Annotated in this window: 200 protein-coding genes, 1 tRNA gene and 2 pseudogenes (2 of these 203 cut by a window edge); 73 read left to right on the top strand and 130 right to left on the bottom strand. The window is 72.2% G+C overall.

What is annotated here, in order from left to right; translation table 11 throughout:
- The 6 genes from AB5J51_RS31035 to argC form a co-directional block, all read right to left on the bottom strand.
- Positions 1-164, bottom strand: the beginning of a protein-coding gene (locus AB5J51_RS31035) for a hypothetical protein (protein ID WP_369779145.1). The gene continues 766 nt to the left of window position 1, outside the view; 164 of the gene's 930 nt are visible here — the first part of the coding sequence; it begins with the start codon at positions 162-164; the stop codon falls past the left edge of the window.
- A 74-nt stretch (positions 165-238) separates the two neighbouring features.
- The gene (locus tag AB5J51_RS31030; protein ID WP_053786005.1) at positions 239-775 is read right to left on the bottom strand and encodes an arginine repressor; all 537 of its coding nucleotides are present in this window, start codon (positions 773-775) and stop codon (positions 239-241) included.
- A 7-nt stretch (positions 776-782) separates the two neighbouring features.
- Positions 783-2,027, bottom strand: a complete 1,245-nt coding sequence (locus AB5J51_RS31025; RefSeq protein WP_369779144.1) for an acetylornithine transaminase — start codon at positions 2,025-2,027, stop codon at positions 783-785.
- Entirely contained in the window at positions 2,024-2,974 is a 951-nt protein-coding gene (argB, locus tag AB5J51_RS31020; RefSeq protein WP_051832335.1) for an acetylglutamate kinase, read from the bottom strand. Before argB ends, AB5J51_RS31025 begins: the two co-directional genes overlap by 4 nt.
- Entirely contained in the window at positions 2,971-4,128 is a 1,158-nt protein-coding gene (gene argJ, locus AB5J51_RS31015) for a bifunctional glutamate N-acetyltransferase/amino-acid acetyltransferase ArgJ (protein WP_369779143.1), read from the bottom strand. Before argJ ends, argB begins: the two co-directional genes overlap by 4 nt.
- Positions 4,125-5,153, bottom strand: coding sequence for an N-acetyl-gamma-glutamyl-phosphate reductase (argC, locus tag AB5J51_RS31010; protein ID WP_369779142.1), 1,029 nt, complete (start codon positions 5,151-5,153; stop codon positions 4,125-4,127). Before argC ends, argJ begins: the two co-directional genes overlap by 4 nt.
- 698 nt (positions 5,154-5,851) lie before the next feature.
- On the opposite strand from argC, the gene AB5J51_RS31005 reads away from it, so the two are divergent.
- Positions 5,852-6,346, top strand: a complete 495-nt coding sequence (locus AB5J51_RS31005; protein ID WP_369779141.1) for a hypothetical protein — start codon at positions 5,852-5,854, stop codon at positions 6,344-6,346.
- Between the two features lie 45 nt (positions 6,347-6,391).
- Positions 6,392-6,790 carry a DUF5958 family protein gene (locus tag AB5J51_RS31000; RefSeq protein ID WP_266723651.1) on the top strand — a complete coding sequence of 133 codons (399 nt, stop codon included), beginning with the start codon at positions 6,392-6,394 and terminating at the stop codon, positions 6,788-6,790.
- A 106-nt stretch (positions 6,791-6,896) separates the two neighbouring features.
- Here AB5J51_RS31000 and AB5J51_RS30995 read toward each other — a convergent pair whose 3' ends face one another.
- Positions 6,897-7,991, bottom strand: a complete 1,095-nt coding sequence (locus AB5J51_RS30995) for a barstar family protein (protein ID WP_369779140.1) — start codon at positions 7,989-7,991, stop codon at positions 6,897-6,899.
- Between the two features lie 290 nt (positions 7,992-8,281).
- Between AB5J51_RS30995 and AB5J51_RS30990 the strand changes: the two are divergent.
- Together AB5J51_RS30990 and AB5J51_RS30985 are read left to right on the top strand one after the other, a co-directional pair.
- Positions 8,282-8,422 (top strand): annotated as a pseudogene (locus tag AB5J51_RS30990) (AraC family transcriptional regulator); the annotation flags it as partial.
- Positions 8,423-8,548, top strand: a pseudogene (locus AB5J51_RS30985) (AraC family transcriptional regulator); the annotation flags it as partial.
- 120 nt (positions 8,549-8,668) lie between these two features.
- Here AB5J51_RS30985 and AB5J51_RS30980 read toward each other — a convergent pair.
- From AB5J51_RS30980 to AB5J51_RS30970, 3 genes are all read right to left on the bottom strand, one after another.
- Entirely contained in the window at positions 8,669-9,430 is a 762-nt protein-coding gene (locus AB5J51_RS30980) for an N-acetyltransferase (protein WP_369779139.1), read from the bottom strand.
- 63 nt (positions 9,431-9,493) lie between these two features.
- Positions 9,494-10,069: a histidine phosphatase family protein gene (locus AB5J51_RS30975; RefSeq protein ID WP_053785999.1), complete on the bottom strand. Its 576-nt coding sequence runs from the start codon at positions 10,067-10,069 to the stop codon at positions 9,494-9,496.
- A 31-nt stretch (positions 10,070-10,100) separates the two neighbouring features.
- Complete coding sequence (locus AB5J51_RS30970; protein WP_369779138.1) at positions 10,101-11,546, bottom strand: PLP-dependent aminotransferase family protein; 1,446 nt, start codon at positions 11,544-11,546, stop codon at positions 10,101-10,103.
- On the opposite strand from AB5J51_RS30970, the gene AB5J51_RS30965 reads away from it, so the two are divergent.
- Both AB5J51_RS30965 and AB5J51_RS30960 read left to right on the top strand, forming a co-directional pair.
- Positions 11,545-12,492: a DMT family transporter gene (locus tag AB5J51_RS30965; protein WP_369779137.1), complete on the top strand. Its 948-nt coding sequence runs from the start codon at positions 11,545-11,547 to the stop codon at positions 12,490-12,492. The two genes, AB5J51_RS30970 and AB5J51_RS30965, sit on opposite strands and share 2 nt — an antisense overlap.
- Before the next feature lie 60 nt (positions 12,493-12,552).
- Positions 12,553-12,750: a DUF1918 domain-containing protein gene (locus tag AB5J51_RS30960; protein WP_030294415.1), complete on the top strand. Its 198-nt coding sequence runs from the start codon at positions 12,553-12,555 to the stop codon at positions 12,748-12,750.
- Positions 12,751-12,798: 48 nt separating this feature from the next.
- Here AB5J51_RS30960 and AB5J51_RS30955 read toward each other — a convergent pair whose 3' ends face one another.
- Complete coding sequence (locus tag AB5J51_RS30955; RefSeq protein WP_369779136.1) at positions 12,799-14,082, bottom strand: glycoside hydrolase family 10 protein; 1,284 nt, start codon at positions 14,080-14,082, stop codon at positions 12,799-12,801.
- 154 nt (positions 14,083-14,236) lie between these two features.
- Here AB5J51_RS30955 and AB5J51_RS30950 point away from each other — a divergent pair, with 154 nt between their 5' ends.
- Entirely contained in the window at positions 14,237-15,130 is an 894-nt protein-coding gene (locus AB5J51_RS30950; protein ID WP_051832333.1) for a 3-hydroxybutyryl-CoA dehydrogenase, read from the top strand.
- Between the two features lie 21 nt (positions 15,131-15,151).
- Here AB5J51_RS30950 and AB5J51_RS30945 read toward each other — a convergent pair whose 3' ends face one another.
- The 10 genes from AB5J51_RS30945 to infC form a co-directional block, all read right to left on the bottom strand.
- Positions 15,152-15,682: an NUDIX hydrolase gene (locus AB5J51_RS30945; RefSeq protein WP_053785995.1), complete on the bottom strand. Its 531-nt coding sequence runs from the start codon at positions 15,680-15,682 to the stop codon at positions 15,152-15,154.
- Positions 15,683-15,735: 53 nt separating this feature from the next.
- Positions 15,736-17,076 carry a hypothetical protein gene (locus tag AB5J51_RS30940; protein WP_053785994.1) on the bottom strand — a complete coding sequence of 447 codons (1,341 nt, stop codon included), beginning with the start codon at positions 17,074-17,076 and terminating at the stop codon, positions 15,736-15,738.
- 344 nt (positions 17,077-17,420) lie between these two features.
- Positions 17,421-18,482, bottom strand: coding sequence for a PP2C family protein-serine/threonine phosphatase (locus AB5J51_RS30935; protein ID WP_369779135.1), 1,062 nt, complete (start codon positions 18,480-18,482; stop codon positions 17,421-17,423).
- 141 nt (positions 18,483-18,623) lie between these two features.
- Positions 18,624-21,152: a phenylalanine--tRNA ligase subunit beta gene (gene pheT / locus AB5J51_RS30930; RefSeq protein ID WP_053785992.1), complete on the bottom strand. Its 2,529-nt coding sequence runs from the start codon at positions 21,150-21,152 to the stop codon at positions 18,624-18,626.
- Complete coding sequence (gene pheS, locus AB5J51_RS30925; protein WP_133899914.1) at positions 21,152-22,279, bottom strand: phenylalanine--tRNA ligase subunit alpha; 1,128 nt, start codon at positions 22,277-22,279, stop codon at positions 21,152-21,154. Before pheS ends, pheT begins: the two co-directional genes overlap by 1 nt.
- A gap of 162 nt (positions 22,280-22,441) precedes the next feature.
- Positions 22,442-23,644: a PAS domain-containing sensor histidine kinase gene (locus AB5J51_RS30920; protein WP_078987269.1), complete on the bottom strand. Its 1,203-nt coding sequence runs from the start codon at positions 23,642-23,644 to the stop codon at positions 22,442-22,444.
- Between the two features lie 55 nt (positions 23,645-23,699).
- On the bottom strand, positions 23,700-24,566 hold the full coding sequence (locus AB5J51_RS30915; RefSeq protein ID WP_053785990.1) for an RNA methyltransferase: 867 nt from the start codon (positions 24,564-24,566) through the stop codon (positions 23,700-23,702).
- Positions 24,567-24,696: 130 nt separating this feature from the next.
- Positions 24,697-25,089, bottom strand: a complete 393-nt coding sequence (gene rplT, locus AB5J51_RS30910) for a 50S ribosomal protein L20 (protein WP_008741875.1) — start codon at positions 25,087-25,089, stop codon at positions 24,697-24,699.
- A gap of 104 nt (positions 25,090-25,193) precedes the next feature.
- A complete protein-coding gene (gene rpmI / locus AB5J51_RS30905) occupies positions 25,194-25,388 on the bottom strand; it encodes a 50S ribosomal protein L35 (RefSeq protein WP_030294400.1) in 195 nt (64 codons plus the stop codon).
- 104 nt (positions 25,389-25,492) lie between these two features.
- Entirely contained in the window at positions 25,493-26,200 is a 708-nt protein-coding gene (gene infC, locus AB5J51_RS30900; RefSeq protein ID WP_078987261.1) for a translation initiation factor IF-3, read from the bottom strand.
- A 400-nt stretch (positions 26,201-26,600) separates the two neighbouring features.
- Between infC and AB5J51_RS30895 the strand changes: the two genes are divergently transcribed.
- Complete coding sequence (locus AB5J51_RS30895; protein ID WP_030294398.1) at positions 26,601-26,987, top strand: DUF1844 domain-containing protein; 387 nt, start codon at positions 26,601-26,603, stop codon at positions 26,985-26,987.
- Between the two features lie 75 nt (positions 26,988-27,062).
- On the opposite strand, the gene AB5J51_RS30890 is transcribed toward AB5J51_RS30895, so the two are convergent.
- From AB5J51_RS30890 to AB5J51_RS30865, 6 genes are all read right to left on the bottom strand, one after another.
- Positions 27,063-27,803: an SseB family protein gene (locus AB5J51_RS30890; protein WP_053785988.1), complete on the bottom strand. Its 741-nt coding sequence runs from the start codon at positions 27,801-27,803 to the stop codon at positions 27,063-27,065.
- Between the two features lie 2 nt (positions 27,804-27,805).
- The gene (gene mycP, locus AB5J51_RS30885) at positions 27,806-28,990 is read right to left on the bottom strand and encodes a type VII secretion-associated serine protease mycosin (RefSeq protein WP_369779134.1); all 1,185 of its coding nucleotides are present in this window, start codon (positions 28,988-28,990) and stop codon (positions 27,806-27,808) included.
- Positions 28,987-29,763 carry a hypothetical protein gene (locus AB5J51_RS30880; protein WP_053785986.1) on the bottom strand — a complete coding sequence of 259 codons (777 nt, stop codon included), beginning with the start codon at positions 29,761-29,763 and terminating at the stop codon, positions 28,987-28,989. Before AB5J51_RS30880 ends, mycP begins: the two co-directional genes overlap by 4 nt.
- 224 nt (positions 29,764-29,987) lie before the next feature.
- Entirely contained in the window at positions 29,988-30,692 is a 705-nt protein-coding gene (locus tag AB5J51_RS30875; RefSeq protein ID WP_369779133.1) for a gamma-glutamyl-gamma-aminobutyrate hydrolase family protein, read from the bottom strand.
- 32 nt (positions 30,693-30,724) lie between these two features.
- Positions 30,725-32,194, bottom strand: coding sequence for an ethanolamine permease (gene eat / locus AB5J51_RS30870; protein WP_240805292.1), 1,470 nt, complete (start codon positions 32,192-32,194; stop codon positions 30,725-30,727).
- Between the two features lie 135 nt (positions 32,195-32,329).
- Positions 32,330-33,076, bottom strand: a complete 747-nt coding sequence (locus AB5J51_RS30865) for a FadR/GntR family transcriptional regulator (protein ID WP_053785984.1) — start codon at positions 33,074-33,076, stop codon at positions 32,330-32,332.
- 77 nt (positions 33,077-33,153) lie between these two features.
- On the opposite strand from AB5J51_RS30865, the gene AB5J51_RS30860 reads away from it, so the two are divergent.
- The 4 genes from AB5J51_RS30860 to AB5J51_RS30845 all read left to right on the top strand — a co-directional run bounded on the left by AB5J51_RS30860 (position 33,154) and on the right by AB5J51_RS30845 (position 38,165).
- Positions 33,154-34,518 (top strand): glutamine synthetase family protein, encoded by a 1,365-nt coding sequence (locus AB5J51_RS30860; RefSeq protein WP_053785983.1) that lies wholly within the window; start codon positions 33,154-33,156, stop codon positions 34,516-34,518.
- Between the two features lie 99 nt (positions 34,519-34,617).
- Positions 34,618-35,964, top strand: a complete 1,347-nt coding sequence (locus AB5J51_RS30855) for an aldehyde dehydrogenase (protein ID WP_369779132.1) — start codon at positions 34,618-34,620, stop codon at positions 35,962-35,964.
- 7 nt (positions 35,965-35,971) lie between these two features.
- Positions 35,972-36,763, top strand: coding sequence for a 3-oxoacyl-ACP reductase (locus AB5J51_RS30850; protein ID WP_053785982.1), 792 nt, complete (start codon positions 35,972-35,974; stop codon positions 36,761-36,763).
- A gap of 106 nt (positions 36,764-36,869) precedes the next feature.
- Entirely contained in the window at positions 36,870-38,165 is a 1,296-nt protein-coding gene (locus tag AB5J51_RS30845) for an HAD family hydrolase (RefSeq protein ID WP_136224281.1), read from the top strand.
- A 16-nt stretch (positions 38,166-38,181) separates the two neighbouring features.
- On the opposite strand, the gene AB5J51_RS30840 is transcribed toward AB5J51_RS30845, so the two are convergent.
- Both AB5J51_RS30840 and AB5J51_RS30835 read right to left on the bottom strand, forming a co-directional pair.
- Positions 38,182-39,390 carry an amino acid deaminase/aldolase gene (locus AB5J51_RS30840; protein ID WP_369779131.1) on the bottom strand — a complete coding sequence of 403 codons (1,209 nt, stop codon included), beginning with the start codon at positions 39,388-39,390 and terminating at the stop codon, positions 38,182-38,184.
- Between the two features lie 181 nt (positions 39,391-39,571).
- A complete protein-coding gene (locus AB5J51_RS30835) occupies positions 39,572-40,519 on the bottom strand; it encodes a LysR family transcriptional regulator (protein WP_136224279.1) in 948 nt (315 codons plus the stop codon).
- A 70-nt stretch (positions 40,520-40,589) separates the two neighbouring features.
- On the opposite strand from AB5J51_RS30835, the gene AB5J51_RS30830 reads away from it, so the two are divergent.
- Positions 40,590-41,711: a TDT family transporter gene (locus tag AB5J51_RS30830; protein WP_369779130.1), complete on the top strand. Its 1,122-nt coding sequence runs from the start codon at positions 40,590-40,592 to the stop codon at positions 41,709-41,711.
- Between the two features lie 85 nt (positions 41,712-41,796).
- Here the strand turns inward: AB5J51_RS30830 and AB5J51_RS30825 are convergent, their stop codons facing one another.
- Together AB5J51_RS30825 and AB5J51_RS30820 are read right to left on the bottom strand one after the other, a co-directional pair.
- Entirely contained in the window at positions 41,797-42,519 is a 723-nt protein-coding gene (locus AB5J51_RS30825) for a helical backbone metal receptor (RefSeq protein WP_369779129.1), read from the bottom strand.
- 5 nt (positions 42,520-42,524) lie between these two features.
- On the bottom strand, positions 42,525-43,136 hold the full coding sequence (locus AB5J51_RS30820) for a helix-turn-helix domain-containing protein (protein ID WP_051832331.1): 612 nt from the start codon (positions 43,134-43,136) through the stop codon (positions 42,525-42,527).
- A 259-nt stretch (positions 43,137-43,395) separates the two neighbouring features.
- On the opposite strand from AB5J51_RS30820, the gene AB5J51_RS30815 reads away from it, so the two are divergent.
- The 4 genes from AB5J51_RS30815 to AB5J51_RS30800 all read left to right on the top strand — a co-directional run bounded on the left by AB5J51_RS30815 (position 43,396) and on the right by AB5J51_RS30800 (position 47,882).
- On the top strand, positions 43,396-44,301 hold the full coding sequence (locus AB5J51_RS30815) for a 5'-3' exonuclease (protein WP_053785977.1): 906 nt from the start codon (positions 43,396-43,398) through the stop codon (positions 44,299-44,301).
- Positions 44,302-44,350: 49 nt separating this feature from the next.
- On the top strand, positions 44,351-45,184 hold the full coding sequence (locus tag AB5J51_RS30810; protein ID WP_369779128.1) for a siderophore-interacting protein: 834 nt from the start codon (positions 44,351-44,353) through the stop codon (positions 45,182-45,184).
- A 168-nt stretch (positions 45,185-45,352) separates the two neighbouring features.
- Positions 45,353-46,903 carry a serine hydrolase gene (locus AB5J51_RS30805; RefSeq protein ID WP_369779127.1) on the top strand — a complete coding sequence of 517 codons (1,551 nt, stop codon included), beginning with the start codon at positions 45,353-45,355 and terminating at the stop codon, positions 46,901-46,903.
- A gap of 19 nt (positions 46,904-46,922) precedes the next feature.
- Positions 46,923-47,882, top strand: coding sequence for an RluA family pseudouridine synthase (locus AB5J51_RS30800; protein ID WP_369779126.1), 960 nt, complete (start codon positions 46,923-46,925; stop codon positions 47,880-47,882).
- A gap of 233 nt (positions 47,883-48,115) precedes the next feature.
- On the opposite strand, the gene AB5J51_RS30795 is transcribed toward AB5J51_RS30800, so the two are convergent.
- The 12 genes from AB5J51_RS30795 to AB5J51_RS30740 form a co-directional block, all read right to left on the bottom strand.
- A complete protein-coding gene (locus AB5J51_RS30795; RefSeq protein WP_369779125.1) occupies positions 48,116-50,968 on the bottom strand; it encodes a DEAD/DEAH box helicase in 2,853 nt (950 codons plus the stop codon).
- An 80-nt stretch (positions 50,969-51,048) separates the two neighbouring features.
- Positions 51,049-51,960 (bottom strand): diacylglycerol kinase, encoded by a 912-nt coding sequence (locus tag AB5J51_RS30790; RefSeq protein WP_053785972.1) that lies wholly within the window; start codon positions 51,958-51,960, stop codon positions 51,049-51,051.
- A gap of 17 nt (positions 51,961-51,977) precedes the next feature.
- Positions 51,978-52,943: a twin-arginine translocase subunit TatC gene (gene tatC / locus AB5J51_RS30785; protein ID WP_136224274.1), complete on the bottom strand. Its 966-nt coding sequence runs from the start codon at positions 52,941-52,943 to the stop codon at positions 51,978-51,980.
- A gap of 73 nt (positions 52,944-53,016) precedes the next feature.
- Positions 53,017-53,313, bottom strand: a complete 297-nt coding sequence (gene tatA, locus AB5J51_RS30780) for a Sec-independent protein translocase subunit TatA (protein WP_369779124.1) — start codon at positions 53,311-53,313, stop codon at positions 53,017-53,019.
- A gap of 204 nt (positions 53,314-53,517) precedes the next feature.
- Entirely contained in the window at positions 53,518-53,718 is a 201-nt protein-coding gene (locus AB5J51_RS30775; RefSeq protein WP_053785969.1) for a hypothetical protein, read from the bottom strand.
- Positions 53,719-53,745: 27 nt separating this feature from the next.
- On the bottom strand, positions 53,746-54,018 hold the full coding sequence (locus AB5J51_RS30770; protein ID WP_053785968.1) for a hypothetical protein: 273 nt from the start codon (positions 54,016-54,018) through the stop codon (positions 53,746-53,748).
- A gap of 132 nt (positions 54,019-54,150) precedes the next feature.
- Positions 54,151-55,119, bottom strand: coding sequence for a YafY family protein (locus tag AB5J51_RS30765; protein ID WP_053785967.1), 969 nt, complete (start codon positions 55,117-55,119; stop codon positions 54,151-54,153).
- A 90-nt stretch (positions 55,120-55,209) separates the two neighbouring features.
- On the bottom strand, positions 55,210-56,166 hold the full coding sequence (locus AB5J51_RS30760; RefSeq protein WP_133898500.1) for a YafY family protein: 957 nt from the start codon (positions 56,164-56,166) through the stop codon (positions 55,210-55,212).
- A gap of 130 nt (positions 56,167-56,296) precedes the next feature.
- Complete coding sequence (locus tag AB5J51_RS30755; RefSeq protein ID WP_030294343.1) at positions 56,297-56,674, bottom strand: FKBP-type peptidyl-prolyl cis-trans isomerase; 378 nt, start codon at positions 56,672-56,674, stop codon at positions 56,297-56,299.
- Positions 56,675-56,716: 42 nt separating this feature from the next.
- Positions 56,717-57,655: an FKBP-type peptidyl-prolyl cis-trans isomerase gene (locus AB5J51_RS30750; RefSeq protein WP_369779123.1), complete on the bottom strand. Its 939-nt coding sequence runs from the start codon at positions 57,653-57,655 to the stop codon at positions 56,717-56,719.
- Between the two features lie 103 nt (positions 57,656-57,758).
- Positions 57,759-59,120: a Pup--protein ligase gene (gene pafA, locus AB5J51_RS30745; RefSeq protein WP_030294339.1), complete on the bottom strand. Its 1,362-nt coding sequence runs from the start codon at positions 59,118-59,120 to the stop codon at positions 57,759-57,761.
- A gap of 58 nt (positions 59,121-59,178) precedes the next feature.
- Positions 59,179-60,513 carry an MFS transporter gene (locus AB5J51_RS30740; RefSeq protein ID WP_078987257.1) on the bottom strand — a complete coding sequence of 445 codons (1,335 nt, stop codon included), beginning with the start codon at positions 60,511-60,513 and terminating at the stop codon, positions 59,179-59,181.
- Positions 60,514-60,667: 154 nt separating this feature from the next.
- Between AB5J51_RS30740 and AB5J51_RS30735 the strand changes: the two genes are divergently transcribed.
- Complete coding sequence (locus AB5J51_RS30735; protein ID WP_240805291.1) at positions 60,668-61,663, top strand: LacI family DNA-binding transcriptional regulator; 996 nt, start codon at positions 60,668-60,670, stop codon at positions 61,661-61,663.
- 55 nt (positions 61,664-61,718) lie between these two features.
- Here the strand turns inward: AB5J51_RS30735 and prcA are convergent, their stop codons facing one another.
- The 6 genes from prcA to arc all read right to left on the bottom strand — a co-directional run bounded on the left by prcA (position 61,719) and on the right by arc (position 67,858).
- A complete protein-coding gene (gene prcA / locus AB5J51_RS30730) occupies positions 61,719-62,483 on the bottom strand; it encodes a proteasome subunit alpha (RefSeq protein WP_053785963.1) in 765 nt (254 codons plus the stop codon).
- Between the two features lie 45 nt (positions 62,484-62,528).
- Positions 62,529-63,368 (bottom strand): proteasome subunit beta, encoded by an 840-nt coding sequence (prcB, locus tag AB5J51_RS30725; protein WP_053785962.1) that lies wholly within the window; start codon positions 63,366-63,368, stop codon positions 62,529-62,531.
- On the bottom strand, positions 63,320-63,913 hold the full coding sequence (locus AB5J51_RS30720) for an endonuclease VII domain-containing protein (RefSeq protein WP_369779122.1): 594 nt from the start codon (positions 63,911-63,913) through the stop codon (positions 63,320-63,322). Before AB5J51_RS30720 ends, prcB begins: the two co-directional genes overlap by 49 nt.
- A gap of 30 nt (positions 63,914-63,943) precedes the next feature.
- Complete coding sequence (locus AB5J51_RS30715) at positions 63,944-64,156, bottom strand: ubiquitin-like protein Pup (protein WP_030016348.1); 213 nt, start codon at positions 64,154-64,156, stop codon at positions 63,944-63,946.
- A gap of 175 nt (positions 64,157-64,331) precedes the next feature.
- The gene (gene dop, locus AB5J51_RS30710; RefSeq protein WP_133898494.1) at positions 64,332-65,843 is read right to left on the bottom strand and encodes a depupylase/deamidase Dop; all 1,512 of its coding nucleotides are present in this window, start codon (positions 65,841-65,843) and stop codon (positions 64,332-64,334) included.
- Positions 65,844-66,091: 248 nt separating this feature from the next.
- Complete coding sequence (arc, locus tag AB5J51_RS30705; protein ID WP_053786086.1) at positions 66,092-67,858, bottom strand: proteasome ATPase; 1,767 nt, start codon at positions 67,856-67,858, stop codon at positions 66,092-66,094.
- Positions 67,859-68,123: 265 nt separating this feature from the next.
- Here arc and AB5J51_RS30700 point away from each other — a divergent pair, with 265 nt between their 5' ends.
- On the top strand, positions 68,124-68,444 hold the full coding sequence (locus tag AB5J51_RS30700) for a ferredoxin (RefSeq protein ID WP_030294328.1): 321 nt from the start codon (positions 68,124-68,126) through the stop codon (positions 68,442-68,444).
- A 4-nt stretch (positions 68,445-68,448) separates the two neighbouring features.
- Here the strand turns inward: AB5J51_RS30700 and AB5J51_RS30695 are convergent, their stop codons facing one another.
- The 3 genes from AB5J51_RS30695 to AB5J51_RS30685 form a co-directional block, all read right to left on the bottom strand.
- Complete coding sequence (locus tag AB5J51_RS30695) at positions 68,449-69,051, bottom strand: hypothetical protein (protein WP_369779121.1); 603 nt, start codon at positions 69,049-69,051, stop codon at positions 68,449-68,451.
- Between the two features lie 204 nt (positions 69,052-69,255).
- Entirely contained in the window at positions 69,256-70,152 is an 897-nt protein-coding gene (locus AB5J51_RS30690; RefSeq protein ID WP_053785960.1) for a tRNA (adenine-N1)-methyltransferase, read from the bottom strand.
- An 18-nt stretch (positions 70,153-70,170) separates the two neighbouring features.
- Complete coding sequence (locus tag AB5J51_RS30685; RefSeq protein WP_199828012.1) at positions 70,171-71,661, bottom strand: site-2 protease family protein; 1,491 nt, start codon at positions 71,659-71,661, stop codon at positions 70,171-70,173.
- On the opposite strand from AB5J51_RS30685, the gene AB5J51_RS30680 reads away from it, so the two are divergent.
- Positions 71,558-72,466: a RecB family exonuclease gene (locus AB5J51_RS30680; RefSeq protein WP_206310689.1), complete on the top strand. Its 909-nt coding sequence runs from the start codon at positions 71,558-71,560 to the stop codon at positions 72,464-72,466. The two genes, AB5J51_RS30685 and AB5J51_RS30680, sit on opposite strands and share 104 nt — an antisense overlap.
- A 65-nt stretch (positions 72,467-72,531) precedes the next feature.
- Positions 72,532-73,206 (top strand): response regulator transcription factor, encoded by a 675-nt coding sequence (locus AB5J51_RS30675; RefSeq protein ID WP_030294322.1) that lies wholly within the window; start codon positions 72,532-72,534, stop codon positions 73,204-73,206.
- A gap of 96 nt (positions 73,207-73,302) precedes the next feature.
- On the opposite strand, the gene AB5J51_RS30670 is transcribed toward AB5J51_RS30675, so the two are convergent.
- The 4 genes from AB5J51_RS30670 to metH all read right to left on the bottom strand — a co-directional run bounded on the left by AB5J51_RS30670 (position 73,303) and on the right by metH (position 81,382).
- Positions 73,303-74,886, bottom strand: coding sequence for an ABC transporter substrate-binding protein (locus AB5J51_RS30670; RefSeq protein WP_053785957.1), 1,584 nt, complete (start codon positions 74,884-74,886; stop codon positions 73,303-73,305).
- Positions 74,887-74,967: 81 nt separating this feature from the next.
- Entirely contained in the window at positions 74,968-76,572 is a 1,605-nt protein-coding gene (locus tag AB5J51_RS30665; protein ID WP_053785956.1) for an ABC transporter substrate-binding protein, read from the bottom strand.
- 481 nt (positions 76,573-77,053) lie between these two features.
- Entirely contained in the window at positions 77,054-77,755 is a 702-nt protein-coding gene (locus tag AB5J51_RS30660; RefSeq protein ID WP_053785955.1) for an HAD family phosphatase, read from the bottom strand.
- A 114-nt stretch (positions 77,756-77,869) separates the two neighbouring features.
- The gene (metH, locus tag AB5J51_RS30655; protein ID WP_369779120.1) at positions 77,870-81,382 is read right to left on the bottom strand and encodes a methionine synthase; all 3,513 of its coding nucleotides are present in this window, start codon (positions 81,380-81,382) and stop codon (positions 77,870-77,872) included.
- A 252-nt stretch (positions 81,383-81,634) separates the two neighbouring features.
- Here metH and AB5J51_RS30650 point away from each other — a divergent pair, with 252 nt between their 5' ends.
- From AB5J51_RS30650 to AB5J51_RS30630, 5 genes are all read left to right on the top strand, one after another.
- Positions 81,635-82,402 carry an IclR family transcriptional regulator gene (locus tag AB5J51_RS30650; RefSeq protein WP_053785953.1) on the top strand — a complete coding sequence of 256 codons (768 nt, stop codon included), beginning with the start codon at positions 81,635-81,637 and terminating at the stop codon, positions 82,400-82,402.
- A gap of 310 nt (positions 82,403-82,712) precedes the next feature.
- Positions 82,713-83,495 carry an MIP/aquaporin family protein gene (locus AB5J51_RS30645; RefSeq protein WP_030294316.1) on the top strand — a complete coding sequence of 261 codons (783 nt, stop codon included), beginning with the start codon at positions 82,713-82,715 and terminating at the stop codon, positions 83,493-83,495.
- 75 nt (positions 83,496-83,570) lie between these two features.
- Complete coding sequence (gene glpK, locus AB5J51_RS30640) at positions 83,571-85,115, top strand: glycerol kinase GlpK (protein WP_053785952.1); 1,545 nt, start codon at positions 83,571-83,573, stop codon at positions 85,113-85,115.
- Between the two features lie 37 nt (positions 85,116-85,152).
- Positions 85,153-86,760, top strand: coding sequence for a glycerol-3-phosphate dehydrogenase/oxidase (locus AB5J51_RS30635; RefSeq protein WP_030294314.1), 1,608 nt, complete (start codon positions 85,153-85,155; stop codon positions 86,758-86,760).
- 126 nt (positions 86,761-86,886) lie between these two features.
- Complete coding sequence (locus AB5J51_RS30630; RefSeq protein WP_053785951.1) at positions 86,887-87,870, top strand: PAC2 family protein; 984 nt, start codon at positions 86,887-86,889, stop codon at positions 87,868-87,870.
- Between the two features lie 74 nt (positions 87,871-87,944).
- Here AB5J51_RS30630 and mshC read toward each other — a convergent pair whose 3' ends face one another.
- The 4 genes from mshC to AB5J51_RS30610 form a co-directional block, all read right to left on the bottom strand.
- Positions 87,945-89,174 (bottom strand): cysteine--1-D-myo-inosityl 2-amino-2-deoxy-alpha-D-glucopyranoside ligase, encoded by a 1,230-nt coding sequence (gene mshC / locus AB5J51_RS30625; RefSeq protein WP_053785950.1) that lies wholly within the window; start codon positions 89,172-89,174, stop codon positions 87,945-87,947.
- Positions 89,175-89,284: 110 nt separating this feature from the next.
- Positions 89,285-90,151, bottom strand: a complete 867-nt coding sequence (locus AB5J51_RS30620; RefSeq protein ID WP_133898488.1) for an SCO1664 family protein — start codon at positions 90,149-90,151, stop codon at positions 89,285-89,287.
- A complete protein-coding gene (locus tag AB5J51_RS30615) occupies positions 90,115-90,705 on the bottom strand; it encodes a DUF3090 domain-containing protein (protein ID WP_030294308.1) in 591 nt (196 codons plus the stop codon). The genes AB5J51_RS30620 and AB5J51_RS30615 overlap by 37 nt, the downstream gene beginning before the upstream one ends.
- Before the next feature lie 154 nt (positions 90,706-90,859).
- The gene (locus AB5J51_RS30610) at positions 90,860-91,597 is read right to left on the bottom strand and encodes a histidine phosphatase family protein (protein WP_053785948.1); all 738 of its coding nucleotides are present in this window, start codon (positions 91,595-91,597) and stop codon (positions 90,860-90,862) included.
- A gap of 80 nt (positions 91,598-91,677) precedes the next feature.
- On the opposite strand from AB5J51_RS30610, the gene AB5J51_RS30605 reads away from it, so the two are divergent.
- Positions 91,678-92,670 (top strand): magnesium and cobalt transport protein CorA, encoded by a 993-nt coding sequence (locus AB5J51_RS30605; protein ID WP_053785947.1) that lies wholly within the window; start codon positions 91,678-91,680, stop codon positions 92,668-92,670.
- A gap of 24 nt (positions 92,671-92,694) precedes the next feature.
- Here AB5J51_RS30605 and AB5J51_RS30600 read toward each other — a convergent pair whose 3' ends face one another.
- Both AB5J51_RS30600 and AB5J51_RS30595 read right to left on the bottom strand, forming a co-directional pair.
- Positions 92,695-93,483, bottom strand: coding sequence for a ferritin-like domain-containing protein (locus tag AB5J51_RS30600; RefSeq protein WP_369779119.1), 789 nt, complete (start codon positions 93,481-93,483; stop codon positions 92,695-92,697).
- A 198-nt stretch (positions 93,484-93,681) separates the two neighbouring features.
- Positions 93,682-94,731: an LLM class F420-dependent oxidoreductase gene (locus AB5J51_RS30595; RefSeq protein ID WP_053785945.1), complete on the bottom strand. Its 1,050-nt coding sequence runs from the start codon at positions 94,729-94,731 to the stop codon at positions 93,682-93,684.
- 109 nt (positions 94,732-94,840) lie between these two features.
- On the opposite strand from AB5J51_RS30595, the gene AB5J51_RS30590 reads away from it, so the two are divergent.
- Entirely contained in the window at positions 94,841-95,833 is a 993-nt protein-coding gene (locus AB5J51_RS30590; protein WP_030294301.1) for an aldo/keto reductase, read from the top strand.
- Entirely contained in the window at positions 95,830-98,112 is a 2,283-nt protein-coding gene (locus AB5J51_RS30585; protein ID WP_369779118.1) for a helix-hairpin-helix domain-containing protein, read from the top strand. The genes AB5J51_RS30590 and AB5J51_RS30585 overlap by 4 nt, the downstream gene beginning before the upstream one ends.
- Before the next feature lie 67 nt (positions 98,113-98,179).
- On the opposite strand, the gene AB5J51_RS30580 is transcribed toward AB5J51_RS30585, so the two are convergent.
- Positions 98,180-98,866 carry a hypothetical protein gene (locus tag AB5J51_RS30580; RefSeq protein WP_053785845.1) on the bottom strand — a complete coding sequence of 229 codons (687 nt, stop codon included), beginning with the start codon at positions 98,864-98,866 and terminating at the stop codon, positions 98,180-98,182.
- A 47-nt stretch (positions 98,867-98,913) separates the two neighbouring features.
- Between AB5J51_RS30580 and AB5J51_RS30575 the strand changes: the two genes are divergently transcribed.
- On the top strand, positions 98,914-99,102 hold the full coding sequence (locus tag AB5J51_RS30575; RefSeq protein WP_030294295.1) for a DUF5703 family protein: 189 nt from the start codon (positions 98,914-98,916) through the stop codon (positions 99,100-99,102).
- Positions 99,103-99,153: 51 nt separating this feature from the next.
- Here AB5J51_RS30575 and AB5J51_RS30570 read toward each other — a convergent pair whose 3' ends face one another.
- From AB5J51_RS30570 to AB5J51_RS30560, 3 genes are all read right to left on the bottom strand, one after another.
- Positions 99,154-99,918: a chaplin family protein gene (locus AB5J51_RS30570; protein WP_369779117.1), complete on the bottom strand. Its 765-nt coding sequence runs from the start codon at positions 99,916-99,918 to the stop codon at positions 99,154-99,156.
- 98 nt (positions 99,919-100,016) lie between these two features.
- Positions 100,017-100,250 (bottom strand): chaplin ChpH, encoded by a 234-nt coding sequence (chpH, locus tag AB5J51_RS30565; protein WP_053785846.1) that lies wholly within the window; start codon positions 100,248-100,250, stop codon positions 100,017-100,019.
- Positions 100,251-100,380: 130 nt separating this feature from the next.
- Positions 100,381-101,706, bottom strand: coding sequence for a M20/M25/M40 family metallo-hydrolase (locus AB5J51_RS30560; RefSeq protein ID WP_369779116.1), 1,326 nt, complete (start codon positions 101,704-101,706; stop codon positions 100,381-100,383).
- A gap of 169 nt (positions 101,707-101,875) precedes the next feature.
- Here AB5J51_RS30560 and AB5J51_RS30555 point away from each other — a divergent pair.
- Positions 101,876-101,960: transfer RNA gene (locus AB5J51_RS30555), tRNA-Leu, on the top strand.
- Positions 101,961-102,054: 94 nt separating this feature from the next.
- Positions 102,055-102,417 (top strand): zinc ribbon domain-containing protein YjdM, encoded by a 363-nt coding sequence (locus AB5J51_RS30550; protein WP_369779115.1) that lies wholly within the window; start codon positions 102,055-102,057, stop codon positions 102,415-102,417.
- A 56-nt stretch (positions 102,418-102,473) separates the two neighbouring features.
- On the opposite strand, the gene AB5J51_RS30545 is transcribed toward AB5J51_RS30550, so the two are convergent.
- From AB5J51_RS30545 to AB5J51_RS30535, 3 genes are all read right to left on the bottom strand, one after another.
- Positions 102,474-103,910 carry an amino acid permease gene (locus AB5J51_RS30545; protein WP_133898483.1) on the bottom strand — a complete coding sequence of 479 codons (1,437 nt, stop codon included), beginning with the start codon at positions 103,908-103,910 and terminating at the stop codon, positions 102,474-102,476.
- Positions 103,911-104,127: 217 nt separating this feature from the next.
- Positions 104,128-105,672, bottom strand: coding sequence for an APC family permease (locus AB5J51_RS30540; RefSeq protein ID WP_369779114.1), 1,545 nt, complete (start codon positions 105,670-105,672; stop codon positions 104,128-104,130).
- A gap of 108 nt (positions 105,673-105,780) precedes the next feature.
- On the bottom strand, positions 105,781-106,728 hold the full coding sequence (locus AB5J51_RS30535) for a hypothetical protein (RefSeq protein WP_369779113.1): 948 nt from the start codon (positions 106,726-106,728) through the stop codon (positions 105,781-105,783).
- Positions 106,729-106,921: 193 nt separating this feature from the next.
- Here AB5J51_RS30535 and AB5J51_RS30530 point away from each other — a divergent pair, with 193 nt between their 5' ends.
- Positions 106,922-107,353: an ASCH domain-containing protein gene (locus AB5J51_RS30530; protein ID WP_369779112.1), complete on the top strand. Its 432-nt coding sequence runs from the start codon at positions 106,922-106,924 to the stop codon at positions 107,351-107,353.
- A 52-nt stretch (positions 107,354-107,405) separates the two neighbouring features.
- On the opposite strand, the gene AB5J51_RS30525 is transcribed toward AB5J51_RS30530, so the two are convergent.
- Together AB5J51_RS30525 and AB5J51_RS30520 are read right to left on the bottom strand one after the other, a co-directional pair.
- On the bottom strand, positions 107,406-107,675 hold the full coding sequence (locus AB5J51_RS30525) for a hypothetical protein (RefSeq protein WP_136224268.1): 270 nt from the start codon (positions 107,673-107,675) through the stop codon (positions 107,406-107,408).
- A 194-nt stretch (positions 107,676-107,869) separates the two neighbouring features.
- Entirely contained in the window at positions 107,870-109,525 is a 1,656-nt protein-coding gene (locus tag AB5J51_RS30520) for an FAD-binding dehydrogenase (protein ID WP_369779111.1), read from the bottom strand.
- 85 nt (positions 109,526-109,610) lie between these two features.
- On the opposite strand from AB5J51_RS30520, the gene AB5J51_RS30515 reads away from it, so the two are divergent.
- The 8 genes from AB5J51_RS30515 (at position 109,611) to AB5J51_RS30480 (ending at position 116,088) form a co-directional block, all read left to right on the top strand.
- Entirely contained in the window at positions 109,611-110,132 is a 522-nt protein-coding gene (locus AB5J51_RS30515; protein WP_107093460.1) for an NUDIX hydrolase, read from the top strand.
- A 9-nt stretch (positions 110,133-110,141) separates the two neighbouring features.
- Complete coding sequence (locus AB5J51_RS30510) at positions 110,142-110,540, top strand: YidH family protein (RefSeq protein ID WP_030294274.1); 399 nt, start codon at positions 110,142-110,144, stop codon at positions 110,538-110,540.
- A complete protein-coding gene (locus tag AB5J51_RS30505; protein ID WP_053785855.1) occupies positions 110,537-110,860 on the top strand; it encodes a DUF202 domain-containing protein in 324 nt (107 codons plus the stop codon). The genes AB5J51_RS30510 and AB5J51_RS30505 overlap by 4 nt, the downstream gene beginning before the upstream one ends.
- A gap of 83 nt (positions 110,861-110,943) precedes the next feature.
- Entirely contained in the window at positions 110,944-111,240 is a 297-nt protein-coding gene (locus tag AB5J51_RS30500) for a hypothetical protein (protein WP_053785856.1), read from the top strand.
- Between the two features lie 122 nt (positions 111,241-111,362).
- Complete coding sequence (locus AB5J51_RS30495; RefSeq protein WP_136224265.1) at positions 111,363-112,274, top strand: MBL fold metallo-hydrolase; 912 nt, start codon at positions 111,363-111,365, stop codon at positions 112,272-112,274.
- 133 nt (positions 112,275-112,407) lie between these two features.
- Positions 112,408-113,451 carry a phosphotransferase family protein gene (locus AB5J51_RS30490; RefSeq protein WP_136224264.1) on the top strand — a complete coding sequence of 348 codons (1,044 nt, stop codon included), beginning with the start codon at positions 112,408-112,410 and terminating at the stop codon, positions 113,449-113,451.
- Positions 113,452-113,460: 9 nt separating this feature from the next.
- Positions 113,461-114,699 (top strand): acyl-CoA dehydrogenase family protein, encoded by a 1,239-nt coding sequence (locus tag AB5J51_RS30485; RefSeq protein ID WP_369779110.1) that lies wholly within the window; start codon positions 113,461-113,463, stop codon positions 114,697-114,699.
- A gap of 189 nt (positions 114,700-114,888) precedes the next feature.
- Positions 114,889-116,088 carry a S8 family peptidase gene (locus tag AB5J51_RS30480; protein ID WP_053785860.1) on the top strand — a complete coding sequence of 400 codons (1,200 nt, stop codon included), beginning with the start codon at positions 114,889-114,891 and terminating at the stop codon, positions 116,086-116,088.
- 28 nt (positions 116,089-116,116) lie between these two features.
- On the opposite strand, the gene AB5J51_RS30475 is transcribed toward AB5J51_RS30480, so the two are convergent.
- The 3 genes from AB5J51_RS30475 to AB5J51_RS30465 form a co-directional block, all read right to left on the bottom strand.
- On the bottom strand, positions 116,117-116,722 hold the full coding sequence (locus tag AB5J51_RS30475; RefSeq protein ID WP_053785861.1) for a TetR/AcrR family transcriptional regulator: 606 nt from the start codon (positions 116,720-116,722) through the stop codon (positions 116,117-116,119).
- A 100-nt stretch (positions 116,723-116,822) separates the two neighbouring features.
- On the bottom strand, positions 116,823-118,655 hold the full coding sequence (locus AB5J51_RS30470) for an AMP-binding protein (RefSeq protein ID WP_369779109.1): 1,833 nt from the start codon (positions 118,653-118,655) through the stop codon (positions 116,823-116,825).
- Positions 118,652-119,431: an SDR family oxidoreductase gene (locus AB5J51_RS30465; protein WP_053785862.1), complete on the bottom strand. Its 780-nt coding sequence runs from the start codon at positions 119,429-119,431 to the stop codon at positions 118,652-118,654. Before AB5J51_RS30465 ends, AB5J51_RS30470 begins: the two co-directional genes overlap by 4 nt.
- Positions 119,432-119,501: 70 nt before the next feature.
- On the opposite strand from AB5J51_RS30465, the gene AB5J51_RS30460 reads away from it, so the two are divergent.
- The 4 genes from AB5J51_RS30460 (at position 119,502) to AB5J51_RS30445 (ending at position 123,821) form a co-directional block, all read left to right on the top strand.
- Complete coding sequence (locus AB5J51_RS30460) at positions 119,502-120,770, top strand: exo-beta-N-acetylmuramidase NamZ domain-containing protein (protein ID WP_136224262.1); 1,269 nt, start codon at positions 119,502-119,504, stop codon at positions 120,768-120,770.
- A gap of 105 nt (positions 120,771-120,875) precedes the next feature.
- On the top strand, positions 120,876-122,249 hold the full coding sequence (locus AB5J51_RS30455; RefSeq protein WP_369779108.1) for a serine-threonine protein kinase: 1,374 nt from the start codon (positions 120,876-120,878) through the stop codon (positions 122,247-122,249).
- A gap of 151 nt (positions 122,250-122,400) precedes the next feature.
- Entirely contained in the window at positions 122,401-123,027 is a 627-nt protein-coding gene (locus AB5J51_RS30450) for a hypothetical protein (RefSeq protein WP_136224260.1), read from the top strand.
- A complete protein-coding gene (locus AB5J51_RS30445; RefSeq protein WP_369779107.1) occupies positions 123,024-123,821 on the top strand; it encodes a 3-keto-5-aminohexanoate cleavage protein in 798 nt (265 codons plus the stop codon). The genes AB5J51_RS30450 and AB5J51_RS30445 overlap by 4 nt, the downstream gene beginning before the upstream one ends.
- Here the strand turns inward: AB5J51_RS30445 and soxR are convergent.
- Complete coding sequence (gene soxR, locus AB5J51_RS30440; RefSeq protein ID WP_053785934.1) at positions 123,802-124,245, bottom strand: redox-sensitive transcriptional activator SoxR; 444 nt, start codon at positions 124,243-124,245, stop codon at positions 123,802-123,804. The two genes, AB5J51_RS30445 and soxR, sit on opposite strands and share 20 nt — an antisense overlap.
- Before the next feature lie 122 nt (positions 124,246-124,367).
- Here soxR and AB5J51_RS30435 point away from each other — a divergent pair, with 122 nt between their 5' ends.
- Positions 124,368-124,829 carry a MaoC family dehydratase gene (locus tag AB5J51_RS30435; protein ID WP_053785865.1) on the top strand — a complete coding sequence of 154 codons (462 nt, stop codon included), beginning with the start codon at positions 124,368-124,370 and terminating at the stop codon, positions 124,827-124,829.
- On the opposite strand, the gene AB5J51_RS30430 is transcribed toward AB5J51_RS30435, so the two are convergent.
- The 3 genes from AB5J51_RS30430 to AB5J51_RS30420 form a co-directional block, all read right to left on the bottom strand.
- Positions 124,820-125,473 carry a TetR/AcrR family transcriptional regulator gene (locus tag AB5J51_RS30430; protein WP_136224258.1) on the bottom strand — a complete coding sequence of 218 codons (654 nt, stop codon included), beginning with the start codon at positions 125,471-125,473 and terminating at the stop codon, positions 124,820-124,822. The two genes, AB5J51_RS30435 and AB5J51_RS30430, sit on opposite strands and share 10 nt — an antisense overlap.
- A 90-nt stretch (positions 125,474-125,563) precedes the next feature.
- Positions 125,564-125,854, bottom strand: a complete 291-nt coding sequence (locus AB5J51_RS30425) for a YiaA/YiaB family inner membrane protein (protein WP_053785867.1) — start codon at positions 125,852-125,854, stop codon at positions 125,564-125,566.
- Positions 125,855-125,913: 59 nt separating this feature from the next.
- Positions 125,914-127,065 carry an acyl-CoA dehydrogenase family protein gene (locus tag AB5J51_RS30420; RefSeq protein WP_369779106.1) on the bottom strand — a complete coding sequence of 384 codons (1,152 nt, stop codon included), beginning with the start codon at positions 127,063-127,065 and terminating at the stop codon, positions 125,914-125,916.
- 86 nt (positions 127,066-127,151) lie between these two features.
- On the opposite strand from AB5J51_RS30420, the gene AB5J51_RS30415 reads away from it, so the two are divergent.
- Both AB5J51_RS30415 and AB5J51_RS30410 read left to right on the top strand, forming a co-directional pair.
- The gene (locus AB5J51_RS30415; protein WP_369779105.1) at positions 127,152-127,796 is read left to right on the top strand and encodes a TetR/AcrR family transcriptional regulator; all 645 of its coding nucleotides are present in this window, start codon (positions 127,152-127,154) and stop codon (positions 127,794-127,796) included.
- Positions 127,797-128,200: 404 nt separating this feature from the next.
- Positions 128,201-128,368: a hypothetical protein gene (locus tag AB5J51_RS30410; protein ID WP_159047151.1), complete on the top strand. Its 168-nt coding sequence runs from the start codon at positions 128,201-128,203 to the stop codon at positions 128,366-128,368.
- Between the two features lie 89 nt (positions 128,369-128,457).
- Here AB5J51_RS30410 and AB5J51_RS30405 read toward each other — a convergent pair whose 3' ends face one another.
- From AB5J51_RS30405 to AB5J51_RS30370, 8 genes are all read right to left on the bottom strand, one after another.
- Positions 128,458-129,543 carry a Zn-dependent alcohol dehydrogenase gene (locus AB5J51_RS30405; protein ID WP_136224256.1) on the bottom strand — a complete coding sequence of 362 codons (1,086 nt, stop codon included), beginning with the start codon at positions 129,541-129,543 and terminating at the stop codon, positions 128,458-128,460.
- Positions 129,544-129,637: 94 nt separating this feature from the next.
- Positions 129,638-131,050 (bottom strand): aldehyde dehydrogenase family protein, encoded by a 1,413-nt coding sequence (locus AB5J51_RS30400; RefSeq protein ID WP_369779104.1) that lies wholly within the window; start codon positions 131,048-131,050, stop codon positions 129,638-129,640.
- Between the two features lie 102 nt (positions 131,051-131,152).
- Positions 131,153-132,607: a CitMHS family transporter gene (locus AB5J51_RS30395; protein ID WP_369779103.1), complete on the bottom strand. Its 1,455-nt coding sequence runs from the start codon at positions 132,605-132,607 to the stop codon at positions 131,153-131,155.
- 73 nt (positions 132,608-132,680) lie between these two features.
- On the bottom strand, positions 132,681-134,942 hold the full coding sequence (locus tag AB5J51_RS30390) for a molybdopterin-dependent oxidoreductase (RefSeq protein WP_369779102.1): 2,262 nt from the start codon (positions 134,940-134,942) through the stop codon (positions 132,681-132,683).
- A 203-nt stretch (positions 134,943-135,145) separates the two neighbouring features.
- A complete protein-coding gene (locus AB5J51_RS30385; RefSeq protein ID WP_369779101.1) occupies positions 135,146-135,766 on the bottom strand; it encodes a TetR family transcriptional regulator in 621 nt (206 codons plus the stop codon).
- 35 nt (positions 135,767-135,801) lie between these two features.
- Positions 135,802-137,097 carry a hypothetical protein gene (locus AB5J51_RS30380; protein ID WP_369779100.1) on the bottom strand — a complete coding sequence of 432 codons (1,296 nt, stop codon included), beginning with the start codon at positions 137,095-137,097 and terminating at the stop codon, positions 135,802-135,804.
- A 415-nt stretch (positions 137,098-137,512) separates the two neighbouring features.
- Positions 137,513-138,385, bottom strand: coding sequence for a hypothetical protein (locus AB5J51_RS30375; protein WP_369780343.1), 873 nt, complete (start codon positions 138,383-138,385; stop codon positions 137,513-137,515).
- A gap of 130 nt (positions 138,386-138,515) precedes the next feature.
- The gene (locus tag AB5J51_RS30370) at positions 138,516-140,627 is read right to left on the bottom strand and encodes a right-handed parallel beta-helix repeat-containing protein (protein WP_369779099.1); all 2,112 of its coding nucleotides are present in this window, start codon (positions 140,625-140,627) and stop codon (positions 138,516-138,518) included.
- Between the two features lie 188 nt (positions 140,628-140,815).
- On the opposite strand from AB5J51_RS30370, the gene hmgA reads away from it, so the two are divergent.
- Together hmgA and AB5J51_RS30360 are read left to right on the top strand one after the other, a co-directional pair.
- Positions 140,816-142,138 (top strand): homogentisate 1,2-dioxygenase, encoded by a 1,323-nt coding sequence (hmgA, locus tag AB5J51_RS30365; RefSeq protein ID WP_369779098.1) that lies wholly within the window; start codon positions 140,816-140,818, stop codon positions 142,136-142,138.
- Between the two features lie 43 nt (positions 142,139-142,181).
- Positions 142,182-142,931 carry a GntR family transcriptional regulator gene (locus tag AB5J51_RS30360; RefSeq protein ID WP_053785879.1) on the top strand — a complete coding sequence of 250 codons (750 nt, stop codon included), beginning with the start codon at positions 142,182-142,184 and terminating at the stop codon, positions 142,929-142,931.
- Between the two features lie 87 nt (positions 142,932-143,018).
- Here the strand turns inward: AB5J51_RS30360 and AB5J51_RS30355 are convergent, their stop codons facing one another.
- Positions 143,019-143,183 carry a hypothetical protein gene (locus tag AB5J51_RS30355; protein WP_166663190.1) on the bottom strand — a complete coding sequence of 55 codons (165 nt, stop codon included), beginning with the start codon at positions 143,181-143,183 and terminating at the stop codon, positions 143,019-143,021.
- Between the two features lie 163 nt (positions 143,184-143,346).
- On the opposite strand from AB5J51_RS30355, the gene AB5J51_RS30350 reads away from it, so the two are divergent.
- The gene (locus tag AB5J51_RS30350) at positions 143,347-144,474 is read left to right on the top strand and encodes a type ISP restriction/modification enzyme (protein WP_168724385.1); all 1,128 of its coding nucleotides are present in this window, start codon (positions 143,347-143,349) and stop codon (positions 144,472-144,474) included.
- A gap of 99 nt (positions 144,475-144,573) precedes the next feature.
- On the opposite strand, the gene AB5J51_RS30345 is transcribed toward AB5J51_RS30350, so the two are convergent.
- Complete coding sequence (locus tag AB5J51_RS30345) at positions 144,574-145,308, bottom strand: TetR/AcrR family transcriptional regulator (protein WP_133898456.1); 735 nt, start codon at positions 145,306-145,308, stop codon at positions 144,574-144,576.
- Between the two features lie 236 nt (positions 145,309-145,544).
- Here AB5J51_RS30345 and AB5J51_RS30340 point away from each other — a divergent pair, with 236 nt between their 5' ends.
- Positions 145,545-146,798, top strand: coding sequence for a CaiB/BaiF CoA transferase family protein (locus AB5J51_RS30340; protein WP_369779097.1), 1,254 nt, complete (start codon positions 145,545-145,547; stop codon positions 146,796-146,798).
- A 37-nt stretch (positions 146,799-146,835) separates the two neighbouring features.
- On the opposite strand, the gene AB5J51_RS30335 is transcribed toward AB5J51_RS30340, so the two are convergent.
- Positions 146,836-147,105: a hypothetical protein gene (locus tag AB5J51_RS30335; protein WP_076046471.1), complete on the bottom strand. Its 270-nt coding sequence runs from the start codon at positions 147,103-147,105 to the stop codon at positions 146,836-146,838.
- A gap of 366 nt (positions 147,106-147,471) precedes the next feature.
- On the opposite strand from AB5J51_RS30335, the gene AB5J51_RS30330 reads away from it, so the two are divergent.
- Positions 147,472-149,139 carry a serine/threonine-protein kinase gene (locus AB5J51_RS30330; protein ID WP_078987249.1) on the top strand — a complete coding sequence of 556 codons (1,668 nt, stop codon included), beginning with the start codon at positions 147,472-147,474 and terminating at the stop codon, positions 149,137-149,139.
- Positions 149,140-149,148: 9 nt separating this feature from the next.
- On the opposite strand, the gene AB5J51_RS30325 is transcribed toward AB5J51_RS30330, so the two are convergent.
- Complete coding sequence (locus AB5J51_RS30325; protein WP_369780342.1) at positions 149,149-149,952, bottom strand: SGNH/GDSL hydrolase family protein; 804 nt, start codon at positions 149,950-149,952, stop codon at positions 149,149-149,151.
- 206 nt (positions 149,953-150,158) lie between these two features.
- Here AB5J51_RS30325 and AB5J51_RS30320 point away from each other — a divergent pair, with 206 nt between their 5' ends.
- Entirely contained in the window at positions 150,159-151,259 is a 1,101-nt protein-coding gene (locus tag AB5J51_RS30320) for a DUF5925 domain-containing protein (RefSeq protein ID WP_030304060.1), read from the top strand.
- A gap of 19 nt (positions 151,260-151,278) precedes the next feature.
- Here the strand turns inward: AB5J51_RS30320 and AB5J51_RS30315 are convergent, their stop codons facing one another.
- Complete coding sequence (locus AB5J51_RS30315; RefSeq protein WP_234382007.1) at positions 151,279-151,665, bottom strand: GntR family transcriptional regulator; 387 nt, start codon at positions 151,663-151,665, stop codon at positions 151,279-151,281.
- A gap of 71 nt (positions 151,666-151,736) precedes the next feature.
- Here AB5J51_RS30315 and AB5J51_RS30310 point away from each other — a divergent pair, with 71 nt between their 5' ends.
- From AB5J51_RS30310 to AB5J51_RS30300, 3 genes are all read left to right on the top strand, one after another.
- Positions 151,737-152,687, top strand: a complete 951-nt coding sequence (locus AB5J51_RS30310) for a GNAT family N-acetyltransferase (RefSeq protein WP_133898454.1) — start codon at positions 151,737-151,739, stop codon at positions 152,685-152,687.
- On the top strand, positions 152,684-153,169 hold the full coding sequence (locus tag AB5J51_RS30305; RefSeq protein ID WP_369779096.1) for a DUF402 domain-containing protein: 486 nt from the start codon (positions 152,684-152,686) through the stop codon (positions 153,167-153,169). Before AB5J51_RS30310 ends, AB5J51_RS30305 begins: the two co-directional genes overlap by 4 nt.
- 372 nt (positions 153,170-153,541) lie before the next feature.
- Positions 153,542-154,585: a lytic polysaccharide monooxygenase gene (locus AB5J51_RS30300; protein ID WP_136226668.1), complete on the top strand. Its 1,044-nt coding sequence runs from the start codon at positions 153,542-153,544 to the stop codon at positions 154,583-154,585.
- Positions 154,586-154,640: 55 nt separating this feature from the next.
- Here AB5J51_RS30300 and AB5J51_RS30295 read toward each other — a convergent pair whose 3' ends face one another.
- Positions 154,641-155,507 carry an esterase/lipase family protein gene (locus tag AB5J51_RS30295; protein WP_369779095.1) on the bottom strand — a complete coding sequence of 289 codons (867 nt, stop codon included), beginning with the start codon at positions 155,505-155,507 and terminating at the stop codon, positions 154,641-154,643.
- Between the two features lie 202 nt (positions 155,508-155,709).
- Here AB5J51_RS30295 and AB5J51_RS30290 point away from each other — a divergent pair, with 202 nt between their 5' ends.
- Positions 155,710-156,849 carry an acyl-CoA dehydrogenase gene (locus AB5J51_RS30290; protein WP_369779094.1) on the top strand — a complete coding sequence of 380 codons (1,140 nt, stop codon included), beginning with the start codon at positions 155,710-155,712 and terminating at the stop codon, positions 156,847-156,849.
- Here the strand turns inward: AB5J51_RS30290 and AB5J51_RS30285 are convergent.
- The 6 genes from AB5J51_RS30285 to AB5J51_RS30260 all read right to left on the bottom strand — a co-directional run bounded on the left by AB5J51_RS30285 (position 156,846) and on the right by AB5J51_RS30260 (position 166,251).
- A complete protein-coding gene (locus tag AB5J51_RS30285) occupies positions 156,846-157,835 on the bottom strand; it encodes a hypothetical protein (protein WP_107093464.1) in 990 nt (329 codons plus the stop codon). The genes AB5J51_RS30290 and AB5J51_RS30285 overlap by 4 nt on opposite strands.
- The gene (locus AB5J51_RS30280) at positions 157,832-161,395 is read right to left on the bottom strand and encodes a DNA polymerase III subunit alpha (RefSeq protein ID WP_206310803.1); all 3,564 of its coding nucleotides are present in this window, start codon (positions 161,393-161,395) and stop codon (positions 157,832-157,834) included. The genes AB5J51_RS30285 and AB5J51_RS30280 overlap by 4 nt, the downstream gene beginning before the upstream one ends.
- A 131-nt stretch (positions 161,396-161,526) precedes the next feature.
- A complete protein-coding gene (locus tag AB5J51_RS30275) occupies positions 161,527-162,774 on the bottom strand; it encodes a vanadium-dependent haloperoxidase (RefSeq protein ID WP_369779093.1) in 1,248 nt (415 codons plus the stop codon).
- Positions 162,775-162,860: 86 nt separating this feature from the next.
- Positions 162,861-162,935 carry a putative leader peptide gene (locus tag AB5J51_RS30270; RefSeq protein WP_369780341.1) on the bottom strand — a complete coding sequence of 25 codons (75 nt, stop codon included), beginning with the start codon at positions 162,933-162,935 and terminating at the stop codon, positions 162,861-162,863.
- 181 nt (positions 162,936-163,116) lie between these two features.
- Positions 163,117-164,769, bottom strand: coding sequence for an amidohydrolase (locus AB5J51_RS30265; RefSeq protein WP_369779092.1), 1,653 nt, complete (start codon positions 164,767-164,769; stop codon positions 163,117-163,119).
- A gap of 69 nt (positions 164,770-164,838) precedes the next feature.
- Entirely contained in the window at positions 164,839-166,251 is a 1,413-nt protein-coding gene (locus AB5J51_RS30260; RefSeq protein WP_369779091.1) for a cytosine permease, read from the bottom strand.
- 208 nt (positions 166,252-166,459) lie between these two features.
- Here AB5J51_RS30260 and AB5J51_RS30255 point away from each other — a divergent pair, with 208 nt between their 5' ends.
- On the top strand, positions 166,460-167,017 hold the full coding sequence (locus AB5J51_RS30255; protein ID WP_369780340.1) for a TetR/AcrR family transcriptional regulator: 558 nt from the start codon (positions 166,460-166,462) through the stop codon (positions 167,015-167,017).
- Between the two features lie 88 nt (positions 167,018-167,105).
- Positions 167,106-167,969, top strand: a complete 864-nt coding sequence (locus AB5J51_RS30250; protein WP_136226663.1) for an alpha/beta fold hydrolase — start codon at positions 167,106-167,108, stop codon at positions 167,967-167,969.
- A 1-nt stretch (position 167,970) separates the two neighbouring features.
- Here AB5J51_RS30250 and AB5J51_RS30245 read toward each other — a convergent pair whose 3' ends face one another.
- The 4 genes from AB5J51_RS30245 to AB5J51_RS30230 all read right to left on the bottom strand — a co-directional run bounded on the left by AB5J51_RS30245 (position 167,971) and on the right by AB5J51_RS30230 (position 172,120).
- Positions 167,971-168,744, bottom strand: a complete 774-nt coding sequence (locus tag AB5J51_RS30245) for a hypothetical protein (protein WP_369779090.1) — start codon at positions 168,742-168,744, stop codon at positions 167,971-167,973.
- Between the two features lie 102 nt (positions 168,745-168,846).
- Complete coding sequence (locus AB5J51_RS30240; protein WP_053785894.1) at positions 168,847-169,722, bottom strand: S1 family peptidase; 876 nt, start codon at positions 169,720-169,722, stop codon at positions 168,847-168,849.
- A gap of 147 nt (positions 169,723-169,869) precedes the next feature.
- Positions 169,870-170,691: a DUF1684 domain-containing protein gene (locus AB5J51_RS30235; RefSeq protein WP_369779089.1), complete on the bottom strand. Its 822-nt coding sequence runs from the start codon at positions 170,689-170,691 to the stop codon at positions 169,870-169,872.
- Between the two features lie 94 nt (positions 170,692-170,785).
- On the bottom strand, positions 170,786-172,120 hold the full coding sequence (locus AB5J51_RS30230; RefSeq protein ID WP_369779088.1) for a DUF5685 family protein: 1,335 nt from the start codon (positions 172,118-172,120) through the stop codon (positions 170,786-170,788).
- 282 nt (positions 172,121-172,402) lie between these two features.
- Here AB5J51_RS30230 and AB5J51_RS30225 point away from each other — a divergent pair, with 282 nt between their 5' ends.
- The gene (locus AB5J51_RS30225) at positions 172,403-172,852 is read left to right on the top strand and encodes a cell division protein SepF (protein ID WP_030302495.1); all 450 of its coding nucleotides are present in this window, start codon (positions 172,403-172,405) and stop codon (positions 172,850-172,852) included.
- Between the two features lie 9 nt (positions 172,853-172,861).
- Here the strand turns inward: AB5J51_RS30225 and AB5J51_RS30220 are convergent, their stop codons facing one another.
- Both AB5J51_RS30220 and AB5J51_RS30215 read right to left on the bottom strand, forming a co-directional pair.
- Positions 172,862-174,031 carry an acyl-CoA dehydrogenase family protein gene (locus AB5J51_RS30220; RefSeq protein WP_053785896.1) on the bottom strand — a complete coding sequence of 390 codons (1,170 nt, stop codon included), beginning with the start codon at positions 174,029-174,031 and terminating at the stop codon, positions 172,862-172,864.
- A gap of 100 nt (positions 174,032-174,131) precedes the next feature.
- The gene (locus AB5J51_RS30215; RefSeq protein ID WP_133898445.1) at positions 174,132-175,787 is read right to left on the bottom strand and encodes an MFS transporter; all 1,656 of its coding nucleotides are present in this window, start codon (positions 175,785-175,787) and stop codon (positions 174,132-174,134) included.
- 317 nt (positions 175,788-176,104) lie between these two features.
- On the opposite strand from AB5J51_RS30215, the gene AB5J51_RS30210 reads away from it, so the two are divergent.
- Together AB5J51_RS30210 and AB5J51_RS30205 are read left to right on the top strand one after the other, a co-directional pair.
- Entirely contained in the window at positions 176,105-177,220 is a 1,116-nt protein-coding gene (locus AB5J51_RS30210) for a glycosyltransferase family 39 protein (RefSeq protein ID WP_369779087.1), read from the top strand.
- A gap of 258 nt (positions 177,221-177,478) precedes the next feature.
- Positions 177,479-178,570, top strand: coding sequence for a phosphatase PAP2 family protein (locus AB5J51_RS30205; RefSeq protein WP_369779086.1), 1,092 nt, complete (start codon positions 177,479-177,481; stop codon positions 178,568-178,570).
- A gap of 378 nt (positions 178,571-178,948) precedes the next feature.
- On the opposite strand, the gene AB5J51_RS30200 is transcribed toward AB5J51_RS30205, so the two are convergent.
- Both AB5J51_RS30200 and AB5J51_RS30195 read right to left on the bottom strand, forming a co-directional pair.
- Complete coding sequence (locus tag AB5J51_RS30200) at positions 178,949-179,914, bottom strand: helix-turn-helix transcriptional regulator (RefSeq protein WP_369779085.1); 966 nt, start codon at positions 179,912-179,914, stop codon at positions 178,949-178,951.
- A 62-nt stretch (positions 179,915-179,976) separates the two neighbouring features.
- Positions 179,977-180,828 carry a transglycosylase family protein gene (locus tag AB5J51_RS30195; protein ID WP_369779084.1) on the bottom strand — a complete coding sequence of 284 codons (852 nt, stop codon included), beginning with the start codon at positions 180,826-180,828 and terminating at the stop codon, positions 179,977-179,979.
- Positions 180,829-181,127: 299 nt separating this feature from the next.
- Between AB5J51_RS30195 and AB5J51_RS30190 the strand changes: the two genes are divergently transcribed.
- Together AB5J51_RS30190 and AB5J51_RS30185 are read left to right on the top strand one after the other, a co-directional pair.
- Positions 181,128-181,937 (top strand): hypothetical protein, encoded by an 810-nt coding sequence (locus tag AB5J51_RS30190; protein WP_053785900.1) that lies wholly within the window; start codon positions 181,128-181,130, stop codon positions 181,935-181,937.
- A 198-nt stretch (positions 181,938-182,135) separates the two neighbouring features.
- Entirely contained in the window at positions 182,136-182,630 is a 495-nt protein-coding gene (locus tag AB5J51_RS30185) for a hypothetical protein (protein WP_240805575.1), read from the top strand.
- A 19-nt stretch (positions 182,631-182,649) separates the two neighbouring features.
- Here AB5J51_RS30185 and der read toward each other — a convergent pair whose 3' ends face one another.
- The 4 genes from der to AB5J51_RS30165 form a co-directional block, all read right to left on the bottom strand.
- Positions 182,650-184,113, bottom strand: a complete 1,464-nt coding sequence (gene der, locus AB5J51_RS30180) for a ribosome biogenesis GTPase Der (RefSeq protein WP_133898439.1) — start codon at positions 184,111-184,113, stop codon at positions 182,650-182,652.
- A gap of 75 nt (positions 184,114-184,188) precedes the next feature.
- Positions 184,189-184,776, bottom strand: a complete 588-nt coding sequence (locus tag AB5J51_RS30175) for a 1-acyl-sn-glycerol-3-phosphate acyltransferase (RefSeq protein ID WP_078987250.1) — start codon at positions 184,774-184,776, stop codon at positions 184,189-184,191.
- Positions 184,777-184,832: 56 nt separating this feature from the next.
- Positions 184,833-185,531: a (d)CMP kinase gene (cmk, locus tag AB5J51_RS30170; RefSeq protein ID WP_053785904.1), complete on the bottom strand. Its 699-nt coding sequence runs from the start codon at positions 185,529-185,531 to the stop codon at positions 184,833-184,835.
- A gap of 116 nt (positions 185,532-185,647) precedes the next feature.
- Positions 185,648-186,736 carry a prephenate dehydrogenase gene (locus tag AB5J51_RS30165; protein ID WP_133898438.1) on the bottom strand — a complete coding sequence of 363 codons (1,089 nt, stop codon included), beginning with the start codon at positions 186,734-186,736 and terminating at the stop codon, positions 185,648-185,650.
- Positions 186,737-186,975: 239 nt separating this feature from the next.
- On the opposite strand from AB5J51_RS30165, the gene AB5J51_RS30160 reads away from it, so the two are divergent.
- From AB5J51_RS30160 to AB5J51_RS30150, 3 genes are all read left to right on the top strand, one after another.
- Positions 186,976-187,317 (top strand): DUF952 domain-containing protein, encoded by a 342-nt coding sequence (locus AB5J51_RS30160; protein ID WP_053785906.1) that lies wholly within the window; start codon positions 186,976-186,978, stop codon positions 187,315-187,317.
- A 96-nt stretch (positions 187,318-187,413) separates the two neighbouring features.
- Positions 187,414-187,884 (top strand): Rieske (2Fe-2S) protein, encoded by a 471-nt coding sequence (locus AB5J51_RS30155; protein WP_053785907.1) that lies wholly within the window; start codon positions 187,414-187,416, stop codon positions 187,882-187,884.
- Between the two features lie 28 nt (positions 187,885-187,912).
- Positions 187,913-188,620: a DNA polymerase beta superfamily protein gene (locus AB5J51_RS30150; protein WP_369779083.1), complete on the top strand. Its 708-nt coding sequence runs from the start codon at positions 187,913-187,915 to the stop codon at positions 188,618-188,620.
- Between the two features lie 95 nt (positions 188,621-188,715).
- On the opposite strand, the gene AB5J51_RS30145 is transcribed toward AB5J51_RS30150, so the two are convergent.
- Positions 188,716-193,227, bottom strand: a complete 4,512-nt coding sequence (locus tag AB5J51_RS30145; RefSeq protein WP_369779082.1) for an FG-GAP-like repeat-containing protein — start codon at positions 193,225-193,227, stop codon at positions 188,716-188,718.
- A 448-nt stretch (positions 193,228-193,675) separates the two neighbouring features.
- On the opposite strand from AB5J51_RS30145, the gene AB5J51_RS30140 reads away from it, so the two are divergent.
- On the top strand, positions 193,676-200,038 hold the full coding sequence (locus tag AB5J51_RS30140; protein WP_369779081.1) for an RHS repeat-associated core domain-containing protein: 6,363 nt from the start codon (positions 193,676-193,678) through the stop codon (positions 200,036-200,038).
- 345 nt (positions 200,039-200,383) lie between these two features.
- On the opposite strand, the gene AB5J51_RS30135 is transcribed toward AB5J51_RS30140, so the two are convergent.
- From AB5J51_RS30135 to AB5J51_RS30075, 13 genes are all read right to left on the bottom strand, one after another.
- Positions 200,384-201,400, bottom strand: a complete 1,017-nt coding sequence (locus tag AB5J51_RS30135) for an ADP-ribosylglycohydrolase family protein (protein ID WP_369779080.1) — start codon at positions 201,398-201,400, stop codon at positions 200,384-200,386.
- Positions 201,397-202,152 (bottom strand): NUDIX domain-containing protein, encoded by a 756-nt coding sequence (locus AB5J51_RS30130; protein WP_369779079.1) that lies wholly within the window; start codon positions 202,150-202,152, stop codon positions 201,397-201,399. The genes AB5J51_RS30135 and AB5J51_RS30130 overlap by 4 nt, the downstream gene beginning before the upstream one ends.
- The gene (locus AB5J51_RS30125) at positions 202,149-203,237 is read right to left on the bottom strand and encodes an AAA family ATPase (RefSeq protein WP_369779078.1); all 1,089 of its coding nucleotides are present in this window, start codon (positions 203,235-203,237) and stop codon (positions 202,149-202,151) included. The genes AB5J51_RS30130 and AB5J51_RS30125 overlap by 4 nt, the downstream gene beginning before the upstream one ends.
- Positions 203,234-203,833, bottom strand: coding sequence for a nicotinamide riboside transporter PnuC (pnuC, locus tag AB5J51_RS30120; protein WP_240805573.1), 600 nt, complete (start codon positions 203,831-203,833; stop codon positions 203,234-203,236). The genes AB5J51_RS30125 and pnuC overlap by 4 nt, the downstream gene beginning before the upstream one ends.
- 125 nt (positions 203,834-203,958) lie before the next feature.
- On the bottom strand, positions 203,959-205,287 hold the full coding sequence (locus AB5J51_RS30115) for a pseudouridine synthase (RefSeq protein ID WP_133898428.1): 1,329 nt from the start codon (positions 205,285-205,287) through the stop codon (positions 203,959-203,961).
- Complete coding sequence (scpB, locus tag AB5J51_RS30110; protein ID WP_053785916.1) at positions 205,287-205,907, bottom strand: SMC-Scp complex subunit ScpB; 621 nt, start codon at positions 205,905-205,907, stop codon at positions 205,287-205,289. Before scpB ends, AB5J51_RS30115 begins: the two co-directional genes overlap by 1 nt.
- On the bottom strand, positions 205,904-206,920 hold the full coding sequence (locus tag AB5J51_RS30105; RefSeq protein WP_369780339.1) for a segregation/condensation protein A: 1,017 nt from the start codon (positions 206,918-206,920) through the stop codon (positions 205,904-205,906). The genes scpB and AB5J51_RS30105 overlap by 4 nt, the downstream gene beginning before the upstream one ends.
- 851 nt (positions 206,921-207,771) lie before the next feature.
- Positions 207,772-208,263, bottom strand: coding sequence for a hypothetical protein (locus AB5J51_RS30100; RefSeq protein ID WP_133898427.1), 492 nt, complete (start codon positions 208,261-208,263; stop codon positions 207,772-207,774).
- Entirely contained in the window at positions 208,248-209,285 is a 1,038-nt protein-coding gene (locus tag AB5J51_RS30095; protein WP_234382013.1) for a ParA family protein, read from the bottom strand. The genes AB5J51_RS30100 and AB5J51_RS30095 overlap by 16 nt, the downstream gene beginning before the upstream one ends.
- Positions 209,286-209,777: 492 nt before the next feature.
- Positions 209,778-210,893, bottom strand: a complete 1,116-nt coding sequence (gene ald / locus AB5J51_RS30090; RefSeq protein WP_053785919.1) for an alanine dehydrogenase — start codon at positions 210,891-210,893, stop codon at positions 209,778-209,780.
- Between the two features lie 151 nt (positions 210,894-211,044).
- On the bottom strand, positions 211,045-213,105 hold the full coding sequence (locus AB5J51_RS30085) for a tetratricopeptide repeat protein (protein ID WP_136226647.1): 2,061 nt from the start codon (positions 213,103-213,105) through the stop codon (positions 211,045-211,047).
- Positions 213,106-213,248: 143 nt separating this feature from the next.
- On the bottom strand, positions 213,249-213,878 hold the full coding sequence (locus AB5J51_RS30080; RefSeq protein WP_369780338.1) for an NUDIX domain-containing protein: 630 nt from the start codon (positions 213,876-213,878) through the stop codon (positions 213,249-213,251).
- A gap of 89 nt (positions 213,879-213,967) precedes the next feature.
- Positions 213,968-215,605, bottom strand: a complete 1,638-nt coding sequence (locus tag AB5J51_RS30075) for a CTP synthase (RefSeq protein WP_053785921.1) — start codon at positions 215,603-215,605, stop codon at positions 213,968-213,970.
- A 478-nt stretch (positions 215,606-216,083) separates the two neighbouring features.
- Here AB5J51_RS30075 and AB5J51_RS30070 point away from each other — a divergent pair, with 478 nt between their 5' ends.
- From AB5J51_RS30070 to AB5J51_RS30060, 3 genes are all read left to right on the top strand, one after another.
- Positions 216,084-217,937, top strand: a complete 1,854-nt coding sequence (locus tag AB5J51_RS30070) for a glycoside hydrolase family 15 protein (protein WP_107093465.1) — start codon at positions 216,084-216,086, stop codon at positions 217,935-217,937.
- A gap of 168 nt (positions 217,938-218,105) precedes the next feature.
- A complete protein-coding gene (locus tag AB5J51_RS30065) occupies positions 218,106-219,485 on the top strand; it encodes an FAD-binding oxidoreductase (protein WP_369779077.1) in 1,380 nt (459 codons plus the stop codon).
- A 22-nt stretch (positions 219,486-219,507) separates the two neighbouring features.
- Entirely contained in the window at positions 219,508-221,133 is a 1,626-nt protein-coding gene (locus AB5J51_RS30060; protein WP_053785923.1) for a PucR family transcriptional regulator, read from the top strand.
- 37 nt (positions 221,134-221,170) lie between these two features.
- Here AB5J51_RS30060 and AB5J51_RS30055 read toward each other — a convergent pair whose 3' ends face one another.
- The 5 genes from AB5J51_RS30055 to AB5J51_RS30035 all read right to left on the bottom strand — a co-directional run bounded on the left by AB5J51_RS30055 (position 221,171) and on the right by AB5J51_RS30035 (position 226,430).
- Positions 221,171-222,289 (bottom strand): glycosyltransferase family 4 protein, encoded by a 1,119-nt coding sequence (locus AB5J51_RS30055; protein WP_369779076.1) that lies wholly within the window; start codon positions 222,287-222,289, stop codon positions 221,171-221,173.
- Positions 222,290-222,518: 229 nt separating this feature from the next.
- Positions 222,519-224,282, bottom strand: coding sequence for a DNA repair protein RecN (recN, locus tag AB5J51_RS30050; protein ID WP_078987246.1), 1,764 nt, complete (start codon positions 224,280-224,282; stop codon positions 222,519-222,521).
- Positions 224,283-224,333: 51 nt separating this feature from the next.
- The gene (locus AB5J51_RS30045) at positions 224,334-225,293 is read right to left on the bottom strand and encodes an NAD kinase (protein ID WP_078987247.1); all 960 of its coding nucleotides are present in this window, start codon (positions 225,291-225,293) and stop codon (positions 224,334-224,336) included.
- Positions 225,290-226,105 carry a TlyA family RNA methyltransferase gene (locus AB5J51_RS30040; RefSeq protein ID WP_133898422.1) on the bottom strand — a complete coding sequence of 272 codons (816 nt, stop codon included), beginning with the start codon at positions 226,103-226,105 and terminating at the stop codon, positions 225,290-225,292. The genes AB5J51_RS30045 and AB5J51_RS30040 overlap by 4 nt, the downstream gene beginning before the upstream one ends.
- Positions 226,106-226,112: 7 nt before the next feature.
- On the bottom strand, positions 226,113-226,430 hold the full coding sequence (locus tag AB5J51_RS30035) for a hypothetical protein (protein WP_136226646.1): 318 nt from the start codon (positions 226,428-226,430) through the stop codon (positions 226,113-226,115).
- 65 nt (positions 226,431-226,495) lie between these two features.
- On the opposite strand from AB5J51_RS30035, the gene AB5J51_RS30030 reads away from it, so the two are divergent.
- Complete coding sequence (locus AB5J51_RS30030) at positions 226,496-226,843, top strand: SCP2 sterol-binding domain-containing protein (protein WP_369779075.1); 348 nt, start codon at positions 226,496-226,498, stop codon at positions 226,841-226,843.
- Positions 226,844-226,846: 3 nt separating this feature from the next.
- On the opposite strand, the gene AB5J51_RS30025 is transcribed toward AB5J51_RS30030, so the two are convergent.
- A protein-coding gene (locus AB5J51_RS30025; RefSeq protein WP_199828009.1) for an ABC transporter ATP-binding protein crosses the window boundary here: on the bottom strand, positions 226,847-226,912 show its 3' end. It continues 816 nt past the right edge of the window; 66 of the gene's 882 nt are visible here — the last part of the coding sequence; its start codon lies off the right edge, out of view; the stop codon is at positions 226,847-226,849.

Raw genomic sequence — 226,912 nt, 5'->3', positions numbered from 1 at the left:
TCGTCCCGCAGCAGGGCGGCGTGGTACGGCTCCAGGTCGAGGGCGGCGACGAGCCGGTGGATCTCGCGGCGGATCAGGGTCCGGCGCCGCCACCGCAGGGCTATGGGCCCGTACACGGCGACGGTCATCACGGACGCCCATAGGGCGAGGACGAGTCGAAGCACGCCCCGAGGCTATGTCGGCGAACGCCGGTCCGGCACCGGGATTTCCGGCGCCCCGGACTCCCGCGTTCCCCCGCTCAGCCCTCCTTCTGCGCCAGCCGCAGGAGGTGGTCGGCGAGGGCCTGACCGCCCGCCGGGTCCCGGCTGATCAGCATCAGGGTGTCGTCGCCGGCGATCGTGCCGAGGATCTCGCGGAGTTCGGCCTGGTCGATCGCCGAGGCGAGGAACTGGGCCGCACCCGGCGGGGTGCGCAGGACCACGAGGTTCGCGGAGGCCTCCGCCGAGATCAGCAGTTCACCGGAGAGGCGCCGCATGCGCTCCTCCTTAGCCGACTCGCCGAGCGGGGCCTGCGGGGTGCGGAAACCGCCCTCGCTGGGTACCGCGTAGATCAGCTCGCCGCCGGTGTTGCGGATCTTCACCGCGCCCAGCTCGTCGAGGTCGCGGGAGAGCGTCGCCTGGGTGACGCTCAGCCCGTCGTCGGCGAGCAGCTTCGCCAGCTGGCTCTGGGAGCGGACCGGCTGCCGGTTGAGGATGTCCACGATCCGGCGGTGGCGGGCGGTGCGGGTCTGCGGGACGGACGGGCCGTTCTGCTCGTGTTCCTGCGCATGACTCATCGTCGTCTCATTCCCCGGTGTGTCCGTCCCCGTTGGCTGCGTCGAGGATGCCGGGCAGGGCCCGGACGAACGCGTCCGCCTCTGCCTCGGAGAGTACGTACGGCGGCATGAGCCGTACGACGTCGGGGGCGGGCGCGTTGACCAGGAAGCCGGCATCCTGGGCCGCCTGCTGCACCTGCGGTGCGAGCGGCCCGGTCAGCACGATACCCAGGAGAAGGCCCTCACCACGGACATGGGAGACCAACGGGTGCCCGGCAGCCTCGATTCCGGAGCGCAGCCGCTCCCCGCGCGCCTTGACCCGGTCGAGCAGGCCGTCGGCGGCGATGGTGTCGATGACGGCGAGGCCGGCGGCGCAGGCGACGGGGTTCCCGCCGAAGGTGGTGCCGTGCTGGCCGGGCTGGAGCAGGTCCGCGACGGGCCCGAAGGCGGCGACGGCGCCGATCGGAAGACCGCCGCCGAGCCCCTTCGCGAGCGTGACGAGATCGGGCTCGACGCCCTCGTGGGCCTGGTGCTCGAACCAGTGGCCGCAGCGCCCGATGCCGGTCTGCACCTCGTCGAGGACGAGCAGGGTGCCGGTGGCCCGGGTGATCTCCCGGGCGGCCGTCAGGTAGCCGGCCGGGGGCACGACGACGCCGTTCTCGCCCTGGATCGGCTCGATGACGACCAGCGCCGTCTCCTCGGTGACGGCGGCCCGCAGGGCCTCGACGTCGCCGTACGGGACGTGCGTGACATCGCCGGGCAGAGGCCGGAACGGGTCCTGCTTCTTGGGCTGGCCGGTGAGCGCGAGGGCGCCCATGGTCCGGCCGTGGAAGCCGCCGTCGGTGGCGACCATGTGGGTCCGCCCGGTCAGCCGGCCGATCTTGAACGCGGCCTCGACGGCCTCGGCTCCGGAGTTGCAGAAGAAGATCCGGCCGGGGCGCCCGAACAGCTGGAGCAGCCGCTCGCCGAGCGCGAGGACCGGCTCGGAGGCGTAGAGGTTGGAGACGTGGCCGAGGGTGGAGATCTGCCGGGTCACGGCTTCGACGATCGCCGGGTGGGCGTGACCGAGTGCGTTGACCGCGATTCCGCCGACGAAGTCGGTGTACTGCCGGCCGTCCGCGTCCCAGACCTGGGCCCCTTCGCCGCGTACGAGGGCCAGCGCGGGGGTGCCGTAGTTGTTGGTCAGCGTGTCCTGCCAGCGGGCGCCGTAGCGCTGATTGCCGGTGCCCTGCCGGCCGGTCTCCTGGCCGCCCGTCTCCTGATGGCCCGTCATGTGCGCACCCCTCCCTGTGCGTCGGGCACGACCATCGTGCCGATTCCCTCGTCGGTGAAGATCTCCAGCAGGATCGAGTGCGGGACCCGCCCGTCGATCACACGGGCCGTGCTCACACCGCCGCGGACGGCGTGCAGGCAGCCCTCCATCTTGGGCACCATGCCGCTGGACAGCTCGGGCAGCAGCTTCTCCAGCTCGCTGACCGTGAGCCGGCTGATGACCTCGTCGCTGTTGGGCCAGTCCGCGTAGAGGCCCTCGACGTCGGTGAGCACCATCAGCGTCTCCGCGCCCAGCGCGGCGGCGAGCGCCGCGGCCGCCGTGTCGGCGTTCACGTTGTACACGTGGTGGTCGTCGGCGCTGCGCGCGATGGAGGAGATGACCGGGATCCGGCCGTCCGCCAGCAGCGCCTCGATCGCGCCCGTGTCGATGGCGGCGATCTCGCCGACCCGGCCGATGTCGACGAGCTCACCGTCGATCTCGGGGGTGTGCCGGGTCGCGGTGATGGTGTGGGCGTCCTCGCCGGTCATGCCGACGGCGAGCGGCCCGTGCTCGTTGAGCAGCCCGACCAGCTCGCGCTGGACCTGCCCCGCCAGGACCATCCGTACGACGTCCATGGCCTCGGGGGTCGTCACGCGCAGGCCGGCCTTGAACTCGCTGACCAGGCCCTGCTTGTCGAGCTGGGCGTTGATCTGGGGGCCGCCGCCGTGCACCACGACCGGCTTGAGGCCGGCCTGGCGCAGGAAGACCACGTCCTGGGCGAATGCGGCCTTGAGGTCCTCGTCGATCATGGCGTTGCCGCCGAACTTGATGACGACGACCTTGCCGTTGTGGCGGGTGAGCCAGGGCAGGGCCTCGATGAGGATCTGCGCCTTGGGCAGCGCGGTGTGCTTGCGTGCGGTTCCGGCGCCAGGCTGGCCGGCCTTCTCGTTCTTCGTCGGGTCGCTCATGAGCTGTACGCGCTGTTCTCGTGGACGTACTCGGCGGTCAGGTCGTTGGCCCAGATCACGGCGGACTCGGAGCCGGTGGCCAGGTCGGCGGTGATGCGGACCTCGCGGTCCTTCATGGAGACCAGGTCGCGGTCCTCGCCGACCGAGCCGTTCTTGCAGACCCAGACGCCGTTGATGGCCACGTTCAGCCGGTCCGGGTCGAAGGCGGCCCGGGTGGTGCCGATGGCGGAGAGCACCCGGCCCCAGTTGGGGTCCTCGCCGTGGATGGCGCACTTGAGCAGGTTGTTGCGGGCGATGGACCGGCCGACCTCGACCGCGTCGCCCTCGGTGAGGGCGCCGATGACCTCGATGCGGATGTCCTTGCTGGCGCCCTCGGCGTCGCCGATCAGCTGGCGGGCGAGGTCGTCGCAGACGGTCCGTACGGCCTCCGCGAAGGCCTCGTACGCCGGCACCTGGCCGGAGGCACCGGAGGCGAGCAGCAGCACCGTGTCGTTGGTGGACATGCAGCCGTCGGAGTCGACCCGGTCGAAGGTGGTGCGGGTGGCGGAGCGCAGCGCCTTGTCGAGGGTGGCGCTGTCCAGGTCGGCGTCGGTGGTGAGGACGACGAGCATGGTGGCCAGGCCCGGGGCGAGCATCCCCGCGCCCTTGGCCATGCCGCCGACCGTCCAGCCGTCCTGCGTGACCGCGGCCGTCTTGTGCACGGTGTCGGTGGTCTTGATGGCGATGGCGGCGGCCTCGCCGCCGTCCTCGGAGAGTGCCGCGACGGCGGTTTCGATGCCGGGGAGCAGCTTGTCCATGGGGAGGAGGACGCCGATCAGGCCGGTGGACGCGACGGCGACCTCGCCGGCGTTGTGCTCGCCGCCCAGCGCCTCGGCCACCTTCTCGGCGGTCGCGTGGGTGTCCTGGAAGCCCTTGGGGCCGGTACAGGCGTTGGCGCCGCCGGAGTTGAGGACGACCGCGCTGACGGTGGCACCGCGCATGACCTGCTCGGACCAGAGCACGGGCGCGGCCTTGACGCGGTTGGAGGTGAACACGCCCGCTGCGGCCAGCCGCGGCCCGTGGTTGACCACGAGGGCCAGGTCCGGGTTGCCGTTCGCCTTGATCCCGGCCGCGACGCCCGCGGCCGTGAACCCCTGTGCTGCCGTAACGGTCACGGCGCGACTCCGATCGTGGAAAGCCCGAGCCCTTCGGGGAGCCCGAGGGCGATGTTCATGCTCTGCACCGCGCCGCCGGCGGTGCCCTTGGTGAGGTTGTCGATGGCGCTGATCGCGATGATCCGCTGTGCGGCCTCGTCGTACGCGACCTGGATCTGAACGGCGTTGGAACCGTAAACGGACGAGGTCGCCGGCCACTGCCCCGTGGGCAGCAGGTGGACGAAGGGCTCGTCGGCGTACGCCTTCTCGTACGCGGCGCGCACCGCGTCGGCGGTGGTGCCGGGCAGGGCCTTGGCGGAGCAGGTGGCCAGGATGCCGCGCGGCATGGGCACGAGGGTCGGCGTGAAGGAGACGGAGACCTTCTGCCCGGCGATCGGGCTGAGGTTCTGCACCATCTCGGGGGTGTGCCGGTGCCCGCCGCCCACCCCGTACGGGCTCACGGAGCCCATGACCTCGGAGCCGAGCAGGTGCGGCTTGAGCGCCTTGCCGGCGCCCGAGGTGCCGGTGGCGGCGACGATCACGGCCTCGGGCTCGGCCAGCTGCGCGGCGTAGGCCGGGAACAGGGCGAGGGAGACGGCGGTCGGGAAGCACCCGGGAACCGCGATGCGCTTGGACCCCTCCAGCGCGGCGCGGCCACCGGGCAGCTCGGGGAGCCCGTAGGGCCAGGTGCCGGCGTGGGGGGCGCCGTAGAACGCGTCCCAGTCGGCGGAGTCCTTGAGCCGGTGGTCGGCGCCCATGTCGACGACGAGGACGTCCTCGCCGAGCTGGGCGGCGACGGCGGCGGACTGCCCGTGGGGCAGGGCCAGGAAGACGACATCGTGGCCGGCGAGGACCTCGGGCGTGGTCGCCTCCAGCGTCCGGCCCGCGAGCGGCACGAGGTGCGGCTGGAGGGTGCCGAAGAGCTGTCCGGCGTTGGAGTTGCCGGTCAGCGCGCCGATCTCCACCTCGGGGTGGGAGAGCAGCAGGCGCAGGACCTCTCCGCCCGCGTACCCGCTCGCTCCCGCCACCGCTACACGTACCACCATCGGACCCTCCTCTTCGATGGCATGACTATACGTACCGCCGCACGTTTATGCAAAGCGCTGGAATCCGCCGGGCGCCCCGGGGAGACTGAGCGCTTCACTTGGCGAGTGAGCCGTTGACTCGGCGGGGCTGTGCGCTTGAGTTGGCAGGCAGGGTAGCGGCCGGGCTTCTTACCTGCGGGGTCTTCCCGGAAAGCAGTACGGGGGGGGCCGGTGCCGCGGGCTGTGCTGGGGACATGGAGGTATCGGTTCCTATACCTGAGGCCGGGTCCCGGCCGGTGTGGTCGCACAGCTGCACTTTGGACGATCTCGTCGCGCCGTACACCATCGCCCCGGGGGCTTCGGGCGGCTGGAGACGGGGCCGGGGTGGGCCCGGCGGTAGACGGCGGCGTGGAAGACATCCGGGGCGGGGGTCATCTGTTCGGTCCAGGACCTGGCCGACTTTCCGGCGCTCGCCTCGATGCCGACACACGGGTTACCTGGCGGGCACGGCAGCGGCACCGCCCCGGGCTGCAGTACATGGTGGCCACGGGTCGGACGCACGGCTTCGAGAGTCTGGCCGAGCGTCGTCTGCTGCTGGCCTTGGACTTCCTGGGCGGAGTCGAGGAGGTGCTGTCCCAGCCGTTCAAGCTCAGGTTCACTACCGGAGACGGAGTGAGAATCACACGCCGGACTACCTGGTGCTGCTGCGGGGGACTGCGGTGCTGGTCGACGTCCGGCCCGGCCACCTGATCAATGCGTGCATGTCTACCGAAGTCAGCGGGATGATCGAGTGCCAGCCAGGTGCCCGCCTCTGGGGCCCCGACGACGAGGACTCCGTGTGGCACGCCGCCATCGACCTCTTCCTACTCAACAACGGCAACGCCTACGACGCCCTCGCCTGCCTCTTCGGCATCCGGAACCACTTCGGCTTCCGCCCTCTGGCCGAAAGCCGCGGCTTTCCGAGCGACGCGTCCGAGGGGCTCCAGACCGAGTACGCCGCGTACGGCGGATCTCCTGACACCCACGGCACGACATGGATCACGTGGGCCGAGCTCGCCTCGACCGACTGGCAGGAAACAGACAGCTCCGGCACGCGAAGCCGAGAATCGGTCGCCGGAAACGAAACCCACTGGGGGCCGGTCTGGAGCGTGATGCGGACACTCAGCGAACTCCATGGAGCAGAGCATGTGCGACTCGTTACCTGGTTCCACTGACCTCGACTCCGCGGCGAAGCGCCGCTTGCCCGATGGGAGACCGGCGTGACCGAACGCGACGTCATACTCAACGAGCTTGCCCAGGGGCTCCGCCCGATGTCACAGGGCATCGCATGGTTCGACGCACTCGCCCCAGAGGAGCAGTCCGAGGCCCTGCTGTTTCTGCGCCACCACTGTGTCCAGGCACGTGCCGTCGCCGAGGACGGACCGGAGGGCATCCACCGTGCCGGTCTGCGCCCGACGCACACGCCGGCGGTGCTGATCACGCGTGGTCGGATAGACGATCAACTGGGGAAGATCGCCTCTCTGACTCCCCGCGACGAACGCCGGAAGGCCTTCCGGCTGCTGGTCGCGGTGCTCGCAATCGCCGACGGACGACGCCGCGAGCGCTACTGCTCAAACGGTTGCAGTCACTGGTGGCACAGGCTGTCCGCCGCTGACTGATCCCTCCGTCGGCATCAGCGCCCAGCTGGGCTCCCGTATTAGGCGCGTACGTAGCCCAACGGACCGGCAGCAGCGTTGAAGTCACTACCGCGGCAGCTCGGCCAGTTCACGTGAGGGTCACGTGCACCCCGCCCTCGGTCAGAACTTCGATCACCAGGGCGACTAGGTCGTATTGCTCACCCTCTGGCGCCAGGACGCGGGACAGGTGCTCGCGAGCAGTCGCAGCGTCCCGCCAGACCAAGGTCGCGGGAGCGGTATAGCCGAAGTTGCCGCGCAGACAGTCCACGAGGGCGTCCAAGCAGCCACCGAAGTAGCCGCCCGGCCCGTTGACGGCCTCGCCGAGTGCTAGGTAGAGGCCCGGTTCGTCCGTGATGTGCCGGCCATCCAGCTCGTACGCGTGTCCGGCCCGGTCCTGGTGCTTGAGCCGACAGCCCCGCTCCCGGACGAGATCGAGCCAGGCCCCACGCTGGCGGGTCTCGAGCCCGGCCCAAGCACCAGGGGCGTCCGGCGGGCCGGCAAGCCAGCGCTCCCATACTGGCCGGGCGTATCCCGGTACGGGTGCGAGGTATCCGTCGAGTTCCAGATCAATCAGCTCCGTCCCGCGGGAGGACGGCTGCCACGTACGGACTTTGGGTCGCAGCAGCCGATCGGTGAGCGGTTCGCCCCGGTCGCCCCGTATCTCAAGCCAGACCTCCTCCAGGTCCAGCGTGTGCCTGGTGCCCGTAGCCAGTGCCCGCCGTAGCCGATCACTCGGGGCAAGCCCCCGCAGGGCGAGAGGAGCTTCCACTTGCTCGGGCGGCAGGACGCGGGCGAACTCCCGGCAGGAACCCAGCCACCGGTACCCGTCGTGCAGCCGGACAGGCCCCCGGTGCCCCTCGGGCGGGCCCACGTAGTCGTCCAGACCGGTGAGCACAAGACCGTCCGTCCCCAGGTACTGCCCGAGACTCTCCGCGTCCTCCAGCAGCCAGGCATCGAGCGTCCTGTCCTCGGGCACCAGCCACACCCTGCTACCGACCCAGCCGCGCGGGACCTCAGCTCCATCCGGAACCCAGCCGAACAGCTCGTACGTCCCGCGCAGAGGTTCCCGGAACAATCCCTCCACCTCGGCGCAGACGCCCCAGACGTGGCCGCTTCCTGTGTCCGTCAGCGCGTACCGTCCCTGCCCGCGATGGCCCCTGTCCACATGCACGGTGGGAATCATGCCCAGACCAGGGGTAGTCCGTGAAGCTCTTTTCGAGGTCGGTCACGGTGGACGGTTCCGGGCCGGATGGAGGCTGGGCGCTCGATCTGGCGGATGGCGCCATCTGAAGCGCTCAGTCACAAGGGTGTGACGGGGCCCTTCGGCCGGCCTCTGAGCGCTTGAGTCAGCCTGTCCGAGCGACGGGCGTGGCCCGACGCCTCGTGCACCCGACTTGATCGGGCACAAGATGTCGGGTCCGGCATGGCGGGCGCTGCCTAGCGTGGTGGTCGTCAAGAGGAAGGAGACCGGGCGTGCTGGAGCGGCTGAACCAGGCCATGGAGCACATCGAGCGCCATCTCGACCAGGACATCGAGGTGGAAGAGCCGGCACGCATCGCGGCCACGTCGGAGTACCACCTGCGCCGGATGTTCTCCGCGCTCGCGGGCATCCCCGAGTGGTTCCCGTCGAACCCGTACCGCGGCCGCAGCGGTCCTGAGATCCTGCGCACCCGCCTGTCGCCGGACAAGACCGAGGCCGACGCCGAACTGTGGCTCCCGGTGGAACCCGAGCACGGCTGAACGAAGCAGCAAGCCCCCCGGGGCAGGCGTGCGCAAGTGCTTCGGCCGGCGTTCCGGGCCGGCCGGAGCACTCGGTCACACCCGGGTCGTGCGGACCGGGTGTGGGCGGGACGCAGCCGCCTACGCCGGGCGGTGGTCCAGCGCGTGGCGGACCCAGACGTTCGGCTCCACGTACACCGCGTAGCCCTGTTCGAGCTCGCAGCGGACCGGGGCCAGGGCTCCCGGCACCAGGACCGGGCCCGTCGCATCGAAGGGCAGCCCGGTCCACTCCCGCCACTGCGCGAGCGAGCCGGTGATCGTCATCGACAGCGGGGCCACCGAGTCGATCACCGCACCCGCGCGCACATGGACCCGCAGCCACGGGTCGTACGGCAGACCGTCCTCGCGCGTGCGGTACGCGTACTCCTCGATCGCGGTGTCCGGCTCGGCCGGCTTGCCGCTGGGCCGGACCGGGGCCACCACCTCGGCGAACCCGCGGGCGCGGGCGTTGTCCCGCATCGCGGCCAGCATCCGCCCGGACAGGCCCTCGCCGAGCCGGTCGGTGGCGACGGTGATCTCGATGGCGCTCACCGTGTCGGGGGCGATCCCGCGCCGCAGGTCGGAGAAGGCCCACATGAGGACCCGGTCCCAGCCCTGCGCGGGCAGCGCCCCGTCCCGGCCCGGCGCATGCTGCGCGAAGGGCACGCTGAACCCGCGGGCGATCACCGCATCCCCGTCGGTGGCCACCAGGACGTAGTCGGCCAGCTCCTTGACCATCCGCGGGTAGAGGAGCCAGGCGACCGAGTCGTGCTGGGCGAACTCCGGCCAGGTGTCCTTCATGTCCCAGAGCCGTTCGGCCAGTTCGGGTCGCTGCGCGAGAGTGGTGATCTGTATTGCGGTCATGGCCGCAGGTTAGGGCGGTGGACGGATGCGGTTCCACCGTTTTGAGGTGTCGCGCGGAGCCCCCTAGGCAGGCGCCTGGAGGGAGAGGTGCCAGTGGCCCGAGCGGCCCGTCAGGGTGATCGTGGAGAGCGGGCGGACGTCCACGTTCCAGTAGGTCAGCGGGGCGGCCTTCAGCGCGTACACCAGCGCCGCGCGGACCACCGAGGGCTCCGCCACCGCCACGATCGCGCCCCCGTCGTCGGCGGGCCGGGTGTCCAGCCAGCCGCCGATGCGGGAGATGAACGCGAGCAGGCATTCGCCGCCGTGCGGGGCGGCCAGGGGGTCGGTGAGCCAGAGGTCCACCGCTCCGGGCTCGCGCTCCGCCACCTCGGCCAGGGTCAGCCCCCGCCATCGGCCCATGTCGCAGTCGCGCAGCGCCGGCTGCGCGAGCGGGGCGTACCCGAGGGCCTGCCCGGTGGCCCGGCTGCGCGGGCTGGGCGAGCAGTAGCGGAGATCGGCGGCGCCCAGGGGCACGAGCCCGCGCGCCGCGGATTCGACCGCGCGCCAGCCCGCCCCGTCCAGCGGACGGTCGTCGTCGAAGCGCTCGGCGAGCAGCGAGGAACCACGGGCTGCGGCAACGAGCGAAACCCGAACACTCATGCGGCGATGGTGTGCCGCATGCCGCACGGGGTCAAGCGCCTGGACCGGCGGCGTCGCCGGCCCCGCTGCGCAGCCGCCGTACGGCCTCGTTCAGCTCCCCCGCGCCGGACACCCCGGCGAAGCTGAGCCGTACGTACGGTCCGGGCGGCTCGGCACAGAAGTACGGGCGGCCCGCGGCGACCGCGACCCCGGCGCGCAGGGCCGCCGTCGCGAAGGCCGTGTCGTCACCGCCCTCGGCCATCCTCGCCCACAACTGGTAGCCGCCCGAGGGCAGATGGGGCAGGGTGAGCCCCGGCAGCTCCCGGCGCAGCGCGCCCGCGAGCACGTCCCGCCGGTGGCGCAGCTCGGCGGCGACGGCCCGCAGGTGGCGGGGCCAGGCGGGCGCGCCGACCAGCTCCAGGGCGGCCTCCTGCAGCGGCCGGGGCACGAAGAAGCTGTCCACGATCTGGATGGCCCGCAGCCGGTCCAGCACGGGGCCGCGGGCAGCGAGCGCGCCCACCCGCAGGCTGGGCGAGGTGGCCTTGGTCAGGGACCGGACGTGCACGACGACCCCGTCGTGGTCCTCGGCGGCCAGCGTCGGGGGCAGCGGAGCGGCGTCGTCGTGGCCGAGGGCCCGGGCGTAGTCGTCCTCCACGACGAAGGCCCCGGCAGCCCGCGCGATCCGCAGCACCTCGGCCCGCCGCGCGGGAGCCAGCACCGCGCCGGTCGGGTTCTGGAACAGCGGCTGGCATACGAACACCCGCGCCCCGGTCGCTTCGAAGGCGGCGGCCAGCAGCTCCGGCCGGACCCCCTCGGCATCCACCGGGACGGGCACCGGCCGGCATCCGGAGGCGCGGGCGATGGCCAGCAGCCCGGGGTAGGTCGGGGACTCCACCAGAACGGGCGCCCCGGGCGGGGCCAGCGCCCGCAGGGCGGTGGTCAGCGCGCTCTGCCCGGCTGCGGTGACCAGTACGTCGGCGGCCGCGACGGCTCCGCCGATCTCCCGGGCGAACCAGTCGCGCAGCTCGGGCAGCCCCTCCATGGGCGGCCGTTCCCAGGCCCCGGGGCGGCGCCCGGCCCGGGCGAGCGCGGCGGCCATGGCCCGCTCGGGCTGGATGGAGGGGTGCAGGTAGCCGCTGTTGAGCCCGATCACCCCGGACGGCGGTGCGGCCAGACAGGCCAGCACCCCGGAGGCGTCCACCGAGCGGGGCACGATCTCGCCGTCGCCCTCCGCGCTGAGGGCGACCTCCTGCCACGAGGTGTCCCCGGGCGCGGGTTCCGCCGTCCTGGGCCGGGCCCGGAACACCCCGGCGCCGGGCCGGGTGACGACCAGCCCCTCGGCGGCCAGCTGCGCGAGGGCGCGGGAGACGGTGACGGGGCTGACCCTGAAGCGCTCCACGAGGGCGCGGCTCGAGGGGAGCTTTCCACCCACTGAGTAGCGGTTGAGTTCCGATCGCAGGGATTCTGCCAGTTCGGCCACGCTGCTACGCTCGTACATGACAGCCAAGAATAGCGCTACTCTCCCGACCTCGATAGCGGTTGACCGCCCGGGCCGCCCTGCCCGCCCCGCCCGCCCGGCCCGCCGGGCCCGCCGGGCAACCGGAGGCACCGCGCTCGCCGCGCTCGGCGTCGTCGCCTTCTCGCTGACCTTCCCCGCCACCGCCTGGGGCCTGGAGAGCTTCGGCCCCTGGTCCTTCGTCGCCGTGCGCAGCGTGCTCGCGGCCGTGATCGCGGGCGGCTTCCTGCTGGCCGGCCGCGTACCGCTGCCCGCCCGCGAGCACTGGGCGGGCCTCGCCGTCGTCGCCGCCGGGGTCGTCATCGGCTTCCCGCTGCTCACCACCCTGGCGCTGACCACGTCAACCACCTCGCACGCCGCCGTCGTGGTCGGCCTTCTCCCCCTCACCACGGCCGCCCTGTCCGCGCTGCGCACCGGGGCCCGCCCCTCGCGCCGGTTCTGGGCGGCGGCCGTCGCCGGAGCCGCCGTCGTGCTCGGCTTCACCCTGGCCCAGAGCGGCGGCGCCGTCTCGGCCGGCGACGGCTACCTCTTCGGGGCCCTGCTGGTCTGCGCGGCCGGGTACACCGAGGGCGGGCGCCTCGCCCGCGTCCTGCCCGGCTGGCAGGTCATCGGCTGGGCGCTGGTGGCGTGCCTGCCGCTGGGCCTGGCCGGTTCGGCGCTGGGGCTCGCGTACGAGCCCGTGCACGTGACCGGCCACGGCCTGGCCGGTCTGGTGTGGGCGGCCGCCGGCTCCACCTTCCTCGGCCTGTACGTCTGGTACCGCGGCATCGCCGAGATCGGCGCCCCGCGGGCCAGCCAGCTCCAGCTCGCCCAGCCGCTGCTGACCCTCGTCTGGTCGGTGGCGCTGCTGGGCGAGCACCTCTCCCCCGCCGCGCCGGCCGCCGCCTGCGCGGCCCTGGTCTGCATCGCCGTGACCCAACGGGCTTAAACCGCACAATCCGCCGTAAACTGCTGTCACCGGATCCAGACCGCCTCCGAGGAGGTCAGTATGCGCGCGACCGAGGGCGACCAGCTGGTGCAGCACGGCAGGATCGTGGGGCAGCACGACAAGGTCGGTGAAATCACTCAGGTACTCGGCGAGAACGGCACCCCGCCCTACCGGGTCCGTTTCTCGGACGGTCACGAGGCAGTCATGTCCCCGGGCCCGGACTGCGTCGTCAAGCACCCGACGGAGCCCACGCACTGATGCGACACGGCCCACGCGGCCGACGCGGCTGACACGGCCGACGCGGCCTCAGCGCGGCGGCACCGCCGTCGGGTAATGGTCGGCAACGACCCTGGCCATCGCTCCATTGGGGTCCGCGACCACCTGCTTCGCCGAGAAGTAGACGTGGCCGCGGACCTCGGGGTATCGGCGGGCGAACGTCAGGTGCTTCGACAGCTCCGCCGGATCGCGCCACTCGGGGGTGGAGCTGTTGCGGTCGCAGCGGTACAGCGCCTCGCCCACGTACAGCGCCACGCCGGTGCCGGCGACGGTGTCCGCCCACCAGGGCACGATCTTCGCGTAGTCGGCGGCCGGGTGGCCGATCTGCCAGTACGCCTGCGGCACGATGTAGTCGATCCAGCCCTCCCGGACCCACTTGCGGGTGTCGGCGTACAGGTCGTCGTACGTTTCGACGCCCGCCTGCGTGGGCGAACCCAGCGGGTCCCGGTCGCTGTTGCGCCAGACCGCGAAGGGACTGACGCCGAAGCGCGCCTCCGGGCGGATCGACCGCAGCCGCTGGGACATCTCGCGGACCAGCGTGTCGGTGTTGTCGCGGCGCCAGTCCGCGCGGGAGGCGAAGGCGCCGCCGTGGCGGGCGTACGCGTCGTCGTCGTCGAAGTACTGCCCCTCGGCGGGGTACGGGTAGAAGTAGTCGTCCCAGTGCACCCCGTCCACCTCGTAGCGCGAGACGGCGTCGAGCATGGCCTCCTGCACGAAGGCGCGCACCTCGGGCAGACCGGGGTTGTAGTACAGCTTCCCGTTGTACGGGACCGTCCAGCCGGGGTTGCGCCGGGCCGGGTGGTCCTCGGCCAGGCGCTCGGGGTGGGTGTGGTTGGCCACCCGGTACGGGTTGAACCAGGCGTGCAGTTCCAGCCCACGGGCGTGGGCTTCGGCGACCGCCGTACCGAGCGGGTCCCAGCCGGGGTCCTCGCCCTGCTCCCCGGTCAGCCACTGCGACCAGGGCTCCCGGGCAGCGGGCCACATGGCGTCGGCGGTCGGCCGGACCTGGAGGATCACCGCGTTCAGGCGGCGGGCGACGGCGGTGTCGAGGAGACCGGTCAGCTCGGACCGCTGGCCCTCGGCGTCCAGCCCGCTCTCGGAGGGCCAGTCGACGTTCTCCACAGAGGCGATCCACATCGCGCGGAACTCGGCGGTCTCCTCCCTCCGCCGGCCGCGCCCCCGCACCGCCTCGGCCGCACGCGGCGGGCCCGTCGTCCCCGCCGCCCGCGCCGGGCCCGCCCCGCCCGTCGCGCCCGCCGCGGCCAGCAGCCCGGCAGCCCCCGCCAGCAGCCCCCGCCGTCCGATGTACGTCATGTGACGACTCCGTTCCGTTCCGTGACATTGCCCTGCGTGTGACAGCATGCCCGCCCCGGCCCCCCGGCATGGTCAAGGTCGGGGGTAACGTCGTGGGGCGTGGCGGGCGCCGGAAAGCAGTTACCACTGCGACGAACGGGGGACCCGCCGACGGATGAGCAGCGAAAGGCACGAAGTGACTGACCTCCCTTCCGACATCACTCGAGTCGGCGTAGTGGGCTGTGGCCAGATGGGCGCGGGCATCGCCGAGGTGTGCGCGCGCAGCGGCCTCGAGGTGAAGGTCGCCGAGACCACCGGCGAGGCCCTGGAGATCGGGCGCACCCGGCTGCACAACTCCCTGACGAAGGCCGCCGAACGCGGCAAGATCAGCGAGGAGGAGCGGGACGCCACCCTGGCCCGCCTCACCTTCACCACCGATCTCGGCGAGTTCGCAGACCGGGACCTCGTCATCGAGGCCGTCGTCGAGAACGAGCAGGTGAAGACCGAGATCTTCCAGGTCCTCGACCAGGTGATCACCCGCCCGGACGCGATCCTCGCCTCCAACACCTCCTCGATCCCGCTGGTCAAGCTGGCCGTCACGACCTCGCGGCCCGACCAGGTCATCGGCATCCACTTCTTCAACCCGGCCCCGGTGCAGCAGCTCGTCGAGCTGATCCCGGCGCTGACCACGAGCGACGAGACCATCAAGCGGGCCGAGGCCCTGGTGGGGAAGGTCCTGGGCAAGCACGCGATCCGCGCCCAGGACCGGTCCGGCTTCGTCGTCAACGCGCTCCTGGTCCCGTACCTGCTGTCGGCCATCCGGATGTTCGAGTCCGGCATCGCCAGCCGCGAGGACATCGACAACGGCATGGAGCTGGGCTGCGCCCACCCGATGGGTCCGCTCAAGCTCTCCGACCTGATCGGCCTGGACACGATCGCCTCGATCGCCGACTCGATGTACGCCGAGTACAAGGAGCCGCTGTACGCCGCTCCCCCGCTGCTCCAGCGGATGGTCGACGCCGGCCGCCTCGGCCGCAAGACCGGCTCGGGCTTCTACCCGTACGGCTGACCCCGCGCCCCGCGGCCCGCGCTAGCCGAGCCGCAGATGGTGCAGGAGCAGCAGCCCGGCCGCCATGTTGGCGGCCGGGACCTCGCCGCGCGCGATCATGTCCGGCACCAGTTTGAGCGGCACCCACTCGCGGCGCGAGGACTCGAAATCGTCCTCGGGGTGCCCGATGTACGTCGCGCCGTCCGCCCAGTAGAGGTGGTGGCGGGCGTCGGTCAGCCCGTTGGCCGGCTCGACGGTCATCAGGTGGTGGAGGGGCCCCGGCCGCCAGCCCGATTCCTCCTCCATCTCCCGGGCCGCCGCGTCCGCGATGTCCTCGCCGTCCTCGACCACGCCCGCGGGCAGCTCCCAGCCCCAGCTGTCGGTGATGAACCGGTGCCGCCACAGCAGCAGCACCTCGTTGGCCTCGTTGACGGCCGTGGCGACGGCGACCGGCCGCAGCCGGATCACGAAGTGGTCCAGGTGCCGGCCGTCGGGAAGTTCCACATCGGCGAGGTTCACGTCGAACCAGCGGTTCTTGTACACGGTCTGCTCACTCAGATTCGTCCACTGCACGGTTGTGCCACCTTCCGTTCGAGTAGGTGGCAACATGGCAGCAGTTCACGCCGTCACAGGGGAACGCGCAGCGCCCCGTCGATCAGCTGCGCCGTCTCCTCCGCGCCGGAACATCCGCTGGTCAGCAGTTGTTCGCGGACCGCCCGCAGCCGGTCCCGCAGCCGCAGCGACTCCATCCCCTTGGCCCGCTCGGCCATCTCCGCGGCGGCCGCCACCGCCCGGTCCGCCTCGCCCTGGCGCAGCTGGATCTCGCACAGCATCGCCAGCCGGTGGACCCGCCCCCGGTCGTGCGCGGGCGTCCCGACGGCCGCGGTCGCCTGCTCGTGGGCCGCGTCGAGGTCGCCGAGGCTGAGCAGCGCCTCGGCCACCTGTACGTTGACCAGCCCGGGCTGGACGTACCCCGTCTCGTCCGGCTCCGTGCCGGGCCGGATCCGCTCGGCGGCCGCCTCGGCGTGCCGGATGCAGCCCAATGCGGCGGCGGTGTCGCCGAGTTGGGCGTACGCCTTGGCCTGCATGGCGTACAGGTCGGCGGTCAGGGCCGCAGTGGTGTGCAGGCCGGCGGCGCGCAGCGCTGCCTCGGCGAAGGCGACGGCCTGGCGGTACTCCCGCAGGTGCAGCGACTGGTTGACAATCAGCGCGATGACGTAGGCGCCCAGCCCCCGGTCCCCGCTCGCCTTCGCGAGCCGCAGCGCCTGGTGGAAGTACCGCTGGGCGAGTCCGTGGGCGTCCGAGTCGTACGCGCAGATCCCGGCCACCGCCACGAGGGACCCGGTGGCCCGGTGCAGCTGGCGGCCGAGCCCGTCGGGGTAGCTCCCGCGCAGCATGGGCGCGGTCTCGCTGCCGAGGAAGCGGACGATCCGGGCCCGGGTGGCCACGCCGCCGGCCCGGCGGTACATCAGCTCGTAGTGCGCACGGGCGGCCCGCAGGATCTCGATGTGCTCCGGCCCGATCCGGTTCGGCCCGTCGCGGGAGACGTCCGCGTCCTCGGGCGGGTTCTCCCACTCCCAGACCGGGATCACGGCGGGCGTCCCGGTGACGGCCTCGGCGGTGAGCAGCTGGAACCGGCCCTGCTCGTCGGAACGCCACAGGGCGGCGGCCCGGTCGACGAAGCCGCTGAGCGGGGAGCCGTGCGCGGACACGGGCTGGCCGGGCACGCCGAACCCGACGTCGTCCAGCGACACCGGGCGCCGGAGCCGGCCTCCGAGCACCTCGCAGATCAGGTCGGGCACCTGGCCGCGCGGCCGCTGCCCCTTCAACCACCGGGTGACGGCGGTGTGTTCGTAGCGCAGGGCCAGTCCGCGGGACCGGCCTGCCTGGTTGACGTGCGCCGCGAGTCCGGCGTGGGACATGCCCGCCTCGGCGAGGAGGGCGTCGAGCAGGGCATTGGGCTGCATGGGCCCCTCCAAGGGCTCTTCGGTCTCAGGCTAGTGGGTGCGCGGTTCACACGGGGTGTGAACCTAGTACGCGCATAAATGCGATACGCACCCTGCCGCAACGAGCCCTGGGAGCGGTTCACTTAAGAGCCTCGCCAAAGAGGCAGCTCGGGTCGTCGGCTCCCCCTCGTACAGTGCGACGACCCGCACCGCGCCGCCCGCTCTGCTGTCTGCCCGACACTCCATGGCAGGCGGGCGGCGCGCTCCGGCTCCGCCGGCGCCCGGTTGGTCGCCGGGCCCCGGCAGGGGGCCGCGGAACGCGCGCCGGGCCCTCCCACCGGGCCCGGTGTGCGGTTCCTTCCGGCTCAGCGGCTGCGGTCGCTACGGTCGCTGCGCAGCACCAGCAGGGCGACGTCGTCGGTGAGTTGCCCGCGGGTGTGGTGCAGCAGTGCGGCGTGCACGCCCGCGACCAGCCGCGCGGGCGTGTCCGCGGGTCGCTCCGCGAGCACGCTGCGCAGGGGGAAGAAGCGCCCTGCGGGGTCCCGTGCGTCCTCGGCGCCGTCGGTGTGCAGGAACAGCACGTCGCCGGGCCACAGGTGCCCGCAGTCGGCTCCGGCCAGCCCGTCGGGCACGGGCACCACCCCGAGCGGCGGCAACGTCTCACCCCCGTCGAAGGTCCGGACGTCCGTGACCCGCCGAGCGGAGCCTTTCCCCACCCCGCCCCTGCCGGACCTGGGGCTCCGCCCCGGACCCCGCGCCTCGAACGCCTGCGGGGCCGACCGACGGGCCCCGCAGGGTTCGAGCGGCTGCGGCTCGCGGAGGAGGTACGGCCACGGGTGGCCGCAGTTCAGGGCCGTCACGGAGCCGTCCTCCACGATCTGGAGCAGCAGCACCGTCACGAACTCCTCCGACGGCCCCCCGGGATCCCGGACGTGCCGGGCCAGGGCCCGTTCCATCCGGACGAGGACGCCGCCCAGCGCGGGCTCGTCGTACGCCGCTTCGCGGAACGCCCCGAGCACCGCCGCCGCCGCGCCCAGGGCCGGCAGCCCGTGCCCCCGTACGTCCCCGATCACCACCCGCACCCCGTACGCCGTCGGCACGGCCTCGTACAGGTCGCCGCCCACCGCCGCGCCCCGGCTCGCCGACAGCTGCGCCGCCGCCAGCGTCAGGCCGCCGATCCGCCCCGGCAGCGGCCGCAGCAGTACCCGCTGCGCCGCGTCCGCGATCTCCTGCGAGCGCCGCAGCTCCGCCATCAGCCCCCGCCGGATGTGCAGTGCACACCCGGCGGCCAGTAACAGGAACGCCGCGCAGCTGGCCAGGCTGGTGCCCAGCCGCCCGGGGGTGGACAGCTCCCAGGACACCGCGGCGCCGCCCCATGCGAGGACGCACACCCGACGCACCCGGGGCATCTCCGCGCACGTGATCATCGTTCCGGCCTCCCCTCGGCCGCAACGATTCTGTCGACCGCCCGCACCCGTGGACACGGGCCACCGGCGTTCTCACCCGAATGAGTGAGGGGCGCATCCGGACCACCGGATACGCCCCTCAGGCATCGAGCCGGGCAGCGGTTACGCGCCGCGCAGCACCGCGCCCGTGCGCTCGGAGGCCAGCGCCACCGCCGCGTCGCGGGCGGCCGTGGACTCCTCGGCCGTCAGCGTGCGGTCGGCCGCGCGGAAGCGCAGCGCGTACGCCAGCGACTTCTTGCCCTCGCCGACCTGCTCACCGGTGAACACGTCGAACAGCCGCAGGGACTCCAGCAGTTCGCCGGCGCCCTTGCGCAGCGCGGCCTCGACCGAGGCGGCCGGGACCGACGCGTCCACGATCAGCGCGACGTCCTGGGTCGCCACCGGGAAGGTGGAGATCCGGGGCGCCTGCACGGCGCCGCCCCCGGCCGCCGCGAGGCGGTCCAGGTCGAGCTCCATGGCGCTGGTGCGGGCCGGCAGGCCCATGGCCTTGACGACGCGCGGGTGCAGCTCGCCGGCGTGGCCGATGACCGTCTCCACCCCGTCCAGGGTGACGAGCAGCTCGGCGCAGCGGCCCGGGTGCCACGGCCCGTACTGGCCCTGGCGCACGACGAGCTCGGCCCCGGCCTCGACGGCCAGCGAGCGCGCGGCCTGGACCGCGTCCGCCCAGTCGGCCGGGCGGCCCTTGCCCCACCAGCCGGCCTGCTCGCGCGCACCGGCCAGCACGACCGCGGCGTACCGCGGCTGGGCCGGCAGGGCGGCGTTCAGCGTGGCGATCTCCTCGGCCGTGGGACGCCGGTCGACGGGCAGCCGTACGGCGACACCGGGCCGCGGACCGGCCCGGAAGACCGAGCCCGTCTCGAAGAGGGCGAGGTCGTGGCTGCCCCGGCTGTCGTTGCGGCGCAGTGCGCCCAGCAGGCCCGGCAGCAGCGTGGTGCGCAGCGCCGGCTCCTCGTCGGAGATCGGGTTGACCAGCTTGACGACCTGGCGGGCGGCGTCGTGCGCGGGCAGCTGGAGCTGGTCGAAGACGCCCTCGCCCACGAACGGGTAGCTGAGCGCCTCGACGTAGCCCGCACCGGCCAGCGCGCGGCCGACCCGGCGGTGCAGCTGCTGCCGGGCGGTCAGACCGCGGCCGGAGGGCAGCTGCGGCAGGGTCGACGGGAGGTTCCCGTAGCCCTCGAGCCGGATGACCTCTTCGGCGAGGTCGTTGGGCTCGGCGAGGTCGGGGCGCCACGACGGGACGGTCACCACGAGCTCGTCCTGGCCGTAGACGTCGCAGCCGACCTCCTGGAGGCGGCGCACGACGGTCTCGCGGCCGTAGTCCATGCCCGCGACCCGGTCCGGGTGGTCCGCGCGCATCGCGATGGTGCGCGGGGCGCCCGGGGCGGTGAGCTCGGTGACGCCGGCCTCGGCGGTGCCGCCCGCGAGCAGCACCAGCAGGTCGACGGTCCGCTGCGCGGCCGCGGAGGCCGCCTGCGGGTCGACGCCGCGCTCGAAGCGCTTGGAGGCCTCGGAGGCGAGCTTGTGGCGGCGGGCGCTGCGGGAGATCGTCAGGGCGTCGAAGTGCGCCGCCTCGATGACGACGTCCGTGGTGCCGGTGACGGCACCGGTCTCGGGGTCGGTCACGGAGTCGGCGATCTCGGTGTTGGCACCGCCCATGACGCCGGCGAGGCCGATGGGCCCGCTGTTGTCGGTGATCACCAGGTCCTCGGAGTCGAGCGTGCGCTTGACCCCGTCGAGGGTGGTGAACTTCTCGCCCTGCTCGGCCCGGCGGACGCCGATGGCGCCGTCCAGGCGGGAGCGGTCGTAGGCGTGCAGCGGCTGGCCGAGTTCGAGCATCACGTAGTTGGTGACGTCGACGGCGAGCGAGATCGGGCGCATGCCGGCCTTCTGCAGGCGCCGCGTGAGCCAGATCGGGGACTTCGCCTCGGGGTCGAGGCCGGTCACCGTACGGGCGGTGAAGCGGTCGCAGCCGGCCGGGTCGTCGATCTTGACCAGGTAGCCGTACGAGTTCGGCGCGGGCACGTCGAGCAGCGCCGGGTCGCGCAGCGGCAGGCCGTACGCGGTGGCCGTCTCGCGGGCCACGCCGCGCATCGACAGGCAGTAGCCGCGGTCCGGGGTGACGGCGATGTCGAGGACCTCGTCGACGAGCTGCAGGAGCTCGATCGCGTCGGTGCCGACCTCGTGCTCCGGGGGGAGCACGATGATGCCGTGGGTGCCGTCGTCGCCCATGCCCAGCTCGTCGCCGGAGCAGATCATGCCGTGCGAGGTCCGGCCGTACGTCTTGCGCGAGGCGATCGCGAAGTCGCCGGGCAGGACGGCGCCGGGCAGGACCACGACGACCTTGTCGCCGACGGAGAAGTTCCGGGCGCCGCAGACGATCTCCTGCGGCTCGCCGGTGCCGTTGGCCTGGCCGACGTCGACCGTGCAGAAACGGATCGGCTTGCGGAAGCCCTCGAGCTCCTCGATGGTCAGCACCTGGCCGACGACGAGGGGGCCCTTGAGGCCGGCGCCGAGCTGCTCGACCCTCTCGACCTCGAGGCCTGCGTCTACGAGCTTGGCCTGTACGTCACGACCGGTCGTGCCCGCAGGCAGGTCGACGTATTCCCGCAGCCAAGAAAGCGGGACCCGCATCAGATCTCCATCCCGAACGGCCGGGTGAACCGGACGTCACCCTCGACCATGTCTCGCATGTCTTCGACGTTGTGGCGGAACATCAGCATCCGCTCGATGCCGAACCCGAAGGCGAACCCGCTGTACTTCTCGGGGTCCACACCGCAGGCGATGAGCACCTTGGGGTTGACCATTCCGCAGCCGCCGAGCTCGATCCAGCCCTCGCTGGAGCAGGTGCGGCACGGGCGGTCGGGGTTGCCCACCGACTCGCCGCGGCACACGTAGCACTGCATGTCCATCTCGGCGGACGGCTCGGTGAACGGGAAGAAGTTCGGGCGCAGCCGGGTGGTCATGTCCTTGCCGAAGAGCGCCTGGACCATGTGGTCGAGGGTGCCCTTGAGGTCGGCCATGGTCAGGCCCTCGTCGACGGCGAGCAGCTCGACCTGGTGGAAGACCGGGGTGTGCGTCGCGTCGAGCTCGTCGGTGCGGAACACCCGGCCCGGGCACACCACGTACACGGGCGGTTCCCGGTCGAGCAGCGAGCGCGCCTGCACCGGGGAGGTGTGGGTGCGCAGCACGACACCGGACTCGTCGCCCTCGGTGCCCTCGGGCCCCTGGACGAAGAAGGTGTCCTGCATCTGGCGCGCCGGGTGGTCGGGCGTGAAGTTGAGGGCGTCGAAGTTGAACCACTCCGCCTCGACCTCGGGGCCCTCGGCCACCTCGTAGCCCATGGCCGTGAAGATGTCCGCGATGCGGTCCATCAGCGTGGTCAGGGGGTGCCGGGCGCCGGACGGGACGCGGTCGTACGGCAGCGTGACGTCCACGGCCTCCTCGACCAGCACCCGCTCGTCGCGCTCCGCTTCGAGCTCGACCGTGCGGGCCCCGAAGGCCTTGTTCACGGCGCCGCGGGCCTGGCCCACGCGCTTGCCCGCCTCGGCCTTGGCCTGCGGCGGCAGGGCGCCGATCTCGCGGTTGGCGAGCGCCAGGGGCGAGCGGTCGCCCATGTGCGCGGTCTTCGCCTCACGCAGCGCGTCGAGGTCGCCGGCGGACGCGAAGGCGGCGAGCGCCTCGTCCCGCATGCGCTCGATCTCTTCCGGTTTCAGTGCCTCGACCTCGACAGGGTCGTACGACTTGTTCGGTGCCGACATCTCTTCCCGTACTTCCGATGGCTGGCTGGTGGAGCCCCGCGCGATCTGCTCGACAGTTCGATCGACCGATTCGGACATGGGCCCAAAGGTGCCAAAGGACGAGTCTAAAGGTCGCTGGGGGTGAAGGAGCCCGTGGGCCGCCTGGCGAGACGCTCCGCAGGGTCACTGCGTGAGGTAGGCCGGCGCCCCCACGGGCAGGATAAATCGGAACTCGGCGCCGCCGCCGGGGCCGCGGCCGACCGTGATGGTGCCGCCGTGCGCCTCCACGATGCCCTTGACGATGTACAGGCCCAGGCCGGTGCCGCCGCGCTTGCTCCCCCGCCAGAAGCGGGTGAAGACGCGGCCCATCGACTCCTCGGGGATCCCGGGGCCCTCGTCGGTCACGGTGACGGCGGTTCCCTTCTCGGTCTTGCCCGCAGCGTTCGTCATGCTGGTCGGCGATACGTCGATGGTGACCGTTCCCTCGCCGTGCCGCACCGCATTTTCGAGGAGGTTGCCGAGGATCTGGTCGATCTTGTCCGGATCGGCCCACAGATCGGGGAGCGAGCAGCTGACCCGTACGAGGAACCGGTCGGGTGCCTGGCCGTTCGCGGTGAGCGCCTGGACGTGGCGGCCCACGGCGGTGGCGATGTCCACCGGCTGGCGGCGCACCTCCAGGCGGCCCGAGTCGATGCGGGAGATGTCGAGGAGCTCGGCGATCAGCCGGGTGACGCGGTTGGCGTCGGCGTCGACGGTCTCCAGCATCAGGCGCTTCTGGTCGTCGGTGAACCGCTCCCACTTGGCGAGCAGGGTCGCGGTGAACCCCTTGACCGAGGTCAGCGGCGAGCGCAGCTCGTGCGCGACGGTGGCGATCAGCTCGGCGTGGCTGCGTTCGGTGCGGCGGCGGGCCTCGGTGCCGCGCAGGGTGACGACGAGGCGGCACACGGGCCCGGTGGGGTGGGTGCGCACGTACCGGGCGGAGACGAGCACCTCGCGGCCGCCGGGGAGCAGGAGGTTGCGCTCGGGCTGGCCGCGCCGGGTGGCGAGGCCCCCGTACGGGTCGGTCAGTGTCCACCAGCGGCGGCCGTCGAGGTCCTCCAGCGGCAGCGCCCGGTCGATGCGTGCGCCGAGCGCCGCGTCGGGGGCCAGCGCGGTGATCCGGGCGGCGGCGGAGTTGAAGCAGATCACCCGGCCGGTGTCGTCGGCGACGACGAGCCCGTCGGGCAGGTCGTCGGGCTCGACGCCGATCCCGGCGAACTCGCAGGGGTCGCCGGGTTCGGCTGCGGCCGGTCCTGCGCGGCCCGTGGCCTGCGGGGGCACGGCCGCCAGGGACGGCGTCCCGGACGCCTTGACGGCCCCGGGCGAGCTGTTCGTACCGACGGTCATGTCCCCGTACCCCACATCTCCGAGTAGCGCAGTGGGCCCCCGGGCCGCCACATTACTAGCTGGGGGTCACGGAGCGGCACCCTCCGGGAGCCCGCTGTGCACGCGCGGACGCGTAGAGGCACACCGCGGCGGCCGTGGCGAGGTTCAGGCTCTCGGCCTTGCCGTGGATCGGGACGCGTACGACGGCGTCCGCCAGCGCCCGGGTCTCCTCCGGCAGACCCCACGCCTCGTTGCCGAAGACCCAGGCCGAGGGGCCGCCCATGGTGCCCGCGTCGAGCTCGGCGTCCAGGTCGTCCTCGCCGGCCCCGTCGGCGGCGAGGATCCGCACGCCGGCCGCCCGGAGCCCCTCGACGGCCTGCTCCACGGGGACGCCGACCGCCACCGGCAGGTGGAACAGGGAGCCCACGGAGGCCCGTACGGACTTCGGGTTGTACAGGTCCACGGAGGCGTCGGTCAGCACGACCGCGTCCGCTCCGGCGGCGTCCGCGCAGCGCAGCACCGTGCCGGCGTTCCCGGGGTCGCGGACGTGGGCGAGGACGGCGACGAGCTTCGGCCCGGCCTCGAGGATGTCCTCGAACGGCGAGTCGAGGAAGTGGCAGACGCCGACGAGCCCCTGCGGGGTGACGGTCTGCGAGACCTCGGCGAGCACCTCGTCGGAGGCGTAGTGGACGCGCGCGCCTGCGGCCAGCGCGGCGTCGATGATCCCGGCGTAGCGCTCGGCGGCCTCGACGGTCGCGAACAGCTCGATCAGGGTCGATGCGCCGCCCGCGCCCCGGTGCTCGACGGCCTCGCGGACGGCCTGCGGGCCCTCGGCGATGAACCGGCGCTCCTTGGTGCGGAAGTTGCGGCGCGCCAGTCGCCTGGCGGCGGCCACCCGCGGGGACCGGGGGGAGATCAGCTCGGCGGGGGCGGGGGTACCCATGGCGGTCGGCTCGCTTCCGTGCGTACTGCGGGTCGAAACAGGTGGATCGGCTACAACGCACCGGACCCGCAGGCACGGGGCCTGCGGGTCCGGGCTGAAGCCTGTGAAGGGCTCGCTGCGCGCGTGGTGCTTAGGCGGCGGCGGGGGCCTTCGGGGCGTTCACGTCGGCCGGAAGCGCCTTCTGCGCAACCTCGACGAGCGCGGCGAAAGCGTTGGCGTCGTTGACGGCCAGCTCCGCGAGGATCTTGCGGTCCACCTCGATGTTGGCGGCCTTCAGACCCTGGATGAGGCGGTTGTACGTCATGCCGTTCTGGCGGGCAGCGGCGTTGATGCGCTGGATCCACAGCTGACGGAAGTCGCCCTTGCGCTTCTTGCGGTCGTTGAAGTTGTAGACCAGCGAGTGGGTGACCTGCTCCTTGGCCTTGCGGTACAGGCGCGAACGCTGACCGCGGTAGCCGGAGGCCGCCTCGAGGATCGCCCGGCGCTTCTTGTGGGCGTTTACTGCCCGCTTGACGCGTGCCACTTTTTAACTCCTTGTAGCGGGGCCGTGGGTGTCTTCACACGGCCCGAATTCGATGGGGTCCCGGTCTTGACGCCGTCCGCTCCCGGCAGGGGGAGCGGCGAACGTCACTTGCCGAGAAGCTTCTTGATCTTCGCGGCGTCGCCGGGGGCCATCTCCGCGGTGCCGGTGAGGCGGCGGGTCAGACGGGACGACTTGTGCTCGAGCAGGTGGCGCTTACCGGCGCGCTCACGAAGCACCTTGCCGGAGCCGGTGATCTTGAAGCGCTTCTTGGTACCGCTGTGCGTCTTGTTCTTCGGCATAGCGCCGTTATCTCCTCGTCGGTGGCGCCCCCGCCGGTCCTATGGGGGACCGGCGCCCGGGAGCGTCATGTTGTGTCGGTGATCCGAGGCAGGCTGCCCCGGAATCAGGCCTCGGCCGGTGCCTCGGGAGAGGCATCCTCGGTGACCTCGGCAGAGGCGACCTCGGTGCCTTCCTCGACGGGGGCTTCCTGGGAAGGAGCCTCGTCGGCGGCGACACCCTGGCGCTCGGCCTTACGGGCGGCCTGCGCCTCGCGGGCTTCGGCCATCGCCTCGGTCTTCTTCTTGTGCGGACCGAGGACCATGATCATGTTGCGGCCGTCCTGCTTCGGGTTCGACTCGATGAACCCGAGGTCCTCGACGTCCGAAGCGAGACGCTGCAGCAGTCGGTAGCCGAGTTCCGGCCGGGACTGCTCGCGACCACGGAACATGATCGTGATCTTGACCTTGTCGCCCTGCTTGAGGAACCGAACGACGTGACCCTTCTTGGTGTCATAGTCGTGCGGGTCGATCTTCGGCCGGAGCTTCATTTCCTTGATGACCGTGTGCGCCTGGTTCTTGCGCGCCTCACGGGCCTTCATGGCCGACTCGTACTTGAACTTGCCGTAGTCCATGAGCTTGCAGACCGGCGGGCGTGCAGACGCCGCGACCTCGACCAGGTCCAGGTCGTACTCCTGCGCGAGCTCAAGCGCCTTCGCAAGCGGGACGATGCCCACCTGTTCGCCGCTGGGACCGACGAGTCGCACCTCAGGGACACGAATCCGATCGTTGATGCGGGGCTCGGTGCTGATGGATCCTCCTCGGTAGCACCACACGGCTGCCTGGCAGACAGCCGCTGACGTCTAATGTCGTCAGACCAACCGCGGCGGAGAACGAAAAATGCCCCGCCGGGCACAGGCAGGGGCTCCAAAACAACCGGAGCACCGCCGCGTGCGATCGCGGGGCGCAGACTCGGGCAGCTTTCCATCGTCCGTACGGAACGATGGATGCCACCTGACCGGTGACCCGCCGCCCCGGAGGGTGGTCGGGTGGGAGAGCGGAGCCTCCACTTGTGGGCCGGGGACATAAGTCTCCGGCCGGTCGTCAGCTCAATATAGCATTCCGCGCCGGGTCCGCTCACCCGGAGGCCGCCCGTCCGGTGTCCCCCGGCTGTCCCCCCGGTGTCCGCCCGGGGCCCGGTCGGCGGGCCGCGCGTCCCGGCTTATCGTGTGAGGCATGACTGACGCGACCCCCGCCCCCGCCACCGAGGCCGGCAACACGCCGGACGCTCCCGACTACGACGCCATGACCCGCGACATCGCGGACGTGCCCGCGGTCGAGGTGATCACCACGGTGGCCGTGCACCTGCTGAGCGCCGCGGCGGTCAACCTGGGCCTGGACAAGCCGGACTCCGAGCACAAGGACCTCGACGAGGCCCGCAAGCTGATCACGGCCCTGGCCGGCCTGGTCACGGCGAGCGCCACCGAGATCAGCTCCTTCCACGCGGCTCCGCTGCGCGACGGCCTGAAGTCGCTGCAGCTCGCCTTCCGCGAGGCCTCGATCGTGCCGGACGAGCCGGGCCAGGGGCCGGGCGAGAAGTTCACGGGCCCGGTCTTCGGCTGAGCCGCCCGGACGTACGGGGAAGGGCCGGGGCGATGCCCCGGCCCTTCTCGTGTTCCGTGTCCTGTATTGCGTTGCTCAGCGGGCGAAGAGCGGCTCGCCGGCCGGGGCCGGGGCCTCCTGCGGGAGCAGGGCCAGGTCCAGCCCGCGCACCAGGCGGGCCCGCAGGGTCTCGTCGGCGGCCAGGGCCTCGGCGACCCGGCGGGCCGCGGCGTGGGCCTGCGCACCGGGTGCCAGGACGATCGCCAGGGTCCCGTCTGCGTCCGCCCCGCCCGGGCCCAGGTGGGCGCGGAGTACCGCCTGCTCGGCGGCGACGGCGGCCCGTACGGCCTCCCGCACCGCGGGGTCGGCCAGCGGGCCGGCGTCGGTGCGGCCCTCGGCCAGCGCGAGCAGCGCGGAACCAGTGAGCTGGTAGGTGACGGGGCCGGCCAGGTCCAGGACCACGGTGTCGGCCTTCTCGTGCGCGGCGGCCGCCAGCGCCTGGTGCAGCGGGACGGCCACCGGCCGGGCCGCCGGGTCCCAGAGCGCCAGCGAGGCGGTCGAGGTGAACGCGGGCAGCGCCCGCCGGTCCCCCGCCCGCAGGGTCGGGACGGCCATGTCGCTGGTCTTCTCGCGCTTGAGCCCGGTCTCCGGGTCGGTCTCCACCTCGCCGAGCACGGCGACGACCGGGACCAGCAGACGGGCCCCCTTGAGGGCCGCCAGCACCTCCGGCTCCTTCGCCCGGTCCGCGGACCAGGCGGCCAGGGCCGCGCTCAGCCGGGGGTCGGCGGAACCGTCGTCGTCGGAGAAGCCGGGGTCGGGAATGTTTTTGTTCGCCACAGTTACCCGACCCTATCCCGATCCCGCCGTGCGCCCCGCGGGCGCCGGGCCAGTACGGCGGCCAGGACGAGCAGCGCCAGCCCGGCGGCCGCAGCGGCCCGGGCACCGACGCGGGCACCGCGCTCGGCCGCGCGGGTCGGCTCGGGGCCGGGGCCGAAGTACGGCTGCCCGGCCGCGACGGGCGCGGGGACCGGCGGCTCGCCGCGCACCGTGTCGGCGAGCTGGAGGGCTGCGACGGGGTCGGCCAGCCCGTGGCCGCGGGAGTCGTCCCGGCCGCCGGGCGGGGCGTCGGAGGCGGTGTCCTCGAGGAGCTTCTTGATCTGTGCTGGGGACAGGTCCGGGTGCGCGGCCTTGACGAGGGCCACGACGCCGGAGACGAAGGCAGCGGCGGCGCTGGTGCCCCAGCCCTCGTAATAGGAGCGGTCGGGGTCGGCGATGACGACGTCGACGCCGGGCGCGCTGACGGTGGCGTACCAGTTGCGGGTGGAGAAGGCGGCCTTCTTCCCGCCGCGGTCGACGGCGGTGACGGCGATGACCCCGGGGTACGCGGCCGGGTAGGAGGCGTGGTCGCCCTGGCGGCCGCCGTTGCCCGCCGAGGCGACGACGACCACGCCCTTGGCGAGGGCGTACTGGACGGCCTCGTCCTCGGCGGCCTCGTGGTGGGCGGAGTCGCTGTCGTCGCCGAGGGAGAGGTTGATCACGTGCGCGCCGTGGTCGGCGGCCCAGCGGATGCCCTCGGCGAGGGCGCCGCCCTTGTTCTCGCGGGCCTTGGCCCGGCCGGGGTCGCCCTCTTCGAGGATCACGCGGATCGGGAGGATCTTCGCCTGCGGGGCGATGCCGAGGACGCCCTGGCGGCGGTTGGCGCCGTGGCCGTGCCCGGCGATGATGCCGGCCATGGCGGTGCCGTGCCGGGCCCATGCGCGGTCGCCGCGCCCGGCGCCCATGCCGATCAGGTCGGCGCCGTCGAGGACCTGGCCGGCCAGGTCGGGATGGGTGGCGTCGACCCCGGTGTCGAGGACGGCGACGGTGACCCCGTTGCCCCGGGTGGTGCCCCAGGCCTCCTCGGCGCGCAGGGCCGTGAGGCCCCACTGGCGGTCGCGGATGGCGTCGGCGGCCGCCGGGGGCGCGGTGGCGCCGACGAGGAGGGCGCCGAGTACCAGGGCGGCCGTGGCGCCCGGCCGGCTCATCGGCCGGTCCCGGGCGGGGCGGGCGGCGCGGCGAGGGTGCGTACGGCCCGCTCCATCCGGTCGGCGACGGCCTTGGCCTCGTGGCCGAGGCCGGCCTGGGCGACGGCTCCGGTGGCGTCCTTGCGCATCACGTCCTCGGCGGGGCGGGGGGCGTCCAGCGTACGGCCGTCGGTGAACGCGGAGACGGTGTAGACGACGACGGGCGCCTCTGACGGCACGGACGCGGTCCACGCGGCGCGCTGGCTGTCGGCGAAGCCGTAGCCGGGCGGGGCGGGAAGGCGTCCCCGCAGGGCCGCCATGGCCGGGGCGTCGGCGGGGGTGAAGACCATGCCGACGGTGACGAGGGAGCTGCGGGTGGCGTCGGTGTAGGTGGCGCGCAGGACCCGGGTGCAGCCGGTGGCGGCGAGGGCCGCCTGCCAGTCGGGGGCGAGCGCGGGCCCGCAGTCGGCGTCGGGTGCGAGCGCGACCCGGGTCCACGTGCGGTCGGCTCCGCCGGGGCCGCTCTCCGCTCCGTCGAGGACGGGCGGGAACAGGGTGTCCACGGGGGTTGCGCGCCAGAGCGAGGCGGCGTTGCGGTAGGCGGCGCCGGCGGCCAAGGGCCGGTGGGCGGCGCGCTGTTCGACCCAGCCGCTGATGCCGGCCCCGCCGACCAGCCCCATTCCCACCAGGGCGCACACCACGGCGGCGACGCCCCGCGCGGACCCGCGGCGGCCCGGCCCGGATGCGGCCGCGGGTTCGGACAGGACCGCGGTCTGCGGTGTGGACGCACTCATCCGACGGCTCCGCCCCCCGTTCCGTACGGCTGCCTCCCCGTACTCTACGCGGCCCCGAACCCCCGCCCCGGGTCCCGGTCCCGGGGGCGCCCCGCCCCAACCCCGGGCCCGGACCGCGGGAGCCCGGGAGAGCGCGCGCCGCGGGAGCCGGGCCCCGGACCCCGCGCCTCGAACGCCGGCGGGGGCCGGACCTGGCCGAAGGGGCCGGAGTGGGGTGGACGGAGTCAGGCAGGGACCGCCGGAGCGAGGGCGGCGGCTTCGATCAGGGCGGACATCACGCGGGTGTCCTTGTCGCGTTCCGGGTGCCACTGGACGCCGAGGACCCAGTGCGCGGGGTCGGGGAGTTCGATGGCCTCCACCGTGCCGTCGAGCGCATGCGCCGAGGCGATCAGGCCGCGGCCCAGGCGGTCGACGCATTGGTGGTGGTAGGTCGGGACCTCCGCCTCCTCCGGGACCAGCGCCGCGTACCGCGTGTCCGGGACCGGGCGGACCGGGTGCCAGGACATGACACCCGGAGCCTGCGCATGGCCGTCGATGTGCTGGACCAGCGTGCCGCCCAGGGCCACGTTCAGCGCCTGCATGCCCCGGCAGATGCCCAGCACCGGCAGGCCCGCCGCCAAGGCCGCCTCGATCAGGGCGAGTTCCCACTCGTCCCGCTGCGTCGCGGGCGCCCCCGTACGCGGGTGGCGTTCGGCCCCGTAGCGGACCGGGTCCACGTCGGGGCCGCCCGCGACGACCAGGCCGTCCAGCCGGCTCAGCACCTCCGCCGCCGATCCGGGCTCGTCCGGCGGGAGCAGCACGGCCGCGCCGCCCGCCGCCTGGACGAGTTCGTAGTACCCGGTGGGTACGAGGGACGTCGCGACGTCCCACACCCCGTAGCGGGTGGATTCCTCCACGTAGGTCGTGATGCCGATGAGCGGCCTGGGCACTGTTGCTCCCTCCAAGGAACGGTGAACGAAGGTCAGTCTCGGGTGAGTTCGGCCTCGGCCTCCGCCAGCGCAGCGAACTCCTCCTCCGGCGCGGAGGCCACCAGGTGGTGCCGACTGTAGAGGGCGAAGTAGGCGAGGGCGACGGCGTACACACCCAGTGCGATGAACGCCGCGTCCTTGTCCACCAGGAAGGTGGCGACGAGCGCCGAGAGGGCGAGGACGAAGGCCACCGAGGAGGTGGCGATGCCGCCCGGCGTGCGGTAGGGGCGCTCCAGGCCCGGCTCCCGCTTGCGGAGCACGATGTGGGAGAGGGCCATCAGCGCGTACGAGATGGTCGCGCCGAACACCGCGATGTTGAGCATGCGCGGGCCGTTCCCGGTGGCCGCGGCGAGCGCGAAGCCGATCGCGCCGGGGATGAGCAGGCCCAGGTACGGGGCCTTGCGCTTCGAGGTGAGGGACAGGAAGCGCGGCAGGTAGCCGGCGCGGGAAAGGGCGAACAGCTGGCGCGAGCCGGCGTAGATGAGGGAGAAGAACGAGGCGACGAGCCCGGCCAGGCCCGCGTAGTTGACGAAGGTCTTCAGCCAGGACAGGCCCGGGTCGCCTTCGAGGGCGACGACCAGGGGGTTCCCGGCGTCCTTGATGGCGTCGGCGCCGCGCGCTCCGGTCGAGGCGAGGAAGGTGACCAGCGCGAGCAGGACGAGGATGCCCATGGAGATCGACAGGGCCCGCGGCATGGAGCGGACCGGGTCCTTGGCCTCCTCGGCGGCCAGCGGTACGCCCTCGACGCCGAGGAAGAACCACATGCCGAAGGGGAACGCGGCCCAGATGCCGAGGACGCCCAGCGGCAGCCACGAGCTGGAGCCGGCGGCGGTGGTGTCCACGGCGATGTCGTCGAGGTTCGAGGGGTCGAACTCGGTGAAGGCGCCCAGCGCGAAGACGATCAGGGCGAGCACGGCGATCGCGGTGACGACGAGGGAGAAGCGCAGCGCCTCGCCGACGCCCCACAGGTGGATGCCGATGAAGATCGCGAAGCAGGCGAGGTAGACCGGCCAGCCCGAGGTGAGGCCGAAGAGGTTGAGGGATTCGACGTAGTCGCCGATGAAGATCGCGATGGCGGCCGGGGCCAGGATGTACTCGATGAGGATCGCGGTGCCGGTGAGGAAGCCGCCCCAGGTGCCGAGCGCCCGGCGGGCGAAGCCGTAGCCGCCGCCGGCCGTCGGCAGGATCGCGGACAGTTCCGCGAGGGAGAAGACGAGGCAGGCGTACATCGCGCCCATCAGGGCGGTGGCGATGGCGAGCCCGCCGAAGCCGCCCTGGGCGAGGCCGACGTTCCAGCCGGAGAAGTCGCCGGAGACGACGTACGCGACGCCGAGGCCGGTCAGCAGCAGCCAGCCGGCACTGCCGCGGCGGAGCGTACGGCGTTCCAGGTAACCGTCGCCGCCCTCGGGGGACGTGGTGGGTTCGGGTACGGCTGCGAGCCGTGCCTCGGTGTCGTCGGCCATGTGCGCTCCTGCCTAGGGCAATGGTTGTGGGGCGTACCTTTGCCGTAGCGGAGTGGAGAGCGCAAGACCCCTGCGTTAAACAAGGGTTACGAAAGCCTCACGAGCCACGCCCGCACCCGACTTCGACGACACCCTCTAGGCCAGAAACCCCCGCAGCAGCGCGGCCGTTCCGCAGCAGTGCTCGCGCATCACCTCGCGCGCCGCGTCCGCGTTCCGCTCCAGCACCGCCTCCACGAGCGCGGAGTGCTGCTGCTGCGAGTGCTCCAGGTTGCGCACCAGCAGCGGGATGCAGTCCAGCAGGTCGTTCACGGTGGCCCGGACGGCGGCGTACTGGGCCGTGAGGGTGGCGGATCCGGCGAGCTCGCACAGGGTGAGGTGGAAGAGGGTGTCCTGGCGGCGGTAGTCGGGCAGCGGTGCGTCATGGGTGGCGGTCAGCGCGCCGAGCAGGCGCTCGGCGCCCTCCTCGGTCAGCCCCTGGGAGGCGCACAGCCCGGCCGCACCCACCTCCAGGACCTCGCGGAACCGCAGGACGTCCTCGATGTCCACGCCCACCACGCGCCGGCGCAGCTCGTCCTCGGTGCCGCCGACGGGGGTGTCGGGGCGCGGGAGCACAAACGTTCCGCCGTACCGCCCGCGCCGGGCCTCCACCAGGCCCTGGTCCTGGAGCACCTTCAGCACCTCGCGCAGGGTGACCCGGCTGATCCCCATCCGCTCCGCCAGCTCCCGCTCGGGCGGAAGCCGCTCCCCGCCCGGCACCAGCCCCAGCCGGACCACCTGGAGGATCTGCTCCAGCGCCTCCTCGAAACCGTTGCCCGCCCGCACCTGCCGCAGCACCGGATTCAGCCGCGCGATCGCGCCGCCTTCGCTCGCCGTGTCGGTCATCTCGGCTCCTCCCCTTCCCAAGCAATGGTTCTATTCAATACCTTAGGCCTCCTCGGCTCACCGAAGGAGAGATTCCAGTGGTAGACCGCAAGCCGCCGCTCGCGCCCGAGGAGCTCCGCGCTCTCGTGGCGAGCGGCGAGATCGACACCGTGGTCCTGGCCTTCCCCGACATGCAGGGGCGGCTCCAGGGCAAGCGGTTCGCCGCACAGTTCTTCCTCGACGAGGTCCTCGCGCACGGCACCGAGGGGTGCAACTACCTCCTCGCCGTCGACACGGACATGAACACCGTCGACGGATACGAGATGTCCTCCTGGGACCGGGGCTACGGCGACTTCGCCATGCACCCCGACCTCGCGACCCTGCGCCGGATCCCGTGGAACCCGGGCAGTGCCTTCCTCCTCGCCGACCTCGCCTGGAACGACGGCTCGCCCGTGGTCGCCGCGCCCCGGCAGATCCTGCGCCGCCAGCTCGAGCGCCTCGCCGGGCACGGGTACACGGCCATGGTCGGCACCGAGCTGGAGTTCATGGTCTTCCAGGACACCTACGAGCAGGCCTGGAACGCCAATTACCGCGGCCTGACCCCCGCCAACCAGTACAACATCGACTACTCCGTCCTCGGGACCGGCCGCATCGAGCCCCTGCTGCGCCGCATCCGCAACGAGATGCAGGCCGCGGGCCTGACCGTCGAGTCCGCGAAGGGCGAGTGCAACCTCGGCCAGCACGAGATCGCCTTCCGCTACGACGAGGCGCTGACCACCTGCGACCAGCACGCCGTCTACAAGACCGGGGCGAAGGAGATCGCCTCCCAGGAGGGTGTCTCGCTCACCTTCATGGCCAAGTTCGACGAGCGCGAGGGCAACTCCTGCCATATCCACCTCTCGCTGGGCGATGCCGACGGGCACAACGCGATGGCCGGTGACGGCCCGGGCGGGATGTCACCGGTGATGCGGCACTTCCTGGCCGGACAGCTGGCCGCGCTGCGCGACTTCTCCCTTCTCTACGCCCCGAACATCAATTCCTACAAGCGTTTCCGGCCGGGATCCTTCGCGCCGACCGCCGTCGCCTGGGGCGTGGACAACCGGACCTGCGCGCTCCGGGTCGTCGGCCACGGCCGCTCCATGCGCTTCGAGAACCGCCTCCCGGGCGGGGACGTCAACCCGTACCTCGCCGTCGCCGGCCTGGTCGCGGCCGGGCTCTACGGCGTCGAGAACCGCCTCGAGCTGCCGGAGGCCTGCGCGGGCAACGCGTACACCGCCGACTTCGCGCACGTTCCCACCACCCTGCGCGAGGCCGCGGAGCTCTGGGAGAACAGCGAGATCGCCAAGGCCGCCTTCGGCCCCGAGGTGGTCGCCCACTACCGCAACATGGCGCGCGTCGAACTGGACGCGTACGACTCCGCGGTCACCGACTGGGAGCTGCGCCGCTCCTTCGAGCGCCTGTAGCCACCGCGCGGCGCACGCCACGGCGCGCCACGCACGCCACCGAACCGAGAATCTGTGAGGCACCACGTGTCCGATGTGCTGGCCCCCGACAGTCTGACAGTGTTGAATCCGGCCACCGAGGAAATCGTCGCCATCGTCCCGGCCGCCACACGGGACGATGTCGACACCGCCGTCGCGCGGGCCGCCGCGGCCCAGCGCGGCTGGGCGGCGGCCGCCCCCGCCGACCGGGCCAGGCTGCTGCGCCGCTTCGCCGCGGTCGTCGACGGGCACATCGAGGAACTGGCCCAGCTGGAGGTCCGCGAGGCCGGGCACACCGTCGGCAACGCCCGCTGGGAAGCCGGCAACGTCCGTGACCTGCTCGAATTCGCCGCCGGCGGAGTGGAACGGCTCTCCGGCCGGCAGATCCCCGTCGTCGGCGGCATCGACGTCACCTTCCTCGAGCCCCTCGGCGTCATCGGCGTGATCGCCCCGTGGAACTTCCCCATGCCGATCGCCGCCTGGGGCCTGGCCCCGGCCCTGGCCGCGGGCAACGCCGTCCTCCTCAAGCCCGCCGAGACCACCCCGCTCACCGCGCTGCGCCTCGCCGAACTCGCCCTCGAAGCCGGGATCCCCGAACACCTCTTCCAGGTGCTCCCCGGCCGCGGGACGGTCACCGGAGACGCGCTCGTCGAGCACCCGGGCGTCGCGAAGATCGTCTTCACGGGGTCCACCCCGGTCGGCAAGCAGATCATGGCCAAGTGCGCCGACCGCGTGAAGCGGGTCACCCTCGAACTCGGCGGCAAGAGCCCGAACATCGTCTTCGCCGACGCGGACCTGGAGGCCGCTGCTGCCGCGGCTCCCATGTCCTTCCTCGACAACACCGGCCAGGACTGCTGCGCCCGCACCCGGATCCTGGTCCAGCGCTCCGCCTACGACCGGTTCCTGGAGCTGCTCGCCCCCGGGATCGAGGGCGTCCGCGTCGGTGACCCCGCCGACGAGAAGACCCAGATGGGGCCGCTGATCTCCCGCGTGCAGCTGGACCGCGTACGGTCGTACGTCACCGACGACCTCACCGCGATCCGCGGCACCGCCCCCGAGGGCCCCGGCTTCTGGTACCCGCCGACCCTCGTCACGGACGTCGCCCCCACCGCGCCCGTGGCGGCCGAGGAGGTCTTCGGCCCGGTCGCCGTCGTCCTCCCCTTCGAGGACGAGGAGGACGCCGTACGGCTGGCCAACGCGACCGAGTACGGGCTCTCCGGCTCCCTCTGGACCCGCGACGTCGGCCGCGCGCTGCGCGTCTCGCGCGCCGTCTCCGCGGGCAACCTGTCCGTCAACTCCCACAGCAGTGTCCGCTACTGGACCCCCTTCGGCGGCTACAAGCAGTCCGGACTCGGCCGCGAGCTCGGACCCGACGCCCTCACCGCATTCACCGAGACCAAGAACGTCTTCATCAGCACGGAGGCCTGAGCACACCATGACCACTTCTGACACCGAGATCGTCTGCCGCCGCCTGGTCGGCCGTACCGCCGTCATCACCGGAGCCGGCAGCGGCATCGGCCTGGCCACCGCCCGCCGTCTGGCCTCCGAGGGCGCCAACGTGGTCTGCGCCGACATCGACGAGACGGCCGGCAAGGCCGCCGCCGAAGAGGTGAACGGCCTGTTCGTGAAGGTCGACGTCACCAGCCCGGAGGAGGTCGAGGCCCTCTTCAAGACCGCCTTCGACACCTACGGCTCCGTCGACATCGCCTTCAACAACGCGGGCATCTCGCCCCCGGACGACGACTCGATCCTCACCACCGGTCTCGAGGCCTGGAAGCGGGTCCAGGACGTCAACCTCACCTCCGTGTACCTGTGCTGCAAGGCCGCCCTGCCCTACATGCAGCGCCAGGGCCGCGGCTCGATCATCAACACGGCGTCCTTCGTGGCCATCATGGGCGCCGCGACCTCGCAGATCTCCTACACCGCCTCCAAGGGCGGCGTGCTCGCCATGTCCCGCGAGCTCGGCGTGCAGTTCGCCCGCGAGGGCATCCGCGTCAACGCCCTGTGCCCGGGGCCGGTCAACACCCCGCTGCTGCAGGAGCTGTTCGCCAAGGACCCGGAGCGGGCGGCCCGCCGTCTCGTGCACATCCCGCTGGGCCGGTTCGCCGAGCCCACCGAGATCGCCGCCGCCGTCGCGTTCCTCGCGAGCGACGACTCCTCGTTCATCAACGCCACCGACTTCCTGGTCGACGGCGGCATCTCGGGCGCGTACGTCACGCCGCTGTAGCCGGCCCGAGCCGCATCCCCCGACAGCCGGGCGTCGCACGACGCCCGGCTGTTCCACGATCCGACGACCTCCGTACGCCCGCGAGAAAGAGGGAGTGTTCACCTCAGTGACCCCACGTAGCACCGCACGACGGCTCCAGGCCGTCGGCGCCGCCGCCGCGATCGCCGCCGGCACCCTCGTCGCCACCGCCCCCGCCGCCCAGGCGGCCCGCTGCACCACCCCGCAGCTCGCCGCCGGCTGGTACGGGGACAACCAGGCCAGGCTCCAGCAGCTGATCGACGAGTACGGGAAGTGCAACCCGTACCGGCCGAACCGCAACAAGCCCGTCGCCGTCTTCGACTGGGACAACACCGTCGTCAAGAACGACGTCGGCGACGCCACCATGTACTGGCTGCTGCGGAACGGCAAGATCCGGCTGCCGGCCGCCGGGGACTGGACCGCCACCAGCCGCTACCTCACCCCGGCCGCCGCGCGGGCGCTCGCCGACGCGTGCGGCGCCCTCGCCCGCCCCGGCGCCCCGCTGCCCACCGGCACCCCCGAGGGCGCGGGCTGCGCCGACGAACTCGCCGCCGTCTACGGCACCGCCGCGACCCGCTCGGGCGCCGCCGCCTTCGCCGGCTGGGACCACCGCACCATCGAGCCCGCGTACGCCTGGCTGCCGCAGCTGATGCAGGGCTGGACCGCACGCGAGGTCCGCGGCTTCGCGGCCGCCGCGCAGGCCGAGAACCTGGCCGCGCCGGTCGGCGCCAAGCAGCAGGTCGGCACCGGTAGCGCCACCGGCTGGGTCCGCTACTACGACCAGCAGAAGGACCTCATGGCCGGCCTGCAGAAGGCCGGCTTCGACGTCTGGATCAGCTCGGCCTCGCCGCAGCCGGTCGTCGAGGTGTGGGCCAAGGGGGTCGGCGTCGACGCGGGCCACGTCATCGGCATCCGCAACACGACCGCGTCCGGCGGGAAGTTCACCGCGCACCTGCAGGGCTGCGGGTCGGTGGAGGACGGCGCCGACACGATGATCACGTACATCGACGGCAAGCGCTGCTGGATCAACAAGGAGATCTTCGGGGTGCGCGGCGCGGCCGCCGAGAAGGTCCAGCCGGCCGCCCGCCGCCAGGTGTTCGCCGCGGGCGACTCCGACACCGACATCTCGTTCCTGCGGGACGCGACCGCGCTGCGGCTGGTCGTGAACCGGAACAAGAACGAGCTGATGTGCCGTGCGTACGACAACAGCGACGGCAAGTGGATCGTGAACCCGATGTTCATCGAGCCGAAGAAGCAGAAGAGCGCGCCGTACCCGTGCTCCACCGCCGGCTACGTGGACCATGACGGCACGGCGGGCCCCGTCCGCCGGGGCGACACGAGCGTCATCCCGGACCAGACGGACAGCGTGTACCAGGCGTACTAAGCGTGTACCAGGCGTACTAGAGGAAGGTGCGCCCCTCACCCCGGTAGGTCGGGACGGTGGCCGTCACCCGGTCACCCTCGACGAGGTGCAGCGACTCGAACCGTTCGCACAGCTCCCCGGCCTTCGCGTGCCGGAACCAGACCCGGTCGCCGATCAGCAGATCGTCGGCCGGGCTGCCGAGCAGCGGGGTCTGCACCTCGCCGGCCCCCTCCTGGGGGTCGTAGCGCAGGCCCTGCGGCAGGTACGGCTCCGGGAGCCGGTCCGCGCCGGCGGCGCCGGAGGCGGGGTAGCCGCCGCCGAGCACGGTGACCACGCCGACGCCGGGCCTGCGCACCACCGGCTGGGCGAAGAGCGCGGCGGGGCGGCCGCGGAAGGACGTGTAGTTGTCGAACAGCCGCGGTACGTAGAGCCCCGAGCCGGCGGCGATCTCCGTGACGGCGTCCTCGGCGGCGGTCTGCTGGACGCTGCCGGTGCCGCCGCCGTTGACGAACTCCAGGTCCGGGACGACGGCGCGGACGGCCCGTACGGCTTCGGCGCGGCGGGCCGCGAGTTCCTTGCGGGCGGTGGCCTGCATGAGCCGGATGGCGCGGGAGCGGAAGGGGCGACCCGCGAGGGCGTCTCCGACGCCGGCGACGTGGCCCTCGTAGCCCATGATCCCGACGACGCGGAAGCCGGGCCGGGCGCAGACCGTACGGGCGAGGTCCGCGAGCGCGGCGGGGTCGCGGAGCGGTGACCGGCGGGCGCCGACGCGGAACCGGCCGCCGAACAGGTGGAGCGCGGTGTCGAGTTCGAGGCAGACGCGGATCTCGTGCGGGCCGGCGCCGTCCCGGGAGGTGTCGATCAGCTCCAGCTGGGCGGGGTCGTCGACCATGACGGTGACGGCCGCGGCCAGCTTGGGGTCGCCCGCCAGCTCGGCGAATCCGGCGCGGTCGGCGGACGGATAGGCCAGCAGCACGTCCTCGAACCCCGACCGGGCCAGCCAGATCGACTCGGCGAGGGTGTACGACATGATCCCGGCGAACCCGGGCCGGGCGAGGACCCGTTCGAGGAGCGCGCGGCAGCGGACGGACTTGCTGGCGACGCGGATCGGCTTGCCGCCGGCCCGGCGGACGAGATCGTCCGCGTTGGCGTCGAACGCGGCGAGATCGACGATGGCCAGGGGCGCGTCGAGATGCGCGGTGGCCCGGTCGTACCGGGCCCTGTCTCCACCGGCGGGAAGATTCATGGCGGCAGCCTGCCAGATGCTTCTACCGGTGGGTAGGGGTATGCGGCCGAGGCACCTGCGCACTTCCGTACCCCGGCCCCGTCCGGCCCCGCCTGCGTTCGAGGCGCGGGGGTCCGGGGGCAGCGCCCCCGGCGACGGCGGCGCAGGAGCAGTCCCGCTCCGCCGCGCGGGACGTGTCGCCTCAAACGCCGGCGGAGCCGATGGGCACCGGGGTGGCCCGGGTCAGGGACAGGAGGTCGCGGGCCGGACCCGCCGGCCTGGCTCCCACCGGCCAGACCGCCCGCAGCGCCCGTCCCAGCGCCGCCCCCGACACCGGGACCTCGACCAGCCGCCGCGCGGCCAGCTCGTCCCCCAGCGCCAGTTCCGACAGCACGCACGGCCCCGCCCCGCTCACCGCCGCCGCCTTCACCGCCGTCGTCGACGCCAGCTCCAGCAGCGGCTGGGCCAGCCCGCCGCTCCCGGCCAGCGCCGCGTCCAGCACCTGCCGCGTCCCCGACCCCCACTCCCGCAGGATCAGCGGCGTCGCCGCCAGCTCCGCCGCCTCGACCCCCCGCGTCCGCCGCGCCCACGCATGGCCCGGCGCCACCGCCACCACCAGCCGGTCCTGCGCGATCACCGCCGAGTCCAGCCCCTCCGGTACCGACAGCCCCTCCACGAAGCCCAGGTCCGCCTCGTGCGCGAGCACCCGCTCCGCGACCACCGCCGAGTTCCCCGCGTGCAGCGACACCGCGGTCCCCGGCCGCTGCCCCCGCAGCGCGATCAGCCACCCCGGCAGCAGGTACTCCGCGATGGTCATGCTGGCGGCCACCCGCAGCCGCGAGTCGCGCCGCCCGCGCAGCGCCTGCGCGCCGGCGTCGAACGCCTCCGCCGCCTCCACCACCCGCCGCGCCCAGTCCGTGACGAGCGCCCCCTCCGCCGTCAGGGTCGACCCCCGCGGCGAACGGTCCACCAGCGCCACGCCCAGCCGGGTCTCCATCGCCCGGATCCGGCTGCTCGCGGCGGGCTGGGTGATGCCCATGCGCTTGGCCGCGCCGCTCAGGCTGCCGACCCGCGCCACCGCGAGCAGCAGCTCCAGCGCTCCCAGGTCCGGTACCCGGTGTGCCAGCGGAACCCACTCCTCGTTACCCATAAAGTCAGTTTATGACCTTATAGAGAGATGCCCTCTGCCGTACGCCGGGCCCCGCGACGACGCTGGGTCCATGGCCACCACCCTCGTGCGACCCCACGAACACATTTCCCGGACCCCCCAGGCCCACAAGGCCTTCCCGGCGCTCCGTCACCTCGGCCCCAACTGGTACGCGTCCGTCATGGGCACGGCGATCGTCGCCAACGCCGGCGCGACCCTCCCGTACCAGGTGCCCGGTCAGCGCGTGGCCTGCCAGATCGTCTGGGCGCTGTCCGCCGCGGCCCTCGCCCTCGTGCTCACCGCCCGCGCCGGCCACTGGCTCCACCACCGCGACCAGGCCCGCGCCCATCTCCTCGACCCCGCGGTGGCCCCGTTCTACGGATGCCTGGCGATGGCCCTGCTGGCCGTCGGCGGCGGCACCCTGATCGTCGGCAAGGACCTCGTCGGAGAGCCCGCCGCCGTCGCCGCCGACGCGGTCCTGTTCACCGCCGGCACCGCGATCGGCCTGCTCATGGCGGTGGTGGTGCCGTACCTGATGGTGGTCCGCCACAAGGTCGAGGCCGCGCAGGCCACCCCCGTATGGCTGCTGCCCCTGGTCGCCCCGATGGTCTCCGCCGCCCTGGGCCCCCTGCTGATACCCCACCTGCCCGCCGGCCAGCCCCGCGAGGCGCTCCTGCTGGCCTGCTACGCCATGTTCGGCATCAGCCTGCTGGCCACGCTGCTGATGCTGCCCCTGGTGTTCGGCCGGCTGATCACGAGCGGCCCGCTGCCCCTGCTGCTGACCCCCACCCTGTTCCTGGTGCTGGGCCCCCTCGGCCAGTCCACCACCGCGGTCAACCAGCTCGCCGACATGGCCCCCCGGGCGATCGGCGCCCCGTACTCCGGTGCGCTCGGCGCCTTCGCGGTCGTCTACGGCGTGCCCGTGATGGGGTTCGCCCTGCTGTGGCTGGCCCTCGCCGCCGCAATGCTGGTCCGGGCGGCCCGGAACGGCATGGGCTTCGCGATGACCTGGTGGGCGCTGACCTTCCCCGTCGGCACCTGCGTCACCGGCGCCGCCGGCCTGGCCCGCCACACCGGCCTGACCGCCTTCGCCTGGCTCGCCGCGGTCCTGTTCCTGGCCCTGCTGACCGCCTGGCTCCTGGCCGCCGGCCACACCCTCCGCGGCCTGTTCACAGGCACCCTGCTCCCCCGCTGACGCCCCCTGCCCGCCAGGCGGCCCGGAGCTCGTCCATCAGCGCCCCGCACGGGGCCTTCGTACCGGTGAGGGGTACGGCCAGCCCTCAGCGCGCCGCGCGCAGGGCGGCCGTCAGGAGCGCCGGGGCCTCGGTCAGCGAGGGGCCGTACCAGGTGAGGTGGCGGCCGCTGACCAGGGCGCAGGGGTGGTCCGGGAAGGCTTCCGGGCCGTCCTCGCGCGTGAAGCGGTACGGCTCGTCGGGGAGCACCACCAGATCGCAGTCGGCGGCGGCCAGCTCCTCCGCCGGCACCCGGGGATACCGCTCGCCGTGGCCGGCGTAGATGTTGCGCACGCCGAGGCGCGCCAGCACGTCGCCCGCGAAGGTGTCCCGGCCGAGCACCATCCAGGGCCGCCGCCACACCGGTACGAAGGCCCGGAGCGGGCCGGCCGGCTCCACGCGCGCCCATGCGGCCTCGGCCTCGTCCAGCCAGCGCGGCCTCGCCAGCCCCAGCACCCCCACCAGCACCCGGTCCAGCTCGGTCAGCGCCTGCGGCAGGTCCCGTACCTCGGTGACCAGCACCTCCACCCCGGCCGCGCGCAGCGCCGCCACGTCGGGGGCCCGGTTCTCCTCCTCGTTGGCGATCACCAGGTCCGGGCGCAGCGCCGTGATCCGCTCCACGTCGGGGTTCTTCGTCCCCCCGATGCGCACCGCGCCCCGCTCCGCGAGGTCCGCGGGGTGGGTGCACCAGTCGGTCACCCCGACGAGCAACCCGGGCGCGCTCACCGCGACCGCCTCGGTCAGCGAGGGCGCCAGCGAGACGACCCGCATCCGGCTCAGCGCCCGGGCGAGGGCGGCTCGGACGTCGCGTGGATGTGCTCCCCGACCGCCACGACCAGGAGCCGGGTGTCCTCGGAGACGGCCCGCCAGCGGTGCCGTACGCCGCCGGACAGGAACAGCGCGTCCCCGCTCTCCAGCCGGTACGCCCGCCCCTCGGCCTCCACCTGGCAGGCGCCCGAGACGACGTACATCAGCTCGTCGTTGCGGTGCTGGTATTCGCGGCCGGCGTCCTGGTCCCCGGTGAACTCCAGGGCGTGCAGCTGGTGGTGTCCGCGGACGAGGGGGCGCACGCCCGGGACCGGCGTGAGCCCGGATTCGTCGCCGGCCCGTACGAGGTCGACCGTGCGCGCGGTGTCGGACGCGGCCAGCAGCTCGACGGCCGTGGTCTCCAGCGCGTCCGCGACCCGCTCGAGGGACCGCATGCTGGGCCGGGCCCGCTCGTTCTCTATCTGACTCAGGAAGGGCACCGACAGGCCGCTGCGCGCCGATACGGCGGCGAGGGTGAGGTGCAGTGCCCGGCGCCGCTTGCGCACGGCCACTCCCACCCGGAGCGGTTCCTTGGCGTCCTTGTCCCGTTCCTTGTCGTCCGAGCCGTCCCTGTCGTCCATGGCGGGGCTGCCCTCCCCTTGTCTGGTCCGTCGGCGTACATCGGCGTCCATCGCACATCGGTGTGCTGTAAGCACCTTACGCAGCAACCGCCCCCGGTTTCGCGTGCAAGAGCCGACCAGGGTACGCCCCGGGTGAAACTCCCGTGCCATGTCCGATCGCCCTTTCGGCCACTTTCCGTGCCCCCGGCCGTAACCGTCCGCCCCGGGCGCACGTGAGGGTTGCGGCATCATCGTCACCGTGACGACGACTCGACGCCTGATGCTGCTGGACACCGCCTCCCTCTACTTCCGCGCGTACTTCGGCGTGCCGGACTCCGTGAAGGCCCCGGACGGCACCCCGGTCAACGCGGTGCGCGGGCTGCTCGACTTCATCGGGCGCCTGGTCCAGGACCACCGCCCGGACGATCTCGTGGCGTGCATGGACGCCGACTGGCGCCCGCACTGGCGGGTGGAGCTGATCCCCTCCTACAAGGCCCACCGGGTCGCGCAGGAGACCGAGTCCGGACCGGACGCGGAGGAGATCCCCGACACCCTGGCCCCGCAGGTGCCGATCATCGAGGCGGCGCTGGACGCGTTCGGGATCGCCCGGGTGGGCGTCGCCGGATACGAGGCCGACGACGTGATCGGTACGCTCACGGCGCGCGCCACCGGACCGGTGGACATCGTCACCGGCGACCGGGACCTGTACCAGCTGGTGGACGACGCCCGGCAGCGGCGCGTGCTGTACCCGCTCAAGGGCGTCGGCACGCTCCAGGTGACGGACGAGGCGTGGCTGCGCGAGAAGTACGGGGTGGACGGTCCGGGCTACGCGGACCTGGCCCTGCTGCGCGGGGACCCGAGCGACGGCCTGCCGGGGGTTCCGGGGATCGGCGAGAAGACGGCGGCGAAGCTGCTCGACGCCTACGGCACGCTGGCCGGGATCATCGCCGCGATCGACGACCCGAAGTCGAAGCTGACCCCGACCCAGCGCAAGCGGCTGGACGAATCCCGGCCGTATCTGGCGGTCGCTCCGAAGGTGGTCCAGGTGGCCTCGGACGTCCCCCTTCCGGCGTTCGACCCCGCTCTGCCGGCGGTGCCCGCTCAGCCGGAACTCGTCGATGCGCTGGCGCGCCGCTGGGGTCTTGGCGGAGCGGTGTCGCGGCTCAGCAGCGCGCTGCACGCCTGAGGTGCTAACTTAGGTAATCCTAAGTTTCAGGGGAGCAAGGGGAGACGCCGTGGCAGAAGGACGCGCCCGCAAGATCGGCACTGCAGTCGTCGTGCGCACCGAGCGGCTCACGCCGCACATGGTGCGCGTGGTGCTGGGCGGTGCCGGACTGGTCCGGTTCAGTGCGGGTGAGTTCACCGACCATTACATCAAGCTGCTGTTCGCGCCCGAGGGCGTCACCTACCCCTCGCCGTGGGACCTGGACCGGATCCGCGCCGAGTACCCGCGTGAGGCGTGGCCGCGCCAGCGTGCGTACACGGTCCGGTCCTGGGACCCGGCCCACCTGGAGCTGACGCTCGACTTCGTCGTCCACGGCGACGAGGGCCTGGCCGGCCCCTGGGCGGCGCGCGTCCAGCCGGGCGAACTGGTCCGCTTCCTCGGCCCGGGCGGCGCCTACGCCCCCGACCCGGCGGCCGGCTGGCACCTGCTCGTGGGCGACGAGAGCGCGCTGCCGGCGATCGGGGCCGCGATGGAGCGGATGCCGGCCGGCGCGCGGGTGCACGCGTTCGTGGAGGTGGAGGGCCCGCAGGACGAGCAGAAGATCGCCACCCGCGACGGCACCGTCCCGGTCTGGCTCCACCGCGGCACCCGCCCGGTCGGCGAAACCCTGGTCGAGGCGGTCAGGGCCTTCGAGTTCCCCTCCCGCGAAGTCCACGCCTTCGTCCACGGCGAGGCCGGCTTCGTGAAGGAACTGCGCCACCACCTCCGCCTGGAGCGGAGCGTCCCGAAGGAACGCCTGTCGATCTCCGGCTACTGGCGGCTCGGCGAGACGGACGAGGGCTGGCGCGCGATCAAGGGTGACTGGAACGCCCGGGTCCTGGCCGAACAGGAATCCGCGGCGTAACCGCACCGCGGACCCGGCCCGGGCACCGCCCCGTCCCCGGGGCACACCCCGCGGGTACCCGGCCCCGCCGACACGGCCGGGGACCGTCCCCCGCGGTTCCCGACCCGCCGGGCTGCTCTCCCGCCGTTCCGAGCGGCGGGGTCACCCGTTCGGCGTGACAATGTGGGCATGCGTACGCTCCGCATGTTCGGCGCAGCCGGAGCCGCCACCGTCCTCACGGCAACGGCGGTGGCCGGCGCGCACGCCGCGCCCACCCCGCCGCCCGCGCCCAAGCCGCAGATCACCGACGCGGAAGTGGACAAGGCGCTCGCGCGCCTGCCCGGGTTCGTCACCGATGTCATGCACAGCACCGGGGTCCCCGGGGCCGCCGTCGCCGTCGTCCACGACGACAAGGTCGTCTACCTCAAGGGCTTCGGCGTCCGCCGCACCGACGCCCCCGGCGCCATCGGCCCCGACACCGTCTTCCAGGTCGCGTCCGTCTCCAAACCGATTTCCTCCACGGTGGTGGCCGGCGCCCTCAAGGACCCCGCCGACTGGAACGACCGCACCGAACTCCCCGGCTTCGCGCTGAAGGACACCTGGGTCACCGGCCACGTCACCACCGCCGACCTCTTCTCGCACCGCAGCGGCCTCCCCGACCACGCCGGGGACCTCCTCGAAGACCTCGGCTACGACCAGGCGTACATCCTCGACCACCTCCGCCTGGAGGCTCTCACCCCCTTCCGCGCGAGCTACAACTACACCAACTTCGGCCTCACCGCCGCCGCCGAGGCCGTCGCCCGGCAGAAGGGCACGACCTGGGAGAAGCTCAGCCAGGACACCCTGTTCAAGCCCGCCGGGATGACGCACACCAGCACCGAGTTCTCGGCCTTCATCAACGCCCCCGACCACGCGGCCACCCACGTCAAGAACCCGGACGGGACCTGGTCGCCCCGCTTCGTGCGCGACCCCGACGCCCAGGCACCGGCCGGCGGCGTGAGTTCCACCGCCACCGACATGGCCCGCTGGCTGCGCCTCCAGCTCGCCGGCGGCACCCTCGACGGGAAGCGGATCATTCCCGCCGACACCCTGGCGGCCACGCGCCTGCCGCACATCGTGTCGCAGGCGCCGACCCCGCCCCTGGACCACACCGGCTTCTACGGGCTCGGCTGGAACGTCTCGTACGACGATGCGGGCCGGCTGCGCCTGAGCCACTCCGGCGGCTTCGAACTCGGCGCCAACACCAACGTCACGCTGCTCCCGCTGGAGAAGCTCGGCATCGTCGTCCTCACCAACGGCGCCCCGGTCGGCATGGCCGACGCCATCGCGATGGACTTTTTCGACACCGCCGAGCACGGCGCGCCGACCACCGACTGGCTGCCCCTCTTCGCCGAGCTGTACGCCCAGCAACTCGGCCCCGGCCCCTCCGCCACCGACTACGCGCACCCGCCCGCGGGCGCGAAGCCGGCCCGCGCCGACAGCGCGTACACCGGGACCTACGTCAGCCCGTACTACGGGAAGCTGACCGTGACGGCGAACAGCAGCGGCAAGGGCGGACTCACCCTCTCCCTCGGCCCGAAGCCGATGCGCTTCCCGCTCACCCACTACGACGGGGACACGTTCAGCTACGTGACCTCCGGCGAGAACGCGGTCGGCCGCACCGGGGTGTTCTTCAAGGACGGTACGGTCCGCATCGAGTACCTGGACGCCACCCACCTGGGCACCTTCACCAAGCAATAGGCACATAGCCTGGACCCCGATGAGACGCAGAGCCCAGGCACCCCCCTCGCCCCTCCCCCAGGTCGCCGGCATCGACCCGGTCCGGCTGCGGCTGCCCGCCGACCCCGACGGGCGGTGGCCGGACCTCGGCGGCTACCTCGCCGAGCGCTACGCCGGCACCCGCGGCGCCGAGTCCATCGCGCACCTGCTGCGCGCCGGGCGGGTGTTCGGCCCGGGCGGGCGGGTGCTGCGTCCGCAGGACCCGTACGAGCCCGGCGCCTACCTCTGGTTCCACCGGGACATGGAACCGGAGCCGCCCGTCCCGTTCCCGATCCGCGTCGTCCACCGGGACGCGCACCTCCTGGTCGTGGACAAGCCGCACTTCCTGGCGACCACCCCGCGCGGCAGCCACATCACGCAGACCGCCCTGGCCCGGCTCCGCGCGGAGCTCGACCTGCCCGAGCTCAGCCCGGCGCACCGGCTGGACCGGCTGACCGCCGGGCTGGTGATGTTCAGCATCCGCCCCGAGGACCGCGGCGCGTACCAGCTGCTGTTCCAGGAGCGGCAGGTCCGCAAGGAGTACGAGGCGCTCGCCCGCCACGACCCGGCGGTCGTCCTCCCCCGCACGGTCCGCAGCCACATCGAGAAGATCCGCGGGGTCATGGCCGCGGCCGAGGTCCCGGGCGCCGAGCCGAACGCCGAGAGCCTGGTCGAACTCCTCGGCACCCGGGGGGAACTGGGCCGCTACCGGCTGACCCCGCACACCGGCCGCACCCACCAGCTGCGGGTGCACATGAACAGCCTGGGCCTGCCGATCCTGGGCGATCCGGTGTACCCGCAGGTCACCGACCCGGCCCCGGACGACTACCGCAGGCCCCTGCAACTCCTGGCCCGCACCGTGTCGTTCACCGACCCGGTGACGGGCACCCCGCGCCGCTTCGAGAGCGGCCTGTCCCTACGGGCCTGGGACGACCTCGCGGGCTGGGAAACCGGAACCTAGTGCCGCGTACCCCCGGACGGTGAACAGCGCGGCCGCCGCGCACAGGAGTTCCTCGCGCGGCGGCCGGCTGCTGGCCGGCCGCACCCGAAAGGGCACGCGGCCGGCCGACCCGTCTCGGCCTTTCGGCCGTTCCCCCGGTCATGGGCCGATCGTCGCACAGGGCATCCCCGAAGTGATCATGGCAAGAGATGAGATCCGGCCACGACCACCTTCGGAGGAAGCTCCAAAAACGCCTAGCCGACCGAGCTGTACGCCACCACACCCCGAAGCAGTGCGTCCACGGCCTTGCGGGCATTGCGCGCGACCGTGCTCCCGCCCTGCGAGGAGGGCGGAGCGGACGACGCGGGAGCCGCTGCCGCGATCTGCCCCAGCACGTCGATGACCTGCTTGCACCAGCGCACGAAGTCACCGGCCGGCATCTCCGCCTCGCGCAGCACCTCGTCCAGGCTCTTGTCGGAGGCCCACTGGTACGCCGCCCAGGCGAAGCCCAGGTCCGGCTCGCGCTGGCCTACGCCCTCCGCCTGGTTGATGCGGTGCTCCTCCTCCAGCGCGTCGAGCCGGCCCCAGATCCGGACCATCTCGGCGAGCGCCGCCTTCGCCGCGCCGCCCGGCACCTTCGGCGCCACCGCATCGTCGGACTGCCGCGCCTCGAACACCAACGCCGAGACGCAGGCGGCCAGTTCGGCCGGGGTCAGGCCTTCCCAGACCCCGGCGCGCAGGCATTCGGACGCCAGCAGGTCGAGCTCCCCGTACAGCCGGGCGAGCCGCTTGCCGTGCACGGTGACCTCGTCCTCGCGCAGGTAGTCCAGCTCGGTGAGCAGCGCGTGGATCCGGTCGAAGGTGCGGGCGATCGTGTTCGTCCGGCCCTCGATACGGCGCTCCAGCTGCTGGGTGTCCCGCTTGAGCCGGTGGTAGCGCTCCGCCCAGCGGGCGTGGTCCTCGCGCTCGTCGCAGCCGTGGCAGGGGTGCGCCCGCAACTCGGCGCGCAGCCGGGTGATCTCGCGGTCGTCGGCCGCGGCGGCCCGGCCGCGGCCCCGGCGCTCCGGCGTGATGTGCCCGGCCTTGGCCCGCAGTTGGGACGCCAGGTCCCGGCGGGACTGCGGCGAGCGCGCGTTGAACGTCTTCGGGATCCGCATCCGCTCGATCGCCTCGACCGGCACCGGGAAGTCGATCGCGGCGAGCCGCTTGACCTGCCGCTCCGCGGTCAGCACCAGCGGCCGCGGGCCCTCCGCGTACTCGTACCCGCGGTGCCCGTTGACCCGCCCGGCCGGCACGCCCGGGTCCAGGACCAGCGCGAGCCCGGCGAACTTGCCGGTCGGCACGTGGATGATGTCGCCCGGCTTGAGCTTCTCCAGCGAACTCGCCGCCTGCACCCGGCGCTGGGCCGCGCCCTGCTTGGCCAGGTCCGTCTCGCGGTCCTTGAGGTCGCGGCGCAGCTGCGCGTACTCCTCGAAGTTCCCGAGGTGGCAGGTCATGCCCTGCCGGTAGCCGTCCAGGCCTTCCTCGTTGCGCTGCACCTGCCGGGAGATCCCGACGACCGAGCGGTCGGCCTGGAACTGCGCGAAGGAGGTCTCCAGCAGCTCGCGCGAGCGGTGCCGCCCGAACTGGCTGACCAGGTTCACGGCCATGTTGTACGAGGGCTTGAAGCTGGAGCGCAGCGGATACGTACGGGTGCCGGCGAGCCCGGCGAGGCCCGCCGGGTCCATGCCGCGCTGCCACAGGACCACGGCGTGGCCCTCGACGTCGATGCCGCGCCGCCCGGCCCGGCCGGTGAGCTGCGTGTACTCGCCGGGGGTGATGTCGGCGTGCTGCTCGCCGTTCCACTTGACCAGCTTCTCCAGGATCACCGTGCGCGCGGGCATGTTGATGCCCAGCGCCAGGGTCTCGGTGGCGAAGACGGCCTTGACCAGGCCGCGGACGAACAGCTCCTCCACGACCTCCTTGAAGGTGGGCAGCATGCCGGCGTGGTGCGCGGCGATGCCCCGCTCCAGGCCTTCGAGCCACTCGTAGTACCCCAGGACGTGCAGGTCCTCGGCGGGGATGGACGCGGTCCGCTCCTCGACGATCTCGCGCACCTTCAGGCGGGCCGTGTCGTCGTTGAGCCGCAGGCCGGCGAACAGGCACTGCTGGACGGCGGCCTCGCAGCCGGCCCGGCTGAAGATGAAGTTGATGGCGGGCAGCAGCCCGTCGCCGTCGAGGCGGGCGATGACCTCGGGGCGGCTCGGGGTCCAGATCCGGCCGCGGGAGCGCCGCTCGCGCTCGCGGTCGGCCTCGCGGACCATCTTGCCGCGCCGCCGGTCCTTCGGGCTGTACGTGCGGGTGTTCTCCTCGCGCGCCATGCGCAGCAGGTCGGGGTTGACCTCGCGGCGCGCGGAGCCGCGGCCTCCGTGGTCGGACTCCTCCTCGAAGAGGTCGTAGATCCGGCGGCCTGCCATGACGTGCTGCCACAGCGGGACGGGCCGCTCCTCGGAGACGATCACCTCGGTGTCGCCGCGCACGGTGTCGAGCCAGTCGCCGAACTCCTCGGCGTTGGACACGGTGGCCGACAGGGACACCAGCGTCACCGACTCGGGGAGGTGGATGATCACTTCCTCCCAGACGGCTCCGCGGAACCGGTCGGAGAGGTAGTGCACCTCGTCCATCACGACGTACCCGAGGCCGAGCAGCGACTGCGAGCCCGCGTAGAGCATGTTGCGGAGCACCTCGGTGGTCATCACGACCACGGGCGCCTCGGAGTTGACGCTGTTGTCACCGGTCAGCAGGCCCACCTTGGCGGCGCCGTAGCGCTTGACGAGGTCGGCGTACTTCTGGTTCGACAGGGCCTTGATGGGCGTCGTGTAGAAGCACTTGCGGCCCTGCTGCAGGGCCAGGTGTACGGCGAACTCGCCGACGATCGTCTTGCCCGAGCCGGTCGGGGCGGCCACGAGGACGCCCTTGCCGGCCTCCAGTGCCTTGCAGGCGTCGACCTGGTACGGGTCCAGGTCGAATTCGTACATCTCGCGGAAGGGGTGCAGAGCACTGGCCTCTTCGGCGGCGCGGATCCGGGCAGCGGCGTACCGCTCGGCGGGTGAGAGTTCTTCGGTCATCTTGTTCTCGAGCCTACCCGTCGCCCCTGACAACAGTCGCGATCATTTATACGGACCGCACAGCCACCGCCGGGCCGGCGCTAGGCCAGCAGCCGCAGGGCACCCGGGACGCAGTCGGCGCTCACCGGCAGCGGCCCGAGCGGCTCGCCGTCCGCGTACGCGGTGATCCCGGCGGCCTCCAGCGTGATCTTCGCCGCCCGGTGGACGGTCACCTTCGGGTGGCCGAGGTGCGTCCCCTTGTAGACCTGCGGGAACACCTTCAGCAGGGTGGCCCGGCTGCAGTCGCCGACGACCACGACGTCGAAGAGCCCGTCGTCCGGGACGGCGTCGGCGCAGATGCGCATGCCGCCCCCGTACGAGGTCCCGTTGCCGACGGCGACCAGCGTGGCCTCGGTCTCGATCACCGGACCGTCGTCGAGGGTGATCCGGTACGGGAACGGCCGGAACGCGGCCAGCTCCGCGAGGATCGCCAGGTCGTACTTGAACCGGCCCGCCGGGAGCCGCATCCGGTTGCCGCGGTCGTTGACCCGCGAATCGAAGCCGGAGCACAGCACGGTCCCGTACCAGGTCCCGCCGTCGGCCCCGGCGCCCGCCCGGGACACCCGTCCGAGGTCGATCTCGCGGATCCGGCCCTCCTTGAGCGCCTCGGCGGCCAGCCGCCCCGCCTGCGCGGGCTCCCCCACGGGCAGTCCCATGGCCCGCGCGAAGTCGTTCCCGGTGCCCACGGCGACCACCCCGAGCGGCACCAGCGTCCCGGCCAGGGCCTGCAGGGCCAGCGAGACTACGCCGTCGCCGCCGACGGCGATCACCGCCCCGGTGCCCTCGCGCACGGCGGTGCGCAGCCGGGACAGCGCGTCCGCGGCATCGGCGCCGAGGACCGTCCGTACGGAGAATCCGGCGGCCCGGAGCGCGGAAGCGGCCGGCTGCGCGGCGTGCGCGCCCCGGCCGCGGCCCGCGGTGGGATTGACGAGGAGGGTGATCTCAGCGCTCACGCACCGGAATGTACCTGTCAGGTCGCGTCGTCGTAACCGTTGATCTGCCTGCGGCTCCCGTCGGCCTGCTCGGGCAGCGCGGTCGGGGCCTGGACGGCCTCCAGCTCACCGATCGGCGCGGGCGTGAGGTCTAGCTCCGCCGCCTCGTCGTCGTCGAGCAGCGCGTCGGGGTTCCCCCGGCGCCGCCTGCGGTCGTTGACCAGGCAGATCCCGAGGGCGATGAAGTAGAGGGCGATGATCGGCGCGGCCAGCGACAGCATGGTCAGCGGGTCGCCGGTGGGCGTGGCGAACGCGGCGAAGATCGTGATGCCCAGCACCATGGCCCGCCACCAGCTCGCCAGCCGCTTCGCGGTGAGGACCCCGGTGAAGTTCAGCAGGATCAGCAGCAGCGGCAGCTCGAAGGCGAGGCCGAAGACGACGACCATGCGCGTGACCAGGTCGAGGTAGTCGTCGACCGGGAGCAGGTTGCGCGCGTTGTCGGGGGTGAACTCGAGGAGGATCTGCGCGGTCTTCGGCAGCAGCTTGTACGCGAGTACCGCACCGGCGCCGAACAGCGGAGCGCCGACGGCGACGAAGGCCGTCGCGTAGCGCTTCTCGTGCTTGTGCAGGCCGGGGGCGACGAAGGCCCAGAGCTGGTAGAGCCACACCGGCGCCGAGAGCACCACACCGGCGGTGAGCGAGACCTTGAGGGCGATCGAGAACGGGGCGATGAGGCCGTTCACGGTCATGTCGGCGCAGGGCCGGCCGTTGCGCTGCGAGACGACCCCGCCGGTGCAGCCGACGGAGTCCAGCATCGGCTTCAGCATGAAGTCGATGAGGTTCTTGTAGTAGAACGCCGCCACGGCGGTGATCACGAGGATCGCCAGGACCGACTTCAGCAGGCGGTTTCTCAGCTCACGCAGGTGCTCGACAAGAGGCATCCGCCCTTCGGCGTCCTTCTCCTGCTTGCTTTGCTTCTCCTGCTTGCGGGCAGACTTGAGCAACCCACGTCCCTTGTCTCGTTGCAGATGACCGGCGTGATCGCGACCGCGGGCCGGCAGCCCGGCGGCCGGACGGTCAGCCCTGGGTGGTGTGGTTCGGCTCGTTGACGGGACGCGAGCTGGTCACGTCGCCGGGAGCGGCCTTGATGGTGCGCGGGGCGGTCGCCTGCTGCGGGGTCTGGTCGGCGACCGTCGCGGCGGTGCCGACGTCGTCGGCCGCGCCGTCGTTCTTCATGGCCTTGGCCTCGCTCTTGAGGATGCGGGCCGACTTGCCGAGGGAGCGGGCCATCTCGGGGAGCTTCTTCGCACCGAACAGCAGCACGATGACAGCGATGATCAGAAGGATCTCGAGGGGCTTCAGATTGCCGATCATGTGTGTCTTCCTTCTCACCGAAACGGCTGGTTGTGGTGTCGGCGGCCGCGGACCGGGGTCCGTGGCCGCTCAGGAAAGGATCGTAACCCCCTGGGGTTAACGCCCGGCAATCCCCGGGGGTATCCCGCCTTGCGTACGGCTGCGACCGACGGTACGGGTCCCGCGGCGCACTTTCCATACGCGTGCGGGCCGCAGACCTGCGGGTCACGGCCGGGCGGCGCCGCCCGCGCGCGCCAGATCCGTGGCCGCGCGCTCCAGGTCCCCCGAGGCGTCAGCGATCCGCCGGCTGGCCAGCTCGACCTGGCCGGACAGCCGCCGCACCTCGACGAAGACCCGTACCGCGAGGACGGCGAGGACGGCGAGCCCGAGGAAACCCAGGGCGATTGCGAGCATCGGCCACAGCATGGGGTCGAGCCTAGGCCACCGGCCGCCTCAGATGCTGCGCAGGGTGCTCACGCCGCCCCCGGTCAGCAGTTCCACGATGCGCTCGCCGGCCGGTTTTCTCACGGAGGCCCCGCACTCGGGACAGGTGAAGGAGTAGAACGTGGTCCGCCGGCTCCCGCCGATCACCAGCCGCAGGGACCCCGCGTCCAGCTCGAAGCGGGCGCGGCAGTCGGAACAGGCTGCCTTGAAGGAGACCGGCCCGACCGTGGACGGCCACCCCGGCGATCCTGCGGCAGCTTGCACACCCCGTGGCCCAGACATTGGCGACATCGCTCGGCGCTCCCCTCAGACCATTCGTTCCTGACGGCACAGCTTGCAGCGGCACAGCGTGCGGACGTCACGGCTCCCGTACGGCGCGGCCCCGCACCCGCACGGCCCGCCGCTTCCCCTGGCTCAGCCCGGTTCCCCGTACCCGGCGAGGGCCTCCCGGGCCGCCTGCCGCGCGCTGTCCGCCAGCTCCAGGGGCGCCACGATCCGGCCCTCGCGGCCCAGCCGCAGCGCGAGGCGGCGCAGCGAGGCCGGGTCCGGGCTGCGCAGCGTGATCCGCAGACCGCCGTCGGACAGCTCCTCGGCGCTGTCGTGCGGGTAGTACTCGGCGACCCAGCGGCCGCCCGGTCCGACCTCGACCACGACCTCCGGGTCCTCGGCGGCCGGCTGGACGAGCCCCTCGGACAGGTCGCGCGGCTCGATGGCGGGCGGCTCGGCCCGCTCGTCCAGCAGCCGGATCTCGGCGACCCGGTCGAGGCGGAAGGTGCGCCGGGCCTCGGAGAGGTGGCACCAGCCCTCCATGTACGTGTGGCCCACTGCGAAGAGCCGGATCGGGTCGACCTTGCGCTCGGTCAGCTCGTCCCGCGCCGGCGAGTAGTAGCGCAGCCACAGCCGGCGGCGCTCCGCGATGGCCCGGTCGACGTCCGCGAAGACCCCGCCCTCCGCCTCGAAGGTCACCGACAGCCGGGAGCTGGCCCCGGCCGCCTCGCCGGCGGCCGCCTCCAGCTTCGCGGTGGCGCGCAGCAGCGCGTCCCGGTCGCTCTCGCGCAGCCCCGGCAGCGTGGCCACGGCGCGGGCGGCGACCAGCAGCGCGGTCGCCTCGTCGGCGGCGAGGCGCAGCGGCTCGGCGGTGGACTCCCCCGACGCGTCGGGGTTGCGCCACCAGATGCGCTCCCCGTCGGTGTCGATGTCGAGCAGGTCGCCGCCGCGGAAGCTGGTCCCGCACATGGGCAGCACGTCGAGGTCCGAGATCAGCTCGTCCTCGGTGATCCCGAAGGCGCGGGCGACGTCGGCGACGTGCGCCCCGGGGCGCTCGCGCAGGTACGTCACCAGGGACAGCATCCGGCGGGTCTGGTCGATGGCGTTGGCAGCCATGCTGGTACGTCTCCCCCTCAGGGCACGTCTTGCGAACGGTGCGGTGGTGCGGTGATGCGATCTGTGCGGTCCGGGCGTGCCGGGACGGGCTCAGCCCTCGGCCACGGCGCGCAGCCGGTCCACGACGTCCGCCCGCAGGTCGGCGGGGTCCACGACCACCACGTCCGGCCCGAACTCGACCAGCCAGGCGTCCAGCCCGTGCCCGTACGGGATCTCCAGCTCGTCCCAGCCGTCCCCGCGCTCGCGCACGGCGGTGGCCTTGGCCCGCAGCGGGTACCCGGCGCCGGCCCGCAGCCGGATCAGCGCGGAGCGGTCCGCGCTCTCCCCGGCCCAGCTGGCCACGGTCTCCCGTACGGTGACCACGTCCGGGACCTCGGCGGTGTACTTGGCCGCCCGGGACTTGACCTTGCCGGTGATCCGGGAGAGCCGGAACACGCGCTCCGCCCCGCGGTCGCGGTCGTAGCCGGCCAGGTACCAGTGGCCGCGCCAGCACTCCAGCGCCCACGGCTCGACCTGGCGGGTCTCGGGGCGCGCGGCGGTGGACTTGCGGTAGTCGAAGACCACCGGCCGGCGGTCGCGACAGGCCAGCATCAGCGGTTCGAAGGCCGCCTCGTGGACGGGGATGCGCGGCTCGATGGCGCTGTGCTGGCCCTCGTACGGATCCCCGGCCTCCGGCATCCCGCCGGCACGCAGCTTCTGCAGGGCGCCGCTGGCGGCTCCGGCGAGGCGGGCCTGCTGCCAGACCTTGGCCGCGAGCCCGAGGGCGGCGGCCTCCTCGGCGTCCAGCGAGACGGGCGGCAGCCGGTTGCTGTCGCGGCGGGCGAGGTATCCGGTCTCCCCCTCCAGGTTCTCCACCGTCTCGATGACCAGGCCGAGTTCACGCAGATCGTCCTTGTCCCGCTCGAACATGCGGTTGAAGGACTCGTCGTTGCCGGCCTCCATGTACGCCTCGATGGAACCGCGCAGCTCACGCTTGCTCAGCGGCCGACGGGTCCCCAGCAGACACAGCGCCAGATTCATCAGCCGCTCGGCCTTGGCAATCGCCATCGACGCCCTTCCGCCCTTCTCCGCTTACAAGTTGCATTGACCGTTGACCGTACCGCCCCGGCGGTCCCCGGCAAAAGCGAGGGCCCCCGCCTCACGGCGGGGGCCCTTCACCGATCACGGGTTGCCGGGATCAGACACCCATCAGGTCGCAGACGAAGATCAGCGTCTCGCCCGGCTTGATGGCCGGGGTCGGGCTCTGGTCGCCGTACGCGAGGTGGGCGGGGATCGTCAGCTTGCGACGGCCGCCGACCTTCATGCCCTGGACACCCTTGTCCCAGCCGGCGATGACCTGGCCGATGCCCAGGATGAACTGCAGCGGGGCGCCGCGGTTCCAGGACGCGTCGAACTCCTCACCGGTGGAGAAGGCCACGCCCACGTAGTGGACGGAGACCTTGTTGCCGGCCGTGGCCTCGGCGCCGTCGCCCTCCCAGATGTCCTCGATGACGAGGTCGGCCGGGACGGGGCCCTCGGGGAAGTCGATCTCGGGCTTCTCGAGCTGGTTGCTCACGGAACTGCTCCTCAAAAACGAATCAGGTCAACTGGGACAGTCTTACATCACGGCGAGGATGTCGAGGCTGAAGACCAGCGTCGAGTTCGCCGGGATGGTGCCCTGCTCCTTGTCGCCGAACCCCTGGTCCGGCGGGATGACCAGCAGGATGCGGCTGTTGACCTTCTTGCCGAGCAGGCCGTCCTTGAGGCCCTTGACCGACAGCTGGTCCATCGGCCACGTCACCGTCTGGTCGGTGGCGTACGTGCTTTCGAAGGTCTTGTCGTCCTTCCACGTCTTGCCGTTGAACTTGACGATGACGCTGTCGGTGTCCTTGACGGCCGGGCCGTCACCCTCCAGCACGTAGTTCGAGACGAGCTTGGCCGGCGGCGCGGAGTCCTTCGGAACGGTCACGGAGACTTCCTTGCCGTCCGTGTTCGTCCCGATCTTCGGCAGGTCCTTGTTGTCCTGCGCGACCTCCTTGCCCGTGGCCGAGGCCGGGACCGAGGTGCCCTTGACGATGTCCACGACGAAGACCAGCGTGGCGTTCGGCTTGATCTTGTCGCCGGAGCCCTTCTCGCCGTAGCCGAGGTCCGGCGGGATCACCAGCTCGAGGCGGCTGCCGACCTTCTTGCCCTCCAGGCCCTGGTCCCAGCCCTTGATGACCATCCCTGCACCGATGGTCACCTCGAACGGCTTGCCCTTGCCGAAGCTCTGGTCGAACGGCTCCTTGCCGTCCCACACCTGGCCGAGGTAGTTGACCTGGGCGACATCGCCCTTCTTCAGCGCCGGGCCGGTGCCCTGGCTGACGGTCACCACCTTCAGCTCCTTCGGCGGGTCGCCCTTGCCCTTGGACAGGGTCGGGGTCTCACCGAACTTGGCACCCTTGGTGATCGCGGGCGCCCCGTTCTTCATCTCGGCGGAGTCGGAGCCGCTGTCGCCACAGGCTGCTGTCGACAGCAGCAGAAGGGGTACGACAAGCAGGCCGGCAAGTCGGCGCACGGGTTCCTCAGATCTCAGACGGCTGGCGGTCGTCGCCACTCTAAGGCGTGCAGAGGGCCCCGTACGAGATCCGTACGGGGCCCCGGCAAAGATCAGCGCGATGTCACATCCCGGCGATCAGCTTCTCCACCCGGTCGTCCACCGACCGGAACGGGTCCTTGCACAGCACGGTCCGCTGCGCCTGGTCGTTCAGCTTCAGGTGCACCCAGTCCACCGTGAAGTCCCGCCGCTGCTCCTGCGCCCGGCGGATGAAATCGCCGCGCAGCCGCGCCCGCGTGGTCTGCGGGGGCACCGACTTGCCCTCGAAGATCTTCAGGTCGTTGCAGATCCGCGCCGCCTGCCCCTTGCGCTCCAGCAGGTAGTACAGCCCGCGCCGGCGGTGGATGTCGTGGTACGCGAGGTCTATCTGAGCCACCCGCGGATTCGACATGGTCATGCCGTGCTTGGCCCGGTACCGCTCGATCAGCTGGTACTTCATGACCCAGTCGATCTCGGTCCCGATCCGGTCCAGATCCTCCGCCTCGATCGCGTCGAGGGTACGGCCCCACAACTCCAGCACCTGGTCCACCGTGCCGGTACGGATCCCCCGGCGCTCGGCGAAGTCCACGGCCTTGTCGTAGTACTCGCGCTGGATCTCCAGCGCCGAGGCCTCCCGCCCGCTCGCGAGGCGCACCTTGCGCTGGCCCGTGATGTCGTGGCTGACCTCGCGGATCGCCCGGATCGGGTTCTCCAGGGTCAGGTCACGCATCACCGTCCCCGCCTCGATCATGCGCAGCACCAGGTCGGTGGCCCCCACCTTGAGCAGCATGGTCGTCTCGGACATGTTCGAGTCCCCGACGATCACGTGCAGGCGGCGGTACCGCTCCGCATCCGCGTGCGGCTCGTCCCGCGTGTTGATGATCGGCCGGGACCGGGTCGTCGCGGAGCTGACGCCCTCCCAGATGTGCTCGGCCCGCTGGCTCACGCAGTAGACCGCACCCCGCGGGGTCTGCAGCACCTTGCCCGCGCCGCAGATCAGCTGCCGCGTGACGAGGAACGGAATGAGGATGTCCGCCAGGCGGGAGAATTCTCCGTGCCGGGCCACGAGATAGTTCTCGTGACAGCCGTACGAGTTGCCGGCCGAGTCGGTGTTGTTCTTGAAGAGATAGACGTCGCCCGCGATTCCCTCCTCGTGCAGGCGGCGTTCGGCATCGACGAGCAGGCCTTCGAGAATGCGCTCGCCCGCCTTGTCGTGCGTGACCAGTTCGGTCACGTTGTCGCATTCGGGAGTTGCATATTCCGGATGCGAACCCACGTCGAGGTACAGACGGGCGCCGTTCCGCAGGAAGACATTGCTGCTGCGGCCCCATGACACAACACGGCGGAAGAGGTAGCGCGCCACTTCGTCAGGAGACAGTCGGCGCTGTCCCCTGAACGTGCACGTGACGCCGTACTCGTTCTCCAGCCCGAAAATGCGGCGGTCCATGACTGAACATTACGCCTTCTGCACTGTTCTGAAACCGGGTTCGTGAACGCCGTTTCGATCAGTTCCCGACGAGCCGCTCCGCCTGGCCTTCCGCCGGACCGCCCACCCGGCCCTCCACACCGCCCCCGCCGGCACGCTCGCCCGCACCCGCGACCGGCCCCGCATTCGTGTCCGCCGCAGACCCCACCGGCGAGCCCGCCACCGTACGGGTCCGGCCGGGAGCGGCCATGACGCGCTGAGTGAGCGTCAGCACCAGCAGCGCCGCCGCCCCCGCGACACTCGCCACGCCGAACCCGCTCGCCGTCCCGCCCAGTTCCACCGCAGGCCCGGCCACAGCCGTGCCGATCGCCGCACCCACCCCGAAGAACGTCACCAGCCACGAGAAGGCCTCCGTCACCGTCCCCACCGGAGCGTGCCGGTCCACCACGATGAACGCACACGCCAGCGCGGGCGCCAGGAACACACCCGCCAGCGCCGACAGGCCCGTCATCGCCACCGGCCCCGGAACCAGCATCAGCGGCAGGTAGCACACCGCCAGCAGCGCCACGATCAGCCGCAGCCGCCGCTCCGGCGCACCCGCCCACTGCCGCGCCCCGTACAGCACCCCGCCGGCCAGCGCGCCCAGACCCAGCGCCGCCATCAGCCAGCCGTACACCGACTGGCCCCCGTGGCCGTCGGCATACGCCACGCCCGCCACCGTGATCGAACCCAGCGCCATGCCCACGAAGAAGAACGCACCCAGCAGCGCCCGCAGCCCCGGCGAGCGCAGCGCGCCCAGCCAGTGCGCCTCGCGCGGCTCGGAGCGCCACGTCCGCGAGGGTTCGCTGACCACGACGGACAGCGCCCCCAGGACGCCGAGCGCATGGATCACCAGCAGCGCCCCCGCCGGGTCCCACAGCGAAACACACAGCGTCACGAGCAGCGGACCGACCGTGTACATGATCTCCTGGGCCACCGCGTCCATCGCGTACGCGGCGTGCACCTGCTCCTCCTTGCCACCGAGCACGGAGGGCCACAGCGCCCGCAGCCCGCCCTCCAGCGGCGGCGCGAAGAACCCGCCGACGACCACGGCCCCGTACGCGGCCGCCGCCGACCCGGTACCCGCGAACGCGAGCCACGCCATGCCCAGCGCCGAGAGCACCGCGGCAGGCAGCTGCACCCGCGGCTGCCCGAACAGGTCCACGGCACGGCCGAGCAGCGGCTGACCCACTGCATTGGCCACCCCGTACACCGCGGCGAGGGCGCCCGCGAGGCTGTAGCTGCCCCCCTCGGCCCGCGTGAACAGCACGATCGCGATCGCCGCGGTCGCGTTCGGCAGGCGGCCGACGAGCGTGCCCGTCAGCAGCCTCGCGGCGTGCCGGGTCCTGAGCAGCTCCGCGTATCCCGCGGCCATGTCCGCCCCCTTCTGCCCGGAACCCAGCCGGGAGTCATCCAAGTCATCAAGTAATACGTATAACCTTCGACGTCATACGTACCATGGCCCCACCACAGGGGTCCAGCCGGACGACACCCCCACCCCCACCGACCTCGCACTACAGGAGCACCGTGTGACGAGACCCACCAGCCGCGACGTCGCCACCGCCGCCGGGGTCTCCCAGGCCACCGTCTCCCTCGTCCTCGGCGACAAATGGCGCGGCCGCGTCTCCGAACGCACCGCCGCCCACGTCCGCGAAACCGCCACCGAACTCGGCTACCGCCCCAACCTCGCCGCCCGCAACCTCCGCCTCGGCAGCACCCGCACCGCCCTCCTCGTCGTACCCGCCCTCACCAACGAATTCTTCGCCCGCGTCTACACCGGCGCCGCCCGCATCGCCGCACAACACGGCTTCGGCGTCGTCCTCTACCCCTCCCCCGACGGCACCGGCCCCGCCCGCGACCCCTTCGCCTCCGCCCGCGCCGCCCTCGACGGCGTCATCGCCTCCTCCATGGCCGCCCACGCCCTCGACGCCATCGCCGACGCCGCCCTCCCCCTCGTCATGCTCGACAGCGACCCCACCGCCGGCCGCGCCGCCGCCCACGTCAACCTCGCCATGGCCGACGGCATGCGCCAAGTCACCGAACACCTCCTCACCCTCGGCCACCGCCGCTTCCTCCACCTCGCCTCCGCCGTCGACTCCTGGACCTTCGACATCCGCGCCGACGCCCTGGCCACCCTGCTCACACCCCACGCCGAGCTGCGCACCGTACGAGCCCCCCTCACCGTCACCGACGCCCGCACCGCCATGGAAGCCGCCCTGGCCGCCCCCGGGAGCCGGCCCACCGCCGTCGTCTGCGACGACGACATCCTCGCCGCCGGCACCTGCAAAGCCGCCCGCCGCCTCGGCCTGCGCATCCCCGACGACCTCTCCGTCACCGGCATCGACGACCTCGCCCTCGCCACCGCCGTCGAACCCGAACTCACCACCGTCCACCTCCCCGCCGAACGCGTCGGCGAACAGGGCATGGCCGCCCTCCTCGCCGTCCTCGAAGGCACCCCCTGGACCGCCCCCGACATCCCCGTCGACCTCATCGTCCGCGCCTCCACCGGCCCCGCCCCCGCCTGAAAACGCAAAACGGCGCCCCCGGCCGAAAGGGCCGGGGGCGCCGCTCCTTGCACATCTACTCGGAATCGTCCTCGGGAGCCTCGTCGTTCGACACGGCATCCGCCTGCACCGCAGCCGGAACATCAGCCTCCAGCAACCGCGACAGCTGACGACCCCGGATCCGCTTGAACTTCCGCTGCTGAGCCCGCGTCCGGTCCAGCACCGCAACCTCCAGCCGCTCCGCCGGAATCGCCTTGTCCGCACTGTTCGCCTGGCTCGACAGCGCCTGCACCGCCAGCTTCAGCGCCTCGGACAACGTCATCCCGTCCCGGTGACGCTGATCCAGGTACGTGCTGATCTGCTCGGCATTGCCACCGACCGCGACCGAACCGTGCTCGTCCACGATCGAACCGTCGTGCGGCAGCCGGTAGATCTGGTCACCCGCGGCCGTCGCACCGACCTCGGCAACGACCAACTCCACCTCGTACGGCTTCTCCCCGGCACTCGAGAAGATCGTGCCCAGCGTCTGGGCATAGACGTTGGCCAGCCCACGGGCCGTCACATCGTCACGGTCGTACGTGTATCCACGCAGATCCGCGTAACGCACACCGCCGATCCGCAGGTTCTCGTACTCGTTGTACTTGCCGGCGGCCGCGAAGCCGATCCGGTCGTAGATCTCGCTGAACTTGTGCAGCGCGCGGGACGGGTTCTCGCCGACGAACACGATGCCGTCGGCGTACTGCAGCACGACAAGGCTGCGACCGCGGGCGATGCCCTTCCGGGCGTATTCCGCCCGGTCGGCCATGGCCTGCTGGGGTGAGACGTAGAACGGAGTCGACACCGGCTGTCCGTCCCTTTCTTCTGGGTCCTACAGGGCGAGGGATGGTCAGAGCAGAGCGGCACGCGGGCCGTCGGGCTGCTCCAGACGACGGTTGGTGACCGTACGGGCGATCTCCTGCGACTCCTCGTCGCTGAGCCTGCGGAATCCCTCGTCCGTGATGACGGTGACGATCGGGTAGATGTGGCGGTACAGGTCCGGCCCACCGGTCGCCGAGTCGTCGTCGGCCGCGTCGTACAGCGCCTGCACGACGAGGGTGGTGGCCTGCTCCTCCGTCAGGTCGGGGCGGTACAGCTTCTTCATGGAACCGCGCGCGAAGATCGAGCCGGAACCCGTGGCGGCGAAGCCGTGCTCCTCGGAGCGGCCGCCGGTCACGTCGTAGGAGAAGATCCGGCCCTTCTCCTTGCCCTCGTCCCAGCCGGCGAACAGCGGCACGACGGCCAGCCCCTGCATCGCCATGCCCAGATTGCTCCGGATCATGGTGGAGAGCCGGTTCGCCTTGCCCTCGAGGGAGAGGGTCGCCCCCTCCACCTTCTCGAAGTGCTCCAGCTCCAGCTGGAACAGCTTCACCATCTCCACGGCCAGGCCGGCCGTACCGGCGATGCCCACCGCGGAGTACTCGTCGGCCGGGAACACCTTCTCGATGTCCCGCTGCGCGATCATGTTCCCCATGGTCGCCCGCCGGTCACCGGCGAGCACGACCCCGCCGGGGAACGTGGTCGCCACGATGGTCGTCCCGTGCGGCGCCTCGACAACGCCCTCGGGCAGCTTCCGGTTCCCCGGCAGCATCTCGGGCGAGTGCGCGCCCAGGAAGTCCATGAAGGACGACGACCCCGGCGTCAGGAAGGCTGCCGGTAGACGCCCTGTGCCACGATTGTTGGCTTCCACGCGTGTCCCTCCAAGTATGAGACGACCCGACGAGCAGCGTCGGGATCGTCACCCAACTTGCCGATGGCCGTGTTGCAGTTGAAGCACAGTACGCCTCGGACCTTACCCGTCTGGTGGCAATGATCCACATGCACGGCCGGACGCTTCAGACAGATACAACAAAGGCCGCCTTGAGCTGCGACCATCTCGTCGCGCTGCGCCTCAGTCATGCCGTAAGAACGCTTGAGGTGCCCTGCCCGCCCCTCGGCCGCGCGGCACAGCTTGCAACGCGTCGAAAGACCATCCGAAGCTGTTGCATTTCGATGCCACTCCGCATGCGGCTTGACCTCGCCACAACGAAGGCAGAGTTTGTGCCCTTCCGGCACCTCCACCCGAGGCCGCACCTTCTGCCCCAGAGCTATCTGACGGTCGCGGTGGTAGTCAGCCATGCAATCGCGGCATTCACGTTGCAAGCCGTCCATGTTCGACCTCTTGATCGCGAAGGCCGCGCGCGGCTTCTCCTCGCCGCACCGCACGCAACACTTCGCCTCCGACTTTCCGAGCACCCACCCCGCCCTTCGCCTTCAATTCGAAGGCTACTGGCCACCTTTCTGAACGAAACTTCGAACGAAGTCCTCGGCGTTCTCCTCGAGGACATCGTCAATCTCGTCAAGTACCGAGTCGACGTCGTCGGAGAGCTTCTCCTGGCGCTCCTTGAGGTCGGTCGATTCCTCGACCGCCGCCTCCTCGACCTCCTCGGTCGAGCGCGTCGCCTTCTGCTGTCCGCCGCCGGTGTCCTTGGTCGCCATGTCTACCTCACCCCGCTCGGTTCGCACGCTCACGGCGAGGGACCCCGGGAATTCGGGATCCCTCAAGATCAGACCTTACGTCGGACCCTACAAGGAGGGTCCGGCATTCGTCCCCGCACTTTCATAACGTCCGGGTTTTCTCATGATTCCCGGGACGGGGGCCTTTCAGCCCCGTTCACTGCCCCGAAAGCACCCGCACCAGGTCCTCCGCCGTGCGGCAGCGGTCCAGGAGCTCCTTCACGTGCTTGCGGGTACCCCGCAGGGGTTCCAGCGTCGGGACCCGCTGGAGGGAGTCGCGGCCCGGGAGGTCGAAGATCACCGAGTCCCACGAGGCCGCGGCGACGTCGTCCGCGTACTGCTCCAGGCACCGGCCCCGGAAATACGCCCGGGTGTCCTCCGGCGGCTTGCCCTGGGCGCGCTCCACCGCCGGCTCCTCCACCAGCCGCTTCATCTTGCCGCGGGCCACCAGGCGGTTGTACAGGCCCTTCTCGGGCCGTACGTCCGCGTACTGGAGGTCCACCAGGTGGAGCCGCGCGGCGTCCCAGTCGAGCCCGTCACGCCTGCGGTAGCCCTCGAGGATCTCGCGCTTGGCGATCCAGTCGAGCTCTCCCGACAGGCTCATCGGGTCGCTCTCGAGCCGGCCGAGCACGTCCTCCCAGCGGACCAGCACGTCCTTGGTCTGCTCGTCGGCGTCGGAGCCGAAACGCTCGTCCACGTACTTCCTGGCCAGCTCGAAGTACTCCATCTGGAGTTGTACGGCGGTCAGGGTGCGCCCGCTGCGCAGCGTGATCAGGTGTTGCAGGTCGGGGTCGTGGGAGACCTGGTGCAGGGTGCGGACGGGCTGGTCCACGGCCAGGTCGACGTTGATGAAGGAGTCCTCGATCATGGAGAGGACGAGGGCGGTGGTGCCGAGTTTGAGGTACGTCGAGATCTCGGAGAGGTTGGCGTCGCCGATGATCACGTGGAGCCGGCGGTACTTCTCGGCGTCCGAGTGGGGCTCGTCGCGGGTGTTGATGATGGGGCGCTTGAGGGTGGTCTCGAGGCCGACCTCGACTTCGAAGTAGTCCGCGCGCTGGCTGATCTGGAAGCCGTGCTCGCGGCCGTCCTGGCCGATGCCGACGCGTCCTGCGCCGGTGACGACCTGGCGGGAGACGAAGAAGGGGGTGAGGTGGCGCACGATCTCGGAGAAGGGGGTTTCCCGCTTCATCAGGTAGTTCTCGTGCGTGCCGTAGGAGGCGCCCTTGTTGTCGGTGTTGTTCTTGTAGAGGTGGATGGGCTGGGCTCCGGGGAGCTGGGCGGCCCGTACGGCGGCCTCGGCCATGATCCGTTCGCCTGCCTTGTCCCAGAGGACGGCGTCGAGCGGGTTGGTGATCTCCGGGGAGCTGTATTCGGGGTGCGCGTGGTCGACGTAGAGCCGTGCGCCGTTGGTGAGGATGACGTTGGCGAGGCCGATGTCCTCGTCGGTGAGCTGGCTGTTGTCGGCGGCCTCGCGGGCGAGGTCGAAGCCGCGGGCGTCCCGCAGCGGATTCTCCTCCTCGAAGTCCCAGCGGGCGCGTCGCGCCCGGTGCATCGCCGCCGCGTAGGCGTTGACGATCTGGGACGAGGTGAGCATGGCATTGGCGTTCGGGTGGCCCGGGACGGAGATCCCGTACTCCGTCTCGATTCCCATTACTCGCCGTACGGTCATGCGGCCCTCCTTGCCCGGCGGCGCTCCCGTTCGGGAGCGGCGCTCAAGTACCGCTGGTGCTCCGGTGCGTGTGCGGTGCCCGTCCCCGCACTGCGCGACCGGCGGTACGGAAGAGCCTAGAACCACTCCGCGCTGGTGGGGAGATCATTTCAGTCATTGACTTCGCCCCGTCACCGGCTGAAAAGAGCAGTCGGTAAAGCAGTCGGCTGCGGGTGCCCGGTGAGGGCATCCGCAGCCGCCCTGTTCGATCAGAGGTACTGACCGGTGTTTGCCACCGTGTCGATGGAGCGTCCGGTGTCTGCGCCCTGCTTTCCGGTGACGAGCGTGCGGATGAAGACGATCCGCTCGCCCTTCTTTCCGGAGATCCGGGCCCAGTCGTCCGGGTTGGTGGTGTTGGGCAGGTCTTCGTTCTCCTTGAACTCGTCCACGCAGGCCTGGAGGAGGTGGGAGACGCGGAGGCCCTTCTGGTTGTGCTCGAGGAAGGCCTTGATGGCCATCTTCTTGGCCCGGTCCACGATGTTCTGGATCATGGCGCCGGAGTTGAAGTCCTTGAAGTAGAGGACTTCCTTGTCGCCGTTGGCGTATGTGACCTCGAGGAAGCGGTTCTCCTCGGTTTCGGCGTACATCTGCTCGACGACGGTCTGGATCATGCTGTGGACGGCGACCTCGGGCGAGCCGGAGTGCTCGGAGAGGTCGTCGCTGTGGAGCGGCAGCGAGGCCTTGAGGTACTTGGCGAAGATGTCCCGGGCCGCTTCGGCGTCGGGGCGCTCGATCTTGATCTTCACGTCGAGCCGGCCGGGGCGCAGGATGGCCGGGTCGATCATGTCCTCGCGGTTGGAGGCGCCGATGACGATGACGTTCTCCAGGCCTTCCACGCCGTCGATCTCGGCGAGCAGCTGGGGGACGATGGTGTTCTCGACGTCCGAGCTGACTCCGGATCCGCGGGTGCGGAAGAGGGATTCCATCTCGTCGAAGAAGACGATGACGGGGGTGCCCTCGCTGGCCTTCTCGCGGGCACGCTGGAAGACGAGGCGGATGTGCCGCTCGGTCTCGCCGACGTACTTGTTGAGGAGTTCGGGGCCCTTGATGTTCAGGAAGTAGGACTTCCCGGCGGGCTGGCCGGTCACCTCGGCGACCTTCTTGGCAAGGGAGTTGGCCACGGCCTTGGCGATGAGCGTCTTGCCGCAGCCGGGGGGGCCGTAGAGCAGGATGCCCTTGGGGGGCCGCAGTTCGTGCTCTTTGAACAGGTCGGGGTAGAGGTACGGGAGCTCGACCGCGTCGCGGATCAGCTCGATCTGGTCGCCCAGGCCGCCGATCTTGCTGTAGTCGATGTCGGGGACCTCTTCGAGGACGAGTTCTTCGACCTCGCTCTTGGGGACGACCTCGTAGACGTAGCCGGAGCGGGGTTCGAGCAGGAGGGCGTCGCCGGGGCGGATGGTGATGTCCAGGAGCGGCTCGGCGAGCCTCACCACCCTTTCCTCGTCGGTGTGCCCGACCACCAGGGCGCGCTCGCCGTCCTCGAGGATCTCCTTGAGGGTGACGATGTCCCCGGCCCGTTCGAACTCCATGGCCTCGACCACGTTGAGGGCTTCGTTGAGCATGACCTCCTGGCCGCGCCGGAGGTCTTCCGGTTCGACGCTGGGGCTGACGTTCACGCGGAGCTTTCGGCCGCCGGTGAAGATGTCGACGGTGCCGTCTTCGTTCGCCTGAAGGAAGACACCGAAGCCGGCCGGCGGCTGTGCGAGCCGGTCGACTTCTTCCTTGAGTGCGATGATCTGGTCGCGGGCCTCACGGAGCGTATTTGCCAGTCGCTCGTTTTGTGCGGAGACGCCGGCCAGGTTTGTCTGGAGCTCGACGATCCGCTCTTCGAGAATCCTCGTGTGTCGCGGAGAGTCGGCGAGCTTACGTCGCAGGACGGCGATTTCCTGCTCGAGATAGGCAACCTGGCCGGCGGGGTCCTCAGACCCTCGCCCCGGCCGGATGCCGCGGTTGTTGTCGTCGTCGTGGGCTGCCACGGTCCTCACCTCCTCCAAGGGGAGCTGGACGCTTCCTGACCCTACCTGGGCTGGTGGTGATTGAAACCCCTAGATCACAAAGACGGTAGGGGTGTGTCCGATCTTCACCCTTGCGTACTCCCTCACGCCAAGGAAATACCCACCCATCAACATCGGAAAGCGGCCGGTTGTAAGGTCGAACTGTTCAACACCCGTCAGGGCTCGCGCGACTTGCCGCGGGCTCGTGGCGGAAACGGATCACTGAGCGCAGGGAACGGCAGGAGATATGACCGTGCAGCAGGAGGCTTCCGCGGGCGGCGGCGGGCAGGCCGGCGAGCCGCTGGAGGTCTGGATCGACCAGGACCTCTGCACCGGTGACGGGATCTGTGTCCAGTACGCGCCGGAGGTGTTCGAGCTGGACATCGATGGTCTGGCGTACGTGAAGAGCCCGGAGGACGAGCTGCTGGTGGAGGCGGGGGCGACCACTCCGGTTCCCTTGACGCTGCTGCAGGACGTGGTGGACTCGGCGAAGGAGTGCCCGGGTGACTGCATCCATGTGCGGCGAGTTTCGGACAGGGTCGAGGTGTACGGCCCGGACGCGGAGTGACGGTTCAAACACTCCTGGCGTCTGAGTTCGTCAGCTCCTGGCGGAATTTTCCGCCGCTCCAGCGCCACTTGGCGAGCTGTTTCACGTCGGGGCTGTAGCGCGGTACCTCGGGTGAGGAGTAGCCGAGGAGACTGGCGGTGACGGCCCCGTCGCGGATGGTGAGGTCGGTGGCGGTCTGTCGTCTGCCGGCTTCGAGGAGGGTGGCGACGACCCTGGGTGCGGCGCCGGGGGTGTTGTCCTGGGTGAGTACGTAGATCGCGTGGGGCGGGGTGCCGGAGCCGGCGTCGCAGCGGACTGCGGCGACGGTTTCGGGGCGGCCGTCGCCGTCGAGGTCGCCCTGGGCGGTGGCCGTGACGGCCACGGGGAGGCCCTTGCAGTCGAGGGGGTAGCTGACCCGGGCGGGGTCGGGGGCGGCGGCCTGGGAGGCGTGGGGGCCCTTTGCGGGGGCCGTGGAGTGGCCGGTGGCGGCCGCGTCGGGCTGGACGAGTCCGGCGGCGGCTACGACGGCGGCCATGGCGGTGGCCGTGGCGAGCCAGTGGAGGGGCCCGGCGCTGTTGTGCGCGAGGGTTTCCAGTGTCGGCGTCAGCTCGGAGGGGCGGTGCGGCACGCGGGGTGTCTCCTGTGCGAACGGTGACGGGGAGCCAGCATCGTGCCACACCTCACACGGGGGTGGAACGGGCGGGTCCGCGTCGGCTGGGGCCGGTGTGGAGGCAACGAAAAGGCGCTGTGGTGCAGTTCCCGGATCGTGCGGGGAACTGCACCACAGCGCCTTGGTGTTGGCCGGGAGGCCGGGCGGCCCGGTCGCCGGTGTCTAGGCGGAGCGGTCGCTGCCGGGGCCGTCGTAGTCCTCGCCGTACGCGCCCTTGGCGGGGCGGCGGCGGCGCATGGGGGGCTCGACGCCGTCTGCGAGGCGTCGGGCGGTGACGAGGAAGCCGGTGTGTCCGATCATCCGGTGGTCCGGGCGGACGGCGAGGCCTTCGACGTGCCAGTTGCGGATCATCGATTCCCAGGGCTGCGGTTCGGCGAAGCAGCCGATCTCGCGGATGGACTCGACGGTCTTGGACAGCTGGGTGGTGGTGGCCACGTAGCAGCAGAGGATGCCGCCGGGGACGAGGGCCTTCTTGACCGCGTCCAGGCACTCCCAGGGGGCGAGCATGTCGAGGATGACGCGGTCGACGTCGGTCTCGTCCAGGTTGTCCTGGAGGTCGCCCACGGTCAGCTTCCACGCGGGGTGGGGGCCGCCGAAGTAGCGCTCGACGTTGGCGGTGGCGATCTCGGCGAAGTCCGCGCGGCGCTCGTAGCTGTGGAGCATGCCCTGGTCGCCGATGGCGCGCAGCAGGAAGCTGCTCAGGGAGCCGGAGCCGACGCCTGCTTCCACGACGCGGGCGCCGGGGAAGATGTCGGCGAAGGCCAGGATCTGGCCTGCGTCCTTGGGGTAGACCACGGCGGCACCGCGGGGCATGGACAGGACATAGTCGGGGAGCAGGGGGCGCAGCGCGAGGTACGCGACGTTCCCCGTGGTACGGACAACACTGCCCTCGGGAGCACCGATCAGCTCGTCGTGGGGGAAGGAACCCTTGTGGGTGTGGAAATTCTTCCCTGCTTCGAGCGTGAACGTGTAGTGGCGGCCCTTGGGGTCGGTGAGCTGAACCTGGTCCCCGACCTCGAAGGGCCCGCGTCGGCGGGCGGCACCGGTCGGTTCGGACATGTGACCAGTGTATTGGCTTCAGGACTGGGGCCGCGCCATGGCCTTCACGAAGGCCTTCTCGACGTCGAGGGTGGACAGGACGCCGTAGATCTCGCCGCCGGGTTCGAGGACGAGGTATTCGGTGGCGGGGGTGGCGCGGAGGTGGTCGAGGAGTTCTTCGCCGGCGAGGTCCGCTGAAACCTTCATTCCGTCGGTGAGCTCTTGCGCGAGGGTGCTGACGTCTACCCAGGGGCGGCGGTGTTCGGGGACGGAGGCGATGGCGGTTTCGCGGACGATGGAGAGGGGGTTGCCGTGGCCGTCGACGATGACGATGGCGCGGGCGCCGTGGGTGTTGGCGCGGCGCAGCGCTTCGGAGAGGGGGGTGGTGTTCTCGACGGGGACGGCGCGGCGGGTGAGGGTGCGGGCGCGGAGTTCGGGGAGGTGTTCGCGCAGGCGGGCCATGCGCAGGCTGTTTCCGGCGCCGGTCCAGATGATGGCGGCGAGGATCGCGGCGAGCAGGGCGTCCATGACGGTGTTCATGCCGCCGATGTCGTCGGTGCCCGAGCCGAGGATGCCGGTGTGGGTGATCATCGGGAGGCCGAGGAGGACGGCGACGGCGAGGGCGCGGCCGACCCAGGCGGCGGCGACGGTGCCGGTCATGGGTTTGCCGGTGATGCCCCAGATGACGGCGCGGAGCATGCGGCCGCCGTCGAGGGGGAGGCCGGGGAGCAGGTTGAAGGCGGCGACGAGCAGGTTGGAGATCATGAGGCCGGCGAGGAGGACGCCGGGGACGCTGGCGGGGTCGACGCGTTCCATGCCGAGGTAGAAGGCGCCGGCGAGGAGGAGGGAGAGGAGGGGGCCGACGAAGGCGAGGACGAATTCGCGGCCGGGGGTCTCGGATTCCTTCTCGATCTCGGAGACTCCGCCGAAGAACTGGAGCTGGATGCGGCGCACGGGGAGTTTGAAGCGGAGGGCGGCGACGGTGTGGGCGAGTTCGTGGACGAGGACGGAGGCGTAGAAGGCGACGGCGAAGAAGAGGGAGACGAGGTAGCGGGCGGGGCCGAGGTCGGGCAGGACGCGGTCGAGCTGGTCGCCGAAGACCCAGGTGATGAGGGCGGCGACGAGGAACCAGCTGGGCGAGACGTAGACGGGGACGCCGAAGGGGCGGCCCATGAGGATGCCGCCGCCCGGTCCGGGGCGCTTGGGTGCGCGCTCGCCGGTTTCGTCGGTGTCTGCCACGGGTGTCCTTCGTTCGGTGCTGTCCGGCGGGTTGCGGCCGGCGGTGCTTTCAGTGTGGTTCAGGTGCACGGTCGGTGCGGGGCGGGGTGCGTGGTGGCGCGGTGTGATGCTCCGATCATGCAGTGCGAGGGGGCTCGGCGTCGATGGTATGCGCGCGCTGTCGGTGGCGGGTCGTAGGGTTTTGTCCATGACGACGAGTCCCGGTCCGGTTCCTGGCGCAGCCGATGCCGATGCAGCGCCGAGCGCGGTGGCGCCTTCTTCGCTGTCCCCTTCGCGGGCGAGCGATTTCATGCAGTGCCCGCTGCTGTACCGGTTCCGGGTGATCGACAAGCTGCCGGAGAAGCCGAGTGCTGCGGCGACGCGGGGCACGCTGGTGCATGCGGTGCTGGAGCGGTTGTTCGATCATCCGGCGGTGGAGCGGACGGCGCCGCGGGCGAAGGCGCTGGTTCCGGGGCAGTGGGACCGTCTGCTGGAGTCGAAGCCGGAGTTGGTGGAGCTGTTCCCGGAGGGGGACGGGGGGGCGGGGCTGGCGCGCTGGCTGACGGAGGCCGAGGCGCTGGTGGAGCGGTGGTTCACGCTGGAGGACCCGACGCGGCTGGAGCCGGTGGAGCGGGAGTTCTTCGTGGAGACGGAGCTGGAGTCGGGGCTGCGGCTGCGCGGGATCATCGACCGGGTGGATGTGGCTCCGTCGGGCGAGGTGCGGATCGTCGACTACAAGACGGGCAAGGCTCCGCGGCCGGAGTATGCCGAGGGTGCGCTGTTCCAGATGAAGTTCTATGCGCTGGTGGTGTGGCGGCTGAAGCAGGTGGTGCCGCGGCGGCTGCAGCTGGTGTATCTGGGCAGTGGGGACGTGCTGACGTACGACCCGGTGATCGCGGATCTGGAGCGGGTGGAGCGCAAGCTGCTGGCGCTGTGGGAGGCGATCAAGGAGGCGACGGAGACGGGTGACTGGCGGCCGCGGCCGACGAAGCTGTGCGGCTGGTGTGATCACCAGGTGGTGTGTCCTGAGTTCGGGGGGACTCCCCCGGCCTATCCTCTGATGATCATCCCGAGGCCGGGGAGCGGGGCAGGGGCGGGCCTCCCTGAGGAATCCTGACGGGCCGATCAGGGCAGAATGGGCGGCGTCCGTCGTTGCCGCCGTACGAATACGAGGTACACCCTGTGGCGATCCGCGTCCTACTGGTCGACGACCAGCCGCTGCTGCGCACCGGCTTCCGGATGATCCTGGAGGCCGAACAGGACCTGGCGGTCGTCGGGGAGGCCGGGGACGGTCTGCAGGCGCTGGACCAGGTACGGGCGCTGCAGCCCGATGTGGTGCTGATGGACATCCGGATGCCCCGGATGGACGGGGTGGAGGCGACGCGGCAGATCACCGGTCCGGGCCGGGACGGTCCGGCGAAGGTGCTCGTGCTGACCACGTTCGATCTGGACGAGTACGTGGTGGAGGCGCTGCGGGCGGGGGCGAGCGGGTTCCTGCTGAAGGATGCGCCGGCCAATGAGCTGGTGCAGGCGATCCGGGTGGTGGCGGGCGGCGAGGCGATGCTGGCGCCGAGCATCACGCGGCGCCTGCTGGACAAGTACGCGGGCCACCTGCCGTCTGGCGAGGACAGCGTGCCGGACACCTTGGGGACGCTGACCGAGCGGGAGGTCGAGGTGCTGAAGCTGGTGGCGCGGGGCCTGTCGAACGCGGAGATCGCGGCGGATCTGTTCGTGAGCGAGACGACGGTGAAGACGCATGTGGGGCACGTGCTGACGAAGCTGGGCCTGCGCGACCGGGTCCAGGCGGCGGTGTACGCGTACGAGAGCGGTCTGGTGCGCCCCGGCGCCGGACAGTAGCGCGCCGGGCGCGGGCCGGAGCCTGCCCGGAGCAGCCGGAGGGGCCGACAGCCGCATCGTGCGGCTGCCGGCCCCTTCGCCGTACCGGGTTACGGGTCAGCCCTTGCTGATCTCCCAGAAGCGGAAGACGGTGGAGGCGTCGAGCGACCACTGAAGGCCCGTCACGTTCTGGCGGGTGACGGCGTACTGCTTGCCCTGCCAGAGCGGGAGGATCGGGATCTCGTCGGCGACGATGTCCTGGAGGCGGTTGTAGTCGACGGTGGCCGCGGTGCGGTCGGACTTCGTGGAGGTCGACGGGATGATGGTCCCGGTGATCTCCTTGTTGTCGTAGTTGTTGTGCAGGACGTTGTCCGGACCGAAGAACGGCTGCGTGAAGTTGTCGGCGTCCGGGTAGTCGGGGACCCAGCCCTTGACGTACACGCCGTACTTGCCGTCCTGGATGTCCTTCTCGTACTGCCCGAACTCGACGGACTTGACGTCGGCCTCGAAGAGTCCGCTGTCGTTGAGCTGCTTGGCGATGAGCTGGAATTCCTGGTCCGTGGACGGGCCGTAGCGGGTGGGCGTCGAGTACAGGGTGATCTTCACCTTGTCCTTGATGCCGGCGGCGCGCAGGACGGCTTCGGCCTTCTTGGGCTGCGGGCTGCCGCCGTAGCGGTCGAAGAAGGCGGTGTTGTGAGAGCCGATGCCGGCCGGGACGATCGAGTAGAGCGAGGTCGCGGTGCCGTCGTAGACGTCCTTGACGAGCGCTTCGCGGTCGACGAGGTAGGCGATGGCCTTGCGGATGGGGAGCTTTCCGGCGACCGGGTCGTTCATGTTGAAGACGAGGTGCTCGACTTCGGCGCCGGTGCCCTGGACGACCTCGACCTTGTGGTCCCCGGTCTTCGTGGAGGACAGGCTGGCGATGTCCTTGGCGGCGAGGCCGCGGAAGGCGAAGTCGACCTCGCCGCTTTCCAGGACCCGCTTGAGTGCGGCCTGGTCCTCGTTGAAGAACTTGAGGGTGACGCCGGTGTTCTTGGCCTTGGCCTTGCCGCTGTAGGAGTCGTTGACGGAGAAGCTGGCGCTCTTCTCGTTCATCGAGTCCAGCTTGTAGACGCCGGAGCCGATGGCCTTGCCGTCGGTGCGGAGCTTGTCGGCCGGGTACTCGCTGTGGTCGACGATGGAGCCCGCGCCCGATGCGATCTTGCTGGGGAAGGTCGCGTCGGACGTCTTGAGGCGGAAGACGACGGTCTTGTCGTCGGGGGTGTCGATGCCGGCGATCGACGACAGCATCACGGAGGGGCCGTTGGCGTCGTTGATCTTCAGCGTGCGCTCGAAGGAGTACTTGACGTCCTTCGAGGTGAGGGCGTGGCCGTTGCTGAACTTGAGGCCGGTGCGCAGGGTGCACTTGTAGAGCTTGCTGTCGCCGCCCTCGAAGTTGCAGGCCTGGGCGGCGTCGGGCTCGGGGGTGGTGCCGCCCTTGGGGAAGCTCAGCAGGGACTGGAAGACGTTGTTGAAGAGCAGCCAGGACCCCGGGTCGTAACCGGATGCGGGGTCGGTGGATTTCACCTTGTCGGATATCCCCATGACCACGCCCTTGCCGCCGCCGGCGGTGGGGCTGTCGGTCGAACCGCAACCGCTGAGCAGCGCGGCGGCGGTGGCTGCGCCGAGCGGGGCCGCCAACCACTGGTTACGTCGATTCACGCGAACGTCCTTCACAGTCTCACTGTTTCGTTGCGCCGGCCTGCGACACCCGCCGCCGGTTGCTGCCGGTTACTGCCGGTCTCAGCCGCTGACACCGCGGCCGAGTTCCCACAGCTGGAGGTCGGAGATGGCGTTGACCGACCACTCCACTCCGGTGATCCCGTCGCGTGCGGCGACGTACTGCTTGCCCTGCCACAGCGGCAGGACGGGCACGTCCTCGGCGACGATGTCCTGCATCTCCGTGATCGCGGGGACGGCGACGTCGCGGTCGACGGCGCGCCGGGATTCGGGGATGAGCTTGGTGCGCACCGCGGCGTTGGCGTACGGCGTGCCCAGGAAGTTGTCCTGCTCCAGGAAGGGAGCGAGGAAGTTGTCGGCGTCGGGGTAGTCGGGGAACCAGCCGAGCCCGTAGGCGGCGTAGTCGCCCTTCTTCTGCGCGGGGCGGAAGTCGGACCAGTCGGAGCCCTGGACGGTGACGTCGAACAGCTGGGTGGAGTTCAGCTGGTTCTTGAGGGTCTCGAACTCGGTGGCCGTGCCGTCGCCGTAGTGGTCCTTGGTGTAGTTCAGCGTCAGCTTGACCGGGGTCTTGATCCCGGCGTTCTTCAGCAGGTCGGCCGCCTTCGGGGTGTTGGCCTCGCCGTACTTGTTGAAGAAGGAGTTGACGTGGCCCGTCAGGGTGGTGGGGACCAGCGAGTACAGGGGCTGCGCCGACTTGCCGTACACCTTGTCGATGATCGCGTTGCGGTCGACGGCGGCGGCGAGGGCCTGGCGCACGGCCTTGTCCTTGACGGCCGGCGCCTCGGTGTTGAAGCCGATGTAGCGGATCTCCAGGCCGGGCATCGGGACCAGCTTGACGCCCTTGGGCGGCTTGGCGGCGAACTCGGTGATCTGGGCGGGCGAGAGGGTGCGGGAGACCATGTGGATGGACCCGCCGGTGAGTGCCTTGCCCATGGCCGCGGAGTCGTTGAAGGTGCGCAGTTCGACCTTGTCGTTCTGCAGCTTGAGGTCGCCCTTGTAGTGCGGGTTCTTGCTGAAGACGGCGCGGACGAGGTGGTTGTCCTTGACCTCGGCCTTCATCGTGTACGGGCCGGAGCCGTCGACGGAGAAGCCCTCGCGGAGCTTCTTGGCGTCGTAGTTCTTCTCGCTCACGATGCCCGCGGCGGGGGTGGAGAGCTTTTGCGGGAAGGTCGCGTCGGGGGTCTTCAGGTGGAAGACGACGGTGTCGGCGGCCTTCACCTCGACGGTGTCGACGGTGGAGAGCAGCGAGGAGGGGCCGTTCTCGTCCTTGATGGCGAGGACGCGCTCGATGGAGAACTTGACGTCCTTCGCGGTGAGCGGCTCGCCGTTCGCGAACTTGAGGTCGGGCCGCAGGGTGCAGCGGTAGCTCTCGTTGCCGGTGTCGGTGAAGCGGCAGTCGGAGGCTGCTTCGGGGACGGGCTGGCCGCCGCCGCGGGGGGTGTGCATCAGCGTCTGGACGGTCTGCCGCAGGACGTTCCAGGCGCCGGCGTCGTAGGCGTAGGCCGGGTCGAACGGTGCGGGAGCGTAGTCGGCCGCCTCGAACCGGTCGGTGGTGCCGACGACGATCGCTCCGGATCCTGCTCCGCCTCCGCTGGTGCTGCCGCATGCGGCGAGCGCGGGGGTGAGCAGTCCGGCCGCAGCCGTCAGCACCAGGGTCTTGCGGTTCATGCTGGAAGTACTCCCTTGACCGGCACTTGCTCAAAGCGGCGTAAAGGGCACTTCGCGGCGGTCGCCCGTTCAGGGCGGAACGATCGGGCCGGTGTTGTGACGATCGGTCCACGCGGTCCCGGCACATGGGTGTGCGACCGGGTCAGCAGAGGTGCGGCGTAGTGCCCGCGTCGACATTAGTGGCCTGGGACGGGATGGCTTGAACTGGCAGGACTTGGGGCGTAATCGCACGGTGATGGGTGCGGACTGCCTGTCTATGTGGGAGTCACCGCAGATTCGGTCAGGAGCTGATCAATCCGGACACAAGGGAAGGTTTCCGGGCCCTGAGACAGGTCCGTAGGGGCCTTGGCACGTGACAAAGGTCACCCGCCACAACCACCAGAGGAAAGGATGGAATTTCAGCCTCCGGGCCATGGAACGGAAGATCCTTCCGCGGGACCTCGATCCGGCGGCCGTTCTGTTCGGCACTGAGCGTGTGCGGTCAGTTCATCGGAGTGATGAGGGAGCGCAGGAACGGAAGGTCGACGTCCTCCAGCGAGCGGACGACGGTGCGGCCCGGGGCGGGTGCGATGACGCCGACCGAGGGGACGGCCACGACCCGGCAGCCTGCGGCCTCGGCGGAGGCGACTCCGGTCGCGGTGTCCTCGATGACCGCGCAGCGCGAGGGGTGCGCGCCGAGGGTGCGGGCGGCCAGCAGGTACGGGTCCGGGTGCGGCTTGGTCCGGGCCACCTCGTCGCCGGCCACGCTCAGCGCGAACCGCTCGGGGCCCAGTGAGCGCAGCACCCGGTCGATGACGCGGCGGTGCGAGGCGGAGACGAGGGCGGTGGGCACGTTGTGCCGGGCCAGCTCGGCCAGCAGCCGCTCGGCGCCCGGCATGAGCGGCACCTGGTCGGCGATCCGCGCCTCGAAGCGCTCGTTGAGCAGGACGCTCAGCTCCGAAAGGGTGACGGCGGCGCCGGTGGACTCGATGAGGAAGGCGGCGCTGCGGGTCATGGGCCCGCCGACGACGATGTCGCGCCAGGCGTCGTCGAGCCGGTGGCCGAGCTCGCCGAAGACGTCGACCTCGATCTCCCACCAGAAGCCCTCGGTGTCGACGAGGGTGCCGTCCATGTCGAGCAGCACCGCCTGCAGGGCATGCCCGTCGGCCGTGCGGGCGACGGGGGCGGGAACGGTGCTGGTCATCCGGCACACCTCTCTCGGGGGACGAGAAGGCCGGCCGCCTCTTCCCCATGGGGCATCCCCCGGGGGAACAGGCGACCGGCCTGTATGGGACCGACAAGTGTACGTCGGTCCGCGTCAGCGTGCGTTGAAATACTTCGCTTCGGGGTGGTGGATGACGATCGCGTCGGTGGACTGCTCCGGGTGGAGCTGGAACTCCTCGGAGAGGTGGACCCCGATCCGCTCCGGCTGGAGGAGGTCGGCGATCTTGGCGCGGTCCTCCAGGTCGGGGCAGGCCCCGTAGCCCAGCGAGAAGCGGGCGCCGCGGTACTTCAGGTCGAACATGTCCTCCACGGCCGCCGGGTCCTCGCCGCCGAAGCCGAGCTCGGCGCGGACGCGGGCGTGCCAGTACTCGGCCATGGCCTCGGCGAGCTGCACCGACAGGCCGTGCAGCTCGAGGTACTCGCGGTAGGAGTCGGACTCGAACAGCTTGGCCGTGGCCTCGCCGATCCTCGAGCCGACGGTGACGACCTGGAGGCCCACGACGTCGGTCTCGCCGGACTCCTCCGGGCGGAAGAAGTCGGCGAGGCACAGGCGCCGGCCGCGGCGCTGGCGCGGGAAGGTGAAGCGGGTCCGCTCGTTCCCGTCGTCGTCGAGGATGATCAGGTCCTCGCCCTTGGACACGCAGGGGAAGTAGCCGTAGACCACCGCCGCCTCGAGCAGGTTCTCGGTGTGCAGCTTGTCGAGGAGGCCGCGCAGCCGCGGCCGGCCCTCGCTCTCGACGAGCTCCTCGTACGTGGCCCCGCCGGCGCGGGCCTGCTTGAGGCCCCACTGGCCCTTGAACAGGGCGCCCTCGTCCAGCCAGGAGGCGTAGTCCTTGAGCGGGATGCCCTTGACCACGCGCGTGCCCCAGAAGGGCGGGGTCGGGACCGGGTTGTCGATCGCGACGTCGGAACGGCCCCCCGGCTCCTCCGGTTCCTCCACCTGGGTGGAAGGGGTGTCCCGCTTGGCCACCCGGCGCTGCTTCAGCTCGGGCAGGGCGGCGCCCGGCACGCCGCGCTTGACGGCGATCAGGGCGTCCATCAGGCGCAGGCCCTCGAAGGCGTCGCGGGCGTAGCGGACCTCGCCCTCGTAGATCTCGTGGAGGTCCTGTTCGACGTAGGCGCGGGTCAGGGCGGCGCCGCCGAGGATGACCGGGTAGTCGGCCGCCAGCTTGCGCTGGTTGAGCTCCTCCAGGTTCTCCTTCATGATCACGGTCGACTTCACGAGCAGCCCGGACATGCCGATGACGTCGGCCTTGTGCTCCTGTGCGGCCTCCAGGATCGCGGAGACCGGCTGCTTGATGCCGATGTTGACGACGTTGTAGCCGTTGTTGGTGAGGATGATGTCGACGAGGTTCTTGCCGATGTCGTGGACGTCGCCGCGGACGGTGGCGAGGACGATGGTGCCCTTGCCCTCGTCGTCGGTCTTCTCCATGTGCGGCTCGAGGTAGGCGACCGCCGTCTTCATGACCTCGGCGGACTGCAGGACGAACGGCAGCTGCATCTGGCCCGAGCCGAACAGCTCGCCGACGACCTTCATGCCCTCCAACAGGGTGTCGTTGACGATGTCCAGGGCCGGACGGGTCTGGAGCGCCTCGTCGAGGTCGGCCTCCAGTCCGTTCTTCTCACCGTCGATGATCCGGCGCTGGAGCCGCTCGTCCAGCGGGAGCGCCATGAGCTCCTCGGCACGGCCGGCCTTCAGCGACTTGGTGTTGACGCCCTCGAAGAGGGCCATCAGCTTCTGCAGCGGGTCGTAGCCCTCGGCGCGCCGGTCGTAGATCAGGTCGAGGGCGGTGCCGACCTGCTCGTCGTCGAACCGGGCGATGGGCAGGATCTTGCTCGCGTGGACGATCGCCGAGTCCAGGCCCGCCTTGACGCACTCGTCGAGGAAGACCGAGTTCAGCAGCACACGGGCGGCCGGGTTCAGGCCGAAGGAGATGTTCGACAGGCCGAGGGTGGTCTGGACGTCCGGGTGGCGGCGCTTGAGCTCGCGGATCGCCTCGATCGTGGCGATGCCGTCGCCCCGGGACTCCTCCTGACCGGTGCAGATCGTGAAGGTCAGGGTGTCGATGAGGATGTCCGACTCGTTGATGCCCCAGTTGCCGGTCAGGTCCGTGATCAGCCGTTCGGCGATGGCGACCTTGTGCTCGGCGGTGCGGGCCTGGCCCTCCTCGTCGATGGTCAGCGCGATCAGGGCGGCGCCGTGCTCCTGCGCCAAGCGGGTGACCTTGGCGAAACGCGACTCCGGGCCGTCGCCGTCCTCGTAGTTGACGGAGTTGATGACGGCGCGCCCGCCGAGCTTCTCCAGGCCGGCCTGGATGACGGGAACCTCGGTGGAGTCCAGGACGATCGGCAGCGTCGAGGCCGTCGCGAACCGGCCGGCGAGCTCCTTCATGTCGGCGACCCCGTCGCGGCCCACGTAGTCCACGCACAGGTCGAGCATGTGCGCGCCCTCGCGGATCTGGTCGCGGGCCATCTCGACGCAGTCGTCCCAGCGGGCCTCGAGCATGGCCTCGCGGAACTTCTTCGACCCGTTGGCGTTCGTCCGCTCGCCGATCGCCATGTACGAGGTGTCCTGCCGGAACGGCACCGTCTGGTAGAGCGAGGACGCGCCGGGCTCCGGCCGGGGCTCGCGGACGGCCGGGGCGAGGGCGCGGACCCGCTCGACGACCTGGCGCAGGTGCTCCGGGGTCGTACCGCAGCAGCCGCCGACGAGGGAGAGCCCGTACTCGCGGACGAAGGTCTCCTGGGCGTCGGCGAGCTCAGGGGCGGACAGCGGGTAGTGCGCGCCGTTCTTGCCGAGGACGGGCAGGCCGGCGTTGGGCATGCAGGAGAGCGGGATGCGCGCGTTGCGGGCCAGGTAGCGCAGGTGCTCGCTCATCTCGGCGGGGCCGGTGGCGCAGTTCAGGCCGATCATGTCGATGCCGAGCGGCTCCAGCGCGGTGAGCGCGGCGCCGATCTCGGAGCCGAGGAGCATGGTGCCGGTGGTCTCGACGGTGACGGAGCAGATGAGCGGGACGGACACGCCGAGCGCCTCCATCGCGCGCCGGGCGCCGATGATGGAGGACTTGGTCTGGAGGAGGTCCTGGGTGGTCTCGACGAGCAGGGCGTCGGCCCCGCCGGAGAGCAGGCCCTCGGCGTTGACCTGGTAGGCGTCGCGGATCGTCGCGTAGTCGATGTGGCCGAGGGTGGGCAGCTTGGTGCCGGGGCCCATGGAGCCGAGGACCCAGCGCTGCTGTCCGCTCTTCGCGGTGTACTCGTCGGCGACCTCGCGGGCGAGGCGGGCGCCGGACTCCGACAGCTCGAAGTTGCGTTCGGGGATGTCGTACTCGGCGAGTGCCGCGAAATTCGCACCGAAGGTGTTGGTCTCGACGCAGTCCACGCCCACCGCGAAGTACGCGTCGTGCACCGTGCGCACAATGTCGGGGCGGGTGACGTTGAGGACCTCGTTGCAGCCCTCCAGCTGCTGGAAGTCCTCCATCGAGGGGTCCTGCGCCTGGAGCATCGTTCCCATGGCTCCGTCGGCGACGACCACGCGGGTCGCGAGTGCCTCTCGGAGGGCATCGGCCCTGGTCTGGGTGTCAGCGGGCGGGTTCGGCAACGAGGCCATGGTTGAGCTCCCTGGGGTGCGACGGCTGTCGGCTTTGCACCCCTGCTGTGTCAAGGGTGCACGCGGTCAGGGTAACCGCGCGGCACCAACCCCGGTGGGGGTGTCCCACGTGGCGGACTGCATTCTGTGCGCGGGCGTCTGCCAGGGGTGTCCTGGTCGACGGAGGCCTGAACAGTTGCCCAACCATGCACAAGGTCGACATCGACCGATACTGTTCAGCATTGTCGAACTACGTCAGCAGGAGGCTGCGCGATGGCACGGAACATCCAGTCGCTCGAACGAGCCGCTGCGATGCTGCGACTCCTGGCGGGCGGCGAGCGCCGGCTGGGCCTTTCGGACGTGGCCAGCTCCCTGGGCCTGGCCAAGGGCACGGCGCACGGGATCCTGCGCACGCTGCAGGCCGAGGGCTTCGTGGAGCAGGACCCCGCCTCGGGCCGCTACCAGCTGGGCGCGGAGCTGCTGCGCCTGGGCAACAGCTATCTGGACGTGCACGAGCTGCGGGCGCGTGCGCTGGTCTGGACGGACGATCTGGCCCGGGCGAGCGGCGAGAGCGTCTACGTGGGCGTTCTCCACAAGAGCGGGGTGCTGATCATGCACCACGTGTTCCGTCCGGACGACAGCCGTCAGGTGCTGGAGGTGGGGGCCATGCAGCCGCTGCACTCCACGGCCCTGGGCAAGGTGCTGTCGGCGTACGACCCGGTCGCCCATACGGAGGCACTGGAGGCGGAGCGCGAGGCGTTCACCCCCCGGACGGTCACGGACGGCGCGGGGTTCGAGCAGGTCCTCGACCTGACCCGGGCGCGCGGCTGGGCCGCGGACGTCGAGGAGACCTGGGAGGGCATCGCCTCGGTGGCGGCGCCGATCCACGACCGGCGCCGGATGCCGGTGGGCGCGGTGGCGGTCGCGGGGGCCGTGGAGCGGGTCTGCGGGGAGTCCGGGGAGCCCCGGGCGAGCCTCGTGGCGTCCGTACGGGACTGTGCGCGCTCTGTTTCACGCGACCTCGGCGCGGGCCGGTTCTAAGCCCCTTCCAGCGACTTCCGGCCACTACCTGGCTGCTTTCTGCCCTCTTTTCGCCATATCCCGGCCATCCGATGGCCGAGTTTGGCTGATCGCACCTAGTGGTAACGATCCGACACTTTGGCCTGGCCGACCCTTGACGCGTTCTTCACCTGGGCGGAAAACTGCCGTTCATCGGTCGGCATTGTCGAACACCTACCGGCAATACGCGTTAGGGTGTGACAAGGCCAAGGACCGGTGAAGCACTCACCGAGTGCGCGGCACCGGACGGGACCCGGTGTCCGCCCACCCCTGCAAGGCAAAGGAGTCGCAGGTGTCCACCTCCGACATCTTCATCGGCGAGACCATCGGTACCGCCCTGCTCACCCTGCTCGGCGGTGGCGTCTGCGCCGCCGTGACGCTCAAGAGCTCCAAGGCCCGGAACGCAGGCTGGCTCGCGATCACGTTCGGCTGGGGTTTCGCCGTCCTGATCGCCGCCTACGTTTCCGCCCCGCTCTCCGGTGCGCACCTCAACCCGGCGGTCACCGTCGGCCTGGCCATCAAGAACGGCGACTGGAGCGACGTTCCGGTCTACTTCGCCGGACAGCTGCTCGGCGCCATGCTCGGCGCGGTCCTGATGTGGGTCACCTACTACGGACAGTTCCGGGTGCACCTCTCGGACCCGGAGCACATCCGTGACGCCAAGCTCGGCCCGGAGGACCCGCACCCGCACGACCAGGCCGGCCCGGTCCTCGGTGTGTTCTCCACCGGACCCGAGATCCGCAACGTCGTCCAGAACCTCGTGACCGAGATAATCGGTACGGCCGTCCTGGTCCTGGCGATCCTGACCCAGGGCCTCCAGGACGGCGGCAAGGGCCTCGGCGTCATCGGCGTCCTGATCACCTCCTTCGTCGTCGTCGGCATCGGCCTCTCGCTCGGCGGCCCGACCGGCTACGCCATCAACCCGGTCCGCGACCTCGGTCCGCGCATCGTCCACGCCCTGCTGCCGCTGCCCAACAAGGGCGGCTCCGACTGGGGATACTCCTGGATCCCGGTGGTCGGCCCGCTCGTCGGTGCCGCCCTCGCCGGTGGTCTGTACAACATCGCGTTCGCCTGATCAGCATCGGTACGTATCGCAAGATCCGCACTGCCCACCTGATTCCGCCTACCTAGACCTGCCAGGAGCAGCCACATGACCAGCAGCAGCACTCGTTCCCACGGCGCAGGGCCGTTCATCGCCGCGATCGACCAGGGCACCACCTCCTCGCGCTGCATCGTCTTCGACCGCGACGGCCGCATCGTCGCCGTCGACCAGAAGGAGCACGAGCAGATCTTCCCGAAGCCGGGCTGGGTCGAGCACGACGCCGCCGAGATCTGGACCAACGTCCAGGAGGTCGTGGCCGGGGCCATCGCCAAGGCCGAGATCACCGCCGCCGACGTCAAGGCGATCGGCATCACCAACCAGCGCGAGACCACCGTCCTTTGGGACAAGAACACCGGCGAGCCGGTGCACAACGCGCTGGTCTGGCAGGACACCCGCACCGATGCCCTGTGCAAGGAGCTCGGCCGCAACGTCGGCCAGGACCGCTTCCGCCGCGAGACCGGCCTGCCGCTGGCGAGCTACTTCGCCGGCCCCAAGGCCCGCTGGCTGCTCGACAACGTCGAGGGCCTGCGTGCGCGCGCCGAGGCCGGCGACATCCTCTTCGGCACCATGGACTCCTGGGTCATCTGGAACCTCACCGGTGGCGCCCAGGGCGGTGTGCACGTCACGGACGTCACCAACGCCTCGCGCACCATGCTGATGAACCTCCACACCCTGGAGTGGGACGCCAAGATCGCGGAGTCCATGGAGGTTCCGCTCGACATCCTCCCCGAGATCAAGTCCTCCGCCGAGGTCTACGGCCACGTCAAGGACGGCGTCCTCGCCGGTGTCCCGGTCGCCTCGGCGCTCGGTGACCAGCAGGCCGCCCTCTTCGGCCAGACCTGTTTCGCCGAGGGCGAGGCGAAGTCCACGTACGGCACCGGCACGTTCATGCTGATGAACACCGGCGACAAGGTCATCAACTCCTACAGCGGCCTGCTGACCACGGTCGGCTACAAGATCGGCGACCAGAAGCCGGTCTACGCGCTGGAGGGCTCCATCGCCGTCACCGGCTCGCTCGTCCAGTGGATGCGCGACCAGATGGGCATGATCAAGACCGCGGCCGAGATCGAGACCCTCGCGCTCTCGGTCGAGGACAACGGCGGCGCCTACTTCGTGCCGGCCTTCTCCGGCCTGTTCGCCCCGTACTGGCGCTCCGACGCCCGCGGTGTGATCGCCGGCCTCACCCGGTACGTCACCAAGGCGCACATCGCCCGTGCCGTCCTGGAGGCCACCGCCTGGCAGACCCGCGAGATCACCGACGCCATGACCAAGGACTCGGGCGTCGAGCTCGCGGCCCTCAAGGTCGACGGCGGCATGACCTCCAACAACCTGCTGATGCAGACCCTCTCCGACTTCGTGGACGCCCCCGTGGTCCGTCCCATGGTCGCGGAGACCACCTGCCTCGGCGCCGCCTACGCCGCCGGCCTGGCCGTCGGCTTCTGGCCCGACACCGACGCCCTGCGCGCCAACTGGCGCCGCGCGGCCGAGTGGACCCCGCGGATGCCTGCAGAGCAGCGCGACCGCGAGTACAAGAGCTGGCTCAAGGCCGTGGAGCGGTCCATGGGCTGGGTCGACGACGAAGACGCCAGCTGACGCACCAGCTGAGTCAATCGACGAGGAGCTAAGAGATATGAGCAGCCTGCAGAGCGTTCCCACTCTGGGCACGCACCCGACAGCCGGTTCGAACGCGAGCCGCGCCGAGACCCGTGAGCAGCTGGCCAAGGCCACGTACGACCTGCTGGTCATCGGCGGTGGAATCCTGGGCACCTCGGTGGCCTGGCACGCCGCGCAGTCGGGTCTGCGGGTTGCCATGGTGGACGCCGGCGACTTCGCCGGCGCCACCTCCTCGGCCTCCTCCAAGCTCGTCCACGGCGGCCTGCGCTACCTGCAGACCGGCGCGGTCAAGCTGGTCGCCGAGAACCACCACGAGCGCCGGGTGCTGGCCAAGGACGTGGCCCCGCACCTGGTCAATCCGCTCACCTTCTACCTGCCGGTCTACAAGGGCGGACCGGTCGGTGCGGCCAAGCTGGGCGCGGGCGTCTTCGCCTACTCCGCCCTCTCGGCCTTCGGCGACGGCATGGGCAAGGTCATATCCCCGGCCCGTGCCGCCGCCGACAACCCTGGCCTGAAGACGGACAACCTGAAGGCCGTCGCGGTCTACTACGACCACCAGATGAACGACTCCCGCGTCGCCGTGATGACGGTCCGCGCGGCCGTCGAGTCGGGCGCCGTCGTCCTCAACCACGCCGAGGTCACCGGCCTGCGCATGACGCGCGGCCGGGTCACCGGCGCCGAGCTCAAGGACCGCCTCGACGGCACCGAGTTCGGCGTCGACGCGCGCGTCGTGCTCAACGCCACCGGCCCGTGGGTGGACCACCTGCGGCGCATGGAAGACAAGCACTCGATGCCGTCGATCCGCCTCTCCAAGGGCGCGCACATCGTCATGAAGCGCAAGTCGCCGTGGAAGGCCGCCATGGCCACCCCGATCGACAAGTACCGCATCACCTTCGCCCTCCCGTGGGAGGACCAGCTGCTGCTCGGCACCACCGACGAGGTGTACGAGGGCGACCCGGCGGACGTGCGCGCCACCGAGTCCGACATCCAGCAGATCCTGGACGAGGCCGCGTTCTCGGTGAAGGACGCGGACCTCGACCGCTCGCTGATGACGTACGCCTTCGCCGGCCTGCGGGTGCTGCCCGGCGGCCCCGGCGGCGTCGAGAAGGCCAAGCGCGAGACCGTCGTCTCCGAGGGCGCCGGCGGCATGCTGTCGGTGGCCGGCGGCAAGTGGACGACGTACCGGCACATCGGCCGCGTGGTCATGGACAAGCTGGCCAAGCTGCCCGGCAGCCCGCTCACCGACGACATGGAGCCGGTGAAGTCGCTCGTACGCCGGGTGCCGCTGCCCGGCGTCGCCAACCCGAACGCCGTCGCGCACCGCCTGCTGGTGGACCGCGAGCCCGGCACGCGGATGGACCCGCTCACCGCCCGCCACCTGGCCTCGCACTACGGCTCGCTGGCCTTCGACATCGCGCGCCTCGCGAACGAGGACCCGGCGCTGGCCGAGCGGATCCACCCGGACGGCCCGGAGATCTGGGCGCAGGTCGCCTACGCCCGTGACAACGAGTGGGCCGAGACGGTCGACGACGTGCTGCGCCGCCGCACCACGGTGACGGTCCGCGGCCTGGACGACGACTCCGTGCGCGCGCGGGTCGAGGAGATGCTGAGCCGCAAGGCATAGCTGCCGCGCAGGTGGGGAAGAGGGGCGGTTCCGAGGGGAACCGCCCCTCTGTCGTGGGCTGTGGCTGGTGTCGTCTCAAGGCTTAGGCTGACCCACGTACGCAAGGAACTTCGGAAGGAGACCTGGGTGATCGAGCTTGAGGGCGTGCCCGAGCTGATCGACCCGGTCATGGTGGCCGCGTTCGAGGGCTGGAACGACGCGGGTGACGCGGCCTCCGGTGCGGTCGCGCACCTGGACCGGGAGTGGAAGGGCGAGGTCTTCGCGGCGCTGGACGCCGAGGACTACTACGACTTCCAGGTCAACCGGCCGACGGTGTGGCTGGACAACGGGGTACGGAAGATCACGTGGCCGACGACGAGGCTGTCGGTGGTCCGGATCGGCGGCGCGAAGCCGCGTGACCTCGTCCTCGTACGGGGCATCGAACCGTCCATGCGGTGGCGGTCGTTCTGCAACGAGATCCTGGGCTTCGCACACGAACTGGGCGTGGAGATGGTGGTGATCCTGGGCGCCCTGCTCGGGGACACCCCGCACACGCGGCCGGTGCCGGTCAGCGGGGTCACCTCGGACCCGGACCTGGCGCGCACGATGGACCTGGAGGAGACGAAGTACGAGGGTCCGACGGGGATCGTGGGCATCCTCCAGGAGGCCTGCACGCATGCCGGAGTGCCGGCGGTGTCCCTGTGGGCGGCGGTCCCGCACTACGTCTCCCAGCCGCCGAACCCGAAGGCGACGCTGGCCCTGCTGAACCGGCTGGAGGACCTGATCGACATCCGGATCCCGCTGGGCGAACTCCCGGAGGACGCGCGGGCGTGGCAGCTCGGCGTGGACCAACTGGCCGCGGAGGACAGCGAGGTGGCGGAGTACGTCCAGACGCTGGAGGAGGCGCGGGACACGGCGGACCTGCCGGAGGCGTCGGGCGACGCCATCGCCCGGGAGTTCGAGCGGTACCTGCGGCGCCGTGACCCGGCGGGGCCCCCGGCCGAGGCGGGCGACGGCTCGTACCTCCGCGACACGAGCAGCGGCCTGACCCGCCCCCCGAAGCGCAAGCCGGACCCGGCGGGCGAGGAGCCGCCGGCCCCGGACGAGGACGACACGCCTCCCGAGGCGTAGCCGGCCGGCCCTGAACGCAGCGATGCCCCCTGCCCGGAAGGACAGGGGGCATCGGCAGCTTCGGCTGCGGCGGATTACAGGGCCACGCCCAGGAGGGCGTCGACCGTGCGCGAGACCAGGCCCGGCGCGGACTCGTCGTCCCCGTCGGAGGCGTTCTGGGCGTCCACCCAGCGGTCCACCGCCGCCAGCGCGGCCGGCGCGTCCAGGTCGTTCGCCAGCGCCTCGCGGACCTCCTCGACGAGCGCGTCCGCCGGCAGGCCGTCCGGCCGGGACACGGCCGCGCGCCAGCGCTCCAGGCGGGCCACCGCCTGCTCGAGGACCTCGTCCGTCCACTCCCAGTCGGCCCGGTAGTGGTGCGAGAGCAGGGCGAGGCGGATCGCAGCCGGGTCCACCCCGGCGCGCCGCAGCGCGGAGACGAAGACCAGGTTGCCCTTCGACTTCGACATCTTCTCGCCGTGCAGCGCGACCATGCCCGCGTGCACGTACGCCTTGGCCATCGGGAACTCGCCCGTCAGCACCTGCGCGTGCGAGGCGCCCATCTCGTGGTGCGGGAACGCCAGGTCGGAGCCTCCGCCCTGGATGTCGAAGCCCATGCCCAGGTGGTCCAGGGCGATGGCGACGCACTCGATGTGCCAGCCGGGCCGGCCGGGGCCCAGGGAGGCGCCGTCCCAGCTCGGCTCGCCCGGGCGCGCCGCCATCCACAGCATCGGGTCCAGCGGGTTCTTCTTCCCCGGGCGCTCCGGGTCACCGCCGCGCTCCGCGGACAGCAGCCGCATCGCCTCGGCGTCCAGGTTGGAGACCTTGCCGAAGTTCGCGTCGGACTCGACCGAGAAGTAGACGTCGCCGTCCAGCTCGTACGCCGCGCCGGCGTCGCGCAGCCGCTCCACCAGCGGCACGATGCCCGGTATGGCCTCGACGGCGCCGATGTACTGCTGCGGGGGCAGCATCCGCAGGGCGGTCATGTCCTCGCGGAAGAGGGCCGTCTCGCGCTCCGCGAGCTCGGTCCAGTCCAGGTTGTCGCGCAGCGCCCGCTCCAGCAGCGGATCGTCCACGTCCGTGACGTTCTGGACGTAGTGGACCTGCCGCTTGGTGTCGAGCCACACGCGTTGCACGAGGTCGAACGCGTTGTAGGTCGCCGCGTGACCGATGTGGGTCGCGTCGTACGGGGTGATGCCGCAGACGTAGATACGGGCGACGGGACCGGGGGCGAGGGTGATCGTCCCCTGGGTCGCGGTGTCGTGGATCTGGAGGTCGCGGCCCTTGCCAGGCAGGGCGGGGACCTCAGAAGCGGGCCAGGCATGCATGTCTCGAGCCTAACCGGACGCCTGTTCCGAAAACGAACCGGACCTGCACTGTTGGCTTGATCAGCACTCTTGCGATCTGGCCGGTTCTGTGCGTTCCCGGTCCGTCCGGTTCAGACCGGCGGCCAGGGGATCGCGGGCCACTGCCCTGACGGCTGCGGATGCACCCCGGTGCGCAGCAGATGGGCCACCCGGGCCCGTACGGCGGCCAGCTCGACCGGTGTGATCAGTTCGGCCAGCCGGGTGGCCAGCGGCTCCCCGTCGGCCAGCAGGGCCGCCAGCGAGGCCAGCACCTCGCGCGCCTCGTCGGTCAGCGGTTCGCCCGCCCAGCCCCACAGCAGGGTCCGCAGCTTGTCCTCGCGGTGGAAGGTCACCCCGTGGTCGATGCCGTAGAGCCGCCCGTCGGGCGCGGGCAGCAGGTGGCCGCCCTTGCGGTCGCCGTTGTTGATCACGGCGTCGAGGACGGCGAGCCGGCGCAGCCGCGGGTCGTCGGCGTGCACGAGCAGCGCGGTGCGCCCCTCCCCGACGTCGGCGAGGGCGACCGGCTTCCAGCCCTCCCCCGCCTCCTCGCCCTCGACGAGGGCCAGCAGGCCGCTCTCGTCCGACTCCTCGGCGCCTTCCGGCGCGTCCTCGGCGGGCGTGGACGCGATCCACAGCTGGACCATGCCCTCGCCGTACGGCCCGTCGCGCAGCACGGTCGGCGGCACCAGGCCCCATCCCATGGCCTCGGAGACCAGGTAGGCGGCGACCTCCCGCTGCGCGAGGTTCCCGTCCGGGAAGTCCCACAGCGGGCGCTCCCCCTTGACCGGCTTGTACACGCAGTCGGCGCTGGCGTCCCCGTACGTCACCGTGCACAGCAGCACGGCGTTGGACGCCTCGCGGATGCGGCCGACGACCGTCAGCTCGCCCTTGGCGAGCAGCTCCTCAAGTTCCCCCGTGGCGGTCACACCTGGCGCCGGTAGCCGTTCTGGCGCGGGCACACGTGGCCCTCGGGATCCAGCGGCAGGCTGCACAGCGGGCACGGCGGGCGGCCGGCGTTGACCACGTCCAGGGCCCGCTTGGCGAAGGCCCGGGCCTGGGCGCCGGTGAGGCGGACCCGCAGCATCGGCGGGCCGTTCTCCTCGTCCTGGAGCAGCCGCTCCTCCGCCTCGGCGAGATCCTCCTCCGAGTCGGCCTCGAGCTCCACCAGGGCCTGCGCCTCGACGATCATCCGCTGTTCCTCGCCGTCCCAGGCCAGGGCCATGGTGCCGACGCGGAACTCCTCGTCGACCGGGACGTCCAGCGGCGCGGTGTCGGCGGCCTCGGCGGGGGCGACGGCCGGGACCGGGGCATTGCCGCCGGTACGCCGTACGACCTCGTCCAACAGCTCGTCCATCCGCTCGGCCAGCGCAGCGACCTGGGTCTTCTCCAGGGAGACGCTGGTGACGCGGGGGCCGGACGATGCCTGCAGGAAGAACGTACGGCGTCCCGGAAGGCCGACCGTGCCGGCCACGAAGCGGTCCGGCGGATCGTAGAGGAACACCTGACGGGGCACGTCCAGTCTCCAAGTCTCGGCGGCAGTGGAAGGGCTGCACGCGTGTGGCTGCTCTTGTGGCTGTGCTTCTGGCTGGCATCCGGCGGCCTCGCGGAGCCGTGCTCGCCCCGCCGGGTCGTTTATTTGGGCCAGTCCACCCTACTGCGCCGTTCGATCACGCCGCGCCCGCGCCGCCCCCCACGACGGCGTTCCCGCCGTCTTCGGTCGCGCTTTCGAATGTTTCCGTTTCCGCCGCGGCCGCGTCCGGTGCACGGGCCGGGCGCGGGGCGAGCGAGCCGAAGTCCCCGGTGTCGCCGAGCCGGAGCAGGAACGGGCGTGTCGGGGTGTAGCGGACGGCCGTGACCGAGCAGGGGTCCACGTGGATGCGCTGGAAGAGGTCCAGGTGCATGCCCAGGGCGTCCGCGACAAGGGACTTGATGACGTCCCCGTGCGAGCACATGAGGAAGACGGCGTCGCTCCCGTGCTCCTCCTCGATCCGCGCGTTCCACTCCCGTACGGCGTCCACGGCGCGCGCCTGCATGGCGCGCATGGACTCCCCGCCCGGGAAGGCGGCGGCCGAGGGGTGCTGTTGGACGATCTTCATCAGCGGTTCATCGCCCAGCTCCGAGAGTTTGCGGTTCGACCAGTCGCCGTAGTGGCATTCGCCGATCCGCTCGTCGGTGTGCAGCGCCAGCTCCGGGCGCGCGGCGAGCAGCGGGGCGAGGGTCTCCCGGCAGCGCTGCAGCGGGCTGCTGACGGCTGCGGCGAGCGGCACCGCGGCCAGCCGCCCGGGCAGCGCCGCCGCCTGCTCGGCGCCGCGCTCGTCGAGGGCCACGCCCGGCGTCCATCCGGCGAGCAGCCCTGCGGTGTTGGCGGTGGACCGCCCGTGTCGTACGAGGATCAGCGTGGCCATGACGCAAAGCCTAGGGGGTGTCGGCCGGAAGCAGGGGGCGCGGTGCCCGTCGGGTGCGGGCCGGGCGCGGGCAGGGGAGAATGCCCCTCGTGATTGTCGACTGCGCCATGTACCGGGACGGCCGCCGCTCCCCTGCGCCCGAGGACCTCTCGGACGCTCTCGACGAGGCGCGGGCGAGCGGCGACGCCTTCCTCTGGATCGGCATGTACGAGCCGACGGAGGAGGAATTCGAGCACGTCAGCCACGAGTTCCGGCTGCACAAGCTGGCGGTGGAGGACGCGCTGATGGCGCACCAGCGCCCCAAGCTCGAGGTGTACGACGACTCACTGTTCGTCGTCCTCAAGCCGGTGATGTACGACGAGGACACCGACACGGTGACCGCGGGCGAGCTGATGCTCTTCATCGGCGACTCCTTCGTGGTCACGGTCAGGCACGGGGAGGGGGCCGCGCTGAGCGCCGTGCGCCAGCGGCTGGAGCACGAGCCGGAGGTCCTGCGCCACGGCCCGACGGCGGTCCTGTACGCGGTGTCCGATGCGGTGGTCGACCACTACATCGAGGTCGCGGCCGAGCTCCAGGCCGACCTGGAGGAGGTGGAGGCCGAGGTCTTCGCGCCGAACGCCACGGACACGAAGAACACCGCCGCGCGGATCTACGGCTTCAAGCGGCAGGTGCTGGAGTTCCGCCGGGCGACGAACCCGCTGCTCCAGCCGATGGAACGCCTCGCCTTCGGGAACGTGCCGTTCGTGCACGAGCACGCGCAGCCGTTCTTCCGCGACGTCGCCGACCACCTGACCAGGGCGAGCGAGTACATCGAGGGCCTGGACCGGCTGCTGTCGGACGCGCTGGCGGCGCACCTGGCGCAGATGGGCGTCCGGCAGAACGACGACATGCGCAAGATCTCGGCCTGGGCGGCGATGGCGGCCGTCCCGACGATGGTGGCGGGGATCTACGGGATGAACTTCGACCACATGTGGGAGCTGCGGCAGCCCTGGGGCTATCCGGTGGTGGTGCTGGTGATGGTGGGCGTCTGTCTGGGCCTGCACCGCATGTTCAAGTCCCGCGGCTGGCTGTAGCCGGCCCGGGGGCCCGGGAGGCCGCTAGACGAACTCGGGTGCGGCGACCGGTACGCCGCCGAGCGCGTTGCGCCGCTCCGGCAGGTTCAGGCTGATCATCCGGTGCCAGCCGGCGAAGCGCTCGTACGCGTACATGCCGCGGATCCCGGCGGCCAGCGCGGCCGCCTTGGCCGCGGGCCAGTGCAGCAGCCGGCCCATGTGGTCCATGACGGCGAGGCTCACGTCCCGGTAGATGGAGATCTCGGCGAGGGCGCTTTCGCGCAGCACCTGCTGGATGGTCCGGCCGTACCCCGCGCGCACGAGGCGGAGCAGCTCCTCGTGGCAGTAGGCCAGGTGGTTCTCCTCGTCGTAGCTGATCATGCGGATGGCCTTGCCGACCTCGGGGTGGTCCCCGAACTGCCGGACGAGCATGACCATCTGGTCGGCGGCGCGCTGTTCGGTGACCCGGCTGTGCGAGAGGTAGACGACGATGTCCCGCTCGGTCAGCGGCTCCGCCCGGCGCAGCTTCTCGTGCGCGAGGCCGATGCCGCGCCGCTCCAGCAGCATCGTGTAGTCGGTCTCGGGCGGCACGGGGACGGCCGGCAGGCCGCGCTTGCGGAGCAGGGCCTGGAAGATCCGGCCGTGCTTGTCCTCGTCGGCGCCGTGCCGGGTGATCTTGGGCGCCAGCTCGCGCATGCTGTCGGGCACCAGGGCCGCGATCCGGGCGTTCTCCCAGCCGCCCTGGGACTCCCCGCTGGCGGCGATGGAGCAGAACAGCTGGAACGAGTCGTCGTTGTCGACGATCTCCTGGAACAGGCTGCGGGCAGAGAGCATGCATCGAGTCAACGGCCGATCCGGGGACCGGGCAACCGAGGGGTCGTGCTGATCGGCCGAATGAACGATGTGAAGGGGTCGGTGCGCGGGCGTAACCCGAAGGGTGCCGTCCGCGTTGTTGCGTGTGTCGGCCGTGGCGGGGAAGACCCCCGAGCCCCCACCACGGCCGCAGGGCGTATTCCTGGTTCTCCCGGTCCCCTACGCCAGGCCGGCGCGCTCCATGGCCTCCGTGCCCGCCCGCAGGGCGGTGATCCGCTCGTCCAGCGTGAACCCGGCCGGGGCGAGCGTGAGAGTGGTGACCCCGGCCTCGGCGTAGGCCCGCATCCCGTCCGCGATCCGCTCGACGGAGCCGAGCAGGGTGGTGGAGTCGATCAGCGAGTGCGGGACCGCCTCGGCGGCGCCCGTCTTGTCGCCCGCCAGGTACTTGTCCTGGATCTCGGCGGCTTCCTTCTCGTAGCCCATGCGCCGGGCGAGCTGGTTGTAGAAGTTCTGCTTGCGGCTGCCCATGCCGCCGACGTACAGGGCCGTGTACGGGCGGAACATGTCGGCGAGGGCGGTCACGTCGTCGCCGACGGCCAGCGGCACGGTCGGGCAGACGTCGAAGCCGTCCATGGTCAGCCCGGCCTTCTCGCGGCCCGCCCGGATGTGGGTGAGCGCGGTGGCCTCCAGGTGCTCGGCGGCCGGGAAGATGAGCAGGGCGCCGTCGGCGATCTCGCCGGTCTGCTCCAGGTTCTTCGGCCCGATGGCGGCGATGTAGAGCGGGATGTGCTCGCGCTCGGGGTGCACGGTGAGCTTGATCGGCTTGCCGGGGCCGCCGGGCAGCGGGAGGGTCCAGTGCTCGCCCTCGTAGCTGAGGCGCTCGCGGGTCATCGCCTTGCGGACGATCTCCACGTACTCCCGGGTGCGGGCCAGCGGCTTGTCGAACTTGACGCCGTACCAGCCCTCGGAGACCTGCGGGCCGGAGACGCCGAGGCCGAGCCGGAAGCGGCCCTTGGTGAGGGAGTCGAGGGTGGCGGCCGTCATGGCGGTCATCGCGGGCTGGCGGGCCGGGATCTGCAGGATCGCGGAGCCGACGTCGATGCGCTCGGTCTGGGCGGCGACCCAGGCGAGCACGGTCGGGGCGTCGGAGCCGTAGGCCTCCGCGGCCCAGCAGACGTCGTAGCCGAGGCGGTCCGCCTCCTGGGCCACGGCGAGGTTGTCGGCGTCCATGCCAGCGCCCCAGTAGCCGAGGTTGATGCCGAGCCGCATGTGTCGTCCCCTTACGGTGTTGCCGGTTTACCGATCAGTAACGTGGGTCTGCGGGGGACTGTAGCGCGCCAGGGCTCCCCGCGTCAGTGCCCCAGTAGTCTCAGCGGTCATGGAGCAGAGGCATCTCGGCCGCACCGGACTGCGCGTGTCCCGGATCGGCCTCGGCACCCTGACCTGGGGCCGTTCCGCGGAGGGACCGGACGAGTCGGGCGCTGCCGAGCAGTTGAAGACGTTCTGGGAGGCGGGCGGCACGCTCGTCGACACCGCCGACGTGTACGGGGGTGGTGAGGCGGAGTACCTCCTGGGGCAGCTGGTGGGCGGGCTGGTCCCCCGTCAGGACCTGGTGATCGCCACCAAGTCGGGCTCCGTACGGGACCCGGACCGCCGGTTCAACGGCTCGCGCGGCCATCTCCTGTCGGCACTGGACGACTCGCTGGCCCGTCTGGGCACGGATTACGTGGACCTCTGGCAGGTCCACGCCTTCGACCCGGGGACCCCGCTGGAGGAGACCCTCCAGGCGCTGGACCTGGCGGTGAGCAGCGGCCGGGTCCGGTACGCGGGGGTGTCGGGCTTCAGCGGCTGGCAGCTGGCGAAGGCGGCGACCTGGCAGCTCGCCGCCCCGGGGGTGCGGACGCGGCTGGCGTCCACGCAGATGGAGTACTCACTGCTCCAGCGGGGCGTGGAGCGCGAGGTCCTCCCGGCGGCGCTGGACCTCGGCGTCGGGCTGCTCCCGTCCTCCCCGCTGGGCCGCGGCGTCCTGACGGGCAAGTACCGGGGCGGCACCCCGGCGGACTCGCGGGGCGCCTCGCCGGCCATGGCGGGCTTCGTGGACCCGTATCTGGACGACGCGGCGAGCCGCATCGTGGACGCGGTGGCGACGGCGGCCCAGGGCCTGGCCGTGACCCCGCTGCAGGTGGCCCTGGCATGGATCCGGGACCGGCCCGGGGTGGTCGCGCCGATCGTCGGGGCGCGGACGTCCGCGCAGCTCAGCGAGGCATTGTCGGTGGAGCCCCTTACCCTTCCCGAGGAGATCTGCCGGGCGCTGGACGATGTGTCGGCGCCGGTGCACCGCTACCCCGACCACGACTGGAGCACCCTGTGAGCACGGACCGCCGAGCCGCATCCGCGGAGGACCCGGCCACCCCCGGCCCCCGTCCCGAGGCGACCGCCCCCACGGAGCCCCCGCAGCCCGCCGACGGGGCAGCCGCCTCCGGAACGGCCGGGAGCGAGGTCGGGGGTCCGGGGGCGGAGCCCACGGTGCCGGGAACGGGCGGGGTGGGGGAAAGCCCCGCAGGGCCCACCCCCGGCGAACCGCACACCGCCCGGCCCCCCGCCGCCGGCTCGGAGCCCGATGCGGATCAGCCGGGCCGGGACGACCCGGCCCAGCCGGGGGCCGACGGCGGCGCCGCGGAGGCGGACTCCCCCACCGAGAAGGGCGAGGCGGCGCCCGCGCTCAGCGAGGCCGAGGCCGAGCTGGCCGCCCAGAAGATCGAGCGCGAGCGCATCGCCCGCCGCAAGGCGGAACGGCAGGGACCGGTCGACGCCGGAGCCAAGCTCAGCGGCAAGGCCGCCGACCTGCTGGCCGCCGTACGGGCCGTGGAGAGCGGGGAGAAGCCCTCCCCGGTGTACTTCGACGAAGCCCCGACCGCGCCCCGCAAGCCCGCCGCCCCCGCCGCGCAACCGGCCCCCCGTCCCACACCGCCCCCCGCCCCCGCCCCCACCGCCGCCGGCATCGAAGGCGTGCGCGCCGTACTGGCCCGTGGCGGCGCCCCCGAGGCGCTGGCCGGGCCCGCCGCCACCGCCCTCGGCGAAGACGCCGCGGAGCAGCTCGCGCACGACCCCTGGCGGCTCCTCGCCGTGCCCGGCGTCCGTCCCACCCAGGCCGACGGCTTCGCCCGGGCCCTGCTGGGCCCCGAGGCCGGTCCCGGCGACGAACGGCGTGCCGCCTCCCTCCTGGGCTGGCTGCTGGAGCAGGCCGCGGTCAAGGGGCACACCGCCCTGGAGGCCCCCACCCTGGAGTCCGCCCTCGCCCGGTACGGGGTCCCCGACCCCGCCGCGTCCCTGGAGCAGGCCATCGGCGAGGGCGCCGTCCTCGTCTTCCACGAACCGCTCGGCCCGCCCGTCGCCGAAGGCGAGGAGCAGCCCGTACGCGTCCTCGTCGGCCTCGAGGGGTACGCGCTCGCCGAGGAGAGCCTGGCCGACGGCCTGGCCCGGCTGGCCAACACCTTCGACGACCCGGCGGACTGGGAGAAGGCCGCCACCGGCCCCGGCGCCGACCTCATCCGCGCCGTCTCCGGCCACGGCCTGGTCACCCACACCGGCGGCGAGGCCGCCCGCGCCGAGCCGCAGGCCCTGCTGGCGGCCGCCCGCGAGCTGGGCCTGCGCGTCTGCCTGGCCGCGCACACCCCCGTACAGGGCGCCGTCACCGTGGCCGGGCTGCTCGCCGGGACGGAGGGGCCCGGGCGGGACGCGGACGGGCAGTTCGCGCTGGACCTGCTCGTGGTCCTCGACGCCCCGCAGCTGGACGTGGAGACCGCCGCCGCGCTCGTCGAGTCCGTCCCGGACGGGGCCCGGCTCGTGCTGTCCGGGGACCCCGGGGTGTTCGGATCCGCCGGGCCCGGGCGGGTGTTCGGCGATGTGCTGGCGGCCCGCGCCTGCCCGCAGCTGGTCTCCCGCACGCCCGACCCGGGCCCGATCGGCGAGCTGGTCTCCGGGGTCGGGATCGGGGAGCTGAACCAGGTCGACGCCCCCGGCAAGGAGGTCGTCATCGTCCCGGTGCGCGACGCCGGGGAGGCCGTGCACCGCGCGGTGCAGCTGGTGGCCGACTCGGTGCCGCGCGCCTTCGGGATCCCGGCGGACGCCGTGCAGGTGATCACCCCGGGCCACGGCGGCTCGGCGGGCACCCGGGCGCTGAACGCGGCCCTCAAGGAGCGGCTGAACCCGGGCCCCGGCCGGTTCGGCGGCTTCGACCCCGGCGACCGCGTCGTCCACGTGCCCTCGCCCGGGCGGGCGGCGGCGGCCCGGGTGGTGTCGGCCGACGCGCAGGGGCTGCACCTGGACGCCGCGGGCGCGCAGATCGTCGTACCGAAGGAGCAGGTGGAGTCGCAGGTGCGGCACGGCTGGGCGGTGACGGCGCACCAGGCGGTCGGTGCGCGCTGGCCGGCCGTGGTCGTCGTCCTGCCCGGTGACGCGGCCCAGGCCCTTTCCCGGGACTGGGTGTACACGGCGTTCGGCCGGGCCGAACGGCACTTGTCCGTGGTGCACGGCGTCGACCAGGCGCTGCCGCACGCCGTCGCGGAGGTCCTGCCGAAGCCGCGTACGACCCGGCTGACCGGCCTCCTGCGCGCCCTCGCGGCCGCGGCGCAGGACCAGCCGGAGTGACCGGCACGCACCGCGGCCCCCGCCCCGTCGGGGTCGGGGGCCGCGGTGCCCTGGGCGCGGGCCGGGATCAGGCGGGGGTCAGGCCGGGCCGCGCCGCCTGGCCGCCCGCTTCCTCCGCATCGTCCGCGTCCTCCTCGTCGTCGTCGAAATCGTCGGCTTCCTCGTCGAAGACGGAGCTGACGTCGAACCGGTGCAGCACGTCCTGGGGATCGGTGTGCCCGAAGGGCGAGCCCAGCCACTCCCCCGGCTCCGCGACCTCCTCCGAGGCCGCGATCCAGAGCGTGGAGTCCCCCTCCTCCAGGCCGAACTCCTTGTAGCGGGAGGCGATCTCGTCGGGCTCGTACTCCCCGAAGAGCACGCCCAGCGCACCGGCGGTGCCCCCGTCGAAGGCGAGCTCGGCCTCCCGGTCGTGCGCGGCGACCCGCTCGGCCTGGGCGATCAGCCTCGGCGGTTCGACGACGGCGTAGTCACGGCGGATGAGCACGCTGAAGGCGGCGGGCTCGGCGGGCCCGGTGTACGGGACACCGTCCTCGGGCGTGGGGATCTCGAAGGGGGTGACCTCGTCGTACCGGTCGTAGAGGAGTTCGTCGTACTCCTCCGCGGCGGCGGCGAGTTCGTTGAAAGCGGCGTAGACGGCAGGGTCCTCGTCCCCGATCCTGCTCTCGACCGCGGCGAGGTGACGGTCGAGCGCGGCCTTGACCGCCTCGGCGGCGGCGCGTACCTCGGCAACACTGGGCAGAGCGGCATCAGACATAGTGCAGACGCTATCCGTAGCAGGGCTCTGCCCGCACAATAGATGCGATGCCGGAATACGAATTTGTCGACGTGTACGTGCCCCGCGGTGTGCCCCGCAAGGAGGCGACCCGCCTGATCACCGACCATGCCGAGTACGGGAACTGGGAACTCGACCGGCTGGCCCTGTACCGGGACGGCAGCCGTCGTGTGCGGCTGCGCCGGCGGATCATCCGTCAGGTCCGCGCGACCTGGTGACGCGGGCCCCGGCCGGGGCCCGCGTCGAAAGGGTGCCCGTGCGGGCGCCGGTCAGGCCGCGTTGCGGGCGCGCCGGTAGAGCACGGCTCCGGCCAGCAGCGAGCCGGCGGCGAGCGGGAGGGCCAGGCCGAGGACGTCCCCTGCACCGGTGGCGGCGAGCCCCGCGTGCTGAGCGGGCGCGATCCCGGTTCCGGCCCCCTGGCCGGGGTGGGTCACGGGCGTGACAGTGCCCTCACCCGGTCCGGCGGGACCGCCGGGCAGGCCGGGCGTACCCGGAGTGCCGGGCTGACCGTGGTTGCCGGGTGTACCCGGAGTGCCGGGCTGACCGTGGTTGCCAGGCGTACCCGGATTTCCGGGCTGGCCGGGGTGGCCAGGAGTTCCGGGGTTGCCGGGCTGACCGGGATTGCCGGGCGTGCCCGGGTTGCCGGGCGTACCGGGATGACCGGGCTGTCCGGGGTGACCCGGCGTGCCGGGGTTGCCCGGGTGGTTCGGCTCGTCCTCGTCGCACGGCTCGTCCGGCTCCTCGGGCCCGCCCGGTTGGCCGGGACCGCCCGGGTGACCGGGATGGTGGTCCGGCGTGGCCGAGTGGTTCGAACAGCGGTTGCCGAAGGCCGGGTTCAGCAGCCCCACGACCGAGACGGTGTTGCCGCAGGCGTTCACCGGAGCATCCACGGGTGCCTGGACGGTGTTCCCGGACAGCACGCCCGGAGAGTTCGCGGCGTGGCCGGACGCGCCGGAGTCCGCGTGTGCGTAACCCCCACCCAGCGCGAGTACACCCCCCGCGGCCGCCATGGTGATCAGTACTTTGCGTCGCATGTGTCGTCATCCCCCTGCTGTGTACGAACGGCCGGGCCCTGAAGCCCGACGGCCCCGGAGCGCTGGAATGCGCTCCGGGGCCCAAGACTTCAGACGCGTCAGGCGTTGACGCAGGTGTTGCCGAAGGCCGGGTTCAGCAGGCCGATGACGTTGACGGTGTTACCGCAGACGTTCACGGGCACGTGGACCGGGACCTGGACGACGTTGCCGGACAGGACACCGGGGGACCCGATGGCCGCGCCCTGGGCAGACGCGTCGGCGTGGGCCAGGCCCGCACCCGCGAGAACCAGACCACCGGTGGCAGCCGCAGCGGCGACAACCTTCTTGAACATTGTTCCTCCTAGTTGGCAAATGCGGTCCCAGCCGCGGACCGCACCACCTGTAACGAGGAGGCATCACCAGGGCTACGAGCGTATGAGCGCATTCACTCTTCTCAGTGGAAAACGCACACCTTCCCGATTCTCAGCAGTTGTCAATGAATCGGTCGAGCACGCGCACGCCGAACTTGAGCCCGTCGACCGGCACCCGCTCGTCGACCCCGTGGAACATCCCGGCGAAGTCCAGCTCCGGCGGCAGCTGCAGCGGGGCGAAACCGAAGCAGCGGATGCCGAGGTCGTCGAAGGACTTGGCGTCCGTGCCGCCCGACAGCATGTACGGGACCGCCCGCGCGATCGGGTCCTCGGCCTTGAGGGCGCCCTGCATGGCGTCGACGAGCTTCCCGTCGAAGTCCGTCTCGAGGGCCTTGTCCCCGTGCACGTCCTCGCGCTTCACGCGCGGGCCGAGGATCCGGTCGAGGTCGGCGAAGAACTCGTCCTCGTAGCCGGGCAGGAAGCGGCCGTCGACGTGCGCGGTGGCCTGGCCGGGGATGACGTTCACCTTGTAGCCGGCGCCGAGCATGGTCGGGGCGGCCGAGTTCCGCAGCGTCGCGCCGACCATCTTGGCGATGCCGCCGAGCTTGGCCAGGGTCGCGTCCATGTCGTCCGGGTCGAGTGGGGTGCCGAGCGCGTCGGAGAGCTCGTCCAGGAAGGACCGTACGGTCTTGGTGACCCTGACCGGCCACTGGTGGCGGCCGAGCCGGCCCACGGCCTCGCAGAGCTCCGTGATGGCGTTGTCGTTGTTCGTCATCGAGCCGTGTCCCGCGGTGCCGTCCACCGTGAGCCGCATCCAGTGCATGCCCTTCTGGGCGGTCTCCACCAGGTACAGCCGCAGGCTCTCGTTGACGGTGAACGAGAAGCCGCCGACCTCGCCGATCGCCTCGGTGACACCCTCGAACAGCCCGGGGTGCTTGTCCACGAGGTGCCGGGCGCCGTACACGCCGCCCGCCTCCTCGTCGGCGAGGAAGGCCAGCACGATGTCCCGCGGGGGCTTGCGGCCGCTGCGCAGCCGGTCGCGCACGACGGCGAGCGTCATCGCGTCCATGTCCTTCATGTCGACGGCGCCGCGGCCCCACACGCAGCCGTCGGCGATCTCGCCGGCGAAGGGGTCGTACGTCCAGTCGGCGGCGTTCGCCGGCACGACGTCGGTGTGCCCGTGGATCAGCAGCGCCGGCCTCGACGGGTCCTCCCCTTCGATGCGCGCGACGGTCGAGGCGCGCCCCTTGTGGGATTCGAAGATCTGCGGCTCCAGCCCGACCTCGGCGAGCTTCTCCGCGACCCACTCGGCCGCCTTGCGTTCGCCGGGGCCGGAGTGGTCTCCGTAGTTGCTGGTGTCGATCCGGATGAGGTCCCGGCAGAGGTCGACGACCTCGTCCTCGCCGGAGACGGTCCTGCCCGCGCTCGACTCGCTCACGCTGCTTCCTCCCACTGATCGGTGCCGACTGCCTCCCCATCCTCGCGCGTGGGACGGCTCTCCCCAAGGGCGATCCCCGGCCGTCGGGGGGCGTGATCGAGGACCCCGGAATGTTTGGTAATGTTTTCCACGTCGGAACGGCCCGCGAGGGACGCGAGACAGACACCTTGTCCGGGTGGCGGAATGGCAGACGCGCTAGCTTGAGGTGCTAGTGCCCTTTATCGGGCGTGGGGGTTCAAGTCCCCCCTCGGACACACAGAGCGAGAACCCCACTTCGGTGGGGTTCTTCGCGTTGGGGGCCTTCCCCGGGTTCCTTCGGCCCGTTCCGGGGCGGGCTACCCTGAAGGCGTGATCGAGAACCTTCCCCCTTGCCCGAAATGCTCCTGTGAGTACACCTATGAGATGAACGCCCTCGTGGTGTGCCCCGAGTGCGGCCACGAATGGGTCCCCGCCGAGGGCGGTGCGCAGGACGAGGCCTCCGGTTCCGGGGAGCGGATCGTGAAGGACGTCGTCGGCAACGTGCTGCGCGACGGCGACAGCGTGACCGTGGTCAAGGCGCTCAAGGTCAAGGGCAGCCCGTCCGGGATCAAGGCGGGCACGAAGGTGCGCAACATCCGGCTCATCGACGGCGTGGACGGCCACGACATCGACTGCCGGATCGAGGGCTTCGGCGCCATGCAGCTGAAGTCCAGCGTGGTCAAGAAGGCCTGAAACGACGAGAAGGACCCCGCCTCGGGCGGGGTCCTTCTGCGTTCACGACGGGGTCGTCAGCGGTTCGCGGCGATCTCCGCCACACGGCGGCGGACCAGGAACCAGCCGCCGACGAGCGCGGCTCCGATGACGGGGACGCACAGGACCGTGGTGCGGCCGACGCCGCCGTCGCACCACATCAGGACCAGCACGGTGAGCAAGAACACCAGCGTGACGATCTGCGTGTACGGGGCCCAGGGCAGGCGGTAGGACGGGCGCTGGAGGCTGCCCTCCTGCGCGCGGCGCCAGAAGAACAGCGAGCAGATCATGACCATCGCCCAGGTGCCGAGGATGCCCAGCGAGGCGAAGTTCAGCACGAGCTCGAAGGCGTCCTTCGGCATCCAGGCGTTCAGGCCGACACCGGCGAGGCCGAAGGCGGCGGTGAACAGGACACCCCCGTAGGGGACCTTGCCCTTGTTCATGAGGCCGGTGAACTTCGGCGCGGAGCCGGACACGGCCATCGAGCGCAGGATGCGTCCGGTGGAGTAGAGGCCGGAGTTCAGGCTGGAGAGCGCCGCGGTCAGCACGACCAGGTTCATGATGCCGGCGGTGCCGGGGATGCCGAGCTTGTCGAAGACGGTGACGAAGGGGCTCTGGTCGCCGGAGTACGCGGTGTACGGCAGCAGCATCGCGAGCAGGACGACGGAGCCGACGTAGAAGAGGCCGACGCGCCACATGATCGAGTTGATCGCCTTCGGCATGATCTTCTCGGGGTTCTCGGTCTCGCCCGCGGCGACGCCGCACAGTTCGACGGAGGCGTACGCGAAGACGACGCCCTGGACCACCAGGAGCATCGGCAGGACCCCGGACGGGAAGATGCCGCCGTTGTCGGTGATGGTGGACAGGCCCGGGGTGTGGCCGCCGATGTCGTGGCTGGTGGCTACGAGGTAGATCGCGACGACCAGGAAGATCGCCAGGGCGGCGACCTTGACGAGGGAGAACCAGAACTCCATCTCGCCGAAGTACTTCACCGAGATCAGGTTCGCGGTGAGGACCACGGCGAGGGCGATCAGGGCGAGGACCCACTGCGGGACGCTCGTGAACATGGACCAGAAGTGCGCGTAGGTCGCGGCGGCCGTGATGTCGGCCACGGTGGTCGTGGACCAGTTCAGGAAGTACAGCCAGCCGGCCGTGTAGGCGCCCTTCTCCCCCATGAACTCGCGCGCGTACGAGACGAACGCGCCGGAGGAGGGCCGGTAGAGCACGAGCTCGCCCAGGGCCCGGACGACGAAGAAGGCGAAGATGCCGCACACCGCGTAGGCGATCGCGAGGGAGGGGCCCGCGTTGGCGAGCCGGCCGCCGGCGCCGAGGAACAGGCCGGTGCCTATCGCCCCGCCGATCGCGATCATGTTGATGTGGCGGGACTTGAGGTCCTTGCTGTAGCCCTCGTCACCGGCGTCGACGTGGCGGGAGGACGCCGGGGCCGGAGCCTCGGTCAAGGTGCGGTCACTCATGTAGGACTTCGCCTTCGTGGGTGGGACAGGCAGGTCCGGGCCGCCGCGCAGGGGAGCTGGGTGGTGTCACCTGTGCGCCGTCGGATGGTTTTGTCGACACAGGAGACCATGAGCCCGGGCCATGGCCAAAACCCGCCCTCCTCGCGCAGAAGCCCCCGGCGACCATGGAAACAGGCGCCGGGGGCTTCGTACGGGCTCGAAAGCGAGGCGGTGGGGGTCAGTCGCGGGGAGCGGCCTCCGCAGCCTGGTCGAGGCGAAAGGCCTCGTTCCCGAGGCCGATGCGGGCGTGCACCTCGGGGCGGCTGCGCTGCAGGACGACCCCGTACAGCAGCCCGCCCACGACGGCGGCGCCGATGATCCCGGGCAGGAGCCAGCTGAGCGCGGAGCCCTGCTCGGCACCGACCAGGACGCCGAAGTCCTTCACCGTGTACCCGGCGATGCCGAGCAGGGCGACTCCGGCGGCGCCGGCCGCGACGAGCCGCCAGACCTGGGCGCCGGCGGTGCCGCGGCGGACGAAGAAGGCGATGACGGCGAAGGAGGCGGCGGCCATGAGCAGGGTCACGCCCAGGGCGCCGACGCTGCCCATCCAGGTGAACAGGTGCAGGACGGGCGCGGTGGGGTCGCCGGCGGGCCGGTCGTCGGTGAAGGCGAAGGCGAGGACGACGAGGGTGGCGATGACGGTCTGCAGGAGGGAGCCGGTGGCGGGGGCGCCGGTGCCCGCGCTGGTCCGGCCGAAGGCGGCCGGGAGCAGGCCCTCGCGGCCCATGGCGAAGGCGTAGCGGGCGACCACGTTGTGGAAGCTGAGCATGGCGGCGAACATGCCGGTCACGAAGAGGACGTGCAGGACGTCGGTGAAGGTGGCGCCGAGGCGGCCCTCGGTGAGCTGGAAGAGCAGGCCGGGGCCGGCTTCGGCGGAGGTCTTGACGACCTCGGAGGGGCCGGTGGCGACGGTGAGGGCCCAGGCGCTGAACGCGAAGAAGAGGGCGACGAAGCCGACGGCGAGGAACATCACGCGGGAGACGACGATGTGGGGCTTGCTGGTCTCCTCGGCGTAGACCGGGGACTGCTCGAAGCCGACGAAGGCGGCGATGCAGAAGCACAGGGCCGTGCCGAGCCCGGCGCCGCCGAGGGTCTGGGGGTCGAAGGCGTGCAGCGAGAGGCCTTCGGGGCCGGGGTCGCCGAGGGCGGCGATGTCGAAGACGACGACGAGGGCGCACTCGATGAGGAGGAGGACCCCGAGGACGCGGGCGTTGAGGTCGATCTTGAGCCAGCCGAGCGCGCCGGTCACGGCGACGGCGACGAGGGCCGGTATCCACCAGGCCACGTCGGTCTTCAGGTAGGTGGCGAAGAGGCCGGAGATCTCGAAGCCGAGGATGCCGTAGACGCCGACCTGCATGGCGCTGTACGCGACGAGGGCGACGAACGAGGCGCCGGCGCCCGCCGTGGGGCCGAGGCCGCGGGCGATGTACGCGTAGAAGGCGCCGGCGTTGTGGACGTGCCGGCTCATCTCGGCGTAGCCGATGCTGAAGAGCGCGAGGACGATGCCGAGGATCACGAACAGCAGCGGCTGGCCGACGACGCCCATGACGCCGAAGGTGGTGGGCATCACGCCTGCGACCACCATCAGGGGTGCGCTGGCGGCCAGTACGGAGAGCAGCAGGCCGGCGGTGCCGAGGCGGTCGGCGCGCAGGGCGCGGTCCTGGCCCTTGTAGGTGCGGATCTCGGGCGCGGTGCTGAGCGTGGTGGATCTGCCCGTCGCCATGGCGGGGTGTCCTTTCGGGGAAGGTCGAGCGGAGCGGGGGTGCTGTGGAGCGGGGGTGCCGTGGAGCAGCGTTCGGTCGAGCGGCGTGCGGTCGAGCGGGGGTGCGCGTCAGGCCGTGCCGAGTGCGGCGCTGCGGGCGGCGAGGAAGGCCTGGTGCGGGTCGAGGTCCGGATAGGACCAGGGGGCGGGCGTGGCGTGGCTGCCGATGCGGTGGAAGAGGGCGGCGGCCTCGGCCGGGCGGCCCTCGCAGAGCTTCGCGTGGGCCAGGAAGTTGAGGTCGACCCGGTTGCGGGGGTGGTCCTCGCGTTCCCATTCGAGCCACCAGTCGAAGGCGGAGCGAAGCACCTGGCGGGCGCGGCGGTTCGACCAGTGGGCGGCGGCCCCGTCGGGGGTGCCGCCCTCGGCGGCGGCGAGCACCCGGTAGCGCTCGGCATGGGCGATGACGGGGAGGACGGCGAGCGGGGAGTCGGCCGGGGACTCCTCGGCGGCCCAGGCGGCGAAGTCGTAGACCTCGTGGAGCGGGTCGTGGCCGGCGCCGGGGGTGTGCTCGGCCAGCCTGGCGACCATCAGGTGGTGGGCGTGGTGGTGCTCGCGGTGGCGGGCCCGGACCTGGTCGAAGTGGCGGCTGAACTCCTCCTCGGTGCCGAAGGCGCGGGAGAGCATGAGCAGCCCCAGCCAGGGGGTGGGGTCGGCGGGGAGCAGGGCGGCGGCCCGGCGGCAGGCCTGTTCGGCGTCCTCGGGCGTGCCCTTGCGGCGCAGGGCGGTGAAGACGGCGGCGCAGGCGAGCAGGGTGGCGGCGTCGGCGCTGTCGGGTTCGGCGAGCAGCCATTCGCGGGCCCAGGCGGTGGCCGCCGGGGTCTCGGCGAGGACGACGACGCGGTGGCCGCGGCGGTCCCAGTCGTCGCCGGTGGCGACGAGGAGGGAGCGGGCCCTGGCCCAGCGGCCCTGGGTGAACTGGGTGCGCACGTCGACCAGCTCGGTGTCGCAGAGGGCCGGGTCGAAGAGCTGGGCGTCCCGCTTGCGGGCGCGGCCGAGGGGCGGCGGAGGCGGGGACATCCGCGGAATTCCCTCCAGGACACGGGCGCGGGCGGACGGTTGGCTGAATGATCACGCACAGCAAAGCGGTAGGCACAGCTCCGCGTCAAGGTCCAGTCCACTGCGTGGCGTGTTTCAACTGGTATGTACATGACGCTAGTTGGGGCGCGACAACTTGCTCGCAAGCGCCGCGGGCCCGGCCTAGGGTGGGCCCATGACGACGTACGACGATCTCCCGCCGGCCCTGTTCGCCTTCCCCGGGCCGCTGCGCGACAGCCTGGTGGCAGCCGTGCTGAGCGGCGCGAAGACCACGACGACCGGATTGCTGACCGAATACGAGGTCACGGGCGACCCCCTGCCGGTGGTGGGCGGGCGGATGGCGGTCATGGACTCCGCGGAACGTCCGGTGGCCGTCCTGGAGGTGACGGACGTACGCGTTCTGCCGCTCGCGGAGGTGGACCTCCGCCATGCCCTGGACGAGGGCGAGGGATACGCGTCCGTCGCCGAATGGCGCGTTTCCCACGAGCGGTTCTGGCACGGGCCGGAGATCCGCGAGGTGCTCGGTGACCCGGAGTTCACGGTGGCCGACGACACGATGGTCGTCGCGGAACGCTTCCGGCTCGTCGAACGCCTGCAGACGCCCTGACGCCTTACCGCAGTACCGCCGTAGCCCCGTAGCGCCGTGGAGCCGAGACGCCCTAGCGAGCCGCGCGGCAGGCCCCGTCCGCAACGTCCGCGGAGAGGCCGGCTTCCTGGAGGCTCGCGGCGCAGCTGGTCTGGTTGCCGATCGTGCCCTCGTAACAGGCCTGCCCGGCGGCGTCCGTGACCTGCTTGCCGTGCTTCACGATGTACTGCTCGCAGTCCTGGACGCCGGCGGGGGCGGCCGTGGCGGCCGGGGCGGCGACGAGGGCGCCGGCGGCGAGGACCAGGCCGGCCAGGATGCTGGGGATACGGGCCGACGGACGCATGCGGATGCACCTGCTCTCTCGGTCGGTCACGCGATCCGCGCGTGCGCCGGACCACGGGCGGGGGCGGCGCGGAGCGGGCGCTCCGGGGGCGACCGGCTCACGCAACGGTCACCCCCGCCCTTCCGACGCTAGAGCACGCCACCGGCACCCGCACGTCCGCCCGCCCCCGGCCGATGGGAGCGCCGGCGTCCGCCTCAGCCCACCGCGGCGGCTGCGGCGCGACCCGCCGCGCGGCCCGAGAAGATGCAGCCGCCGAGGAAGGTGCCCTCCAGGGCGCGGTAGCCGTGGACCCCGCCGCCGCCGAAGCCGGCCGCCTCGCCGGCCGCGTACAGGCCGGGCAGCGGGTCGCCGGTTGCGGTGAGGACGCGGGAGGACAGGTCGGTCTCCAGGCCGCCCAGGGACTTGCGGGTCAGGATGGAGAGCCGTACGGCGATCAGCGGGCCCGCCTCGGGGTCGAGGATCCGGTGCGGGGCGGCGGTGCGGATCAGCTTGTCGCCGAGGTACCTGCGGGCGCCGTGGATGGCCGTCACCTGGAGGTCCTTGGTGAACGGGTTGGCGATCTCCCGGTCCCGGGCCACGATCTGCCGGCGGACGGTCTCCTCGTCGAGCAGGTCCTCCTTGGTGACCGCGTTCATGCCGCGCACCAGCGAGCCGAGGTCGCGTTCGACGACGAAGTCCGCGCCGTTGTCCATGAAGGCCCGGACCGGGCCGGGGACGGCCAGCCGCGCGCGGTTGATGACGTCGCGGACCGACCTGCCGGTGAGGTCGGGGTTCTGCTCGGAGCCCGAGAGGGCGAACTCCTTGCCGATGATGCGCTCGTTGAGGACGAACCACGTGTGGTCGTGGCCGGTCTTCATGATGTGGTCGAGGGTGCCGAGGGTGTCGAAGCCGGGAAAGAGCGGTACGGGCAGCCGCTTGCCGGTGGCGTCCAGCCAGAGCGAGGACGGGCCGGGCAGGATGCGGATGCCGTGCCGGGCCCAGATCGGGTTCCAGTTCTCGATGCCCTCGGTGTAGTGCCACATCCGGTCCTTGTTGATGTGGCTGGCGCCGGCCTCCTCGGCGATGCCCAGCATCAGGCCGTCCACGTGCGCCGGGACCCCGGAGAGCATCCGCTGCGGCGGGGTGCCGAGCCGGGCCGGCCACTGCTCGCGCACGAGGTCGTGGTTGCCGCCGATCCCACCGCTGGTCACGATCACCGCCTGGGCCCGGAGGGAGAACGCCCCGGTGCTCTCGCGACCGCTCGCGGTGCCCCGCACGGCGTCGGAGGGCTCCAGGATCTGGCCCGTGACGGTGTCGAGGGCTCCGGCCGTCCGGGCGAGCCCGGTGACCCGGTGGCGGAACCGGAGCCGGACCAGACCGCGGGCCACCCCGGCGCGGACCCGCCGCTCGAAGGGTTCGACCAGGCCGGGCCCGGTGCCCCAGGTGATGTGGAAGCGGGGGACGGAGTTGCCGTGGCCGTTCGCGTCGTAGCCGCCGCGTTCGGCCCAGCCGACCACCGGGAAGAAGCGGACGCCCTGGGCGTGCAGCCACGGCCGCTTCTCGCCGGCCGCGAAGTCGACGTACGCCTCGGCCCAGCGGCGGGGCCAGGCGTCCTCGTCGCGGTCGAAGCCGGCGGTGCCCTGCCAGTCCTGGAGGGCGAGCTCGCGGCTGTCCTTGATCCGCATCCGCCGCTGTTCGGGCGAGTCGACGAAGAACAGCCCGCCGAAGGACCAGTGCGCCTGACCGCCGATCGACTGCTCGGGCTCCTGGTCGAGGAGGATGACCTTGCGGCCCGCGTCGACGAGCTCGGCGGTGGCCGCCAGGCCCGCGAGCCCCGCCCCGATCACGATCACGTCTGCGTCGTACGTCATTGCGATCCCGTCCTCCGGTCGGTGGTGGGGCAGATCCTTGGCTACGGAGCGGTAACCAGTCAACAGCGGTGGTTGGATGAGCGGTGTGAGTGCTGCTGACGAAGTACTGGACGTGGTGGACCGGGACGACCGGGTGACGGGCCAGGCGCCACGGGGCGAGGTGTACGCGGGCGGGCTGATCCACCGGTGCGTGTTCGTACAGGCCAGGGATGCGCAGGGGCGGATCTTCGTGCACCGGCGGACGGCCTCGAAGCTGGTCTTCCCCTCGGCCTACGACATGTTCGTGGGCGGGGTGCTGGGCGCCGGCGAGAGCTACGCGCAGGCCGCCCTGCGGGAGGCCGAGGAGGAGCTGGGCGTGCAGGGGCTGGCGCAGCCGGTGCCGCTGTTCAAGTTCCTGTACGAGGGGCCGGGCGGGGCCTGGTGGTCGTACGTGCACGAGGTGCGCTGCGATCTGCCGGTGCGGCCGCAGGAGTCGGAGGTCGCCTGGCACGCCTGGCTCTCCGAGGAGGAGCTGGCGCAGCGGGTCGCGGACGGCGCGTGGGAGTGGGTGCCGGACGGGCTGGAGGCCTACCGGCGACTGCGCGCGCACCGGGAGTCCGGCCAGTAGATTGATCAGGTGATCGACTTCGTCAAGGACGTGCGCCTCTGGTTCGCGCCGCAGCGGGTGAGGGACGAGGGCGAGACTCCCGACTACCGGTTCTCGCTGGCCAACGAGCGGACCTTCCTGGCCTGGATCCGGACCGCGCTCGCCCTGGTGGGCGGCGGTTTCGCGGTGGACCAGTTCCTGCCGGACCTGCGCTGGGGGGTGCGGGTCGGGATGTCCCTCGCCCTGCTCGTGGTGGGTGCGGCCTGTGCGCTGCGGGCGGTGAACCACTGGGTGAAGTGCGAACGCGCGATGCGGCGGGGCGAGGATCTGCCGCTGTCCCGGTTCCCGGTGGTGCTGAGCCTGGGGGTGGGGCTGGTCGCGGTGTCGATGGTGCTGGTGGTGCTGTTGGGCTGGACGAGCGGGCAGTGACGCCCTCCGGTGCGGCGGCGGAGCGTGACGCGGGCCTGCAGCCCGAGCGGACCCGGCTCGCGTGGCGGCGTACGACACTCGCCTGCTCGGTGACGGCGGTGCTGGCACTGCGGCAGGCGCTGCGCGGTTCGGGCTCGCCGGTGGAGGTTCTCGGGGCGGCGGTGATCGTGCTGATCTGGCTGGCGTTCCTGGGGGTCGCGCACCGGCGGATGCGGCAGCTGGCGGCGGCCCGGCCGCTGGGGCTCGCACCGCGGTCGGCTCTGGCGGCGGTGGCGTGCACGGTGGCGCTGTCGGTCTTCGCGGTGGCGGTCATCTTCTGAGCGGCTGGTCCGATGATCCGGCTTGTCCGCGCCACTTGGAACACAACAGGCGATAAGGGGCATTCCGCATTAGCCTCGGCGCCATGACGACCATGCACCAGGAACACCGGACCCACGAGCACACCCACGGCCCCGACTGCGGCCACACCGAGGTGTCCCACGGCGACCACGTCGACTACGCCCACGACGGCCATCTGCACCGCGAGCACTCCGGACACTGGGACGAATGCGAGCCGTCGGGCCACACCGCCCACGAGGCCCACGACCACGCCCACGGACCGGCCTGCGGGCACGAGGCCGTGCAGCACGGCGACCACGTGGACTACGTGCACGACGGGCACCGGCACGCCGAGCACGACGGCCACTACGACGACCACTGACGGACCGGTGGTGCACCACTGACCGCCGCCGCAACGGCCGTACCGACCGGCCCCGCTCTCCCCCGGCGCCGCCGCGACTGGCAGGATGCTGACCGCTTGTCAGAGCGACCCGGGGAGAGCAGATGACCGCCGAAGAGCCGTACCTCGTCCAGCCCGCGAGCGGGGTGTACGCCTACGTCCAGCCGGACGGCGGCTGGTGCCTCAACAACGCCGGCTTCGTGAGCGACGGCGGCCGGACCCTTCTCATCGACACGGCGGCCACCGAGCGGCGGGCGCTGGCCCTGCGCGAGGCGGTCGTGTCGGCCGGGGTGCCGTTGCCGCGCACGGTGGTCAACACCCACCACCACGGCGACCACACCTACGGCAACGGCGTCTTCGCCCCCGGGGCCCTGGTCCTCGCGCACGACAACGCGCGCACCGAGCAGCTCGCCGCCGGTCACCAGCTGGAGATGATCTGGCCGGCGACCGACTTCGGTGCGATCGAGATCACCCCGCCCGACCTCACGTACAACGACCGGACGACCCTCCACCTGGGCGGGACGGAGGTCCAGGTCATCCACCCGGGCGTCGCGCACACCACCGGGGACTCGATCGTGTTCCTGCCCCGGCAGCGGATCGTGTTCACCGGCGACCTGGTCTTCGCCGAGGGCACGCCGTTCCTCGCGATGGGCTCGCTGGCCGGTTCGCTGCGGGCGCTGGAGCTGCTGCGCTCGCTCGGCGCGGAGACCGTCGTACCGGGCCACGGGCCGTTGACGGACCCGTCCGCGTACGAGGCGACCGAGCGCTATCTGCAGTACGTGGCCGAACTCGCCCGGGAGGGCAGGGCGAAGGGGCTGACCCCACTGGAGGTGGCGCGCGAGGCCGATCTCGGCGAGTTCGGGGCGTGGCGGGAGAGCGAGCGGCTGGTGGCGAACCTGCACCGGGCGTACGCGGAACTGGCCGGCGAGCCGGAAGGGGCGCCGCTGAACATACTGGCGGTGCTCCAGGACATGACGGTGATGAACGGCGGGACGCCGATCCTCTGTCACGCGTGAGCCGCGAAGTACGGGCCGGGGGATCGCCTCCGGCCCGTACTCGTGCGCCCTGCACACTGGACGACATACCGACTGGTCGGCATGATGGCTTTCGTTCGCTCGTCCTCGTCCATTCCGCACGGAGGTGCGCACCATGACCTCAGCGTCAGCGTCCGCTTCAGCCGGCCCCAGGGGCCTCGATCTGGAGCGGCTGCGCGGTCATCTCGACCGGGCGCGGCCGGGGCTCGTGGCCGGGGAGCTGCGCGGCCGGCTGATCGAAGGCGGCCGCTCGAACCTCACGTACGAGATCACCGACGGCACCGCCCGCTGGGTGGTGCGCCGTCCGCCGCTCGGCCACGTCCTGGCGACGGCGCACGACATGCGGCGCGAGCACCGGGTGATCCGGGCGCTGCACGGTACGGCCGTGCCGGTGCCCGAGCCGGTGCTGCTGTGCGAGGACGAGTCGGTCCTCGGGGCGCCGTTCTACGTCATGGAGTACGTGGACGGGGTGCCGTACCGGACGGCCGGGCAGCTGGCCGCGATCGGCCCCGAGCGCACCCGCCGGGCGGTCCTGGGCCTCGTCGACACGCTGGTCGACCTGCACGCGGTGGACCCGGAGGCGGTGGGCCTGGGCGACTTCGGCCGGCCCGAGGGCTTCCTCGACCGCCAGCTGCGCCGCTGGGGCAAGCAGCTCGCGGCCTCCCGGGGGCGCGAGCTCGCGGGCATCGACGAGCTGCACGGCGCGCTCGGCCGCGCCCTGCCCGACTCCCCCGCCCCGACCGTCGTGCACGGCGACTTCCGGCTGGACAACGTACTGATCGGCGGTCCGGACGACACGATCCGGGCGGTGCTGGACTGGGAGATGTCCACGCTCGGCGATCCGCTGACCGACCTCGGGCTACTGGTGATGTACAGCTCGGACCTGGGGCTGACCGATTCCCCGGTCAGCACGACGAGCGGCGCGCCCGGCCATCCGGCGCCGGCCGAGCTGATCGAGAGGTACGCCGCCCGCTCCGGCCGGGACACCGGCGCGATCGCCTGGTACACGGCCTTCGCCTGGTTCAAGCTCGCGGTGATCCTCGAGGGCATCCACTACCGCTACACGCTCGGGCAGACGGTGGGCGCGGGATTCGACCGGATCGGCGAGCTGGTCCCGGTCTTCATCGAGCACGGTCTGACCACCCTCCAGGAAGGCTGAGACACACCCATGGACTTCGCATTCGACGCCCGGACCGAGGAACTCCGTGCACGGCTCCTCGCGTTCATGGACGAGCACGTGTACCCGGCGGAGCCCGTCGCCGCCGAGCAGCGCGCGCGGCTGGCCTCACCCTGGGACACCCCGGCCGTCTTCCGTGAGCTGAAGGCCGAGGCGCGCCGTCAGGGCCTGTGGAACCTCTTCTTGCCCGATGCGGAGCACGGCGCCGGGCTGACCAACCTGCAGTACGCCCCGCTCGCCGAGATCACCGGCCGCAGCCCGCACCTGGCACCGATGGCGACCAACTGCGCGGCCCCGGACACCGGGAACATGGAACTGCTCGCACAGTTCGGCAACGAGGAGCAGAAGAAGCAGTGGCTCGAGCCGCTGCTGGCCGGCGAGATCCGGTCCGCCTTCGCGATGACCGAGCCCGAGGTGGCCTCCTCGGACGCGACGAACATCGAAACCCGGATCGAGCGTTCGGCGAGCGGTGGCGGGGCCGACGAGTACACGGTCACCGGCCGCAAGTGGTTCATCTCCGGGGCCATGAACCCGGACTGCAAGATCTTCATCGTCATGGGCAAGACCGACCCGGAGGGCTCCGATCCGCGCCGCCAGCAGTCGATGATCCTTGTTCCGCGCGACACCCCGGGCGTCGAGGTGCGCCGGGCGATGACGGTGTACGGGTACGAGGACCACGACCACGGCGGCCACGCCGAGGTGGTCTTCGACGGGGCCCGGGTCCCGGCCGCGAACCTGATCGGCGAGGAGGGCACCGGCTTCGCGATCGCCCAGGCGCGGCTCGGCCCGGGCCGGATCCACCACTGCATGCGGCTGATCGGCATGGCGGAGCGGGCCATCGAGCTGATGTGCCGACGCGCGGTGGGGCGTACGGCCTTCGGCAAGGAGCTGGCCGCGCAGGGCGTCGTACAGAACTGGATCGCGGACGCCCGGGTCACGGTGGAGCAGCTGCGGCTGCTGGTCCTGAAGACGGCCTGGCTGATGGACACGGTCGGCAACCGGGGTGCGCACACCGAGATCCAGGCCATCAAGATCGCGACCCCGCGGGCGGTGGTGCGGATCCTGGACGACGCTGTGCAGTTGCACGGTGCGGGCGGGGTGAGCCAGGACTTCCCACTCGCCGAACTGTGGGCGGCGGCGCGGACGCTGCGGCTGGCGGACGGACCGGACGAGGTGCACCAGCGTTCGCTGGCGCACCGGGAGTTGAAGAAGTACGCGGGTCGCCCGTGAACGTGGAGGAATCGTGCGGGAGTTCGCATGAACCCATGTGCGAAGTGAAGGCGATGCGGGAGGCCTTTTAAGAAACCTTGTTGAACAACCCCGCCACGCCGAGGCGTTCTTGATTTGCGCCTGTCAATCGGATCAGGGTTCTCCAGAAGGTTTGACGCCCCACACGTCAACATGAGGAGAACCCTCCAGATGGCAACTCACAAGCGTTCGCGCGGTTTCCGGTACGCGGCAGTCGGCGCGGGAGCCGCCACAGCGGCCGCCGTGACCCTGCTCGCCTCCCCCTTCGCGGGGGCGGCGGCACCGGCCGAGGGCACGGTCTACGGACTGGGCGCGCCCGGCGCGATCAGCGGAAGCTACGTCGTCATACTCGACGCATCCGCGAACAAGGAACAGCTGGCCAAGAAGTACGGAGGCGAGCTGAAGCGCTCCTACAGCTCCGGGGTCAACGGCTTCTCGGCCGCGGGCCTGAGCGAGACCGAGGCCAAGCGGCTCGCCGCGGACCCGGCCGTCGGCAAGGTCGTGCAGAACAAGAAGTTCACCATCAACGCCACTCAGGACAACCCGCCTTCATGGGGTCTGGACCGGATCGACCAGACGGCCAAGAAGGGCGACAAGAAGTACAGCTACCCCGACGGTGCCGGCGAGGGCGTGACGGCGTACGTCATCGACACCGGCATACGCACGACGCACAAGGACTTCGGCGGCCGCGCGACGTCCGGCTTCGACGCGGTGGACAACGACGACAGCGCCGACGACGGCAACGGCCACGGCACGCACGTGGCGGGCACCATCGCGGGGACCGCGCACGGCGTCGCCAAGAAGGCGAAGCTGGTCGCGGTGCGGGTGCTGGACGACAACGGCTCCGGCACCACCGAGCAGGTGGTCGCCGGGATCGACTGGGTCACCCAGCACCATTCGGGACCCTCGGTGGCCAACATGAGCCTCGGCGGCGGGGCGGACGAGGCACTGGACGAGGCGGTGCGCCGGGCCATCGCCTCGGGCGTCACCTTCGCCGTGGCGGCGGGCAACGAGTCCGCCGACGCCGGAAAGGGCTCCCCCGCGCGGGTTCCGGAGGCGATCACCGTCGCGTCGAGCACCATCGACGACGAACAGTCCTCGTTCTCCAACTTCGGCTCCGTGGTCGACCTGTACGCGCCGGGTTCGGACATCACGTCCGCCTGGAACGACAGCGACACCGGTACGAAGACCATCTCGGGCACGTCCATGGCCACCCCGCACGTGGTGGGCGCCGCGGCGGTCTACCTGGCCGCCCACCCGTCCTCGACCCCGGCGCAGACGGCCGCGGCGCTGACGGGCGCGGCCACGGCGGGCGCGGTGAGCAACCCGTCGCCGGGCACGGCGAACAAGCTGCTGAAGGTCGCCCCGTAACGGGAGACCGGACGCACTGACCGCTCTCCTACGGTCGCAGCGCGCGCAGCAGCAGGTCGGCGAGGTGATCGGCGACCTGCTGCGGCGTGAGCGGGCCGTCCGTGCGGTACCAGGTGGACAGGTGGTGGACGGAGCCGAAGTGGTAGTCCACCACCAGGTCCGCGGGCGTGGCAGTGGAGAACACTCCGGTGCGCTGGCCTTCCTCGACCAGCGCCCGGAAGCGCTCGTGATAGCGCCGGCGCTCCGCCCGTACCTGCTTGAACTTCTCCGGGCTGAGCTGGTGCATCGACCGGAAGAAGATCGCCGCGTCGTCGAGGTTCTCGATGGTGGTGACCACCACGTCGGCGGCCGCGACGCGCAGCCGCTCCTCGACCGGGGCATCGGAATCGGCCACGGCGTCCAGGCGCTGCTGCTGGAGACGCAGCATCCGCGAGTACACCTCGTGGAGCAGGTCGTCCTTGGATCCGAAGTAGTGGTAGAGCGCGCCCTTGGTGACCCCGGCCGCCTCGACGATCTCCTGTACGGAGGTGCGGTCGTAGCCGCGCTCGGCGAACAGCCGGGTGGCGACGGCCAGCAGCCGCTGCGGCACCGGGGTTTCGTGCGTGCCTTCGGGCTCCGTGGTCCTGGCAGCCATGGCGCCGACCTTCCCTTCCCTGATCTCTGGTCCGTACCACCGGCAGAGCGACCGGCAGAACGACCTGCTCTACGACTGCTGTACGACCGTACGACTGTTTTCAGCCGCGATCGCGCAGTTCCCGTCGCAGGATCTTGCCACTCGTCGTCTTCGGCAGAACAGGCAGGATCTCCACTTGCCGCGGGTATTTGTACGCGGCGATGCGGGCGGCACAGTACGCGGACAGCTCCTCCGGCCGCACCGAGGTACCGGGGCGCAGGCTGACGTACGCCTTCACGCTCTCGCCGCGGTACGGGTCCGGGACGCCGACCACGGCCGCCTCGCGCACGGCGGGGTGGGTGTAGAGCACGTCCTCGACCTCGCGCGGCCAGACCTTGAACCCCGAGGCGTTGATCATGTCCTTCTTGCGGTCGACGACGTAGAGCCAGCCGTCCGCGTCCATGAAACCGACGTCGCCGGTGCGCAGTTCACCGTCCGGGAAGGCCTTGGCGGTGTCCGCCGGCAGCCCCCAGTAGCCGGGGACGACCTGGGGTCCGCGGACGGCTATCTCGCCGGTCACGCCGAAGGGTGCCTCGCCGCCGTGCTCGTCCAGGATCCGTACGAGCGTGTCGGCGCCGGGCAGGCCCACGGAGAGGGTGCCGGAGGCGGGGTCCACCGGGGCTTCGAGGTGCACGGGCACGGAGGCGCAGGGGGCGGTGCACTCGGTGAGGCCGTAGCCGTTGCGCAGGTAGAAGCCGAAGGCGGCGCGGAGGCGTTCGACGAGGGCGGGCGGGAGCGGGGCGCCGCCGGAGGAGATCACCTGGAACGAGGCGAAGTGGTCCGGGGTGACCTCGGGGTGGGCGGCGAGGGCCATGAAGGCGGTGGCCGGGCCGACGGTGTAGGCGGGGCGGTGCTCGAGGAAGGCATCGAGGACGACGCCGGCGTCGAAGCGATGGGCGAGGACGAGCGTGCCGGCGTTGGCGAAGCAGGCGGCGAGCTCGCAGACCATGCCGGTGATGTGGAACAGGGGCGCGAGGGCGAAGTACGCGGCGCCCTCGGGGAGCGGGTGCCCGGTGACCTGCCGGACGGCGTTGTGGGTGAGCGCGCCGTGCGGGTTCATGGCGCCCTTGGGGGTGCCGCTGGTGCCGGAGGTGTAGCTGATGAGCGCGGTGTCGGCGGCGGTGAGGCCGGGGTCCGGCGGGGCGGGGTGGCCCTGGCGGGCCACGGCGGTGAGGTCGGCCGGGGCCACCCCGCCGGCCGGGGCCGGGACGGCGGCCGGGGCCGGCATGGCGGCGGTTTCGGCGTCGGGGCGGGCGGGTCCGGACGGGGCGGCTGCGGCCAGTGGGCGTCGCGGCTGCGGGATCAGTCCGGCGGTGCCTGCCGACGCCGGCGCGGAGCCCGGCGCGGTCGGGACCGGCGCGGTGGCGGAGCCCGGCTCCGTCGGGGCGAAGACGCGCGGGTCGTTCCGGGTCTGGAAGTCCCGGTCCGAGGCGGTCAGGGCGACCCGTACGGCCGTCCCGCGGACGGCCTCGGCCACGTACGCCGTCCACGCGCCGCCGTCGCAGATCAGCGCGGAAGCCCCCGAGTCGCGCAGGATGTGCCCGATCTCGCCCGATTTGTACATGGGGTTGAGCGGGACGACCACCGCCCCGGCCTTCCAGGCGGCCAGGACGGCGAGCACGAAGTGCGGGGTGTTCTGCAGCATGACGGCGACCCGGTCCCCGCGGCGGATGCCGCGCACCGCGAGGTGGCCGGCGACGGAGTCCGAGAGCGCGTCGGTCTCCGCGTAGCCGAGCCGGCCGTCGAAGTAGGCCAGCGCGGTGCGCTCCGGGCCCCGGGCGACGGCGTCGCGGAAGGCGTGCAGCACGCTGGGCGGCGGGGAGACGGGGGCGCGCTGGGCCGGGCTGAGCAGCCCGAGCCACGGCTTGGCGGCATAGCCGGAGGGCCGGGTCACCTGGTCTCCCACTTCTGCTGGAGGTGGTTCATGCTGCCGAGCCAGCGGTCCGGTTCGGTGGCGCGCGCGGCGTAGTAGTCCGCGACCTCCGGGTGCGGGAGGATCAAGAACCGGCCCTTCTCCATGCCGTCGAACAGTGCGTCCGCAACCGCTTCCGGCTCGATCGCGGTCGGCGCGAGGACGAGGTCGCCCGCCGAGCCCGCTGCCGTCAGCATGTCGGTGCGGACCCCCTGCGGGCAGATGGCGTGGACCTGCACGCCGCGGTGGCGGTAGGTCAGCGAGAGCCACTCCGCGAAGGCGAGCGCACCGTGCTTGGTGACACTGTACGGCGCCGCTCCGATCATGGTCAGCAGCCCTGCGGCCGAGACGGTGGACACGAAGCGCCCGCTCCCGCGCTCCAGCCAGTCGGGCAGCAGCAGCCGGGCCGCACGGACGTGCGCCATGACGTTGGTGTCCCAGGCCGCCTCCCACACGCCCTCGTCGGCGAACGCGTCGCCGCCCGAGGCGAGTCCGGCGTTCGCGCAGTAGACGTCCACCCGTCCGCCGAGGGCCTCGCGGGCCTGGGCCACGACGGCCGAGGCATCGCCCGGGACCGCGATCGCCCGGGCGCCGATCCCGTCCGCCACGGCGGCGGCCCTGGCGGCGTCGAGGTCGTTGACCGCGACCCTGGCCCCCTCGGCGGCGAAGCGGTGGGCGAGGGCGGCGCCGATGCCGCCGCCCGCGCCGGTGACGACGACTCGCTGGTCCTGGTACGCGCTCACGGGATCACCTTTCATGGCCGGATGCCGGGCAGACTAACCGGTCGGTATGTCGGTGTGGAAGGGGCACGGCCCCTAGCGTGGCCGGATGACGCTGTCACGACGGGGGCTGCTGGGACTGGCGGGGACGACGGGGGCCTTGGGGACGCTCGGGGCGGCAGGCGCGGCGCCCGTACGGCCGCCGGACCCGGCAGCCGGAGCCGCCGACCGGGTGCGCACGGGCTTCGAACAGCTCGCAGCGGACGGCTACGCGGTGCTCGCCGGGCAGCGGGTCGGGGTGGTCACCAACCCCACCGGGATCACCGCCGACGCCCGCCACCTGGTCGACGTACTGCACGCGGACGCCCGCGTGGACCTGGTGGCGGTGTTCGGGCCGGAACACGGGTTCCGCGGGACGGCGCAGGCGGGCGACTCGGAGGCGGCCGGGCGCGATCCGGCGACCGGGCTGCCGGTGTACGACACGTACGGCAAGAGCGGGCAGAAGCTCGCGGACGTGTTCACGGCCGCCGGGATCGACACCGTCGTCTTCGACATCCAGGACGTCGGGGCGCGCTTCTACACCTACATCTGGACCCTGTACGACTGCATGCGCGCGGCCGCGCTGGCCGGCAAGGCGGTGGTCGTACTGGACCGGCCGAACCCGGTGGGCGGCCGGCGGGCCGCCGGGCCCGTGCTGGAGCGCGCGTACGCGAGCGGCGTGGGCCGGGAGCCGATCGCGCTCGCCCACGGGATGACGGTGGCCGAGCTGGCCCTGCTGTTCAACGGGGAGTTCCTGGCCGCGCAGCCTGTCAGGCTGAGCACGGTACGGATGACCGGGTGGCGGCGGGACTCCTTCTTCGGGGCGACCGGACTGCCCTGGGTGCCGCCGAGCCCGAACGTGCCGACGCCGGACACGGCCCTCGCGTACGCCGGCACCTGCCTGTTCGAGGGCACCAACCTGTCGGAGGGGCGCGGGACGACCACGCCCTTCGAGGTGGTCGGCGCGGAGGGCGTGGACCGGCGGTGGGCGGAGGCGGCCGAGGCGCTGGGGCTGCCCGGGGTGTGGTTCCGGGAGGCCTACTTCACGCCGACCTTCTCCAAGCACGCCGGGAAGGTGTGCGGCGGGGTCCGGCTGATCGTGCACGACCGGGCGGCCTTCGATCCGGTACGGGCCGGGATCGGGCTGCTGGTGACGGCGAAGCGGGCGTGGAGCGGTTTCGCGTGGCGCACGGACCACTGGATCGACCAGCTGACCGGCTCGGACCGGGTCCGGAAGATGGTGGACGCGGGGGCCGGGGTCGAGGAGATCGCGGGCGACTGGGCGGTGGGGCTGGAGCGGTTCGCGGCGGTGCGGGGGCGGTACCTGCTGTATCCGTGAATCCGCGTGAATCCGCGTGAATCCGTGGGCGACAGAGGTCTGGCCGGGTAAGGGCGGCAGCAGGATGCTGGACGGCACCGGAGAGACGGCCCGGAGGGGGACCTCATGTCGGATGCAACGGCGTCGAGCGGCGGGATCGGGGTCGGTCCGTACGCGGAGCTGACCTTCGACTCCGACGGGGACGTGGACCTGAGCTCGCAGGCCGCGGTGGCGGCGCTGGAGGCCACCGATCTGCTGGTCTTCGCGCACGGCTGGAACAGCGACCGGTCGACCTCGACCCGGCTCTTCGACCGCTTCTACGCCCCCTTCCCGGGGCTGGTGGGGCCGGGGGTACGGCTGGGGTACGTGGGTGTCGTATGGCCCTCGATCCGGTTCTCGGACGAGCCGATTCCGGACTTCGATCGGCACGCCGCACTCGCCGAGCCGGGCCATGGGACGGCGCTGGACCCCGCCACGCTGCGGGCGCTCGGGGAGTTCTGGCCCGGGCGGGTGGCGGAGCTGGACCGCGTCGCCGAACTGCTGGAGGACCGGCCGGAGTCGGCGGCCGCGTTCACCGAATTCGGCGCGCTGATACGGGAGCTGGCCGGTGTGGCTGCCGTCGATGCGGCCGATCCGGCGGAGGCTTCCGACGCGGGTGTGACGGGTACCTGGGGTGTCGCAGCCGTCACGGCCGTCGCGGTCCCGGCCGTGCGGGACGTGCCCGCCATCTTCACGCACGACGTGCTCGAGGTGTGCCGGGCCTTCACCGACGGGCTGATCGAGGCGGGCGCGCTGCCCGTGGGCGCGGCCGAGCCCGGCTTCTCCGTCGGAGGCGGCCTGCGTGCGCTGTGGAACGGCGCCAAGGAGCTGCTGCGGCAGGCCACGTACTACCAGATGAAGAAGCGGGCCGGGGTCGTCGGCGAGCGCGGCCTCGGCCCGGTGCTGGCCGAACTGGCGGGCCACCGCCCGGCCCTGCGGATCCATCTGATCGGCCACAGCTTCGGAGCCCGGGTGGTGTCCTTCTCGCTGCGCGCGGTGCCGGACGGGGCCCGGTACGTGAAATCCGCGACCCTGCTGCAAGGGGCCTTCTCCCACTACGCCTTCGCCGACCGGCTCCCCCACGACAACGGCAGCGGCGGTGCGCTGCGCGGGATGCAGCGCAGGGTCGACGGCCCGGTGCTCGCCTGCCACTCCGCGTACGATTCGGCCCTCAAGGTCTTTTATCCGCTGGCCTCCCGGATGGCAGGGGATTCGGCCGGTCTGCTCGGTTTCGACGAGCGGTGGGGCGCGATCGGGCACGACGGGGTGCAGGCGGTGCCGGGCGCGCCGCGGCTCAGCCTCGGCGCGGCCTTGCGCGCGGGGGTCCCGGAGGCCGGTTGCGTCAGTGTGGACACCGGGTCCGTGGTGCGGCGCGGTGGTCCGCCCTCGGGGGCGCACAGCGACATCTGCCACGAGGAGCTGGCCCGGCTCGTGGTTGCTGCGGGGCGCATGGGGCGCTGAGTTCCGGCCATGTGCCACCCGCACGCCTCGACCGCCCCCGCATGCGCCCGCACCTGACCGGGCATGTTGGGCACATCTCACGGTGCGTCGTCGTTCGACGTAGTACGACGCCCCCCGGTGCGGGCGTGGGCGCGACGGAGGTGAAGGTGTGATGGCGGGTTTCCGAAGTCTGGCGTACCAGGTGCGGGACGCACGCAATGACCGTGCCCTGCGGCGCCATTCGCTGCGCCGCTGCCTGGAGCGGTTCGCTCCGTACGGGCACCGGGCGACGTGGTGGCATCTGTGCGACCGGCACGGGATCGCCCCCGAGGACCGGGGGGCCGATCCGCTGCGGCTGGTCGCGGCGTTGGAGGAGCTGGAGGAGGCGCGGGCGGTCTGGCTGGAGTACGAGCGTCAGTTCGCGGAGCGGCGCCGGCGGGAGAAGTACCACGGGCTGCGCCGCCCGGAGTGGGCGTGGGGCGGCAGCGGGGACGCGGTGGTGCGGTGCGCCGATCCGGGGGTGCGGCCCGACGGGACGCTGGGCGAGGTGCTGCGGCGGCTGGTCGCGGCGCTGGAGTCGGAGCCGGGGACGGGGTGCCCGGTCTGCGGTGAGCAGGAGCTGCGCTGGCCCGCGCCCGTGCCGGGGCAGAGACGGGGGCCCCGCGCGGGGCATGGCAGCTGGGAGGGGGCGTGGGCCTGGGACGGGCCGGTGTGCGAGGGCTGCGGGATCGTCGTGCCGAGGCCGGCGCTGGCGGACTCGGCGTCGGCCACGGATCCGGCTGCGGCGGGGGCGGCATGAACTTGCGGGGGCTGCGGGGGCCGGCGCCGGTCACGGCGCCGGTGTCGGTTTCGGTTTCGCTGAACGGCGGGCGCAGTGCCGCCGACGGCAGCGCCGTGCCCGTGTCCCCGCCGGACGTGGTGGAGTCGGCCCTGGGGGCGGTCGCCGCCGGGGCCGGGGAGGTGCTGGTCCATCCGCGGACCCCGTGCGGCCGGGAGAGCCTCTCGCCCCGGGTCGTCGGGCCGCTGCTGGAGGCGGTGCGGGGCGCGGGGGTCTCCGTACCGCTTTCGGTGCCGGCGGGCATCGGGGCGGAGCCGGATCCGGCGGGGCGGCTGGAGCGGGTCCGGTCGTGGACGGTGCTGCCGGACCGGGCGGTGGTGCATTTCGCGGAGCCGGGGGCCGAGGAACTGGCCGAGGCCCTGCTGGCGCGGGGCGTGGCGGTGGACGCGGTGGTTCCGCTGGGCGGGAAGGACGCCGGGGCGGGGGCGGAGCCGGGTGCGCTCGCGCGGTTCCTGGCCTGGCCGGTACGGGACCCTGCGCGGATCCGGCTGGCGGTGGAGCTGACCGTGGCCGATCCGGCGCTGGTGGCGGGGCTGCGGTGGCTGCCGCCGGTGCCGCTGCTGCTGTTCGGGCGGGAGGCCGCCGCCTGGCCGGTGCTCCGGCTGGCCGCGCGTTGCGGTGCGGGCGCGCGGACCGGCGTGGGCGACGTACTGCACCTGCCGGACGGACGGCCGGCGCGTTCGAATGCCGAGCTGGTGGCGGCGGCCCTCGAGGCCGTCGGTGCGCAGAACGCCGCTACAGCCGGGAGCCGGTGAGCTGTTCGCCGAACTTGTCGTCCGGGTTGGACAGGGCGCAGTTCTTCAGCGAGAGACAGCCGCAGCCGATACAGTCGGTCAAGTGGTCGCGCAGGCGCATCAGCCGGCTGATCCGCTCGTCGAGCTCGGCGCTCCAGGTCTCCGAGAGCCGGGCCCAGTCCTCACGGTTGGGGGTGCGCTCCTCGGGGAGCTGGGCGAGTGCGTCGCGGATGGCGGCGAGCGGGATGCCGACGCGCTGGGCGGCTCGTACGAAGGCCACGCGGCGCAGGGCGTCGCGGCTGTAGCGGCGCTGGTTGCCGGCGGTGCGACGGCTGCTGATCAGGCCCTTGGTCTCGTAGAAGTGCAGCGCGGAGACGGCCGCGCCGCTGCGGGCGGACAGCTGGCCGACGGTGAGCTCGTGGATTTTCTCGGGAATCTGCGGCACGACGCCGAGGGTAGTCGGCCGGGCCGACATTCGTTGACAGACGTGTCGTTGACAGATACATGCGGCCCCACCATGCTGAGCAGCGCTGAGCAAGCGCTTATTCGCCAGGGAGAGGGAGAGGCATGGCCGAGCCGAGGATCTTCACGTCCGCCGAGGAGCTGCACGCAGGGATCGGGGAGGCGCTCGGCCCGAGCGGGTGGCTGGAGGTGGACCAGAAGCGGATCGACCTGTTCGCCGATGCCACCGGGGACCACCAGTGGATCCACGTGGACCCGGAGCGGGCCGCGGACGGGCCCTTCGGCTCCACCATCGCCCACGGCTACCTCACCCTGTCGCTGCTGCCGAGCCTGGTGCCGCAGATCATGCGGGTCGAGGGCATGAAGATGGGCATCAACTACGGCACGAACAAGGTACGTTTCCCGGCCCCGGTGCCGGTCGGCTCGCGGCTGCGCGCCACCGCCGTGATCACGGAGGTCACTGAGGCGGGCGGCGGCGTCCAGGTCGCGGCGACGGTCACGGTCGAGCGCGAGGACGGCGACAAGCCGGTGTGCGTGGCGGAATCGGTGTCCCGCTACTACTTCTGAGGCGCTGCGGAGGCGGGAGCGTCCGGGGCCGAGCCCACCATGCGCAGGACGAGGTCGGCGTACAGCGCGCCGACTTCGTCGGGCGTGCGGCGGCCGGCGGCGCTGAACCAGCGGGCCACGTCGATGCACAGGGACAGGACGGCGAGCGTGGTGCCGGGGACGTCCGGCACGTCGAACTCCCCCGCCGCGACCCCGTCGGCGAGGATGCGGCGTACGGCGGCATCGCTCTGCCGGCGCAGTGCCACGATCTCGGAGCGGTGCTCCGGCGCGAGGGCGTCGAGCTCGTACTGGACCACGCGCGCGGTGGTGTGGTGCGCGGCGTGCCACAGCACGAAGGACCGTACGGCGGCATCGAGCCGCTCGGCGGCCGAGCCCGGGCCGGAAGCGGCGGTCTCCAGGATCTCGAGCGCCTTGTCGTGGCCGATCCGGCTGATCCGGTGGAGCAGCTCTTCCTTGGTCTTGTAGTGGATGTAGAGCGCGGCCGGGCTCATCCCGGCCCGCCCTGCGATGTCACGTGTGGTGGTGGCGTGGTACCCGCGCTCCGCGAACGCTTCGACGGCGGCGACGAGCAGCCGCCGTGCGGCGTCGGGGGTGACCTCCGACCACGGCCGGTAGCCGCCGGCCGTCTCCTCCACGCTGTCCATCGCTCGCTCACCCTCTTCGTCCTGTGGAAGGAACACCCTACCGGAGGGTGAGCAAGCGCTTAGCGGACTTGGGCGACGTGGCGCCGCCGCTCAGACCTTCGGCTGGAAGGGGTCGTAGTCGGCCATGATCTTCTCCATCCGGGCCTGGTCGACCCGGCTGACGATCTGGGTGAGCTCCTGGCGGTCGCGGATCACCTTGGCGAGGGTGAAGGCCGAGGTCGTGAGGTAGAGGACGGCGATGCCGAGGAAGGCGCGGACCCAGCCGTCCACCTGGAGGTGGTAGATCCCCAGGGCCACGGCGCAGATCGCGATGCCGAAGGACGCCACGGCCTGGCCGTAGTACGCCGTCGAGTTGCGCTGCTTGACCGGTGTCTCGTTCATGGACCCAGCATCGGGCGGCGTGACCGGGGCCACATCCGCGCGCGTACTCAGATGCGTACTCAGAACGCGGAGACCCCGGTGCGGGCGCGGCCGATGAGCAGCTTCTGGATCTGGCTGGTGCCCTCGTACAGGGTCATCACGCGGGCGTCGCGCAGCAGCTTGCCCGCCGGATACTCGTCGATGTAGCCGTAACCGCCGTGCACTTGGAGGGCGTTGCTCGCGGCGCGTACGGCGGCCTCGGAGGCGAAGAGCTTGGCGGTGGAGGACTCGGTGGCGAAGGGCTTCTCGCGGTCGATGAGGTCGGCGACGCGCCAGGTGAGCAGCCGGGCCGCGTCCACGTCGACCGAGATGTCGGCGATGAGCTCCTGGACCAGCTGGTGGTGGGCGATCGGCTTGCCGAACTGCTCGCGCTGGGCGGCGTACGAGACGGCCGCGTCCAGCGCCGCCTGCGCGATGCCGACGCACCCTGCGGCGACCGACATCCGGCCCTTGGCGAGGGCCGACATCGCCACGGAGAAGCCCTTGCCCTCGGGGCCGACCATCGCGGAGGCGGGGACGCGGACGCCGTCGAGGGCGAGTTCGGCGGTGGCCTGGCCGCGCAGGCCGAGCTTGCCGTGTATCTCGCGGCGGGTCAGGCCGGGGGTGTCGGTGGGGACGAGGAACGCGGAGACCCCGCGGTGGCCGGGCTCGTCTCCGGTGCGGGCGAAGAGGAGGACCACGTCGGCCCAGGTGCCGTTGGTGATGAACATCTTGCTGCCGCTGATGACGTACGCGTCCCCCTCGCGCACGGCACGGGTGGTCAGGCTGCCGGCGTCGGAGCCGGTGCCGGGCTCGGTCAGGCCGAAGCAGCCGAGCGCGTCCCCGGAGCAGAGACGGGGCAGCCAGGCGCGTTTCTGCTCCTCGCTCCCCCAGGCGGCGAGGGTCTTGGCGACCAGGCCGAGGGAGACGGAGACGATGCCGCGCACGGCCGAGTCGCCGCGGCCGAGCTCCTCGGTGACGAGGACGTAGGCGAGGTGGTCGCCGCCGGACCCGCCGTACTCGTCGGGGACGGTCAGCCCGAGGAAGCCGAGGTCGCCGAGCTTCTTCACGATGGCCCGGTCCACGCTCTCGGCACGGTCCCACTCGGCGGCGTACGGGGCGATCTCGCGCTCGGTGAACTCGCGGGCGAGCCGGCGTACGGCCTCCTGCTCCTCGCTCAGCTCCAGGTTCACCGGGCACCTCCGGGTGTGGCGATGTGGACCGGCGCGCTTTAACTAGCACCGGTAGTTTATGGCGGGCAGGCCCTACTATGTGGCGCATGGCCAGACCGCGCAAGCCCCTCCTCAGCCGAGACCGCATCGTGGAGGCGGCGGGCGCGCTGGTGGACGCGGAGGGGCTGGAGGCGGTCTCGACGCGGAGGCTGGCGGCCGCGCTGGGGGTCAGCGGGCCCTCCCTCTACAACCACTTCCGCACGAAGGACGAGATCCTGGACGCGGTCGCGGACGCCGTGAGCGCGCGGGTCGACTTGTCGATGTTCGAGCCGGGGGCGGGCCGGGACTGGCGGGCCGCCCTGCACGACTGGGCGCACTCGTACCGGAGCGCACTGTCCGACCATCCGAACATCGTGCCGGTGCTGGCGCGCGGCCCGGGCCGGCGCCCGGCCGGACTGCGGCTGGCGGACGCGGTGTTCGGCGCGATGACGGCCGCAGGGTGGCCCCCGGCGCAGGCGACCCGGATCGGCGCGCTGATGCGGTACTTCATCCTGGGCTCGGCGGTGGGCTCCTTCGCCCGGGGTTTCGTGGACGACGAGGCGGCGTACGACCCGTCGGACTACCCCCACCTGGGCCAGGCCCATCTGCTGGCAGAGCGTCAGCGCGAGGTGGACGAGGGCGCGTTCGAGACGGGCCTGGCCGCGTTGCTGGACGGGCTGGCCCTGCAGTACGAGGCGCTGCCCCAGGCCTGAACGGCCCGCAGTCGGTGACTGCCTACGGGGCAACGAGGCCGCGGCGTCCGAGACCGTGGCGCGGATCGAGCAGGCGGGCGGCGGGGCCGGCGGGGCCCGGGCTGGACGTGCTGGTCAACAATGCGGGCATCAGCTCCGGCAATCCGATCGCGCACGTCACCCCCGAGGAGCTCGGCGTTCGTCGGGGGCGACGGCGAGCCTGCCGAGGGCGCGCGTCTGCTGCGGGTGGCCCGGCTGGTGACGCTGACCGGGCCCGGCGGCGTCGGCAAGACCCGGCTGTCCGTGGAGGGGGCGGGGGCCGCCGGAGCCGGGGCCCGTACGAGGAGGAACTCCGGCGGTACGCGGCGGGCTTCCGGAAGATGGGCGACGGCGTCGCCGGGCTCATGGCTCCCGGGAGCCGCCTGATGGCCACTCTCCTCAACCGCTGCTACAAGGTCATGCCGAATCTGCCGGGGAAGGACATCGCGGCCAGGATGGCCCGCAAGACCGCCGAGAACATCACGCTGCGGGACTACGGCGAGTGGGACCGGCTGCGGCCGCGGAACCCCGCCCTCCCGCAGGCGGGCGGGTGAGCGCTCCGCGGCGGGGGCGCGCGCCGGGCCCCCGCCGGCCCGGGGGCACCTCCCAGCGGTAGCAGGGGGAGGGAATCCTTCGACGAGCCCTACGGCTGGAAGACGACCAGCGAGCGGCCGCCCTTGCCGGCGAGCATCGCGTCGAAGGCGGCCGGGATGCCGTCGAGGGTGATGCGGTCGGTGACCAGGGAGCCGAGGTCGAGGCGGCCCGCGCGGACGTGGTCCGCGATCACCGGGAGATCGCGGGCGGGGTCGCTGTTCCCGTAGACGCAGCCGGTGAGGGTGCGGGCGAAGTGGAAGATCTCCAGGGCGTGGAAGGAGACCTGCTGCTCCTTGCCTCCGATGCCGACGACCGTGGTGCGGCCGCCGCGGCGGGTCGAGTCCCAGGCTCCGCGGATGGACTCCGCCCGGCCGACGCACTCGACGGCGACATCGGCACCCTGGCCGCCGGTGAGGGCCCGGATCTGCTTGGCGGTGGTGTCGGAGGCGAGCACGAAGTCGGTGGCCCCGGCCGCGCGGGCCAGCTCCTCCTTGGCCGGGGAGACGTCGACGGCCACGATCGGGCCCGCTTCGGCGATCCGCGCGGCCTGGAGGGCGGCCAGGCCGACGCCGCCGACGCCGAAGACGGCGACGGATTCGCCCGGGCGGACCCGGGCGCTGTTGCGGACCGCGCCGTAGCCGGTGAGCACCGCGCACCCGAGCAGGGCGGCCTCGGCGAGCGGAATCCCGGCGGGCGCGGGCAGCACGCAGTTGGCCGCGACGACCGTCTCCTCGGCGAACGCCGCCACGTTCAGCCCGGGGTGCAGCGGCGTGCCCTCGGCGTCGTGGGCGTAGACCGCCCCGACCCCGGTGAGCGCGTTGGCGCAGAGCCAGACCTCGCCGATCGAGCAGTGGTGGCACTCCCCGCAGGACGGGGACCAGTTGAGCACCACGCCGTCGCCGGGGGCGACGTGCGTGACGCCCTCGCCGACGGCGAGGACCGTGCCCGAGCCCTCGTGGCCGAGGACGGCGGGGACGGGCACCCTCATGGTGCCGTCGGTGAGGGAGAGATCGGAGTGGCAGACGCCGGCTGCGGCGAGCCGCACCCGGACCTGGCCGGGGCCGGGATCGGGCAGGACGATCTCCCGTATCTCCAGCGGGGCTCCGACGGCGGGCAGGATGGCGGCGCGGACCATGGTCGATTCCGTCTCTCGGGGCTCAGAACTGCGGGGCGGCTTGGATCTGCAGGGCTGCTCAGAACTGCAGGGCTGCTCAGAACTGCGGGGCGGCTCAGAACTGCAAAGACTTGGTCTGGAGGTACTCGGCCAGACCGTGCGGGCCGAGCTCGCGGCCGACGCCCGACTGCTTGTAGCCGCCGAAGGGCGCGAGCGGGTTGAACCGGCCGCCGTTGATGTCCACCTGGCCGGTGTCCATGCGCCGGGCGAAGGCGACGGCGGTCTCCTCGTCCGCGGCCCAGACCGCGCCGCCCAGCCCGTACACGGTGCCGTTGGCGATGCGCAGGGCCTCGTCCTGGTCCTCGTACGGGAGGATCGACAGCACCGGGCCGAAGATCTCCTCCTGCGCGATGGTCATCTCGGGCGTGACGTCGGCGAACACGGTCGGCGCGATGAAGTACCCGTGCTCGTGCGGGGCGTCGGGGCCGCCGGCGACGAGGCGCGCGCCCTCCTCGACACCCTTGGCGATGTATCCGCGCACGCGGTCGCGCTGCTTGGCGTTGACGACCGGGCCGAGGCGGGTGCCCGGGTCGCGGGGGTCGCCGGAGGGGTACGAGGCGACGGCGGCGGCCGCGAGCGAGACGGCCTCCTCGTACTGGTCGCGGTGGACGAGCATCCGCGTGAGCGCGTTGCAGCTCTGGCCGGAGTTGTTCATGACGTGGCCCACGCCCGTCGCGACGGCCTTGGCGAGGTCGGCCCCGGGCAGGATGACATTGGCCGATTTTCCGCCGAGCTCGAGGGCGACGCGCTTGACGGCGGCGCCGGCCGTGGCGCCGATCTGCTTGCCGACCGCGGTGGAGCCGGTGAAGGAGACGAGGTCGACCCCTTCGTGCGCGGCCAGCGCCTGGCCGGCGACCGGGCCGGTCCCGGTCACCAGGTTGAACACTCCGGCCGGGATGCCCGCCTCGTGCACGGCTTCGGCGAAGAGCTGTGCGGTCAGCGGGGTGTCCTCGGCCGGCTTGAGGACGAGGGTGCAGCCGGCGGCGAGAGCGGGCGCCACCTTGGCAACGATCTGGTGCAGCGGGTAGTTCCAGGGCGTGATGGCGCCGACGACACCGACCGGCTCCAGCAGAACGGTGGAGTTGCCGATCCGCTCCTCGAAGGCGTACGAGGCCCCCAGCTCGGCGAACGAGGAGGACACCGCGATCGGCGCCCCCACGTGGACCATCTCCGAGAAGCCCCGCGGGGAGCCGAGTTCGGCGGTGATGAGCTCGGCGAACTCGCTCTTGCGGGCGATCAGCACGTCGCGCAGCGCCGCGATCAGGGCGGCCCGCTCGGCCGGAGCCGTGGCCGCCCAGCCCGGGAACGCGGCGCGTGCCGCGCGTACGGCCGCGTCCACGTCGTCGGCGTTGCCGGCCGGCACCCCGGCGATGATCTGCTCGTCGGCCGGGTTGACGACCTCGATCCGGTCGCGTCCGGCGGCGGGCCGCCATGCGCCGCCGATGTACATCCCGTCGTGGGCCTTCATGGCTTTCCTCCCGAGCACGCACGAGCGCGTAGAGACCGGATCTCGTTCGACCACCCTACAAACTAGCGTCGGTAGTTTTCGGCGCGCCAGGGGTGTCCGGGGTCAGATGATGCCGAAAAGCATCCCTGCCCCGAGGACGACGAGGGAGGTGAGGACCGCCCACTTCACGGTGAACCGGGTGTGGTCGCCGAACTCGACCTTGGCCATGCCGACGAGGACGTAGACGGCGGGAACCAGCGGGCTCGACATGTGCAGGGCCTGGCCGACCAGGGAGGCGCGGGCGATCTCGAGCGGGGAGACCCCGTGCGCGGCGCCGGCCTCGGCCAGGACCGGCAGGACGCCGAAGTAGAAGCCGTCGTTGGACATGAAGTAGGTGAGCGGCAGGCTGAGCAGGCCGGTGACCAGGGCCATGTGCGGACCCATGCCCTCGGGGATGGCGCCGACGAGCCAGTCGGCCATGTGCTTGACCATGCCGGTGCCGCTGAGGACGCCGGTGAAGACGGCGGCGGCGAAGACCATTCCGGCGACGTTGAGGACGTTGTCGGCGTGGGCGGCGATCCGGGCCTTCTGGTCGGGCATGTGCGGGAAGTTGACGGTGAGGGCGAGGGCGGCGCCGAGGAGGAAGAGCACCGGGATGGGCAGCAGCTCCATGATCATCGCGGTGAGGAGGGCCACGGTGAGGCCGGCGTTGAACCAGTAGAGGCGCGGGCGGAGGGTCGCCCGGCGGGGGTCGAGGCCCTGGAAGCCGTCCTCCGGCACGGCGGAGCCGGGCAGCGGGCCGGAGTCGGAACCGGACCCGGCGCCCGCACCACCGGAGGTAGAGGTGGCGGACGGCTCGGCCGGGGCGGCGGACCCGGTGGCGACGGACCCGGTGGCGGCGGACCCGGTGGTGGCGACGAGCAGCCGCTCCTCGGCCGGCTCCGCGTCGCCGGGGAGGACGAGCGTGCCGATCCGGCGGCGTTCCTTGAGCCCGAGGACGTACGCGAGGACGAACACGCACAGCAGGCCGACCGCGAGGGCCGGGATCATCGGGACGAAGATGTCGGAGGCGTCGAGCTTGAGGGCGGTGGCGGCACGGGCCGTGGGGCCGCCCCAGGGCAGGGTGTTCATGACGCCGTTGGCGGTGGCGGCGACGCCCGTCATGACGACCAGGCTGAGGCCGAGCCGCTTGTAGAGCGGGTACATGGCCGAGACGGTGATCATGAAGGTGGTCGAGCCGTCGCCGTCGAGGGAGACGATCGCGGCGAGGACCGCGGTGCCGACCACGACCCGCACCGGGTCCGCCTTGCAGAAGCGCAGGATGCCGCGCACGATCGGGTCGAACAGGCCGACGTCGATCATCACGCCGAAGTAGACGATGGCGAACATCAGCATGGCGGCGGTCGGCGCGAGTTTGCCGACTCCGTCGATGACGTAGTCGCCGAGGTGGGCGCCCTTTCCTGCGAACACGCAGAACAGCGCGGGGATGAGGACGAGCGCCGCGATGGGCGACATTTTCTTCATCATGATCAGGACCAGGAAGGTGGCGATCATGGCGAAGCCGAGGAAGGTCAGCATGCAGGGAACGTAGGTGCCTCCTCCTTATGCCAACAAGACGTCGACGTGTGAGCAATACGAGCAAAACCCCAGCTCAGGGCAGGGGTGTCAGCTCGACGGGGAAACCGTTGAGCACCGCCGTGCCGGACAGCGGGTCGAGCCGGGAGCCGTCGAGGAGCTGGTTGACGTTGACGCCGGGCGCGATGGAGGCGACGGAGAGCCGGGCCCCGTCGCGGTCGTGGCCCCAGCCGTGCGGCAGGCTCACCACGCCGGTGCGGACGGCGTCGGTGACCTCGACGGGGACCTCCAGGCTGCCGCCGTCGGCGGTGATCCGGGCCATGCCGCCCGTGGTGAGGCCGAGCCGGTCCGCGTCCTCGGGATGCACCTGGAGGGTGCAGCGGTTGGAACCTCCGGTGAGGGCCGGGACGTTGTGCAACCAGCTGTTGTTGGACCGCAGATGGCGGCGGCCCACGAGCACCAGGGCGGCGGGGCGGTCGGCGAGCGCCGCGCGCAGCCTGGGGAGCTCGGCCGTGATCGGGTCCGGGAGCAGCTCGATCCTGCCGCTGCGCGTCCTCAGCACGCCCGGGAGCCGGGGCCGCAGCGGGCCCAGGTCGATGCCGTGCGGGTGCGCGAGCAGCCGCTCCAGGCTGAGCCCCTCGCCCGCGCCTGCGCCGGCTCCCGCGTCGGGGGCGGAGCCGGCGCCGAACCGGTCTCCGTACGGCCCGAGGCGGAGCATCAGGTCGAGCCGCCGCTCGGGACCGCTCTCACCGGTGAGCAGGCCGGCCAGGCGCGCCGGGTCCTGCCCGTGCAGCGGGGAGCGCGGATCGGCGGTCTCCTTGGCGAGGGCGCTCTGGATGACCATGTCGTCCACGGCCCTCGGGGCGGCGGAGCCGTACATGCCGGAGACGGCGAGGACGAGGCGGGCATGGATCTCGCACTCGTCGAGCCGGCCTGATTCGAGCGGGACGGCAGGGCGGGTGTAGCGGGCTTGGTTGTGGATGGCGAACCCGTTGAAGGCGAAGTCGTGGTGCGCGCTCTGCGAGGGCGGCGGCGGAGGCAGCACGACGTGGGCGTGGCGGGAGGTCTCGTTGAGGTAGGGATCGATGCTCACCATGAAGTCGAGCCCGGCCAGGGCCGCGTCGAGGCGCCGCCCGTCGGGGGCGGACAGCACCGGGTTGGCGGCGATGGCGACCAGGGCACGGATCCGCCCCTCCCCCGGCGTCTCGATCTCCTCGGCCAGGGCGGCGATGGGCAGTTCGGCCTTGGCCTCGGGATGGCCGCTGACCCGGCTGCGCCAGCGGCCGAGGGTGAAGCCCTTGCCCGGCCCGGCGGGGCGCGGCCGCGGGCCGGCGGCCGGGAGCGGGAAGAGGACTCCCCCGGGCCGGTCGAGGTTGCCGGTGAGGATGTTCAGCACGTCGACCAACCAGCTGGCGAGCGTGCCGTACTCGACGGTGCAGCTGCCGATCCGGCCGTACACGGCGGCGGTGGGCGCGGCCGCGAGGTCGCGGGCGAGGTCGCGGATCTCGGCGGCCGTGAGGTCGCAGGCGGGGGCCACGGCCTCGGGAGTGAAACTACCGAGCGCCTCGGCGAGTTCCCCGAGGCCGTCGGTCTGTTCCTCCAGCGTGCCGGGGGCGGCGAGTTTCTCCGCGAGGAGGGTGTGCGCGAGGGCGGCGAGCAGCAGGGCGTCACTGCCGGGGCGCGGCGCGAGGTGCCGGTCGGCGAGCTTGGCGGTGCGGGTGCAGCGCGGGTCGACGACGACCAGGGTGCCGCCGCGGGCGCGCAGCGCCTTGAGCCGGCCCGGGAAGTCGGGGGCGGTGCACAGGGAGCCGTTGGACTCGACGGGGTTGGCGCCGAGGAGCAGCAGGAAGTCGGTGCGGTCGAGGTCGGGGACCGGGATGGCGAAGGGGTCGCCGAAGAGCAGCCCGCTGGAGACGTGCTTGGGCATCTGGTCGAGGGTGCTGGCGGTGAAGAGGTTGCGGGTACCGAGCGCCTTCAGCAGGAGCGGGGGGTAGAGGGCGCCCGCCATGGTGTGCACGTTCGGGTTGCCGAGGACCACGCCGACGGACTGGGCGCCGTACTCCTGCACGAGGGCCGGGACCGCGGCGGCGATGGCCTCGTACGCCTCCTCCCAGGTGGCCTCCTGGAGCCGTCCGTCGCGGCGGACGAGGGGGGTGCGCAGACGGTCGGGATCGGCGTCGAGCGCACCGAACGCCGCGCCCTTGGGGCAGATGAAACCGCGGCTGAAGACGTCGTCGCGGTCCCCGCGGGCGCCGGTGACGGCGGTGCCCTCGATGGTGAGGGTGAGGCCGCAGGTGGCTTCGCAGAGGGGGCAGATGCGCAGGGCGGTGCGGGGCATGGGCCCTCCAGGGGCGGCAGGCTGCGGCACGAACACACGGGCACCCCGAGCATACCGACCGGTAGGCATGGTGGGGAGGGGTGCGTCGTGCGTCGCGGGGCGGTCGAGGCGGGATGCCGCGCGGGCACCGGAAGGTCGGCGCCGGAAGGCCGGCACCGGAAGGGCGGTACGGATGGGCGGTACCGGACGGGGTCGGGCGCGGGTCAGTCCAGTGCGCGGGCGAGGTACGCGTGCATCATCGTCCGGATCTCGGCCACGATGCCGGGATCGCCGGCCGGATCGGCCCGGAAGGCCAGTTTCGTCAGCGCGTCCGTGGCCTCGACGGCGACCAGGACCGTCCGTTCCAGGGTGGCGTCCGGGGTCAGGCCGAGGTGGCCGCCGAGGAGTTCGGTGAGGCGTACGGCGACCAGTCGGTTGGGGTCGGCGGCCGGCCCTTCCGCGGGCGGGGCGGGCACCCCGAAGTCGACGAGCGCGAAACCGGGGACGGTGCGCTTCATCGCCAGGTACTCGTCGAGGACGGCGTCCACGACGGGCCGCCAGTCGCCGGCCGGGAGGACGGAGAGGCGTTCCACGATGCCTTCGGTGTACCGGTCCAGGTTCCGGTGCGCGAGGGCGATGGCCATGGCGCGCTTGTTCCCGAAGAAGCGGTAGACCGAACCGATGGGCACGCCGGCGCGCAGGGCGACGGCCCGGGTGCTCAGGTTCTCGTATCCGTTCTCGTCCAGGAGTTCGGCGCAGGCGTCGAGGATCCGGGCGAGCCGGTCGGCGCTGCGCTGCTGGATCGGCGTACGGCGCAAGGGGTGGGCGGGGGGCACGGGGTCCATCATGCCGCTCCTGGCTTCTCGGTAGGGCGGCGGTCTCAGTTCAGCAGGAGGCCGATCCCCCCGATCGTGTAAGTGATCATGAGCGCGAGCAGCGGCAGCTGGCCGGCGACGGCCCTGGCGGGCGGGAAGAGGCGGACGGAGCGGTCGTGGGCCGCGATCACGCCGAGCACGTGGCCGGTGACGACGGCGAGCACCTGGAGGGTGGCGAGAGCGCCGGGGCCCAGTGGCGGCAAGGGTTCCGGGGCGTTGTCAGTGCCGAGTGCCATGCTTACCGTGCGTGGTCCTTCGGTTACCAGGAAGGAGAAATAGTGGGCGACGAGATAGCCGAGTGCGATCGGCACGAGTGAGTGCGCGAAGGCGGTCAGCGGGCCCGGGTGCGGGCCGCAGACGAGGCGGGTGGCCGCTGCGCAGAGGCAGTACAGGGTGGCGACGAGGGCGATGGCGGCGAGCAGTCCGAGCGTGGCCGTGGGGGTGCGGCCGAGGGGGGAGGTCTGGAGGGCGTTGATCCAGGAGGGGCTGTCGCAGTAGCCGTCGTAGGCGGTGGAGCCGAGCAGGACGCAGACGGTGGCGACGAGTCCGGGCCGCTCGGGTGTCGCGTCGAGTCCGTGGAAGGGGTTACGGAGTACCAGGCGGCCGTCGCTGCGGCGGCCGAGGGGAGAGAGCCGGGCGAGGAGGGCGGAGTAGGCCTCGAACGCGTCCGCCTCGGCGAGCCAGCGCTCTCCGAAGCGGGCGGCGAGCGCGAGGTGAGCGGCGGTGTAGACGGCGAGGGCGGTCAGGAGGGTGGTGGTGGATGCGGGATCCGGAGCGGCGAGTTCGAGCCAGGTGAAGCCGAACAGCCCGGCGGCGGCGGGCCATTGGCCGAGCCGGGCGGGGAGGGGGACGGGTGCCTGACGCCGGGCGCGTGGCAGCAGGCGGTACAGGGTGCGGAGTGGGTTGAGCAGGCGCCAGACGGGGCCGAGGAGGAGGGAGGCGGGGACGAGTCCGACCCAGAGCAGGACGTAGACGGCGCCGGGGGCGGGGTTGTGCGCGGGGTCGTCGGGACCGAGGAGGAGGCAGAGGAGGACGGCGAGCGCGGCGGCGAGGCCGAGGCCGCGCAGGGCGGTACGGGTGGCCGGCGCGTCGGCGATCGACTCGAGGGCGGCGGGCAGGGCGAGGCCTGAGCGGTCGCCGCGGAAACGGGAGGTGGACCAGATCAGACCGAGCGCGAGGAAGGAGACGAACAGCGCGGCGAAGGCACCGGCGAAGGCGTAGAAGGGAGAGATCGGCAGATCGTGCCGGGACCCGATCCCGTGCGCGAGCACGGTGAGCGGATCGGCCGGGTGAAGGACCACGCCCTGGCCCCCGCCACCGCTGCTCGCTGCGGGTACGGGACCCGGCCCGACCGGGGTCACCGCGGGCCGCCCGCGCGGCCTTGTTCCCCGCCGCGGAAGGGGAACGGGGCCGGGCGGGTCCCGCTCGGGGTGGGCGCGGACGGGGTGGGCGCGGGCCGGGCCGGCGCGGGCAGAGCCGGCGCGGGCAGAGCCGGCGCGGGCAGAGCCGGCGCGGGCAGAGCCGGCGCGGGCAGAGCCGGCGCGGGCAGAGCCGGCGCGGGCAGAGCCGGCGCGGGCAGAGCCGGCGCGGGCAGAGCCGGCGCGGGCAGAGCCGGCGCGGGCAGAGCCGGCGCGGGCAGAGCCGGCGCGGGCAGAGCCGGCGCGGGCAGAGCCGGCGCGGCCGGGGCCGGCGCGGCCGGGGCCGGCGCGGGACGGGTCACCGGACGAGGAGCTGGGTCAGGACGAGGCGGGACTCGTGGGTCTCGACCTCGAAGAGGCCGCTGCGGTCGGCCGTCAGGACCAGGGTGGCCTCCTGGCCTGCCGGCAGGGCGAGTTCCTTGTCGTAGCCGTGGACGTGCAGGGTGTCCGAGCGGTCGCTGGTGACGCGCAGGGCGATGCGCTCGCCGCGCCGCAGCTCGGTGCGGCCCGGGGCGGGGCTGACCTTGCCGTCCCGGACGGCGAGGGTGACGGTGCGGTCGGCCTGCGCTTGTGGCGACGGCGGCAGCGAGGGCGAGGGCTGCGCCGACGGTGGGGTGTGGCCGTGGCCGGCCTGTCCGGGGGCGGCGGCGGTGAGCTGGGCGGTGCCCTCGACCGGCTTGCCGGCGACGGTCCAGGCGGTGTGGTCGTCCGCGTAGAGGCGGACGGTCAGGGTGTGCGCGCCCTCGGGGACCTGCGCGGCGGGCAGGTGGAACCAGGGGCCGTACAGCCGGGCCAGCTTGCGGCCGTCGAGCTCCAGGTGCGCGTGGCCGGCGCCCGGGAGGGCGGCGCCGCCGGTGCTGTCGGGGGTGAAGCGGAAGTTCTTCACCGTCAGCTGCAGGTTCCAGCCGTCCTCGGAGTCGGGGCGGGCGGCGAGCTGTACCTGCGGCGCGCCCTCGGCCGGGACCTCGCGGAGCCGGTGGCCGGTGGGGTCCTGGGCCTCGAGCAGGGTGCCCACGCTGCCGGTGGCCTGCTCGTGGCCGGTGCCGGGCTTGTGGTGGGTGGTGGGCCGCCCGCCGCAGCCCGTCGCCGCACCGCCGACGAGCAGGAGCACCAGCGTCAGCAGGGCTGCGGTCCGGGCCCGCCGCCGCGTCCGCGCCCCGGCGGGCGGCACCCCGCAGCCGTCGCACCTGAGGGGATCCCCGGTCCGGTCGTCGCTCACTGCGCTCCTCCTTCGGTCATGCCGTCCCCGACGCCCCGCCCGCCGGTTGAGCGGGTGGGGCCGGGCGTGGTGGGGCCGGGCGTCATGCCGCGTCCGGGGTGGCTTCGGTGTGCAGGGCCGGTGCCGGGCCCGCCGGGACCGGGGAGCGGTCGCCCGCCGGGTCGCTGCCCGGGCCGGCCGGGGCGGGGTCCGGCCGGGAGGCGGCGATGGTGGCCCAGAGGGCCCAGGGGATCGTGAGGAGGGCGCGGAGCCAGGAAGGGCCGACGGGGATCCAGGGGATCATCAGGACGGCCTTGTCGAAGGCATCGAGCAGGGTGAGGGCCGCCAGCAGCAGGGTCAGCCGCGCCAGCCAGGGGCGGCCGGGGCGCAGCGCGATGCCCGCGCCCGTCCACCACAGGCCCAGCAGGAGCAGGGCCAGGGCGGGTACGAAGGTCCCCGCGAGCGGCATCGTGGAGCCGGCCACGTCCAGCGCCAGCCCGGCCAGGCCGAGCAGCGAGGCCGCCGTTCCCAGCCGGGACCCGCGCAGGCGGCGCCACCACAGCACCCCGCCCACGAGCAGCAGCACCGCCGCCGCGGCCAGCGCGATCTGCGTCTCCACCCGCTCCAGGCCGCGCGCCCCGTACCAGTCGCAGCCGGCCGGGAGCTTGCGCGCCTGCACGCTGTAGTCGGCGCAGACCAGCAGCTGGGCGAGTTTCACCGGTTCACCGACCAGGCGGGCCGAGGCGCCCGACACCTCGCCGCGGCGGTCGCCGCAGTGCGGGAGCGTGCCCGGAGTGGAGCCGTCGGGTCCGGGCTGCCAGCAGTTCCCGCGGCCCTGGCCGTCCCACCACACGTCCGTGCCGTTGGGGCGGGAGGCCCCCGACTTGTCCTTGCCGAGGATGTTGGCGGCGTAGCGGTTGTGGTGGGAGGTGTCCGCCTGCTTCGACCACTCCTCTTCGCCGCGGATGAACGCCGGGACGGCCGAGAGGAAGAAGGCCGCGCGCCGGTGCCCGTACACCCAGTTGTTCTCGTAGACGTTCCAGTTGCCGCCGGCGGTGATGATGCCGGTGCCCGGCGGCATGGAGATCTGCGGGCAGACCACCCCCTGCTCGTAGCCGCGCTCGATCGGCGGCTTGGCACAGGTCCCGTCGGCGACGTACCCGTAGTAGTCGGCGTTGTTGTCGTGGATCAGGTTCCGCTCGAACTTGGCGTGGTTCTGCGGGAGTCCGGGGTGCCCGGGGAAGGCGCTGTCCATCGAGGCGCCGCCCATGTTCTGGTCGAACTCGTTGTCGTGGACCCAGACGGAGTCGCCCGCCGTTCCGGAGTAGCCGACCATGTTGTGATGGCTGTGGCAGCCGGTGATCTCGATGGAGTAGCGCGGGACGTCGTAGCCGCGCCCGTCGTTGATGTTCGAGGCGCTGCCCGGGTAGATGCCGGAGTCGCCGTTCCCGTACGACTCGCAGTTCTTGTAGAGCCCGTGGTCGCTGGCGAAGGTCAGGAAGCCGTACTCGTCGTTCCACCGGGTCAGCACGTCGTCGATGACGAACCCGTCGCCCGCGAGGACGTACAGCGAGTTGAACGTGGTGCGCTGCGCGGTGAAGTTGCGGAAGTAGATGCCGTTCGACTTGTCGGCGCGGATGGCGTTCAGCTTCTGGTACTTGGCGTCGATGACGACGTCGAGGCGCGAAGCTCCCGTGCCTTCTATCTGCAGGTCCGTCTTGCCGAGGATCGCGACGAGGTTCTGGTTGTGCCGGCACTGCACCTGCTGCTCGTACGTCAGGATCTGGTAGCCGAGCGAGGAGTCGGGGGCCTTCAGCGCGGCGCACTCCCCGGTGGGTTTCGGCAGCGAGGGCTCCTCCTCGTACAGGCCGGGGAGGATCGCGATGTTCATGCCGGGCCGGTCCACGGCGTCGACGGCTTCCTGGAGGTGCCGGTAGCCGCTCTTCTCGCACCGCGCGTACAGGGCGAGGTTGCGCTGCTTCAGCTCCTCGGGGAAGGCGGCTGTCCGGCGTTCGAAGGCGGGCCGGTCGGCCTTGCAGACCAGCAGGTCGGGCTCGGCCTTCCGGTACTGCGGCACGGATCCGGAGCCGTCAGGGAGGGCCACGGGGCGCTCCTCGTGCGCGATGGCGGCGGGCGCGGCAAGGAGGGACAGGAGAGCGAGGAGGGCGGCGAGGAGCGCCGCCGGCACGGCAGGGAACCTGCGGGTCCACGACATGCGCGTGAGAGTAGAGCAATGTTCATCTTTTTGGACCCCCCGCGGCAGCGCGTTTTCGGTCCCCCGGTGGCATCGCGTTTTCGGTCCCCCCGCGACATGGCGAATCACAGGGGGCCATTGACGGGCGGGCCTCGGAATCCTACTGTCGACCATAGGATTCCTTTGACAGCCACAGAGCGGGAGTACCCATGAGCGAGCAGGCCGAGCAGGCCAGGAAGACGGCGGGGGCACTGGAGTACCTCACCGGCTTCGGCAACGAGCACAGCTCGGAGGCCGTCCCCGGCGCCCTGCCGCCCGGCCGCAACTCGCCCCAGCGCGCCCCCCTCGGCCTTTACGCGGAGCAGCTCAGCGGCAGCGCCTTCACCGAGCCGCGGGCCCACAACCGCCGCTCCTGGCTCTACCGGATCCGTCCCTCGGCGGCCCACCCGCCCTTCGCCCGGATCGACAACGGCGCCCTGCGCTCCGCGCCCTTCGCCGAGGCCCCGGCGGACCCCAACCGGCTCCGCTGGAACCCGCTCCCCGACCCGGCGCCCGGCACCGACTTCCTGGCGGGCCTGTGGACGCTGGGCGGCAACGGCGACGCCACCCAGCGCACCGGGATGGCCATCCACCTCTACTCCGCCAACGCCTCGATGACCGACCGGGTCTTCAGCGACTCCGACGGCGAGCTGCTGATCGTCCCCGAGCGCGGCGGCCTGCTGCTGCGCACCGAGCTCGGCATGCTCAGCGCCGGCCCCGGCGAGGTCGCCCTGATCCCGCGCGGCGTGCGCTTCCGCGTCGAGCTCCTGGACGACGACGCCCGCGGGTACGTCTGCGAGAACTACGGCCGTCCCTTCGAGCTGCCGGACCTGGGCCCGATCGGCGCCAACGGCCTCGCCGCCGCACGCGACTTCCGCGCCCCGGTGGCCGCGTACGAGGACAGCGAGCGCCCGACCGAGGTGGTCAACAAGTTCTGCGGCAACCTCTGGGCCGCCACCTACGACCACTCCCCGCTCGACGTGGTCGCCTGGTACGGCACGCACACCCCGTACGTGTACGACCTGCGCCGTTTCAACGTCCTGGGCTCGATCAGCTACGACCACCCGGACCCGTCGATCTTCACCGTGCTGACCTCGCCCTCCGACACCCCGGGGCTGGCCGGCGTGGACTTCGTGGTCTTCGCCCCGCGCTGGCTCGTCGGCGAGGACACCTTCCGCCCGCCGTACTTCCACCGGAACGTCATGAGCGAGTACATGGGCCTGATCGAGGGTGCGTACGACGCCAAGGCGGAAGGCTTCGTCCCCGGCGGCGGCTCGCTGCACAACATGATGTCCGCGCACGGACCGGACCGGGAGACCTTCGACAGGGCGAGCGCCGCCGAGCTGAAGCCGCAGAAGATCGACGACGGTCTGGCCTTCATGTTCGAGACCCGCTGGCCGATCACCGCCACCACCCAGGCGGCCGGCGCCGATCACCTCCAGCGCGGATACGACGACGTCTGGCAGGGGCTCCAGCGCCACTTCCGCGCCTAGTATCACTAAGCGCCCCACGCCCCGTCCGTACGGAGAACCACCCGTGACCGCCTTCGCCCCCGACTCGCTGGTGCTCAACCGGAAGCTGCCGCTCTGGTACCAGGTGTCACAGTCGTTGCGCGCCTCGATACTGGGGCGCACCCCGGACGCCTCGCTGCGCCTGCCCACCGAGGAGCAGCTCGCCGAGCACTACGGGGTGAGCGTGCTGACCATGCGCCAGGCGCTCAAGGAACTCGAGGGCGAGGGGCTGATCAGCCGGCACCGGCGGCGCGGCACGTTCATCGAGCCGGGTGCGCGGCGCGGGGCGCCGGTACGGCTGCTGGGTTCGGTCGATGCGATCGTGGCGCAGCAGTCGGGCGACCGTACGACGGTTCTCGGCCGCGAACGGACGGCCGTGTCCGGGGAGCTGCTGGAGCACTTCCCGGACACGGCCGAGGTGGTCACGTACCGCCGGCTGCGCCACGACGGCGAGAGCGGCGAGCCGACCAACTGGGCGGAGAACGCGGTCCGCCCCGAGGTCGCCGAGGCGGTGGACCTGGCCGATCTGGCGCGCTGGCCGATGACCAAGGTGCTGCGTGACGTGGTGGGCGTGCGGATCAGCCGGATCACGGACACGGTCGAGGCGCGGCTGGCCGACCCGGAGACGGCCGAGCTGCTCCAGGTGCCGCTGCTCAGCCCGATCCTGCACTACACGGGCGTGACGTACGACGAGGACGGCCGGGTCGTGGACGTGGCGCGGATCCGGTACCGGGGCGACCGGTTCTCGTTCACGGTGACCGTCGACGCCACCTGACCCCTGCCGGGCTCCTGCCCGACCCCGGTCCGGCCCTAGTGCCCCGGTCCGGCCCCGGTCCGGCCGCAGCGCCGTACCCGCAAGGGGCTACTTCTCCTCGTCGTCCTTGCCGCGCTCGCCCTCCGCCTGCGACGGCGTGGTCCGCATCGTCTGCGGGTGATGGCGCTGCATCTTCTCCTTCTCGTCCATGTCCTCGTCGAGCCGCTCGCCCTCGGCCTGCGACGGAGTCGTGTATTCGTCGTACTGACTCATGACCGCCTCCTGCTCCTCGACATAGGAACATATCCGTACATAGGGAGCGTAGCTCTTCGGCCCGGACACAGCCCGGCCGGGCTGACGCCCGCACCCCCGGCCGCCGCCTGCCGTCGCTACCATCTGGCGGGTGAGCGAAGACGTACCGCTGCTGGACGACCTGATGCCCTGGGCCGTGGGCGGCCTGCGCCTGGGCCGGGCCTGGGTGGCGGCCCCCGACCCCGCGGCGCTGCGCGCCCGCTGGGCGGCCCTGACCGGCTCCGAAGGGGCCGAGCGGGACCGGCTGTTCCGCCCGACCCGGACCCGGACGCCCACCACCGGCGCGGCCGCACTGCCCGGCCGGCGCTCGCCCTCGACCGCCCGCTTCGCCGATGAGCCGGGCCCCTGCCCGGAGCCCGTACGGGTGCTGCGCGATCCCTTCGACGAGCAGTGGCTGCTGCCCGACCAGCGGCTCATCGACATGGCCCGCCCGGAGCTGTGGCGGGTCCTGGACGAGCACCAGCTCTTCGCCGTCGAGACCCCGGAGCTGCTGGTCACCGCACATCTCCCGGCCGGCCGCCTGGGCCGGATCCGCCCGCTGCACCGGCGCCCCGGCGGCGCCGAGCCCAATCTCGCGCCGGGCCTGCTGCCGCTGCTGGGCGAGCGCTACGGCGGCCGGGTCACCCCGCAGGACGTGCTGTGCTGGATCCTCGCGGCGGGCCGCCCCGGCCCCCGGGGGTACGAGGTCCCGCTGACCGGCGACCCCGGGCGCTGGCGGGCCGGGCTGGAGCTCGGGCACCGGCTGCTCACCGTCCAGCTGCGCGGCGGACCCGGCGCCGAGCCGCCCCGGCTGCCGGGCGGGCGGCGCCCGTACGTCCGCTCGGCGGTCCAGGCCTGGCCGGAGGGGCTCGCGTACGACCCGGAGACCGAGACGCTGAGCCTGGGGGCCGGGACGGTCTCCCCCGTACCGCCGGGCGCCTGGGAGTACGAGGTACAGGGCGGTACGCGGGTACTGGAGGCCTGGTTCGCGGCCCGGACCGCCCACCGGGATCCGCAGGCCGACGGGCTGGACGCGCTCGGGCCTGCCGAGTGGCCGCAGGCCTGGACCTCGGAGCTGCTGGCGCTGGTGACCACCTTGGCGCTGCTGGCCGATCTGGCCCCGGAGCGGGCGGCGTTCACCCCCGGGCCGCCGCTGGCGGCCGCCGAGCTGGCCGCCGCGGGCGTGCTGCCGCCGCCGCGCTGGGCCCGCCGCCCGGCCTCGGTCCTGGACCACCACGAGGAGGGCCCGGGCGGCCAGTTCGCCCTGCTCTGACGGACCGCCCCGCGGGGATTTTCCGCGCGGACCCGCGTCGCCCCCGCGCACGCCCCACTCACGCACCCGCGCACGCCCCCACTCACGCACGCCCCCGCGTCAGCCCTCCGCCGCCGCCCAGGCCGCCAGCAGCCGGGACACCGAGCGGTCGAAGACCGCGCCCGGGTCGGAGGCCGCCTCCGTCACCGGATGCCCGCCGGACAGCGCCGCCGCCAGCAGCGGGTACTGCCCTGTCGCCAGCCTCGAGCCCAGCCAGGCCGTCCGTACGTCCTCCTCGGCGGCCTCGCTCCACGGCAGCGACCGGGCCCGCTCGGCCAGGGCCAACTCGCTCGCCACGAACGCGGCCACCGTGCCGTTGACCGCCGCGACGAGCTCCAGCTTCTGCCCACCGGAAGCCTCCAGCGGGACCAGGCAGTCCAGGCTGTGCTCCAGATAGCGCAGGGCGTTCGGACCGAAGCCGTGGACCGGGGACAGCAGCCGCGGCAGCCACGGGTGGCGGTGCATCAGTTCTCGTGCCTGGCGGGCGAGTCCGAGCAGGTCGGCCCGCCAGTCCCCGGTCGGCGGGGTCAGCTCGTACTCCCCGCTCACCGCGTCGACCATCAGCTCGTACAGGTCCTCCTTGCGCGGCACGTAGTTGTACAGGGACATCGTCCCGGCGCCGATCCCGGCTGCCACGCGCCGCATGGAGACGGCCTCGATCCCCTCCGCGTCCGCGATCCGCACGGCCTCGGCCGCGATCGACTCGCGGGTGTGCGCGGGCCGGGGTCCGCGGCCGGCGCGCCCCGGGCGGGCCCAGATCACTTCGGGTCGGGCCGGGCGCCCGCCGGCTGCCACCAGTCACCACCTCGCCCTCGTCCTGGTTACGTACAGCGTACGCAGTCAGGTGCTGCGAGGCCCTGAGAAGCGTTTCGGCGAGGTCCATGCCCTGCCCCGCCCCGATCCGGCCGTGCCGGAGGGCACGGTCTGCGGCCACTGAGACGGGCGCCACAGGCGGACGAACCGCGCACAGCGTGCGATGTCGACCGCCCGTGTGGTGACAGGCCGGGGTCCCAACCGGTAGGCAGGCTGTCATGACAGCCGACTCGCCCGCGCCCGCACGCCCTGCCGAACCCCGCCCCACGCCACCCCGCCCCGTGGAACCCCTGCCCCTCGACGGCGTCACGGTCGTCGCCGTCGAACAGGCCGTCTCGGCCCCCTTCGCCACCCGCCAGCTCGCCGACCTCGGCGCCCGGGTGATCAAGGTCGAGCGGCCCGACGGCGGCGACTTCGCGCGCGCCTACGACACCGCCGCACAGGGACTGGCCTCGCATTTCGTCTGGGCCAACCGCGGCAAGGAGTCGATCGCGCTCGACCTGAAGGACCCGCGCGGCCGGGAGGTCCTGCACGGACTGCTCGACGGGGCCGACGTGTTCGTCCAGAACCTCGCCCAGGGCGCCGCCGCCCGGCTCGGGCTCGACTCGGCCGCGCTGTGCGCGCGCTACCCGCGGCTGGTCGCCGTCGACATCTCCGGGTACGGGGCCGAGGGCCCGTACGCCCACAAGCGCGCCTACGACATGCTCGTGCAGTGCGAGGCGGGGCTGGTCTCGGTCACCGGCACCCCGGAGCAGCCCGTCAAGGCGGGCATCCCGGCCGCGGACATCGCGGCGGCCATGTACGCCTTCTCCGGGGTCCTCGCGGCCCTGCTGCGCCGCGCGGCCACCGGGCGCGGGGGCCGGGTGGAGGTCTCGATGCTGGACGCGCTGGCCGAGTGGATGGGCCATCCGCTGCACCACACGATGCACGGCGGGGAGCAGCCCGTGCGCACGGGCCTCGCGCACGCCGTCATCGCCCCGTACGACGCCTACCCGACGGCGGACGGGGACCGGGTGCTGCTGTCCGTGCAGAACGACCGCGAATGGCGGCGGCTCGCCGAACAGGTGCTGGAGCGGCCCGAGTTGGCCGAGGATCCGGCGTACGCGACGAACGCGGCGCGCACCCGGGGCCGGGAGAAGACCGACGCCGTGGTCGCCGAGGCGCTGGGCCGGCTGGGCGCGGACGAGGCGATCGTACGGCTGGAGGCGGCGGGCATCGCCTGTGCACGGCTGAACTCGGTGGCCCGGCTCGCGGGACATCCGCAGCTGGCGGCACGGGACCGCTGGCGGGAGGTGGGGTCACCGGCCGGTCCGTTGCGGGCACTGCTGCCGCCGATCGGACTGCCGGGAGGCGCGGCACCGCACATGGGTGCGGTGCCCGCGCTCGGCGAACACACCGAGGCCCTGCTGCGCGCCCTGGGGATGACGGGCGCACAGATCACGACACTGCGCCGGGATGGTGTGGTTGCGTAGGGCCGGGGGCGAAACCAGAAGGGGTCGGGGACGGTTGTTACGAGCGGCGGCTGCCGAAGAGCGTGCGACGCAGACGGCGCAGCGGCGCGAAGAGCGAGACGCGCGCGCTCCGGCTCCGCAGGCGGTGCGTGTGGTCGCGCGAGGTGAGTTCGCGCATCAGCAGGGTCGCCTCGGCCGTCTCGCGGTGCGGGACGGCGGGTCCGCCCAGCACGGCGAGGTGGCGGTCGAGGCGCGAGCTGGTCGCGCTGCTGCCGCAGGTGATGGCAGGCACGCGTGGCGGCCTGCTGCGCATTGCTATCTGTTCCATGTTCTCTCCCCACCCGTACGAGGGCACCCGGCCCGGGCAGGTTAACCCTATCGCCCCTGCGTCGCGCTCGGGTATCCCGGTGGTGTGAATTACCCCTATGGCGACGGGGAGTTGACGGTTACTCAGCGGAGTCGACCGTCACTCTCCGCAGGGGAGGCGGCCGTTTGAAGGGTCGCCGCGCGAGTCCCGCGCGGACCGGGGCCACATCGCACGCGCTGCGCTAACTTGGAGTGATCGCCCGCCGACACACGGACACACCTGGGGGCTCGCGTGAGTGACAACATCGGTGGGGCGGGCGGGGAATCCGCCGCCGGCCGTGTCATCTCGGGCCGGTACCGGCTGCTCGACCTGCTCGGCCGGGGCGGCATGGGCATCGTGTGGCGGGCCCGCGACGAGGTGCTGGGCCGCGAGGTGGCCGTCAAGGAGGTGCGTCCCCCCGCCGGGCTGGACGGCGCCGAGATCGGGCGGATGTACCGGCGGCTCGAGCGCGAGGCCTGGGCGGCGGCGCGGGTCTCGCACCGCGGGGTCGTCACGGTCTACGACGTGGCCACCGAGGACGGCCGGCCCTGGATCGTGATGGAGCTGGTGCGCGGGCTCTCGCTGGCCGACGTACTGGAGGCCGAGGGGCCGCTCACCCCGCAGCGCGCCGCTCACCTCGGGGAGCAGGTGCTGGCCGCGCTGCGCGCCGCGCACGAGGCGGGAGTGCTGCACCGGGACGTCAAGCCCTCCAACGTGCTGATCGCCAACGACGGCCGGATGGTGCTGAGCGACTTCGGGATCGCCAGCCTGGAGGGCTCGTCGGCGATCACGATGACGGGTGAGGTGGTGGGCTCCCCCGAGTTCCTCGCGCCGGAGCGGGCGCTGGGGCGCGATCCGGGGCCCGCGTCGGACCTGTGGTCGCTCGGGGTGATGCTGTACTCCGCCGTCGAGGGGGTCTCGCCGTTCCGGCGGGACACGCCGCTGTCCACGCTGCGGGCGGTGGTGGACGAGGAGCTGCCGCCGCCGCGCCGGGCCGGTCCCCTGACACCGGTGCTGGAGGGGCTGCTGCGCAAGGATCCGGCGGAGCGGCTGCCCGCGGCGGAGGCGGCCCGGATGCTGCGGATCATCGGGGCGGGCGGGGTCCTGCAGGGCTCCGGCGGGGCGGTGTCGGGTCCGGACTCGCCGACGGCCACGGCGCACCACCGGCCCGGCCCCCCGCAGGCGCAGGGCCGGCCCGAGGGGTCCACCCCGCCGATGCCGGTGCCGATGCCCGCGCCGGGGCCGGGTCCCGCTCCGGCGGGCCGCGGGGCGCCGCCGCGCGAGGCGCGGGCCGGGCTGGTGCTGGCCGCCGGGATCGTGGTGCTGCTGCTGGCGGTGGTCGCCCTGGGGTGGCTGCTGCTCAGGGACCGCGAGGAGCCGGGCGGGAACGGCACCGGCCCGACGGCCCCGGCCACCACCTCGGCCGCGTCCGCGAGCGCCTCCGGATCGGGGTCGCCGTCGGCGTCCCCCTCACCTTCGCCGTCGCCGTCCGCTTCGCCGTCGGCCACGCCCGCGCCGCACTTCGCCGTGTCGGTGCGCGCCGTACGGACGGAGTACCGCGGGGCCTGCCCGCCGCCCGCCGATCAGGCGCCCGCCTTCACGGCGACCGTCGATGCGGACCGTACGCCCGCCGTGCTGGAGTACCGCTGGGCGACGCGCAGCGGGGTCAGCTCCGGCCCCGGCTGGCAGTCCGTCACGTATGCGGCGGACGGCCCCCGGAGCCGGCAGCTGGACCACACCGAGCTCACGTACTACCCGAGCGCGACGTTCGACGACGCGGTCCGGCTGGAGGTGCGGGGGCCGGACCCGACGGCCTCGGAGTGGGTGGACTTCTCCGTGACCTGCGAGGAGGAGGAGACCCCGACGGGCGGGACCTCCCCCTCCCCCGGTCCGAGCGGTACGCCGGCCCCCGTCTCGGCAGGGCCTGTACCGGCGGGGCCGGCGACGCCGGACGCCGCGGAGCCGGAAACATCGGACCCCGAGGTCGCCCCGGAGCCCGAAGCGGCGGCTTCGTAGCCCGCCGGATCAGGCGGCGTTGGTGAGGACGGGCAGGTAGCCGCCGGACTGTCCGGCGGCGGTGGGGTGGTACGACTCGCCGATGTTGAGCCAGTTGACGCTGTGCAGCCACGCGTCGCCGGAGCAGATCTCGTGGCCGGTGAAGGCGCCGGCGACCGAGGCGAAGGTGAACCCGTGGTCGGCGGCGCGTTTGGCGATGGCGGCGTTCAGATAGTCGGCCGCGCCGTTGATGGCGGAGCGCTCGCCCTCCGTCAGCCCGGTGGCGCAGGTGCCGTTCAGCTTGTAGAAGCGGGGATAGCCGAGGACGACGACGTGGGCCGCGGGCGCCCGGCCGTGGATGGCGGTGTAGACCTGGTCGAGCTGGCCGGGGAGGGTGGAGTCGGCGTACGCCTTGGCCTGGTTGACGCGGTTGATGCAGGTGGACTCGGACTGGAGCACACAGGTCGTCATGACGTCGGAGAATCCGGCGTCGTTGCCGCCGATGGTGATGCTCACCAGGTCGGTGCCGGAGTTCAGCGGGCCGAGCTGGCCGGACAGGACGTCACCCGTACGGGCGCCCGAGCAGGCGGTGAAGGAGAAGGTCTGCGGGGAATGGGCGGCGGCCCAGAGGGCCGGGTAGGCGCGGGAGGTGCGCTTGCAGTTGCCGCTCCCGCTGTCGTAGTTGCCGGCGCCGACGCCGGAGGAGTACGAGTCGCCGAGGGCGACGTAACCGAAGTCGGCCGTGGCGGCGGCCGCCTGTCCGGCGCCGAACAGGGCGGCGCCCGCGGCGAGTAACAGGGAGGAAGTCAGGGCGGCGAAGCGCGACATCTTCATGCTCATGTGTGCGGCTCCTAGTGGGGGTTACTCCTGAGTCCGTGGTACTGGGAGCCGGGGCTGGCTGGAAGTGTTCATGCCAAGAATTTTTGGCGCGGAGTTGCGGCCCGAATCTTCACCACCGGTGCGTTTGAAGAGGGAACTTGGGCACCCGATCCGGCGAAACACGGGTGCACGGGGCCACTTCGTGCCGGATCATGGGCGCCATGCCAGCCAACCCGCATGACGCGCTGCCGATCCGGCTCAACGTCGACGACAGCGATTCACCGTCGGATGTCGTGGACGCGCTGTTCCTCGGCCGGTTCGCGTCCGGCGAGCAGCCGTACTCGCACAGCGTGACGATCGAGCGGGTGAAGGCGGAGGCGACCCTGCTGCCGCCCGAGGCCACCGTGCTGCGCTCGGCCCGTGACTCCGACCGCAGCGCCACCCTCGCGGAGGGCGAGGGCTGGACGATGCTGGTCTCGCGCTGGAGCCGGGGCGCGGACGTGACGGTGACGGCGGTCAGCGACGAACTCGCCTCCAGCGTGCTCGGCGAGGCCACGCAGGGCGTGCAGGACGAGCCCGAACCGCAGCCCGAGAACGTCACGATGGGCTTCTGGTACGTCTCCCCGCGCCGCGGCCCGTACCGGACGACCCGCCAGATCGCCGCCGGGACCTGGGCGGAGGTGCGGCCCAACTACACGGCGCCGGTGGCCGGGGCGATGGACCGGCTGATGAAGGTGACCCCGGACGACATCGCGGGGCGGCTGCTCCTGCTGCACGGCCCGCCGGGCACGGGCAAGACCTCGGCGCTGCGGACGCTGGCCCGGTCGTGGCGGGAGTGGTGCCAGGTGGACTGCGTCCTGGACCCGGAACGGCTGTTCAACGACGTGGGCTACCTGATGGACATCGCGATCGGCGAGGACGAGGGCACGGCGAAGGGCCGGTGGCGGCTGCTGCTGCTGGAGGACTGCGACGAGCTGATCCGCGGCGAGGCCCGGCACACGGCGGGTCAGGCGCTGTCGCGGCTGCTCAACCTGACGGACGGGCTGCTGGGGCAGGGCCGCAACGTGCTGGTCGGCGTCACCACGAACGAGGACCTGGAACGGCTCCACCCGGCGGTGGTCCGGCCGGGCCGCTGCCTGGCGCGGATCGAGGTGGGCCGTCTGACGCACGGCGAGGCGGTGGACTGGCTGGGCACGGACGAGGGGGTTCCGCGCGAGGGCGCCACGCTGGCCGAACTGTTCGCGCTGCGCCGGGGCACGGGCCCCTCGGCGCTGCTGCCGCCCCAGGGCCAGCACGGTTCGGAAGCGGGCCTGTACCTGTAGGGGGCTCTCCGGGGGGAACTCAGTTCCCGTACCGGGCGCGCAGGGCTTCGAGGGCGGCCGACGTCGCCTCGTCGAAGGTCAGGCCCAGCCGCTTCGCGCGCTCCGCATAGGCCTGCGCGGCGGTGGCCGCCTCCCGGGCGGCCCCGTCGCCGGCCGCCGCGACGAAGGTCCCGTTCCGGCCGCGGGTCTCGATCACCCCGTCGCCCTCGAGCGCCCGGTAGGCCTTCGCGACCGTGTTCGCCGCCAGGCCCAGCTCCTCCGCGAGCCCGCGCACCGTCGGCAGCTTGTACCCGACCGGCAGGTCACCCGCCCGCGCGGCCTCGGAGATCTGGGCGCGCAGTTGCTCGTACGGGGCGGCCGCGCCGGCCGAGGCGTCGATCCGGATCTTCAGGTTCGTCGAGGTCACCCGGCGATTCTCCCCCATCCCCGGGGAAAATTCGGAGGCGTCCGCCCCGCCCCGCGTCTACGGTCGGCGGCATGACCGTTTCGATCCGCGACCTCCGCCCGGGCGACCCCTCGGACGCGGAGTCCGTCGTACGGGTGCGCCGCGCCTCGCTCCCCTTCCTGATCGCCACCACCGACGGAGTCGCCTTCGAGCTGTCCTCCGCCGCTCCGGCCAAGCGCCATCGCCTCCTCCTCGCCGAAACCGCGGACGGCCTCGTCGTCGGCACCGCCGAGCTCGGCCTCGCGTACGACAGCCCGGAGCCCGGCCGGTCGTTCGTCAACGCGTACGTCGACCCCGCGCACCGCGGCGGCGGCGCGGGCAGCGCCCTGCTGCGGACGGCCGAGGAGTACCTGGCCGCGGAGGGTGCCGTGAGCACGTACGCCTGGGTGCTGGACGAGCCCGCCCCCCGCGCGTTCGCCGAGCGGCGCGGCTACCGCCCGAGCCGTTCCGCGCACTTCCTGCGCCTGGACCTGGCCCGCGGCGCCCTGCCCCCGTACCCGGACGCGCTCCCCGCCGGGGTCGAGCTGCGCCCCGGCAGCGCTTTCGCCGCCGACCCGCGACCGCTGTACGAGGCCGACGCGGAGGCCTCCGGTGACGAACCGGGCGACGTACCGGCGGAGCTGGACGACTACGCGGACTGGCTCGCCACCGTCTGGCACCACCCGGACCTCGACAAGGAGCTGACCACGGTCGTCCTGGTCGACGGGGTCGTGGCCGCGTTCTGCGCCGCCCGGACGGACGGCGCCACCCGCTACGGCTCGGCGATGACCGGCACCCTGCGCGCCTTCCGCGGCCGCGGCCTGGCCAAGCTCGCCAAGACGGACTCCCTGCACCGGGCCCGCGCCGCCGGCTGCACGGAGGCCTTCACGGGCAACGACACCGGGAACGAGCCGATGCTCGCCATCAACAGGTGGTTCGGATACGAGATCTGCGCGACCGAGACGCGCTACGCGAAGCAACTGGAAGGACCCCGGCAGTCATGAGCAGTCCCGAGCTGACCGTCACCCTCACCAAGGCGGGCCGCACCAAGATCCGCTACCCCGCCGCCCTGGTCGTGGACACGGGCGACCGGATCTCCGTACGCGCCCCCTGGGCGGCCGACGGCGTACGGGACTTCGGCTTCGTGCGCTTCGAACCGGGCGACGTGTTCACCGAGCACTTCTGGCGGACGCGCTGGTACGCGGTCAAGGAGGTGCGGACGGGCGAGGGCGTCCTCAAGGGCTGGTACTGCGACGTCACGCGCCCGGCGGTGGTGCAGGACGGCGAGATCCTGGTCGAGGACCTGGACCTGGACCTGTGGGTGTCGGCGGACGGCTCCGCGGTCCTGCGGCTGGACGAGGACGAGTTCGCGGCGAGCGGCCTCGCGGAGACCGACCCCGCGGCGGCGGCCGAGGCCGTCCGCGCCCTCGACGCCCTGGCCGCCCAGGCCCACGCGCCCGGAGGCCTGACCCCCCTCCTGACCTGACCCCGGCGCTCGCGGGAAGCCGGCGCCGGTCAACCCTCCCGGGGGCCCTAGGGGGTGTCGTCGGGGCTGATGGCGACGGATGACACACGGTTCGTGTGCCCGGCCAGGGTGTGCGGTTCCCGGCCCGTGGACGCGTCCCGGATGCGCAGCCTGAGGCCCTGCTTACCGCAGGCTTAAGCGGACCCTAAGGATCTTCGGGACGGCCCCGGAAGGGGTGGAACCGCTGGCGCGGAGGGTTAGCTTGGCGGGGCCAGGGAGGCCTGAGGCGGCGCCGGACCCGACGGGGGGCGGCGCCGCCCAGCCCGGTTCCCGGCGCTCCCGGCGCACCCACGACCGTGGTGCCCGCATCGCCGCCCCGAAGGAGATCCACCCATGCCCGCACGCCGCCGCACCGTGACCCGTATCGCCGCAGTCGGCCTCGCCCCGCTCGCGGTGGCCGCGTACGCCGCAGCACCGGCGGCCGCCCACGGATCGATGACGGACCCGGTCAGCCGGGTGGCGGCCTGCTACGCGGAGGGGCCGGAGTCGCCGAAGTCGGCGGCCTGCAAGGCCGCGGTGGCGGCGAGCGGCGCTCAGGCGTTCTACGACTGGAACGCGGTCAACATCGCCAACGCGGCCGGCAACCACCAGGCGTTGATCCCGAACGGCCAGCTCTGCTCCGCTGGCAACGACAAGTACCGGGGTCTGGACCTGGCCCGCACCGACTGGCCGGCCGGCCCGATGTCCGCGGGCGAGCACACGTTCCGGTACAAGGGGACCGCCCCGCACAAGGGCTCCTTCGAGCTGTACATCACGAAGGACGGCTACGACCCGGCGAAGCCGCTGAAGTGGTCCGACCTGGAGCCCGCACCGTTCGCGAAGGCCACCGACCCGGGCATGCAGAACGGGGACTACGTCTTCTCCGGCAGCGTGCCGAACAAGTCCGGGCGGCACCTGATCTACAGCATCTGGCAGCGCTCGGACAGCCCGGAGGCCTTCTACACCTGCTCCGACGTGGTGTTCGGCAAGGACAACGGCGGGGGCGGCGCGAGCGGAGGCACGGGCGGCAACGGTGGCGGCACCGGCACCACCCCGAGCACGAAGCCGACTACGAAGCCGAGCGCCAAGCCTTCCGCCGACCGCCCCTCGGACGTGCCCAAGGCCCCGACGGACCAGCAGATCGCCGCCGGCGAGGGCAAGTCCACGGTGGAGCACAACGGCCACGGCGACAACGACCCGAGGACGAACGGCAGCACCGCCCTCGCCCCGGTCCCGTCGGAGTCCTCCGCGGGCACCACCAACCTGGCCGAGACCGGTGGCAGCGGCGCCACCCCGGCGATCGCGATCGCCGGGGCCGGCGTGCTGGCCCTCGGTGCGGCCGTGCTGTTCGGCGTGGCCCGACGCCGTGCGACGGCGCCGGGCCGGCACGGCCGCTAGTCCGCCGCGGCTGCTGGCCCGGCCGGTTCAGCGGGACGCCTGTGCGTCGGCGTCTTCACTCGAAGACCGACGCGCAGGTGGTGCGGGAGGCGTGTGCCGGGTCGAGGGCGTTGACCGCCTCGTGCCAGGCGATCCGGTCGGTGAGCCCGATGGCGACGTGCTCGGAGAGGTCCAGCGGGCACAGGTCCTGGAGCACGACGTTCCGTACGTCGGATCCGGTCCCCTCGAGGAAAGCGCTCCGGTAGGGCGTGACGACCTCGTCGTACTTGGTCGCGATGACGGTGTACCGGACCCCGGGCACGGTGTCCCCGCCTGCGTTCAGCTTGGTGACGAAGGGCGATCCGGCGATCTGGTCGGCCAGCCCCGGGGTCGCGGAGCTGATCAGGTCCTCGGCACCGGGGAAGTAGGGGAGCAGCTGGGTGAGTCCGCTCAGGGTGGTTCCGTGGTTGTCGGGGGCGAGCCCGACCAGGGCGTTGACCTTGGGGGCACCGCCGAGGAACTTGAGGTAGTAGTTCGGCATCATGCCGCCCTGCGAGTGGCCGACGATGTCGGTCTTCGCGGCTCCGGTGGAGGCCAGCACCTTGTCGACGAAGACGTCGAGCTGCCCGGCGGACTTGTCGATGGGGCCGAGCCCGTTGAAGAAGGGCACGCCGGGCAGCTGCCCGTAGTCGAGCGAGTAGACGCAGTAGCCGCGGTGGACGAGGTAGGGGGCGAATCCGAGCCAGTTGTCGACGGAGTTCCCGAACGTGCCGTGGACGAGGACGACGGGGCGGGGATGGGCGGCGGAGGGCTTGCAGGACCAGTTGTTCCAGCCGCTGCTGGGTGCGGACGCGGCCTGCGCGGCGCCGGTGGGGGCGACGAGGGCGGCAGCGGCGAGGGTGAGGACGGCCAGCGGGCGGAGCAGGCGTCGCCAGGGCAGCATCGAGTGATCTCCTTGCTGGGTCAGGGAAAGACGTGGGGGTTCGTCCCGTGATCCGGATCACAAGGGGGTGCTGCTTCGGCCAAATTACGGGCGAGTAGCAAAACTTGGAAGTTACGCGTCAGTAAAAAATGCGTGTCGCCCCCTGCCCCCGCAGGCCCCCGGGACAATGGGGTCCCCTACTCCGCGTGAGGTGAGTGATCGGATGCAGTGGGCTCCCGGTGCGGGCACGGCCCTGGCCACCCCGCCCGATCTGGCGGCCGACCCGCTCGTGTCCGCGGTCGCCGAGGTCGCCGCGGGCACGCTGGGGCCCGTCGCGGAGGAGACCGCCCAGGAGGGCGTGCCGCGTTCGCACCTCGACGCCCTCGCCCGCTGCGGCGCGTACGGGGCGCTCGGCCACACGCCCCGCCCCGAGAGCGGGCTGACCACGCGTCAAGTGGTCCGCGAGGTGAACGAGTTGCTGTCGGCGACGGACCCGTCCACGTGGTTCGTGCACACCCAGCACTTCGCCCTCGTGAAGGCGCTGCACGCGGCCACCGGAGCGGAGGCGGCCGCGCTGCGCGAGCAGTGGGCGCCCGCGCTCGCCTCGGGTGCCAGGCGGGGCACGGCCGGTTTCGCCTTCTTGCGGCACGACCGGCCGCCCGTCACCGCCGAACCGGTCGCCGACGGGTGGCGGCTGCGCGGCCGGGTGCCCTGGATGACCGGCTGGGGCCTCACCGACGTGGTGTACCTGGGCGCCCTCGCCCCGGACGACCGGGTGCTGTTCGCCGCCGTGAACTGCGGGCCGGACGGCGACCCCGGGCTGGTCGCGGGCGGATCCGCGCCGCTGTGGGCGATGAACGGCACCCGCACGGTGGCGGTGGAGGTACGCGACGTCCTCGTCCCGCGGAGCGCGGTGATCTCCGTACAGCCCCGGGCGGAGTGGGCCCGTGCATACGACCTCGAGAACGCGAACGCCCACCCCGCCGTGTTCGGCCATGTGCGCGCCGCGGCCGACTTCCTTCTGCGGTCGGCCCCCGCCGCAGGCAGCGCGTACGAGGAGCTCGGCCACCGGGTGGCGCACGAGGCGGCCCGGCTGCGCTCGGAGGCCTACGCCCTGCGCGACGAACTCCCGCCGCAGGAGCGGGTCGAGGACCGGCTGGCGCTCCGGGCGGCCGCCCTGGAGCTCGGCGTACGGGCGGCCACCGCCTGCGTCGCCGCGACGGGCGGCCGGGCGATCTCGTACGGGAACACCGCCGGCCGCCTCGCCCGCGAGGCCCAGTTCCACCTGATCCAGGCCCAGACCTCCCGGCTCCGCACCGAAATGGCCCGGCGCCTGCTGGGCGGGCTGCAGGACGTCCGCTAAGCGGCCTTGTGGAAGGTGGCGGCCGGGCGGACCGTGCCCGGGCCGAAGCGGGCGTTCGCGCGGTCGACGGCCGCCTCCACCGTCAGGCGGGCCTCGCGGACCGGGTCCAGCGAGATCTGCCGGGACACCCGCTCGGCGCCCGTGAGGTCCTCGGCGCGCAGCACCATGCCGGTCAGCCGGGCCCGTTGCAGCCCGGCCGCGTCCAGCAGGCGGTACGCCGCCGCCCGCAGGTCCTCGTCGTGCGCGGACGCCTCCGTGAGCCGCCGGGTCCGCTCCCAGCGGGTGCCGCCGGCGAACTGCAGGGTCAGCGACAGGGACCGGGCGGCCTGGCGGCGGCCGCGCAGTACCGCGCCCAGCCGGACCACCAGGCCGAGGAGCACGGCCCGGGCGTGCGGGCCGTCGAGCTCGTGCCGGGTGAAGCCGCTGCGGACGGCGGCCGACGCGGGCAGGTCCTTCGGGGTGACGGGGCGCGGGTCGATCCCGCGGGCGCGCTCCGCGGCCAGCCGGCCCGCCCGCCGGCCCAGGATCCGTTCGACGGTGCCCGGGGAGACGGCCGCGACCGCGCCGACCGTGTGCAGCCCGTACCCGCGCAGTGCCTCCGCCTGCCGGGGGCCGATGCCGTGCAGGGCCTCCACCGGCAGCGGCCCGAGGAAGGCGCCGACCCCGCCCTCCGGCACGGCCAGGACGCCGCCGGGTCCGGGCACCCGGGCGGAGGCCGTCGCCGCCACCGCCCAGGTCCCGGCGACCCCGATCCGTACGTCCGTGCCCAGCCGGGCGATCGCGCGCACCCGTACCAGCTCGGCGATCCGGCAGGCGTCCGCGCCGAAGTACCGCCGGGCGCCGCGTACGTGCACCAGCGCCGCCCGGGGCGGCAGGGCCTGCACCGTCGGGGAGAACTCCCGCAGGAGTTCCAGGACTTCGCGGTACCCCTCCTCGGTCAGGGCCGGAGCGCACCGTACGTGCAGGACGCCGTTGGCCGGGTTCATCCCGCGCTCCCCGGGCTGGAGTGCCACAGCTTGCGGCCGGTCGCGGCGCGGTCGCCGGCCGGCTGGAGGTCGGCCCACGGGTTCATCTCGTACCCGGTGGGCAGGTGGATGCGGCGCCCGGAGCCGGCGGAGCCGGATGTGTCCCCGGCACCCGGCAGCGGCTCCGCCAGGCGGGCCGCGACCGCGTCCAGCCCGCCCGCCGCCCGCAGTTCCACCAGCTCGGCCAGGTCCCAGGCCGCCGCGCCGACCACGCTCAGGCTCTGCGGTCCGCGCCGCTGGACGACGCCCCGCACCAGCAGCAGGAACGAGTGGAAGACGGTGTGCGCGCACGCCTCGTGGCTGTCGTCGAAGAAGGCCAGGTCGACCAGGCCCGTCCCGTCGTCCAGCGTGGTGAAGACGACCCGCTTCCCGGACCGGATCGGCGGGGTCTGGGTGGCCGCCTTGGCCCCCGCGACCAGTACCGTCCGGCCGTGCTCGACCTCGCGGAGCCTGGCGGCCGGGACGGCCCCCAGCTCCGCCAGGAAGGCGTGGTGGTCCTCCATCAGGTGCCGCGAGGCGTCCATGCCGAGCACGCCCAGCTCCGCGCTGAGCCGCTCCGCCTCGTTCAGGTCGGGCAGGCCGACCGGGGCCGTCGACAGCCCGCCGCCCAGCGGGAGCTGGACGCTGCCCGGCCGGGCCCCCGCCGAGCGCTGCGTGCCGTGCAGCTCGGCGACGTGCAGCAGCAGGTCGCGCCGGTTGGCGCCGAAGGCGTCCAACGCCCCGACCTGGGCGAGTCTTTGGGCGACGGGCCGGCCCGGGTGCGCCCGGTCCCAGAAGTCGCGCAGCGATCCGTACGGCTGCCCTTCCTCGATCCGGAGCGCCTCCGCCTCGCTGATGCCGTGGACGTCGGCCAGGGCCAGCCGGAGCCCCCACACCGGAGGAGCCCCCTCCTCGGACACCAGTTCGATACGGTGGGCGACCGCCGACCGGTTCACGTCCAGCGGCAGCACCGGCACGCCCCGGCGCCGCGCGTCCGCCAGCAGCAGCCGCTTCGGGTACATCCCCGGGTCGTGCGTGAGCAGTCCGGCGTAGAAAGCGGCCGGGTGGTGCGCCTTCAGCCATGCCGACTGGTAGGTCGGCACGGCGAAGGCCACCGCGTGCGCCTTGCAGAAGCCGTACGAGCCGAACGCTTCGACGATCTCCCAGGTCCGGCCGATCACCTCGGCCGAGTAGCCCCGTTCGCCCGCCTTCGCCGCGAACCACACCTTGATCCGCGCCTGCGACTCCGGGTCGGAGAGCCCGCGCCGCACCCGGTCCGCCTCGTCGCGCCCGCAGCCGGTCATGACGTGGACGATCTCGATGATCTGCTCGTGGAAGACCACCACCCCGTACGTCTCGCGCAGCGCCTCCGCCAGGTGCTCGTGCGGGAAGCGGACCGGGGCCCGCCCGTGCCGCGCCTCGATGAACGGCCGCACCATGTCGGCGGCGACCGGGCCGGGCCGGAACAGCGAGATGTCGACGACCAGGTCGTGGAAGGTCGACGGCTGGAGCCGCCCCACCAGGTCGCGCTGGCCCGGCGACTCGATCTGGAAGCAGCCCAGCGTCTCGGCCGAGCGGATCAGCTCGTACGTGGGCCCGTCGCCCGGCGGGACCTGCGCCGGGTCGTCCAGGTCGAGCTCCTCCCCCGTACCGCGCCGGATCTCCGCGACGGCGTGCGCCATCGCGGACTGCATCCGCACGCCCAGCACGTCGAGCTTGAGCAGCCCGAGGTCCTCCACGTCGTCCTTGTCGAACTGGGACATCGGGAACCCCTCGCCGCTGGTCGGCACCACGGGGGTGCGCTCCAGCAGCGAGGCGTCGGAGAGCAGCACCCCGCACGGGTGCATGGCGATCCCGCGCGGCAGCGCGTCCAGCGCCTCGACGAGCTCCCACAGCCGCCCGTGCTCCTCGCCGCGCACGTCGCGCAGTTCGGGCAGTTCGGCCAGGGCCGCGCGGGCGTCGCGGGCCCGGATGTGCGGGAAGGCCTTGGCGAGCCGGTCGACGGTGGCCGGGTCCATGGACAGGGCGGCGCCGACGTCGCGGATCGCGTGCCGGACCCGGTAGGTCTCGGGCATGGAGACGGTGGCGACGCGCTCGGTGCCGAAGCGGTCGATGATCCGCCGGTAGACCTCCAGCCGGCGGGCGGATTCCACGTCGATGTCGATGTCGGGCAGGACGCGGCGGCGCTTGGACAGGAAGCGCTCCATCAGCAGGCCCTGCTCGACGGGGTCGGCGTGGGCGATGCCGAGGAGGTGGTTGACGAGGGAGCCGGCGCCGGAGCCCCGGGCGGCCACCCGGATGCCCATGGCGCGTACGTCGTCCACGACTTGAGCGACCGTCAGGAAGTACGAGGCGTACCCGTGGTAGGCGATGATGTCCAGCTCGTGGTGCATCCGCTCCCAGTACGCGCGGTCGTCGGCGTAGCCGCGCAGCACCATGCCGGCGGAGGCCCGGGAGGCCAGGACCCGCTGGGCGGTGCGGTGGGCCGCGCCGACGAGGTGGGCCTCGGGGAAGTGCACGGAGCCGATGCCGAGGTCGTCCTCGGGGTCCACCGAGCAGGCCTCGGCGGTGCGCCGGGTCTCCGCGAGCAGCCGGCGCGCGCCGGCGGGGCCGAGGCCTGCGGCCCGGGCGATCCGGTCGGCGGCCTCGGCCATGGCGGCGGGGTCCTTGAGCCAGCGCTCGCCGCTGTCGAGGGGGCCGCGGGGGTCGACGGGGACGAGGCGGCGGGCCGAGTCGAGGATGTCGGCGACCGGCCCCTGGCCGGGGTCGGCGTACCGGACGGCGTTGGTGAGCACGGCCGGGACGCCCTGCTCGGCGGCGAAGCCGACCGTACGGGCGGCCAGGCGCAGCGAGCCGGGGCCGGTGCCGGTGCGGCCGTGGTGGACGGCCTCCAGGCGCAGCGAGTCCCCGTAGACCTCCCGCCAGGGCGCGAGGAGCCGGGCGGCCCGGTCCGGCCGGCCGGCGGCGAGCGCCCGCCCCACCTCGGACCCGGGCCCGAGCAGTACGCAGATCCCGACGCCGCGCAGTTCCGCCCAGGGGACGACGGGCTGGGCCTGGGCCGCTCCGCCGGTGCCCGCATGGGCCGCCGTGACCATCCGGCACAGTTCGGCCCAGCCGGTGGCGCCGTCGCGGGCCAGGAAGGTGGCCCGGGGTGCGGACTCGTCGACGAAGGCGCCGCCCGCGACGGGGGTCCGCCGCCGGGAGGACGCCTCTGCGGTGCCGCCGTGACCGGATCCGCCGCCCGGGCGGGCCCGGGCCGCCGCGGGCGCAGGGGCGTGCGACACGGCCAGGTCGGCCCCGAACAGGGGCCGGATCCCGGCCTTCGCGCAGGCCTTCGCGAACCGCACCGCGCCCGCGAGGGTGTCGCGGTCGGTCAGGGCGAGGGCGTCCATGCCCCGCTCGACGGCTCGCTCCGCCAGCCGTTCGGGGTGGGAGCCTCCGTAGCGCATGGAGAACCCCGAAACGGTGTGCAGATGCGTAAAACCAGGCACCCGCGGCCTCCTGCTTCGCTCGAACGTGAACACCACCCCCGTCTCCACCATAGAGCAATTCGAATATCCGTGCGAAACACTTGTTCGATCATCCGTCTGTCCGGAGCAGCGGCAGCGGAGGGCGGACGAGCAGACGAGCAGACGAGCGGACGGAGCCCAGCGCCCCGGACCCTCAGGGCCCCTCAGGGCCTGAAGAGGCGGTCGGCGTTGCGCAGGGCGTGTCGGCCGACCTCCTTGCCGAGGGTGACGCCCGCTTCGTCGGCGGAGCGGGTGTGGATCCCCGAGAAGACACGCGCGTCGACGTTCTCACGCGTCAGCTGGCTCCAGCCGGTGTACGTCCGCCGGACGCCGGGCGCGGTCGGACTCGCGAGGGAGAACGGTGCGGTCCGGGATCCGGCGAGGGCGTCGAGGATCACTTCGGCGGCGCCGGAGTAGGTGTTGTGGCCGCTGGGGTAGTCGGGGTGGGCCGGCGTCTGGTGCAGCGGGGTCCAGGCCGGGTCGGTGCCGAGGGAGCCGGTGCGGATCGCCGTGACCGGGCGCCAGCGCGCGTACGCGTACTTGCTGTCGCTGGTCGCGATCTGCGTGTCGACCAGGGCGGCGTGGAACAGCGCGACCAGCTCGGCCCGCTCCGCGGCCGAGCGGTGCGAGCGGGTCAGGGCCACCCGCAGGGGTTCGGTGTACAGGGTCAGCGAGGAGCCGTACCAGAAGGTGGCGGTCTCGGTCTGGCGCGGGGTGCGCACGGCGCTGTCGGCCTTCCCGTACGCGCGCACCTCCGCCAGGTCGGCCCGGTACCGGCGCGAGTCGAGCGCGGGCGGCGGGCCGAGCCGGTACTGGGCCGGAGAGTCGAGCAGGAAGGGCCTGGCAACGCGGTTGCCGTACTGGGCGGCGGGGGCGTAGCCGTCGGGCGTCGGCTGCCAGACGCCGGGGGCGGCCGGCTGCACGGTGTAGGGCGCGTTCACGGACGCCGGATCGAGGCCGTCGCCCCGGCGTTCGGCGAGCGCGCGCTTCGCCTGCCGTGCACCGGCGGCGACGCCCCCGTCCTCGCCGGGGCCGTCGGGGATCCGCTCGAGGGTGGCGGCGAGCGCGGCGTCGAGCTGCGGCACGCGGGCGGGTGCGAGGGACACGAGGGCGTCGTGGACGGCGGAGGCGACCGCCGCGTCCTGGAAGGCCGCCCGGTCCCGTCCGGCGGGCGCCTCCCGGGTGGCGCGGGCGGCCGCGAGCCAGCTGATCGCCCAGGTCCGGCTGTTGGTGATCTGCGTCGGCGCGCCGGCGGCGGCAACCGTCTCGGCGGTGACGTCGTACCAGTCGCGTACGACGGCCCCGCTGCCGGCGGCCGGTGACGCGGCGGCCCGGGCGGAGGGGACGACTGCCGTGGCGGCCAGCGCCAGGGCGGACCCGAGGGAGAGCAGGGCAGAGCGGGACGGTTTCACGGACACTCCTGGCGGACGGCGGAACGGCGGGCGGCGGACGGCTCGGGGCGGTGGTGCGGGCCGGGCCGGGCGGGACGCAGAGGTCCTCACCGACACAGCGCGCCCGCGACGCGCATGAAGTCGACCGCGCGCCGCCTGGTCAGAGCGGAAGTTCCTTCCATGCGCCGAAGCTAGCCACGCACCTGGCCGCCGTGCAACGGCCCTTGCCCGCATGGCCCGTTCGGACACGTACCTGTCGTACGCCGGCCACGAGCGCGTCACGCACGGCGCCCCGGAAGCGGCTCGGCCGCTCACCGGCAGCCCGACACCCGCCCCCCCGGAGTCCGCCGAACGTCCGTCGGGTCAGCCGGCCCGGTGGACCACCTCGCCCGCGACCACCACCGTCTGCGCCACCGTGCCCGGGATCCGGTCCGGGGCCACGGCGAGGATGTCCCGGGACAGCACCACGAAGTCCGCCGCCTTGCCCACCGTCAGCGAACCCCGGTCCGCCTCCAGGAAGTTGGCGTACGCCGAGCCCATCGTGTAGCCGTACACCGCCGTCGCCACGTCCACCGTCTCGGCCGGCTGCCACGGGGCGCCGCCGTCCAGCGGGCGGCGGGTGACCGCCGTGTAGATCCCGATCATCGGGTCCATCTCGGCCACGTTCCAGTCGCTGGAGAAGGCCAGCACCGCGTCCGCCTCGGCCAGGCTGCGCATCGGCCACGCCTTGTGCCAGCGGTCCTCGCCGACGTTCTGCGCCCAGTCCTGGCCCGGCCCGGCGATCTCCGGCGCGCAGTGCCTCGGCTGCATGCAGGCCACCACGCCGAGCGCCGCGAAGCGCGGCACGTCCGCCGGGTCCAGGCACTCCACGTGCACCACCTGGTGGCGGGCGTCCCGCGGCCCGTTGACCGTACGGGCGTGCTCGACGGCGTCCAGGACCGTACGGATCCCCCGGTCGCCGGTGGCGTGCACGAAGCACTGGAAGCCGCGCGCGTCCAGCCGCGCCAGCAGCTCCGCGAACTCCTCCGCCGGGTAGAAGGTCTCGCCCCGGTGCGCCCCGCACCCGGTGTACGGCTCCAGCAGGGCGGCCGTGCGCGGCTCCACCACGTCGTCGATGTACAGCTTGAGCGGCCCGACCCGCAGCCGGTCCCCCGGGTACCGGCGGGCCGCCTCCTCGAACAGGCCGAGGTCCTCGTCGGTCGTACCGCGCGGGTGGAAGAGCGCCGCCACGATCCGCGAGCGCAGCCGGCCCTCGGCGCGGGCCCGCTCGTACAGCTCCAGGTCGTCCAGGGAGTTCTGCGGTTCCACGACCGTGGTGATGCCGAAGCCGATCGCGTCGTCCAGGCTCTTGGCGAGGCGCCCGTACTGCCGGTCCTGCGAGGCCCACGGCACCCCGAGCTCGCGCAGCGCCCGGTGGCCCTCCCGCGAGAGCCCCTTGATCGCGAAGTCCTTGACGAAGCCGGTGGGCTCGCCGGTCTCCGGGTCGACGGCCGCGGTGCCGAACGGCAGGTCGGTACGGTCCTTCGTGACCCCTAGGCGGCGCATCGCCGCCGTGTTCAGCCAGGCCGTGTGCACGTCGTACGAGAGCACGATCGCCGGGACCTCCCCGGTGACCGGGTCCAGGTCGGCGGCGGTCGGCATCCGGCCGCCCGGGATCGCGGAGTAGTCGAAGGCCTCGGCCTCGATCCACTCGGCGTCGGGGTTGGCCTCCCGCCAGGCCCCGATCCGGCCGAGGATCGCCTCCAGGGTGCGCACCCCGGCGAGCTGGACGCAGGCGTCGTCGGAGCCGAGCCGGACGTGGTTGTGGGCGTCGACGAAGCCCGGCAGCACCAGCCGGCCCCCCGCGTCGATCCGCTCGGTGTCCGGGCCCGCCCAGGCGGCGGCCTCCGCGTCCGGGCCGAGCCAGACGATCCGGCCGTCGGACACGGCCAGGGCCTCTGCCTCGGGCAGCTCCGGGTCGACGGTGTGGATCCGGGCTCCGGTGAGCAACAGGTCGGCGGGGAAGGGGTGTGGCATGGGTGGTGCTCCTGTGCAGAGAGGCGGAGGGGCAGAGAGGGGCAAAGGGGGCGGTACGAGGAGGACGGGTCAGGCGGCCGGGGCGTACCCGGGCACCCGGCGGGCGGCGAGGGCCCCGTACGTGAGGGCGGAGACGACCGAGCCGAGCAGGGTCAGGTCGGCGCCCCCGAGCGGGGCCACGAGCGGGCCGGTCCACAGCTCGGAATCGCAGGTCAGCGCCGCGAAGGCCATACCGGCGAGCAGCGCGGCCATGCCCGCGGGGTGGTATCCGGCCCGGTACCAGTAGGCGCCCGCGCTCCCGGCGTGCAGCGCGTCGGAGTCGTAGCGGCAGCGGCGCAGCAGCATGTCGGCGAGGAAGACCCCGCCCCAGGGCGCGAACACGATGATCAGCAGGGACAGGAAGGAGAGCAGCGCACTGGTGAAGTCGGTCAGGAACAGCGCGGCGAGCGATCCGGCGGCGGTGACCGCGGCGCTGATCACGATGGCGCGGGCACGGCTCCACGGGATTCCGAGGACCTGGAGGTTCAGGCTGGAGGAGTAGAGGGTGATGATCGAGTTGGTGACGGAGCCGCCGAGGACGAGGGCCAGGAACACCGGCTTGAACCAGCCCGGGAGCAGGCTCTCGGCCCCCGCGACGGCGTCGGTCATGTCGGTCTGCGTGGCGGCGGCGACCCCGGCGATGCCGAGGGCGACGGAGGAGACGAACCCGCCGAGCGCCCCCGTCCAGGTGATCGACTTCAGCGAGGTGGTCCGGGGCAGGTAGCGGGTGTAGTCGGCGGGCATCGGCAGGTACGAGAAGGGCCCGGCCAGCATCACGACGAAGGCCAGGCTCCAGCCGGACGGGCCCGGGGCGGCGGCGCCGGCCGGGGCGGCGGTCTCGGCGCCGGGCAGGAGGAAGACGAGGAGCGCGCCGAAGCCGAGGGCGAGGACGTAAGCCATCCAGCGCTCGGCGAACTGCACGGTGGCGTGGCCCCACATCGCGACGGCGAAGGTGAGCGCGAGGGTGATCCCGAGGGCGAGGGCCCGTACCGCCGTGCCTTCGCCGAGGCCGGCCTCGGCGAGGAACACCTCCAGGGCGAGGGTGCCGACCACGGTGTTGACGATGGTGTAGCCGATGCTCACCACCCAGTTCAGGACGCCGGCCGGGAAGTTCCCGCGGACCCCGAAGGCGGCCCGGGAGATGACGAGGGTGGCGGTGCCGGTGCGGATGCCGCTGAGCCCGGCGGCGCTGACCGCGAAGAAGGACAGTCCGCTGATCACGACCACGGCGGTGGCCTGCCAGAAGGAGAGGCCGAAGGCCACGGCGAGGGCGCCGTTGATCACGTAGGTGAAGGTGAGGTTGGAGCCGAACCAGAGCCAGAACAGGTCCCGGGCGCCGCCGTGCCGCTCGGCGTCGGGGATGGGGTCGATGCCATGGGTCTCGACCCGGAACACCTCGTCGACGTCGGCCGTCGTGTCCTGCGTCGCGTCCTGCTGCGTCATGCGCCGTACCCCTGACTGTGGACCCACTGAACCTTGAATGCCGTTCTAAGTTGAATGGCATTCAAGATGCGCCGCCGATCGGGACCGCGTCAAGACCTGTCCGGGATAAGGTCGGGCCACGAAGATCGGGAAGGCGGCAGGGGTGGCGGGAGCGGCAGGCGCAGCGGGGTCGGCGCGGCGGCGTGACGGGCGGATCGCCCAGGAGCGGATGCTGGAAGAGGCCATGGCGGCGATCGCCGAGGGCGGCCTGGCGGAGCTCACCATGTCCGCGCTCGCCGAGCGGCTCGGCACCAGCGGCGGCCACATCCTCTACTACTTCGGCAGCAAGGACCGGCTGCTGCTGGCCGCCCTGCGCTGGAGCGAGGACCGACTCACCGCGGAGCGCGCGCAGTTGCTGGCCCGCCGGGTCACGGCGCACCGCAAGCTCGCGCTCTTCCTCGAGCTCTACCTGCCGCGCGGCCCGCGCGACCCGCGCTGGACCCTGTGGATCGAGCTGTGGGCCCGCACCCCCGCCAACGAGGACCTGCGCGCCGCCCAGCAGGAGATCGACGACGGCTGGCAGCGCGACCTGGAGACCCTGCTCGCCAAGGGCGTGGACCAGGGCCGCTTCGCCGCCGGCCTGGACGTGCCCGCCCGCGCCTCGGAGCTGCTCGCGCTGCTGGACGGGCTGAGCACCCGCGTGGTGCTCGGGCAGCGCGGCGCCGACCGGGCCGCCTCCCTGGACCGGGCCCGCGCGGCGGCGGCCCTGCTCGTCCCGCACCTCTAGGGGGCGTCGTTCCCTCGTTTCCCGCTCCCCTCCGCGCGACCCGTGCTTCCATCGCAGGAGCGGGGCGTCGGAGCGGGAGGGGACCGGGATGCGCATCGAGGTGAGCCGGGGCGACGGGCGGAAGCTGATCGCGCAGGAGTGGGGGGCTCCCGGCGGCTCGCCGGTCCTGCTGCACCACGGCATGCCGGGCAGCCGCCTCGGCGTCGCGCTCGACGACGCCGCCGAGCGCCATCCCCACGTCCGCTTCTTCGCCTACGACCGGCCCGGCTACGGGAAGTCCGGCCGGGCACCGGGGCGGCGCGTGGCCGACGCGGCCGCCGACTCCGCCGCCGTCGCGGACGCCCTGGGCATCGGCCGCTTCGCGGTCGTCGGCCGCTCCGGGGGCGGTCCGCACGCCCTCGCCTGCGCGGCCCTGCTCCCAGACCGGGTGACGGCGACGGCCTGCCTGGTCGGTCTCGCGCCGCGCGACGGCACCGGACTCGACTGGTACGCCGGCATGACCCCGTACAACGTGGAGCACTACACCCTCGCGGACCGCGACCCGGTGGCTCTGGAGCTGCGCCTCACACCCCAGGCGGAGGAGATCCGCCGCGATCCGGGCCGGCTGCTCGAGGACCTGCGCGGGGACCTCCCCGCCGTGGACCTGGCGGTCCTGGCCGACGACCGGGTACGCCGGTCCGTCCTGGACAACTTCCTTGAGGCGCTGCGGACTTCCGCGTACGGCTGGCTGGACGACTCCCTCGCGTTCTGCCGGCCCTGGGGGTTCGAGCCGGGTGGGATCACCGGCCGGGTCATGCTCTGGCACGGCGCCGAGGACGTGTTCTCACCGGTGGGCCATTTCCACTGGCTGGCGCAGCACATCGGGCACAGCACGGCGGTGCTCGCGCCCGGAGCCGGCCATTTCGCGGCCCAGTACGCCCTCTCGGACGCGCTGGACTGGCTGTCGGCCTAGGTCATTCGGCTGGCGTCCCGGTCCGCGGCACGGGCACGGGCGGGGTCACCCGGGGCTGCTCCACGGGCGCGGCCACGCCCTCCCGGGCCCCCTTGAGGCAGTCGATGATCCGCTCGTGCATGTCCCCGACGCTGTCCACGACCTGGATGCGCAGGTGGAAGGCCCGCACCTCGTCGATGAACCGCTTCGAGAACACCCCCACCCGTATGGTCTCGTACGTACCGGTCGCCACCAGCGGAAATCCCGCCCCGAGCGTGACGAGGCGGAAGTCCGCCGCGGGCCGCAGCCCCACCGCGCCGAGTCGCTCGCCGGCCTCGCGCACGCTCATCCACGCCTGCTCGGGAAACGGCCCGTCGTGCGGATCGCCGTCCATCACCAGGAAGTAGTCGGCGCGGTGCAGCCCCGCATTGTGCTGGCCGCCGTTGAGGATGCCCGTGACCCAGGCCTTCGCCTCGCCCGGCAGCTCCCCCGCCACGTACTCGGAGCGCCACCCCAGCACCGGCCGGACCGTACGGGCGTACTGGGCGCGGGCGAGCACGGCGCCGGCCGCCACGGCCAGCAGGCTGGCCAGGGGTTCCTCAGGCATCAGCTGCAGCCGCCAGGGCCAGTGGGCGCGAGTCGTCTCGGACAGGTTGCCGCGAACGACCTCCCAGACGAGGACGGCGACGAGCAGGCACAGCAGCACCAGGGGCACGGTGAACAGCCAGGGATTGCGCCGGATGCGTCGCTGCGCATCGGAAACGGAGCCGCCCCGGCCGGATGGTGCACTGCTCATGAGCGCCGCCTTCACTCCCTCAATCACGGACCCCCGTCCGGGAGTTCGGGCGGGGGCTCATGATTGTGCCGGGTCCGGGCGGGGTTGCACCCGCCCGCCCCGTCAGTACACGCTCACGCCATAGGCGTTGAGGGCCTCGACGACGGGCTGGAAGAAGGTCGTTCCGCCCGAGGAGCAGTCGCCGCTGCCGCCCGAGGTGAGGCCGATCGCGCGGGTGCCGGAGTAGAGCGGGCCGCCGCTGTCGCCGGGCTCGGCGCAGACGTTGGTGCGGATCATGCCGTAGACGATGTCGCCGCCGCCGTAGTTGACGGTGGCGTTGAGGCCGGTCACCGAGCCGCCGTGGGTGCCGGTGGTGGAGCCGCGCCGGGTCACGGACATCCCGACGGTGGCGTTGGCGGCGCTGGTGATGTCCTGGCTGCCGACCGTGCCCGAGTGGGCCAGGGCGGTGTTGTCGTAGCGGACGAGGCCGTAGTCGTTGTTCGGGAAGCTCGAGCCCACGGTCGCGCCGATCGTGGTGGTGTGCGAGGAGTTGGTCCACCAGGTGCCGGCGCCGTCGGTGCAGTGCCCGGCGGTCAGCACGTAGTACGTGTTCCCGCTGCGCACGTTGAAGCCGAGCGAGCAGCGCCAGCCGGAGGTGTAGATGGCGTCGCCGCCTGAGGTCAGCTTGCGCAGTTTGCCGGGGGTCCGCTCGATGCGCAGCGCCGCGGCGTCGGCTCCGGCCTCGGTACGGATCCTGGCGAGGTCCGCGGCGGTGACGGTGGAGTCGGCGGTGACCACGAGGGTCCCGCTGGCGGGGTCGGTGTACCAGGCGGTGCCGGCGACGTCGGCACGCTGGACGGAGGCGCCGGCCGCAGCGAGCCGTGCTGCGCTGAAGCCGGTGTCCGCGCTCGCCGCGGTGGGGGCGGCCAGCCCGGCGACGGCTGCCAGGCCGGCGGCCACGGCGAGCAGCCGGGTACGGGTGATGCTCTTGATCCTCACTTCTCGTCCTCCCGGGAGGGATCGGGGGCCCGGCGGACGGTGGGGGGCGCCGGAGCCCGTGAGGCGCAGCCGGGGGTACGGCGGGCGCACATGATTCGTCGTGCCCCTGACAAGCCCCCGGACGGCGCTGTCGGGAGTGTCTCGGCGTCAGATTCGGGCGGCAAGGGCATCTTTCAGCCTCCGCTCGCCCGCCGCGACCTCGAAGGGCAGGGTGTTCCCAGGGGGCGGGAACGGGCAGATGAAGTGGTCCGCGAACGCGCAGGGCGGCAGCACGGTCCGGTTGAGGTCGACGGTGATCGAGCCGTCCACCGGGTCGGGAACTCCCGGCCTGAGGAAGCGGAAGCGGTAACTGGAACTCCCTCCGGTGGCATCGCCGATCACGGCCCAGAGGCTGCCGTCGTCCTCGTCGACGGCGACCTGGAGGGTGTGTTCGGCGCCCCGGTACGCGAAGCTCAGCTCGCCGCCGAGGCCGAACCCGCGCTCCCGGCCGTCGGCGTTCGCCACCTGGACGATCCGGTCCTCGCCGTACGGCCGGAAGCGCCCCGGCAGCACGAAGTCCGGGTCGTACGGGGTGGCCTCGATGCCGGGGAAGGCCCGACGGGCCGCGGAGGCGGGGTCGAAGACCCGCACCGCCCACTCCCCCTCGCGCCGGATCACCGTGATCCGGACGTCCTGCGCCGCGACGATCCGGGAGCGCGCGGGCGGGGTCTGGTCGGCGGCCAGGACGGCGTCACCGGTGAAGGGCTCGCCGTCGAGGCTGAGACCGTCCTCGGCGGAGGCGGTCAGTGCCACCCCGCCCTCGGTGGCGCGCCAGCGCCCCGGAACGGCCGGAATTCGACCTTCCGGGTGATCGGAGAGCCAGTGGGTGCCGATGAGGGAGAGGGGGCCGTAGGGGGCGGACACGGAAGCCACCCGATGCTCGTGCCATTTCCGCCAGGCTGTCTTCGGATCATCTGCGTCATCGCTCATGCCGCTCAACCCTTCCACACGGGCCCGGACGGGAATCTCCCTGTACGCCGTCCGGCCCCGTGCGCATCTGACGGGTCCTCAAGCCGCTGCGGAATCAGCAGTCGCAGCCGCAGTCGCAGCAGCACCCGTCACAGTTGCAGCAGTCGCAGCAGCCGCTGCAGTCCGGGCAGCCGTCGCAGCCGTCGCAGGCATCGCACCACGGGTCCCGCTTCTTCCGGGACCACGGGCCCTCGTGCTCGGCGCAGCACAGCTGGCAGGTGCAGAACAGCCCGATGGACACGGCGCAGCCGGCGAGCAGCCCGCGGCGCGGCTTCTGCGGGGGAAGGCCGCCGCCGGGGCCCATGGGCGGCCCGGGCGTCCAGGGGCCACCGGGCCCGCCCGCGCCGCCGCCGTACGGATTCCCGCCGTACGGATTCCCGCCGTACGGGTTCCCGCCCTGGGCGCCCTGGCCGTCGTACGGGGTGCCCGCGTACGGGCCGCTGCCGTACGGGCCCGCCTGGCCCGGGCCGTACCCCTGCGGCGGCGCCCCGTACCCGCCCTGCCCCGCGGCGTTCATGCCCGCGTGTCCACAGCCCGTGACCCCGAAGGCCCGGTCCACGGAGGTCTTCAGCTCGTGCACGAGCAGCCGGTGGGCCAGCCCGGCGTCCGCGAACTCGACCTCGCGCAGCGCCAGCCTGATGCCGTGCAGGGCGTCGTCGGCCAGCCTCCGGGCCTCGGTGAGCGGGGTCCCGGTGGCCGTCAGGGGGTTCCAGGCGCCTGCGGCGGCGTCCGCGGCCTGGTCCTCGACGGCGTCCAGCAGGTGCGCGAGGCGCCCGAAGTAGCGGCCTGCCTCGGCGAGCGCGGGCGCGTTGCCTGGACGGCCGGCCAGCTGCGCGGTATGGGCGAAGGCGGCGGCCGTCGCGGTCTCCGTGGGCTCGGTGACGACGAGCACCGGCGTGCCGGGGCCGGCCAGCGTCTCGATTCCGGCCTGCCGGTCCACGGCGTCGACGAGGACCGCCGTGTCGAAGCCGAGCGACGCCCCGGTGCGGGCGCCGGCCCGGTCCCAGCCGCGGGCCACCTTGCGCGCGGCGGCGGCTATGGGCGCGCGGGCCAACAGCCCGTCCCGGTCCGCCACGTGGTCCCGTACCTTCGCCGAGGCGAGCACGAGCGAGACGGCGGCCGCGAGCCGCGCACCCTCGCCCTTGGCCACCGCGGCGGTGCGCATCCCGCGCAGCGGGCAGGGGCCGGCGGTGCGCCGCGAGCCGGGCGCCGGCCCCGACTGAGCCTCCGTCAGAACGGAGACGAGCAGCCCGTCGTAGTTGGTGACGATGCGGGCGAACTGCCCGTGGTCCCCGCGAAGTGCCAGGCACAGCCCGCAGAGATGGGCCATCCACTCCGTCTTGAACCGCTCCCCCAGCCGGTGCGTGCAGGGTCTGACGATGCCGAACAAACCGGTCCCCCGTGTGTCATACGCGTGCGTGATGCGCATCGTATCGAGCCGGATCGTTCACTCGTACGTCCCCACCGGTCACCCACACGGCGGCGACAGTCGTATTTTCACTCAGACAGCAGTGGTAGCCGTCAGGATCCTTGACGGTGCAACGGATGTTCTGCACCAGTACCGTCACGAAACCCCTGCGCGGCGGCTATCCACTTGGCGCGTTGTCAGCATCATGGACGACCATAGGGGCAGCGGAGAGAAGACAACTGACTGCGGTGAAAGGAGGCGTCCATGGGTTCGGTACGCAAGGCGAGTGCCTGGTTGGGTCTCGTGGAGGACAGCGACGACGAGCGTTACTACGACGACGACTACGCGGAGGCCGCACAGGGTTCCGTATCGGGCCCCGGCGACCAGTGGGTCACCGACCCCCGGGTCAAGGTCGCGTCGGAGTCGGCCGTCGAGCAGGGCCGGCGCATCGCGACGGTCACCCCGGACGGCTTCCGCGACGCGCGCGGCATCGGCGAACTGTTCCGCGAGGGCGTCCCGGTGATCGTGAACCTGTCGTCGATGGACCCGGCCGACGCCAAGCGCGTGGTCGACTTCGCGGCCGGCCTGACCTTCGGCCTGCGCGGCTCGATCGAGCGGGTGGCGACCAGGGTCTTCCTGCTGACCCCGGCCGACACCCAGATCGTGAACGGCGAGCCCGCCGGCCGCTCACGCGACTTCTTCAACCAGAGCTGAGCAGGGCCCTCACCGGAAGGCGTCGAGCCCGGTGAGCGCCTTGCCCAGCACCAACTGGTGCATCTCGACGGTGCCCTCGTAGGTGAGCACCGACTCGAGGTTCGTGGCGTGCCGCATGACGGGGTATTCGAGCGAGATCCCGTTGGCACCGAGGATGGTCCGCGCGGTGCGGCAGATGTCGATGGCCTCGCGGACGTTGTTGAGCTTCCCGAAACTGATCTGCTCCGGCCGCAGGGTGCCCGCATCCATCCGCCGCCCCAGGTGGTGGGCGAGCAGGATGCCCTTGTGGAGTTCCAGCGCCATGTCGGCGAGCTTTGCCTGGGTGAGCTGGAAACCGCCGATGGGCCTGCCGAACTGCTCCCGCGTCCGCGCGTAGTCGAGCGCGGCCTCGAAGCTGGCGCGCGCCGCGCCCATGGCCCCCCAGACGATCCCGTACCGCGCGTGGCTGAGGCAGCCCAGCGGCCCCTTGAGCCCGGTGACCCCCGCAAGCACCGCATCGGCGGGCAGCCGCACGTCGTCCATCACGAGTTCGCTCGTCACGGACGCCCGCAGCGACCACTTGTGCTTGATCTCGGGCGCGGAGAACCCGGCCGAGTCGGTGGGAACGGCGAACCCGCGGATCCCCTCGTCGGTCTGCGCCCACACGACGGCCACGGCCGCGACGCTGCCGTTGGTGATCCACATCTTGCGCCCGTTGAGCACCCAGTCGGTGCCGTCGCGCTTGGCGTACGTGCGCATGGCGGCCGGGTCGGAGCCGACGTCGGGCTCGGTCAGCCCGAAACAGCCGATCAGCTCGCCGGCGGCCATGCCGGGGAGCCAGCGCTGCTTCTGCTCCTCGGAGCCGTACTTCCAGATCGCGTACATGGCGAGCGAGCCCTGCACCGAGACGAGGGACCGGATCCCGGAGTCGGCGGCTTCCAGCTCGAGGCAGGCGAGCCCGTACTGCACGGCGGAGGCCCCGGCGCAGCCGTACCCCTCCAGCGACATCCCGAGCGCCCCGAGCCCGCCGAGCTCCCTGGCCAGCTCCCGGATCCCGGGCAGCTCGCCGCTCTCGTACCAGCCGGCGATGTGCGGGAGCACGCGGTCGGCGGCCCAGCCGCGCACGGTGTCGCGGATGGCGAGGTCCTCGGGCGCGAGGAGCTCGTCGAGCCCGAGCGGATCGGTGGGTACGAAGGGCACGGCGCCTCCTGATGCGGACCTGCGGTTCAAAACCTAGCGGTGCAAGTTTGTCCTCGCACCCGCCCGCGGTCCACCCCCGACTTCAGTCCGGCAGGCGGCGTCAGGCCGGGCGGACGGCCCGGTCGCGGTCCGCCGCCGGGGCGCAGACGCGCTGGGCATCGGGCCCCGCCTGGGCGGGAAGCCGTACGGGATCGGCGCCGCGCTCGGCAGGCTCCGCACACTCCATGGCCCGCGGCAGCTTCAGCGCCATCACGGCCCCCGCCAGCAGCAACCCCGCACTGACCACGAGAGTGACGTGCAGCCCGTGCACGAACGAGTGCCGCGCCGCCGCGTACAGCGCATCACCCGCAGCGCCCCCGAGGGCCCCCGCGATCTGGTACGCCTCGCCCAGAGAGTTCGCCGCCCCCGCCGCATCCGAGGCCGAGACCCCCGGCACGTGCAGCAGCCCCGGCGCATAGGCCGCGTTCATGACACTGCCGAGCAGCGCGATGCCCATCCCCGCGCCCAGCTGGTACGAGGTCTCGCCTATGGAGGCCGCACCGCCGGCCGTGTCCGCGGGGGCCTCGCTCAGCATCGACTCGTACGCCGCGAACAGCGTGGTCTGCAGACCGAAGCCGAGCACGATGAACCCGACGGTGAGGAGCACCGGCCGGTCGTGCTGCCCCATGAACGTCAGCAGCAGCACGGCGAACGCCGTCAGCACGAAGCCGAGCGACACCATCGTGCGCGGCCCGATCCGGGCCAGCGTGTACGACCCGGTGGCGCCTGCGGCCATCGCGGCGAAGGTGAGCGGCAGCAGCCGCAGTCCGGTCTCCAGCGGGCTGAGGTGCAGCACCAGCTGGAGGTACTGGACCGCGATCAGCTCCAGACCGACCAGCGCCAGCATGGCGAGCACGATGCACCCGACGGACGTCGAGAAGGCGGCGCGCGAGAACATCCGCATGTCGATGAGCGGGTGCGTACGCCGCTTCTGCCGCCGGACGAAGAGGATCAGCAGCACCGCGCCCAGCACCAGCGGCACCAGCGCCTCGGCGTCGAGGAGCCGGCGCTCCGCGCCGATCCGCTTGACCCCGAGGACCACGCCGAGCACACCGCCGGCGGCCATCAGCGCGCCGAGCACGTCCCAGGGCCCGTCGCAGGCCCCCTTCGACTCGGGCAGCAGCCAGCGCCCGAGCGGCAGGATGAGCGCCATCAGCGGGATGTTGATCAAGAAGACCGAGCCCCACCAGAAGTGCTGGACGAGGAAGCCGCCGAGCACCGGCCCGCTGGCCGCGCCGATGGCGGCGACGGCGGTCCAGATACCGATGGCGAGGGCCCGCTCGCGCCGGTCGGGGAAGACCTGCCGCAGGATCGACAGGGTGGCGGGCATGATCATCGCGCCGCCGACACCGAGCAGGGCGCGGGCGGCGATCAGGACCTGGGCGTTGTCGGCGAGGGCCGCCAGGGCGGAGGCCGCACCGAAGAGCCCGTATCCGATCAGGAGTATCCGGCGGCGGCCGACCCGGTCGCCGAGGGTGCCGAAGAGGATCAGGAGGGCGGCGCAGACCAGGGGATAGGCGTCGACGATCCACAGGAGCTCGATCGAGCCCGGGCGCAGGTCCTCGGTGACGGAGGGGACGGCGACGTGCAGGATCGTCGCGTCGAGCGCGACGAGGACCAGGCTGACGCAGAGGACCGCGAGGACGAGCCAGCGGTTGGTACCGCCGGAGGCGGCGTGCAGCCGCAGCCGGAAGGCGGCCGCGTTCGTCCCCGACATGCATGTACCTCCCAGATGATCGCTCGCACTCGGCGGACCAGCGTTCTGCGGAGCCACGGTGGTGGTGGGCACTGTGCGGCGTCCTACGGGGTCCGGCATCGACAGGCGAGTGAAGGGTCAGCGTACGCGAGTTCGCTTGTCCGATACGTGGTCAAGCTCTCATCGCGGAGGAGCCCGCGGTGTGGTGTGCGCCACTCGGATCACCCCGCCCTCCCCTCCTTTCCCGGTCCACCGCCGGGAGGTGTCCCCACCGCGTACACGCGCGGTCACGACCTGTGGTTCTGCGCCGACGGCAGGCGCCGGCGCCACCGATAATCATGCCCGTGGAAGATCTTGGATTTCGCCGGGCCGCACCCGCCCTGGCCCTCTTCGCGGGGGTCCGGCTCCTCGGGCTGGCCGTGCTCGCGCTCTGGTGCGCGGCCGTCGGCAGCAGTCCGCACACGCTGCTGTCGGCGCGCTGGGACTCGCTCTGGTACGCCCGCATCGCTGCCGAGGGGTACGGGTACGAGGTGGTCCTCCCGAACGGGGACGTGCACTCGAACCTGGCGTTCTTCCCGCTGCTGCCCTGGCTGGAGCGGCTGGTCGCGGCGCCGACCGGGCTGTCGTACGGCTCCGCGGGTCTGGTGGTCTCGGTGGTGGCCGGGCTCGCGGCGGCCTGGGGGATCTTCGCGGTCGCGGACCTCTTGTACGGCCGCCGGGCCGGGGTGTTCGCCGCGGGAACCTGGGCCGCGCTGCCCGTGGGCGTCGTCCAGTCGATGGCGTACAGCGAGTCGCTGTTCACGGCGCTGGCCGCCTGGGCGCTGTACGGGGCCCTGCGCGGCCGGTGGCTGACCGCCGGCCTGCTCGCGGCCGGGGCCGGGCTGACCCGCCCGGTCGGCGCCGCGGTGGTGGCGGCGGTGTGGGTGGCGGCCGTACTGGCCCATCGGCGTGGAGAGCGGTCCTGGCGGATGGCGGCCGGGATGCTGCTGGCCCCGATGGGGGCCGCCGCGTACGTGCTGTGGGTCGGGGCGCGCACCGGCGACGGGCTGCTCGGCTACCTGGACGTGCAGGGCGGCTGGGGCAACGGCTTCGACGGCGGCTGGGCCTTCGCCCGGTTCATCGGGGCGAAGCTGGCCTCGTCCGCGTTCCCCGCCGGGGTCGGGCTGATCGCGGGCGTCGTGCTCGTGCTGTGGCTGTACGCGCTGTGCGTGCGGCAGCGCCAGCCGGCCCCGCTCCTCGTCTACTGCGGGATCGTGGTCGCGCTGGCGCTGTGCGCGTCGGGGTACTTCGGCTCCAAACCCCGGCTGCTGCTGCCCGCGTTCCCGCTGCTGCTGCCGGCGGCGGTGGCGCTGGCCCGGTGGCGGACCGGGCGGGCGCTCGCGGTGCTCGGCGCGGTGGCGCTGGCCTCGGCGGTGTACGGGGCCTTCTGGCTGAACGGCTCGGGACCCCCGTAGGGGCCGCGCGGTCTCCCGGAGGTCCCGCATCACGGAATGGATCATTCCGATCCATCTTTGAGCAAAGTAATTGAGCGGCACCGATAAAGCCCGGCTAAGTGTGCGAAACAATGGCCAGGCCAATGGATCAACGCGGCTCCAACTAATGCCTAAATCCGAGGAATTAAGCCGCGCGTGAGACCAACTCCACATCACATGGTCATCACAAAGCCCGTGATTCGACCGGGCCGCCCATCGGCGCGCGGTAACGTCGATTGAGTGCGTACCGACCAAATCCTGACCCGTCTGGAGCGGGTGTTCGCCCGGCTGGACCGGGAACCAGAGCGACCGGCTCATCTGCAAACACCGCAGATGAGCCGGCACCGCGTCGTGCTCCTCGGATCGACCCTCGCGTTCTACCTCGCGATCGTGGTGGCCGTCCTGACCACGTCCTGGCTCGTCCGCCTCGACTGGCAGGTCATGTTCTTCCGGCCCTACGAGCAGTGGCCGCAGCTGCACGCCTTCCTCGACTACCTCGTGGTCCTGGGCCAGCGCGGACCCACCGCGGTCATGGTCGCCGCATGGCTGGGCTGGCGCTCCTGGCGGCAGCACACCCTCCGCCCGCTGATCACCCTCGGCGTGGCGCTGCTCCTGCTCAACATCACCGTCGGCGCCGTCAAGCTCGGCCTCGGCCGGCTCGGCCCGCACTACGCCACGCAGATCGGCTCCGCCGAGCTCTTCGCCGGCGGCGATATATTTCCTTCCGGCCACACCGCCAACGCCGTTGTGACCTGGGGAATCCTGGCCTACCTGGCCTCGACCACGGTCACCCGGCGGGTGCTTTCCGTGGTGTCCGCGGTCGTTTCGCTGAGCGTCGGCGCCACCACCGTGTACCTCGGCACCCACTGGGTCAGCGACGTGCTGCTCGGCTGGTCCGCAGGTCTGCTGATCATGCTGGCGCTGCCCTGGTTCGAGCCGCTGATCGCCGGGGCCGAGGCCCGCGTCTTCGCGCTGCGGGAGCGGCTGCGCCGCCGGCTGGAGACCGGAAGCGTGCCCGTACCGGTCGCCACCGTGCTCACGCCGATGCTCTCCGCGGGCGGCAAGTGGCAGCTCCGGCTCACCCCCGAGGCCGCCGGCCTGCAGGAGCCCGCCGCCGCGGCCGCACCGGCGACCGCCCCCGCGACCGTGCAGGCGGCCGCCGGCCAGGCGCACGCCCCGGTGCCCCGGCCCGCCGCGCACGTCTCCGGCCGGCCGCACCTGATCCGGTCCGAGCGGACCCCGGTCACGCCGGCCGGCAGCCGCCGCCCGGCGCACACCGAGCGGCCCGCCGCCGCGGGACGGGCCGCGGCCCGTCCGGCCGCCAGCGGCTGAGCCACCCCCGCAAGGGACTTCGCGGGACGGTACGCACCACCTCACCCCGCAGCACGGACAGGCCCGAGGCGGGCCGGGCCATCACCCGGCCCGCCTCGGCCATTCCGGTGGTCCGCGCCGTACACATGACCGGAACGTCAGCGCCGCGCCCGGACGTTCGTCCGTACCGGGTCACGCTTGTGTCACGGAATGTCGACAGTTCTTTGACGGGGCCGGCCTCATCCGGACAACCGCGGAAGCGAGTGCGGGCCATTCTTTTTCCGGCGCGCGAGATGTCCTCCGCACATCCCGATTCGCATTTCGCCCGAGAGTCCCTGAATTTCCCCCGGGATTGCCGTGGTCCACCCTGCGCGGCCACGTGAACACCCCTCAGTTTCCTTACATCTTCTCCACGGCTCGCCCGAGAAGGTCCCGGGCCGCTCTGATCCGGTCCGTCAGCTCCGGCGGCTCGAGCACCTCGAACTCACAGCCGAGCAGCATGACGTGAATGACGAGGACGTCGAGGTTCACGGCCCCGGTACGCAGCAGGCAGCTCTCGGCGTCGACCGGCTCCAGGGCTCCGTCGCTCGGCCCCACGATCCGGGCCGCCGCCTCCGCCGGCATCTTCAGCCGCAGCACCGCCCGGGCCGCGTACGCAGCCTGCGAGACACCGCGCGACACGTACGCGGCGAGGTCCTCGGCGGGTGCCGGGCGCGGGGTGAAGCGCGGTCCGTGCGGCGGTCTGGGCTCGATCCGGTCGGCGCGGAAGGTACGCCAGTCCTCCCGGTCCACGTCCCAGGCGACCAGGTACCAGCGCCGCTCGGTGCACACCAGCCGGTGCGGCTCCACCACGCGCCGGCTGACGTCGCCCTCGTGGTCGCGGTACCCGAAGCGCAGCCGCTCGCTGTCCCGGCACGCGGCGGCGAGCTCGGTCAGCACGGCCGGGTCGACGGTGGCCCGGGCCGGCCCGCGCAGCATCGGCACGGTGAACTCGTTGAGCGCCGACACCCGCCGCCGCAGCCGCCCCGGCAGCACCTGCTCGAGCTTGGCGAGCGCCCGTACGGAGGCCTCCCCGATCCCCTCGACGCCGTTCCCCGCGGCCGTCCGCAGGCCCACCGCGACGGCGACGGCCTCGTCGTCGTCGAGCAGCAGCGGCGGCAGCTCGGCCCCGGCGCCCAGCTGGTAGCCGCCGCCGGTGCCGGGGCTGGCGTTCACCGGGTAGCCGAGCTCCCGGAGCCGGTCCACATCGCGCCGCACCGTCCTCGGGGTCACGCCGAGGCGCTCCGCGAGATCGGCGCCGGTCCATTCGCGGTGGGCCTGCAACAGGGACAGCAGGCGCAGCAGTCGTGCGGAGGTCTCCAGCATGCCGAGCAGTCTGCCGAAAGCCCGGCAGCCTTCCGAATCGCCCCCCGCGGGCCGACACCCCGTCAGGGAGCGGGTACGGCGGCGGGAGCCGGCGTACGCGTCGGGACGCGGGTCGGTGCCGGAATGGGGGCGGCGGGCTTGGCCGCCGCAGCGGCCGGTGGCTTCGGAGCCGCCGACGGCTTCGCGACCGGAACCGGGACCGGAGCGGCCGGAGCCGTCGGAACCGGCGTCGGAACCGGCGTCGGGGTCGGGCTCGGGACCGGAGCGGCCGGAACCGGCATCGGAACCGGCATCGGGGTCGGAACCGGAGCCGCCGGGGGCGACGGCGGCAACGCCAGCAGCGTGCCGACCACCAGCGCCTTCGGCTTCGGCCCGATCACCGCCCGGTTCGCCTCGTACAGCGCCTTCCACCCACCCTTCACCCGGTACCGCCGGGCAATGGCGTCCAGCGTGTCCCCGGCGCGGACCACGTGCATCCGGCCCGCCAGCCCGTACCGCTTCGAGCACACCGGCCACGCGTCCCACCCCTGGTCCCCCAGCACGTCCTCCGCCACCCGGATCTGCTGCTCCCGGCTCGCCAGATCGGCCCGTGCCGCGAACACCAGCCCGCCGTACTCCTCCCAGGTCGGCTGCCAGAACTGCAGGCCCCCGTAGAAGCCGTTGCCGGTGTTGACCGCCCAGCGCCCGCTGCTCTCGCAGTCGGCCACGCAGTCCCAGGGCCATTGCCCGCCCGGCCCGCAGTCCCCCGGCCCGTTCCCGATGGTCCCGGGCGAGCCGGGGTGAGCCGCCCCCGCAGGCCCGGGTGCGGGGGGCGGCGGAGCCGCGCCGGCCCTCGACGGGAGTACGAGGACGAGAGCCAGCGCGGCGGCTGCAGCGACCGCGGAAGCGGCCCGCCGGATCCGGAGGTCGGGCATCGCGTCACGCTACGCAGCACCGCGCCGCCCGCCTGGGCCCGCCACGCGGCCCGTCCCGCACCCCACCCGGTCGGCCGATCCGCCGCCCCCTCCCGAAACGGCCAGGAGCGGCCATCAACTGCGCACACCCAGACAACAGTTGGCACGAAAACAAAGCCCCGGTCCGACCGTTCACCCCTCCGGGGGCCAGGTTCGATTCCGTTCCCTCCAACGGCGTGACCCCGGCCGCCGCTCGGCCGTTGAGCCCGGCGAGCCGGGAACCGCCCGGCCCCCGCTCGCCTAGTCCGAGGAGCCAGCCCGTGCCCCGCATGCTCGACGTCAGTGATGAGGTACGTGCCGAGATCGGTGACGAAGAAGCCGAGAGGCTGCTCACCGGCGCCGACGCACCGCGCAGCTACGACTGCACCTCCTGCCGCACTCCCGGGGACCCCGAGACCGACCGCACCAGCACGGTGCTGTTCGTCGGCGAGGAGACGGCCGTCCTCGCGTTCGCCCACGCCGGCTGCATCCCCTCGCAGGTGGTCACCGTCTCCGAGGAGCAGCTGCAGGGCGCGGTCCGCAGCATCACCGGCGACAGCCCCGCCGGCGGCGGATCCGCCGCGGCCGCACCGCAGAACGTGCCCGGCGGCCAGGCCGTCCTCGGCATCACCAGCGGCCTCGTCCTGATCGGCGGCGAACTGCACCCCGCCCTCGTCGTCGAGCCGACCGCGCCGATCGCCCGCCCCGGCACCACCGGCCCCGGCGACGACTTCCTGCCGCTGCTCATCGAGCAGGGGTTCATCCCGGTCACCGACACCGCCGAGCTGCCCTCCCCGCTCGCCGGCTGGTCGGTGCTGCTCGCCGCGGGCCTGCTGCACGCCGTGCTGCAGCCCGGCGCCGAGGGCGGCGGCCAGGTCGCCTGGTGGCAGGCGCACCAGCCACTGTCGGTCACCGACGGCTGGCGGGCCGCCGTCAACAAGACCCAGCGCGTCCTCATCTACGCCGCTCCGGTCGGCTCCATCGGCCAGCAGCCCCGCGAGGACCTGCTCCGCGACGCGCTGGACAAGGCCGCCGCCGGCGGCAAGCTCGTGGCGGCCTCGATGCCGCTGGCAGGCACCCCCGGCGCCTGACGCCGGCAGGGATCCCGTACGGCTGCGCCGCCCCTCCCACCAGGGGCGGCGCAGCCGTGTGCCGGTGGGGGCGCCCCCACCGGCCATCTGCGTTTTCTGCCCCTACCCCCGCATCCGCAGGGCCCCGGGTTCGTTGGCTGATACGTGCATTCATACGACCCCTCCCGCGCCCCTGCCCACGCGAGCACCGTCTCCCCGATGCGCCACGCAAGGGACCGGGACAGCGCTCCGGCCGCCCTTTCGCACACCCCGATCTACGACACGCTGTACTCGGAGTACCTGCGTGCGTTCCGGGCCCTGCCGGGCGACCGCACGGGCGAGGAGGACCTCGGGTTCACGGCGTTCTCGTACGGCAGCGCGTACACGGGCGGAGGCAGCTCGGCGTACGGCGCCGGCAGCGGCACGTACGGCGGCGCCGCCGGCGGGAGCGGCAGCAGCAGCGGCTCCGCGTACGGGGGCGGCTCGTACGGGAGCGGTTGGAACGGTTCCGCATGGCAGACGGACCCGTGGCCGGCGGCGTACGCCCCGGCGCCGCAGCCCTCGTACGCGTACGCCGGGTCCTCCGCGGCCGGCGGCGGCGACCACGCCGGCTCCTCCGGCACCGGCTCCGCATACGGCGGCGGGCGGCAGCACCAGACCGGGATGCAACACATCCCGGCGGCCCTGCCGCCCGCTCCGCGCCGGGGCTACTGACCCCGGACCAGTGCCGCTGCTACTTCTTCTTCTTGTACTGCGCGCCGCGCTTCTCGCGCACGCGCACGGAGATGTGGATCGGCGTCCCCTCGAAGCCGAACTCCTCGCGCAGGCGGCGCTCGATGAAGCGCCGGTAGCCGTGCTCCAGGAAGCCGGAGGCGAAGAGGACGAACCGCGGCGGCTTGCTCCCCGCCTGGGTGCCGAACAGGATGCGGGGCTGCTTGCCGCCGCGGATCGGGTGCGGGTGGGCCGCGACGACCTCGCCGAGGAAGGCGTTCAGCCGGCCGGTCGGGACGCGCGTCTCCCAGCCCGCGAGGGCCGTCTCGATCGCCGGGACCAGCTTCTCCATGTGCCGGCCGGTGAGCGCCGAGACGTTGACGCGGGGCGCCCAGGCGACCTGCTGCATCTCGGTCTCGATCTCGCGCTCGAGGTAGTAGCGGCGCTCCTCGTCGAGCTCGTCCCACTTGTTGTACGCGATGACGATCGCGCGGCCGGCGTCGACGGCCATCGTGATGATGCGCTGGTCCTGGACGCTGATCGTCTCGGTGGTGTCGATCAGGATGACCGCGACCTCCGCCTTCTCGACGGCGGCGGCCGTGCGCAGGGAGGCGTAGTAGTCGGCGCCCTGCTGGAGGTGCACCTTCTTGCGGATGCCCGCGGTGTCCACGAACTTCCAGGTGACGCCGCCGAGCTCGATCAGCTCGTCGACCGGGTCGCGGGTGGTGCCGGCCAGCTCGTTGACGACGACCCGCTCCTCCTTCGCGACCTTGTTGAGCAGCGAGGACTTGCCGACGTTCGGGCGCCCGATGAGCGCGATGCGCCGGGGCCCGCCCACCGGGGCGCCGCCGAAGGTCTGCTCGGGCGCCTCGGGCAGGGCCTCGAGGACGGCGTCGAGCATGTCGCCCGTGCCGCGGCCGTGCAGCGAGGAGACGGGGTGCGGCTGGCCGAGGCCCAGGGACCACAGGGAGGCCGCGTCGGACTCGCCGCTCTGGCCGTCGACCTTGTTCGCGCACAGGACGACGGGCTTGCCGGCCCGGCGCAGCAGCTTGACGACGGCCTCGTCGCTGTCGGTGGCGCCGACCTTGGCGTCGACGACGAAGACGACCGCGTCGGCGGTCTCGATGGCGTACTCGGCCTGGGCGGCGACGGCGGCGTCGATGCCGAGGACGTCCTGCTCCCAGCCGCCGGTGTCGACGACCTTGAACCGGCGGCCGGCCCATTCGGCCTCGTACGTGACGCGGTCGCGGGTGACGCCGGGCTTGTCCTCGACGACGGCCTCGCGGCGGCCGATGATGCGGTTCACCAAGGTCGACTTGCCGACGTTCGGGCGGCCGACGACGGCGAGGACGGGCAGCGGCCCGTGGCCGGCCTCCGCGATCGCGCCCTCGACGTCCTCTACGTCGAAGCCTTCCTCCGCGGCGAGCTCCATGAACTCCGCGTACTCGGCATCGCCGAGCGCTCCGTGGTCGTGCTGGTCGTTCATGAAGTCCGTTCCTCGTCGTTCGTGGTGGTCGGTGGTGCCCGCGCAGCGCGGGACCACTACTGGGTCAAGTCTCGCTCAGCGCCCGGTGAGGCGCTTGGCGTCGGCCAGGTGGGCGGTCAGCCTGCTCTGGATGCGTACGGTGGCCTCGTCCAGGGCCGTTCTGGTGCGGCGGCCGGTGCCGTCGCCCGCGTCGAAGGCGGAGCCGAAGACGACGTCGACCCGGCTCTTGAACGGCGGCAGTCCGCGGACCAGCCGCCCTTGGCGCTCGGTGCTCCCCAGCACGGCCACGGGCACGACGGGCGCGCCGCTGCGGACCGCGAAGTACGCGAGCCCGGCGCGCAGCGAGGCGAAGTCGCCCTCGCCGCGGGTGCCCTCGGGGAAGATCCCCAGGGCCCCGCCGTTGTCGAGCACCGCGAGCGCCTTGCTGATCGCGCCCCGGTCCGCGCCCGTACGGTCGACCTTGACCTGGCCGATCCCGTCCAGGAACGGGCCGAGCGGGCCGACGTACGCCTCCTTCTTGATGAGGAAGTGCAGCGGCCGCGGGGCGGTGCCCATGACCATGGGCCCGTCGATGTTGTGCGCGTGGTTCACGGCAAGGATGACAGGGCCCGAGGCCGGCACGCGCCAGGCGCCCAGTACGCGCGGCTTCCACAGCCCGTACATGAGGCCGATGCCGATCCGCCGGCCGAGCGCCGCACCCTTGAGGGAGGGCGTTGCGCTCACTTGCGCCCCGCCCGCTTCTCTTCCACCAGAGTGACGACGCACTCGATGACCTGGTCGAGCGTGAGCTCGGTGGTGTCGACCTCCACCGCGTCGCCGGCCTTGGCCAGCGGGGAGGTCTTGCGGCCCGAGTCGGCGGCGTCGCGCTTGATCAGGGCTTCCCTGGTGGCCGCGAGGTCCGTGGCGTCCTTGCCGCGCAGCTCACCGCTGCGGCGCGCGGCGCGGGCCTCGGGGGACGCGGTCAGGAAGACCTTGAGGTCGGCGTCGGGCAGGACGGTGGTGCCGATGTCCCGCCCCTCGACGACGATCCCGCCCTCGGCCGAGGCCGCGATGGAGCGCTGGAGCTCGGTGATCAGGGTGCGCACCTCGGGGACGGCGCTGACGGCGCTGACCTTGGAGGTGACCTCCTGCGTGCGGATCGGGCCGGAGGCGTCCAGGCCGTCGACCGTGATGGTCGGCGCGGCCGGGTCCGTACCGGAGACGATGCCGGGCTTGCCGGCGGCCACGGCGATGGCGTGCGGGTCGTCGGTGTCGATCCCGTTGGTGATCATCCACCAGGTGATGGCCCGGTACTGGGCACCGGTGTCCAGGTAGCGCAGCCCGAGCTTGGCGGCCACGGCCTTGGAGGTGCTGGACTTGCCCGTGCCGGAGGGACCGTCGATGGCGACGATCACGGCGGACGGAGCTGCGGTTTCCACGGTGCGGGCACCTTCCTGGTTGCGCGTACGTGTCCGGGCGCGCCAAAGCGCCCCTCACCAAGGTTACCGGCCCCCGGCACCGGCGCCGCCCAGTACCGGGGAGGAGGCCCGCGGGACTACTGCTGGCGCAGGGCCCAGCCCCGTTCACGCAGCTCCGCGGTGAGGGCGGCGGCCGCCCTCGGGTCGACCATCAGCTGTACGAGACCGGCCTGCTGGCCCGTGGCGTGCTCGATCCGGACGTCCTCGATGTTGACCCCGGCCCGCCCGGCGTCGGCGAAGATCCGCGCGAGCTCGCCCGGCTGGTCGCTGATCAGGACGGCGACCGTCTCGTACGCGATGGGCGCCGCGCCGTGCTTGCCCGGCACCCGGACCCGGCCCGCGTTGCCCCGCTTCAGCACGTCCTCGATGCCGGCCGCGCCGCCGCGGCGCTTCTCGACGTCCGCGGACTGGAGCCCGCGCAGCGCGTCGACCGTCGCCTCCAGGTCGGACGCGATCCCGGCGAGGACGTCGGCCACCGGTCCCGGGTTCGCCGAGAGGATCTCCACCCACATCCGCGGATCCGACGCGGCGATCCGCGTCACGTCCCGGATCCCCTGCCCGCACAGGCGTACCGCCGTCTCGTCGGCCTCCTCGAGGCGCGCCGCGACCATGCTGGACACCAGCTGCGGGGTGTGCGAGACCAGCGCCACCGCCCGGTCGTGCGCGTCGGCGTCCATGACCACCGGTACGGCCTTGCACAGGGCCACCAGCTCGAGGGCCAGGTTGAGCACCTCGTGGTCGGTGTCCCGGGTCGGGGTCAGCACCCAGGGCCGGCCCTCGAAGAGGTCGGCCGTCGCGGCCAGCGGCCCCGACTGCTCCTTGCCGGCCATCGGGTGGGTCCCGATGTACGCGGTGACGTCCACGCCGAGGGCCGCCAGCTCCCGGCGCGGCCCGCCCTTGACGCTGGCCACGTCCACGTACGCGCGGGCCACGCCGCGGCCGATCGCCTCGGCCAGGGTCGCGGCCACGTGGGCCGGCGGCACGGCGACGATCGCGAGGTCGACCTGGCCGTCGGGGGCCTCGTCGGTGCCGGCGCCGAGCGCGGCGGCCGTACGGGCCTGGGCCGGATCGTGGTCGGCGAGGTGGACGGTGATGCCGCGGGCGGCCAGGGCGAGCGCCGCGGAGGTGCCGATCAGTCCGGTTCCGATGACGACGGCGGTTCTCACGGGGGCGCTCCAGGGATGCGGATACGGATGCGGATATGGATACGGGCGGGTGCCGAGTACGGGTGCCTAACGGCAAGTCAGGGCCAGGGTAGCCAGCGCACGCGGTACGAGGGCCCGGCAGCCCGTCATGTGGGATGGGACGGCGGCGGGGCCCTCGGCGCACGATCAATGTCGCCCACTGCGCTCCGGGCCGCCACTTGGTACGGGAAGTCGGCGGCGGCTGCGGTAAAACCGTCGTCATGATCTTCCACATCGTGCCGCTCGCCGACTGGACCGCCGCGCCCGAGCTTCCGTACGCCCCCTCCTCGCTCGACTCCGAGGGCTTCGTGCACTGCTCGGCGGACCGCCCGACGGTGCTCGAGATCGCGGACGCGCACTACCGCGAGGTACCGGGCCCGCTGCTGGCCGTCGAGCTCGACGAACGGGCCCTGACGTCGGAGGTCCGCCGCGAGGGTGAATCCGGGGGCCGCTACCCGCACGTCCACGGCCCCCTGGACAGGGCGGCCGTGGTCCGCGTCTGGGAGGTCGTCCGCACGCCGGGCGGCCCGGCGGAACTGGCCCCGTGGGGGCAGGGGTCCTAGGGGGCCCGTCGGCGCGGGGGCTTCTCCTGCGGCCCGGGAGGCGCCAGGATGCTGCTCGCCATCCCCCCATCCCGGACCGGATCGAGGAGCAACCCCATGAGCGACCCCACGCCGACCACCCGCCGCACGGTACTGGCGGCAGGTGCCGTCGCCGCGCTGGCCGGCGGCACGCTCACCGCGTGCGGCGGCGAGGACAAGAACCCGAAGAGCGAGCCGGGCAGCGCCTCCACTCCGCAGGCGGCGCAGTCCCCCTCCCCCTCGTCGGGTACGGGCGGCGGCAAGTCCCTGCTCAAGTCCTCGGCCGTACCGGTGGGCGGCGGCACGATCCTCAAGGAGGAGAAGCTGGTCGTCACCCAGCCCACGGCCGGGTCCTTCCGCTGCTTCACGGCGGTGTGCACGCACCAGGGCTGCCTCGTGAACAAGGTGGAGGCCGGCACCATCGACTGCCCCTGCCACGGCAGCAAGTTCGAGATCGCGAACGGCGCCGTGGCCCACGGCCCGGCCACCCGCCCCCTGGCGGAGAAGAAGATCTCGGTGGCCCCGGACGGCGATATCTCGCTCGCGTAGCGCAGCCGCGCCCGCCTACGCTCCCCGGATGAACGAGCAGTCGACGCCCGCGGAAGCCCTGAACCTCACCCTGGTACGCGACCACACGGTCTACGCGTGCGTCATGGGCTCCCGGGCGTTCGGCCTGGCCACGGAGGCGAGCGACACCGACCGGCGCGGCGTCTACCTGGCCCCGACCCCCCTCTACTGGCGCTTCGAGAAGCCGCCGACCCATGTGGAGGGCCCGCGGGAGGAGGAGTTCTCCTGGGAGCTGGAACGCTTCTGCGAACTCGCCCTGCGCGCCAACCCGAACATCCTGGAGTGCCTGCACTCCCCGCTGGTGGAACGGCTGACCCCGGTGGGCGAGGAACTCCTCTCCCTCCGGGAGGCCTTCCTCTCCCGCCGGGCCCACACCACCTTCACCCGGTACGCGGCGTCCCAGCACGCCAAACTCGTCGCGGACGTCCGCATCCACGGCGCCCCGCGCTGGAAGCACGCCATGCACCTGCTGCGCCTGCTCCTGTCCTGCCGCGACCTCCTGCGCACGGGCCGCCTGACGATCGACGCCACCGAGCACCGCGACCGCCTCCTGGCGGTCAGGCGCGGCGAACTCACCTGGTCCGAGGTCGACACCTGGATGACCCGCCTGACGACGGAGTCGGAGACGGCCCTTGCCACGACCCCTCTCCCCGAAGCCCCGGACCTGGCCCGGGTGGAGGACTTCCTCGTCCGCACCCGCCGGGCGTCAGCCGTCTAGCCTGGGAGCGCAGTCGGCCCGAACGGCCGACCGGCCCGGACTGCAGGCAGTCCGGGCCGGTCGGGTTTCAGGTTGGCCGCAACGGGCGCACGGGGTCAGCGATGGCTGACGAGCACGTGGACGTCCCCGTTCCCCGTCCCGGTGACCCCCGCGTCGTTCGCCACGAACCCCGGGGCAACCCAGCCCTGCCAGCTGCGGCTGGCGTAGCGGGCGTTGTGGTACGTGATCCCGTCCGGGGTCACGGCCACCAGGTTCGCATCACCGTTGGACATACCGGTGATGGCCACACTGGTGGCGTTGTCCACTCCGCCGATCGGGCTCCAGCCCTGCCACGAGCCATTGACGAAGCGGATGGTGTGGTACTGGCGCCCGTCGTTGCCGACGGCGACGAACTGGGCGTCACCGTTCGGCATCGCGGCGATGGCCACCGACGAGGCGGCGAACCCGGTGGCGCCCTGATAGCCGTCGATCGCGTTCCAGGGCTGCCAGGAGCCGTTGGCGTAGCGGGCGGCGTGGTAGAGCTTGCCGTCGAGTCCGACGATCACGACCTGCAGATCGCCGTTGGGCATGCCCGTCGCGGCAATCGCGCGGGCGCTCCAGGTCGAGACGGGGTTCCAGCCCTGCCAGGAGCCGTTCCTGTAGCGGGCGTTGTGGTAGATCCGGCCATCGGATCCGATGGACATGACCTGCGCGTCACCGTTGGGCATGCCCGCGATGGCCTCGTCACGCGAAGCCCACGTCGAGCCGGCCGTGGCTCCGTCGATCGCTCCCCACTTGGTCCAGCTGCCATTGGGGTACCGGGCCACGTGGTAGAGCTTCCCGTCCGTGCCGGTGCCAAGTACCTGGACCGACCCGTCGGGAGTCGAGGTGATGGCGTTCTCGGATCCCTGGAAGTAGCCGGCACCACCCACACCCGCGAGCGGGCTGAAGGGGGCCCAGCCACCGGTCGGCGACTTGATGGAGTGGAAGAAGGCCGAGGAGGGCGCGGGGTGGGCGTCGGCTCCCGCCATGACGGTGCCGAGCGCGATCCAGCCGTTGCTGCTGCTGTTGTCGCCGCCGTTCCAGGCGTGGACGATGGCGCTGTCGTTCGGCCCGGCGAGGATGTAGTCGGCCTTGGCATCGCCGGTGAAGTCCGCGAGCTGGACGAGCTGGCGGTTGGTGGTGAAGCCGGTCGTGACCTGGCCGAGCGGCTTCCAGCCGCCGGCTCCGTCGCCGCCCTGGTTGAGGTAGGCGTCGACTCCGCCGTTGTCCTTGATCACGTGGTAGTCGGCCTTGCCGTCACCGTTGGAGTCGGCCCAGCGCACGCGGGAGCGGTCCGAGGTCACACCGCCCGACACCTTGCCGAGGGCCTGCCAGCCACCGTTTCCGTCACCGCCCTTGTTGAGGTGGACGGTCACGTCGCCGCCGTCGCCGTAGACCAGGTAGTCGGACTTGCCGTCGCCGTCGAAGTCGACGAGGCGGACCTTCGTACGGTCGGTGGTCGTACCGGCGAAGACCTGGCCGACGTCCTTCCAGCCGCTGTCGCCCCCGCCCTTGTTCAGCCGGACGTTCAGCGATCCGTTGGCATTGATCACCACGTAGTCGGACTTGCCGTCACCGTCGAAGTCCGCGAGGCGTACCTGCGAGCGGTCGGTGGTGGTGCCCTTGAGGACCTGGCCCAGCAGCTTCCAGCCGCCGGATCCGTCACCGCCGTTGTTGACCCAGACCGAGACGGTCCCGTCGTCGGCGATCAGGGTGTAGTCGAGCCTGCCGTCACCGTCGAAGTCCGCCCAGCGGACGCGGTCGTTGCCGTTTCCGACCTCGGTGCCGGCCACCGGTACGTCGCCGAGCTGGGCCGCGATCACGAACTCGGTACCGAAGGACATCCCGTTGGCGTCGGGCTGCTTGCCCGGCCACGCCACGACCTTGCCGCCCTTGCGCGCCCACAGGTCGGGGAGCGTGTCGCCGGTGATCTCACCGACCGAGCCCAGGGACGGGTACGTGGCTTCGTCGAAGCCGGTCCCGATCTTGACACGCGCGGCGATGCTGCCCCAGGCCGTGGGGTCGAGGTTGCCGTCGGGTCCCTTGCTCCCGTAGGTGCGGAACAGGTCGCCGGTGGCGTTCTCCCGCAGCCACAGGTCGGGGACCTTGTCGCCGTTGAGGTCACCGGGGGTGATGACGGTGAACTTGTCCCAGTCGGCGTTGCCGACGAGTACGGGTTCCGTCTCGTCGAGGAGGTTGAAGAGGCTGCCGTGGTACGCCCAGAGCTGCTTGCCCTGCTTGACCAACAGGTCCTGCAGCCCGTCCCCGTCGAGGTCTCCGGGGGCGATGATCTGTTCCGCGTTGAACCAGTGGTTGTTTTCTTCCCGGTTCACGTTCAGATCGATGGGGTTGTCCACCGCTCCCAGGCCGGTGTTCGAGTACGTCGACAGCTGCTTCTTGCCCACGACCGAGTTGTACTGGAGGGAGACCAGGTCGTTGTCACCGTCACCGTCCCAGTCGCCCTGGTAGGCGATCTGGGCTCCGCCGAACGCCGACCCGCCGTCTTCCGACTTCGCACGGACGAAGGTGTGGTCGTCCTGTCCGGTGTAGGTGAGGAGCTGGTCCTTGGCGTCGAGGGTCCAGATGTCGCGGTTGCCGTCGCCGTTGAGGTCACCCGGGCCGTCCATCACGGCCGAGCGCTTGGCGTAGTACGTGTAGGCGGACGTGTCGGAGCGGTTGCCGGCCTTGTCGACGCTGTAGGCGTAGACGTGGTGCGGGCCGGCACCGGGCGGGGTGATGTCGACGCTGCCGTTGGGTGCCACCGACTTCAGCCGCGGCTGGTCATCGGTGTAGTACCAGATCTCCTTCAGGTCCGTCTCGCCATTGGCGCCGAAAGTGAAGGAACCGCGTGTCCGGGCCACGCCGGTCGTGGCGGGCCATCCCGCCGACCCGTCGGGGAACTGGGCGGAACCGATCACGGGCGGATGGCTGGGCCTGGTCCGGTCCACTGAGAAGGTACAGGTGGGAGACCAGGCGGAAGACGCGTTGTCCTGGTCCGTGATGCGGACCTTCCAGCTGTAGGACCCGCTCACCAGGGTCTCGTCAGGGACCGACCACGTCACCACGCGCCCCCTGAGCGCCGGAAGCGCCTGCGTGGCGACCGGAGTGCTCTGGCCGGCCTTGAAGAGCTGGAACTCGGCCTGCAGGTTGCCGCCGTCCGCATCCTCGGCCTTCGCGTACAGAGCAATGCGGGTATTGCCGATCGCTCCGCCCTCGGTGCACGACGTGGCGGGCGAGGTACCCAGGCCGGACGGAGTCCCGGGCGGGTTGTTGTACTCGGTCTCCAGCACGATGGTCTTCGGGTCGAAGCGCTTCCACTGGTACTGGTCGCTCTCGTTCGGCGCGTAGAGGCCGAGCGTGACCGCGTTCCAGCCGTTGGAAGCGGCCTCTTGCGCGATGGAGGTCGCGTTGAACTCCAGATTGCCCGCAGCGCATTCGGCACGGCCCTTGGCGGCCTTCACCGTATCGAGCATGCGGCGCCGCTTGGGCTGGTAGTTCCAGGTCGTATCCGACGAGATCGCCTCGGTACTCCACAGCTCGACCGGGGTCGCCGTGCAGGACCAGGACCACGTCTCCCTGATGCGGAACGTGGACTTGGTGATCTGGGCGCCCTTGATGTTGGCGGTGTCGAGCTGGAAGAACGACCGCGACAGCCCGTTCGTCTCGCTCTCGTAGCCGACCCGGACGTCCTCCTTGGTGTTCCAGTAGGAGCTGTTCGGCCAGCTGCGGTAGGCCCAGGCCCAGTCGTGGTGCTCGCTCCACGCGACCGAAGGGTCGATGTACACGGGGTACTTCGTGGCCGCACCGGTCAGCAGCGCCTGGTCCGGCTTGATCTCCAGGGTCCCGCCCGACACCGTCGTGGGCATCTGGGCGTCCTTGGCCCCGGACGGCGGCACGAACACGTCCGACGGCGCCGGCGCGGTGCCCTCGGCGGTCACCAGCGCACGGGACGCGGTGGTCTTGGCCGCGGAAGCCGAGCCCGCGGTGGTCGTGGAGTCCCACATCATCGGCGTGGACGCGGTGAACACGTCCTGTCCGGCCGGGTTGACCGCCTTGATCAGCCCGGTCGTCCCGTCCGTGGAGACGTTGAGGCCCACCGTGTCCAGCTTGAACCTCAGCGTCGCGAGATCAGGGTGCTTGGCCGCCGCAGCCGTCTTTACGACCAGCAGCTGCGAGAACCCCTCGACCTCGGCCTTCAGCTGCAGGTCCACATCCGGCAGCACGTTCGCGTACGTCGCCACGTTCCCGGCCAGCGTGGGCTTCGGCAGTGCCTTCGGCCACGTCAGCGAGAACGTCCGGCCGTCCTTCACGCCCGACAGGAACGGCCCGGTACCGCCGCCGGAGAACGTCACCGAACCGGCGACCGCCTTCGAGGCGACGGTCCCGTTAGCCGTGAACTGCAGCGTCGGGTCGGTCGCCACCCAGGCACCGCCGCGCCGCACGCGCACGGGAGTTCCGTACCGCTTCACGGACCACTTGCCTGTGGGCATGGCCCATGTGTCCGAAGACTGCGTCCGCGCCTTTACCAGTTCGTAAGGCTGCCCGGTCTCCTTGGCCTTCTTCAGCGCGAAGTCCTCGGCACTCATCGAACCGTCGGCGACGGGATCGGCCGAGGCTGCGACAGCCGCCGTCGGGGCCAGAGCGAACAATCCAGTCGCAGCAATTCCCCCCACAAGAGCAAGAGAGATACCAGCCGAAAAAATACGCCTATCTCGTCGACCCCAACGGGGTCTCCCCTCCACCACGCAAACTCCCCACCATTTGATACTTGACTGATACCGAGTGCGACTCTACCGGCACGACACCCGCGCCACACATCCCCACCTGCGGCTTCACCGCGCCAGCACACATGTGTCCGTTTTTTCACAGCAAGGTCATCTTTGCATTCATTGCGCGCAAACAATAGCAATTCATGCGATCTGACGACCCGTCCGATATCCCGAACCAACCCTGTTAGTCTGCGCTCCGATAATTTCAATACAGCAGTTGGGGTGGGGTGTGAGACGATTTCGCACGCGAGGACTTACCGCAGCATTGGCTGCCGCAGTCCTCGCAGGCGTGCTGCCCGGCGCAGCAGTAGCGGCCGAGGCCAAAAACGGCCCGCCGTTGCCGAGCCTGAAGCAGCCGAAGGCAGTTCCGGTGACGAAGGTCGCCGCAGGCGGTACGAAGCGCCCGGACGCGGCGGCCGCCGATTCATCGAAGAGGCAGAAACCGAAGGCGACGTGGCCGGCTCCCGGCTCGGCCGAGGTGTCGCTGGCCACGGGCGGGCGTGCCGGCAAGCTGCCGGTGACGGTCTCCCGTGCCGATGCGGGACTGGCCAAGTCGGCCCTGTCGCAGAACGCTCCGGCGGCCGGGGTCACCAATCCTGGCCGGGTCAAGGTCTCGGTGGCCGACAAGGACGCCGCCCGCAAGGCGGGCGTTGACGGCGTACTGCTGTCGGTCGGCCGCTCGGACGGCGTGCCGAACTCCGTCCCGGCCAAGGTCGAGGTGGACTATGACTCCTTCCGCGGTGCGTACGGCGGTGACTACGCCGCCCGTCTGCACCTGGTCGAGCTCCCGGCCTGTGCGCTGACCAGCCCCGAGCGCGCGGAGTGTCGTACCCAGAAGCCGCTGAAGACGAAGAACGACACCCGCACGGGCAAGCTCTCGGCGCAGATCAGCACCCCGGGCGGTACGGGAACCACGGGCAAGTCGGCGCCGATGTCGATGTCCGCGGCGGCCGCCGCACCGAGCGCCATGGTCCTCGCGGCCACGGCCGACGCCTCGGGCCCGACGGGTGACTACAAGGCCACGTCGCTCCAGCCCTCGGGCTCCTGGAACTCCGGCAGCACGACCGGGGCGTTCTCCTGGTCGTACAAGGTCGACGTACCGTCCGTGCCGTCCGGACTCCGACCGACGATCGGCCTGGGCTACAGCTCCCAAGCCGTGGACGGCAGGACGTCCGCGTCGAACACGCAGGGTTCGTGGATCGGTGACGGCTGGTCGTGGGAGCCGGGGTTCATCGAACGCCGGTACAAGTCCTGTGAGGAGGACAAGGCCGGCGGCACGAACACGACGAAGGTCGGGGACCTGTGCTGGTTCAACGACAACGTGACGCTGTCGCTGGGCGGCAAGTCCTCGGAGCTGGTGTACGAGGCGGGCAAGGGCTGGCATCCGGCCTCCGACTCGGGCGAGAAGGTCGAGAAGCTCACCGGTGCGAACAACGGTGACAACGACGGTGAGCACTGGAAGATCACCACGACCGACGGCACCCAGTACTACTTCGGCCTGAACCGCCTCCCGGGCTGGAAGGACTCGTCGACGCCGACGACGAACTCCGCCTGGACGGTCCCGGTATTCGGCAACCAGGCCGGCGAGCCCTGCTACAACGCCTCGTTCGCGAGCGCGTGGTGCCAGCAGGCCTGGCGCTGGCAGCTCGACTACGTCGTCGCCCCCGGCGGTGACGCGATGGCGTACTACTGGAAGACCGAGACCAACAACTACGGCCGCAACGTGTCCGCGACGACGGGCAAGGGAACGGTCACCCCGTACATCCGCGGCGGCTGGCTCGACCACATCGACTACGGCCTGCGCGCGGACTCGGTCTACACGGCCAAGGCCATGGGCCAGGTCACCTTCGACGTCTCCGAGCGCTGCCTGAGCACCTGCGGCACCTTCGACGAAGCCAACGCCAAGAACTGGCCCGACTCACCGTACGACCAGTTCTGCAAGGACGGCTCGACGGAGTGCAAGAGCCAGTTCTCCCCCACCTTCTGGTCCCGGATCCGTCTGACCGGCATCAACACCAAGCTTCTCACCGGCGGCGCGTACCAGGACGTCGACTCCTGGAAGCTGGACCAGAGCTTCCCGCCCTCGGGTGACGGCATCTCCACCCCGTTGTGGCTGAAGTCCATCCAGCGGACGGGCAAGGCCGGCGACGCCCCGGACATCACGCTCCCGCCGGTCACGTTCGCCGGCGAGCAGCGGCCCAACCGCGTCGACAAGACCGGCGACGGGCTGGCTCCCTTCATCCGCCTGCGGATGTACCAGGTGACCACGGAGACCGGCGGCACCATCGGCGTCACCTACTCCCAGCCCGACTGCACGGCAACGACCCTGCCCAAACCGGACGAGACGAACACCACTCGCTGCTACCCGGTGAAGTGGATGTTCGAGGGGGAGACAGCCAAGCTGGACTGGTTCAACACGTATGTGGTCACGCAGGTCGTCGAGGGCGACAACCTGGCCGATACCCCGGACACGGTGACCTCGTACGCCTACCTCGGCGGCGCTGCCTGGGACAAGAGCACGGACGAGTTCACCAAGCCCGAGAACCGCGTACACTCCATCGCCCGCGGATACGAGCGGGTCCAGACCCGCATGGGTACGGCTGGCGACCCCAAGTCGCTCGCGGAGTCACGCTACTTCCGCGGCTTGGACGGCCGGGATGTCAAGGACTCGGCGGGCGTCGCCGTCACCGACCGGCCGGAGTTCGCGGGCAGCCCGCGCGAGACGGCCACATACAACGGTGACGACGCTGCCAAGCTCGTGTCCGCCATTTCCTACACGCCCTGGCGTTCCGCCCCGGTGGCCACGAGGACGCGCCCGGGTCTGCCGGACCTGGTGGCCTACAGAACGGGTACCGAGAAGAAGTCCAGCCGCACGACGGTGACCGGCGGCGTTCAGACGCTGGAGACGACCAACCACTTCGACGACTACGGGATGGTCGACTCGGTCTCCGAGACCGGTGACACGGCCGTTGTCGGCGACGAGAGCTGCAGCACCACCACGTACGCCCGCAACACGGACAAGTGGATCGTCAACCGCGTCAGTCGCGTGGAAACCATCGCAGTGCCGTGCGGCACGACGGTGAACCGGCCGACCGACGTCATCAAGGACGTTCGTACCTACTTCGACGGCGGCACCTTGGGGAGCGTCCCGGGAGCGGGCCGGGTCAGCAAGACCGAGGAGATCAACGCCAAGGGCGACAACTACGACACCAGTTCCTACGTCCCCAGCACCTGTGGTGACAACAGGGACCAGCTCTGCTACGACATCTACGGACGCCAGCTGGCCTCCGCGAACGCGTACGGGCAGGTTTCGACGACCGGCTACACGCCGGCCACCGGTGAAGCCCCGACTGCCACGGTGGCGACCAACGCGAAGGGTCACGCCTCGTCCTCGGTGCTCGATCCACTCCGCGGACTGCCTCGGCAGGTCACCGACCCGAACGGAAAGGTCAGCAGCACGGAGTACGACGCACTGGGTCGCCTGACCAAGGCATGGGGCCCGAACCGGCCGGCCGCGACGTACCCGCAGGCGCCGAGCCGCTCCTTCGAGTACCTGGTACGCAATGACGGTCCGGTCGTGGTGACGTCGAAGACCCTCACGCACGACTACAAATACGCCGCGAGCTACGCGATCCTCGACGGTCTGCTGCGCCAGCGCCAGACCCAGGCGCAGTCGCCCGATCTGTCAGGGCGTCTGATCACGGAAACATTCTTCAACACCCTAGGCAAGGCCTGGCGCAGTTCCGGGACGTACTACGCCGAGGGGACCCCGGGACCGGAGCTGGTGACGGGTCAGCAGACTTTGTACCCGGCGTCCACGGACACGGAGTACGACGGTGCGGGCCGGGTGACGGCCGTCGTGGCGAAGAAGTTCGGCACGGAGACCAAGCGCACCACCACCGCCTACACCGGTGACACGACCACGGTCGTGCCCCCGCCGGGCGGCACGGCCACCACGACCGTGGTGGACGCCCTCGGACGCACGGTCGAGACCAAGGAGTACACGGACGCGGCGCGTACGTCCTCGCACTCCACGCTGTACACGTACAACAGGCTCGGACGGCTGGGACAGGTCACCGACGCCGGTACTGCCAAGTGGACGTACACGTACGACGTCCGCGGCCAGCAGATCGAGACGAGTGACCCGGACAAGGGAGTCACCAAGACCACCTACGACGTGGGCGGTCGTGCAACGGACGTCACGGATGCCCGTGGCGTCACGCTGCACAATGATTACGACGAGCTGGGCCGCGTCACCGCGATCAAGCAGGGTGCCACGCTCCTGACCTCGTCGGTCTACGACACGGTCGCCAAGGGGCAGCTCACCAAGTCGACCCGCTACGTGGACGGCAAGGCCTTCGAATCGGAGGTCATGCTCTTCAACGACGCGTACCAGCCGCTGACGACCAAGGTGACCATCCCCTCCACCCCGGACACGGGCGCGTTGGCGGGCACCTACCAGTGGACGAACACGTACAACATCACCGGTCAGCAGTTGACGACGAAGCATCCGGCGATGGGCGACCTGCCTGCGGAGACGGTCGGCAGCACCTACAAGTCGGTCTCCGGCCTCCTCAACAACATGGGCGCCGGCAGCAGCCGTCTGGTCACGGCGATGACGTACGACCACTACGGCCGTACCACCCGGGCGGAGATGGGCGCCGTGGGCCAGCACGTGTACCGGTCGACGGAATACGACGAGCACACCGGCGCGGTCACCCGCACCTATACCGACCGCGATACGGCCCCGCAGCGCGTCGAGGACACGAAGTACGGCTACAACACAGCCGGCAGCCTGACCTCGATCGCCACCGCCTACGGCCAGGACACCACCCGCACCACCGACACCCAGTGCGTCAGCCTCGATGCGCTGAACCGCATCACCGAGGCCTGGACCAACACGGGCGAGACCTGTGCGGCCGCGCCCAACGCATCGGTGATCGGCGGTGAGGACCCGTACTGGACCTCGTACACCTTCGACGCTGTCGGCAACCGCAAGACCGAAACCCAGCACACGACGGCCTCCGGCCCGACCGCGGACACGGTCCGCATGTACGCCGCCCCGACCGTCGGCAAGCACGACCTGCCCAAGGTCACGCAGACCGGCACCAACCCACGTGACGAGGTCTTCACCTACGACGCCTCCGGCAACACCAAGACCCGCAAGAGCGGCACCAGTGCCACCCAGTACCTGACCTGGGATGCCGAGGGCCGCCTCAAGTCCCTCGACCAGGGCACCGGCAGCAACACGTTCACCTACGACCCCTCGGGCCAGCGGCTGCTCCGCAAGGATTCGACCGGCACCACCCTCTACCTCCCTGGAGGCAACGAACTCCGCCTCGACAAGGCAGGCGCCGTCAAGGGCACTCGCTACTACGGCGAGGTCGCGATGCGCACCGGCGGCAAGCTCATCTTCCTGCTGGCCGACCACCACAACACGGGCACCACCCAGATCACCGCCGACGCCACGCAGGCCGTCACCCGCCGCAAGACCGGGCTCTTCGGTGGAGAACGCGGCGCCAAGCCGGCCGGCTGGGCCGGCGAGAAGACCTTCGTGGGCGGCACCAAGGACACCGACAGCGGCCTGACCCACATCGGAGCCCGCGACTACGACCCCTTGATCGGCCGGTTCATATCCGTCGACCCGATCATGGACCTCAAGGACGCCCAGCAGCTCCACGGCTACACCTACGCCAACCAGAACCCCTGGACCTACTGGGACCCCACCGGCCTGGCCCTCCAGGAGTGCGCCAGCGGCATGTACAAGTGCCATAACGGCAACGACCCGTACGACTACGGCACCCGCTACGAAACCGAGGTCAACGCAGTCGGTGGCACCCTCGCCCCCGATTACGTCGAACGGAAGCGGCGACAGCAGACCGCCCCGCAGGGCGGCAAATCCACTGCGAGCCCCAAGAGCGGGCACCGGAAGGTCACCTGCAATCGAGCGGGCTGCAGCGGCAAGTGGGTCGATCAGCCTCTCGGTAATGACCGTGACTACGGGCACGGCATCCTCACGGGAATCGTGGATGGCCTGACGTTCGCATGTCAGGGGTTCAAGCTCTTCGGGGAGGTGGAGTGCGCGGGTGACGCAATGCGCAAGGAATTCGCAGCGGACGGCGTGGACATCAGCAGCGCCGCCTTCGATATGGGAGTTGGCCAGGGCGGTGCCCTTGCAAGCCTCCCCCTGGGTCCGGCCGCTCCCGAAGCCTCGGCCGCAGCCAAGTTCTCACAGGTCGCACTGTTTCGACGAGGCGTAAACACTGGCGAGTTTTCCGGACTGGCCCTCCCGATGCAGCGGAGGACCGTAAAGCAATATGCACAGCAGGGCGGCGCCAGCCTGTCCGGAGTAAAATGGACCATCAACAGGCAGTCCGAGCTCATAGGGAAAGACCTTTACGGCCACACTAATCCCCTCACAAAGCGAATAACTTTCTATCCGGACGCATTCTCGTCCGAGGAGAATTTGGTCAAGACGATTGGCCATGAAAGGACGCACGTGATGCAGCTCGAACTCTACGGGCCGGGCGCTGAAGACACCGTTGGCGGGCGAGCATACGAGGACACGGCTCACGCCATCGAACCTTCCTTCTGGCAGTACTTCAAGTCGCAGGGCGGCTCGCAGTGACGGCTCGCGCCCAGTGGATGTCGGCTTTGGCTGCGATGATTGATGGAAACCTTGCCGTGAGCTGCCCTAGGTGCGGCAAATCGCAATTGAAGCTGCGCTACATAGGGGATCCCGAAACCAGGATCGGGTACAGCATGTTCTGGTGTGCGAACTGTCTCCACGGAATCAGAGTTTCGCGAGCCAAGGCGCCGCTATCCTTTGAATTCAAATCGTTCGATGATCCAGATGCGCTCGTCGGAGTTCCCGAGTTCGTGGCCATAAACTGACAGACCGGAGCACCAAACCGAGAAGCCGCAGGCGCACAATGATGCGCCTGCGGCTTCTCGTGTGCTGCCACGGCCAGTGTCACGCATCCCAGAGGGCGCCGAAGGACAGGAGTTCGTCGCGGTACTCGATGCGGCCCTCCCAGTCGCGGGGCCAGACGTCCGCGCCGAGGTGGGCGCCGGCGAAGGCGCCGGCCAGGCAGGCGATGGAGTCCGAGTCGCCCTTCGTGCAGGCTGCGCGGCGCAGGGCCGTCAGGGGGTCCTCCGGGAAGAGGAGGAAGCACTGGAGGGCCGTGGCCAGGGCCTCCTCCGCGATCCAGCCGTCGCCCGTCGTCAGGCACGGGTCCGTCTCCGGGGAGGGGGTCCGCAGGGCGGCCGTCAGGCGGTCCAGGGCCGACAGGCATTCGTCCCAGCCGCGGGCGATGAAGGATTCCGGGGTCGCGTCCGAGGCCGTGCGCATCCAGAGGTCGCCCAGCCAGCGCTCGTGGTAGTGCGTGCGGTGGTGCAGGGCGTACGAGCGGAGTTGGCCGACCAGGCCCGTCACCTCCGTGCCCTGCGCGAGGAGGTGCACCGCCCGGGCCGTCAGGTCCGAGGCCGCGAGCGCCGTCGGGTGGCCGTGGGTCAGGGCCGACTGGAGCTGGGCCGCGCCGGCGCGTTCCTCCTCCGTCCAGCCGGGGACCAGGCCCACCGGGACCACCCGCATGTTCGCCCCGCAGCCCTTCGAGCCGGTCTGGCTCGCGTCCCGCCAGTCCCGGGAGGGGTCGTTCAGCAGGCTGCACGCCCGCAGGCAGGTGTTGCCGGGCGCCCTGTTGTTCTCCGGGGAGTGGTACCAGGCGACGAATTCCTCCCGGATCGGGCCCGTGAGCGGACCGGGGGCCGGGCGCCCGCCTCCTGCCGCCGTCCGGATGCCGCGCGCCAGGGCCAGCGTCATCTGGGTGTCGTCCGTGACGATCGCCGGGCGGGGGAGCGCCATGTCCCGCCACGGGCCCGTCTTCGCCAGGATCGAGGGGACGTCGTTGAACTCCGTCGGGAAGCCCAGCGCGTCGCCGAGGGCGAGGCCGATCAGGGCCCCCGTCGCCGCCCGCTTCTTCAGGGTCATCTCGTGTGTCCTTCCGTGGGACGGAGCAGGGGCGGGTGCAGGGCGGTCGCCGGGCCCGCCCGGTACAGTGCGGCCGGCTTGCCGCGGCCGCCGGTCAGCCGGGCGGCGCCCGGCACGGCCTCGACGAAGCCGGGCGTGGCCAGGACCTTGCGGCGGAAGTTGGGGCGGTCCAGGGCGGTCCCCCAGACGGTCTCGTAGACGGACTGGAGCTCCCCGAGGGTGAATTCGGGCGGGCAGAACCCCGTCGCCAGGCAGGTGTACTCGAGCTTCGCGCCGACCCGGGACCGGGCGTCCGCCAGGATCAGCGCGTGGTCGAAGGCCAGGTCCTCCGCAGCCTCCCCGACCTCCCCGGCCTCCCCCACCGGTACCCAGCGCGCCCGGTCCGCGTCGCCGCCGCCGTCCGCCGCCGGCTCTGGCATGTCCGGGACCAGGGCGGTGAAGGCCACCGAGACGACCCGCATCCGCGGATCGCGGTCCGGTTCGCTGTACGTGCGCAGCTGCTCCAGGTGGAGCGCGGCGACGACCGCCTCCGGCAGGCCGGTCTCCTCGGCGAGTTCCCGGCGGGCCGCCGTCTCCGCGGACTCCCTCGGCAGGACGAAGCCGCCCGGGAGCGCCCAGGCCCCCGCGTGCGGCTCCTGGCCGCGCCGGATCAGCAGGACGTGCAGCGCCCCGCCCCGCACGGTGAACACCGCCAGGTCGACCGTCACCGCGAACGGTTCGAAGGCGTGCGGGTCGTAGGCCGCGGTCGTCATCGGTTCTCCGGCAGGGGGTCCGCGAAGTGCCAGCCGTGGGCCAGCAGTTCGTCGACCGCCGCCACGGCCGTCGCCAGCCGCGCCTCGCGGTCCCCGCGCACGGTCAGGAAACGCCTGCCGGTCCGCTCGAGTTCCTCGCGGAAGCGGTCCGTCATCCACGGTCTCAGGTGCTCGCCGTCGCGCAGGCCGTCGTCCTCGAACGGCACGTCCGCGTGGTCGGTCAGCAGGTACAGGTCCCGGTGCGTCAGCGCGGCGATCTTCTCGACCTCCTCGCTCCGCGATCCCATGTACCGCTCGTGCCAGATGCCGGTCGCGAAGGAGTCCGTGTCGCAGAACAGGACCGGCGAGCCGGCGCGCGCCGCCCGCTCCTCCTCCGCGTCCTGCCGCCGCGCGATCACCGGGAACTCCTCGGCGGTGAACGACACGTCCTCCCAGGTCGCCGCCGGGTCCGCCGTGCGCGCCGCCGCCAGCTTCTCCTCGCTGTACCTGCGCCCGTACTCCGCGACCCAGCCCGTCCCGGCCCACACCCCGCCGCGCGCCCGGTAGTGGGCCGCGAGCGCCCGCGACAGGGTGGTCGTACCGGTCGACTCGGCGCCGAGTACGACGATCCGCCGGGTCAGGGCGGCCCGTACGCCCGGCCCCAGGAACTCCCAGTTCCCGACCGGGTCGGCCCGTACCGCCGTGCCGGAGACGGGGAACCGCGTCCGCCCCGGGTCCACGCAGACCGCCTCGGCCCCGAACCGCCGGGCGAGCTCGGTCCCGTACTCCTCCGAGGTGAAGACGGCGTCGACCGGCCCGGGCACCGCGCCCCGGAAGACCGCCATGTGCGCCTCCCAGACCGCCGGATCGTGCAGGTCGACCGGGATGTCGTCGACCGCGCCGACGACCTCCGCCCCCGGGTGCGCCTCGCGCATCCAGGCCACCCGGTCGGCGAGCGGGACCGACTCCACCGAGGCCGCGCACACCAGCACGGTCAGCCGCTCGCACTGCTCCTGGGCGGTGTGCACGAGGTGGTGGTGCCCGGCGTGCGGCGGGTAGAACTTGCCCAGGACGAGACCGTGGCCGAAACGCCTCGCGCCGCTCATGCCGCCGCCTCCGCCGCCGCCGTACGGGCGCCCCGCGCCGGCAGCGTGCGCCGCCAGCCGAGCAGGCCGACCACGCAGAGCGCGAGGAAGCCGACGTACAGGGCCGAGGTCAGGTACAGCCCCTTGTAGGCGTAGAGCGGGATGTACACGAGGTCGGCGGCGATCCACAGCCACCACGACTCGACGAGCTTGCGGCACTGGCCGTACGTGGCCATGAGCGAGAGCCCGGTGGTCAGCGCGTCCCAGAAGGGGACGGTGGAGTCGGTGACGCGGCTCAGCAGGAGCGTCAGCCCGAGCACCCCCACCGCCCCCGCCGCGGCCAGTACGGCCCATTCGGTGCGCGTGGTGCGGCGCACCGGCAGGGCCTCTGAGGATCCTGGTCCACCCCCGTGGGTCCAGGACCACCAGCCGTACGCGGCGAGGGCGATGAAGACGATCTGGAGCCCGGCGTCGGCGTACAGGCCGGCTTGGGCGAAGAGCACGATGAAGAAGACGTTGTTGGCGATGCCGATGGGCCAGTTCGCGACGTGCTGCCGGGCGACGAGCCAGACGCACAGGGCCCCGGTGGCGAACCCCAGGATTTCGGTCCAGCTCATGACGGCCGACCCCCTCATTCCTTAATAGTCACATTGACTATAAACAGGAAGGCGGGTCCCTGACAAGCGAAAAGCCCGCAGTGCCACGGGGGCACTGCGGGCTTTCGTCGCTCGGAGCGGAGGGGCTACAGACCGACCTCGCGCATGAGCATGCCGACCTCGGTGTTCGTCAGGCGGCGCAGCCAGCCGGACTTCTGGTCGCCCAGCTCGATGGGACCGAAGGAGGTCCGCACGAGCTTGTCGACGGGGAAGCCCGCCTCGGCCAGCATGCGGCGGACGATGTGCTTGCGGCCCTCGTGGAGGGTCACCTCGACCATGTAGTTCTTGCCGACCTGGTCCAGGACGCGGAAGTTGTCGGCGCGGGCGTACCCGTCCTCCAGCTCGATGCCGTCCTTGAGCCGCTTGCCGATGTCGCGCGGCAGCGAGCCGGTGATGGCGGCGACGTACGTCTTCTTCACGCCGTACTTGGGGTGCGTGAGGCGGTGGGCCAGCTCACCGTGGTTGGTGAGGAGGATGATGCCCTCGGTCTCCGTGTCGAGCCGGCCGACGTGGAAGAGGCGGGTCTCGCGGTTGGTGACGTAGTCGCCGAGGCACTGGCGGCCGTCCGGGTCCTCCATCGTGGAGACGACACCGGCGGGCTTGTTCAGCGCGAAGAACAGGTACGACTGGGTGGCGACGGTCAGGCCGTCCACCTTGATCTCGTCCTTCGGCTGGACCCGCTTGCCCTGCTCCAGCACGATCTCGCCGTTGACCTCGACGCGGGCCTGCTCGATGAGTTCCTCGCACGCGCGCCGCGAGCCCATGCCGGCGCGGGCGAGCACCTTCTGCAGGCGCTCGCCTTCCTGCTCGGCGCCCGGGAAGGTCTTCGGGGTCTTGATCACGGGCTTGTCGGCGTACCGGTCGCGCACGCGCTCCTCGATCCGCGCGTCCAGCTCGCGGGGGCGGGACTGCCCGCTGCGGCTGCCGGGGCCGCGGCGCGGGCCGCCGGCCCCGCCGATGCCGGGGGTCCTGGAGGTGCGGGGACCGCCCTTGGCGCCGCCGCGCGCCGCGTCACCGCGGGCACCGCCACCGCGGTTGGCGTCGCCTGCGCCGCGGGCACCGCCACCGCCCGCCTTGGCGCCGCCGCGGCTGCGCTCGCCCTCGGGGCCCACGTCGTAGCGGCGCTCCTCGGGGCGGGGGTTGCGGGGCCGCTGCGGGGCCTGGTCGCGGTCCCGGTCGCGCGGGGCGCCCGAGCCGGAGCCGGAGCCGCCGCCGTAGCCGCCACCGCCGGAGCTCCCGCCGCGGTAGCCACCGCCGCCGGAGCCGCCGCGGGAGCCGCCCCCACCGGAGGAGGAGCCTCCGCGGTAGCCACCGCCGCCGGAGGAGGAGCCGCCGCGGGAGTTACCGCGCCCGCCACCACCGCCGCCGCCGCTGTTCCTGTTGCCGCCACCGTTGCCGTTGCCGCTGCTTCGCATCAAAGTTCCGTCGTCTTGTCGTCTTCATCGGTATCCGGTGCGTCCGGATCGAACGACGGAACACCCTCAAGCGTCTCGGCTTCGATCGCGTCCGCCTCGGGGAGGAAGGGCGCGAGCTCCGGGAGCTCGTCCAGGCCGCGCAGGCCCATCCGCTCCAGAAAGTAGTTCGTCGTCCTGTACAGGATCGCACCTGTTTCGGGTTCCGTGCCCGCCTCGGCCACCAGACCGCGCTGGAGCAGGGTCCGCATGACCCCGTCACAGTTCACTCCGCGGACCGCAGAGACCCGCGAGCGGCTCACCGGCTGGCGGTACGCGACGACCGCCAGGGTCTCCAGCGCGGCCTGGGTCAGCCGGGCCTGCTGGCCGTCCAGCACGAAGCGCTCGACGGCGTCGGAGTACTCCGCCCGGGTGTAGAAACGCCAGCCGCCGGCGACGAGCCGCAGCTCGAAGCCGCGCCCCTGGACGGTGTACTCGTCGGCCAGCTCGCGCAGGGCGTCCGCGACCTCGCGCGGGGTGCGGTCCAGCACCTTGGCGAGGTGCGCCTCGGTCGCAGGCTCGTCCACGACCATGAGGACGGCCTCCAGGGCGGGCTTCAGCGCGAGCCCGGCCACGTCGCTCATTCCTTGACCTCCACGATCTGATCGAACTCGTCGGTGACGGTCGGCATCCCGTCGCCGTCCCCGCCGCTCCAGCGGACGGTGAGCGTCCGCAGGGCCTCCTCCTGGTCGAGGACCACCGCCTTCTCGCGGTAGAGCTCCAGGAGGGCCAGGAAGCGCGCGACCACGGTGAGCGTGTCGTCGGCGTCCTCGGTGAGCTCCTGGAAGGTGGCCTCGCCGCGCGCCTTGAGCAGCGCGACCACGACCGCGGCCTGCTCGCGCACGCTGACGAGCGGGGCGTGGATGTGGTCGACGTAGACCTGGGGCTTGGCCCTGGGCTGCATGGCCTTGACCGCCAGCCGGGCGAACCCCTCGGCGCCGATGCTGATGACGACCTCGGGAAGGAGCTCCGCGTGGTGGTCCTCGAGGCCGACGGTACGGGGGTAGCGGCGGCCCTCGGCCTCGGCCCGCTGCTCGAAGATCTCTGCGATCTGCTTGTACGCGCGGTACTGGAGCAGGCGGGCGAAGAGCAGGTCGCGGGCTTCGAGCAGGGCGAGGTCGGCCTCGTCCTCGACCTCGGCTGCGGGCAGCAGGCGGGCGGCCTTCAGGTCGAGCAGGGTGGCGGCGACCACGAGGAACTCGGTGGTCTGGTCGAGGTCCCAGTCGGGGCCCATGGCGCGGATGTGCGCCATGAACTCGTCGGTGACCTTGGACAGGGCGACCTCGGTGACGTCGAGCTTGTGCCGGGAGATCAGCTGGAGCAGCAGATCGAAGGGCCCCTCGAAATTGGCGAGCCGCAGCGTGAACCGCCCGTCGGTGCCCACGGACGCGCCCGCTCCGCCCTCCACGGGCTCCTGCGGGGCCCCTGCGGGCGCGTCAGCGGTCGCAGGGGGCCGGACGGGGTCCTCGCCCGGCACGGCGGCCACCGGCCCCTCAGGGGCCACATGGGCGTCTCGCGGCTCGGGCTCGGCCCGGGCACCCGGCCCGCGACCCAGACTGCGGCGGGTGGGGCGGCCGGGATCGGCGGGAAGGGGCATCACGGTCCAAGGCGGTACGGAGGGGGTCGGCGGCCACCCCCAAGGCTGCCACGCTCCCCCCACCCCCCTCCCCCGGACCCGCCCGGGGAGCGGAAGCCGCGGGTGCGGGACGCGTACCGCGTCGGGGAGGACGGGGCGGCGGCTGGGCGGCCGGGGCACAGAATGGGGCCGCGCGTACGGGTGGAAGCCACGGGGGCGGGAGCACGAAATCCCCACCGGGACGCAGTCGAAGCAGGCCCGGCGCCCCGCCCTCCCCGCCTTCCGACCGCTCGTCACGGGCCCTCCTGCCGACTGGGGCACCGGTCACCACGGGTGAGTGGGCCCTGCGGCCGCCAGAGCACCGTCCCTTCGACATCACCCACGGTCACGACGAGCGGGAGGTGCGGCCGACCCGTACACGGACCCGCATGCCGACAGGGGCACCGGTCACGACCGACAGACGGCACCCAGGGGTCGGGATGGTGCGGGTACGTGGGGCGGGACGACGGTGGGGGCGTCCTGAGGTGCGGGGAGGACGGGCCGCAGGCCGCATCAGACATCAGGCCCGGCGGGCGGGGGCGGCTGCGGGCCTGCTCGCGGGGGATGCCCCGCACCCCACCGACACGGCCCCGCAGAAGACACCGCCATCACCACCGGGCACCCGTCGGCCGCCGGCCCGGCAACGCCCGGCGCCCGACCGGCCCACCGGCCAGGCGTCAGGCGACAGGCGACAGGCGACAGGCGACAGGCGTCAGCCGGCCCACCGGTCAGCCGCCAGCCGCCAGCCGCCAGCCGCCAAACCGATCAAGCGGTCGCCCGGTCGATGGCCCACCGGCCCACCGGCCCACCGGTCAGCCGCTCCGGTCAGCCGCTCAGCGCCCGCGGAGTCTGCGCACCAGGATGCTCGCGTCGCCGCGGGACTCCAGGTCCGCCAGGACGACCGCCACCGCCTCGCGGACGATGCGGCCGCGGTCCACCGCCAGGCCGTGCTCCCCGCGGAGCACCAGCCGCGCGTGCTCCAGGTCCATGAGCTCCTCGGCGGAGACGTAGACCGTGATCTTCTCGTCGTGCCGTTCACGCCCGCTGGGCCGGCGGTTCGCCCCGCGGCCCTGGCCCTTGCCCCGCCGGGGTTCCGGACTGACAGAACCTTCCTGCGAGCGCCGGGGTGCAGCCACCACCGGCTCCGTACCGGCCGCGGCCTCCCGGCTGCGGCCCTCCCCCGCCGTGCCCTCCGCCGAGGCCGCCGCATGCTCCCCGGCGGGTGCCTCCTCCGGCCCCCGCCTCGGAGAGGACGACTGCAGCGCCATCCCCCCGGTCGTACGGAACAGTTCGTCGGCTCCGGGCAGACTCACTCGGCGTGACACCGGGCGAGCACCTCCCTGGCCAGCTGGCGATAGGCGGCGGCCCCGACGGAGTTGGAGGCGTACGTGGTGATCGGCTCGCCGGCGACCGTGGTCTCCGGGAAGCGCACCGTCCGGCCGATGACCGTGTGGTAGACGTGGTCGTCGAAGGCCTCGACGACGCGCGCCAGCACCTCACGGCTGTGCACCGTACGGGAGTCGTACATCGTGGCGAGGATGCCGTCGAGCTCCAGCTCGGGGTTGAGCCGCTCCTGGACCTTCTCGATGGTCTCGGTCAGCAGCGCCACGCCGCGCAGCGCGAAGAACTCGCACTCCAGCGGCACGATGACCTTGTGAGCCGCCGTCAGGGCGTTCACGGTCAGCAGGCCGAGCGAGGGCTGACAGTCGATCACGATGTAGTCGTAGTCGGCCATCAGGGGTTTCAGTGCCCGCTGCAGCGTCGACTCTCTCGCGACCTCGCTGACCAACTGCACCTCGGCAGCGGACAGGTCGATGTTGCTCGGCAGCAGGTCCATGTTGGGGACCGCCGTCTTGAGCAGCACCTCGTCGGCCGACATGCCCCGCTCCATGAGCAGGTTGTAGACCGTCAGGTCGAGTTCCATCGGGTTCACGCCGAGGCCCACGGACAGCGCGCCCTGCGGGTCGAAGTCGACGAGCAGCACGCGGCGCCCGTACTCGGCGAGTGCGGCGCCCAGGTTGATGGTCGACGTGGTCTTGCCCACGCCGCCCTTCTGGTTGCACATCGCGATGATCTTCGCCGGACCGTGGTCGGTCAGCGGACCCGGGATCGGGAAGTACGGCAGCGGCCGTCCGGTCGGGCCGATCCGCTCACGGCGCTGGCGGGCAGCGTCGGGGGCGAGGGTGGCCGCGTACTCGGGGTCGGGCTCGTACTCCGCGTCCGGGTCGTAGAAGTGCCCCTCGGGCACATTTTCGTAGTCGGCGAAACCCGCGGGCTTTTCGCCGCTCAGGTCGCCGGCCCTGGAGTTCACGTCTAGGCCGTCCATGCTCTTTTGGGGCGTCGTCATGTGCTGGTGGTTTGCGAAGGTGCGGACCGCGACGGAGCCGACCTCTTCGAGTCCGGCGGGTCCTTGCCCCCGGTCCGGGGGTACCTCCGCGCCTGCAGGACGCTGGGGGCGCGTCCCCGCTCGACCACCTCCGGGAGCAAATGTCGACTCATTCACAAGTCGTCTTACCTCCTCGGACGTGACCAGGACACTTATCGATAGGTCAGCGTGGCACCATGCCGACGGTTGGCGACTCTATGGCGTGTCACCACTCAGCGGCAACACAATCCGTCGGACCGGCAACGTTGTGTCGGCAACCGAACACCACTCTGTCAAGGGCGTCCGGGCTGTCGCTGCGAAGTTTCGCGGGTGCGCGAAAGGGTTAAAGGGTTACGTTCGAGGCGAGTTGAACCGCGCCCGGTCGCCCCTCGCAAACGCGTCCGGCCGGACCTTGCGGGCAAGGTCCGGCCGTATACGTGAGATTGACGTCAGTCGTTGACGGGGTCTGACCGATCAGCCGAGCAGCGTGCCCAGCTCAAGGGTCGGCAGGCCGTGGGCCTCGGCGACCGGACCGTAAACGACCTGGCCGTCATGGGTGTTGAGGCCCAGCGCGAGCGCGGGGTCACGGCGCAGCGCCTCGACCCAGCCGAGGTTCGCGAGCTGCACGATGTAGGGCAGCGTGGCGTTGGTCAGCGCGTAGGTGGAGGTGTTCGGCACCGCGCCCGGCATGTTGGCGACGCAGTAGAAGACCGAGTTGTGGACGTGGAAGGTCGGCTCGGCGTGGGTGGTCGGACGGGAGTCCTCGAAGCAGCCGCCCTGGTCGATCGCAATGTCGACAAGGACACTTCCGGGCTTCATCTTGGCGACGAGCTCGTTGGTGACCAGCTTCGGGGCCTTCGCACCCGGGATCAGCACCGCGCCGATGACGAGGTCGGCCTCGATGACGGCCTTCTCCAGCTCGTAGGCGTTGGAGACGATCGTCTTGATCTTCGTGCCGAAGATCTTGTCGGCCTCGCGGAGCTTGTTGATGTCGCGGTCCAGCAGGGTCACGTGGAAGCCCATGCCGATGGCGATCTGCGCGGCGTTCCAGCCGGAGACGCCGCCGCCGATGACCACGCACTCGCCGGCGTGGGTGCCGGGGACACCGCCGGGGAGCACGCCGCGGCCGCCGGCCGAGCGCATCAGGTGGTAGGCGCCGACCTGCGGGGCCAGGCGGCCCGCGACCTCGGACATCGGGGCGAGCAGCGGCAGCGCGCGGTTGGCGAGCTCGACCGTCTCGTACGCGATGGCGGTGGTGCCGGACTCCAGGAGGGCGTCCGTGCACTCGCGGGAGGCCGCGAGGTGCAGGTAGGTGAAGAGGGTCTGGTCCTTGCGGAGGCGGTGGTACTCCTCGGCGATGGGCTCCTTGACCTTCAGCAGCAGGTCGGCGGTGGCCCAGACCTCGTCGGCGGTGCCCAGGATCTCGGCGCCGGCGGCGACGTACTCCGCGTCCGTGATCGAGGAGCCCACACCGGCGTTCTGCTCGATGAAGACCTGGTGGCCGTTACGGACCAGCTCATGCACGCCGGCGGGCGTGATGGCGACCCGGAACTCGTTGTTCTTGACCTCGCGGGGGATGCCGACCTTCATCGTCGATCACGGTCCTTGGCTCAGGGGATTTTTGGGGCACTTCCATACATACCCGCCCACAAGAACGCGCAACGGGATGCACCACGGGATGTCGTGGTGAAGCCAGTCTAATGAAGGACGACGCGCTGTCTAGCCTTGCAAACCAATAATCTCAGTCGGAACCACTGCGGATTTCGCAGGCTGCGGGGTCGTCTCCCAGCAATCTGTCGGCCGCCGAGCGGTGCAGCCTTGCAGCGGCCGGGTCGCCCAGCCGGTCGAGAGTGTCGGCGAGGCGCACCTGGAGCGCGGCCTGAAGCCGCAGGTCTCCGGCCCGGCGCGCGAGCTCCACCGCCTCGCGGCAGGTGTGCAGCGATTCCTCGGGCCGTCCGGCGTACTCCTGGATTCGCGCCATCTCGCTCAACGCCTTTGCCTGGCCCGGCACATCGGCCAGTTTCCGGTACCCCGCGGCGGCGGTCCGCCAGCTGCGCAGCGCATCGCCGTAGCGGCCCGCGTACGTGTGCACGTTGCCGAGCCGTCCGTACAGCCGGGCCTCGTCCGCCCGCTCCCCGCGCGCGAGCGCCTGGGACAGGGCCCGGCCGAACCAGTCGGCGGCCCGGTGCCAGTCCGCGAGCTCCTGGTAGGCGCCGCCTACGGATTCCATCGCGCGGCCGGTCGCGTACGGGTCGTTCGCCGCCCGTCCCGCGTCCAGAGCGGCCCGGTACCGCTCGAGCGCCTCGTGGGTGCGGCCGGTCTCGGCGTCCAGATCGGCCAGGTTCAGCAGGGCCGCGGCCTGCTCCCGGTGCAGGCTGCGGCGCTCGGCCACGTCCAGGACCAGCCGGTGCAGCCCGTACAGCTCGGGGGCGGCCGCGGCGGTGCCGCGGTGCTCCGCGAGGGCTCGTACGAGGGCTGCGACCAGCCGGCGCGCCAGGGTGTCCAGCCCGCCGTCGGCCACGGCGAGGCGGGCGGCCGCGGACAGCGCGGGCAGCCGGGTGTCGAGCCAGGTGGCGGCGGCCCGCCGGTCGGGGAACCGCAGGGCGCGCGGCAGCCCGTCCAGCTTCTCGCGCACGTCCGCCCCGCCCGCCCCGTCCTCATCGGCTTCGGCCATGACGCGGCAGGAGTGCAGCAGGCGTACGGTGCGCTCCAGCATCCGGGCCCGGGCCAGCTGGACCTCGGCCGCGCGCTCCTTGGTCTCCAGCAGGGCCTGGAGCAGCGGGGCGAGGCAGCCGGGCAGGAGGAACATCCCGTTGGCCGCATGGCGGACGAGGCCCAGGCCGGCGAAGTCCTCCAGGGTGGACTGGGCGGCGGCCACGGAGCAGCCGGCGAGGGCGGAAGCGGTGTGCGAGTCGACGATGCCGGCGGGGGCGAGCGGCAGCAACCGGAGGGTGCGCTGGGCGGGCTGCGGCAGGGACTCGTAGACGAGTCGGAAGCCGCGGCCGAGCGGGCCGCTGGTGCCGGGGGGCATGTCGTGGAGCTGCTTGGCCACGTCGGCGACGGCGGCCTTGGGGTGCGCGGCGAGCCAGCCGCCGACCAGCGCCAGCGCGGCGGGCTGGCCCCCGCACTCCTCGGCGAGGGTCTCGGCGGCGCGGGGGTCGACGGCGATCCGCGTGTCCCCGATGCGCTGCGCGAGCATCTGGACGCCGGAAGGGGTGTCCAGCCCGCCGAGGGTGCAGGGGCGGACATCCGGAATGCCGGTGAGGGGCCCTTCGGCGGTGATGACGACGAGGCACTCGGGGGTGTCCGGCAGCAGGGCGTCGACCTGGTACGGGTCGGCGGCGTCGTCGACGAGCAGGATCGCCTTGCGGTGGGTGAGGGCAGCGCGCAGGGCGGAGCTGAGCTCGTCCTCGGCGGCGCCGGGGGGTGTGGCCTCGCCGAGCCCCTCCAACAGGGTCCGGATCGCCCGCTCGGTGGCGACGGTCTCCCCGCCGGGGGCGGTGAGGCGCACCTTGATCACCCCGTCGGGGTAGTCCTCGGCGACCTCGCGGACGAACGCCTCGGCGAGGGCGGTGCGACCTGACCCCGGCCGGCCGGCGATGAGCAGGACGCGCGCCCTGGGTGCCTTGGCCTTGCGGCCCGAGAGGGTGTCGAGCCCGGTCCGTGCGATGTCCTCGCGCAGCTCCTTGAGCTCACGCCGCCGCCCGACGAAATCCGTCACGGATCCGCTCCTCTCCCTGCCTTCGGGTTGCGAGCGTAGTTCACGCAGAGCGACGACCCGTGTGGAGCGCGGCGGACACATCGCCCAATCGGATCAACAGATGGTCACACCACGCCGCCGACCAGACCACCCCCGCTCAGACGGGCCCCGGCGGCCACCCGGACCCGCCGGCGTTCGAGGCGCCTGGGGTCCGGGGGCGGAGCCGCCGGTTCGGCCGTGAGGGGTCACGCCTCGTACGGGCGGGCCGGCCAGGGGGTCTGGGGCGGGCGGAGGGAGTCCAGGCCGCCCGGGGCGGCGAGCGCGGCGGACAGGGCCAGGGCCCCCGTCACCAGGCCGGGGTTGCCCAGCCGGCCCGACAGGACCCCCTGCACCAGATCCGCCAGCGGGACGCGGGCGATCTCCATGTCCGCCTCCTCCTCCGAGACCTGGTAACGCTCCCCCTCCGCCTCGGAGAGGCCCCGCGCCAGGAAGATCCGGATCGCCTCGTCCGACCCGCCGGGGGACGCGAAGAAGTCCGCGAGCACCCGCCAGTCCTCCGCCTTGACGTGGGCCTCCTCGTACAGCTCCCGCTGGGCCGCGTGCAGCGGGTTCTCACCGGGTACGTCGAGCAGTCCGGCCGGCAGCTCCCACAGCTTGTGTCGTACGGGGTGCCGGTACTGACGCAGGACCAGTACGTCGCCCTCGTCGTCCAGTGCCAGCACGCACACCGATCCCGGATGCACCTGGTAGTCCCGGCGCACCACCGATCCGTCCGGCATGCTCACCTGCTCCGAGCGGACCGACGTCTTCGCGCCCTCGAACGGGGTCCGTGAGGCGATGACCTCCCACGACTCCCCGTTGTCCGCGATCTCCATGGCCATGATCCGTACCCCGTGCCTTTCCGAAAACGCGACAGCCGGGGCAAGAGCCTTGCCCCGGCTGTCTACGTTATGCGGTCAGGCCGTCACTTGGCCGCCTGCTGGCGCTCCACCGCCGCCTTGACCAGGCCCGCGAACAGCGGGTGCGGCCGCGTCGGGCGCGAGCGCAGCTCCGGGTGGGCCTGGGTGGCCACCAGGTAGGGGTGCACCTCGCGCGGGTACTCCACGTACTCGACGAGCTTGTTGTCCGGGGAGGTGCCGGAGAAGACGATGCCCGCCTTCTTCTCCAGCTCGCCGCGGTACGCGTTGTTGACCTCGTAGCGGTGGCGGTGGCGCTCGTCGACGTACGCCTGGTCGCCGTAGACCTCGCGCACGATCGAACCCTCGGCGAGCTTCGCCGGGTACATGCCCAGGCGCATCGTTCCGCCCAGGTCGCCCGCGCCCTCGACGAAGGCCAGCTGCTCCTCCATCGTGGAGATCACCGGGTGCGGGGTGGAGGCGTCGAACTCGGTGGAGTTGGCCTCCGCGATGCCGGCGAGGTTCCGCGCGGCCTCGATGACCACGCACTGCAGACCCAGGCACAGGCCGAGCAGCGGGATCTTGTTCTCGCGGGCGTAGGTGATGGCGCCGACCTTGCCGTTGACACCGCGGTCGCCGAAGCCGCCGGGCACGCAGATCGCGTCCACGTCGCCGAGCTGCGCCGCGGCACCGGCCGGGGTCTTGCAGTCGTCGGAGGCGACCCACTTGATCTGGACGCGGGCCTTGTTGGCGAAACCGCCGGCGCGCAGCGCCTCGGTCACCGACAGGTACGCGTCGGGCAGGTCGATGTACTTGCCGACGAGCGCGACCTTGACCTCGTGGTCGGGGTTGTGGACGCGGTCCAGCAGGTCCTCCCAGACCGTCCAGTCCACGTCGCGGAACGGCAGGTCGAGCTTGCGCACGACGTACGCGTCGAGGCCCTCGGTGTGCAGGACCTTCGGGATGTCGTAGATCGACTTGGCGTCGATCGCCGCGACGACGGCCGCCTCGTCCACGTCGCACATCAGCGAGATCTTGCGCTTGATGGAGGTGGGGACGTCGCGGTCGGCGCGCAGCACGATCGCGTCGGGCTGGATGCCGATGTTGCGCAGGGCCGCGACCGAGTGCTGCGTCGGCTTGGTCTTCAGCTCGCCGGAGGGGCCGATGTAGGGCAGCAGCGAGATGTGCACGACGAAGACGTTGTCGCGGCCGACCTCGTGGCGGACCTGGCGGACGGTCTCCAGGAAGGGCAGCGACTCGATGTCGCCGACGGTGCCGCCGACTTCGGTGATGACGACGTCGACGTCCTCGGTCGCCATGCGCCGGATGCGGTGCTTGATCTCGTTGGTGATGTGCGGGATGACCTGCACGGTGTCACCGAGGTACTCGCCGCGCCGCTCCTTGGCGATGACCTGCGAGTAGACCTGGCCGGTGGTGACGTTGGCCGAGCCGTCGAGGTCGACGTCGAGGAAGCGCTCGTAGTGGCCGATGTCCAGGTCGGTCTCGGCGCCGTCGTTGGTGACGAACACCTCGCCGTGCTGGAACGGGTTCATCGTGCCCGGGTCGACGTTCAGGTACGGGTCGAGCTTCTGCATCGTGACCCGCAGGCCGCGCGCCTTGAGCAGCGCACCCAGGCTGGAGGCCGTCAGGCCCTTGCCGAGGGACGAAGCGACACCCCCGGTGACGAAGATGTGCTTGGTCGTCATGGCTGTGCTGTTTCGAAAAGCAGCGGGCGGCGTCGCCAAGAGGGGGCTCCCGTGGTCGCGAAGTGAAGGTGCGTCCGGCGCGGACCACCATCGAACCGGAGGCTCTCAGGGGGCGCCGAAGCTGCGGTTTCGGGGCTCCTGATTCGCACAGGCAGACCACCGGTCCACGGGGTACCAGCCTATCAGCGCCCGGGCCCGTCCGCCTCCGGCCACGCGCCGCTACGGGTGCTCGACCGAGCGCCACCGCCCGGCCCGCGTCCGGTCACACCGCCGTTCGCGCTGGTCACGCGTCGGGTCACCCGTTTGGTCGAGTCACATTGCCCCCCGGCTTCAGGAGATCACTAGGGTGCCGTCATATCCTGCTCGGATATCGCTTCACATCGCCGCCGAGCAGTCCGGCAGACGGCGTAACCCGGCCGCATCCGGAATCATGAGCTCAGTGCGGGGATCCACACCCACGGGACCGCGCAACCGCGCAATGCAAGCGCCCTTCGGGGCGGACGTGGACGTTCGACTGGAGATCTACGTGTCCGGGCGCATCGAGGATTACGCACTGATCGGGGACATGCAGACCGCCGCACTGGTCTGCCGGGACGGCTCGGTGGACTGGCTGTGTCTGCCACGTTTCGACTCCCATGCCGTCTTCGCGGGCCTTCTCGGCACCGAGGACCACGGCTTCTGGCGGATCGGCCCGGCGTTCCCGGGGGGCGCCGCGGCCCCTGCCGCGACGCGCCGCCGCTACCAGGGCGATTCGCTGATCCTGGAATCGGAGTGGGACACGCCGCGCGGCACGGTCCGCGTGACCGACTTCATGCCGCCCCGCGAGGACCACGCCCCGCAGCTGGTGCGCATCGTGGAGGGCGTCAGCGGGCGCGTCCCGATGCACTCGGCGCTGCGCATGCGGTTCAGCTACGGCCGGGTCGTGCCCTGGGTGCACAAGGTGGACGGGCGCACCGTCGCCGTCGCCGGCCCGGACTCGGTCTGGCTGGACACCGACGCGCAGACGTACGGCAAGGACCTGACGACGTACTCCGACTTCACCGTCGGCCCCGGCGACCGGAAGGCGTTCTGCATCAGCTGGCAGCCCTCCCACAAGGGCGCCCCGGAGACCCCCGACGCGCAGGAGGCCCTGGCGACGACCGCCGCGTTCTGGCGCGAGTGGGTCGACCACTGCACGTACCACGGCCCCTACCGCGAGGCCGTCATCCGCTCCCTGATCACCCTCAAGGCGCTCACCTACGGCCCCACCGGCGGCATCGTCGCCGCGCCCACCACCTCCCTCCCGGAGGAGATCGGCGGTGTCCGCAACTGGGACTACCGCTACACGTGGCTGCGCGACGCCGCCATCACCCTCTCCTCGCTGCTGCGCACCGGGTACCGCGAGGAGGCCCAGGCCTGGCGCGAGTGGCTGCTGCGCGCGGTCGCCGGCGACCCGGAGAACCTGCAGATCATGTACGGGATCGCGGGCGAGCGGGAACTCGGCGAGACCGAGCTGGACTGGCTGCCCGGGTACGAGGGCTCCCGCCCGGTCCGGGTCGGCAACGGCGCCGCGCACCAGCTCCAGCTGGACGTGTACGGCGAGGTCACCGAGGCCCTGCACCTGGGACACATGACGGGCCTGGCGCGCAACGACTACGCCTCGGTGCTCCAGTTGAAGCTGATCCGCTACCTGGAGGCCCACTGGGACCAGCCGGACGAGGGCATCTGGGAGGTGCGCGGCCCGCGCCGCCACTTCGTGCACTCGAAGGTGATGGCCTGGGTGGCCGTGGACCGCACGATCAAGCTGATCGAGAGCGGGGACGCGGACGGCCCGCTGGAGCGGTGGCGCGAACTGCGTGACGAGATCCACGAGGACGTGTGCGAGAAGGGCTACGACAAGGAGCGCAACACCTTCACCCAGTCGTACGGGTCGAAGGAGCTGGACGCCTCCCTGCTGCTGATCCCGCAGATGGGCTTCCTGCCGCCGGACGACAAGCGGGTCATCGGCACCATCGAGGCGATCCAGCGCGAACTGTCCACGCCCGACGGGTTCATCCTGCGCTACCCGACGACCGGCGAGGAGGCCGGCGTGGACGGGCTCGAGGGGGACGAGGGGGCCTTCCTGGCGTGCTCGTTCTGGATGGCGGACGACCTGGCGATGATCGGCCGCGTCGACGAGGCCCGCCAGCTCTTCGAGCGGCTGCTGGCGCTCCGCAACGACCTGGGGCTGCTGGCGGAGGAGTGGGACCCGCGGCTCCAGCGCCAGGTCGGCAACTTCCCGCAGGCGTTCAGCCACGTCCCCCTGATCGACACGGCCCTGCGCCTGACGGCGAGCGGCGCGTACGGGGGCTGACGCGGGGCGGGTCCGCGCATGCGGAAGCGTCAGGGTCCCTGACCCGCCCGGCAACCGCGCCGCACGGCTGCGCCCGGCGCCGGCGCGGTTGGCTCCAGCGCGCCCGCCGGCCTGCCCCCGCCTACGCTGGATGGGTCCTACGCCTCCTCCGGAAGGAGGGCCTCAGCCATGGCTCCCCACTCCAAGGCCGGCCAGGCCCTGGCCGCGCTCCGCGAGGATCTGGCCGGTGAGGTCTTCGCCCCGGACGATCCCGGGTACGACGAGGCCCGGACGGTCTTCAACGCGATGATCGACCGCAGGCCGGCCGTGATCGCCCGCTGCGAGAGCGAGGCGGACGTCGTCACCACCGTCCGTTTCGCCCGTGAACTGGACCTGCCCGTCGCGGTGCGCGGCGGCGGCCACAGCGTCGCCGGGATGTCCCTCAACGACGGCGGCGTGGTCGTCGACATGCGCCGGATGCAGGAGGTCACCGTCCATCCCGCGGCGAAGGCCGTACGCGTCGGGGGCGGCGCGGTGATGAGCGTGCTGGACCGCGCCTGCCAGCCCCACGGGCTCGCCACCACCGGCGGCCGGGTCTCCACCACCGGAGCCACCGGTTTCGTCCTCGGCGGCGGCTCGGGCTGGCTGGACCGGAAGTTCGGGCTGGCCGTCGACAACCTGCTCGGCGTGGACCTCGTCACCGCCGACGGCAGCACCCTGACGGCGACCTCCGAGGACAACCCCGAGCTGTTCTGGGCCCTGCACGGCGGCGGCGGGAACTTCGGCGTCGCGACGTCCATCACGCTGCGCCTGCACGAGCTGCCGGAGTTCGCGATCTGCATGCTGCTGTACCCGCCCGAGGCCGGGCCCGAGGTGCTGCGCACCTACCGGGACGTCGTCGAGAACGGCCCCGACGAGGCGGGCGGCGGCATGATCTACCTGACGGCCCCGCCGGAGCCCTTCGTACCGGAACACCTCGTCGGAACCGTGATGGCGGGCGCGCTGCTCACGTACGCGGGCGGCGAGGAGGCGCTGCGCAAGCTGGCGCAGCCGCTGCTCGCGCTGCCGCACGAGGTGGAGGTGCTCACCGCCCTCCCGTACGCGGACTTCCAGTGCATGCTGGACGACCCGCCGGGCCTGCGGAACTACTGGTCCGCGGAGTACCTGACCGGCCTGCCGGACGAGCTCGTCAGCGTCTTCTGCGCCCTCGGCGACGTGATGCCGTCGGGCGGAACCCAGCACGTGATGTTCCCGCTGGGCGGGGCCATCGCGGCCGGGCCCTCCGAATTCCCCGTTCCGTACCGGAACTCCCCCTGGGCCGTCCACCCCTTCGGGATCTGGGAGGACCCCGCCGAGGACGACCGCTGCCGCCAGTGGGTGCGCGACGTACGCAGCCACGTGGAGCGGTGGAGCACCGGCGCGGTCTACCTCAACTTCACCGGCGACGAGGGTTCCGAGCGCGTGGCGGCGGGTCTCGGCGCGGAGAATCTGGCCAGGCTGGGCGCGGTGAAGCGGGCGTACGACCCGGACAACGTGTTCCGCTTCAACCACAACATCAAGCCGACCTGACCCCCTGGTAGCGTCCCGCGACATGGACAACCAGGGCGGGATCACCGTTCAGCGGGCACTGGAGCTGCCCGGGCTGCGCAGCGGACTGCCGGAGGTGGTGGCCTGCGCCGACCGCCTCGGCCGGACCGTCCGCTGGGTGCACGCGGGCGAGGTGCCCAACATCGCGTCCCTGCTCAAGGGCGGGGAGCTGCTGCTGACCACGGGGCTGGGCCTCGGCACCCGGCCCGCGGAGCAACGTGCCTTCGTACGCCGCCTCGCGGACCGGGGGATCGCCGCGCTGGTGGTGGAACTGGGCCCGCGCTTCACCCGGCTCCCGGCGACGCTCGTCGAGACGGCTCGGGCCGCCGGGCTGCCGCTGGTCCAGCTGCACCGCGAGGTGCCGTTCGTGGCGGTGACGGAGGAGATCCACACCGAGATCGTCAACCACCACTACACCCTGCTCCAGCGGGCCGAGGAGGTCCACCGGCGCTGCACGGAGGCCCTGCTCAGTGGCGGCGGCATCCCCCAAGTCCTGCACATCCTGGCCGACTTCACCGGGAATCCGGTGTTCCTGGAGACCCCCGACGGCCAACTCCTGTACGCGGCGGGCCCGGTCTCCGGGGAGGCCGCGGCGGACCCGCTCCAGGTGTGGGAGGGCCTGCGGGGGCAGCGCGAGGCGGAGCCGTCGGCGAACGCGGTGCTGATCGACGTCCCCGGCGGCGGCCACGGCACGGGCTCGGTCCGCGCGAGGGTGGTCCTGCTCGGCGTCTCGGCGCCGCTGCTGCCCGTCCACCGGATGGCGGCGGAACGGACGGCGGGGGTACTGGCCGTGGTCCTGATGCAGGCCCGTCAGGAGGAGGAACTGGCGGCCCGCGGCCGCGGGGACTTCCTGACGGACCTGGCGGAGGGCCGCATCTCGGCGGAGGACGCCCCGGCGCAGGCGCGCGTACTGGGCTTCAAGCCGGGGTCGGGCCCGCTCCTGCCGGTGGTCATGCGCTTGTCGTCGTCCCTGGGCCCGTCGGGCAACTGGGCGGTCCTGGCGAGGGCGGTCCTGGAGGAACTCTCGTCGGTCGGCGTCCCGGTCCTCCTGGGAGTCCGCCCGGTGGAGGGCCGAGTCCCCCTCCTGGTCTCCCTCCGCTCCGAATCGGAACGCACCACGGTGGCGGACCGGGTGGCCGCCGCGCTCCGGGCGGGTGTGGAACGGGCCGGCCTGGACCGCGCCGCGGCCCCGCCGGCGGTGGTCGTGGGCGTGGCGGGCGGCTGGGCGGCGGCCTCGTCGGGCCTGCGCCACGCCGCGGAAACGGCAACGGCGGCCCACGGCCTGCCGGCCCGCCCCTGGTACGACGCGCGCCGCCTGGACATCGACCTGCTCCTGTGGCGGCTGCGGGAACACCCCGACCTGGCGGCGTTCGTGGACCGCGCGATCGGCGCGCTCCGCGTCCACGACGCGACGTCGCGCCCCCCGCTCCTCCCGACCCTGGAGACGTACCTGGCCCACGCGGGCCGCAAGGCGGAGACGGCGCGCGAGCTGCACCTCAATCGCCAGACCCTGTACAACCGCCTGGCCCGCATCTCGGAGCTCCTGGGCACGGACCTGGACGACCCGGAGACGGTCCTCTCCCTGAGCCTGGCCCTCCGCGCCCGCCGCCACGTTCCCTCCCCTTCGTAACGCCCTTCTCCCGCCGCCCGGCGCCGGCGGCCCAGTCCTATTTGCGGCGGTCCATCAACTCGTCGTACACCGACAGGATCTGGGCCACCGTGTCGTCCTCCGACGGCCACGTCGCCGCCTGGGTGCGGCCCGCCGCGGACAGGGCCGCCCTGCGGTCCGGGTCCGACAGGAGGTCCGTCACCGCCGAGGACAGTGCGGCCGCGTCCCCGTACGGGACCAGTACCCCCGCGTCCCCGACCAGCTCCGGCAGGCCGCCGACCGCCGTCGCGACCAGCGGTACGCCCAGCCGCAGTGCCTCCTGCGCCAGCAGGGACCGCGCCTCCCACCGGCTCGGCAGCACCGCCACGTCCGCCGCCGCGAGCAGCTGCGCCGCATCCCTGCGCCGCCCCAGCAGCCGTACGGACAGTCCCTCGGCCTCGATCCGCCGGGCCAGTTCGGCCCGCTGCGGGCCCTCCCCCGCGATCACCACCAGCGGCAGCGGCTCCAGCACCCGCCACGCCCGCGCCGCGTCCAGCAGTACGGAGTACCCCCGGTGCTCCACCAGGCTGCCGACCGCGATCAGCAACGGCCGCTCCACCGCACCCAGTTCCGCCCGTACCTTGTCCGGATCCGCCCCGGCGTCCGGGCCCTCCTGCCCCATCGGCACGGCCACCGGCGCCAGTCGCGCATCCCGCGCGCCCCGCGCCCTGGCCAGGTCCACCTGGTCCGAGGAGGCGCCCAGCACCACCGCCGCGGTCCGCGCCACGTGCCGCTCCAGCACCCGCCCGAGCCGCCCGAAGGGCCCCTCGGCCGCCGGCCCGCCGCTGTGCCACGTCACCACCAGCGGCACCCGGCGCCCGCGCAGCGCCAGCACGGCGCGCATCCCGGCCCGCACTCCGTGCGCATGCACCACGTCCGCCCCGGCGCACACGGCCCGCAGCGCACTCACCGCGTCCGGGGTGAACTGCGCCCCCGCGCCGGTGAAGTCGTACTCCCCCTCCGCCTCCACGGGCGCGCACACCGTGACCCGGACCCCCCGCGCGGCGAGCCCGGTCGTCAGCGACCGTACGTGCGCGCTGCTGCCCGCGCCCGCACCGCCGAGTACTTGGACGGTGCGGAGCGGTGGCCGCCCGTACGCCTGCGCGGGGACCGGGATCGAGACCGGGGAGCTGCTCACGGGCCGAAGCTCCAGGGTGAGGGAGGCAGAGACGTCGCCCAGGATGCCAGTCCGCACGCGCGTTCCGGGACCATACGGGTACGGATCCCGCAGGAGATACCGCGACACACCCCCGAGGCTCACCCACACGGCGTAGCCCCCGTCACCTCCGAGCACGTGCGCAGGGCCCGGGACGCATCCGTCCCGGGCCCTCACGGGCAACGGCAAGGCAGCAGCAGCGCAGCGACCGCTACGCGTCCGCGCGCGCCGCCGCCAGCAGTTCCTCGGCGTGCGCCCGCGCCGACACCGAGTCCTCGTGCCCGGCCAGCATGCGCGAGAGCTCGCGGATGCGGTCCTCGCCCTCCAGGACGGTGACACCGCTGCGCGTCACCGACCCGTCGTTCGTCTTCTCGACCAGCAGCTGCCGGTCCGCGAAGGCCGCCACCTGCGGCAGGTGCGTGACGACCACGACCTGCGCCGACTTGGCCAGCTTCGCGAGCCGCCGCCCGACCTCGACGGCCGCCTTGCCGCCGACGCCCGCGTCGACCTCGTCGAACAGGTACGTGGGCACCGGGTCGGAGCCCGCGAACACGACCTCCACCGCCAGCATCACGCGCGACAGCTCACCGCCCGAGGCACCCTTGGCGATCGGCCGCGGCTGGGCGCCCGGGTGCGGGGCCAGCAGCAGTTCGACCTCGTCCGTGCCCGACGGCCCGTACGCGACGGGGCGGCCGTCGACCTCCACCCCCTCGGGGTCCTCCACCTGCCGGATGTCGATCGTCACCCGCGCGTGCGGCATCGCCAGCGACGCCAGTTCCTCCGTGACGGCCGATGCGAACCGCGTCGCCGCCTCGACCCGCGCATCCGTCAGCGCCTGCGCAAGCAGCGACAGTTCGGCCCGCAGCCCGTCCCGCTCGGCGGTCAGCTCGGTGATCCGCTCGTCGTCGCCGTCGAGCTCCAGCAGCCGCGCCGAGCCCCGCTGGGCCCACTCCAGTACGGAGTCGATCGAGTCGCCGTACTTGCGCGTCAGCTGGGTCAGGGCCGCCCGCCGCTCCTCCACCGCGGCCAGCCGCAGCGGATCGGCGTCCAGGTCGTCGGCGTAGCCCGCCAGCTCCCCGGCCACGTCGGCGAGCAGGATCCCGAGCTCTCCGATGCGCTCGGCGAGCGCGCCGAGCGCCGGGTCGTGCGCCCGTACGGCGTCCAGGGCCCGGTGCGCGCCCGCGACGAGCGTGTTCGCGTCGACGCCCTCCGGGTCCTCGACGTCGCCGGCGAGCGCGGCGTGCGCGATCTGCGCCGCCGAGGCCAGCGATTCGGCGTGGCCGAGCCGTTCGGCCTCCGCCGCCAGCTCCACGTCCTCGCCCGCCAGCGGCTCCACGGCCGCGATCTCCTCCAGGCCGAAGCGCAGCAGGTCGGCCTCCTGGGCCCGTTCCCGGGCCCGGGTGGTGATCTCGTCCAGCTCGACGGCCACCGCGCGCAGCCGCCGGTAAGCGGCCCCGTACTTCTCGAGGGGTACGGCGACCGCGTCCCCCGCGTACCGGTCGAGGGCCTGGCGCTGCCGGGCCGGCCGCAGCAGCCCCTGCTGGTCGGTCTGCCCGTGTACGGCGACCAGGTCGTCCGCGAGCTCGCCGAGCAGGCCGACGGGCACGGAGCGGCCGCCGACGTGGGCGCGCGAGCGCCCCTCGGCGGACACGGTCCGGCTGATCAGCAGGGTGCCGTCGTCGAGCTCGGCCCCGGCCTCCTCCGCGCGTACGGCGGCAGGCGCGTCGGGGCGCATGACGATTCGGCCCTCCACGACCGCCGCCTTGGCCCCGATCCGCACCAGGGCCGGGTCGGCGCGACCGCCGAGCAGCAGGCCGAGGCTGGTGACGACCATCGTCTTGCCCGCGCCGGTCTCGCCGGTCACCGCGGTGAAACCGGGCGACAGCTCGACCACCGCGTCGTCGATGACCCCGAGCGACCGTATCCGCATCTCCTCAAGCACGGGACGACGATACCGAGGTTTCACCCGTGCCATGTGACGTCACCCGTCGAGAGTTTCCCGAACGCATGTGCTATTGAGCGGGGTCTAGTGGGGCGCCCCACGCCACCCTGACACCGGCAGCGCGAACTTCGCGACGAGCCGGTCCGTGAACGACGCGTGGTGCAGCCGGGCGAGCCGCACCGGCACCGCCCCGCGCCGCACCTCCACCCGGGCCCCGGCCGGCAGCTCCAGCATCCGGCGGCCGTCGCACCACAGGACCCCGTGCGGGACCCCGGTCTGCACCTCCACCGCCAGCACCGAGTCCGGCGAGGTCACCAGCGGCTTCGCGAACAGCGCGTGGGCGCTGATCGGCACCATCAGCAGCGCCTCCACCTCCGGCCAGACCACCGGCCCGCCCGCGGAGAACGCGTACGCCGTCGAACCCGTCGGGGTCGCGCAGACGATCCCGTCGCAGCCGAAGCCGGACACCGGGCGCCCGTCGATCTCCAGGACCACCTCGAGCATCCGCTCGGGGGACACCTTCTGGACGGCGGCCTCGTTCAGCGCCCAGTCCCGGTGGACCACGTCGCCGTTCGTCCGTACGAGCACGTCGAGGGTCATCCGCTCCTCGACCTCGTACGCACGCGTCACGACCCGGTCCACGACCTTGTCCAGGTCGTCCCGCTCGGCCTCCGCGAGGAAGCCCACCCGGCCCAGGTTCACGCCCAGCATCGGCACCCCGGAGCCGCGCGCGAACTCGGCGCCGCGCAGCAGGGTCCCGTCGCCGCCCAGCACGATCAGCAGCTCACAGCCCTCGAGCACCGCGGGGGTGCATTCGGAGACCAGCTCCACCTCGGGCGGCAGCGGCAGGTCCCTCGCCTCGTACTCCACGACCCGCACGCCCAGCCCGCTCTTCAGCAGGCCCTGCACGACCAGCTCGGCGCTGCGGATGGCCGCAGGCCGCCCGGTGTGCGCGAGCAGGAAGACGGTCCGCCCCGCCGTCGAACCGGACGCCTCCGATCCGGACGTTCCCGATGTACCCCGTGTATCCGCTGAATCAGTCACTGCGGCCCCTCCGCCACTGCACGGTCAACATCCGCCGGGTCGAGTGCCGGTGCCCCCGCCCGCAGCCACAGAAAGTACTCGACGTTCCCCGACGGACCCGGCAGCGGACTAGCGGTCACCCCGAGCACGCCGAGCCCCAGCTTCGCCGCCTGGGCCGCCACCTCGCGCACGGCCTCCGCCCGCAGCTCCGGGCTGCGCACGACGCCGCCGCTGCCGAGCCGGTCCTTGCCGACCTCGAACTGCGGCTTGACCATCAGCACCAGGTCCGCGTCCGGCGCGCAGCAGCGCACCAGGGCCGGCAGCACCAGGCCGATGGAGATGAAGGACAGGTCGCCGACGACGAGGTCGACGGGCACCCCGTCGAGCTGCTCGACCGTCAGCTCGCGGACGTTGGTACGGTCCTTGACGGTGACCCGGTCGTCGCTCTGCAGCGACCAGGCGAGCTGCCCGTAACCGACGTCGACGGCCATGACGTGGGCCACGCCCGCGCGCAGCAGCACGTCGGTGAAACCGCCGGTGGAGGCGCCGGCGTCCAGCGCCCGGCGGCCCTCGACGGCCAGCCCCTGCGGCCGGAAGGCCGCCAGCGCGCCGGCCAGCTTGTGGCCGCCCCGGGAGACGTAGTCGGGGTCGCTGTCGTCCTTGAGGACCACGAGGGCCGCGCTGGTCTCGACCTGGGTGGCCGCCTTGGTCGCGGTGGCGCCGCCGACGGTCACCCGGCCCGCGGCGATCAGCTGGGCGGCGTGCTCGCGCGAGCGGGCCATGCTGCGGCGTACCAGTTCGGCGTCCAGGCGGCGGCGTGCCACTCCTGCCACGTTCGGTTCAGCTCCTGTTTTCGTACGGACCGGGGACGGGCGGTGCGTCCAGCGCGGTCAGCGCGTCACGCAACCCCCTGTGCACATCCTCGTACACCGCGACGTGTCCGTCCGCCGTGAGGTGATCGGCATCGGCCAGCCGCTCCAGGTGCGCGTCGACCCCGGCATGGCCGGTGGGCGTGCGGACGAGGCCGAGGGGCTCGGGCCCGGGAGACGCTTCCCCGGATACCCCGGATGCATCAGACGCACCCGTTTCATCCGGAACATCCGATACATCCGGTACGTCGGGTACGCTCACCACCGCGTCGGCCAAGTCGTCGGTCATGCCCCGACGCTACCCCGAAGCACCCGGGCCGCCGCGCACGGCTCTGCGGTACGGTCGAGATCACGATGGCTACGATCGACGAGTGCCGAGCCGCACTCCACCAACTCTCCGGAAACCTCGCACGGGCCGAAGGCAACGTGCGCGGCGCTGCCGTGCTGGACCGCTCCCTGAGCTGCCACATCACCGACCTGGACCAGACCTTCACCGGCCGCCTCCACGGCGGCCGGATCCGGGTCGACGCGGTCTCCCCGGGCCCGCCCGCCGCCAAGGCCGACATCCGGCTCGCGATGACCGGCGACGACCTGGTGGCGATGGTGGCGGGCGAGCTGAAGTTCGCCAAGGCCTGGGCCTCCGGCCGGGTCCGCCTGGAAGCCGGCTTCCGCGACCTGCTCCGCCTCAAGAGCCTGCTGTAGGTTTCAGCCCACGGCGCCGGAACCCGTCAACCGCCCGGCCCGCGGCTTGCGCGCCGCAGGTATCACCAG

This window comes from Streptomyces sp. R33, from assembly GCF_041200175.1.
Taxonomy (GTDB): Bacteria; Actinomycetota; Actinomycetes; order Streptomycetales; family Streptomycetaceae; genus Streptomyces; species Streptomyces katrae_B.
This window is presented reverse-complemented; position numbering and strand designations above follow the sequence as displayed.

What these genes read in the sequence shown, in the direction of transcription:
- AB5J51_RS30765 (WP_053785967.1), bottom strand. Translation starts at nt 55,119, where the DNA reads ATGGCTGCCAACGCCATCGACCAGACCCGCCGGATGCTGTCCCTGGTG.
- AB5J51_RS30210 (WP_369779087.1), top strand. Translation starts at nt 176,105, where the DNA reads ATGCCCGTGGAAGATCTTGGATTTCGCCGGGCCGCACCCGCCCTGGCC.
- AB5J51_RS30975 (WP_053785999.1), bottom strand. Translation starts at nt 10,069, where the DNA reads ATGAGTGTTCGGGTTTCGCTCGTTGCCGCAGCCCGTGGTTCCTCGCTG.
- AB5J51_RS30465 (WP_053785862.1), bottom strand. Translation starts at nt 119,431, where the DNA reads ATGAAAGGTGATCCCGTGAGCGCGTACCAGGACCAGCGAGTCGTCGTC.
- pheS (WP_133899914.1), bottom strand. Translation starts at nt 22,279, where the DNA reads ATGTCGGCACCGAACAAGTCGTACGACCCTGTCGAGGTCGAGGCACTG.
- AB5J51_RS30125 (WP_369779078.1), bottom strand. Translation starts at nt 203,237, where the DNA reads ATGAGCGGCGCGAGGCGTTTCGGCCACGGTCTCGTCCTGGGCAAGTTC.
- AB5J51_RS31030 (WP_053786005.1), bottom strand. Translation starts at nt 775, where the DNA reads ATGAGTCATGCGCAGGAACACGAGCAGAACGGCCCGTCCGTCCCGCAG.
- AB5J51_RS30835 (WP_136224279.1), bottom strand. Translation starts at nt 40,519, where the DNA reads ATGGGTAACGAGGAGTGGGTTCCGCTGGCACACCGGGTACCGGACCTG.
- AB5J51_RS30115 (WP_133898428.1), bottom strand. Translation starts at nt 205,287, where the DNA reads ATGCGAAGCAGCGGCAACGGCAACGGTGGCGGCAACAGGAACAGCGGC.
- AB5J51_RS30435 (WP_053785865.1), top strand. Translation starts at nt 124,368, where the DNA reads ATGGCCGAGCCGAGGATCTTCACGTCCGCCGAGGAGCTGCACGCAGGG.
- AB5J51_RS30865 (WP_053785984.1), bottom strand. Translation starts at nt 33,076, where the DNA reads ATGACCGACACGGCGAGCGAAGGCGGCGCGATCGCGCGGCTGAATCCG.
- dop (WP_133898494.1), bottom strand. Translation starts at nt 65,843, where the DNA reads ATGACCGTACGGCGAGTAATGGGAATCGAGACGGAGTACGGGATCTCC.
- AB5J51_RS30085 (WP_136226647.1), bottom strand. Translation starts at nt 213,105, where the DNA reads ATGTGTCCGCCGCGCTCCACACGGGTCGTCGCTCTGCGTGAACTACGC.
- AB5J51_RS30060 (WP_053785923.1), top strand. Translation starts at nt 219,508, where the DNA reads ATGGACAACCAGGGCGGGATCACCGTTCAGCGGGCACTGGAGCTGCCC.
- AB5J51_RS30300 (WP_136226668.1), top strand. Translation starts at nt 153,542, where the DNA reads ATGCCCGCACGCCGCCGCACCGTGACCCGTATCGCCGCAGTCGGCCTC.
- AB5J51_RS30105 (WP_369780339.1), bottom strand. Translation starts at nt 206,920, where the DNA reads ATGCCCCTTCCCGCCGATCCCGGCCGCCCCACCCGCCGCAGTCTGGGT.
- AB5J51_RS30540 (WP_369779114.1), bottom strand. Translation starts at nt 105,672, where the DNA reads ATGGCGACGGGCAGATCCACCACGCTCAGCACCGCGCCCGAGATCCGC.
- AB5J51_RS30075 (WP_053785921.1), bottom strand. Translation starts at nt 215,605, where the DNA reads ATGACGACCAAGCACATCTTCGTCACCGGGGGTGTCGCTTCGTCCCTC.
- AB5J51_RS30960 (WP_030294415.1), top strand. Translation starts at nt 12,553, where the DNA reads ATGCGCGCGACCGAGGGCGACCAGCTGGTGCAGCACGGCAGGATCGTG.
- AB5J51_RS30940 (WP_053785994.1), bottom strand. Translation starts at nt 17,076, where the DNA reads ATGCAGCCCAATGCCCTGCTCGACGCCCTCCTCGCCGAGGCGGGCATG.
- AB5J51_RS30185 (WP_240805575.1), top strand. Translation starts at nt 182,136, where the DNA reads ATGCGCCACGCAAGGGACCGGGACAGCGCTCCGGCCGCCCTTTCGCAC.
- hmgA (WP_369779098.1), top strand. Translation starts at nt 140,816, where the DNA reads ATGAGCGAGCAGGCCGAGCAGGCCAGGAAGACGGCGGGGGCACTGGAG.
- AB5J51_RS30610 (WP_053785948.1), bottom strand. Translation starts at nt 91,597, where the DNA reads ATGGCCACGCTGATCCTCGTACGACACGGGCGGTCCACCGCCAACACC.
- AB5J51_RS30475 (WP_053785861.1), bottom strand. Translation starts at nt 116,722, where the DNA reads ATGGCTGCCAGGACCACGGAGCCCGAAGGCACGCACGAAACCCCGGTG.
- eat (WP_240805292.1), bottom strand. Translation starts at nt 32,194, where the DNA reads ATGGCCGACGACACCGAGGCACGGCTCGCAGCCGTACCCGAACCCACC.
- AB5J51_RS30995 (WP_369779140.1), bottom strand. Translation starts at nt 7,991, where the DNA reads ATGATTCCCACCGTGCATGTGGACAGGGGCCATCGCGGGCAGGGACGG.
- chpH (WP_053785846.1), bottom strand. Translation starts at nt 100,250, where the DNA reads ATGTTCAAGAAGGTTGTCGCCGCTGCGGCTGCCACCGGTGGTCTGGTT.
- AB5J51_RS30335 (WP_076046471.1), bottom strand. Translation starts at nt 147,105, where the DNA reads ATGGAACAGATAGCAATGCGCAGCAGGCCGCCACGCGTGCCTGCCATC.
- pheT (WP_053785992.1), bottom strand. Translation starts at nt 21,152, where the DNA reads ATGCGGGTCCCGCTTTCTTGGCTGCGGGAATACGTCGACCTGCCTGCG.
- AB5J51_RS30500 (WP_053785856.1), top strand. Translation starts at nt 110,944, where the DNA reads ATGACGACCATGCACCAGGAACACCGGACCCACGAGCACACCCACGGC.
- AB5J51_RS30600 (WP_369779119.1), bottom strand. Translation starts at nt 93,483, where the DNA reads ATGCTCTCTGCCCGCAGCCTGTTCCAGGAGATCGTCGACAACGACGAC.
- AB5J51_RS30215 (WP_133898445.1), bottom strand. Translation starts at nt 175,787, where the DNA reads ATGTCGGGGACGAACGCGGCCGCCTTCCGGCTGCGGCTGCACGCCGCC.
- AB5J51_RS30530 (WP_369779112.1), top strand. Translation starts at nt 106,922, where the DNA reads ATGACGACGTACGACGATCTCCCGCCGGCCCTGTTCGCCTTCCCCGGG.
- AB5J51_RS30485 (WP_369779110.1), top strand. Translation starts at nt 113,461, where the DNA reads ATGGACTTCGCATTCGACGCCCGGACCGAGGAACTCCGTGCACGGCTC.
- AB5J51_RS30795 (WP_369779125.1), bottom strand. Translation starts at nt 50,968, where the DNA reads ATGACCGAAGAACTCTCACCCGCCGAGCGGTACGCCGCTGCCCGGATC.
- AB5J51_RS30895 (WP_030294398.1), top strand. Translation starts at nt 26,601, where the DNA reads ATGACTGACGCGACCCCCGCCCCCGCCACCGAGGCCGGCAACACGCCG.
- AB5J51_RS30660 (WP_053785955.1), bottom strand. Translation starts at nt 77,755, where the DNA reads ATGACCAGCACCGTTCCCGCCCCCGTCGCCCGCACGGCCGACGGGCAT.
- AB5J51_RS30065 (WP_369779077.1), top strand. Translation starts at nt 218,106, where the DNA reads ATGGCTCCCCACTCCAAGGCCGGCCAGGCCCTGGCCGCGCTCCGCGAG.
- argC (WP_369779142.1), bottom strand. Translation starts at nt 5,153, where the DNA reads ATGGTGGTACGTGTAGCGGTGGCGGGAGCGAGCGGGTACGCGGGCGGA.
- AB5J51_RS30430 (WP_136224258.1), bottom strand. Translation starts at nt 125,473, where the DNA reads ATGGACAGCGTGGAGGAGACGGCCGGCGGCTACCGGCCGTGGTCGGAG.
- AB5J51_RS30700 (WP_030294328.1), top strand. Translation starts at nt 68,124, where the DNA reads ATGACCGTGCAGCAGGAGGCTTCCGCGGGCGGCGGCGGGCAGGCCGGC.
- ald (WP_053785919.1), bottom strand. Translation starts at nt 210,893, where the DNA reads ATGAAGGTCGGCATCCCCCGCGAGGTCAAGAACAACGAGTTCCGGGTC.
- AB5J51_RS30920 (WP_078987269.1), bottom strand. Translation starts at nt 23,644, where the DNA reads ATGACCGTCGGTACGAACAGCTCGCCCGGGGCCGTCAAGGCGTCCGGG.
- AB5J51_RS30070 (WP_107093465.1), top strand. Translation starts at nt 216,084, where the DNA reads ATGCAAGCGCCCTTCGGGGCGGACGTGGACGTTCGACTGGAGATCTAC.
- AB5J51_RS30285 (WP_107093464.1), bottom strand. Translation starts at nt 157,835, where the DNA reads ATGAACCCGGCCAACGGCGTCCTGCACGTACGGTGCGCTCCGGCCCTG.
- scpB (WP_053785916.1), bottom strand. Translation starts at nt 205,907, where the DNA reads ATGAGCGACGTGGCCGGGCTCGCGCTGAAGCCCGCCCTGGAGGCCGTC.
- glpK (WP_053785952.1), top strand. Translation starts at nt 83,571, where the DNA reads ATGACCAGCAGCAGCACTCGTTCCCACGGCGCAGGGCCGTTCATCGCC.
- AB5J51_RS30340 (WP_369779097.1), top strand. Translation starts at nt 145,545, where the DNA reads ATGACAGCCGACTCGCCCGCGCCCGCACGCCCTGCCGAACCCCGCCCC.
- AB5J51_RS30760 (WP_133898500.1), bottom strand. Translation starts at nt 56,166, where the DNA reads ATGGCGATTGCCAAGGCCGAGCGGCTGATGAATCTGGCGCTGTGTCTG.
- AB5J51_RS30350 (WP_168724385.1), top strand. Translation starts at nt 143,347, where the DNA reads ATGCCCTGGGCCGTGGGCGGCCTGCGCCTGGGCCGGGCCTGGGTGGCG.
- AB5J51_RS30175 (WP_078987250.1), bottom strand. Translation starts at nt 184,776, where the DNA reads ATGTACGGGCTGTGGAAGCCGCGCGTACTGGGCGCCTGGCGCGTGCCG.
- AB5J51_RS30415 (WP_369779105.1), top strand. Translation starts at nt 127,152, where the DNA reads ATGGCCAGACCGCGCAAGCCCCTCCTCAGCCGAGACCGCATCGTGGAG.
- AB5J51_RS30570 (WP_369779117.1), bottom strand. Translation starts at nt 99,918, where the DNA reads ATGCGACGCAAAGTACTGATCACCATGGCGGCCGCGGGGGGTGTACTC.
- mycP (WP_369779134.1), bottom strand. Translation starts at nt 28,990, where the DNA reads ATGAGCCGGCCGGGCGCCACGGCCGCCCTGGTACTCGGCGCCCTCCTC.
- AB5J51_RS30405 (WP_136224256.1), bottom strand. Translation starts at nt 129,543, where the DNA reads ATGGTCCGCGCCGCCATCCTGCCCGCCGTCGGAGCCCCGCTGGAGATA.
- AB5J51_RS30395 (WP_369779103.1), bottom strand. Translation starts at nt 132,607, where the DNA reads ATGCTGACCTTCCTCGGCTTCGCCATGATCGCCACCTTCCTGGTCCTG.
- AB5J51_RS30935 (WP_369779135.1), bottom strand. Translation starts at nt 18,482, where the DNA reads ATGATCACGTGCGCGGAGATGCCCCGGGTGCGTCGGGTGTGCGTCCTC.
- AB5J51_RS30225 (WP_030302495.1), top strand. Translation starts at nt 172,403, where the DNA reads ATGGGTTCGGTACGCAAGGCGAGTGCCTGGTTGGGTCTCGTGGAGGAC.
- AB5J51_RS30290 (WP_369779094.1), top strand. Translation starts at nt 155,710, where the DNA reads ATGCAGTGGGCTCCCGGTGCGGGCACGGCCCTGGCCACCCCGCCCGAT.
- pafA (WP_030294339.1), bottom strand. Translation starts at nt 59,120, where the DNA reads ATGGACCGCCGCATTTTCGGGCTGGAGAACGAGTACGGCGTCACGTGC.
- pnuC (WP_240805573.1), bottom strand. Translation starts at nt 203,833, where the DNA reads ATGAGCTGGACCGAAATCCTGGGGTTCGCCACCGGGGCCCTGTGCGTC.
- AB5J51_RS30775 (WP_053785969.1), bottom strand. Translation starts at nt 53,718, where the DNA reads ATGCTGTGGCCGATGCTCGCAATCGCCCTGGGTTTCCTCGGGCTCGCC.
- AB5J51_RS30820 (WP_051832331.1), bottom strand. Translation starts at nt 43,136, where the DNA reads ATGGACGACAGGGACGGCTCGGACGACAAGGAACGGGACAAGGACGCC.
- rpmI (WP_030294400.1), bottom strand. Translation starts at nt 25,388, where the DNA reads ATGCCGAAGAACAAGACGCACAGCGGTACCAAGAAGCGCTTCAAGATC.
- AB5J51_RS30145 (WP_369779082.1), bottom strand. Translation starts at nt 193,227, where the DNA reads ATGAGTGCCGAGGACTTCGCGCTGAAGAAGGCCAAGGAGACCGGGCAG.
- AB5J51_RS30425 (WP_053785867.1), bottom strand. Translation starts at nt 125,854, where the DNA reads ATGAACGAGACACCGGTCAAGCAGCGCAACTCGACGGCGTACTACGGC.
- AB5J51_RS30150 (WP_369779083.1), top strand. Translation starts at nt 187,913, where the DNA reads ATGAACGAGCAGTCGACGCCCGCGGAAGCCCTGAACCTCACCCTGGTA.
- argB (WP_051832335.1), bottom strand. Translation starts at nt 2,974, where the DNA reads ATGAGCGACCCGACGAAGAACGAGAAGGCCGGCCAGCCTGGCGCCGGA.
- AB5J51_RS30650 (WP_053785953.1), top strand. Translation starts at nt 81,635, where the DNA reads ATGGCACGGAACATCCAGTCGCTCGAACGAGCCGCTGCGATGCTGCGA.
- AB5J51_RS30160 (WP_053785906.1), top strand. Translation starts at nt 186,976, where the DNA reads ATGATCTTCCACATCGTGCCGCTCGCCGACTGGACCGCCGCGCCCGAG.
- AB5J51_RS30480 (WP_053785860.1), top strand. Translation starts at nt 114,889, where the DNA reads ATGGCAACTCACAAGCGTTCGCGCGGTTTCCGGTACGCGGCAGTCGGC.
- AB5J51_RS30390 (WP_369779102.1), bottom strand. Translation starts at nt 134,942, where the DNA reads ATGCCCCGCACCGCCCTGCGCATCTGCCCCCTCTGCGAAGCCACCTGC.
- AB5J51_RS30255 (WP_369780340.1), top strand. Translation starts at nt 166,460, where the DNA reads ATGCTGGAAGAGGCCATGGCGGCGATCGCCGAGGGCGGCCTGGCGGAG.
- AB5J51_RS30950 (WP_051832333.1), top strand. Translation starts at nt 14,237, where the DNA reads ATGAGCAGCGAAAGGCACGAAGTGACTGACCTCCCTTCCGACATCACT.
- AB5J51_RS30260 (WP_369779091.1), bottom strand. Translation starts at nt 166,251, where the DNA reads ATGACGCAGCAGGACGCGACGCAGGACACGACGGCCGACGTCGACGAG.
- AB5J51_RS30825 (WP_369779129.1), bottom strand. Translation starts at nt 42,519, where the DNA reads ATGCGGGTCGTCTCGCTGGCGCCCTCGCTGACCGAGGCGGTCGCGGTG.
- AB5J51_RS30850 (WP_053785982.1), top strand. Translation starts at nt 35,972, where the DNA reads ATGACCACTTCTGACACCGAGATCGTCTGCCGCCGCCTGGTCGGCCGT.
- AB5J51_RS30130 (WP_369779079.1), bottom strand. Translation starts at nt 202,152, where the DNA reads ATGACGACCGCGGCCTACGACCCGCACGCCTTCGAACCGTTCGCGGTG.
- AB5J51_RS30030 (WP_369779075.1), top strand. Translation starts at nt 226,496, where the DNA reads ATGGCTACGATCGACGAGTGCCGAGCCGCACTCCACCAACTCTCCGGA.
- AB5J51_RS30460 (WP_136224262.1), top strand. Translation starts at nt 119,502, where the DNA reads ATGACGCTGTCACGACGGGGGCTGCTGGGACTGGCGGGGACGACGGGG.
- AB5J51_RS30195 (WP_369779084.1), bottom strand. Translation starts at nt 180,828, where the DNA reads ATGCCCGACCTCCGGATCCGGCGGGCCGCTTCCGCGGTCGCTGCAGCC.
- AB5J51_RS30665 (WP_053785956.1), bottom strand. Translation starts at nt 76,572, where the DNA reads ATGAACCGCAAGACCCTGGTGCTGACGGCTGCGGCCGGACTGCTCACC.
- AB5J51_RS30320 (WP_030304060.1), top strand. Translation starts at nt 150,159, where the DNA reads ATGCCAGCCAACCCGCATGACGCGCTGCCGATCCGGCTCAACGTCGAC.
- AB5J51_RS30400 (WP_369779104.1), bottom strand. Translation starts at nt 131,050, where the DNA reads ATGAAGGCCCACGACGGGATGTACATCGGCGGCGCATGGCGGCCCGCC.
- AB5J51_RS30840 (WP_369779131.1), bottom strand. Translation starts at nt 39,390, where the DNA reads ATGAATCTTCCCGCCGGTGGAGACAGGGCCCGGTACGACCGGGCCACC.
- AB5J51_RS30800 (WP_369779126.1), top strand. Translation starts at nt 46,923, where the DNA reads ATGAGACGCAGAGCCCAGGCACCCCCCTCGCCCCTCCCCCAGGTCGCC.
- AB5J51_RS30325 (WP_369780342.1), bottom strand. Translation starts at nt 149,952, where the DNA reads ATGAAGATGTCGCGCTTCGCCGCCCTGACTTCCTCCCTGTTACTCGCC.
- AB5J51_RS30450 (WP_136224260.1), top strand. Translation starts at nt 122,401, where the DNA reads ATGGCGGGTTTCCGAAGTCTGGCGTACCAGGTGCGGGACGCACGCAAT.
- AB5J51_RS30235 (WP_369779089.1), bottom strand. Translation starts at nt 170,691, where the DNA reads ATGAGCGATGACGCAGATGATCCGAAGACAGCCTGGCGGAAATGGCAC.
- AB5J51_RS30880 (WP_053785986.1), bottom strand. Translation starts at nt 29,763, where the DNA reads ATGAGTGCGTCCACACCGCAGACCGCGGTCCTGTCCGAACCCGCGGCC.
- AB5J51_RS30295 (WP_369779095.1), bottom strand. Translation starts at nt 155,507, where the DNA reads ATGCTGCCCTGGCGACGCCTGCTCCGCCCGCTGGCCGTCCTCACCCTC.
- AB5J51_RS30135 (WP_369779080.1), bottom strand. Translation starts at nt 201,400, where the DNA reads ATGACCCTGAAGAAGCGGGCGGCGACGGGGGCCCTGATCGGCCTCGCC.
- AB5J51_RS30310 (WP_133898454.1), top strand. Translation starts at nt 151,737, where the DNA reads ATGACCGTTTCGATCCGCGACCTCCGCCCGGGCGACCCCTCGGACGCG.
- AB5J51_RS30250 (WP_136226663.1), top strand. Translation starts at nt 167,106, where the DNA reads ATGCGCATCGAGGTGAGCCGGGGCGACGGGCGGAAGCTGATCGCGCAG.
- AB5J51_RS30495 (WP_136224265.1), top strand. Translation starts at nt 111,363, where the DNA reads ATGACCGCCGAAGAGCCGTACCTCGTCCAGCCCGCGAGCGGGGTGTAC.
- AB5J51_RS30980 (WP_369779139.1), bottom strand. Translation starts at nt 9,430, where the DNA reads ATGACCGCAATACAGATCACCACTCTCGCGCAGCGACCCGAACTGGCC.
- AB5J51_RS30520 (WP_369779111.1), bottom strand. Translation starts at nt 109,525, where the DNA reads ATGACGTACGACGCAGACGTGATCGTGATCGGGGCGGGGCTCGCGGGC.
- AB5J51_RS30680 (WP_206310689.1), top strand. Translation starts at nt 71,558, where the DNA reads ATGACGACGAGTCCCGGTCCGGTTCCTGGCGCAGCCGATGCCGATGCA.
- AB5J51_RS31025 (WP_369779144.1), bottom strand. Translation starts at nt 2,027, where the DNA reads ATGACGGGCCATCAGGAGACGGGCGGCCAGGAGACCGGCCGGCAGGGC.
- AB5J51_RS30410 (WP_159047151.1), top strand. Translation starts at nt 128,201, where the DNA reads ATGGCCACTCTCCTCAACCGCTGCTACAAGGTCATGCCGAATCTGCCG.
- AB5J51_RS30770 (WP_053785968.1), bottom strand. Translation starts at nt 54,018, where the DNA reads ATGTCTGGGCCACGGGGTGTGCAAGCTGCCGCAGGATCGCCGGGGTGG.
- tatA (WP_369779124.1), bottom strand. Translation starts at nt 53,313, where the DNA reads ATGATCGGCAATCTGAAGCCCCTCGAGATCCTTCTGATCATCGCTGTC.
- AB5J51_RS30385 (WP_369779101.1), bottom strand. Translation starts at nt 135,766, where the DNA reads ATGGACCCCGTGCCCCCCGCCCACCCCTTGCGCCGTACGCCGATCCAG.
- AB5J51_RS30155 (WP_053785907.1), top strand. Translation starts at nt 187,414, where the DNA reads ATGAGCGACCCCACGCCGACCACCCGCCGCACGGTACTGGCGGCAGGT.
- AB5J51_RS30605 (WP_053785947.1), top strand. Translation starts at nt 91,678, where the DNA reads ATGCCCCTCGTGATTGTCGACTGCGCCATGTACCGGGACGGCCGCCGC.
- AB5J51_RS30715 (WP_030016348.1), bottom strand. Translation starts at nt 64,156, where the DNA reads ATGGCGACCAAGGACACCGGCGGCGGACAGCAGAAGGCGACGCGCTCG.
- AB5J51_RS30595 (WP_053785945.1), bottom strand. Translation starts at nt 94,731, where the DNA reads ATGCGGCTCGGCATCAACCTCGGCTACTGGGGCGCTGGCATGGACGCC.
- AB5J51_RS30445 (WP_369779107.1), top strand. Translation starts at nt 123,024, where the DNA reads ATGAACTTGCGGGGGCTGCGGGGGCCGGCGCCGGTCACGGCGCCGGTG.
- AB5J51_RS30690 (WP_053785960.1), bottom strand. Translation starts at nt 70,152, where the DNA reads ATGTCCGAACCGACCGGTGCCGCCCGCCGACGCGGGCCCTTCGAGGTC.
- AB5J51_RS30330 (WP_078987249.1), top strand. Translation starts at nt 147,472, where the DNA reads ATGGGCATCGTGTGGCGGGCCCGCGACGAGGTGCTGGGCCGCGAGGTG.
- AB5J51_RS30200 (WP_369779085.1), bottom strand. Translation starts at nt 179,914, where the DNA reads ATGCTGGAGACCTCCGCACGACTGCTGCGCCTGCTGTCCCTGTTGCAG.
- AB5J51_RS30575 (WP_030294295.1), top strand. Translation starts at nt 98,914, where the DNA reads ATGCCGGAATACGAATTTGTCGACGTGTACGTGCCCCGCGGTGTGCCC.
- AB5J51_RS30265 (WP_369779092.1), bottom strand. Translation starts at nt 164,769, where the DNA reads ATGCCACACCCCTTCCCCGCCGACCTGTTGCTCACCGGAGCCCGGATC.
- AB5J51_RS30280 (WP_206310803.1), bottom strand. Translation starts at nt 161,395, where the DNA reads ATGGTGGAGACGGGGGTGGTGTTCACGTTCGAGCGAAGCAGGAGGCCG.
- mshC (WP_053785950.1), bottom strand. Translation starts at nt 89,174, where the DNA reads ATGCATGCCTGGCCCGCTTCTGAGGTCCCCGCCCTGCCTGGCAAGGGC.
- AB5J51_RS30535 (WP_369779113.1), bottom strand. Translation starts at nt 106,728, where the DNA reads ATGTCCCCGCCTCCGCCGCCCCTCGGCCGCGCCCGCAAGCGGGACGCC.
- AB5J51_RS30035 (WP_136226646.1), bottom strand. Translation starts at nt 226,430, where the DNA reads ATGACCGACGACTTGGCCGACGCGGTGGTGAGCGTACCCGACGTACCG.
- AB5J51_RS30830 (WP_369779130.1), top strand. Translation starts at nt 40,590, where the DNA reads ATGGCCACCACCCTCGTGCGACCCCACGAACACATTTCCCGGACCCCC.
- metH (WP_369779120.1), bottom strand. Translation starts at nt 81,382, where the DNA reads ATGGCCTCGTTGCCGAACCCGCCCGCTGACACCCAGACCAGGGCCGAT.
- AB5J51_RS30490 (WP_136224264.1), top strand. Translation starts at nt 112,408, where the DNA reads ATGACCTCAGCGTCAGCGTCCGCTTCAGCCGGCCCCAGGGGCCTCGAT.
- AB5J51_RS30580 (WP_053785845.1), bottom strand. Translation starts at nt 98,866, where the DNA reads ATGTCTGATGCCGCTCTGCCCAGTGTTGCCGAGGTACGCGCCGCCGCC.
- AB5J51_RS30080 (WP_369780338.1), bottom strand. Translation starts at nt 213,878, where the DNA reads ATGGAGATCGCGGACAACGGGGAGTCGTGGGAGGTCATCGCCTCACGG.
- AB5J51_RS30955 (WP_369779136.1), bottom strand. Translation starts at nt 14,082, where the DNA reads ATGACGTACATCGGACGGCGGGGGCTGCTGGCGGGGGCTGCCGGGCTG.
- der (WP_133898439.1), bottom strand. Translation starts at nt 184,113, where the DNA reads ATGAACGACCAGCACGACCACGGAGCGCTCGGCGATGCCGAGTACGCG.
- AB5J51_RS30095 (WP_234382013.1), bottom strand. Translation starts at nt 209,285, where the DNA reads ATGACGACGCCCCAAAAGAGCATGGACGGCCTAGACGTGAACTCCAGG.
- AB5J51_RS30740 (WP_078987257.1), bottom strand. Translation starts at nt 60,513, where the DNA reads ATGGCCGCGGGATACGCGGAGCTGCTCAGGACCCGGCACGCCGCGAGG.
- AB5J51_RS30455 (WP_369779108.1), top strand. Translation starts at nt 120,876, where the DNA reads ATGTCGGATGCAACGGCGTCGAGCGGCGGGATCGGGGTCGGTCCGTAC.
- AB5J51_RS30545 (WP_133898483.1), bottom strand. Translation starts at nt 103,910, where the DNA reads ATGAGTGACCGCACCTTGACCGAGGCTCCGGCCCCGGCGTCCTCCCGC.
- AB5J51_RS30965 (WP_369779137.1), top strand. Translation starts at nt 11,545, where the DNA reads ATGACAGCCAAGAATAGCGCTACTCTCCCGACCTCGATAGCGGTTGAC.
- AB5J51_RS30805 (WP_369779127.1), top strand. Translation starts at nt 45,353, where the DNA reads ATGCGTACGCTCCGCATGTTCGGCGCAGCCGGAGCCGCCACCGTCCTC.
- recN (WP_078987246.1), bottom strand. Translation starts at nt 224,282, where the DNA reads ATGGCACGGGTGAAACCTCGGTATCGTCGTCCCGTGCTTGAGGAGATG.
- AB5J51_RS30915 (WP_053785990.1), bottom strand. Translation starts at nt 24,566, where the DNA reads ATGGGTACCCCCGCCCCCGCCGAGCTGATCTCCCCCCGGTCCCCGCGG.
- AB5J51_RS30970 (WP_369779138.1), bottom strand. Translation starts at nt 11,546, where the DNA reads ATGTACGAGCGTAGCAGCGTGGCCGAACTGGCAGAATCCCTGCGATCG.
- AB5J51_RS30590 (WP_030294301.1), top strand. Translation starts at nt 94,841, where the DNA reads ATGGAGCAGAGGCATCTCGGCCGCACCGGACTGCGCGTGTCCCGGATC.
- AB5J51_RS30305 (WP_369779096.1), top strand. Translation starts at nt 152,684, where the DNA reads ATGAGCAGTCCCGAGCTGACCGTCACCCTCACCAAGGCGGGCCGCACC.
- AB5J51_RS30685 (WP_199828012.1), bottom strand. Translation starts at nt 71,661, where the DNA reads ATGAAATCGCTCGCCCGCGAAGGGGACAGCGAAGAAGGCGCCACCGCG.
- AB5J51_RS30355 (WP_166663190.1), bottom strand. Translation starts at nt 143,183, where the DNA reads ATGAGTCAGTACGACGAATACACGACTCCGTCGCAGGCCGAGGGCGAG.
- AB5J51_RS30370 (WP_369779099.1), bottom strand. Translation starts at nt 140,627, where the DNA reads ATGTCGTGGACCCGCAGGTTCCCTGCCGTGCCGGCGGCGCTCCTCGCC.
- AB5J51_RS30815 (WP_053785977.1), top strand. Translation starts at nt 43,396, where the DNA reads ATGCTGCTGGACACCGCCTCCCTCTACTTCCGCGCGTACTTCGGCGTG.
- AB5J51_RS30635 (WP_030294314.1), top strand. Translation starts at nt 85,153, where the DNA reads ATGAGCAGCCTGCAGAGCGTTCCCACTCTGGGCACGCACCCGACAGCC.
- AB5J51_RS30525 (WP_136224268.1), bottom strand. Translation starts at nt 107,675, where the DNA reads ATGCGTCCGTCGGCCCGTATCCCCAGCATCCTGGCCGGCCTGGTCCTC.
- AB5J51_RS30245 (WP_369779090.1), bottom strand. Translation starts at nt 168,744, where the DNA reads ATGAGCAGTGCACCATCCGGCCGGGGCGGCTCCGTTTCCGATGCGCAG.